This is a genomic window from Thermosynechococcus sp. JY1331, from assembly GCF_031583475.1.
Taxonomy (GTDB): domain Bacteria; phylum Cyanobacteriota; class Cyanobacteriia; order Thermosynechococcales; family Thermosynechococcaceae; genus Thermosynechococcus.
On sequence record NZ_CP134180.1, the window covers coordinates 1379354 to 1605039 of the forward strand.

A 225686-nucleotide genomic window follows, 5' to 3' on the forward strand; every position below is an offset into this window, starting at 1 on the left:
GGATAAAGCCACGCAGCCCTTCAATGCGCACAAGGGCACCCCCACGGTTGGTGGCAAAGACCTGAGAACGAACGGTGGCATCTTCCGCTTGCAGTTGGCGAACGCGCTCCCAAGCCCGCATGTACTCAATACGACGAATCGAGAGGGTAAGCTGCCCTTCCTCATTTTCATCCGCCAAGATAAAGAACTCACGGGTTTCGTTCGGTTGCAGGACTTCTTCCGGACTGTCAATCCGGTTGATAGACATTTCTTGGATAGGGATGTAGGCAGCGGTTTTCGCACCGATGTCAATCAGGGCACCCTTCGGTTCGATGCTAAAGACGGTGCCAGCAACAATGTCGCCGGGGTTGAAGTGGTAATCGTACCGGTCCAGTAAGGCTGCAAAATCAGCATGCGTAAAGCCCACGTCTAACGTTTTTTCCTGATTGACCATGCGAGTGTTTTCCTAGCTCCTTTAACGAAAATGGGGGTGTATAGTGAGTTATCAAGCGGGCAGAAGTGGGTGCCATACGCAATCATACCAGCGATCGCTCGAACACTTTCTGACTGGATCTACAATGTTAGCCTAGAGTTTGCCCGTTGGCTAGCGGCATCGCTAAAATTTTGGTCATTGATGAAGATAAGTGTTAATTTTTGTGTACTACTGAGGAGTGGGCATGGCGCGACTAAACCGCCGACAGGTCAAGCAATTTTGGCAAGAGTTCCGCGAATTTGCCCTAAAGGGAAATGTCATTGATCTAGCGATCGCTGTCGTGGTGGGGGGTGCCTTTGGCCGCATTGTTACTTCCGTTGTTGAAGACCTCATCATGCCCTTGGTCAATCCTCTGATTCCCGGCGGCGACTGGCGCGAACTGACCGTCGGCTCAGGCATGCGAATTGGCAAATTTTTGGGCAGTTTACTCGACTTTGGGGTGATTGCCCTCAGCCTATTTATTCTCCTGAAACTCATTTTGCCCTTGCTGCCCAAGAAACCGCCTGCCCCCGAACAACGGGAGTGCCCCTACTGCTTGGAGTCCGTGCCCCTCAAGGCAAGTCGCTGCCGTGCCTGTACCTCTGAACTCCCCCCCCTGTAGGAGTCTTCAGCAATGCGATCGTGGCAACGCTGGATCTCTGGGCTGTTGGTGGGGCTATGGCTGGCCATCCTCACCAGTTGTGGAACAACGCCGCCTAGCCAAGGCACCCAGATTGAATTCTGGACCATGCAACTGCAACCGAAATTTACTGACTACTTCCATCGCCTGATTGCGGAATTTGAAGCCCAACATCCCGATGTCCATGTGCGCTGGGTGGATATTCCTTGGACGGCAATGCAGACCAAAATTCTCATGGCAGTATTAGCGGGCACTGCTCCCGATGTGGTGAACCTGAACCCCGACTTTGCGGCGTTGTTGGCAGGACGCAATGCGTGGCTCAATCTCAATGACTATGTGCCGCCAGCCGTGCGCGAGCGTTATTTACCGAATATCTGGCAGGCAACGACGTTAGAGGGCAAGAGTTTTGCCGTGCCTTGGTACCTCACCTCGCGGGTAACGATTTATAACAAGGCGATTCTTGCCGCTGCTGGGGTCGATCGCCCCCCGCAAACCTTTGCTGAACTTGCCAGTGTTGCTAAAGTCGTGAAGGAGAAAACGGGCAAATACGCCTTCTTTATCACGATGGTGCCCGAGGACTCTGCCGAACTGATGCAGGCCATGGTACAGATGGGGGTGAAGCTTGTCGATGATCAAGGCCGTGCTGCCTTTAATTCCGCAGTGGGCAAAGCCGTTTTCCAGTATTGGCTGGATCTCTATCGTCAGGGACTCTTGCCGCCACAGGTGCTGACTGAAGGCCACCGCCAAGGTATTGAACTCTATCAAGCGGGACAAACGGCGCTAGTGATGACCAGTCCGGAATTTTTGAACGCGATCGCCACCAATGCCCCCACTATTGCAGCCGTTTCAGCCCCTGCCCCCCAGTTGACCGGAGACACTGGCAAGAAAAATGTTGCTGTGATGAATTTACTGGTGCCCCGCCAGAGTCGCCATCCTGACCTAGCCGTAGAATTTGCCCTCTTTGTCACCAACAATGAAAACCAGCTCGCCTTTGCCAAGGAAGCGAATGTTCTGCCTTCTACACAAGCAGCCTTAGCGGATTCCTACTTCCGTACCATTGGTGAAAATGCCACCCCTGTGGACATTGCCCGATCCGTCAGCGCTGCTCAAATGAGCCAAGCAGAGGTTCTCATTCCCCCCCTGCGGGATATTAAGGAGCTACAACGACTCCTCTACGAAAACTTGCAAGCTGTCCTCCTCGGACAAAAGACAATTGATCAGGCTCTCAAGGACGCCGAGACCGCATGGAATAGCCGCCTAGGATGACCTTTGCGAGTGGGTGTGAAATTTCATCAGCCTTCCGGGCTTTTAACATTGACTTAAGCTATCGAAGCGAATATTGGCTTGAGCCATGCGTTTGAGGGCTTCACCTAGGCGATCGCGATCGGCAATGAGGCTAATGCGCACGTATCCTTCACCCCCTTCGCCAAAAGCATTGCCGGGGGTCACAACAACGCCTGTCTCCTGAAGCAGTTTGAGGGCAAAATCTGTCGAACTCATGCCCACGGGTACGGGCACCCACAGGTACATCGTTGCTTGGGTTGGGGTGAGTTGCCAGCCCAGTTCATTCAAGCCTTGAATCAGAAAATCCCGCCGTTGGCGATAGCGATCGCACACAGAGGCAATGTAGCTATCGGGCAGGCTCAAGGCCACCTCTGCCGCTTTTTGTAAGACGGAAAAAACCCCATAATCTAAGTTCGTTTTCAGCGTACGCAAGCCCTGAATAATGTGGCGGTTGCCCACCACAAACCCCACCCGCCAACCGGCCATATTGTAGGTTTTTGAGAGGGTATGGAACTCAACGCCGATTTCCTTGGCACCGGGAATTTCCAGTAAGCTGGTGGGTTGATAGCCATCAAAGGCCAGTTCAGCGTAGCAAAGGTCATGCACTAGAAGGATTTGATATTCGCGGGCAAAGGCAACGATTTCTTCAAAGAAAGAGCGGGGGGCGATCGCCGCCGTAGGGTTGCTGGGATAGTTGAAGTACAAAACCTTGGCTTGGCGGGCAATGTCACTGGGAATCTCACTGAGATCAATGAGCCAGCCCTTTTCCCGTTTGAGAATGAGGGGATAGATGTTGGCACCGGCGATCGCAGGTCCACGAAAATGGGCAGGATAGGCCGGGCTAGGTACAAGAACCACATCCCCCGGATTGACATAGGCAAGGGCAAGGTGCGTCAGTCCCTCTTTTGATCCCAACAGGGGGAGGGCTTCCCCATCAGGATCAAGGGAGACATTGTAGCGGCGCTGATACCAACGGGTAATGGCTTGACGGAAAACCGCTGTGCCTTCAAAGGGGGGATAACCGTGGTAGCTGGGTTCCTCAAAGGCGGCGATCGCTGCTTCAATCACCGGACGCGGGGCGGAGCCATCGGGATTGCCCATCCCCAAGTCAATTAAGTCCAGTCCCTGCTGGCGGGCTTTCAGCTTCAGTTCATCGAGACGCGCAAAGACGTAGGGCGGCAATGCCCCCAAGCGATCGGCCGGCTGAATCCACTCTAACCCCATCTAACGGGCACTCCCATCCAAGACTGTGGCACTGTAGCCGACCACGGTGGACACCATTGCTTCTAGCAGCAAATCAGGTGTCACCGCAAAAGGCAAATAGTGAATATCGGAGTGGGGAGCGCAGGCAACGGTTGCAGCGTGCTGGAGTTGCGCCAAGCTGGCCTCTTGGAAACCCAAATCCTCTAAACTCAGGGGCAAACCCACCTGCTCATAGAACTGGCACAGCTGATGGCGAGCGCTAGCAGCTAGTTGACTGCCTTGAACTAGCTCTTCCAAGCGTAGTTGCACCAGAATACCGTAGGCCACTTTTTCTCCATGGAGGGTGCCCCTACTTTGGGGCAGTTGGGTCAGACCGTTGTGCACCGCATGGGCTGCCACCGTGCGGCATTGGGCACCCCCCAAGCCCCCAATCATCCCTGCCATGAGGACACTGGCATCGACGACATTTTCCCAAGCGGTACTGCCCACATTGGCCAGGGCCTCAGCGGATTGCTGCAAGAGAATATCGCGCAATACTCGGGCTTGCTGTACCGCCGCCACAATCAGCGTTTCTTGGCGGTGGCCACTACTCACCGAGGCCTCATACCACTTGGCAAGGGCATCGCCAATGCCGGCAAGCAGGGTTCGCTTCGGCGCCGTTTGAATCAGGGCATAGTCCAAGAACAGCAGATCCGGGCAACGGTGGAGTGCCACATCATAGGCAAAGGCACCGGCCTCTGTATAGATATTGGAGAGGGCTGTCCAAGCGGCACAGGTGGCTGCCGAGGTGGGAATGGTCACCACGGGTAAGTGGAGCTGATGCCCCAACAGTTTAGCCGTATCTAGGGCTTTGCCACCGCCAATGCCAATGATGAGATCGCTGCCTTGCGCCTCTTGGCGGAGCTGGGCAAGGGTGGATTCACTGCACTCACCATGGAATGTCCCTACGCTGAAGGTGAGATCATGGGAGCGGGCGATCGCCTGCCACTCCTGCTCAAGCTGCTGATACCGCTGCGGTGAAACCACTAAAAGGGGATGATGCCCCCATTGAGCAATGGCTTCCCCCGCTTGGGAGAGAATTGACCAACCGCGATAGACGTGGGTAGGTGCAATACAAAGGGGTGAAAACGAAGCAGCAGTCACAGGCCGTATCAATTAAGGACTATTTAGAGCATCTGCGGCAAAAATAGAGTCGTTTTCGCTCTAGCCGTAGAGATCTATCTTAGCTGCTCTTCTTCTGACTTTCCGTTTGCACGTACAAAATAATCAAGAACACTGTTGGCACCAAGACAAACATGGCTGTTGCCACCAAGCCAAAAGGATTCACTTCCATGGTATGTACCCCACAACGCTGGCTTTTATTTTATCAATGCTGTGTCCCCCTTGGGGCGATCGCCCTTGGCCAAGGTCAGCCTCAGGGATTGGGCAATTTTTTGGGCGGTGATGGGAGCTAGCAGGATACCATTGCGGTAGTGGCCAGTGGCCAGCCAAGTGTGGTCGTCTATTTTTTCGATGATGGGTGCCGGGCGATCGCTGGGGCGGGGTCGCAGTCCCTGCCACTGTTGGGTCACAGGAGCCGTTTTCAGAACTGGCCAAAGTTCGATCGCCCGTCCATGCAGTTGATCAAGGGTTTGCGGATTCGCGGTGAGGGTGTTGAACTCCACGGTGGCGCCCACCCACACCCGCCCCCAAGGCAAGGGGACAAAATGAATGCCTTCAGCCGTCATCACTGGTGTATTTCCATCAATATGACAGGCAAACTCTAGGGCTTGTCCCAAAACCGGTTCCACAGTGACAGAGCGATCGAGGGCTTGCGTAAGGGGCGTTGTCCCTAGACCTGCCGCTAAGATCAGGTATTCGGTCTCGATGGCTGCTTGATTGAGCTGTAAAATCCATCCCCCTTGGGGCGATCGCTGGAGCTGCCGGACAGGGCTTTGATACAAGAACTTGACGCCCCGTTGATGAGCCGCTTGGCGCAGGGCTTGAGTCAAGGGTTTAGGGGTGACTTGGCGATCGCCCGTTGCCCAAAGTGCACCGTGAATGTGGTGGATATCCACAAGGGGACATTGATCTTGGACTTCTTTTGGCGAGAGCCACTGCACGCCTTGGGGAGCCTGTTCCTGCAACCATGCTTGGGTGGCGATCGCCTCGTCCTTAGTGGTACAGATTTCGATAATGCCTCGGCGCTGGTAGGGAATCTGAACCCCCGTTTCTGCCGCCAACTCCGGAATGAGGGTTTCATAACGTGCCAAACTGGCCTGCCGTAGTTGAAAGTTGCGTCCACGTCGCCGCCGACTGAGGTGGACAATGAGAACACCAAGAGCCGCACCGGTCGCTTGCCAATCTTCCTCCCGTTGTGCTTCAAGGACAAGAATCGGCGTTTCCGCTGGATCAAGCACACGACTCAGTTCGTAGGCGATCGCCGAGCCAACCACCCCGGCGCCCACAATGGTCACTGTTGCATTTGCTGGCAGCACCGTCACAGTGTGGCAACTGTATTAACTAATTCCCAATTTTCATTTTCGGCAATGGCGCGACTCACACGGTCAAACCATTCAAAGCAGTGATTATTTTTCTTGAGGGTCAGTTCCTTATTCTTGAGCACCAGATCAAACTTGGTGACATCCTTTTGGGGCGTGGTTTTATCAATCAGGACTTCAACCGTAACCAGTTGGGACATTGAAATGGCATTGAGCGCGCTCTCCCGTGCCACGACGTAATCATCCCCCACATGGGTTACCGTCAAATCGCAGGCTTCTAGGGTTTGCACCAGCTCTTCCTTTAGCCGTGCCCGAGGGAGTGCAATAGTAACAACACGAGCATATCGAGCCATAACCGCCAAGTGGTAAACTAATAATTCGCGAACAATGGTTCTAGTGTAATCACGGAACAGACGGGGCGCTGTCACTGCTGGTGTTCCTAGGAAATCACAGGGAATTGAGCATTACCCCCATTGTAAGGTGACCTGCATTGTATGGCAGGATGCCGCGATTATATCAAACCTTTCTTCAAAATCGCTGAATTCATGCATCCCTACACTGGTTTGTTTATTGTCCTAGAGGGGGGAGAGGGTGCCGGTAAAACCACCCAAATGGGGGCGATCGCCACATGGCTAGAGGACAGTGGCTGGCTGGCAAAATTACGATCCGCTGACATTGATCCGCCCCTGCTGCTGACCCGTGAACCGGGGGGAACGCCCCTTGGCCAAGGCCTGCGGCAACTGCTGCTCCATAGTGATTTAGAGATTGATCCCATGGCAGAACTCCTTCTCTATGCCGCCGATCGCGCCCAGCACGTGGCGACGAGTATCCGCCCCCAACTGCAACGGGGGGGCATTGTCCTGTGCGATCGCTACACGGCTTCCACCATTGCCTACCAAGGCTATGGGCGGGGACTGGACTTGAGCCTCATCGAGCACATCAACCAGATTGCCACCGCTGGACTGATGCCGGATTTAGTTCTCTGGCTGGATCTGCCGGTTCAGGTTGGCCTTGCCCGCACCCAACGGCGGGGCATAGCGGATCGCCTAGAGCAGCATGCGGTGGCCTTTCATGAGCGAGTTCGTCAAGGATTTATGGCCTTGGCTGAGGCAGGGGGCGATCGCTGGCAGCGAATTGCGGCGGATCAACCCACTGATCAGGTGAGTGAAGCTATTCAAGATTGTCTAGCGGCTCATCTGCACCGCTGGTTTGAGACCTTGAGCCAGCGCCGTACTGGGGGCGATCGCGAATTGGAATAGCTCTCGTCCTTCCTGAAAAATTTGCTCAATGGGCAGCATCTGGCCACGGGTGGTCATAAAGCGGTGATCAGGTGTCGCACAAATCGTTGAGCCATCCTCAAGTTCATACTCATACACGGGACGGAAGCCCTGAAAGTGCCATTGGGCAATGGGCTGGGTATAAAGATGCCCTTGGGAATCAAGGCTGTACACCTGACAGGCCAACTGTTCCTGCACCAAGCGGCGAATCGGGACAGCCCCATATTCCACCGTCATCACCGCCGTCTCACCACTCAAACAGTATTCAGCAAAATCCAGCATCTGCTTAAAGAGTTCCTGAGCCACCGCACTGGGCACCCCATTTTTCGCCGCTCCCTCAATGAAGAGGGCTTCATGTTTTTCCATTTCCTCTTTTTTCTTTTTGCCCATCGCGCGGCGCAGCAAATCCGCTTGACCAAGGGAATAGCCCGCCAAGTCCTGCGCCATCCGCATGATCTGCTCCTGATAACAGAGAACGCCGTAGGTTTCCTGCAAAATGGGTTTCAAAAGCTCATGTTGATATTGAATGGGTTCCCGACCATGCTTGCGGTTAATGAATTTGGGAATCAGGCCTGCATCCAACGGCCCCGGTCGATAGAGCGCCAGCACCGAGGAAATGTCTTCCAGATTTGAGGGCTTGAGATCTCGGACAATTTGGCGCATCCCCGAAGATTCTAGTTGGAAGATGCCCTCCAGTTTACCTTCCGCCAGAATTTGGTACGTCTTGGCATCATCTAGGGGCAATGCATCCAAATCAAGGGTTTGACCGTGGTTTTTCTGGATCAGCTCCCGCGTCTTTTGGATCATTGTCAGGTTCTTGAGACCCAAAAAGTCCATCTTCAAAAGGCCAAGGGATTCCAGATCCTCCATGAAATACTGGGTAATCACCGCCCCATCGTTATTGCGTTGCAGCGGCACCAGTTGATCCAAGGGTTCTGAGGCAATGACAACGCCGGCTGCATGGACGCCATAGGTTTTGTTGGTGCCCTCAATGCGCATCGCCATATCAATCCAGCGGCGCACCAGCGGATCACTGTCGTACTTTTCCTTGAATTCTGGCGAGGGGGTGTCATCGGAGATCATCACCGCCAATTTAACCGGTTTGCCCCGCACCACCGGAATCAGCTTTGCCATTTGATCCGCTTGGCTATAGGGAATATCCAGCACCCGTGCCACATCCTTGAGCACCGCCTTTGAGGTCATGCGGTTGAAGGTGATGATCTGGGCGACGCGATCGCTGCCGTATTTTTCGGTGACGTACTGGATCACCTCCTCGCGGCGGTCAATGCAGAAGTCCGTATCAATATCGGGCATGGACTTGCGCTCAGGGTTCAAAAACCGCTCAAAGAGCAAGCCGTGGTGTACGGGATCAATGTTGGTAATGCGCAGGGCATAGGCCACAAGGGAACCCGCCGCCGATCCCCGCCCTGGCCCGACGGGAATATTGTGGTCGCGGGCATATTTGATGTAGTCCCAAACCACGAGGAAATAGTTCGAGAACCCCATCTGCTGGAGCATTTTGAGTTCGTATTCCAGTCGCTGCCGGTAGGTGGGATCCAACTGTTGGCGATCGCTGAGGTGAAATCGCTCCAACAGTCCTTGCCACGCCACTTGCTCTAGGTAGGTATCGGCTGTATGGCCAGCAGGCACTGGAAACTCTGGACTTTGGGGTTCACGAAAGATGTCATAGGGTTCAATCTTTTCGGCCACTTCAAGGGTATTCGCCAAAGCCTCTTCAATGACCTCAGCGGGCAAGTGATCCCGAAACAGCCGAGCCATTTCAGCAGCGGATTTCAGGTACTCCGTGCCGCTATAGCGCATCCGCTTGTCATCGGTGAGCAGCTTGTTGGTCTGGATACAAAGCAGGGCGTCGTGGGCTTCAACGTCATTGCAGGAGATAAAGTGGGAGTCATTGGTGGCAATAATTTTGATCCCCAACTCGCGGCCAATGCGCACCAGTTCAACGTTGACTACCCGATCCTCTTGACTGCCGTGGTCTTGGATCTCAAGGTAAAAATCCTCACCAAAGGTCTCTTGATACCAGGCAGCAACACGGCGTGCTAAATCCGGCTTGCCCTGCAAAATGGCTTGGGGAATCTCACCACCGAGGCAAGCACTGGTGACAATGAGTCCGTCGCGGTATTGCGCCAACAGTTCTTTATTGATGCAGGGGCGAGCAAAAATTCCCTTGCCTTGGAAGCCCTGGAGGTGGGAGATGGTGGTGAGTTTGCAGAGGTTGTGGTAGCCCTGTTTATTTTTGGCCAGCACCACTTGGTGAAAGCGGGGTTTGCGCTCCTGTTTGGTGATGTCGCCATTGATGACGTACATCTCATTGCCAATGATTGGCTTCAGGGGTTTGCCGCGACACAACTTTAACAGTTCAACGGCGCCATACATCACCCCGTGATCCGTGAGGGCGATCGCGGGCATCCCCAATTCCATTGCCCGTGCCACTAGGTCGGGAAGCTGGCTAGCTCCATCGAGGAGACTGTAATCACTGTGAATATGCAGACCGACGAAGGACATGGGCAACGGCTATCAACCTAGGAGAAACGCAGGGGACTAGGACAACTCAGGCAAGCTATTGAGATAGGCCTTGAAGTCCGCTTCAGCATCACGGAAGCCCTCTTGAGCCACGGTGACACTATTGAGATCCGCCCCCTGATCAATTTTCAGGAAGTCATCCGTCAGGGCACGGGTCAAAGCTGTGGGGGTGGGTTGATCCTTTGCCAAGAGATTGCGGTTGAGGGCACGCATATCCATCAGCATTTCACCGAGAGGGCCACGCATAATGTTGCGGGCTTCCTGCCAATCCCCTTTGGCCACACTGACCTCTAGGTCGGCAAAGCGTTCAGCATTTTTCTCAATGTCACTCAGGTAGTCTTGAATGCGAGTAATTTGCAACTCACTATAGGTGGGCGGAGGGGTGGTCGTGGCACTGGGACCGCCACAGCCGACTAAAATAATGGCAACAACGCTTAATAGGATTGAAATTAGGGATTTTCGATTTAGGCGCAGCATAGAACCTCAGCAGTCAATGGTGTCGTAAAAAACACGGTTCTATTCTGCCATGATCCCGTGGCGATCGCCGCCAGCACCCCCTTGGGGCAGATCGGAAGAGCCATCACTGACACTCAGAGGGCACCCCCACACCACTGTCGCCTGATCGTAGATCACCATCCCCGGATTGGCGCCCTTCGGTTTTTGCACATACTTGCGGCAAGTATAGACCACGGGTACTTGGGCACTGGCACGGGCTTGACTATGGTAGGCCGCCAAATTCGCCACGTATTGAATATCTTTCTCACTGGGCACCTCCCCCGCTTCGAGGCGGAGAATTACATGGCTACCGGGAATCTCTTGGGTGTGAAACCACCAATCGTAGGGACTGGCAACGCGAAAGGTGAGATCGTCATTCTGACGGTTGTTGCGCCCCACGAGAACCGTGAAGCCACTTGGTGTCGTATAGCGTAGGTAGGGACTGGGCGTGGTAGGGGGACGATAGTAATCGGGCGCCGTCAGGTATCCCTGTTGAATTAATTCAGCGCGAATCTCCTCAAGGACATCTAAGGATGTGGCCGTAGTGAGGGTGGCCGCCACCTGATCGAGATAGGCGAGTTCCTCTTCAGCAGCGGTGAGGAGCGGCGTAATGTGCTGCTGGGCACGTTTGAGTTTCTGCTGTTGTTTGTACAGCTCCTGCGCCGTTTGGATGGCGCTCTTCTCTGGCGAGAGGGGAATGGCAAGGGGTTCTTGGGTGGCAAAGTCCGTCACGATCAGTTTCGTCATCCCCGGTTGCCACAGGTGGGCATGGGCCATCAGTAGGTCGGCCAAATACCGCTGGCGATCGCCCCCAGCCGCCGCCGCTAAGCGTTCCCGAAAGCCCTCAATTTTGGCGATCAGTTTTTGCCGCTGTGCCTGTAGGCTCTGGTGCAACTGTTGACGGAGTTGCTGCGTTTGCTGTTGCCGCAGTTGGTCTTGGTAGTAGGTGGCAAGCAGCTCATGGATAGTGGCCGTTGGCTGGCTCTGAGTCCCAAGGGGGGGAATGACGCGATAGCCCGTTGATGTCAATTGGGGGACAAAATGCCCGCTCTCTAAACACGCCAGCCAGTGCTGCCAATGGTCAAATAGCCGTCGCCATTCTTCAGCGGTGAGCTCTGTGGTGTGACTTTCTAGGGACAATGCGGCATCCGCCAGTAGTTGCTGTACGAAGGCTGGACTCAGTCCCCGATAGGCCTTCAGAAGTTGCTGCCGCAGCAGTCCGGGAATCACGCTTACCTGTTGTTGCCACTGCTCAAAGGGAATCTCGCAACTGGGCAACGCGGCCGTTAGGGGGGGTGGGGGCACATAGGGTTGACCGGTCAGAATTGGGCGCAAGCGGGACTGTTGGGCATTGACTTGGTGGGCAGCAGTAACAATTTCCCCGGCAGCGTTAACCAGAATCACGTTGCTGTACTTGCCCATGATCTCGGCATAGAGACGCCACTGCGTTGCTGCCTGCGGACGAGGGGCAAATTCCAAGACCAAGACGCGCTCCCAAGGGTTGACTAACCCCACCCGCACAAGGGCAAGGCGATTGAGTTGGGCATGGAGTTGCTGACTAAAGGTAAAGGTGTCGGGTTGGCGGGGGGGCGGTGGTTCAAAGGCAATGCGTGCCGCTTGGGGATGCCAACTGAGGGTTAGCCAATCCTGTTTTTTCAGCGTGCGCAGCGCCAAGGCAATCGTGTGGCGATCGCGCTGGTAAACCGTTTCGAGCCGTGCCGGTAGCCAATGTTGGAGATCGGCACAAACAGCACGCAGGGTGGTCAAATCAACGGGTTGCACCGTCCAAACTCCGCAGAATTTTTTGAGGGAATCGGCCTCAAGCTATACTAGTGTAGCCATTCTCTGGCCTTTTGCCACCGCGTGTTTGCTATGGCACTTTCCCGTCAATATCCACCCCCCTTACCACTGGCTCAGCCTTGGCGACGGGCGATCGCCACCAGCATTGACTTTATCCTCATCTGGTTGACGAGTGTTGTCGGTATCACGCCGGGAGCCGCCATTCAGTGGGGGCAACTGTTTGTTTTTGCCATCGTTTGGTGGTTGCTGCGGGTGGCGATGGTTAACCGCAATAAGGGTCAAAGCCCCGGCCATTGGCTGATGAATGTGCGCCTGTTGGATCAGCGGCAGCGGACACCGGATCTCCTTTCCCTCAGCAAGCGAGAACTGGTGATTGGTGTCGGGGCGCTGTTGACATTGGCAGGCTTGGAGTCCTATGGCCCGAGTATGGCGCTGATTATTTTGGCACTGCCCTTGGCCGTTGACTGTAGCTTGGCGTGGATTGATGAAGAGCACCGCACGCTCCACGATCGCCTTGGCGGCACAAAGGTATATCGCTGTCGGCGGGGCTTTGCCCTTGATCGCAAGCTCATTGAATTGGTGAGCAAAATCCGCAAAGATCTGCCATAATTAGAGATCGGCTCACTGGATAGATAGGCAAGACCATGGCTAAAGCAAAAGGCGCCAGAATCATTATCACCCTAGAGTGCACAGAGTGTCGCACTAATCCGGCCAAGCGATCGCCTGGCGTATCTCGCTACACCACCACCAAAAATCGTCGCACCACCACAGGGCGGTTAGAACTGAAGAAATTTTGCCCCCACTGCAACAAGCACACCATTCACAAAGAAATCAAGTAATTAGAGGACAGCTATGGCATTTTATCGGCGACGCATTTCTCCCATTCCCCCTGGACAGCCCATTGATTACAAGGATGTTGATTTACTACGGCGCTTTATTACTGAACGGGGGAAAATCTTGCCGCGGCGGGTGACCGGTCTCACGGCCAAGCAACAGCGACAACTGGCAGTGGCGATTAAGCGGGCACGGATCATGGCACTCTTGCCGTTCTTGAATCTCGAAGGCTAAAAACTCGCGATCGCTAATTGGTTTTTGCGAAGGGGGAGGTTTAGACTTGCCCCTTTATTTTTGCTTGCTCTCCCTGCCTAAGTGTGCAAATATGAGAATGGTTATCATTCATCTATTTCTCTATGGCTATCCAAGCTCACCTTAAACGCTGGGGGCTGCTGGTAACTCTGGGGGTATTTTTGGGCAGTTGTGCCCCCCAAGCCCAGTCGCCACAGGAGCAAGAGACCTCACAGGCAGAAGCCCAATTCACCATTGTGACGACTTTCTTACCCATCACTGCCTTTACAAAAGCGGTCGCAGGCGATCGCGCCACTGTTGAGCAACTCTTGCCGGCCAATATTGACCCCCATGACTTTCAAGCGCGGCCTGAGGATGTGCGGCTGCTGGCCACAGCAAGGGTTTTGGTCAAAAATGGCCTTGAGATGGAAACCTTTTTAGACAAACTGATTGAAAATGCCGCCAATCCCAATCTCAAGATCATTGATACCAGCGCGGGGGTGGCCACCCTTGCCAGCGAAAAGGATGATCACGATCACCACCACGACCACGTTCATGATGACCACGGTCACAGCCACGGTGAATTCAATCCCCACATTTGGCTAGATCCCCAGCGCGCCATGCAGCAGGTGAAAAACATTCGCGATGGTCTGATTGCTGTGGATCCCGAAGGGGCTGCCATCTACAAGCAAAATAGTGCCGCCTTTATTCAGGAGTTAGACGCCCTAGATGCCCTCGCCCGGGAAAAACTTACTCCCTTTGCGGGCAAAACATTTGTGGTTTATCACGATGTCGCACCCTACTTTGCCGAGAGTTATAACCTGAAAGCAATCTATCTCGTGGGCATTCCGTCGGTTAACCCCTCACCTGCGGATGTGCAGCGGGTGATGCAGGCGGTGCAACAAAGTGACCTGAAAACCCTCCTGACGGAACCGGGGCAAGAACAGGTCTTTGAAAGTTTAGCGCAGGATTTGGGCGTAAAAGTGAGTGTGTTTGATCCCCTAGAGCGTGCTCCCACTGCCGCTGATCTCACGCCGACCTACTTCCTGCAAAGAATGGAGCAAAACATTCGCAATCTGGCTGAGGCTTTTGGGGCGCAACAGCAAGTCTATCGTCGTCCCGATGCGATCGCGGTGGTAGGGACATGGTGGATGCAGGTGAATAGACCGTTAGGGGCAGCACTGTGAACGAATACCTGCTAGAGGTGGAAAACCTCTCGGTGCGGCGGGGCGATCGCTGGGTGGTGGAACATGTCTCCTTTACCCTCGCCGCCGATACGAATATGGCCATTATTGGTCCCAATGGGGCGGGCAAAAGTAGCCTGATTCAAGCCATTTTGGGCATTATTCCCTACCAGCAGGGACGGGTGACCCTCTTGGGCTATGGTATGGGTTATCGCCGCACGCTCCCCTATGTCCGCCAACAGGTAGCCTACTTGCCGCAAAATTTTCAGTGCGATCCACGCATTCCGATCACCGTGGCTGAATTTGTGGGCTTGGGCTGGGGGCAACCCACATGGCAGTGGCCTTGGCAGCACCGACAGCAGCGCGATCGCGCCATTTGGGAGAGTCTGCAACGCCTACATTTAGAACACCTTGCCCGCCAACCCATGAGTTCTCTCTCTGGAGGCGAAACAAAACGCGCCCTCTTGGCCTATTGCTTAGTACAACCCCGTCGTCTCCTGATTTTGGATGAAGCTCCCGCTGGCTTAGATCTCCGAGGTGAGCAACAATTTTATGACCTACTGGAGACCCTCAAGGTGAGTGAGGGCTGGGCGATTTTACAAATTTCCCATCACTTGGAGCGGGTAAGGGCAACCTGTGATCAGGTGCTGTATCTCGATCGCTCTGTCCAAGGACTGGGAACCCCCGAACGGGTGCTGCAACAGTTTGCTGCTTAAACGGGGGATTCTCTCCTAGCAAAGAAATCCAGCAGAATGCGCTGGTGGATGGCGCCTAAGGGGCGATCTTCGCCGAGGGTTTGGGCATAGTGAACCCCAGCCACCACCGAATCGTAGGGTACCAAGTCCATGCCCTGTCCTTCGTTGAGTACCAAGTTTTCGAGTGCACACGTCAAAGGGCCTGTGAAAATATAGCGATGTACTTGGGGATCGCCGTACTCTCCAAAAAAGGTGAGGTGAGGTGGGCAGTAGCCAATCTCCTCATAGACTTCCCGCTGGACGCCCGCGAGCGGTGCTTCTTCGGGTTCAAGATGACCGCCAAAAAGTCCCCAGTGGCCGGCATACAAGATATGGGGATAATCATCTCGCAGTTGCATAAGAACGCGATCGCCTTGGTAAAGAACCGCAAGGGCAACGGGAACAATCGTGGTTGCTGGCATTGTCTTGCAAGATATGTCGTTAGGGCTACTCTACCCTAGAAACGTAAAGCCAATCCTAAAGTAGATTAAAGCTAAAATGAAGAGTATAGTAGCAAGAACAAATCCACAACCGCTAAAACGTTGAGCAAAGGGTAGCCAGAGGTAAACGTCGCGCTTTGGAGGGCTATCCCCAACGGGCAGCTGTTAAGTCCCCTCTTTCATAAGATGGTTTCGATAACAAATTTGAGCTTCCCTTATTTTTCTATCAAATTTTACAAATGGCTGCAGGAATTTAACAACGTTGGTACGGCCTTGCCCTTTCTTAAGATTGTCTTAATATTTCCCTAGCAGCTGTGCTATAACTTTGTTCATTGCTTGGAGTGCATCGTCCTATGTTTTACCGTTTAGCCGAACAACACCGCCAGTTTATTCGCGATTTAGTGCTGAACCTGCAAGCTCTGGCAATTGCCCTAGAAAACCGAGGCTACATGGCCTCCTGCTACACCTGTGGCGGTGAACTCAACAGTGCCTCCTTCATGGTCAGCTTGGCCGACAACCACCTGATTCGCTTTTTGGTCTCTGACTATGGGATCACTTGGACTGAAATGCGCGATGACCGCGAACTCATGAAACTCGAAGGGGCAGAGGCGATCAATCAACTGCAAGAACTGGCCAATCTCCTCAAGGAAGTCCGTATCCCCACTGCGGTTTAATCCTGTCGGGGCTATCCCTCGATCTTTTGTCGGTGCTAGCTTAAAAGTAGCTGGACTTTCCTTCTACTTTGATCCCCACCCTCAATGACTGAAGCGTCCCTTAGTTGGCAACACCAGTACCTCAGCGTTAACCAAGTACGCCTGCACTATGTCACCCAAGGCAGCGGTGATCTTGTGATTCTGTTGCATGGCTTTCCAGAGTTTTGGTACTCTTGGCGATTTCAAATTCCCGTACTGGCTCGTCATTTCAAGGTTGTAGTGCCAGATCTACGGGGCTACAATGACTCCGAGAAGCCTGCCCACGGCTATGATCTCGATACCCTCAGCCAAGATGTCACGGCGCTGATCCAAGAACTGGGCTATGAACGCGCCCACATTGTCGGCCATGATTGCGGTGGCCTGATTGCTTGGCACGTGGCGGCACGTTTTCCGCAGAGGGTGCAGCATTTAGCCGTCTTGAATACCCCCCACCCCTACCGTGTGGGACTGGAACTCTGGCAACAGGTAGAGCATTTTTGGCGCAACTGGCCACTGTTGGCTTGCCACATCCCCGGCTTGGCGGAATACTGGCTAGGGCATAATCTGCGGAGTTTTTTGCAGGATCTCTTTCAACGCTACTCCATCCGCAAGGCTGCCTTCTCGGCAGAAACCGTGCAACTCTATCAAGCGGCTCTCGAAAAAGCGGGGGCGATCGCTGCGGTGCTCAAAAGTTATCGCCATCTTTTTTCACCCCAACAGTGGTGGCACCTACTGCAACAGCACACGGAAGCCATTACCAGCCCCACCCTGATTCTCTGGGGCGCCGATGATCCCCTCGCCCAACCCAGCCTTGCCAACGGTATCGAAGCGTGGATCCATGCACCGTGGCGGCTGAAATATCTGCCCGACTGTGGCCATTGGGCACAACAGGAAGTGCCGGGGCTAGTCAATCGTGAACTGCTTGCCTTTTTGCGTGCCTAAAAAAATCCCCCCACCATTCGGCAGAGGGAAAGGCATGGATTGAGCCAACTAACTCGCTTAGGCCAGCCACTCCAGCACTGCTTCTTCCTTGGGATTGGTGCGACGTTCGGGGGTTTCGCGGGTGAACTTCATGTGAATGGCGCGGTTTTGTTCCCCATCTGCCGCCACTGCCAAGATCGGGAAGTCAATGAGGCCATCTTGGAAGGACATTTGGAAGCGGAATGTACCATCGGGATTGAGTTTGATCGGGCGCCCACCAATGGTGACGGTGGCATCTGGCTCCGTAGCCCCATAGACAATGAGTTCAGCATCCGCCACCAACCAGAATTTGCGGGGACGAATGGGAGCCGCCGAAGCTGAGAAGCCAACGCCCGACATCGTCAGACCCGACACCGTCGGCACAGCCCATAGGCCAACCCCAGAGGGGAAGACGTAGGAACTGATGGCCATTTCGGGCAACTGGGAGATGGAGCCGGGGACTTGGTGCATGGAACCAAAGAGAGAACCTGCCACCCGCTGCGCTTCGGCTCCTTCGGCCATGGCAAAGATGCCTTCGTAAATGGGATGGGGTTCGGCAGTGCCCGCCAAGGGTGCCCCCAGATCAAAGAGGGTTTTGCCCCGCAGATCCATATCCCAATCCACCGTAATGAATTGATCCCAGACCCAATCTGAGGGGTAGGTGGGGGGAATATGCACAGGGGCAGAACGGGCTAGAACCAACCAGCGGCCATCGGCACAGCGGTAACCAATTTCCACCACATAGTCGCGATCGCTCACGGGGATGGGCAGATACCACTCCCGCGCCAACTCATCGCAGGGGTACTCCTGAACACTGTGGGGAATTTGGCTATCGAGGTTGATATTCGTGGCATCGTAGAGCCGGAGAGCCAGTTGCTGACCCCCTTGCCGCCGCAATTCTTCGCGGTGCTCGTTGGGCACATCCCAATAGGCGTAGGCCCACTGCGGATCCCGGGGCATGAGGACAATGCGGCTTTCACCATAGCCCCCTGGCAGATCCCCAAGGCCTTCATCTACAGAGGCCAAGAGAACATCCTCTTGAGCAGGACCGAGGTCAAATTTTGCTGCTTCCACTTTTTCTTGCGACTCCAGACTAGAGGGGACAGGTTGGACAGAAATGGTAGTGGTGGATCCGTTGGCTTGCGCCTGCTTTTCACGGATGGCAGCGAGGAGTTGATCTTTGCGCATACGGCTATAGCGGGACACTTGCAGTTCACTGGCAATGCGCCGCAACTGCCGCAAGGTCATTTCTTCTAAAGGGGGGCGATCTTTCGGCATGGGTGCCTCCTTATCGTGGGTTGATAGACAGAGCTATCCTTTGCCCTTGATCTTTGGCAAAAAAGTCTTGGAGCGTCAAGGGAATTCGGGCACACTTCTAGGAATTTATACGCAGTTTATTCTTTTGCAGGGATCAAATGTCAGGATTTCATAACATTTATTCTGCACGGGGATCAAGATAGCGGTTTGCTATTCCTGTTCAGCGTCAAGCCATCCTCTGCGAGAGGGAAGGGAGTATAGTGAGAAATGTATCCCTGCAAATGCCGTGGGGACTTGCAAGGAAATTCCTGAATGTTACTGATGCCACCACAACCACTATGACGATCGCCCCGAGCCGCTCCCTCGCTGACCTTTGCCGTGCTGACTTTCCGATTTTGGCGCGACAGGTGCACGATCGCCCCCTGATTTACTTTGATAATGCGGCCACCTCCCAAAAGCCCTTAGCGGTTCTCAATACCCTTGAGGACTACTATCGTCGCTACAACTCCAACGTCCATCGGGGCGTACATACCCTGAGTGCTGAGGCGACCAAGGCCTACGAAGGGGCACGGGAAAAAGTGGCGCGTTTTGTTAATGCCCCCCATGCCGAGGAGATTATCTATACCCGCAATGCCAGTGAGGCGATTAACCTCGTGGCCTATAGCTGGGGCATGAATACGCTGCAGGCAGGGGATGAAATAATCCTGACGGTGATGGAGCACCACAGTAATTTGATTCCGTGGCAGTTTGTGGCGCAGAAAACCGGTGCTCGCCTCAAGTTTGTGCAACTCACTCCAGAGCAAACGTTTGATCTTGACCACTACGCAAGTCTTTTGAGCGATCGCACGCGATTGGTGGCCGTTGCCCATGTATCCAACACGCTGGGTTGCCTGAACCCGATTCCCGAGATTGTGCGTCTTGCCCATGCCAAGGAGGCGCGGGTACTGGTGGATGCCTGCCAAAGTGTGCCTCACCTCCCCATTGATGTGCAGCAGTTGGGCTGCGATTGGCTGGTGGCCTCCGGTCATAAAATGTGTGCACCCACGGGCATTGGTTTCCTCTGGGGACGCGCGGAACTCCTGCGGCAAATGCCCCCCTTCTTGGGCGGTGGCGAAATGATTGCCGATGTCTTTCTCGACCATGCCACCTATGCCGATATTCCCCATAAGTTTGAGGCGGGAACGCCAGCGATTGCGGAGGCGATCGCCCTTGGGGCAGCGGTGGATTATCTGAGCCAGTGGGGGATGGAGCGCATTCATGCCTACGAACAGGAACTGACGGCTTATCTCTTTGAACGTCTCCAAGAACTGGCCGATGTGACGATCTATGGCCCGAAGTCCGGCGATCGCGCTGCCTTGGCCAGCTTTACCGTTGGTGAGGTGCATCCCCACGATCTCTCGACCATCCTTGATCAGTCGGGGATTGCCATCCGCGCAGGACACCACTGCACACAGCCTTTGCACCGCCATTTAGGGGTTCAGTCCACGGCACGGGCCAGCCTCTATTTCTACAACACCCGCGCTGAAATTGATCAGTTTATTGCTGCCCTTGGGGAAGCCATTGCCTTCTTTAGGGATGTCTTTGCCTAGAGCTTGAGACTCAACAGTTCACTCGCTTCAGCCTGAAAACCGGCACTAGCAAGGGCATGGCGGGCGCGATCGGCATCCTCAACGCGAAACTGTGGTCCTAGGCGTACGTACTGGGCATGGTAGCCATCGGTCACTTTGACCACTACCGGCACCTTGGGCATGTCGCCCACCTGTTGTTTGAGCACTTCCGAGAGGCGACTTTGGGCTTGAATGTCCCCCGCTTGCTCAACAGGCAAATCCACAAGCACCAGCTTCACCGCTTCAAGGGGTTCGGCATCTTCAATCAGGAGTTGGGGGCGATCGTCGCGCATCTCTAGGGTGCCCCACAGTAGTAGCCGATGATCAAGCTGTAACTGCCCATGAATGCGCTCGTAGGCTTTGGGAAAGACGACAGCTTCCGCTTGACCCGTGAGGTCTTCCAACTGCACAATGGCCATCCGCTCGCCGCGCTTGGTGGTAATGGGCTTGAGTCCTGTCAGCAGGGCAATCACACTCACTATCCCTTGACCTGTGTACTGCTCGAGATCCGCCAAGCTAATAGGGGCAATCATGGCCGCTGGCCGATGAATATCCTTGAGGGGATGGTTCGACACATAAAATCCCAGTAGGTCTTTTTCTTGGCGGAGCTTTTCGGCATCCGGTAGGTCGTCCACTGGGGGCGCACTGGGGGCTGGGTCATAGCTACCGCCGGATTCATTGCTGGAGCCACCCGCCAACATATCAAAGAGGTTGACTTGCCCCACCGCCCGATCCTTGGCGCGCCCCTGGGCCCACTCCAGCACGAGGGGGAGATCCTGCATCAGTTGGTTGCGGTTGCGCTGCGGATGCAGACTATCCATGGCACCACAGGCAATCAGGGATTCAAGGGCACGACGGTTGAGAATGCGACTATCGCCCCCCGCACGCGGAACCCGTTCGCAAAAATCCGCCAAACTTTGAAAGGCACCCCCCTCTGCCCGTGCCTGCAAAATGGCCTCAATCACTCCCTGACCAACATTGCGTACGGCCGACAGACCAAAAAGAATTTTGTCCCCCACGGGCGTAAAGTCAATATCCGAGCGATTCACATCGGGGGGAAGAACCTCAATCCCCATGCTGAGGCAGGTGGCAATATAGCGCTGTACCTTGTCTTGGTCGCCACTATTCGCCGTGAGCAAGGCGGCCATGTACTCGACGGGAAAGTTGGCCTTGAGAAAGGCGGTTTGATAGGTCACATAGCCGTAGGCCGTGGAGTGGGACTTGTTAAAGCAATTGGCGGCGATCGCTCCATTGGCCAAGAGAAAATTGTGATCCCCAGCTAAACCAATGTCATAGACCGCTTGCCAACCCACTAGCCGCCGGCGAACAATCTTCACGCTTCACCTTTCCAAACGCTGCGCTCTCTATTCTAATCGCCGCACTGTCTCGCGAGCGGGAATCCGCAGATCCCGCAGGGGCATGGCGCTTAAACACTGGTAGTGAGCTGTGAACCAATCAGGCGTTTGCACACCAATACTGGCTAGAGCCGCCACGGTTGGAAAAGGCCACAGTCGCTCAAAGATCACTTCCCCCTGCCAGCCAAATTGCAGAAAATAGCAGCCCACCGGTGCCTGTAAGTGATCCAAGAGTCGCCGTCCGAGGGCATAGAGGGTTTGTCGCTGGCGATCGCTGGCATGGATAGGTAACTGCCATGTCCCTTCAAGGCAGCCAATGATTTCGCCAAAGAGCGTCCCCTTTGCCGTTTGCGCTAGTGGCAACTGATAGAGACCCCCTGTGCTGGTTCGTATCCCCCACTGGGTAACCAAGGCACGCAACGCTTGACACTGCTGCCAAAGCTCGGATGATGCCCAATGGGTGAGGCTATAGTCTAGCACCTGCGGTTGGGGAGCGATCGCGATCGGGGCATCGAGAGGACAGATGGCAATCTCGGCACTGTCTTGGCACTGTTGCAGCAGGGGTACCACTTGGGTCGCGACTTGATCCGCAGACAGTTCGGCTTCCCTTGGCTGTGCCGCACACCAAATCCGTATTTTCAATCCTCTAATCCTCCTGCTGCGAGGGCAGCTAACCAGCGATCCATGAGCATGGCGTGCTGTGCTAACCGCGAGAAAATTGCATCTGCCAAGGTCTCATTGTAGGTGTGGACGGTTAAGTTGCGATCATCCACCATTTTTAGCGCTAAACGGCCTTCCTCTGGAGTAAGTAGGCCAACAGCCAAGCAAGCACGGATCACGCCCTTCGGTGAGGCGATGTCTAATCCTTCGCGTTCCCGTAGATATAGTTGTGCTGCTTTCCAGACGGCTTCTAGGGTGTATTCAAATCGCTGAATTGCAGCATCCCGAATAATCGTATCTGTGCGCTTACCCAAGGGCAATTCTTGCAAAGCAGCTAGCGCTCTTTGGGCAACCACTAATCGTTCCCTGAGCCGATCCACTCAATTCCCTCTGCAATCACTCGCGATCGAAAGTCGGCGGACACTTCTGATAAATCCACGACATCGACTGGATAGATCAAATTGGACATCTCTAGGCGCTCCCGCAACTCACTCAACAGCCCCACGGGCAGTGGTGCAAGGGGCAAAATCCCGACATCTAAGTCAGAGCTTTGGCGGAGAGCACCACGGGCAGCCGAGCCGAATAGATAGACCTTGACGGGAAACCCTGTAAAAAAGTCTTCTAGTATTTTTTTGAGTTCCCGCAGATCTTCGTTGGCAGCGGTCACGCTTTGATTCCTGTCCACCTAGGTATTAAAGCTGGGAATCAAGCCAACGCGCGCAGGTTGCAATGAGGGGAATCCCTGCTGTTGTTGCTGGCGGGCTTGAGCGGCCAAGAGGGTTTGCAGATTCCGCAGTTCGGCACGCAGTTGCGCGTTTTCTTTTTCGAGGCTTTCAATTTTGAGTTTCACTTGACTCAGCCGCTCACTAAATTTTTGCCGATAGACTTCGGGCATTTCTTGGATGACGCGCTCTAGCATCTCATTGCGATCGCTCAATTCAATGACTTGAGCTTTCAATTCATTCATTTCCGCTTCACGACTTTGGCTCTGCTGCTGGTAGGCAAGGATCTGTTCTTGATAGGCAGCAATTTGTGCTTCCACCTGTTGCACTTGGGCTTGCAGCAACTTCAGGGCTGCGGCATTGGCTGCCTCGGTCTTGCGGGCTTGGTAAAAGCGCACAAATAACTCAGGATGCTGCACCATGAGTTGATAGAGTTCCTCTGAGAGTTGCTGCACGAGTTGATCCCGTATCAGCAGTTCATCGGCTAAGTTGAGGGAAGTATCGTTCACGGCGGCTGCTCTCCAAGGGATTGTGCTGTGGCAAATTTTACGCTGGTTCTGATCCGCTCATGCAAGATTTGGAATTTTCCACCTACCATCAACCGGTACTGGCAAGCGCAGTTCTGGAGGCATTGCAACCCAAGGCCGGGGGACTCTATTTGGATGCAACGGTGGGAGGTGGCGGCCACACGGCACTGCTATTGCGGAGTGAACCTACCTGTCGGGTGCTGGCGATCGATCAAGACCCGATGGCTCTAGCGGCGGCTCAGGAATTCCTCGCCCCCTTTGGCGATCGCGTCCAGTTTTGGCACGGCAACTTTGCTGATCTGCCTGTGGCTGAGCCGATGTTTGATGGCATTCTCGCAGATTTAGGCGTGAGTTCCGCCCAGTTGGATCGTCCAGAGCGGGGCTTTAGTTTTCGCTTTGATGCCCCCCTCGATATGCGCATGAATCCCGCTAACCCTTTGACAGCGGCAACGGTGATTAATCACTACAGCGAGCGAGAACTGGCGGATATTTTCTACGAATATGGCGAAGAACGCTTTGCCCGCCGCATTGCTCGCCACATTGTTGCCCGTCGTCCCCTTGCCACTACCCAAGAACTGGCGCAGTTGGTTGCCCACTGCCTCAAAGCTTCTCCGCGGCAACGCATTCATCCAGCCACACGGGTTTTTCAGGCCTTGCGGATCTATGTGAACCAAGAGCTAGCGGTGCTCGACCAATTTTTGGCGCGATCGCCCCACTGGTTAAAGGCCGCAGGGCGCATTGCCGTCATTAGCTTCCATAGCTTGGAAGATCGGCGGGTGAAGCAGGCGTGGCGTGGCAATCCCCTCTTGGCAGTTGTGACTCGTAAACCGATTGTGGCCGATGCAGCGGAAGTTGCTCTCAACCCGCGATCGCGATCGGCAAAGCTACGAATTGCAGCGCGTACTTTTGCATGAATTGCCCGAATGATGGTTTATTTATGGGTATCTTTACAGTGCGTCATAATCTTTTAGGGTAATAAATTCTGAGGAGTGCTGGAGTCTATGGTTGCTGCCCCTAAATTCAAATCCCGATTTATTCCCCAATCGTCGCCAACACTGACGGAAATTCGGCCCCTCCCCAAGCCGCAAATGCCCCTGTGGCAAAAAACTTTGCTGGGGATTCAATGGGTTTCTGGGGTGGCAGCCACCGGTGCCCTCGTGGCTGTACTGCCTCTCTATGGTTGGTCAGCCCTCTCTGAGCAGCAGTGGAGTCAAGCCTATGACCGCTTAGAAACCCTCAAACGGCAGGAGCGGGAGCTATTGGTGAGCAATGAAACCCTCCGCTATCGGGTGACACAGCAAGTCCAGCGCGCGCCCCAAGGTCTCGTGCCCCAAACGCCGCAACACGTTCTTTTTGTGCCCAATGAGGGCAAGATTGCTGCCAAAACTCATTTTGAACGCCCCCCCGTGACACCACCGCCGCAGCGCACTGTCAATTACTGATCGCTATCCATGACAACGGCCCGCCCCCAAAACCAATCCCTGCCACCCTTGCGAGTTGGCTTGATCTTTGGCTTTTTGCTGATGGTGATGGGGGGTGTGATTGCTCGCTTGGTTTATTTGCAAGTGGTTCAGGGGGAAACCTTAGCGGCACGGGCACAGCAACAACAACGGCGCTATACTCCGCCAACCTTGGCACGCTACCCAATTACCGATCGCCGAGAGACGGTTGTTGCCCTCGATCGGCCTGTGTTTACCCTCTTTGCCCATCCAATCCAGTTCAAAGTGGAGCGGCGGGCGATCGCCCGCGATCTGGCTCCTTTACTCAAGCAATCTCCAGAGCAACTGTTGGCCAAATTCAGCACCTACCCAACGGGGGTACCCATTGCCTACGACATTGATGAGGAAACTGCTGCTAAAATTCGCGCTTTGAACTACGATGGGCTAGAACTCAACCAAGCGTGGCAGCGCATTTATCCGCAGCAGGAACTCATGGCGGGCGTTGTCGGCTATGTGGATCGTGACCACCAAGGTCAAGCGGGGATTGAGTTTAGCCAAAACCAGTTTTTACTGGTTCCCCATAACCGCCAGCTCCTGTCAACCAATGCTTTGGGTCAATGGTTACCTGCCCTTGCCCCTGCGGATCCGCGGGCTTTGAGTCAGGGATACCACGTGCGCCTGACGATTGATAGTCGTCTGCAACAAACAGCACGGCAAGCCCTGCAACAGCAGTTACGCAAATTCAACGCTAAGCGGGGCACAGTCATTGTCCTAGAAGTGAAAACTGGTGCACTGCGGGCACTGGTCTCAGAGCCTTCCTACGATCCCAATCATTACTACCGTGCTGATCCGGCGCTGTTTCGCAACTGGGCGGTATCGGATCTCTATGAGCCGGGATCAACCTTCAAGCCGATCAACACCGCGATCGCCCTTGAACTCAATGCCATTACTCCCGATACGGTGCTGCCCGATGAGGGGCGGATTACGGTGGGGGGCTGGCCAATTCAAAACAGTGATTTTAGCCAACGCGGCGGCCGCGGTGCCCTCAATATTGCCCAAATTCTCGCCTACTCCAGCAATGTGGCCATGGTGCACATGATGAACCGCATTCCCGCCCGCCACTACTATCGCTATCTGCATCGCTTGGGGCTGACCGAGAAGGTGGGCAGTGATCTCCCCTTTGAAACCGCCGCCCAGTTAAAGCCCCCGGAGCAATTTATTAACTACCCCATTGAACCGGCAACAACGGCCTTTGGCCAAGGCTTTTCCCTGACGCCGCTGCATTTGGCTCAACTATTGGGGGCGATCGCCAACGGGGGAGAGATGGTCACTCCCCATGTCATTGATGGCCTCTACGATGAAAATGGCCAACTGCAAAAACGCCTTGAGCAACGCCCCCCTCGACGGGTCTTCTCGCAGCGCACCAGTCAAGCAGTGGTCAGAATGCTGGGAGAAGTGGTGCGCTTCGGTACAGGGAAACCCGCCCATATTCTCGGCTACCGCTTGGGGGGTAAAACCGGCACAGCACAAAAAGCAATTGGCGGTACCTACAGCAATCTGCGCATCACGAGCTTTGCGGCTATTTTTCCCCTTGATCAGCCGCAGTATGTGATTTTGGCGGTAGTGGATGAACCCAAGGGGGATGATGCCTACGGTTCAACGGTGGCGATTCCGATTGTGCGAGCGGTAACGGAGTCCCTGATTACGATTGAGGGCATTCCCCCCTCACATCCAGAGGAATTGCGCCGCCCCGCTACGCCAGCTTCAGTGTCACAATAGGGGAGAACAGCGCAAAAGGACGGTATGATTCAACGGTTTTTTGCCACAGCGTTGGCGATTCTTGTGGTGCTGCTGGGAGGGTGTTCGGCCACCAGTGGGCTACAGGCCTATGTGGATAGCTACGATGGCTATGAGTTTCTCTACCCCCGCGGTTGGGTACAAGTACAGGTGGATGACCCCGTGGATGTGGTCTTTCACGACATTATCGAGACGACAGAAAACGTCAGTGTGGTTGTGAATACGGTTTCCAGCACAAAGTCTCTTGAGGAATTGGGATCCCCTGAGGAGGTGGGCGATCGCCTGCTGCGAAATATCATTGCCCCAACTGAAAGCGGGCGCAGTTCTGCCTTGATCTCCGCGACCTCCCAAAAGGCAGATGACAAAACTTATTACATTCTGGAGTATGCCGTCACTCTGACGGGGGATAGGGACAATGCTCAGCAGCGACACAATTTATCGAGTATTGCTGTGAGCCGAGGCAAGGTCTATACTCTGAGTGTCTCAGCTCCAGAGGAGCGATGGCCAAAGGTAGAAGACCAATTTAAGGCCATCGTGTCCTCGTTTACCGTATATTAAAAGAAAGAACTGGGGAGTTAGCTCAGTTGGTAGAGCGTCGCGATCGCACCGCGAAGGTCAGGGATTCGAGTTCCCTACTCTCCATATTTTTGCCCCCTTTTCAATCCTCGATCGCCCCGAAGGACGATCGCGACTCCGATAGACACCCCTTGCTACCACAGTAGTTTCATGAAATTTGAAATTTCTACACCGCTTGGATTTACGGTTAAAACCTCTGAGGAGTATTGGCAACGGCTGCTCATCAAGCCCTGATATTGAGGAGTTAGAAGATTGTGTGCGGTTGGCTCTTTCTACACCAGATGAGGTTCGTCGCAGTAGCCGAGATTCAGGAGTATTATTGTTTTATCGGGTACAGCGAGAAAAACGTTGGGTTGTTGCAGTGGCACGACGCTTAAATGGAGATAGTTTTTTAATCACTGCTTATCAAACTGACGCCATTAAAGAAGGGGAGACAGTGTGGCTCAAATAAGAGTATTTTATGAGCCAGAAACAGAGCTGTTAAGTGTATTCTGGCAAGTTCCACGAAGAAACCAAGTTGCGACAGAACTTGGAGATGGGGTGATTTTGTTCAAGGATGGGGTGACTGGGGAGCCAATTGGTTTAGAAATCCTGTCATATCGTCCCGGAGACGATCGCTTTGATGCTGTCAGTGTCGTTTCAATCCTCGATCGCCCCGAAGGACGATCGCAATCTTCTAGATCAATTTTATAGCTATTCTAATAAAGAATGAGACATTATCCAGCACAATACTTGCGAATCACCTCATCAATCGAACTGTTTGACCCTGCATACATCCGCGCTCGTTTCAGCGCACTAAAGTCGTGCTCAATCACATTCAAATCAGGAGAGTATTTCGGTAAAAATAACACCTCGTGACCCGCCGCTTTCACCACTGCCTGAATCGCCCCTTTCGGATGAATCGGTGCATTATCCATCATCAACAACGAACGTTTCTCTAACGCGGGCAAACAGTACTGACTCAGCCAACTCACAAACCCTAACGTATCCCAATATCCTGAAAACCAGAAGTGTTGAAAGATAGTTTAAGAGGCTAGGAAAAAGGGAAGAAATGTTCAAAACAAGAAAAGAATAAGTTACGGCATTTTTGCAACTCTTGTCAAGTCCATTCTCAATCGGCTCAGCCCTTGTGACTACCTCGTCCTCAACTCTCAATTGTTCTTCAAAATCTGGTTGATCGACATTGTTTTTGATTTTCCCTTATTCATCAAATCCCCTGCCAAAGGCGGGTTCGCAAGGTGCCCTGCAATTGCTCATGGGCTTGCTGCAATAGGCGAGGAATCTCCAAGCCACTGGGACAGCGGGGCAAACAATCGCCACATTCAGTACAGCGGTTGGCGGGTTGACCGGGAAACCAATGCCCGGCACGACCAAACATCCCATAGCGATACTTGCCAAATTCTGTCATGTCGTAGGCCACAGCCAAGTTACGCAGCCGCAATACTTCGGGAATATGAATCTCCTCAGGGCAGGGCAAACAGGCATAACATTGTTGACACAAATCGGTGCCCAAGGTTTCCTGCATCACTGCTTGCAGGCGATCGCCCACTGCTTGCTCTTCAGCGCTCAGGGGCTCTACCTGATCAGCCACCGCCAAGGGAAAGGCCAACTCGGCAACGGTGGCTGGTCCAATACTCAAGGTGGTGATGGCAGGCTGGCTCAGCAACCAGCGATAGCTCCAATGCAGAGGGTGAAAGGGCGCACAGAGGTCTTGGAGCCGTTGGGAAGGCCGGTAGAGTTGTCCCCCTTTATCGGCTGGCGAGATGATAAAAATCCCCATATCCTGCGCAGCGGCAGCAGCGATCGCTGGGGCATTGCGTTGCTGAAAGTAGGTGTAATGGAGATTCACGAAGTCAAATTGGTTGCTAGCGATCGCCCGCAAAATCACAGACAACGATCCATGAGTGGAAAAGCCTAAAGCACCAATTACCCCCTTTGCTTGCAACTGCCGCAGCATTGCCATCCCCCCAGTGCTCAGCCATGCGAGATGCTCAGGGGTGTTGAGGCCATGGAGGGCGACACCATCTAACCGTGAGACTTGAAGACGCTCAAGGGATTGAGCAATTTGCCGCTGGACGTGATCCGCATCCCCTTGGGGCAAGAGTTTAGTGGTGATAAAAACGGGGGGCTGACCCAGTGCCTTGAGGGCACGACCAATATAGGCTTCACTGGCACCGTAGGCGGCGGCGGTTTCAATGTGGTTCATGCCGTGGGCGATCGCCCCCTCAATGACCGCCTGCATCACCTCTGGACTGCCCAAGGCACGCATCGTTCCAAGGGAAAAAACCGAGAGGTTCAGCCCCGTGCGACCAAAGCGGCGGTAGCGCATTCTAGCCTGCGGAGGAATCCTCTTCCATTCCCCGGCCCTGCTGAATAAAATCTTCAGGGCGAATCGAATCTAAAAAGCGGCGAAAGGCTTGGCGTTCTTCCTCGTCAGCATCGCGATCAACGGGAATCGAGGCATCGGCAACAACCGCTTCCATCACCCAAATCGGGCAATCACAGCGCAGGGCAAGGGCAATGGCATCGCTGGGACGAGCATCAATCTCTTTACGAGTTTCTCCTTGGCGCAGGGTGAGCACTGCGTAGTAGGTGTTGTCTTCCAAGGAATGGATCACCACCCGTTCTAGGGTCATATTCCATTCGTTGAGAATGTTGACCATCAGATCATGGGTCATCGGTCGCGGTGCTCGTTGATTTTCCAAGGCCATTAAAATTGCCCGCGCCTCATTATCACCAATCCAGATGGGCAGTGCTCGCCGTCCAGCACCGTCTTTGAGTAAGACAATTGGCGTGCGACGGTTAGTGGCATCGAGGGCAATCCCAGCAACGGTCATTTCAATCATGGCCACCTCAGCGAGGGCAATGGCGGTGCATTCCCTTCTATTATTAACATACAGTCCTTCCCACCAAGATGGCACACCCCTACCACTGTAAGACTCCCTATGGGAGAAGTAACGGAGGGGCGACGCGCAGGCATTCCTTGGGACTCCATGCTTTAGAAAAAGACTGGCGAACGACGGAATCATGGGCAGTGGCAACTAGACACTTTTTTGACGCTCGCTTCTCGGTACACTAAAGTTATTATTTTTGGTATTTAGGCGGCTATGATTGCTTCCCCGATCCCGATCTGCATTACGTTGGGTACGCGCCCGGAGGCAATCAAATTGGCATCGGTCATTCAAGCCTTCCAGCGATCGCCCCTGTTTGAACCCTACGTTGTCCTCACGGGACAGCACCGCGAAATGGTGGATCAAGTGATGGCACTGTTTGACCTGCGGGCAGATCGGGACTTGGCCATTATGCAGCCAAAGCAAACCCTCACCGAAATCACCTGTCGTGCTCTCCAAGGCTTGGAGCAACTCTATCAAGAACTCCTGCCCCGTCTTGTTTTGGTTCAGGGGGATACAACAACCGCCTTTGCCGCTACCCTTGCCGCCTTTTATCAGCAGATTCCTGTCGGCCATGTGGAAGCGGGCTTGCGCACCGACGATCTCTACAACCCCTATCCAGAAGAAGCCAACCGCCGCCTTATTTCCCAATTAGCGCAGTTGCATTTTGCCCCTACGGAACAAGCCGTCAAGAATCTTCAGGCGGCCGGGGTCACGGGTAGTATTCACTTGACGGGCAATACCGTGATTGATGCCCTGCTGCAAGTGGCCGATCGCCAGCCAGTGTGCCATGTCCCCGGCCTTGACTGGCAACAGTATCGCGTGATCCTCGCCACCGTTCACCGACGGGAAAACTGGGGTGCCCCCCTAGAAGACATTGCCAATGGTTTCCTGAAAATCTTAAACACGATTCCCGATACCGCTTTGCTCTTGCCCCTGCACCGCAATCCCACTGTGCGTGAACCCCTCAAAGCCTATTTGGGGCATCATCCCCGCGTTTTTCTGACGGAGCCACTGGACTATCTTGCTCTTGTGGCAGCGATTAAGGGAGCAACGCTCCTGCTGACGGATTCCGGTGGTCTCCAAGAGGAAGCCCCTAGCCTTGGTAAACCGGTACTGGTGTTACGGGAAACCACTGAGCGGCCGGAAGCGGTCACCGCTGGCACTGCTAAACTGGTGGGCACGTTTGCGGATACGATTGCCGCGGCAGCCATTGAACTGCTCACGGATCCAGTGGCCTACAACCGCATGGCGACGGCGATTAATCCCTTTGGCGATGGTCATGCGAGCGATCGCATCCTTGAGATTGTGACCCAGTTTTTTGCCCAGCAGACACAGTAAGGAGCCACGGCCATCTGAGGATAGCAATGACAATGTTCTGGGCAGGAATTTTGGTCACCAGTTGGCTGGGCTTGGTGCTGTTAACCGCAGAACTGATTCACGCTTGGCTTCCCAATGCCAAGGAATGGTCACGGAAAGTGGTTCACATTGGTGCCGGTCAAGTGATTCTCATTGCCTATGCCTTGGGGGTACCCACGAGTTGGGGAATTGTGGCCGCAGCGATCGCTGGCGTCGTCACACTGCTTTCTTACCGCATACCGATTTTTCCCAGTATTAGTGGCGTGGGGCGCCAAAGCTGGGGCACCTTTTTTTATGCGGTGAGTATTGGCACATTAATGGCGCTCTTTTGGAACACGCTGCCGGAACTGGCGGTTCTGGGAATTTTAGTGATGGCTTGGGGAGATGGCTTGGCTGCCCTTGTGGGGATTAACTGGGGACGCCATCCCCTGCCGCGAACCAGTAAAAGCTGGGAAGGAACCCTGACCATGTTCTGTGTGAGTACCGTGGTGGCGGCTCTATCCCTCACCCCCATTGCGACCTTAGAGTTGCTCTGGATTGCCCCCTTAGTAGGTCTGGGTGCGACCCTTTTGGAACTGATTGCTTGGCGAGGGGTTGATAATCTCACAGTTCCGATCGGTAGCGCTTTGCTTGCCTATGGGTTACTCAATTTGAGTTGATGTTAGGCAGGGTCTTCTCAATAAACTGGCGGGCGATCGCGATCGCGTCTCCATTAATTTCATGGGCCATGGGTAGGGCATGAAACGCTCCCTTCACGCCTGCCGCTTGCAGGGCTTGCCAACTGGCTTGGGCACTGGCAAAGGGCACGACAGGATCGGCTGTGCCATGGATCATCAGCACGGGCGGTGAGGTAGAGCTTACCCCTGGCGGGCGCACCAAATAGCCACTAAAGACCAACAACCCTGCCAAGGGCAACGTTAACCCCACAGCCAATGTCAGTGCTCCCCCTTGGGAAAACCCCCCTAACATTGTGCGGCTCAGATCAATGGGCAAGCTGGCAATCCACTGCCGCAGTGCCGCTTCACTGGTGGCTAGATCCATTGCCCGCTCATCGAGCAGTAATGAGCCACCGAGGGCATCGTGCTGATTCAGGTCGTACCACATCCGCCCTTGGGGGACGTAAGGATGGGGAAAGGGGGCTTCCGCTGCATAGGTTTGGGCTTGGGGAGCCAGCAACGATCCAAGGGAAATCAGATCTGCGGCATTGGCACCCCAGCCGTGGAGCAATAGAAGGCTGTGATCTGCCGCGATCGGCGGATCGGGAAAGGTGAGAAATTGGAGGGTTGTCATGCTAGACGGGGTTGAGTTCCTTGGCCGGCGCCACACTAGGATAGGTGAGGCTCGATTCAATCATTTCCCGACCCTCGGTGGACACATAGTCAAAGAAGGCCTGAGCCACAACCGACAGTTGTTTGCCCGCAGGATAGACCAAATGCCAGTGCCGCTGAATCGGGAAATGTTCGACATCGAGAATCGTCAACTGGCTGGACTCGCGATCAAGGGCTAAGCAGTGGTGAGACAGGACAGAAATCCCTAGGCCGCCAGCGATCGCCTGCTTAATGGACTCGTTACTTCCCAGCTCAAGGCGGATATTGATCGGCACACCGTGCTCTGCAAAGAGCTTCTCCACCGCTTGGCGGGTGCCCGATCCCTGCTCCCGCATAATAAAGGGTTCTCCCGCCAGTTCTTGGATCGGGATTTTACTGCGACCACTGAGGCGATGGTGACTGGGGGCAACCACCACTAAGGGATTATCCAAAAAGCGGTGGCACTCCACATCCAGATTCTCCGGTGGGCAACTGGGAATGTAGAGATCGTCCATATTGCCTCGAATGCGCTCTACCACCTGTTCATGGTTGGTGACCGTCAGGGCAACATCAATCCCCGGATAGCGCTGGCAAAATGGCCCCAGCAGCCGCGGAATCACATATTTGGCCGTGGTAATGACACACAGCCGCAAGTGTCCCTGCTTGAGACCCTTGAGATTGGCAACGGCCATTTCAAAGCGCTCAAGGCGCTCAAAGATGTCTTGGCAGGTGGCCAGCAGTTCCTTGCCGGCTTCTGTCAGATAGAGCCGCTTGCCCACTTGCTCAAAGAGGGGCATACCAACGGCACGGGTCAACTGCTTCATTTGAATCGAAACGGTGGGCTGCGTCAGAAAGAGTTCCTCGGCAGCGCGGGTAAAACTTCCGTGGCGAGCAGTGACCTCAAAAACCTTAAGCTGATGTAGGGTTGCTTGTTTCAAACCCATTCTCCTTTCGTCAGCGATAGAGCTACATAGATGAAATTCTATCAAATTTCACGCCACGATAACGAAATGTGAGGAATCTCAAGGCAAGAATGATGATCAAAGGGCACTTAAATCAGGTAATGAGCGATCGCCTGCGGGGGGGAAAAGACCTCTGGAACGAATGGCGGCGAGCTTATCCTCAGCTTACTGTAGATTTGAGGGAAATGAATCTTACGGGCATGGATCTGCGGGGCTATGACCTGCGGGGCTGCAATCTCAGCCGTGCCTGTCTGCGAGAGGTGAACCTTGCCCACGGGGATTTGCGCTTTGCTAACCTCTATGAGGCGGATCTGACAGCGGCGAACCTCGATGATGCCGATTGCCGAGGGGCGTTGTTCTTAAAAGTGGTGGGCGATCGCGCCACTGCCCAGCGGGCAAATTTTCAACTGGCCAACTTGCAGTACGCTCGGTTGACCTATGCCGATTTCTCTTGGGTCACTCTTGAACAGGCGGATTGTCGCCACAGCAATTGGTGTCAAGCAGATCTCAGCCATGCCCGTGCTGCTTCTAGTGATTTTTCCTTTGCGCTGCTGATGGCAGCCAGTCTCAATGAAGCTACGCTGCGGTTTGCTCATTTGGTACAGGCGTCCTTGGAGGGGGTTCAAGCCTATCGCTGTAACTTCTATGCGGCCAATTTAGCCTATGCAGGACTGACGCGCGGCTATTTTTCCCATGCCCTTTTTGTGCGTGCTAACCTCAGTCATGCCATCTGTCGCTGGGCCAATTTTCGCCATGCCAATCTCCAGCAAAGCCAGTGCGAGCAAACGGATTTTCACTACAGCCTGTATGTTCGCTAGTAGTTCATCTTAAGCTTCTGACTGGAGCAGCGCCACGGCATAGGCGGCAATGCCCTCTTCACGCCCCACTGGCCCCAGTTTTTCATTGGTGGTGGCTTTGATACTAATCTGGTCGCGATCAATCCCTAGGGTGGTTGCAAGGCGATCGCGCATCTGGTCGAGGTAGGGTTTCAGCTTCGGACGCTCTGCCACCACTACGGCATCAATGTTGCCCACTTGCCAACCCCGTTCTGCAATCAGTGCCGCTACTTTCGCCAGCAAGACTTGGCTATCTGCCCCTGCCCACTGCGGATCACTGGGGGGAAAGTAATGGCCAATATCGCCAAGGCTGAGGGCCCCCAAAAGGGCGTCCATAATTGCGTGGGTGAGGACATCGGCATCACTGTGTCCCAAGAGTCCCAAGGTGTGTTCTAGTTTGATACCGCCTAAAATCAGAGGCCGCTCGGGCACCAATTGATGGATGTCGTAGCCATTACCAATGCGAATTTTCATACTTGCTGCACAGGACAACGAAAGGGCGATCGCCAACGCCACCGCCCTCTATTGTTGCAGAGTCTTCTATCTTGGCCAACCTAGATATTCACTTCACTCAGTTGCCGACACATGTAGTCAAAGGGTTGTTCGACAATACTCGTGTCCTCGATGCCCGCCGCTGCCACGCGATCGCGCACAATCTCCTTCATGATTTGAATGCCGCGCACCGTTGGTCCAATGGGTACCCCTAGGGAGTTGTAGGTTTCCCGCAGACCTTCTAGCACTCGCTCATTGAGGACATCCACATCCCCGGCCACAATGGCGTAGGTGGCATAGCGCAGGTAGTAGTCCATATCCCGCAGGCAGGTGGCATAGCGGCGTGTGGTGTAGGCATTGCCGCCGGGTTGAATCAGTTCCGGCTGCTCTGTGAAGAGGGCAGAACCCGCTTCCTTCACAATGGCTGCGGCATCGCCATTGATCACTGCTGCCGCTTTAACCCGTACCGCACCGGAATTAAAGTAGGAGCGCAAACTGTCAACAGCATCGCGATCGAGGTAGCGACCGGTGGAGTCATAGTTTTTAATCAGTGTGGTGACGGCATCACGCATAGGTTTTTCTTACTCCTAGAACTGGTAAAACTAGCGTCAACCCGAACGCCAGCCGAAATTGCGCGGATCTAAAATCGTACTTAGCTTATCACGGTAGGGTTTCTCCCCCTTCGCTCCCGTTTACGGACTGTTGCGAACTATTACAAAAGTTCATAATTCTAGGGGTGCCCCACGAGGCGATCGCGCAAACGCTTAATTTGATCGCGGTAGCGGGCAGCCTCCTCAAAGGCCAATTCTTGGGCAGCCGCCTTCATTTTCGCCTCAAGGTCTTGGATCAGTTGGGGGATGTCCTCTAGGCTCAGTTCCTGTAAGGTTTGGCAAGATAAGACAGGCATCGACTCGGCACTGAGGCGGCGAGACACCTCCAAAAAGGCCAAGATGGCATTGCTGGTTTTCTTGACAATGGGCTGGGGAGTAATGCCGTGGGCTTGGTTGTAGGCCAGTTGAATGGTGCGGCGGCGCTCCGTTTCTTGGATGGCTTTTTGCATACTGTCGGTGAGGGTGTCGGCATAGAGAATCGCCTGTCCACGGACGTGCCGGGCAGCACGGCCAATGGTTTGAATCAGCGATCGCTCCGCCCGCAGGAAGCCCTCTTTATCTGCATCAAGGATGGCCACCAAGGACACTTCAGGTAAATCCAGTCCCTCCCGCAACAGGTTGACACCAATCAACACATCAAAGTCCCCTTGGCGCAGGGCTTCAAGAATTTCAATGCGCTCAATAGCATTGATTTCTGAGTGCAGATAGCGCACTCGTACCCCCCGTTCTTGGAAGTATTCCGTGAGATCCTCGGCCATGCGTTTCGTGAGAGTGGTCACCAGTACCCGCTCCTGGCGATCGCACCGCAGGCGAATCTCCCCATAGAGATCATCCACCTGTCCTTGGGTGGGACGGACAAAAATTTCCGGATCCACGACCCCCGTCGGCCGAATAATTTGCTCGACAACTTGCCCTTCAGACACCGCCAATTCCCAATCGCCGGGGGTTGCCGAGACAAAAATACATTGCTTCACCTTTTGCCAAAATTCCTCCGCCTTGAGGGGGCGATTATCCGCCGCACTGGGCAGCCGAAAGCCGTGATCAATCAGCACTTTTTTCCGCGCTTGGTCGCCATTAAACATCCCGCGAATTTGCGGCACTGTTACATGGGACTCATCCACCACCAACAGCCAGTCGTCAGGAAAATAATCAATCAAACACTCCGGCGGTTCCCCCGCTGCCCGGCCGGCGAGATGGCGTGAGTAGTTTTCCACACCGTTGCAATAGCCCACCTGTCGCAGCATTTCCAAGTCATAGCGGGTACGTTGACTCAGGCGCTGTGCTTCAAGGAGTTTATTTTGGGCTTCCAAGTAAGCCACTTGGGCTTGCAGTTCCGCTTCAATGGCAGCACAAGCCGCTTCCAGGCGTTCGGCAGGGGTGACAAAATGCTTCGCGGGATAGATATTCAGGCGTTCGACACTCTGCAGTGTTTCCCCCGTCAGTGGATCGACATAGCGAATCGCTTCAATGTCATCCCCAAAAAACTCAACCCGAATGATGCGATCCTCATAGGCTGGGCCGATTTCTAAAACATCTCCCTTGACACGGAAGCGCCCCCGCCCCAGTTCCACATCGTTGCGCGTGTATTGAATGGTGGCCAGTTGCCGCAGCAGTTGTCGCAGATCCGTTTCACTGCCCACCTCCAAGGAAATCGCCGCTTTGAGGTACTCTGCTGGAATACCCAAGCCGTAGATGCAGCTAATGGAGGCAACGACAATTACATCCCGCCGTTCAAAGAGGGAGCGGGTGGCCGAGTGTCGCAACATATCAATTTCTTCATTGATAGAGGCACTTTTTTCGATGTAGGTATCGGTAACGGGAATGTAGGCCTCAGGCTGATAGTAGTCGTAGTAGGAGATAAAGTACTCGACGGCATTTTCTGGAAAGAATGAGCGCAGTTCATTGCACAGTTGCGCCGCAAGGGTTTTGTTGTGGGCCAGCACAAGGGTCGGGCGGCCAAGGGCCTCGATCACGCGGGCGATCGTGTGGGTTTTGCCGGTGCCCGTTGCCCCCAGCAATGTTTGGAAGCGATATCCCGCCTGTACCCCTGCAACCAGTTTTTGAATGGCTTGGGGTTGATCTCCCGTCGGTTCAAAGGGAGCGTGAATACGAAAGGGAGTGCTGGTCATTGCCCAATTTCTAACGAATTCTTACCTAGCTTTTAGGGTAGTCGAGCAACGGAGGAGCGAGCCACCCAAAATCTTGTTCAGAAGGATTGAAGGCGCTTGAAACGGTCAAAACCACGTCCTCGCCTATTTGAGAAAGCAGCCCTAAGATTTGGTATTCTAAATAACAGTTTCTCGTGTATTGTAACAGTTAATTGCGCCAAATCTAAAGAATTGGTAAAAGCTTTCGCTCCCCCAAAATATCGGCAGTATCGTAGGGAAGCAAGATACCTCCTAACTGCGTCTTTGGCCCTACCCGCTTGGCGTAGGGTCTCTTTTTGCGGGAATTTCGCTAAAATCTGTGAATTCCCTACCGTGACGGCTATGGCTGGTGAAGTCGTTGAAATTCTCAGTGCCGATGATCTACGGCGCACTGTCACGCGCTTAGCCTCCCAAGTGGTGGAGAAGGCTCGCGATGCCCTCGACAAATTAGTGTTGTTGGGGATTCATACCCGTGGGGTTCCCCTTGCCAAGCTGTTGGGGCAACAAGTTGAACAACTGGAAGGAGTGAACCTCCCCATTGGTGAGTTGGATATTACGTTTTATCGCGATGACTTGGATCGCATTGGTCCACGCACACCGCGTCAGACCCTGATTCCCGTGGATCTCTCTGGGCGGATTGTGGTCTTGGTGGATGATGTGATTTTTAGTGGCCGCACGATTCGCTCTGCCCTCAATGCCGTCCATGATTACGGTCGCCCCAGTGCCATTTGGTTATTGGTACTCATCGATCGCGGGCACCGCGAATTGCCGATTCACCCCGACTTTACGGGTAAAGTACTGCCCACGGCTCGCGATGAAGTGGTCAAGGTACTCTTGCAGGGGATTGATCAGCGGGATGGGGTAGAGCTATGGAAACCCTCTTAATCTTGGGAAAACTCAATGCCATTCATCTCAAAAAAAGAAGCCTTCTTTCAAATGAAAGATACATGGCTATTCAATGCCAATAGCCTTGATGCTGATTTATTTACTGAGCCTTTTATTGACCTGATTGTGACTTCCCCGCCCTACAATGTGGGTCTTGAATATCGCTCAGTCAAAGATGATGTCCCCTACAGCGATTATCTAGAATTTAGTCGCGCTTGGCTGTCCAACTGTTTTCACTGGACAAAAACGGGCGGGCGGTTTTGCCTTAACATTCCCCTCGATAAAAACAAAGGGGGACAGCGCAGTGTTGGCGCGGATTTGACGGTTTTGGCTCAAGAGGTTGGCTGGAAATATCAGTCCACCATTGTCTGGAATGAGGGTAATATTTCGCGGCGGACGGCTTGGGGATCGTGGATGTCGCCCTCAGCACCCTATGTGATTGCGCCTGTGGAGTTAATTGTGGTGTTGTACAAAGAGGAGTGGCGGCGCAAGTCCGATGAAAAGGCCGATATTACTCGGGAAGAATTTATGGAATGGACAAACGGGCTATGGACATTCAGCGGCGAAAGCAAAAAAAAGATTGGTCACCCTGCACCGTTTCCAAGGGAACTGCCGAGACGATGTATCAAGCTCTTTAGTTTTCCGGGCGATATCGTCTTCGATCCCTTTTGTGGCAGCGGCACAACACTGGTGGAAGCTTTTGCCAACAAACGAAAAGGCGTCGGCGTTGAAATTGATCCTCGATATGCAGAACTGGCAAAGGAGAGACTCCTGAATGAGATTACACTTTTTGATGTGATCAATTTATAGGACTTTTCGAGCTTGACGGGTTCTATTAGCCAAGCTTCTAGGTCAGTCGTGCCACTACATCTATCGCTAGCTAAAGCGAGGTACCCGTTTTTCTAAACTATCGGGGACATCAACGGAGAGGGGGGGATTCGAACCCCCGTTAGGTGTTACCCTAAACTTGATTTCGAGTCAAGCGCATTCAACCACTCTGCCACCTCTCCAAGGATCTCCAATCATAGCAAAGGTGAATGCCAAAGGCACACTTCGCGATTGACTCCGTCACGCTCCCCCTCAAGGCAATTCTGGCGGCAAACCCCTTTACGATAAAAGTATTCAGTTAACTTAAAACAACGACGGCATGGATATTAAACAGGGTTTTGTCGGCACCGTCGGGCAGACGCCGCTGATTCGCCTCAACTACTTTAGTGACCTCACAGGCTGTGAAATTCTCGGTAAGGCAGAGTTCCTCAACCCCGGTGGCTCTGTTAAGGATCGGGCTGCCCTCTACATTATTGAAGATGCTGAAAAAAAGGGCCTTCTCAAACCCGGTGGTACGGTGGTCGAAGGCACAGCAGGCAATACGGGCATTGGCCTAGCCCACATTTGTAATGCCAAAGGCTACAAGTGCCTGATTGTGATTCCCAATACCCAATCTCAAGAAAAAATTGATCTGTTGCGTACCCTAGGTGCCGAGGTGCGCCCCGTTCCCGCTGTGCCCTACAAAGATCCCAATAACTATGTGAAGCTCTCTGGCCGGATTGCTGCTGAGATGGAGAATGCCATCTGGGCAAACCAGTTCGATAACTTGGCCAATCGCCAAGCCCACTACGAAACCACTGGCCCTGAAATTTGGCAGCAGACCGATGGCCGCATTGATGCGTGGGTAGCAGCTACTGGCACGGGAGGCACCTATGCGGGGGTGGCGATGTACCTCAAGGAAAAAAATCCCGCGATTCGCACTGTGATTGCCGATCCCATGGGCAGTGCCATCTATAGCTATGCGAAAACGGGCACCCTCAGTAGCAGTGGCAGTTCCATTACCGAAGGCATTGGCAATAGCCGCATTACCGCCAACTTAGCAGGCGCTCCCATTGATGATGCGATTCAAATTGAGGATCAAGAGTGCCTTGAGATCATTTATCAACTGCTGCACTACGATGGCCTCTTTATGGGTGGCTCCGTCGGGATTAATGTGGGGGCAGCGGTACGCCTCGCCAAGGAACTCGGACCCGGTCACACAATTGTTACTGTGTTGTGCGATGGGGGTTCCCGCTATCAATCGCGGCTCTTTAATCCAGAGTGGCTGGCCAGTAAAGGGCTACGGGTGCCAGAGATTAAAAAACGTTAAGCCTTGGGAACAATGTCTGAAATAGAGGGGTCAGAAGGGGGCAAGTAGCCGCTAGGCGTGGGTGTGGACTTTACGCGAAATATTAGCCGTGAAAAAACAACGTTGGTTTCTCCTCTTTGCCAGCTTGGTCTGTGGGGTGGCGATCGCTCTCCATCCTGTGGCTGCACAGGCTCAAAATCTCTGGCAGCGGTTACTGTTGCAGGGGATTCAGGTCATCCAACTATCGAATATCTCGCCCCGCCAAGAGGTGGCCTTGGGGCAACAGCTCCATGAGCAGATGCTGCGGCAAGGGATGCGCCTTGTTCGCAATCCCGCTGCGCAAAACTATGTGCATAGCATTGGTGACCGCTTGGTTAATGTCGGCGAACGTCGAGGTGTGCCCTACCAGTTTCACATCATCCAAGACCGCCAAGTGAATGCCTATGCTACAATGGGGGGCTTTGTCTATGTCACTACAGGGCTAATGCTGCGGGCGGAAAACGAGGCGGAACTAGCCAGCGTCATTGCCCACGAAATTGGCCACATTGATCAGCGCCATGTGATTCGTCAACTGCAACAAATGGCGATCGCCCAAGGCTTAATGACGGCTGCGGGCTTGGATCGCGATCGCGGGCTACAAATGGCCATGGAACTTGCCTTTCGACGTCCTCGCAGTCGTGAGCAGGAACTAGAGGCCGATCGCTATGGGTTGGGGCTATTGGCTCGCAGCAACTATGATCCACGGGCGATGGTGACATTTCTGCAGAAATTGCAACGGGAGGGAGGAGCACCGCCAACGATTTTGAGTACCCACCCTGCGCCGCGCGATCGTCAGTTGCTTGCTGAAAACTTAATTCGCTCTGGTTTGAGCAATGACTGTGTGGTTGCCCCCCAACCCCTGTGTGGCACCGATCCGGTGGCCTATCAACAACAACTGCGCTCCTTCTAATCTCACCTAACTAGCCAACAGATTGCGCCAGCGAGCATAGCGCCCCAAGGCCGTCAGCGGAAAGTGCTGCTGGTAGTAGTGGTACTTCAGGTAAAAGTGGCAGGGAAAGCCCGTACCAGTGAAGTAATCCTCGTGCCATGTGCCATCGGCGCGCTGGGTCTGCAGCAGGTAGGCAATCCCCTTTTCAATAGCTTTTGTGGCGTAGTCTCCTGTGGCATCGCCAGCGGCCAAAAGGCCAATAATGGCCCAAGCAGTTTGGGAAGCAGTGCTATCGCCTTTGCCCTTGAGGGAAGGGTCGTTGTAGCTCCAGCAGGTTTCACCCCAACCACCATCGGCATTTTGACACTGCACCAACCACTCAGCGGCACGGCGAATGCGCCAGCGATCGTAGCGAGGAGCAACAAGGGAGAGGGCTGCCAACACCCCACTCGTGCCATAGAGGTAGTTCACCCCCCAGCGGCCAAACCAACAGCCTGCCGGTTCCTGCTCATGGCGCAAGTAAGCAAGGGCGCGATCGAGGGCACCACTGTCAAAGGCCAACTGACACCGCCCCACCATCTCCAGCACCCGTGCCGTGACATCAGCAGTATTCGGGTCAATCATTGCCTTGAGATCGCCGTAGGGAATGGCATTGAGCCAATCTTGGTCATTGTCCACATCAAAGGCTGCCCAGCCCCCCGGCCGACACTGCATTGAGGCAATCCAAGCGACTGCCCGCTCAATGGCTCGCCGTTTGAGGTTTTCATCAGGCAAGGTCACAGCATGAAGCGCCATCACCACCACCGCTGTATCATCCACATCGGGGTAGAAGCGATTCTCAAATTCAAAGGCCCATCCCCCCGGCTGACCTTTTTTGTTTTTTACGTGCCAGTCCCCATAGTCAAGGATTTGCTTGGACAGCAACCATTCGCCAGCTTTGACCAGGGCGGGATGATCGGGGGCGACGCCTGAATCCACCATGGCGCGCATGACCAAGGCAGTATCCCAAACTGGGGAGACACAGGGCTGGACGCGATACTCGGTGTCGGTTTCAATCGCAAAGCGATCCACTGCTGCCATCCCCCGCTGCACCATGGGGTCATCCACAGCATAGTCAAGGGCACGCAATGCCAATAGGGAGTTGAGCATCGCCGGAATAATGCCGCCCCAGTCGCCACTAGCTTCTTGACGCTCGAGCACCCATTCTTCGGCGGCCTTTAGCCCCTGTTCTCTGAGGGGATTAATGTTCAGGGTTTCAAAGAGCTTGAAAACGTGATCGAGACCAATAAAGACATCACTCCAGTCGCCTTGGCGGGGCAGTTCCCAGATCACATTTGCCCGCCCTTCGGCATAGAGTTCATCGAGGGTAATGGGCGGATCCATGGCATAAACGGGCTTGCGATCCATGACAATCAACAGCGGCACGGTGCTGCTGCGTGCCCAACTAGACATCTCATAAATAGTGAAGGGGCTACCCTCCGGCAGGAGCATGATCCAAGGGGGGAGGGAGGGAATCCCACGCCAGTCGTAGCAGCCAATGAGGGCAAGGTGCAGTTTGGTAAAGATGCGAGTTTTGCTAATGCCACCGCGAGCAAGGATAAATTGCCGTGCCTTCACCAAGGCAGGATCATCGGCGGCCACGCCCAACAGTCGCAGTCCCATGTAAGCCTCAACACTGGTGCTGAGATCGCCGCCATCGCCATAAAATAGCTCCCAACCGCCGTGATCCCGCTGATGGTTGCGCAAATACTGTTCCGCTTTGGCCAAGGGTAGCCGCTGTTCGGTGCCCCAGATTTTGTGGAGCAGGATCACCTCTGCGGTCATGGTCACATTGGACTCTAATTCTGCCCACCAGTAGCCCTCAGCATATTGCTGTGAAAAGAGAAAGTCTTGGCTGGCGCGAATCGCCTGTTGGAGTTGCTTTGGGTCAATGGCAGCGGCAATTTGAGTTTGCATGATTCCTCGGCTGTTAGACTCTTGGTTAGTTTAGCGGGGGCGATCGCTCCCTCGCAAGCGGCACAGACTTGGGTTAGGATCAAGGCTATGTCTCTCCGTCAACACCAGCATCCCCTAATTCAGCGGCTCGCCGATCGCATTGAGCAGATTTGGCAAAGCACTTTGCCCTTAGCCCCCTATACCCTGCCTGAGGATCTCGGTTATGTCGAGGGCAAACTGGAAGGGGAGCGGCTAACGATTGAGAACCACTGCTACCAAGCGCCGCCCTTTCGCAAACTTCACCTTGAACTGGCACGGGTGGGGGAGAGTCTGGATATTTTACACTGTGTCATGTTTCCAGAGCCGCGCTACGATCTGCCAATGTTTGGCTGTGACCTCGTGGGTGGCCGAGGGCAAATTAGTGCCGCAATTGTGGATCTCTCGCCGGTGACGGGTGAGTTGCCCGCTGCCTATACATCGGCCTTAAATGCTTTGCCAAAACTCACCTTTAGTCAACCCCGTGAGTTGCCCCCTTGGGGACATATCTTCTCGTCCTTTTGCATTTTTATTCGGCCACAGGGAGACACTGAGGAACAGCAATTTCTCGATCGCATTGGTGAGTACCTCACGCTCCACTGTCAACTTAGCCAGCAAGCTGTGCCCACGGATCACCCGGAAGCGGTTATGGCCGGGCAACGGCAGTACTGCCATCAGCAACAGCAGAACGATAAAACCCGCCGGGTTCTGGAAAAAGCCTTTGGTGCTGCTTGGGCAGAACGCTACATGACCACCGTTCTCTTTGACTTGCCCCCTGCTGCCTAGAACCCCTTAAGGACTCTCTCCCCGATGAACCGCATCAGCCAGTGGATCGGTCAGATTCAGATTAAAGGAATAAGGAAACATTGGAATGTTGAGTCGTCAATTAGGGATCAATACCTTAGAAAACCATCGAGAATCCCTTAAAAAATTTGCAGTAAAGACCCTGCAGCTGTTTGGTTCAGTGGTACGGGAGGAAGCTCACGCTGAAAGTGATGTTGATTTGTTAGTAGAGTTTGAAAGGCCTGTTGGATTATTTACCTTCATTGAGCTAAAAGAATATTTGGAGGAAATCTTAAGCTGTTCTGTTGATTTGGGCACACCCCAATCTTTACGTTCAACGCTTAGGGAGGAGGTATTAAAGGAGGCGATTCGTGCCTTCTAGGGAGCTACGAGAACGCCATAGTTTAGCTGTCATTGGATCTGACAATGTGGCGCTGGCAAACCACTGACCTCGGGCGCTTTCTTACCTGCGATCTTTTGCAGGGGTTTCAGCATGGCTTCTTTACTCGCGATTGGCAAGGACAAGACCTCAGCACCCTCACCGCAGCCCTAGGCACGACAGCAACACCGCTACGGACACAACAGGTGCATGGCGATCGCGTGGCTTTGGCAGCAGAAGTTTTAGCCCGTGATGAACGATTGGCAGCGGATGCCCTTGTGGCCACAGGGTCTGATCAAGCCCTCTGGGTGTGTAGTGCCGATTGTGTGCCGCTACTCATTGCCGATGTGGGCAGTGGACGGGTTGCGGCGATTCATGCGGGGTGGCGGGGGACAGCGATCCAAATCTCTAGGGCCACGCTCCAGCAGATGCAAGCATTCGGCAGTGATCTTGCCAATTTACGGATTGCCATGGGGCCTGCGATTCGCGGTGAGGTCTATCAAGTGGGGCTGAATGTGACCCGTGCCTTGGCGCAGACCATTCTTGAGGGGGTGACGGAAACCACTGACCGCGATGATCTTTACCAGCGTCTCGCTGCCTTAGACCCAGAGATGATCTTTCTTGATCCAGACCCTGAGCGACTTCGGGTGGATGTGGCACGGGTGAATCGCTTGCAATTGCTGCAATTGGGGCTAAGGGACGAGCAAATTGCCCTGTCTCCCCACTGTACGTTTCGCGATGCTGAATGCTTTTTCTCCTATCGCCGTGAACACCTCAAGCAGGTGCAGTGGTCGGGAATTATTAGTCGATTAGTATGATTGGCGTTGCCACGGGAGAATCCATTGCCCGCGCTTGGGGCGATCGCCACTGCCAGCACCCCGACTTTCCTGCCCTAGTCTGTGTTCTTGGCTTTACGGAAACGGCATTGATTCCCGGAATCTCGGCGGCGGGTCAAACCCCCAGCGATCGCCGAACCACAGCCCTAGCGGATGGCGAGTTCCTGCTGCGAGGCATTCAACCCTACTACCGCTATCCGCTGCCACCCCTGACGGCGGGTGCGTCCCCTGCTCTAATTAGTCGTGCCCTCATTGAGGCTTTGGCGTTGCCCCTCTACGTCTTTGATGCGGGTTTACCTTTGCCGCGTCTGCCCGAGATGATTGACTTGGGGGGCGCACCGGCGCGCTGCCTAACCACGGCTGAAGCGATGACAGCCCAAACCGTAGCGCAGCTCTGGGAACAGGGATGGTCTTGGGGAGCCAAGCTCAGCAGCCAATATCCGTGGCTGATCATTGCTGAATGTGTCGTGGGCGGCACAACCACTGCCCTTGCCCTCTGTGAAAGTTTGGGCATCCCCGCTCGCGATTGTGTAGGCAGTAGTCATCGCCAGAGTAACCATGCCCAAAAGTGGTCACTCGTGCAACAGGGGCTTGCCCATCTCCCTGCTAATGCGGATCCTTTCACTTGTGTAGCAGCGATTGGCGATCCAATGCAGGTGGTGGTGGCGGCTATGGCCCTGCGGGCAAGTCAAACCTGTGGTGTGTTGCTGGCGGGGGGGTCACAAATGATGGCGGTCTATGCCTTTGCGCGAGCGATCGCCCAGTGGCGTCAGCTTCCTTGGTGTCCTGAACAAATCGTGGTGGGCACAACCCGCTGGCTGATTGAAGATCAAACGGCTCAGATTCACCGCTTGGCAGAGCGTGTTCAGTGTCCACTCATTTACACGCAACTTGATTTCAGCGCATCCCGTCATCCTGCCCTGCGTGCCTATGAACAGGGGTTTGTCAAGGAAGGGGTTGGTGCGGGGGGGTGTGCCATTGCTGCCCATCTGCTGGCGGGCTGGAGCAATTCAGACATGGTGCATATTATTGACAGGTTGGGCGATCGCTGGTCTAAAGGGATGTGATCGCGACTTTCATTGGGGAAAAGGGGGAGGTTACTGGGGATTCAGCCACTCGATACTGCCCGGAAGCTCTCTTAGAATATCGGTTTCGACTAAGATGAGGCGATCGCTCCGCCCTGAGCGACGGTACACAGGATATTTGCCTTGATGTTTTTTTAGAGCCTCTGTAGGTTGGGTCACTTGAACGGCGAGATCGACATTCTTTTGCACAAACGCTATCAGTGCTGTGCGCTGCACCAAAATAAATGAGTTCAACGTTTGAAAGGCAATATAGTCTGAGTGACCGCCAAACAACCAGCCTTGATCACGTACCCCCTGCAATTCTATCCAAGTGTATTGATCTTGGGGCTGCGGGTCTTGGCGTTGAATTTTCTTGACTGCCTTGATGTCCACTTTCAGGGACTCATGCCCCTTAATCAACAAACAATCCCAGTGCTCATGAATATCAGCAGCTTCGCTCGCGTGGTGAACTTGGAATCCCTGCTTGCGGGCAAGGTCTAAGAAGGCGTCCTCTGCTTTGAGACCACGTTTGAGATTTTCGCCCTGACCGTCATACTGGTTGGGTTTCATAACTCACTTTCGGCTCCCTCATCTCCTCTCAGCGGTTCACTCATCGCCAACTGACAGGCCGCAAGACTGGCACTGCTGTACATCTGCTCTAGGGTGGCCATTAACTGCGCCACTTCACTAGGAACCTCATGGGGAAAGGGGGGTAACACTGAAAGCACCGCATGGGGTTGACCACTGGGGACAAGCACCACTAACTCTGGGGGTAGGGGCTGGCGATATTGGCAAAAGGGAGCATCGGTTTTCGGTGGCTCATAGAGGGGTGGGGGGGTGGGCACCATAGAGGGGGTAGTCGCCGTTGCCCGATAGTGGCGCAGGCGTTGGAGAATCTCCTCTTTGGTTTTGCCCCGCAACTGAAAGAGTAAAAAGGGGTCTTCGTTGAAGTATTGCCCCAGCAAGTAATAAACCGCGCCAATATGTTTGCAGGGATTGACGGGGTCAGGGCAATTGCAGCGGCTATGGATGTCGAACTTAGTAAAGGGAAATAAACTCAGTCCAGCTTGGGTAAAGACTTCTTCAATACTGGGGGGCAGTTCTCCCGCTAGGAGCTTCGCGGCATAGAAGGCTTTTTGTGCCATGCCGTCAATGGCATATTGCCACTGCTCTTCACTAAAGGCATCCAAATGCAGTTTGACGTGATAGGGTTCGGGAGCCGTGCCTTGAACTTGGGCATGGACTTGGTTGCCCTTGAATTCCAAGGTGAGCACCCGTCCTTCACGGACATAATTGCGTGCCCGCTCTAGGCGTCGGCGCCAGCCAAAGGACTCTAGCACACCAATCCAGCGTTCACTCCACCAATGTTGACGCCCTTGAGCACTGTCGCGATCGCCCGCTGCTACCTCAACGACGGGTTCAGGGGCTACCGTTGTCGCTGTAACATCAAGGGTGGTGGGAGATGACTGCTGCTTTTGCTTTTGTTTCAGACTGGCCGCTTTGCGGGTAATTTTGAGAATCTGGGGCTGTTTCATGGGGCATATCCCACGGCTATTCTTTCTATCATAGGCGGCTGGCCTAGAGGATGAGGTCAATTTCCCAGGCCGTAATATCCCACGTTTGCAAAATATACTTGCCCTGATGCTGCCGAACCAGCCAAAGGTGGCGATCGCCCGTAAAGCCGAGGCCACAAATCTCCTGCTCACTTTCAGCCGTGCCGACAATTTCGCCGCTGTGGGTCACTATGTTCAAACGATGGCGACCCGCCACCACATAGCCCCAGGGCGTAGCACAGAGAAATTGGGGACGAAACCGCAGCCCCAAGCGTTGAATCCGCCAAGGCCGCAAATGGAGGAGCATCAATAGAGGTTGCTGCGGATGATCTTCAAACGCTGCTAGTTGCCACGGCTGGTGATGGGCCGGGGTAAACAATGTCAGGTGGGCAGGCAGTTGGGTGTATAGCCGCCAGTGTCCGCGGCGGTCAAACAGTTGAAAATGGGTGGTGGCATGCTCCGTCTCGGAATGTTGGGAACGACTGATGACCAAGCCATAACGACGATTGAGGAGGAGTGTATCCACAAAAGCTCGTCCCTGCCATCCACAGCGGAGAGTGCGCTGTCCTTGACCATTGAGCAGTTGGACATGAAGTGTTAATTCTCCTGCATCATCAATCTGCGTTTCTGCACACCAATAACCAGTGGCGTCAATGGCTAATCGGTTCAGAGTGGAGCGAAGATGACACTCTAGGGGAATGAGCCCGTCATGGAGGCAGAAAAGCTGCGGTGGCTGCCCTTGGATGCACAGCCAAGCCCTCAATTCACCGCCATAGAGTTGAATCGGCAACGGTGGCAGCGGCCATTGGCCAATCACTTCAGGGTGAGATTCCTTGGCTTGCCAGGCCCACAGGCGATCGCCCACCACCCCATAGAACCTTGTGGCCGTACTAGCAACCTGTTGGGGCGGTATCGCTAAAGAATAGCCTTGGGGTTCCCCCAGCCAAACTGCCGCCGGTGACCTAGAGAACAACAACAGCTGCTCATGACGCTCTGCCTCGATCACCTCTAGGGCTAATTGCACCGCCATCGTCATTTCCGCTGCACTTTTATAGCGGCGCTGCGGTAATTTATCCAACGCTTTAGTAATAATGCTCCGCACCAGAAAGGGCAAGCCTTCAGGAAGGGTATAGGGACGGCTAAGGTGGGCAGTCATGAGTTCAGCAGGTGTGCCGTGGAAGGGGCGATCGCCAACGATCATCTCGTACATGAGAATCCCCACTGCATAGAGATCCGAAGCGGGCATCGTCTGACCATAGAAACGCTCCGGCGCCATATAGGCAGGAGATCCCGTTTGACCGCTGCCCTTGACATCCTCAATGAGGCGTGCGACACCAAAATCGGACACCTTTGCCTGCCAGCCCGTAGCAGTCACCTCCAGCAGGATATTTTCCGGTTTGAGATCGCAGTGGAGAATGCCGCGATGATGGGCGTAGGTCAAAGCTGCCAGCACATCCAGCGTAAGGCGCAAAGCGGTGGTCAGGGGTAAGGCCTGTTCTTGCTCTAGGAGCGATCGCAAGGTCCCCCCGGCACAATAATCCATTACCAAACTGCGGCTTACTTGGGAGCTATGGTGCACGCGAATATAGTCAATCGCCTGACAACCCACCACATGGGGATGCTGAAGCGTCAGGAGAAAATTCAACTCCCGCAAAAAGCCACGGGTCAGCAATTGCCGCTCGCTGAGCACCTTAATTGCCACCAGTTCACCCGACTCGCGATTGACCGCCAGATAAACTTGTCCGTACTGGCCTTGACCGGCTAGATCCACCAGCCGGTAACGGGAGGTTTGGGCAGCACGAGCCGTGGCCAACAAGGAGCCTCAACCATCAACGAAAAACATTTCTCAGAATGATTCGCAATTTTGCCCCTGTCAATGCAGGGTCAGCAGCAAAATGAATTGTCCCCTAGGAGAAGAGGATTTCTAAGGGTACCTCTTTATTGTCCTGTTCAATACTCCCCACTTCATGGATACGCTTGGCCAGATCCCGTGCCCGCTGATAACTGCTAATGTCCCCTTGTTCAAAGAAGAGCTTCGCCGCTGTGCGCAAATCCTCTACTGCTCCCTTGCGATCGCCCAAAGTTGAGCGCGCTACACCGCGATTGTGATAGGCCTTGGCATAGCTATCGTTAATTCGAATCGCTTCTGTGTAATCGAGAATTGCTGCTTCGGCATCCCCTAGACGCTGATGGGTCAGACCGCGATTGTAGTAGGCCTTGGCATGGCTGGGATCCACTTGGATCACTTGGGTATTTTTCTCGATTTCCCGCAAGCAATCCAGCACTTCCTCAATTTGTTTTTGCTCGGTGTCAAGAATGCGGGTGTAGTCGTGGAGATCCCGTGCCCCTTGGTTGAGTTGCATGACCTGTTTCTGCACATCCTCAAGGCGATCGCATACCTGACTCAGGGCAAGGGTGAGACCGCCGACCTCTGACTGCTGCTGCCCTTGGGACGCCACCAATTCAGCAATTTTGGCCTCCTGTTGCTGCACAAAGGCTTGGAACTGGGCATCCAATTTTTTACGGCTCACTAAGTTTAAGCCCACCGCCAATGAGAGGGGCAAAGGAGCGATCGCTGTCAAAATGGCCTGTTGGGTCGCAGCCGCCGCCACCGACAACACAACCGTTAGCCCTGTTGCGCCCCATTCTAGGGGTGCTAGCCCCCTGCCCGATGGCGTGTCATGGGAATTCAAACTACGGTCTTCCATAAATGGTGCCTCCCTGAGGATGAAAATGAAGTGGTTGGTTAGGCATCCGACGTATTGGCGAGATATTGCCCCACCTGCACTTGGGTATCTTTCAGCTGGGTAATCATCGTGCGGGTAATGAGCTTGCCCGCTTCCACCAAGACGCGGCCATCGAGGGGGTGCAAAATATCCTGCTCAGCCCGCCGCCCAATCAAAGACTCAATATCTTCAACCGCGCTGACATACATCCCTGAGGGTAGCTCCACCACTACCCCCGGCCCCAGTACCCGTGCCTGACAGGCCAAGCGAGAGGTGGCATTTGCCGTTGTAATCACTTCAAGGGTGCGTTGCTCGCGCTTACTGATCGGGGAGAGGCTCTCCATCCCCTCTTTGATATAGACATGGCAGGTGGCACACATCCCGCGCCCGCCACACTCCTTGAGCACATGGAGTTCAGAGTCCAATAGAGCAGACAGCAAATTGTCATTGGTATTAATCGTGGTTTCCCGCGAGATGGGTTCAAGTTTGACAACTTTGGCCACTGCTCTTTTCTCCTTTTAATGACGCATCGAGAGTTACTTTAGGATCATACTCAAGCGGCTTGAGTGCGACATAGCCGCTCCATAATCGTGTCATGATCCTGTCCCTCTTGCAGCCAAGCCTTAGCCGGTTCGACCCGCTCCCGCAAGCCCAAGACAAAGAGGTTATTGGTTGCCCCTAGGGTTTCACAGGCAGTTTGCACACAGTGGAGATCGCGACCGGTCAATTGGCTAAAGAAGGACTCTAAAATCCCCGCCTCGGCAGCGCATTGGGGCTGACCCGTATTTTTGGGAGCCGCCGCCGCAAAGGGGGAGTCCCACGTTTTCACCACCAAAAAGCCCTGCTGGTAGAAGCTCACATCGAGATCAATCGTGCCCCAACCGTGGGTCTTCCAGCATTCCTTGAGACACTGGAGAAACTCCACCATTTCCATTTCCGCAAGGGGACGGCGATAGTACTCGCTGACCTCCTCGACAAAGCGGCGGTAAAAGTTCTTGCCCCACCAGCGACCACAGTTAAAAAGCACAACCCCATAGGCCTGCCCCACTTCTTGATCGAGACCGGCATAGATGGATTGGAGCAAAATATCGGGTAGGGCAATCAGACGGGCACCTTTGCGGTTTTCAATCAGACCTGTTTCAAAATCCCCCTGTACATAAGCATCGGCAGCGTAGTAATTGCCGAGGATGATGGGGTCTTTGACCAAATCAGCAACGGAGATCATAGGGCATCCTCATTCGTAGGCATAACAAGCACTTTCAGCAGACTTCCAACCCTAACCTAGGCGTGGACAGAGACCACCGCTGGCAGACCCACAAGGGTCGCTTGGGCGTGATCCAACAGCGGCAAAATCAAGTCCTGCTCAGCCTCGGTGAGCATTTCCTTGAGGCGGGCACTGAGAAGCTCGTGGCAACTGCTCCATAGGGTTTGGGTTTGGTGGGCGTTGACCACTTTCGTGAGCCACTCGAGGAGCCGATGCTGCAAAAACTCGGGGTTATTCAGGAGCATGGCCATGGCGGCATAGCGCAGTAGGGCGATCGCCTGACGCAACACTTGCTCAAGGGTTTGGGGATTTTCGGTGGGGTATTTCTTTTGCAGAGTGTCGGCCACAGGCTGGAAGATTTCAATTTCATGATCCCGCAGAAATTCATAGGTACTCAACCGCTGTTGCAGAGACTCGATGTGGTGGCGGAAGACTTTGATGTCCACATTGCTGAGGTAGTTTTCTTCGGCTTTGTAGTAGAGATTCATTAACTCCGTGTGCATAGGGATCTCCTAAAACAGGTTTGATAAGTCTGAGAGGGTGACTTCGGGTTCCATGGGGGCAGGGGGCGGGGGTTCCACTTTCCTCACTTGGGCAATCACGGGTTGGCCTGCCCAAGGAATACTGGCACAGAAGTCTTTGACCGACAGGCGCCAGAGGCACAGACTTGGCTCGAGGGAGATGGCTTGATCCGGACGGCCTTCCCAGTTGAGTTGGCGGAAGAAGGTTTCTACCGACCATGCAGCCCAAGGGAGGGTAGGGGCAGCAACGGGGGGAGCCGCCATTTCCTCCTCTAGGGGGGGTGAGATCGCAGGCAAGATGACCTCAATCCCTTCCCAGTTCATGTGACCAAAGAAGTCCTTGACGCGGTAGCTGGGCCATTCTGTGGGACTCGTGGGAGCGATCGCCCCTTTGACCTCAAGCCCCAGCCAATTGACCCGCTGCCAAAATTCTCCTACTTTCAGGGATTGCCAGTTGAGAACCAAGGTTTCTGCGACCGGCTGCTGGTGCACCAAGCCCAGCCAGTTCAGTTCCTCAAAGAATTCAGCAACGGCTTGCTGTTGCCAATTACCGTTTCGGTTTTTCATAGACCAGTTCTCCACTGCGGAGCCGTTTTTCAATATCTTTGGCGGAGGCTCCTTCGTTTTGCCAGAAGGCAGCGGCATCAATGCGATCCTGCTTGCCGAGCAGGAACTTGCAGTAGGTTTCTCCCATAGCGTAGCACTGGATTTCAATACAACTGAGTTCTTTTTGAATCAGGCCGCTAAAGAAACCGGCAAAGAGGCCTGCGTAGAGATGGCACACGGGTCGGCCAACGTCCCCCAAGGTACGCGCCACAACCGAATCAAAGATGTTGATAAACATGAAGCCGTGTTTTTGCTCGCTGAGATCCACTTCCCAGTTGCCCCAGCCTTGGGTTGTGCAGGGCCACCACCAAGCTTCGAGGACATAGGGGAGCCGCATTTGCTTGATCCCCTGCTCATAGCCATATTCCGTGGGAAACCACTCTTGGAAGAAGCGGGCATCGCGGCGTCCCCATTCTTCACCAATTTTGTACATGACGACGCTGGAGGCAGGACCAACTTCCTCTTCAAGGCCTTCAATGAGGCCAATGACGAAATCTTCGGTGACGAGGAGGTTGCGGGCATTGTTCCAATCGGTGTAGGTACCGCGATCGCTATCGAATTCAAAGAAGTCCCAAAAGGCATAGTGATGGTGGCGTTTCGGGTATTTTTTGCGCAGGAGATGGTTAACACCATAGCGATCGCCAGCGGCGGCTTGGGGTCGGGAACTGGTCATGGTCATAGGGCGACTCCATCAAATAGCGTCAAGAATATCGACAAAGACAATTGGAAACTCAAGTCAAAAAAGCATAGAAGCCATCATTCAGCAAAAAACAATTCGATGAGAAACACATCATGGTTCAACACAAAGCAAAGAATTCCACCCTCCCCTGCCTCAGCATTGCTGCTGCTTAAATCATGACCGATCTATCTTTTCGGGGGCAGGTGTTCTTAATTGAATTTAGTAATCCTGTTACCACCCTTAATGTTTAATCTAGGGGGTTCATTTTGATGCTTTCCTCCGTAGGAATACGGATTTAGAGGAGTTGAATGTGCCTTAAAATGTGAAATCTTATGAAGACAGAGATGCAGGCACTGACATTTCAACAAAAAATTTATTGGTTAGTGAAGCAAATCCCCGTAGGACGTGTGGCCACCTATGGCCAAATTGCCGCCCTGTGTGGTTGGCCGCGTCATGCACGCTATGTGGGCTATGCCCTTTATCAAGTGGCACCGAATTCTGACATTCCATGGCATCGGGTGGTTAATGCCCAAGGCAAAATCTCCTACGCGCCCCAACGCCAAGGGACGGATGAGTTACAGCGCTGGCGCCTAGAGGCAGAGGGGATTATTTTTGAGGCGGGCGATCGCATTAACTTGAGGCGCTACCAGTGGCAACCGTCGGTTATAGTTGATGAGCTGTTGATCGCCACAGAAACCTCAGCGGTAGGGTAAGTCTGCTCGCAGTTTCGCTCACTATAAACCCGGTATCATAGTCCTTAGTGCCGCTGCACCTGTGAGTTTGCTATGACGGTTGCCTATTTTGACTGCCCTGCTGGGGTGGCAGGGGATATGTGTCTGGGTGCCCTCCTTGATCTGGGGGTTCCCCTCGACTACCTCCAAAGCGAATTGGCAAAGCTCGGGATTGCCGATGAGTTTGAGTTGACCACAGAAACGGTGCAGCGCAAGGGACAGCGGGGATTAAAAGCACAGGTGCATCGGCGCGATCGCCACTCCCATCACCATCGCCATTGGCCAGACATTGCAGAGCAAATCCGTGCCGCCCACCTCAGCGATCGCGCCCGTGACTGGAGCCTCAAGGTTTTTGAAGCCTTGGCCATTGCTGAGGGCGCCGTGCATGGCATTGAGCCACAAAAAGTACATTTCCATGAAGTGGGAGCAGTAGATGCCCTCGTGGATATTGTTGGCACCTGCTTGGGGTTGGATTACCTCGATGTTAGTCACATTTACTGCTCGGCGCTACCCACTGGGGGCGGAACGGTCAAAGCGGCCCATGGTCAACTACCAGTCCCTGTTCCTGCGGTCTTACAACTGTGCCAAACCTACCAAGTGCCCCTCTATAGCAACGGCATTGCAAAAGAACTGGTCACGCCTACGGGAGCTGCCTTGGTTTGTGCCCTGAGTGAGGGCTTTGGGGCACCGCCAGCGATGACATTGAAACGGGTGGGCTTAGGCGCTGGGAGTCAAGAGTTGCCCCTACCGAATCTCTTGCGTCTCTGGTTGGGAACCCTGTCGAACTCAGCAGAAACAACTACGGCAAAAACCATTGTCGAACTGCAAACCCAACTGGATGACATGACACCCCAAGCCCTCAGCTATACTCTTGAACAACTTTATGCTGCTGGTGCGATTGAGGTCTTTTACCAACCCATTACGATGAAAAAGTCACGCTTGGGGGTGTTGCTCACGGTGTTGTGTCCCCCCAGTGCAGAGGCCGCCTGTGTCCAGACCCTCTTTCGCGAAACAACGACGCTGGGGCTGCGGCGGCAGGTACAGGAGCGCTATATCCTTGAACGCCAAATCAAAACCATCACAACATCATTTGGTGAAGTACGGGTGAAAGTAGCCGAACACCAAGGACAGCGGCTCAATGTCCAGCCCGAATACGAAGACTGTGCCGCCCTTGCCCGTCAGCATCAGCAACCTTGGCAGGCCATCTATCAAGAGGCCTTGGCTGTGGCGCTGCCACTGTGGCCCCTAGGCTAGCTTGGGTTTAATAAAGACAATGGCCTGTTTCCAAATAATGGTGGGTTGATCATAGTGATCGACAACGCAGAGGCAATTCATATCCTGCCAGCGCACCTTACCAACCACGAGATCACTGGTGCTGAGCTTGACTTCAACCTCGGTGCTATCTTTAATGAAGGTCTGCAACTGGCGAATGCTGGGCAGTGCCGTATTGAATTCGTCGGTCATTGGTTTCCCCTCTCGTACCTTTTTAATTCTATGAGCGTATCTTTTCAGAAGTATCAAGGGTTAGGAAACGACTTCCTCCTCATTGACAACCGCCATCAGGAAGAGCTGCTCTTAACCCCAGAACAAGCGCAACACTGGTGCGATCGCCACTTTGGCGTGGGCGCCGATGGCGTCATTTTTTTGCTGACAGGCACGGGGGATACCGACTACCGCATGCGGATGTACAATGCCGATGGCTCAGTGGCCGAAATGTGCGGTAATGGCATTCGCTGTTTGGCCAAGTTTATTTTTGCCCTTGAGGGTCGCTCCGCCGGCGAAATCGTGCGCTACCGCATTGACACCCTTGCTGGTCTCATTGTGCCAGAGGTACAAGCGGATGGTCAGGTAACGGTGGATATGGGCAAACCCCAACTCTTGGCGCAGCAGATTCCCACCACCTTGGCAGCCGCAGATCAAAAGGTGATTGATGTGCCCCTAATGGTGGGCGATCGCCCGTGGTTGGTGACGTGTGTGAGTATGGGAAATCCCCACTGTGTCACGTTTGTCGAGGATGTTGCTGCGGTTGATCTGGCAACCCTTGGCCCACAGTTTGAACATCACCCCGTTTTTCCCCAGCGTACCAATACTGAGTTTGTCCAAGTCCTAGGGAGCGATCGCCTGCGGATGCGCGTCTGGGAACGGGGAGCGGGCATGACCCTTGCCTGTGGAACGGGAGCCTGTGCCACTCTCGTCGCTGCCGTCTTGACCCATCGCCTGAGTCCTGTGGGCGATCAAGCCCAAGCCACGGTTGAACTGCCGGGGGGAGATCTCCATATTCGCTGGGATTTGCCTAGCCAACATTTGTATATGACCGGGCCTGCCCTCGCAGTCTTTAGCGGTACCTTGCCTTAGGTGAGTTATGACCCGTCGGCGACAACTGTGGTATTACCCTCTTTTTCAGATTCCCCTCATTCTTTTCATAGGCTGTGTCCTGCTGGCGCTGCTCTTCTCACTGTTGAATTGGGGACGCCCTAGTGTCGCCGTTGTCCTCTCCCTTGATCTCAGCGGCAGTACGTTTGGCAATAATCCGTTGCAATTTAATCAACCCCAAACTGTAATGGCGCAGCAGGTGCTCGCTGCCAAGCTCTACTTGCAACGCAACCAACGGGAACTCACCAACCCCAACGAAGTCATGATCCACGGCTTTGGCCGCAATGTGGTGTTCCTGACGCCGCGGTTTGAGACCAATAGTGATCTGCTCCTCACCCAATTGGATCAAGCCCTCAATCGCAGTGACTTGCTTGCCCAAGTGGATCCCAGTGCCACCAATCTTTCGGGGGCGATCGCCATGGCCACCCAACAACTGCAACAGATCTCGAATCGCTGCCGACAACTGCTCCTCATTACCGATGGGGAAGCCCCAGTAGATGCAGGCGTGGTGGCCAATGCCCGCCAACAACGAGTCAAAATCAACGCCATTGTTGTCGGTGATCATGCTCCGCAACTGGCCGCCGCTACCCAAGTCACAGGTGGGCAATACCGCTCTGCCCCCGTCGCCATTCTCGAAGAACTGGTGGGTCAAACCTTTTTTGAGGGCTTCAATAGCAACGCCCGCTGGCCAATCTTTTGGGGCGGAATGGCCGTCATTTGTTTTATGTGGCTCTTGGTCTTGCCCTTGGATCGCTGGGTGTTGCAGGGATGGTTGCATCTGCCGATGAATCTGGCGGGTCAAATTGCCTTGCTCAATGCCTTTTTCTGGACGGTGGCAATTCCCCTTATTCTCTGGCGATTTCCGGGCTGGCCCTTTGTACAGACCTGTTGAGGAGCAAGGATGAAGCGTCGCTGGTGGTTCTTGGTGTGCATGGTTGCCCTAGGATTGATGCTGGGCGGTACCCAAGGGAATTGGGAGTCCTTGGCAGGCACCGCAAACCTGACGCGCCAGAATATCCAACTGCCAGCAGCAGTGCATTATCCGTTGCCCCCCTCCCTAGCTGAGATTCCTAGGAAAGGTGAGGACTATTTTGATGAAGTCCAAGCGGTGGAAGTGGGCTATCTACTGTGGACAGAGTTCCCGGTCACCGTTGCCATTGAACCGCCGCCGTGGGATCCGAACCATGTGTGGCAAGCAGCGGCAGAACAGGCCGTAAAGGAGTGGTCCGCCTATTTGCCCCTAAAAATTGTGGATGCCAGCCTAGCGGCGAATATTCGCTTGCTCTCGCAGCGACCCACGGATCAAAATAACCGCCGCGCCCGCTTTGCTGAAACCAGCTACGAACTCTTTGTGGATAGCCAAGGGGTGCTGCGTCATCGCTGCCGTGTCGTGGTGCGTCCGACTCAAGCTGCCAAGTTTGTCCTTGCAGCGCTGCGCCACGAACTGGGTCATGCCCTCGGCATTTGGGGACATAGCCCCCTACCCACTGATGCCCTCTATTTTGCCCAAGTGGCGGATCCGCCCCCCATTTCACAGCGGGATGTGAATACCCTGCGGCGGGTCTATGAGCAGCCGACACGGTTGGGACAGCAGCTAGCGGAGTTGACCCCCCATGGATGACTTGATCCTTTGGGGCATCCTATCGACGCTGACGGCGCTGGGGCTATGGCTAGAGCAGCGTTTTCCCTGGGCAGCACGCTTGGGGTCTGCGCTGATTGTTTTGATTCTGGCTGCCATTTGTGCAAATTTGGGTCTTATTCCCCAACAATCGCCGGTCTATGACACGATCTACGGCACCATCACCTCGTTGGCGATCGTCTGGCTACTACTGCTGGTGAATTTACAGGATGTGCGGCGCTTGGGGCGATCGGCGCTGTTGGCCTTTGGCCTTGCCAGTTGTGGAACCTTGGTGGGCGCTCTCCTTGCAGGTGTGCTGTTCCATCGTTGGTTTTTGGGGGATACCCGCCGCTTGGCGGGCAGTTTGGCGGCTAGTTATATTGGCGGCAGCATTAACTTTGTGGGGGTTGGGCGTGCCCTCAACCTTTCGGATTTGCTCTTTAGTGCGGCCACGACGGCGGATAACCTGCTCACGGCAGTTTGGCTGGCGATAACCCTTACTCTACCCTCGCTATTAGCCCGTTTTTATCCTCCACGGGATGCAGAGGCAACTGTTAGAGTGATGCCGCTACCGACGACCTCAGCGATCGCTCCTGTGGATTTGGCCATTCTCCTCAGCTTGGCCATAGCTATCTTGGTCTTGTCAACGGCGCTGCATCAGTTTTGGCCGCTAATTCCCACTGTTGTCTGGCTCACCACCCTCAGCTTGGCGCTGGCGCAATTCAAATGGATGCGCTACCTGCGGGGCACGGGCGCTTTGGGAATGTTTGGCCTGAATCTTTTTTTTACGGTGATTGGTGCCGGTACCCATGTGCCCTCGCTCATTCCAGTGGGACTGGAAATGATTCTCTTTACCACCATGATTGTGTTTACCCACGGTCTTGTCACCTTCGGCCTTGGGGCACTCCTGAAGTTGGATGTGGAACTGCTTGCCCTTGCCTCCCAGGCAACTGTTGGCGGACCAACCACAGCCGTTGCCCAAGCCACGGGTCGGCATCAACCCCAGTTAATGGGGGTCGGGATTACCTTGGGACTGCTTGGCTATGCGATCGCCAGCTATTTGGGACTGGCGCTTGCCCAAGTTCTTGGCTGGATGGGTTTAGGGTAAACTAACCAGAACAAATAAACTCAATTCCAAGCGGGTCAAAAGGGCTTGCAGTTGTTGCCGTGCCACCCTTGGTTCAATGGGTTCTAGGGTGAGGGGGTCGAGGGGAGCCAAGCGTTGATAGCGATCGCACAGCTCTGGAAAGGGAAGGGGCTGATCAAACAAGGGCAGCAGTGTTGCCAATCCCAGCGGATCCACATAGACCGACGTGGGACTAGAAAAGGACATAAATGTGCCCAAGTCTACAATCATGCGGTCATTGAGATACCCTAGCCATTTTTCCTTGATTGCCTCAGTGCGCAGTTGCGGATGCAGATAAATCGTACTTTGATCCCACTGCTCCTCAGACCATTCCCCTAAGTCGGGTACCGCGGCACGGGGTTGCGGAGTACACCAAAAATCCAAGAGGCGATGCACGGGATGCAAAAGTTCATACATCTCCAATTGCACTGCCTGGGGCACATCGGGCAAGCTCAGCGCTAAAAAGGTGGGCAGGTTCTCTGGGTCTTTGAAGAGATCCACCAGATTCCAGTGGCGCCAGTTAACCATGGAAATGAATTCCAGACCCGCTGCTTCTAGGTATTGAAAGAGTTGGGGAATCGTGCTGCCCTTATCGCCCACCAGTAAATGATTCGCCAAGAGGGTCTCATTACTCTCCTCCTTCTCATAGTGCGGGTTCCAAGCGCGAACCTTCAGATCGACACCATCCTTGAGTTCTTTCATGATCTCGCGGACAATGTCCATTTCCATTTCTTCGGGATTGTCGTCCATCAAGCCCATCAGCTTAAAGAGGTTTTGGGCACGAAAGTAGGGGAAGCGTTGCAGCGCACTGTGGAGATTGGCGCGCAAGATACCATCGGGCTTAAGGACACTTTTGAGGGCATTGAGGCCTGCGACAGGATCGGGCAGCAGATACAATACCTCATCGCAATTGATGTAGTCAAACTGCTCGCCCCAACTGGGTAAATCCAAAATCGAACGCGCCTCAAAGTAAACGTTGTCAAAGTGATGGAACTTGAGTCGCTCTGCCGCTAACTTCACAGACTCAGGGGACAGGTCAATACCGACAATTTCCGCGCCGGGGTTGGCGATCGCCAGCACTAAGGACTTATAGCCAGTGCCACACCCGGCATCGAGAATCCGCTTGCCCTTGGTCTCTGGCACCCGATGATCCCGCACATAAAAGGCGGTCACCAAATCGTGGACAAAGAGAACATTCGGCTCATCCTTGGGAGTTTTGTCAATGGCAACACGGGGATAGGGGCCATAGTCAAACTGGCGGCGAATTTTCTCTAGATCATCCGTAGCAGCCATCTATTTCTCCCAAGTGGTTCGTTTCTCTGTCAAATTAATCCTACAGAATGACGGCGCTGGAGATAATTGCGCAGAAAGTTTTAACGCCCTCTGGGGAATTGACGATCGCTCGGTAGGGGTAGCAGGAGACCGGCCATAAACCGCAGCACCAGACGTTTGAAGGGGGCAACAGTTCGCAACAGCCACAAGCCCCAGCGGCGCACCCCCACCAAAGGCCACCACGCATTGGAAAAAAGCCGATTGAGTAGGTCGGTAAATCCAAGGGTTAGGGCATTTTGCCACCAGCGTTGACGGTGAAATTGGATCAAGGACGGGCGATCGCCCAGTCTCTCACAAGGTGTAGCAAGAATTTGTTGCGCCAGTGCCCACACATCCCGCAGGCCTAAATTTAGCCCTTGCCCTCCCACCGGATGACAGCGATGGGCGGCATCGCCAATAACCACAAAGCGATCGGCCACATAGGAACTGACCTGCATCAGTTGGGTGGGGAAAATAAAGCGATCGCTCACCCCCGTAATCTGCGCCATCTGCGGGTCAAGATAGGGCTGAAGTTTCGCTAGAAAGGCGCGATCGTCGAGGGCAGCAACGGCTTGTGCCTCTGGGTGGGGCAGTGTCCAAACCACTCGATAGCGATTCCCCGCTAGGGGGAGCACCCCCATGGGGCCTGTTGGCCAAAAGCGTTCATAGGCGATCACGGGTTGGGGATGGGCAACCTCGAGGGTAGCAACCACACAGGACTGACCATATTGCCATCCCTTGGGTTCAATGCCCATCTGCTGCCGCAGGGGAGACTTGCCACCATCTGCTGCCACCACTAAACGCGCTGCCAAGTGAGCCACCTTGGGTGCGGCCGGGTCACCAGAAATGAGCGTCAACTGAGCGCGATCGCCCTTCACTTCATTGGCCACCACCCGCCACGGACAATAGAACGTCACATTACCAACAGACTGTAGAACACTCTGAAGGGTCTCGGCGATCGCGGCGTGCTCAGCCACATAACCAATGGCTTCTGTGCCCAAATCGGCGGGGGAAAAGCGAACGGTCAAGGGGCAATGGCCATCGGAGAGTTGCACCACCTCAAAGGGCTGCACATGGGGCATCAGCTGATCCCACACCCCTATCCCCTCAAAGAAGTAGCGGGACACTTGGTGCAGAGCATAGGCTTGGCCTTTGGTGTTTTCCCGCGCGTAGGGTGTTGCTTCGATGAGGGCGATCGCTAGGCCACTATGGCGTAGGGCGCAGGCCAAACTCAGACCCACAATCCCCGCACCGACAATCGCCACATCCACGGCGGGCAATTCTTGGCCAGAAGCGACCAGCGATTGTTCTGCGGGGGCAAAAGCCGATGTCATCACCATTTTGATTCGGGCACAAAAAACACTTGCTCCCTCATTCTAAGGAATTTAAAAGATTGCAGAAAAGGGATGGTAATGGCAGACTAAAGGCAGAGCAATGAGTGTATGAGTTTCCCTATGACCCCAGAGGCTGAGATTCCGCGCTTGCTTGATCTGATGCCGGCGTCGGCACGGATGCGCTGTAAGTTGGTTTCTCGACCACAACAAAGCAAAGTGTTGCGCTATCAGCCCGCTCTTCCTTGGGGCGATCGCCCGATTGAAATTAACTTTCGCCTGTGGCAGCATCTCGATACCCCAGAGCGCGATCTTTTATTGCTGCGGGCAGTGGCGTGGTTTAACACCACGGGTTTGATCAAACTTGACCTCTACCAAGGACTCACGGTGGCAGGCTTGCTGGGTACAGTCTTACAAGTTGTCCAAGCAGATCCTGTCGGCATTTTGGTAGCCGGGGGGCTAACCACCTTTGCTGGCCTTCAAGTGTGGCAAAATACGCGGGGCATTCCCGTGGAAGTAGCGGCCGATCGCCAAGCCCTGCAATTGGCTCAACGGCGCGGCTACAGTGAACAAGAGGCTGCCAAGGCTCTCCTTGCAGGGATTTCTCAGGTGGCAGAGTTAGAGCGGCGTCCTGTCCTCACGGTCACAGAACTCATTCGCTGCCAAAACCTGCGCCAGTTGGCGGGTGAATCTGAGATCAAAGTTCCTGTTTAGGGGGCTTGCAGACTTTGCCAGTACAAAAAGCCGGCCTGTGCCACCCCAATCAAAAAGCCAAGAATGCCCCCCAAGCGGACAATGGCTTGCAACTCACTGCGAACAATGCCCTGAATGGCTAGTTCCAGATTTTCTGGCGAGGTGGCCTTGACCCGCTCCACAATCACCCGATCCAAATCCAAAATCGGAATCGCCCGCTCAATAATCAGTTCCATATCCCGTTCCAGATAGCGATCGAGCACTAGAGCCAATTCATCGCTGACCACTTCCAGCGAGGCACCCAGACTGGCTGAATCCCGCAGTCGCCGCAAAATACTCAGGGAAATCGTTTCCCACTCCACCGTTTGACTGAGCGTTTCAACGACACTAAAGCCCTGCTCCTGGATATAGCTGCGCACTGTCTGCCGAAACAGTTGCCGTAGCTCCCGCACCGTACCGAGGGGCAAACTTTGTAGGGTGATATTTTGCAGCGCTTCCACCAAGCGTTGCCGCAGTGCCAATGCCGTGATTAATTCTCCAAGGCGGCGGTTACAAGCTTCGCGTTCATTGAGACAATACTCCCGCAGGCGAATTAACGTATTGCGCACCCCCACCAGATTAGCCACCACCCAGTAGGTGCCACTGGTGTTTTGCCGTAGTTCTTGATCGAGGACATTAATCGTGCGATCGGTGAGAAAGTCAATAATCGCCAGTCGCAGGCGATCGGGGGGCAACATGACCGACAGCAGCCAATCTGCCAGTTTTTCCGCCTGCTCATCACTCAGTTGCAGCTCCACTAATACCTGATCAAAGAGTTGATTCAGTTGTGGTTCCAGAAAATCTTCCCGCCGCGACCACACTTTAATCAAACGGGGTAGGGCACTGCCAAAAAAATCCCGTAGAATATTGGCCAAAACTTGAGCCGATCGCTGTTCACTTTGAGCCTGAATTTGGCTCAGACTTGTCTGGAGGAGCCAATGGATGACCGCCTTCACTCGTTCCACTTGCAACAGACGCCGCGCTAAGTTTTGCAGCTCCTCTGGCGTCAGGAGAGAACCCAGAATGGCATCAGCAATGCGACGAGCCAGCCGCTCCTGATTGCGGGGAATCAGACCGGGGGTAAAGGGGAGTGGCTTGCCGCCGACATAAATAGGCTTGTAGGGGCGAAAGAGCATGGTAATGGCTAAATCATTCGTAAAGTAGCCGATGACGCCCCCCGCCAACGGTGGTACGAGCAATGTCCAATAGCTGATATTGGCCAATCCTGATTGATTCCTCAAATACCTTTCTTTTGAAGAATTTTACAGGCGGCGAATGGCGTCAATGAGAACTTCTGGCGGCTGAACTCCTTCCCAGCGCTGAACCTCACGGCCTCGGTGGAAAAGAATCAAGGTTGGCAGGGCTTGAACGTGGTATTGACTTGACAGTTGGGGATAGCGCTCGGAGTCAATTTTGACGACCTCAACAGCCGATTTCAAAACTTGCTTGACCTGCTCTAAAATGGGTGCCATCATGCGGCAAGGACCACACCAGTCGGCATAAAAGTCAACCAAGAGGGGTTTGTCTGTGGTGGCTAGGAGATCGCTGAAGCTACTAAATTGACGTGTTGTCGCCATAGCAAATTCCGATCAGGACTCTAGTTCTCATCATAGACACGGCAGAAGAGAATCGGGGCGAGCAAGTCTGAATGCCCGTGACAAAGGGAGTATTGTTGAGGTTGGGCACTTTTTGTGATTGCTGCTGAATGCTGGTTACTGCCTCTACCTATCGTCCGAGTTGCTGGCTCCTGTTTCGCCGTGTGAGCCAAATTGTGGGGGTGTTGGGGCGCTTTGGGAGTCAACTGCTGTGGGATTATGCTTGGCGGCGGCGGAGCGATCGCGCCCAATCTCAACGTGCGCGTTGGCTCGTACAGCAATTATTGGTCTTGGGGCCGACCTTTATTAAAATTGGTCAGTTTCTCTCCACTCGTTTTGATCTTTTGCCCTCGGCATACATTGAAGCGCTAAGAAAGCTACAGGACCAGGTGCCTGCCTTTGACTCGCGACAGGCGATCGCCCTGATTGAGCAGCACTTGGGGCAACCCCTTGCCGATCTCTACGCCACCTTTGATCCCAAACCCCTTGCAGCCGCCAGTCTTGGTCAAGTCCATCGCGCCACACTCCACAGTGGTGAACAGGTTGTTGTCAAGGTACAACGCCCCCATCTAGAGGCGAAATTGTATCTGGACTATCTGGCCATTGGTGAACTCATTCGCTGGGGCGATCGCTGGCTGCCCTTTCTCCGTCCCTATGCCCTCCACGAGATCTATGAGGAGTTTTTTAGTATTCTGCTGCGGGAAATTGATTACGTTCAAGAGGGGCAAAATGCCGATCGCTTTCGGGCCAACTTTGCCCAAGACCCCCATATTCGCGTCCCCAAGGTCTATTGGACGCATACTTGCCGCTATGTCCTGACGATGGAGTATCTCCCCGGCATTCGCATTGACAATCGCGCCGCCATCGAAGCCTTTGGCTTGAATCCCCAGATGATTAACCAGCGGGGAATTTGTTGCTATCTCAAGCAATTATTGATTGATGGCTTTTTCCATGCCGATCCGCATCCGGGGAACTTGGCCGTGACCAAGGAAGGCGATCTGATCTTCTATGACTACGGCATGATGACAGAAGTGCCAGCCCTGAATCAGCAGCAGATGGTACAAACATTTTTTGCGGTGCTGCAAAAGGATAGCGATCGCGTGATTGCTGCCTTGATTGAACTGGGGCTATTGATGCCTGTTACCGATAGAGTCCCCCTACAACGGATTATGCAATTGATTTTAGATCGATTTACCGAACGGCCTGTGGATTTAACCGCCTTTCGGGAGTTGCAACAGGATGTGTATGCCCTTTTTGAGCAGCAACCCTTTCGCCTACCCGCAAAGATGACCTATATTCTCAAGTCCCTCACAACCCTCGATGGGATTGCCCGCAGTTTAGACCCTGAGTACAACCTGAGTGCGGCGGCCCAACCCTTTGTCAAGGAATTCATGCGTCACTCGCGGGGGGGCTGGCGAGAACTGATTCACCAAACCCAAACCCTAATCAACCAGCGATTACAGCAGCCCAGTCGGGTTGAAGTGCGGCTGCAACAGTTAGAGGATCGCTTGGCTTGTGGCGAACTGCAACTGTCGGTGCGCAATCCCACCATGGAGCGGCAACTGCGGCGCATTGAGAGTTTGTTAATTTGTTTAGTCTATTTGGGATTGGCTGGTTTTACCCTTTTGGCGGGGGCGATGTTGTGGTCAGCCAAAGCTTTGGGGGGGGCGATCGCTCTTTTTACAGTAGCAGCACTAGCGGGTTTGGCACTCCTGCGTAGTTGGCTGCGCTTTCTTTGGTTATGCCGCTGGCAATAGGCGCTTAGGAGGATTCCCTGAGGGCGCGGCGAAAGCCCAAGGCAATCAGGATATTGGCCAAGGTTAGAAAAAATTCTGCCCCCCCGTGCAACCCATCCACATTGGCCAAGGTTGTGTCATAGACCTGCTGGGCATAGAGTCCCGCTGGAATGGTGACAGCAACAAACACCAGTGTCCCATAGAAGCCAATGAGGGCTAAACGGGGGGTGTTGGGGTTGCGGGTCATGAAGTACAAGAACCCCAAATAGGGAAACAGCGAGAGGGCAAAAAAGGCATTCGTCAGCATTAGCGGCGTGCCAGCTTCTTGCTCATTTTGCGCAGTCGGATGGATTGGGGCGTTACCTCCACCAGTTCATCGGGGCCAATGTACTCCAGTGCCCGCTCTAGGCTCATTTCCACAGGTGCTTGCAGTTGCACTAGTTCATCCCCCGTTGAGGAGCGGAAGTTGGTGAGTTGTTTGGCTTTGCAGACGTTGATTTCGAGGTCTTGGGGACGGTTATGCTCACCGACAATCATACCCTTATAGACTTTGGTGCCGGGGGTAATGAAAAAGACACCACGATCTTCGGCGTTTTTCAGGGCATAGAAGGTGGCCGTGCCCTCCTCAAAGGCAATTAAGACGCCATTGCGACGGGTGCTGATCTCGCCTGCCAAGGGACGATAGTCCAAAAAGCTGTGGTTCATAATCCCTTCGCCGCGCGTTAGGCGCATAAATTCGCCCCGGAAACCAATGAGACCCCGCGCCGGAATCACAAACTCCAGTTGCGTCCGACCATTGCCCCCCACCTGCATATCCTGCATTTCACCGCGTCGCTGGCCGAGGCGCTCAATACAGCCGCCAACGGCTTCATCGGGAACGTCGAGCACTAAGCATTCGTAGGGTTCGCAGGGCTGACCATTGACTTCACGATAGATCACCTGTGGCTGGGACACTTGGAATTCATAGCCTTCGCGGCGCATCGTTTCAATGAGAATGCCAAGGTGCAATTCACCCCGACCAGAAACGGCAAAGCGATCGGGGGAGTCGGTTTCTTCGACCCGCAGTGCCACGTTGGTTTCCAGTTCCCGAAACAGGCGATCGCGCAATTGCCGCGAGGTCACAAAGGTTCCCTCCTGACCGGCAAAGGGGGAGTCATTGACCGCAAAGGTCATTTGCAGGGTCGGTTCATCCACTTTGATCAGGGGTAGGGCTTGGGGGTTGTTGGGGTCGGTGATGGTTTCGCCAATGTTGGCATCACTAAAGCCCGCGATCGCCACAATATTGCCGGCACTGGCCATGTCCAATTCAATCCGCTTCAGTCCCTCAAAGCCCAAGAGTTTGGTCATCTTTGCCTTGACAATTTGGCCGTTATCCTTGACCAAGGCCGCCTGCTGTCCCACCTGCACGGTGCCGTTGTGAATTTTGCCAATGACAATTCGCCCTAGGTACTCCGAGTAATCCAAGGTGGTCACCTGCAGTTGCAGCGGCGCATCGGGATTGCCCACGGGCGGTGGAATATGGCGGACAATGGCCTCAAAGAGGGGCTGCATATCCTTGCCCTCTTCGTCTAGATCTGTTTTTGCGTAGCCCGCCAAGCCCGAAGCAAAAAGATAGGGAAACTCGCACTGATCATCATCCGCCCCCAGCTCAATAAATAAGTCCAACACCTTATCAATGGCTTTGTAGGGTTCTGCCTGCGGCCGGTCAATTTTATTCACAACCACAATGGGGCGCAGACCTTTTTCCAGGGCTTTTTTCAGGACAAAGCGGGTTTGGGGCATTGGCCCTTCGTTGGCATCGACAATCAGCAGACAACCCTCCACCATGCCAAGGACGCGCTCCACTTCACCGCCAAAATCGGCGTGGCCGGGGGTATCCACAATGTTAATCGTCAAGTCTTTGTAGCGAACCGCTGTATTCTTGGCCAGAATCGTAATGCCACGCTCGCGCTCCAGATCATTGGAGTCCATGACGCACTCAGGAATGTCTTCTCCTTCACGAAAGGTACCCGACTGACGCAGTAGGGCATCCACCAGAGTGGTTTTGCCGTGGTCAACGTGGGCGATAATGGCAACATTACGAATCGGCAGACTCATAGCGACTTCCTGCGGGTTTTGTAATAGAGCGTTGAGGAGCGTAAGAAACCTTTACAATCCTAGCGTAGTTTGGTAAAGGAACTGAGCCATAGGTAGTGAGGTGTTTCCTCATCACTAATTTTGTTGGGGGGTGCCCTCGATGACCGATCGCCTGAGTTGGCTGCAAACCCATACTCCTCTTAGATCGCTTTCTTTGGCAGCATTAGAGGCGATCGCTGCCGCCCTGCGCACAGAATCCATTGCGGCCAATCGTCGCATTGTCCTTGAAGACACACCCGTTACTCATCTGATGATCCTGCGATCAGGAGAGCTGGAAGCCTACCACACCACCCGCGATCGCCCCGCCACTATAACGACCCTGCCACCGGGAACGGTTTTGCACTGGCCAGAACTGGTACTGGAGCAACGGGCACCGCAAACAGTGATTACCCTCACGGACTGTGAATTGTGGACATTGCCCCGCGAGGTGTTTGCCACATTGGCTGATCAATTTCCCGAACTCCGCCAACAGGTGTCGCAGCAGTTGCAAAGTACCCTCAGTGATCTTGCCCACGAGCAGGAGCGGCAGGCAGTCTTGCGCCCCTATCTTGTACCGCGCGTAAAACAGGGAATTGTGGGGAGTAGTCGCTATGCCGTGCGCTTACGCCAAGGGATTAAAGAGGCCGCGAGGGATCGCCAGCCGGTATTGATTTTTGGTGAACCGGGTCTGGAAAAGGACAATATTGCTGCGCTAATCCATTATGGCTCGCGCGATCGCCGTCAACCCCTGATTCGTTTTAACTGTGGTACCCTATCCGCCAATGGGGCAGAACTCTTTGGCAAAGCCAAGAAACCGGGTCTGCTTGACTGGGTCGCAGAGGGCACCCTGATCCTCAACAATGTCCATGAATGGCCTGTCCACCTCTATCCGCAACTGCGCCGCCTTGTGGCCGAACAGACCTATGAACCCGTCGCCGACCCCCCCGTACCCTCCCGCCGCTTTCCGGGGCGATTGATCTTGATTGCCGAAAAGAAAGGCTGCGGTTACCAAAATCTGGTGCACCACCAAATTAAAGTACCCCCACTGCGGGTGACAAAAGCAGATATTGAAGCCTTGGTGAATTACTATATTGCCCTCTACTGCCGGCAACGGGGCATTCCTAAGCCTCAGATTACCCCCGAAGCCCTACGCCGGCTGCAAAGTTATGATTTTCCCGGCAATTTGCGGGAGTTGGCGAGTCTGGTGGAGCGTGCCCTTGTGCAAGCAGACGGGGCGGAGTTACTCACTGAAGAAGTCTTTTGGCCGGAGCGATCGCGCCAACGGCGATTTCGTTGGAACCTACTTAATGCCTATCCCCAATTGCGTGCTTTTCTACGCAGTCTGTGGTGGCCCGATCGCCTCAACTATGGCCTGACCCTTTGGCTTTTTCCGCTGATTGTCGCCATTGGCCTCTGGGGACCCCAAGATCGCCCAGACAACTTTACCCTGAACCTCTTCTGGGCGTGGTGGTGGCCGGTCTCATTGCTGATCTTTCCCTTCTTGGGGCGCATTTGGTGTGCGGTCTGCCCCTTTATGATCTACGGCGAAGTCCTGCAAAGGCTATCCCTCAAGATTTGGCCGCGCAAGCTGCGCCCTTGGCCGCGTCAACTGGCGGAACGCTGGGGGGGCTGGGTGCTCTTTGGTCTCTTTGCCGTGATTCTCCTGTGGGAAGAATTGTGGGATTTACCCAATACGGCCTATCTCTCCAGTTGGCTACTGATCTTGATTACAGCGGGAGCCGTGATTTTTTCTCAGCTCTATGAACGTCGCTTTTGGTGTCGCTATCTCTGCCCCATTGGTGGCATGAATGGCCTCTTTGGCAAACTCTCCATTCTTGAATTGCGGGCACAGCAGGGGGTGTGCGCTGCCAGTTGCCAGACCTACCAATGCTACAAAGGGGGGCCCGCCCTTGGGGAAGGTCAAGAAACGGGGGGCTGTCCCGTCTATTCCCATCCGGCTCAACTAACGGATAACCGCAATTGCGTTTTGTGTATGACCTGTCTCAAGGCTTGCCCGCATCGCTCGGTGGAAGTGAATCTGCGTCCGCCGGCTATTGATCTCTGGACTAGTCATGAAGCCACGGCGGCTGAAGTTTGCCTGCTGTTTTTGCTCTTGGGGGCGGTGGTATTGCACCGTTTACCGCTGCTTCTGGCATGGCTGGGACTTGCAGAGGCCAATTTGGGCCTGCAGGCGATGATTGCGGTGGTGGCGCTAGCTCTGCCGGGACTCTTGGCATGGGGTTGGCATCAGATACACCGACAAGGCTCGGTTCCCTTTGTGCGCTTGGCCTACGGGTATCTGCCTTTGGTGCTGGGTGCCAATTTGGCCTATTATTTGCCCCTTGGTCTAGGGGAGGCGGGTCAGTTGTTGCCCGTAACCTTTGCAACCTTTGGCCTCGATGGCACGAGTTTGCCCAGTTGGCAAGCCCATCCAGCAGTGATCGGGTTCCTGCAAACGACCACACTTGTCGTCAGTACCCTTGCCAGTTTGCTCCTCAGTCAAAAGATTGCGCGATCGCCCCTACGACAGATGTGGCACCCTTGGCTAGGCATTCTCGCTCTCGCTTGGGGAATTGCCTATTTACTTTGATGGGCTGGGCTGGATTCGCAAAACTTCATCAAAGGCGTGGCGTGTCAAAGAACAGCAGCTTAGTGATTAAGCCAGCAGCCAGCACTAGCAGCGTCACCAAGAATCCCCACAAACGAGCATCGGTTCCATCCTGCCGTTTGACAATTTGCTGCAATGTGGTCTCTACTGTGTCAATGCGCTGCCCCAATTGTGTCTCTACGGCACTAATACGCTGCGACAATTGCGCCTCAACGGCATTGATGCGCTGTTCCAGCTTGGCCTCAACGGCATTGATACGCTGCTCTAGCTTGGCCTCAACGGCATTGATACGCTGCTCCAGTTTGGCCTCAACAGCATTGATACGCTGCTCTAGCTTCGCCTCGACGGCATCAATTTTGTCCTCAAGTCGTTGGAATCTCTCGCCACTGGTGGCAATGTGAATATCTAGCTTTTTCTCTATAGCCTGAAGACTGGCCTGCATCCCTTGGATGGCATCCAATACTTGACTCAATTCCGATCGCGTTACAGGTTCACTCATGCTTTTTTATCTCTATGGGCCGGGCTGGATTCGAACCAGCGTAGGCGTAGCCAACGGATTTACAGTCCGCCCCCATTAACCACTCGGGCACCGACCCTTTCATCGCGATTTTTTAATATACCACATCAGGGGGGAGACTTGAGCTTCCCGTTTTGAGAAAACAATTCCCTACTCGTCGAGGGTGTAGCTTTGCAGGTTTTCTAGGGGTTGTACTTTGAGGAGACGTTCGGCGCGGCGAATCTCGCTGTCGCTACCTTGAATTAGGATCAGGTATTTGCCCCGCTGCAATCGCTTTTCAAAGGGGATGCCCGACTTACCCGTAATCACCACTTGCAGACCACCACCTACAGTGAGACTACCGAGAGCGCCAGCGATCGCCCCAAAGATGCCCCCCAAAAGACTATTGTTGAGGCGATCCAGCATCGGCAGAATGTCAATTTGAGTCGCTTGGTTAAAGGTAAAACCGGCAAAGAAGCCAAAGGGAACAAGCCAGATCAACATCCGTTGCATTTGCTGGCGTGCCACTTGAAAGGGATCGGTGAGTCCCAACTCTGACCACTGTTTGTAGCCTCGACCCAAAAGGGCGACCTTTGCCATGGGGAAGCCGTCCTTTTCCAGCTGGGTATAAACGGCCTCGGCTTGGAGGCGATCGCCCAATGTCGCTACCAAGTAATTTTTCATAGCGATAGGATGAAGAAAATCTCTTGCTTGCAAAGCTATGCTGCCCCTATTGTCCCACTTTCGCCGCACCTTTGCTGATCTGGGCCTGATTGTCGTAGCCAGTGCCATCGCCAGCACGGTGGTGATTGGGATTCGCGAAATGGGTTGGCTCCAACCACTGGAATTGGGTGCCTACGATCGCCTGATGCAATTGCGCCCTATGCCCGGCCCCGATCCGCGACTATTGGTGGTGGCAGTCACCGAAGCCGATATTCAACGTTACCGCTCCCTATCGCTGCCGGATCAGATCTATGCCCAAGCTCTAAAACAACTCCTCAAACATCAGCCCCGTGCCATTGGTCTTGATATTTACCGCGATTTTGCTGTACCGCCGGGACATGAGGAATTAAACCGCCTTTGGTTAAGTTCCGATCGCCTCTTTGCGGTCACGAAACTAGGGGATGCCACTCACCCGACCATTCGTCCGCCGGCTGCCCTCAGTGCCGATCAGGTGGGATTTAACGATGTCACGGTTGATGCCGGTGGCATTGTCCGTCGCAGTTTACTCTTTTTGCCGGACGATCAGGGGAATACGCTGTACTCCTTCTCATTACGGTTAGCGCTGCGGTATCTGGCGGATGAGGGGATTGAGCCTCGCAGCAGTAATGCGGATGCCAATGTGATGCAGTTGGGGCAAAGTATTTTCACGCCCCTGCAACCCAATGATGGTGGCTATGTGGGTGCCGATACAGCGGGCTATCAAATTATGCTCAACTATCGCGGTGATCAGCGGGCAGTAACCTGGGTACCTTTGGAGGATGTGCTCAATGGGCGGGTTGCTCCTGCATTGATTCGCGATCGCGTGGTTCTCATTGGCAACATTGCCGAAAGTGGCAAAGACTTTTTCTATACCCCCTTTAGTTCCGGCCTGCGGGACAATCAGCGCATGGCAGGGGTGTTTATCCACGCCCAAATGGTGGGGCAATTCATTGATGCGGGTTTGGGCGATCGCGCGGTTATATGGTTTTGGCCCAACAGTGTGGAGAACGTTTGGATTGTTCTTTGGGCATTGATTGGTGCCATCCTTGCTTGGCGCGTGCGGCATCCCTTGGCTCTAGCAACGGCAGTGGGCACGGCTCTCCTCATCCTACTGCTGGCCTGTTATGGGTTGTTTTTGAAACTGGGCTGGGTGCCCCTTGTACCGCCAGCATTGACCCTCCTCCTTGGCAGTGGCGGAGTCGTCACCTACACTGCACAACAAGCCCAACAGCAACGGCAAATGGTGATGCGCCTCCTTGGCCAAAATATCTCGCCGGAAATTGCCGCTGCCATGTGGGAACGGCGGGATGAACTCCTCAAGGATGGTAAGTTGCCCGGCCAACGCCTGATTGCCACACTGCTTTTTACTGACTTGAAGGGGTTTAGCACCATTTCTGAAGGTATGGAACCGGAGGAACTCTTTAACTGGCTCAATGCCTATCTAGAAAAAGTGGCGGATGTGGTCCAAAGCTACCACGGCGTGATTAATAAGTTCACCGGTGACGGCATTATGGCCGTGTTTGGCGTGCCCATTAAACGAACCAGCCGCGAAGGAATTGCCATTGATGCCCGCAATGCCGTGGATTGTGCCTTGGCCTTGGGACAACTGCTAGAGGAACTGAATCGTGAATGGGCGGCTCAAGGGCTACCGCAGGTGATGATGCGGGCGGGGATCTACACAGGTCCGATTGTGGTCGGCAGTCTCGGTAGTAAAAATCGCCTCGAGTACGGTGTGATTGGCGACAGTGTGAATACCGCCTCGCGCCTTGAGAGTGTGGACAAGCACCGCCAGCCTAGCCCCTGTCGGATTTTAGTGGCACAGGAAACGCTGGAGTATCTCGGCGATCGCTACGAGGTCGAGGCATGGGGACCGTTGGAACTCAAGGGCAAAGAGCGCAAAATTCAGGTCTTTCGCATTCTCGGCGTCCGCGAAGGGCTGGCGATCGCCCCCAATCAGCCCACCGCCATTGAAGTGGAGATCTAACGTCCGGGAATCAGGGAACTGCTGAGCCGTTGGATGGCACGGCCAGCAATATCGCGATAGCGCAACTCACCACAGAGGACTTGACCGAGCCGCTGGGTAGCGGAGGGGCGTTTCATGGCAAGGTGGTAGCCGACCTTCGGCATGCGATGGAAGAGTGCTGCGAGGCGTTGCGCCCACACTAAATCCGCTCCCCATTCCTCCTGCAATCTTTTGCTGTAGGTGGCCAAGGCATCCACTTCGCCAGCAAGAGCTGCGTCAATGGCTTCAGCAGCCCGCATGCCACTGTAGAGAGCAGGACGAACTCCCTCAGCCGAAAAGGGATCTACCAGACCAGCGGCTTCACCCGCAAGGAGGGCATGGTGGGTATGGAGTGGTTGCTGACCCTCCCATACCCGCAGGGGATGGTATTGAATGGCAGCGTCGGCCAACTGCAGCCCATGGGCAGCGCAATACTGTTGCAAAATCGGTTCCCAATTGGGGCGATCGCTGCCCCGCACAACGGCAACCCCAACGGTTCGCTGGTTCCCCTTCGGAAAACTCCAGAGGTAACCATTTTTCACGAGGCCAAATTCAAAATGCGCCGCGCGATCCCCCCCTAGATTGGGGATGGTCATCACCGCCGCCGTGCGCACCACTTTGGGCTTAAACCCCAGCCACTGAGCCACTTGACTATTGGCACCATCGGCAGCAATGAGATACCGCCCACCATAGGTCGTGGTTGCCGTGTGGATCTGCCAGCGATCTGCTTGGAACGTAATCCCAGTAACCTCGGTCTGATCTGTAACAACCGCACCCCTTTGTTGTGCCTGCTGCAACAGGTACTGATCAAACACCGTGCGATCAACAATCCAGATGGGTTCGGGAATGCTTAACTCGGCTTCAATGGCATCACTGAGCTGCCAACTGTAGCGCACAGTGCGGGTGGTATCGGCAATGGCGGGCTGAAAATCAAAATCAAACCACTGGGCAATGGCGGGTGAAACCCCTCCAGTGCAGGGCTTTGAGCGGGGCAAGGCCAATTTTTCTAGAACTAAAACCTGACGTCCGCGGCAAGCGAGATGATAGGCGGCTGACCCGCCAGCAGCACCCCCACCCACCACAATACAGTCGTAGATTGCCTGCATACGGTTACTCACGGGAGGCAAAAGCGCCCCCACGATAGCGGTTTCCTCAGGGGATAGCAACCCCCAATTCTAGCGATCGCCAGTGTGTTCCAGCTGCCGCGATGGGCAAGGAACCGTGCCGTAGCTACAGAAGACACAACAGTCCCCCGCCTTGGGTTTGAGGTGGGCATGACATTGGGGACACTCCCAGAACACGACACAGGCATCGCTGGGCATCCATTCCGCTTGCTCCGTGTGACAATGGGGACAGACCAAGGTGCTGGAAAACACAACTGACGGTTGACTCATCTTCCTCAGCAGAGACTCAAAGGGTAATGACTTGATCGAGTCCGCTGTCTGCAAGGCTAGCATAAAACTGCGGAAAGCAGCCACATACTACCCCTTCAACCATCCCCTTGGCTTTGACAGAACCGGTGCCACATTCGTCAAATGTTCCTTCAGCCAAACCACGGCGCACCGCACACTGATCACAGGCCATGAGTAAAATCCCCTGTTCCTTGGCAATGCGGGCTAAGCGCTCACCAACGGGATCCCCTAAACGCAAACAAAAGAGGTTATCATCAAAAAACATCATACCCACCACTTCAGCGCCATGATCGCCCCGCTCCAGCTGCGGTAAAACCATCGTTGCCAGCTTAAAGGTGCTGGCCATGTCAGTGGCAAAAATATAGGCAACTTTCATAGAACCATTCCTTTTGATTCAGCAAAAGCACATTAACTTTGGGCTTGGGAGCGCCGCCGCCGACAGCGCTCAGAACAGTACCTCACCTCCTCCCAGCAATTCGCCCATTTTTTGCGCCATTGGAAGGGTCGGCCACAGACCAGACAAATTTTGCTGGGAAGGTTTTCTTTGCGCCGTTGCTTGGCCATGATTGGGGGTTATGCGTCAGTGACACAGGCGGCCAACTGGGTCAGCAGGGTTGGACGATCCAAATTTTGGCCAATGAGAACCAGTTGATTTTTGCGATCGCCTTTCCATTCCTCATCATCGAGGCTAAAGCGCTTACCACTGAGGTGAAAGACGTGGCGGCGGGGACTTTCCTTAAACCAAAGGATGCCCTTGGCACGAAAGACGGATTCCGGTAGCTGGTGATCCAGAAAATACTGGAATTTGCGCAGTTCAAAGGGGCGATCGCTCTGGAAGGAAACGGAGGTAAAGCCATCCTCTTCAAGGTGGTTGGAGGTCTGATGGGGGTGAGGATGATCATGATCGCAATGGTCATCACACTCATGATGATGGTGGTGACCGTGGTCGTGATGGTGGTGCTCATGGTCGTGTTCTGAATGCTGGGGCGCTGCCTCAGGCTGGAAGTAGCGATCGCTCTCAAACAGCCCCACACTCAAAATCAAGGGCAGGGGCACTTGCGCCTTCACCGTACGAATGATCCGCGCTCCCTCCCGCATTTCGTGAATTCGCCGTTCTAACTCCTGCAAGCGTTCCTCAGTCACCAGATCTGCTTTGTTGAGGAGAATAATGTCACCGTAGGCAATTTGGCTTTGGGCAGCGCTGCTATTGAAAAGATCAAGACTAAAGTTCTCCGCATCCACCACCGTAATAATTGAATCCAAACGGGTGAGATCCCGCAGCTCAGTTCCCAAAAAGGTCAGAGCCACCGGCAGTGGATCCGCCAAGCCCGTTGTTTCCACGACTAAATAGTCCACCTTGTCAGGACGTTCGAGAACCCGATAAACTGCATTCACCAAGTCATTGTTAATCGTGCAGCAGATACAGCCATTGGTGAGCTCCACCATGCCCTCATCCTTGGTCACCAATAGCTCATTATCAATACCAATTTCCCCAAATTCATTGACAAGGACGGCGGTCTTCAGTCCCTGTTGATTGGTCAGAATATGATTGAGGAGTGTGGTTTTACCACTACCGAGAAACCCTGTAATGATAGTTACCGGTAGGCCGTGCTTCATTGCCTCCATTTTGGCAGTTGTAGGCAGGGAAGAAGTCGTCATAGGCAGGATGTTAAGAGCGAGAATTATTCTCAAATTATAGCCGCTGCACCTCGCTCAAGGGGTGAGCGATCGCTGTAGGCTAGAAACAAGACCCGATTGCCACCAACAGCCGTTACCGTGGGTGGGACAATGTCTAAAACGCTCCTGCATGTCTCGCCATGTCAAGCAAAATAGGGTAACCTGTTGAGGCCTAACGATTAAGTTGAATATGTCGAACCAGCCGTTGCAACGCCGCACTAAAATTGTCGCCACCATTGGTCCAGCGGTTAGCCATCCCGATAAACTGCGCGCCATTATCCAAGCGGGAGCGACTACCCTGCGCCTGAATTTTTCCCATGGTACCCACGACGATCACCAGCGCAGCATTCGCCTGATTCGCCAAATTTCCTATGAGTTGGGGCAACCCGTGGGCATTTTGCAGGACTTGCAAGGCCCCAAAATTCGCCTCGGGCGGTTTGAACAGGGCGCCATTTCCCTCAAACGGGGCGATCGCTTTACCCTCACCAGTCGCTCCGTCATGGGCAACCAGCACATTAGCTCGATTACCTATCCTCCCTTGGCTCAGGAGGTTCCCGCCGGCGCCACGATTTTGCTGGATGATGGCCGCGTGGAAATGGTCGTTGAAGAAGTGGATAAGGAGGCGGGTGAACTCCACTGCCGAGTGGTTGTTGGCGGCACGCTCTCGAATGCCAAGGGCGTGAACTTTCCAGGGGTTTACCTCTCCATTAAGGCTCTGACAGAGAAAGATCGTGAAGATCTGATGTTTGGCCTCAATCAAGGGGTAGATTGGGTGGCCCTCAGCTTTGTTCGCAATCCCCAAGATGTACTGGAGATCAAAGAACTGATTGCCAACGCTGGGAAGCAGGTGCCGGTGATTGCCAAAATCGAAAAGCACGAGGCGATCGAGCAAATGGATGCCATCCTCTCCCTCTGCGATGGTGTCATGGTGGCACGGGGAGATTTGGGGGTGGAACTGCCCGCCGAAGAGGTGCCGATTCTGCAAAAACGGCTGATTGCTGCCGCCAACCGCTTGGGCATTCCCGTGATTACGGCCACACAAATGCTGGACAGCATGGTGAAAAGCCCCCGCCCTACCCGTGCCGAGATTTCCGATGTTGCCAATGCTATTCTCGATGGCACCGATGCCGTGATGCTCTCCAATGAAACGGCCATGGGGGAATACCCCGTCGAGGCAGTGAAGATGATGGCCACGATTGCCGCCCGCATCGACAACCAACCCCAACTGCGGCAACCGCCCGTGGCTGAGTCCATAGCGGTGCGTTCCATTCCCAATGCCATTAGTCAAGCGGTGGGACAGGTGGCAGCACAGCTTCATGCCAAGGCCATCATTACCCAAACCAAGAGCGGCGCTACAGCCCGCAATGTCTCCAAGTTTCGTCCCCAAATTCCGATTTTGGCGGCAACGCCCCATATCGAGGTGGCACGGCGCTTGCAGTTAGTCTGGGGGGTAGAACCACTGCTGACTCTGGATCATCCCTCGATGCGGCAGTCGTTTCAGGCAGCCATTAATGCGGCACAGGAGCGGGGCTTTCTTGAGGAGGGGGATCTGGTGGTGATGACCGCTGGCACGCTGCAAGGGGTCTCTGGCTCCACGGATATGATCAAGGTGGAACTCGTCACCTCGGTGATGGGACGCGGCTGTGGCATTGGTCATGGGTCGGTGAGTGGTCCGGCGCGGGTGGTGCACGAAGGAATGCCAGTTCGCACGTTTAATAGTGGCGAAATTTTGGTGGCCGAGCGCACCAGTGCTGAATTGGTGGAAGCCATTCGCAAAGCGGCAGGCATTATTACCGAAGAGGATAGCCTGACGAGCCACGCGGCGGTCTTGGGGTTGCGCTTGGGCATTCCAGTGATTGTCGGGGTCAAAAATGCCACCCGCCTGATCCGCGAGGGCACGATTCTCACTATGGATGTGGAACGGGGCTTGGTCTATTCCGGTGCGCGCAATGGCGTCGAGCGATCGCCCGAGTAGGAGTGGAACAGGCAATGATTTTTTTTCAGGCCAACACCTATCTCACGGATTTGGTGACGCGGACGCTCCAAGCGACATGGCAACACTTTCCTTGGCTGGGACAAGAGGACATTGCCCTGACCTTATTGGTGTATCCACCCCCCATTCCCGTGAATACGGGCGGAGCGCTGACCGCAGCAGAATTTTGGCGGTATTCGATTCCCGGCGCCCATTATCGCGGCGATGTACCGATGTACCCGGCCAGTGTGGTGAAGTTGTTTTATCTGGTGGCCTGTCATGAGTGGCTCCACAGCGGTATGCTTCAGCCGGATGCGGAATTAGCACGCGCCCTGCGGGATATGATTGTGGACTCCAGCAATGATGCCACGAGCCTCGTGGTGGATATGCTCACGGGGACGACCAGTGGCCCGGTGCTGCCACCGGAACCTTTTCGCACATGGCAATACCAGCGCAATATCGTCAATCGCTATTTTCAATCCTTAGGGTGGCCAGAGCTAACTAATATCAACGTGAATCAAAAAACGTGGTGTGATGGCCCCTATGGACGAGAGCAGGAATTTGTCGGGCGCGATCGCCAGAATGCTAATCGTCTGACCACTGATGCCACGGCCAAGTTAATCCACAGTATTGTGGGCGGTGTTGCCGTGTCTGCTAGCGCCAGTCAAGCGATGATGGAACTGATGGAGCGTTCCCTCGATCCAGAGCTTTTGGCCGAGGATCCAGAAAACCAAGTACAGGGCTTTTTGGGGGAAGGGCTACCTCCGGGGGCAAAGTTGTGGTCAAAGGCGGGACTCACCAGTTGGGTGCGCCACGATGCGGCCTATATTGAACTCCCCAATCATTGCCCCTATACCTTGGTGGTCTTTATTGAGAATCGCACCGCCAGTATGAATACAGAGGTTTTGCCCTTTATTTCCCGTCAAATTGCCAGTGGTATTCCGACCCTAGAGGGCACCGGAGTACTGTAGGCCACTGACAACCCCGGCCGCCAAAAGGTGACCAAAGCTGGTGGTAGCCAGCAATTCGGGCAGACCAAAGCCTTCAAAGAGGGCGGGCAAGGAAACGGGTAAACCGGGGCCTTTTCCCCGTGATTGAATGGCATAGCGGCCAATGGCGATCGCAAACAGGTTGCAGAGGATCACCACCAAACCCACAGACGGCGTCCAAGTGGTATCGGGGAGCGTGGCTAACACCATGGTTCCTCCTAAATGGGTACAATTGCCCATGAATTATACGGAACGGCCTGATCGCCCACCGCTAGTTCTTTACAAAATGGTGCATCTCGTTACAAATGCTTAACTCAACTGTCCCTGTCAAAATTGCTGTCAAAATTTGTGGCTTGACTCTACCCGAACAGGCGATCGCGATCGCCCAAATGGGCGTCAGTGCTTTGGGGTTTATTACCGTGCCCCATTCCCCCCGCTATGTCCCGGCAGCAACCATTGCCGAGATCTGTCGCCAGTTGCCGCCCTCAGTACTGACTGTTGCCGTGGTTGCCAATCTCGATTTAGCAGCATTAGCCCATTTAGTCACAACCACAGGGGTACAGGCACTGCAGCTTCATGGCAGCGAATCGCCCGAGTTTTGCCAACAGGTACGCCATGCCTTCCCTAATATTGTGTTGATCAAAGCCCTGCGGGTGCGATCGGCAGCCAGCCTCGCCGAGATTCCCGCCTACGCCCCGATTGTGGATCGCATTCTCCTAGACGCCTATCACCCGCAGCAGTTGGGGGGCACGGGGCAGCCCTTTGACTGGACATTGCTGAAAGACTTAGCCATTCCTTGCCCTTGGTGGCTGGCGGGGGGCATCACGCCGGAAAATTGCCGTCAAGCGATCGCCCAAACCCAACCCCAAGGGATTGACCTAGCCAGTGGTGTGGAAAGCCAACCGGGGATCAAGGATTTAGGGCGCGTAGCAGCATTGCTGAGCAACCTAGGGATAAATGCAAATCATTCCCTGCACCCTGAGGGCACCCGTTTCTAGCCGCAACTCTTGGATGGCCACCCCCTCACCCAAATCAATGGCCACCGTGGGATGAGGGTCACCTTCCCCTTGCCAATGCACCTTTTCTAAGCAGAGGGTTCGCTCATCCTGCAAGCGCACCTGGGTCATCAAATGCCAATCCGCCTGCTCCCCTTGGGCATTCACCATCGAGAACACCAGTTTGAGGCACCCAGCACCCAATTCTGCCTGCGTATGCCGCAATTGCCACTCTTGCAGATTGACCCCTGCTTTGCCCAAGCCGCGCTGATCGAGCAATTTCAGCAGTTCCCGTAGGCCGGATTGCAGGAGCGGCGCCCCCCAAGAGGCGTCGAGATCGGCTTGGCTGAGAATTAGTTCCCCGCGCACCAGCACTGGTGCCAAGAGTTTTAGGGGTTTGCCTCGCAACACTTGCCCTAGATTAATCTGAATCTGTTCCGCTTGGACGGCTGCTTGGCGCAATTGAATACCGCGATAACTGGCGCTAGCTGCGGCAACGCGCACGTGGGGTAAGTATCCCCGCAAAATCTGGCGATCGCCCCCTTGAATTTCAATTTCCAAGCCTGTTGCCTGCTCCAACTGTGCAGATAACCACCAGTGCAACGCCGGTTGCAAGACCCGGGGAATTAGTCCGCGTTCAGAAGCGGCACCAAACGCCTCAGCCATTTCTGGCGACGTTAACGACATACGTACTCCTCACACACTTTTTGGGTGATACCTAGGCCAGCCTATGGGGCTAGTTCGCTGATTTTAACGAAACTGGACGTAGGTTTGGTCTGGCCAGAGGCAACTTTCCTAATTTGCTAGAACTGGGGTAGTGGAAATGCGATGAGAGGCTGCTCAGCCATGCTGACGATCGGCCTACAACCGGTGCTGGAACTAACCGATGAGCAGTTTGCCGCAATTTGCCGCTAAAACCCTGATCTGCGGCTGGAGCGATCGCCCCGTGGAGAACTAATCATTATGCCCCCCACAGGTGGAGAAACTGGCAGGCGTCATCTTCAAATAGCTGTTCAACTGTACCTCTGGAATCAGCATGCCTTTGACTCCTCGACGGGATTTAAGCTGCCCAATGGCGCCATTCGCAGTTCCAATGTTGCTTGGATTCCAAGCGATCGCTGGCACGCCTTGACCCCCGAACAACGGCAAGGATTTATACCGCTTTGTCCCGATTTTGTAATTGAGCTGCGCGCTGCCAGTGATGATCTGCGGCCACTCGAAGCCAAAATGCGCGAATATCTGGACAATGGTCTGCACCTGGGCTGGCTGATTGACCCGCAAAATCAACGGGTAGAAATCTACCGTTCTCAAATGCCCCCTGAAGTCGCGATCGCCCCTCGGCACCTCTTTGGGGAAGACCTGCTCCCCGGATTCGTGCTGGATTTAACGGAGATTCTTCCCTAGGAAGAGAGGGCAACCAATAGTTGGGGATCAACCTTGAGGCGGATAGCTAAGGTTTGTAGGTGCCGCCGATCGCCCTCGCTGAGGTGCGTGCCCTTCTGCCGCAGTTCACCCATCAGGGTATAAAGCTGTTCCTGTGCCCGATCCAGATTCAGGTTCAAACCTAAGGCATCGCCAATGGTGATCAAGTCCTGCAGCAGGGGACTCAACTGGCTAAGGGTGTCACTGTCGAGGTGGTGGGCAAGATAACGCAATCCAGTGCTAATTTGCTGCTCAAGGAGTCGCTGTTGCTCTTGAAGGCTAAGGTGACAACCCAACAACCGTGCTTCACGGGCGATCGCCATCAATTCTGCCAAATGGTTTTGCAGATCCGCCAAGGGCAAATCACTGAGATCGCTCAGGTCTTGCTCTAAACTCCGCAAATGGCTAATGGCACGATGGGTCAACGCCACCGCTGCCGCGACTTGCAATTCTTGGGGCACACTCAGGCCATCCCGCTGAAACCCCATCAGGATGCCGTAGTTATCGCGATAAACTTGGGTATAAAGCTGATCCAAGCGCGTAAGGGTTTCCCGCGCCAGCACCCCCATGAGACGGTGTCGTTCCTCAGCAAAGAGATCATCCAAGCTGTAGGCTGCCCCCCCAAAGCGTTCCGTAATTGCCATCACCACCCGTGCTGCACTCCCCTGTTGGAAGGCTTGCAGGAGATGGGTCTTGATCTGGCTATATTCCCGCCGCCCTTGGAAGGGTTGAATCGCACAGTGGAAATCCCAGCCCCCCAAGTGCAAGACAGCAAAGATCAGCAGTTGGGACTCGGTTGTCATCGTCGAGGTGAGTTGAATCTGGCCGATCGCCAAGGTCAGGCTGCCCATGCGTTGGAGATGATAATCCCCCTGCTCAATCTCATAGCAGTACAGTTGATGTTGGCGGGGGTAGCTATTAAAGAGGGAACTCATGGCATAGTGGGCGGCCACCTGCTGCAAGCTAATTTGAGCCGTTTTCACCAACTGGTGATAGACCGTTGCCCCATCGCCAAACTGCGGCACATTACTGGGGGCAGCGGCCAGACGCTCAATAAACTCGGGTTCCAACTGCACCCCTGCCACATCTGCCGCGAGTTCGATCGCCCGTGCCGCATAGCGGAGGATTTGCACCCCCTCAGGCCGCGAGAGTTCATCAAAAAACCAGCCACAACTGGTAAACATGAGCAGGGCATGGTGCTGCATCTCCAGCAAGCGCAGGGCATCAATTTGCTCGCTTTGACTCAGGGGGCGGCGTTGGTGTTGTGCCAAAAAACGATGCAGAGTCTCCGGCGAGCGATCGCCAATCACCTCAATATAGGCATCGCGGGCTGCCCAAACATCCTGAAATAGCTCACTGCCTAGGGTTTCATAAATTTCAATTAGCTCATCCCGCAACCAGTTCAGTGCCTCCCGCAAGGGGCGTCGCCACCGTTGATGCCACTCACCGCCCCCACCGCAACCACAATTGTCCTGCCAGCGATCCACACCATGGGCACAGCTCCACGCGGTGACGGGTTTGAGTTCCACCTCCCATGTGGGCGGGAACAGGCTGAGGTAGTAGGCAAAGTTAGTGATCTGCCAGCCCCGCTGTGGAAATTCCACTTTAAAGGCATAGGCGAGGGCTTTTTCACCGCCATACTTGTGATGGCCAAAGGTTTCCCCATCAGTGGCAACGGCAATGATTTGACTGGGGCGATGATCACCGCGCACGGCCTGTCCCAACCGTCCCGCTAGAAATTGCGAGCTAGTGAGCAGATCGCTAAAGCCCATGTCCCGCGAAATGGGGCCGTCGTAGAAGAAGATATCCAAATAATCCCGCTGGCGATCGCCCCCCGGCAAATAGCAGCGATAGGGACGGGTCGGATCAATTTGGCTGCCACTGACTTCAATCCACTCGCTTTCACCGTCGGCAAGAATGGGACGACAGCGTTGGGCTTGGGAAGGCGCCAAAATCGTAAAGCGAATCCCCTCCTCAATCAGGGCGGCTACGGTTTCATAGTCAATGGCCGTTTCTGCCAGCCACATCCCCTCCGGTTCGCGGCCAAACCGCCGCCGAAAGTCCGCCTTGCCCCAACGAATTTGCGTGAGTTTATCGCGATAGTTGGCCAAGGGCAAAATCATGTGGTTATAGACTTGGGCGATCGCGTTGCCGTGGCCATTGAAGCGCTGACAACTGTGGCGATCAGCCTCAATAATGCGCTGATAGACCTCAAGATCGTAGCGTTCGAGCCAACTAAAGAGCGTCGGGCCGATATTAAAGCTGAGGTATTCAAAGTTATTGACAATACCAATGACCTCACCGCGATCGTTGAGAATCCGCGCAAAGGCATTGGGGCGATAGCACTCGTAGTAAATACGCTCATTCCAATCGTGGAACGGCTGGGCACTGGGTTGGTGTTCAATGGCATTGAGGTAGGGATTTTCGCGGGGGGGCTGATAGAAATGGCCATGGATGGTTACGTACACCCCAAGGGCTTGCAGTTGATCAGCAGCAGGGGAAAACACGGTCGGCGTTACATCTGTTGGATTCAGCATGCAGATCAACCACAAGACAACACATTCACTTTCCTTGATCATCGGCGATCGCCCCAAGGGCTAGGCCGCCTGTGACGAAACTTTAAGCTCCGCAAGATTCAGTTACGCTAGGGTACCACCAAGACCGGACAGGGCGCCAAATTAATCACGCGGTTGCTGACACTTTCTTGAAACCCCTCTGGGGTCAGACCCGTTCCCCGGCAACCCATAATAATCAAACTGGCATTGATCTCATCGGCCACATCACAGATCACAAAGGCAGGTTTGCCGCGCCGCAGCAGTGTTTCCGCCACAATCGCGTGTTGGGCAAAGGCTTCCTTCACTCGATTCAAAAATTCCGCGATCGCCGCCTCTAGCTCCGCATCGGGTTCTGGGGTTTCCTCCACCGAGAGCAGAAACAACTGACTCTGAAACAGTTTCACCATCTCAACCACAGTGGGCATGGCTTCTTGGGTATCACGGCTACGGTCAATGGGAAAAAGAATGGTTTTGAACATAGAGTTCACCTCATTGGAGTCAAGTGGAAGGGCACGCCCTTGGGTAGAATGAGGGTCAGGTGAGGGTTCTGTAACGGGTCACTCCATCGCTGGCTGGGATTGTTATGCCCCTAGTACCATCATCCATGTTTTAACGCATTTAGGAGGCTCTAGCGTGTCTAAAAAATCCGTGGCACAGTTATCGGCTGCCGACTTAGAAGGAAAGCGTGTCCTCGTGCGGGTGGATTTTAACGTTCCTGTCGATGAGAATGGTGTCATCACCGATGATACCCGCATCCGCGCCGCACTGCCGACGATTCAAGACCTGATCAGCAAAGGTGCCAAGGTGATTCTTGTCAGCCACTTTGGCCGTCCCAAGGGTGTGGATGATAAACTGCGCCTCACTCCTGTGGCTCAGCGGCTCTCGGAACTGCTCCACAAACCCGTGGCCAAGCTCGATGACTGCATTGGTGATGCCGTGGTGGCCCATACCCAAGCAATGGCCAATGGGGATGTCTGTCTCCTCGAGAATGTGCGCTTCCATCCGGGGGAAGAAAAAAATGATCCTGAATTTGCCAAGCAACTGGCGGCCTGTGCAGAAGTCTATGTCAATGATGCCTTTGGCACTGCGCACCGCGCCCATGCCTCAACCGCGGGGGTGACGCAATACCTCAGTCCCTGTGTGGCGGGCTTTTTGATTGAGAAAGAACTGGAATATCTCCAAAACGCCATTGAGCATCCCCGCCGTCCCTTGGCTGCGATTGTGGGGGGATCGAAAGTCTCTTCTAAGATTGGTGTGATTGAAGCCCTTTTAGAAAAAGTGGATAAATTGCTGATCGGCGGCGGCATGATCTTCACCTTCTACAAAGCGCGGGGGCTGAATGTGGGCAAATCCTTGGTGGAAGAAGACAAGTTGGAGCTAGCCAAACACCTCGCAGCCAAAGCCCAAGAAAAAGGGGTGGAGTTGCTCTTGCCCACAGATGTGGTGGTGGCGGATAACTTTGCCGCCGATGCCAATAGTCAAGTGGTCAGTATCGAAGCGATTCCCGATGGCTGGATGGGTCTGGATATTGGGCCTGCTTCGGTCAAACGCTTCCAAGAGGCGCTCAAGGATTGCAAAACAGTGATCTGGAATGGCCCAATGGGGGTGTTTGAGTTTGATCAATTTGCCAAGGGCACAGAGGCGATCGCCCGCTGTTTGGCTGACCTCACCAGTGAGGGCGTCTCGACGATTATTGGCGGTGGCGATTCTGTGGCGGCGGTTGAAAAAGTGGGCGTTGCCGATCGCATGAGTCATATCTCCACGGGCGGGGGGGCGAGCCTTGAACTCCTCGAAGGCAAAGAACTTCCTGGTATTGCCGCCTTGGATGATGCCTAGGGGATAGATCATCGCCAATACGCTGTGATCAAATCCTCCGAATCCAAGCATTAAATTCATGAAATTTGTGAATGCCCCATCGTCTCAGCCATGGGGCTTTTTTGTTCGCTGGGGCGATATTCAGACCTTGGGACACCGTGATTTGTTAATTTTTCTAACAACTGTCACTGCCCCAAACTATCCCTGCAAAGAGGATGGAATAGACTAAAAGACTGATGAATCAAGGGTTTGAGAAATTTCTAATGGATAAAAGTGGCTGAAAACCACATATCTTAAAGGTTTCAGGGTTCCAGTTGGGGTCTGGCTATTCTAGAATGAGGCTTGAAAGCAAGCAGAGGCAAGGGTTTCGTGCCTTTCACCCATTTGTTCCTCAATTAACAACCTTTAATGTTTCTGTGGAGTTATCCCCATGAATAAAGCTGAACTCGTGGATGCTGTGTTTAGTCGTGCCCATAGCACCAACAACATCACCAAAAAGCAAGTTGAGGCGATTATCTCAGCCACCGTCGAGGAAATCATGGAGGCCGTGGCCAAGGGCGAAAAAGTGACACTCGTTGGCTTTGGAGCCTTTGAACCGCGGAAGCGCAAGGCCCGTGAGGGACGCAACCCGAAAACGAAAGAAAAAATGCAAATCCCGGCAACTACCGTTCCCGCCTTTTCAGCAGGGAAACTCTTCAAAGAAAAAGTTGCACCGCCTGCAGCTCCCGAACCGGCGGCCAAGGGCAAGAAAAAATAGTCTGAATGCCCCCCCGCCACGGTGGCAATTTAGCTTGGGCGGCAGCGATCGCTGGCTGTGCTCCCGATGAGATTTTGGATTTTTCGGCCAGTCTCAACCCTTGGGGGCCCCCTGATTCAGTGATTGCCGCCCTACAGACTGCTTTGCCCACGATTCGCAACTATCCCGATCCCGATTGCCGTCCCTTAGGGGATGCTATTGCCACCCTGCATCAACTACCGAGGGATTATTTTTTGGTGGGCAACGGCGCGGCTGAGTTATTGACTTGGGTAGGTCGCGAGTGTAGCGATCGCCGGCAGATTTATCTCGTTACTCCTGCCTTTGCCGACTACCGGCGGGCACTGGCGTCTTTTGCTTGCCCGATTGTGCCCATTCCCCTAGCCCAAGTGCAAAGCGACTTTGGGGCGATCGCGCCCTCCCTAACCCCTGAAGATGCCATCCTCATTAACAATCCCCATAACCCCAGTGGACAGCTCTGGTCGCGGAATCAGCTCCAGCCGTTGCTAGAGACGGGTGCCTTGGTGATCGTGGATGAGGCCTTTATGGACTTTTTGCCGCCGGCGGCTAGTGAATCCCTAGTGGGGGTTGTGCCTCAGTACTCGAACTTGATTGTTCTGCGATCGCTAACGAAGTTCTATAGTCTGGCGGGTCTGCGTTTAGGGTATGGTGTGTCCTCTCCAGAACGTTGGCAACGCTGGCGATCGTGGCGCGATCCTTGGAGTGTGAATAGTCTAGCAATCATTGCCGGTGTCACAGCTTTGGGCGATCGCCCCTTTCAGGAAAACACATGGCAGTGGCTACCTCCAGCGCGTCATGCCTTTGCGGCGGCCTTAAATACTATGCCTGAACTGAAGGTGGTGACCGAGAGCAAGGCAAACTTTCTACTCATCAAAGCAACGGACGCCATTTTGCCCCTGCAAACGTACCTCCTCCAGCAGCATCGCATTTTGATTCGTGATTGTTGCAGCTTTCCCGAATTGGGCGCTTCTTACTTCCGAGTGGCGGTGCGCCGTGACAGCGAAAATCAGCGGCTCCTCGAGGGTTTGCGGGCTTATTACCAACGCCGGTAGGAATTGCATCCCCCAAAGCCAAGGTGGTATAGTAGCGGTACTTAAGGGGGCGTGGCGGAATGGTAGACGCTGCGGACTTAAGAAATTGAGCCTTAGTAGAGAAATCTATTAAGTGAATGCTCTCAAATTCAGGGAAACCTACGTTTGTCCATAGGGCAAATAGGGCAATCCTGAGCCAAGCCGTTTCTCAAACCCAGACTGGAAACGGAAGGTGCAGAGACTCGACGGGAGCTACCCTACCGTAGATCCTCTACGCGGGTAAAGGGAGAGTCCAATCCTCAACACCCAAGGGGTGGTCGCGAAAGCGGCAGGAGGATGAAAATCCGTTGACCTTAAACAAGTCGTGAGGGTTCAAGTCCCTCCGCCCCCACCAAACCACTTCAGGGTCATCATTCCCAAGGGTTGACCCACTTTTTAAGGCGCGATGAAAACAGAGTACCAGCAACGACAGCAGCAGTTTTTAGAGAAATTGGGCACGGGTGTCGCTGTTTTCTGTAGTGCCCCGCGCGCCATCATGCACAATGATGTGGACTACAACTTTCGCCAAGAAAGTAACTTTTATTACCTCACGGGCTTTAATGAGCCAGAGGCCGTTGCTGTTTTTGCGCCAAACCACAGTGAGCATCGCTATGTTCTCTTTGTGCAGCCCAAGGATCTCAGCCAAGAGATCTGGACAGGGGCACGCCTTGGGGTAGAAGCAGCCAAGGAGCAATTAGGTGCCGATGCCGTATATCCCATTAGTGAGCTAGAGCAACACCTCCCTCGCTATTTGGAGACGGGGGATCCGCTGTATTACCACTTTGGTCACAATGAGCGCTTTAATCAAGTGATTCTCAAGCACTATCAGCGCCTCTTGGCGACACTACCAAAACGGGGCACAGGCCCACGGGCGATCGCCGATCCCAGTATTCTCTTGGCACCGATGCGGCAAATTAAATCAGCAGCAGAATTGGCCTTGATGCGCCAAGCGATCGCCATCACTGTCGAAGCCCATCAGCGTGCCCGCGAAGTGGCTGCCCCCGGACGCTGGGAATACGAAATTCAAGCGGAGATAGAGCATGTGTTTCGCCGACGGGGAGCCGATGGTCCGGCCTACCCTTCCATTGTGGCTTCAGGGCCCAATAGCTGTGTGCTCCACTACACTGAGAACCAACGGCAAATGGCAGCAGGAGACTTACTTTTAATTGATGCTGGCTGTGCCTATCGCTACTACAACGCTGATATTACCCGCACCTTTCCTGTGAGTGGCCAGTTCAGCGGCGAGCAACAGGCGATCTATGATATTGTCCTCGCTGCCCAAAAAGCCGCCATTGAGCAGGTGCAACCGGGGAATACCTACAACCAAATCCACGATGCGGCGGTCCGGGTGATTGTTGAGGGTCTAGTGGAGCTTGGCCTGCTGCGGGGAGCGATTGACGATCTGATCAACGAAGGCAAAGAGAACAATACCCAGAAATATCGCACCTTCTTTATGCATGGCACCGGTCACTGGCTGGGTCTCGATGTCCATGATGTCGGTCTCTACAAGCACAACACGGAAACATGGGTCACGCTACAACCGGGTCAAGTGCTGACAGTGGAGCCGGGAATCTATATTCACCCCGAAGCAACTCCTGCCGAGGGTCAACCTGAGATTGGCGATCGCTGGCGCGGCATTGGTGTGCGCATCGAAGACGATGTCTTGGTCACCACCGAGGGGCACGAAGTCCTGACAGCAGCTGTGCCCAAATAATAGAAAGCAGGAAGTCCTCCTCATTGAGTCCTTTACAGCAAGTCCCCGTGGAAAAAACTGTCAAATCCAAACGCCGCGTTCCTGACCATGGTGAAGTCTCACCCCCCAGCACATCGTGCAGGCCATGCTAGATTTAGTCCAGCCAGAAACCGAACGCATTAACTCGCGTTTCTTGGAACCCACCTGCGGTACTGGCAACTTCTTGGTAGAAATCCTCGCGCGGAAGCCCGTTATGCCAAGGTTCAACTTGAATATGAGCGCTACACGGTGCTGGCAGTGGCATCAATTTATGGTATCGACATCGTAGAGGACAATACCGAGAAGTATCGCAAAAGGCACTCATCGTGTAATGAAGAGAAACGGCACACCTTCCCCAGTCGTCAAGCGAAGCAGAAAAAGGATAATAGCATTTGGTTGGTATGGTGGAAAATATTCACACCTTGATTGGCTTTTGCCTCTATTACCCTCTTGCCACCATTACTGTGAGCCATTTGGGGGCTCGGCTGCTGTTTTATTGAACCGAGAACCTTCAGCTGCAGAAGTGTTGAATCCTGCAACAAAACTTAACATTTTAAGTGACCAGTAGCTCTGGCTGCCAATCAAAGCTCCAATGCACTATCGAGCAGCGACGACTGAGTTCCAGTTGCAAATATCGCAATTTGTCTAATAGCTTCTTCCCAAAGTATTCAGGTATCTCCACCAGCTCTAAAATTAAATAGGCAATTAAAACCATATAAATCTGATTTATCACCCCGTTCAAACTCTTCGTAATCAACTTGTCTAATGATAAATGCATCTTCAGAAATTTCCATAGGTTCTCAATCGCCCACCGATGCCGATATAACTCACTCACTTCCTCATCACTCAGCTCCTTTAGATTTGTCGCTATACGAAACTCCGTTTGATTCTCGTCAAAAAATTGAACCACGCGATATCTCTCATGATTGAGCTTCATTCTCATGTTATTCTTGATACGTACAACAAATGAGCACTTCCTCTCACTCAGTCGCTCTAAAAATTGCCAGCTCGCAAACCCTCTATCCATGATTACAACAGCATTCTCAGGGATCATTTCTAGAATCTCCTCTTGAAAGCTCAAGTCATGTCTCTCCCCAAAAGAAATCACCGCTTTACCTATGATGTTCTCTGTTAAATCAAATCCCGTAAGTAACTTCACTTGATGATATTTATAGAACCAAAAGAGTTTACTGGTCAGGGTAATGATGGTTGAATCGATAGGAAACAGCGTCATGCTTGAAGTACGATGTCTCTTTTGGGCTTGAGACATCAGTTGAGTGTAAATCCCCTCAAATAAGCTGGTTGTCCGAGTTTTGTTGGCTTTGGAAAAAGTGGACATATCCACTGTAATCCCTGCATGATTCAAGCGATAAAATAAGGCTCTCATACTGGTTAACCCTTGGTCGAGAACGTAGGTCAACCAGATTTTGAAGAACAATTGAGAGTTCAGCACGGGGTAGTCACAGGGGCTGAGCCGGTTGAGAATGGACTTGACAAGAGTTGCAAAAGATGCCATAGTAAGTTGATTGTTTTTTTCTTCTTTTAAGGGAAGAATATGACATTTCTTCCCTTTTTTCTAGCCTCTCAAACTATCTTTCAACACTTCTGGGTATTAACCAAAATCCTTGATCCATGGTGCCAGAATCAGCACTCCTAGGTCAGCTAAAGGCGAGTAACAGATTATGAATTAGCCGCTGCTGTAGCCCAACCTAGGCCGCCAGCTACTAGAGTAGTAGTGAACTGATTCGGGAACGGAAACTATGGGTGAACTCTTTGGCCTGCTGTTTCTACTGGGGTTTGGGGGCTGGGGTATCGCTAACTCTGTGCGCATTGTCAATCAGGGCAATATGGCCTTGGTGGAGCGGTTAGGCAGCTATAGCCGTCGCTTGGAACCGGGGCTAAATTTTACAGTGCCGCTCCTTGATCGCGTGGTCTTTGAGCAAACGATTCGGGAAAAGGTCTTAGATATTCCGCCGCAGCAGTGTATCACCCGTGACAATGTGACGATTACGGTGGATGCCGTTGTCTATTGGCGGATTATTGATATGGAGCGCGCCTACTACAAGGTGGAAAACCTGACGATGGCAATGGTGAATCTGGTGCAAACGCAGATTCGAGCAGAAATGGGGAAGCTAGAGCTGGATGAAACCTTTACCGCCCGCACTCAGGTGAACGAGAATCTCCTGCGGGATCTGGATATTGCCACCGATCCTTGGGGGGTGAAGGTGACCCGTGTGGAACTGCGGGATATTGCCCCCTCGAAGGCGGTTCAAGACTCGATGGAACTGCAAATGTCCGCTGAGCGCAAAAAACGGGCTGCGATTCTCACCTCTGAAGGGGAACGGGAAGCAGCGATCAACTCGGCTCGAGGTAAAGCGGAAGCTCAAGTGTTAGCCGCTGAGGCAGAACAAAAAGCCGCTATTCTGGCAGCGGAAGCAGAACAAAAAGTGGTGGTGTTGCGTGCCCAAGCGGAGCGCCAAGATCAGATCTTGCGTGCCCAAGGAACTGCAGAAGCAATGAAGATTATTGCCGCAGCACTGCGTGAAGATCCGAAGGCGAAGGAAGCGCTCCAGTTTCTCCTTGCTCAGGGCTATTTAGATATGGGACGCACCATTGGCCATAGTAATAGCAGTAAAGTACTATTTATGGATCCCAGCAGTATCCCGGCAACGATTGAGGGTGTGAAGTCCCTGATCGAGCAGTCCTCCCGCGAGGTATAGTCCATGGCACAATTTCAGGCACAGGTTTTTGTTACGCTGCGACCATCGGTGTTAGATCCCGCAGGCGTCGCGGTACAGGCGGGGATTCATCATCTCGGCTATACGAATGTACAATCGGTGCGCATTGGCAAACTGGTGGAACTCACCCTAGAGGCCAGCGATCGCGCCACTGCTGAGGCACAACTCACCCACATTGCCGATCAACTGTTGGCCAACCCCGTGATTGAAACCTTTCGCATTGAATTGCAGGAGCTGGCAACTGCCGCAGGATAGGCACGATGTTCAACTGGTGGGATGATCTATTAGCCAGTATCGAGGCGGGCATCAAGGCCGGGATTGAATCGGGATTACAGTCCTTGGCGGAGACCCTTGCTCCCTTGCTTCAGGTACCGGAACCTGCAGCCCCGTTCCAACGCATTGCCCTTTTTCGGGCGGGTGTCGATCAACCCATTGCTGGCTCTGGTCTCAGGGTTGAAGGCGCCGCTTGGTATCTGGAGTCCCACTGGCCGCAAACAATCCCCCTCTTTGAACTGCCGGAAGCCCACCTGTGGTTGGAAGTGCCTTCTGCCCAAGGGGGAGATCAGTTACTCCTGTGTCGCGCCCTAGTGAAAACCGGGATGCTGCCTGAGGGAGGGCAACTGGTTCTCAGCCGCAGTCAACCCTTTGGTTGGACATTTTCGCGCACGGTTTCCCTCGTGGGCGATCGCGATTGGCATCTGTGTGAAGTGCCTTTTCACCTCAAACCAGAACCCCAGACCCCTGGCTTGATTAAAATTGGGGTGGAATTCATGGGACGCGGTGTGGTCTGGCTACGGGATATTGAGCTACTCCATGCCCCTGCCAAGTTAAAGCCGATTACTGACGTGATGGATGGATTGCTGTGAGTCATGCCCTAAACGTGGGGATTGTGGTTTTTCCCGGATCCAATTGCGATCGCGATGTGGCCTACGTCACGAGTGAGATTCTCGGCTGGCCCACTCAACTGCTGTGGCACGAAGAAACCCATCTGAGTGACTATGATTTGATTGTGCTACCGGGGGGCTTCAGTTTTGGTGATTATTTGCGCTGTGGGGCGATCGCCCACTTCTCACCAATTATGTCCGCCATCAAAGACCATGCCGCCGCTGGCAAATGGGTGCTGGGCATTTGTAATGGGTTTCAAATCCTGACTGAGGCCAAACTGCTCCCCGGTGCTCTAGTGCGCAATCGGGACTTGCATTTTATTTGCGATCGCGTGTATTTGCGCTTAGAAGCCAAGGAACGCCCGTGGCTACAGGCCTATGGCGATAAAACGGTGATTCGCTTGCCCATTGCCCACGGTGAGGGCTGCTACTACGCCGATGCCGCCACCCTCGCTGAACTGGAAGCCAACCGCCAAGTCCTCTTTCGCTATGCCGATGCCCAAGGGAATGTCACCCCTGAGAGTAATCCCAATGGTTCGCTCAACAATATCGCGGGTATTTGCAATGCTGCTGGCAATGTGTTAGGAATGATGCCCCACCCTGAGCGCGCCGCTGACCCTGCCTTGAGCCACTCCCCCAGTGATCACACGTTGGATGGCCTGCAATTGTTCAAATCGCTTTTGATGGCTGCGGCTGAGGTTTAGAGGTGTTTTCGTCTTTGGAGGCGATGCAACTTCATCAACTGACGGCAACCGTCAACCTCTACGACGCCCCCACGGGCGATCGCTTGGCGACCCAAGGGGCAGCAGGACGCTTGCTCTGGGCACCTGCTTTGGGGGCTGAACGTACCTACGTGCAACTTGCTGAGGATGAATACTGGGGCTGGCTGGATCCACAGGATTACCGCCATCTCACACCCGCCACTCAGTCCTATCAACCCATTGCCCGCGATCGCGCCTACATCGAGGCTGTCCTTGAAGAGGTGATTGCCTTTTGCTGCGCGGCACAGCAGGTTCCCCATGAATATCTCTGGGGCGGAACCGTTGCTCCCAACTACGACTGTTCTGGCTTGATGCAGGCCAGTTTTGCCAGTCAAGGCATTTGGCTGCCCCGTGATGCTTATCAGCAGGAGGCCTTTGCCACGCCCCTAGGGAGCAACTCCATTGAGGAAACCTTACCCCAGCTTCAGCGGGGTGATCTGGTGTTTTTCGGTACGCGTGAAAAGGCGACCCATGTGGGTCTCTATCTGGGGCAGGGACAGTATATCCATAGCTCTGGCAAAGAATATGGCCGCAATGGCATTGGCATTGATACCCTCTACCCCAGTGAAGATCCCGTCAGCATCGCCTATCAGCAGCAGTTTCGCGGCGGTGGCCGCATTGACTATAGCTATCTGCCCCTAGGCTAGCGCCCCATCCCCAGTTTTTGCGCTTTTTGATAGACCTTGCCTTCCGTGAGCAGGGAAGGAGCAATGACAATCTCCACCTGCTGCATTTCCCGCAGATCCTTGGCGCCAAGGGTGCCCATGCTGGTTTGCAATGCCCCAAGAAAGTTGTGGGTACCATCATCCAACTGAGCCGGTCCCCGCAGAATCTGCTCAAGGGTGCCAGTGGTGCCGACATGAATGCGCGTCCCCCGAGGCAGCACCGGACTAGGCGTGGCCATCCCCCAGTGATAACCGCGACCGGGGGCTTCTTTGGCACGGGCAAAGGGGGATCCCATCATCACCGCATCTGCGCCGCAGGCAATACACTTGCAGACATCGCCACCCGTGACAAGGCCCCCATCGGCAATCACAGGCACATAGCGTTGCGTCTCTTCAAAATAGGCATCCCGTGCCGCTGCACAGTCAGCGATCGCCGTGACCTGAGGCACCCCCACCCCAAGCACGCCCCGGGAAGTACAGGCTGCCCCCGGCCCAATCCCCACCAGAATCGCTGCTGCACCACAGTGCATGAGACTGAGGGCCACCTCATAGGTGACGCAATTCCCCAAAATGACGGGCATTGGCATCCGTTCACAAAAAGCAGCAAGATCGAGTGGTTCTGTCCCCTCAGGGGCAAGGTGAGCCGGTGAGACGACCGTGGCTTGGACAAAGAGCAAATCGGCCCCCGCCGCTGCCACAACATCGCCAAAACGACTAGCCCCCGCTGGGGTTAAACTGACGGCAGCAATCCCCCCTTGGGATTTGATTTCTTGAATGCGTTTTTCAATGAGGTGGGGCTGAATCGGCTGGGCATACAACTGCTGCATCAGGGGCACAAATTCATCAACACTGACGCTGGCAATGCGCTCAAGAATCGGTGCTGGATCTTCGTAGCGGGTTTGAATCCCCTCAAGGTTGAGGACGCCCAGTGCCCCCATTTGGCTGAGTTTGACGGCCATCGTAACATCCACGACCCCATCCATGGCACTGGCAATAATCGGAATTTCCCGTTCAATGGAACCAAGGCGCCAGCGGGTATCGGCCAGTTGGGGATCAAGAGTGCGGTTGCCGGGGACAAGGGCAATTTCATCAATACCGTAGGCGCGACGGGCGGTGCGATGTCCCCCTAGTTGAATCGTCATGGTGTTCCTCGCAGTAGGTGGGCTAAAGGATCAAGTACGGTGTCTAAGTTGTTGTTGACAGTGCAACAAATTTACAAAAATTTACAACACTTCGACAAGCCATGCCTTGGCGCTAGTTCAATGGGGGATTGGGCGATCGCCGAACCGGGCGAAAGGAGGTCGGACGCGGCGATGTGGGCGATGAACCGGGACGCTGAGGGCGCTGGGGACGGGCTGGCCGTGCCTTGGCTTTCTTGGGCTTCTTGATTTTGCGGGGGGGCAAAATACCCACCGTGGCTGCCTCCTGAACCACTAGACTTGTGCCCTGTCGCTGTACCTGAAAGTCCCAAAAGTATCCGGGTGACTTCATAGGCACGGTTCCTGTTAGTTTCAGTTTGAAAGCTTTGGGTTTCTCGCCCCGCCGACGCGGCAACTGTTGAATTTTAACGACGACAAAGTTCTTTTCTTGGGAGTTGAAGATCACTTCTCCGCGTACAGAAAAGTAGCCGTCATTGACGCCGGGATCCGCTGCTGCGGCATTGGCCTGTTGCAGGCGTTCCGGTTCCCATACACCCACAATTTGCAGGTGCAGTTTCACCGCTTCTTTGTCAACGTCGCGGGTGCGGGGATAGACCACCCAGAGGTGGGGTTCATTCAGGTCGAGATATTTTTTAATCAGGTTCATCACCTGCCCCAAGAGGACGGTTTCAATTTCCACGCCATCCTCGGTCATCATCACCCCGCGGTTGAACTCCTCCTCCGAAGCGGGTACATAGCGACCGCGCACAACCCCGATCGCCCGATATTGCATCCGTTCACTGGGGGGTGGGATCGGCTGAGGACGGGAAGGGAGATCTTCTTGCTCAGAAATCGCTTCTTCAGGAGCAGTATTGACCTTGGGCGGTGAGCTACCCGCTACCGCAACACCGAGAATTTCTGGGCGAGATTTGGTTTCTAACTCAGGGGAAGGCGTTGGCGGAGTCGCTGGGGTCTTCTTGGCGCGGGGGCGCTTGGCCGGGGGTTCAGCAGTCATGGCAATTCTCGCAAACAGTCTAAACACCAACTGAGCACCTGTTCAGATGAACAGGCCACGGCAATTCTCAATTGGGGTACTCTCAATTATGCGTTGCCGCTGTGAGCTAAGCAACACTTTTGTTCCTGCCAAAAGTTGTGAGAACTATGAGCTGGATGCAACGCTCTCGATTTGGACGATCGCCCCAAAATCGCCAATAATTGCCGCACAATTGCGCAATAGACCAAGGAGCGCTAAGCGATTGGCACGTACCGTTGCATCCTCGGCCATCACCAGTACACTTTCCTCGCCATCGAAGAAGCGACTGACAATCGGGGCAAGGGAGACTAAAGCAGCCACAATTTCCCCATAGGCACGCTGCCCCTGCGCCTGTTGCACCCTTGGCAAGAGGTCTTTGAGGGCGGCATAGAATTCCTTTTCAATGGGGGCTGCGAGGTGCTTGGCCTTGACGGCGCGGATATTCAGGCAGTCTGTCCCTAGGGTACCTTGGCGTGCCAAACGCGCGGCACGATTGACGGTGGGGTAAATGGCCATGAGTTCACCGGATTGGCGCAGTTTTTGCAGAAATTGGGCGCGATCGCGGGCATCCACCACATCCCTGAGGGCACGCGTCTGCAACTCCGCCTGATCCTCTGGAATGACGGCATTCACCAAGTCATACTCAATGCCGAGTTCTTCTTGCAGTAGGGTTCGCAGCCGTTGGCTAAAAAACTGCCGCAGTTGCTGCTCTAAGTCAGCGGCACTGAGCTTGGCGGCAAATTGGCGACAAAAGGCTTGGGCAGACTCCTGTAGCAGAGCGAGGAAATCCAAGTGATGTTCCCCCTGCCAGAGAATGGTGATCACGGCATTGGCAGCCCGCCGTAGGGCAAAGGGATCTGATGACCCCGTGGGACACAGGCCGATACCAAAAAGGCAGACAAGAGTATCCAAGCGATCGGCGAGTCCCACCACCTGACCCGTGAGACTTTGGGGCGGGCGATCGCCAGCAAAACGCGGCAGATAATGCTCAAAAATCCCCGTCGCCACCGCTGGCGCTTCCCCGGAGACCGTGGCATACACTTGCCCCATGTAGCCCTGCAGTTCCGGAAATTCCCCTACCATCTGCGTCACTAGATCCGCTTTGCACAGGCAGGCCGTGCGTTCAATGGCAGCAACGTCCGCAGCCGCACAATTTAAGGCGGTGGCAATTTGGCGAGCCAGCACAGTTAGCCGCTCCACTTTGTCGGCCATGGATCCCAATTCATCTTGGAAGGTAACCGTGGCTAGTTTGTCGCGGTAGTGCTCTAGGGGCTGTGCCGTATCCGCCTTGTAGAAGAACTCGGCATCCGCTAGGCGAGCACGAATCACCCGCTCATTCCCAGCACGAATCAAGGGGGTGGCCGCCGGGTCGCCATTGCTAATCGTGATGAATACAGGGAGCAGCGCTTGGCGAGTGGCATCGGTGTACACGGGAAAATACCGCTGATGGGACACCAATACGGTGGTAATCACCTCAAGGGGCAGGGCAAGAAACCGCGCTTCAAAACTTCCCAAAACCGCCGTTGGCCATTCCACGAGGTGGGTGACTTCCTCCAAAAGGGGCACCTCTAAATCCACCCATCCCCCCGCTTCCGCAGCAAGGGCAGCAATTTGCTCGCGAATCCGTTGCTGGCGAACCTCTGGATCCACCAAGACTCCCGCCGTTTCAAGGGCAGCTTCATAGTCTTGGGCATGCTTGAGGACAATAGCCCCTTGAGAAAGGACGCGATGGCCATAGGTGGTGCGATCGCTGGCAATGCGCACGGAATGGCTCTCCAAGACCAAGGGCAGCACCTGATCCTCCCACAGCAGCACTAGCCACCGAATGGGACGCGAAAACCGCAAATCCCCATCCCCCCAGCGCATGAAGCGGGCACCCTCAAGGGCGGCAATCCACTGTGGTGCCAACTCGGTCAATCGTTGGGGCGTCGGTTGGCCGGGGCGAACTTGCTTGAGATAGACCACCTCCCCTTTTTCCGTGGGACGGATTTCAATTTCCTCAAGACGACCTTGGCGCGATCGCAAGAACCCCAATAGGGCAGGGGTAGGTTCCCCCTCGCGAAAGGCCACGCTGGCCGCTGGCCCTTTGATTTCAATTGCTTGATCGGGTTGCTGGGGCGGTAACCCCTCAATCAGTACCGCTAAGCGGCGCGGGGTTGCCCAGACTTTGACTTCCCCCTCCAGTCCCTGTTCCTTGAGGGTTTGGGGAATCAGGGTATGCCACTGGCGCAGGGCACTACTGACAAAGCGGGCGGGGAGATCCTCGGTTCCCACCTCTAGGAGGAACGTATGCGGTGATGACTTGGGCATGGTGACCATGGGCTAGATAACGGAGCTACTGCGGGCGGCTTCGGCCTCGTCGGGATGAATACCAAGGCGGGTCAAGTTAATGCGACCTTTGCTGTCCACCTCACGGATTTTGACGACAATTTCATCGCCAATTTTCACTTCGTCCTCGACTTTGCCAACGCGATATTCCGCCAACTGGGAAATGTGGATCATCCCCTCCTTGCCGGGGAGAAACTCGACAAAAGCGCCAATGGGAATAATCCGCGTCACCTTGCCCAGATAGACATCACCGGCGTTGAGCTTTCGCGTCAGACCCTCAATGGCCGCCCGTGCTTGCTTGGCGTTGGTTTCATTGGGGGCAGTAATGGTGACCAGCCCTTCTTCACTAATATCCACCTTGACGTTGTATTGCTCGGAGATACCGCGCACGGTTTTACCACCGGGACCAATGACAAGGCCAATCATATCGGGGGGAATTTGCAACGTCAGCAGTCGTGGCGCACTGGGGGGCAGTTGTGGACGGGGTTTGTCCAGCACCGCCAGCATTTTCTCAAGGATATGGAGCCGTGCCGGACGTGCCTGTTCGATCGCCTGCTTGATCACGGCAACGGGCAAGCCAGTAATTTTCATATCCATTTGCAGGGCGGTAATACCGCTATCGGTGCCGGCTACCTTGAAGTCCATGTCGCCAAGGAAGTCTTCAATCCCCTGAATGTCGGTGAGGATGCGCACCTCATTGCCCTCCTTGATCAGCCCCATGGCCGCCCCACTGACGGGTTTACGGATCGGTACCCCGGCATCCATCAAGGAGAGGGTGGAACCACAAACGGATCCCATGGAGGTAGAACCATCGGAAGAGAGCACCTCCGACACGACGCGAATCACATAGGGAAACTCCTCTTTGGGAGGAATGACCGGTTCGAGGGCACGCTCGGCGAGGGCACCATGGCCAATTTCCCGCCGCCCAGGCGATCGCAGGGGTTTGACTTCACCCACAGAGTAGGGGGGAAAGTTGTAGTGGTGCAGATAACGTTTGCTGTCCTCCGGATGCAGATCATCGAGGGCTTGGGCATCGGCAGGAGAACCGAGGGTGGTCACAGACATCACCTGCGTCAAGCCGCGATTAAAGAGGGCACTACCATGAACCCGCTCTGGCAGAACCCCCACCTCACACCAAATGGGACGCACTTCATCGAGACGGCGGCCATCCACTCGCACCCCTTTTTCAATAATTTGCTGCCGCATGAGTTTCTTCGTCACGGCCTTAAAGAGATTGGGCAGGGCTTTCGGGTTTTCCGCTGCCGCCACTGCGACCGGGTGATCCGCTGGCAGGGCAGCAATTTCTTGGGCGATCGCCCCTTGCACCTCATCGAGGGCAGCATCGCGAACATTTTTGTCCTTTTCAAAGCGTTTGAGAATGGCTTTGACCGGTTCAACAGCGCGATCGTAGATGAAGTTTTCCAAGGTGGGGTCGATCGCCGGCGGTTCCGCGTGGACAATGTCAATGCCCAATTCCTTGAGGAGATCCCGCTGCGCTTGAATCAGGTCTTGGATCACCTCATAGCCAAAGTCAATGGCTTCAATCATGTCGGCTTCGGGCAGCTCATTGGCACCGGCCTCCACCATCACCACGCCATCGGGAGAGCCGGCCACGACCAGATCTAAGCCACCGCGCTCAATTTCTTTGTAGGTGGGGTTGATAATAAACTCATCCCCCACAAGGCCCACCCGCACTGCTGCCATTGGACCATTAAAGGGAATTTGCGCCAAAAGAACAGCGATCGAGGCTCCCGTTACCGCCAATACATCGGGGGGAACATTTTCATCCAAGGAAACCGTCGTGGCTACTACTTGCAGATCATCGCGCAACCATTGGGGAAAGAGGGGGCGCAGCGGCCGGTCAATCAGGCGACCAATGAGAATCGCTTTTTCGGGGGGGCGACCCTCACGCCGTAAAAAACCGCCGGGAATCCGCCCAGCGGCATAGAGGCGCTCTTCGTAATCCACCACAAGGGGTAAAAAATCAATGCCTTCGCGAGCGGCGGCACGATTCGCCGTCACGAGTACAGCCGTTTCTCCCGAACTAATGAGAATGGAACCGGCAGCTTGGGGGGCAAATTTTTGCAATACTACCTTAATATCCCGCCCATCTAGGGGGATAATCTTTTCTAGACCCTTCATTGGCGTTCTATTTTTTCCTTCTTCCTATTTCTTTCTCTCTACTAGGATAGCCGCTTCTGCCACTCATCCGCTAAAGTTCAAGGATCAGCCGTGTGCCCCCAAGGACGGCAAGACTGGGGGTGGCTGTCCAGCTTTGGGTTAATAAAATTTGTATCAGTTCTGCCGATCGCCGGCTGCTGGGGCTGTCCTGTAACCCCAAATAGAAACTGGCAGAGTGGTGGCTATCTTGACCGAGCACTTTCAACAGATCATCAGCGTAGTGAATGGCTTTTTCCATCTGGGTTTGCAAGTTAGTCCACAGATCGACATTGCGAAGATTGCTCAGGGTTTCGGCCACCACATCTTGACGGTGTTGAATTAGGATGGTTCGCGGCTGTAGCTCTGGCGGTAAATCCGCAAAGAAAATGGCCGGGCCATAGCCAATGAGATGAACCATCTCCATCCATTTCGTTTGTGGCAGCAGCAATTGGCGGACAATGTGGCAGGCAAGGGCAGTAATAATTAACCCTTGACTATGGGCGACAAGGTACAATTCGGCTCCCGCTTGTAACCCCTTGACGATTTCATAGGCCAACCGCAGGGTGGGACGCGGCGCGCCGGCTGGAAAGGCACCGTAGAGATACTGGACAAAATCCCCCCAGCCTAATTTTTGTAGGAACGAGAGGTCAAGGAGTTTCGTTAAGTCAGCGGTGCTATTGATATCGAGGGGGCGCTGTTGCAGTTGGCTCGGTTGGGCGATCGCTAGAATATCGGCATCATCGGCAAGGTCTTTGCTCACCAGTTGGCTAAGGAGTTTGGCATACTCATAGCGGCGATCTTTGCTGGGGTCTGGGGCTGGGGTCTGGAGCCAAAAACGGTAGAGTTCTGCCTTACCGAGGAAACTTTCCAAGAGATCCGCTTGGAAGCCATGGGTCTGATTGTGAATGCCCCGAATTTCTAAAGGATAAGTCGCTGTGAGTTCGGCAAGGCGGTTCAAATCCCGCCGTTGCTTGGCAGCATCGCTCCCTATCCCATTCACATGGAGTAAACGCCGCCGTAGGGGGACGCTCAGGGGGTTGCCGGGCAAAATAATCGTACCGTCTAGGGGAGAGGTCATAGGGAATTTGGAAAGTCTAATGAGAGAATTTGGTGAAACGCAATAAAAGGCGGCTAAATTGTGATCATCGTCACAGTCATTCTATCGGGGGATGGGTCATACTAAATAGTGACTCAGTACTATCCGAGTCATCAACAGGGAACACACAACGAGCCGACAGACTGTAGGTAAGTTTGTCGGTTTTTTTTAGAATTTCAGGCATGCCCCACAAAAAGATCACGGTTCGTTTAGATGCTGAACTCTATGGCCAACTCCAACGCTGGCAAGTCCAGCAGGGATGCGGTTCCCTTAGTAAGGCAATTCGTAAAATTTTGCAACAATCTCTTCAGCCGACGGAGATGGCCTGTCCCACAGTTTTGCAGCGACTGAGTGCCCTAGAACAGCAAGTGGCCGCCCTTGAACGCCGACTGTGTCCGCCTCAACCCACTATCGAAACGCTGACGATCGCGGAGCTAGAGCGGCTGACTCGCCCACAACTGGTGGCCTTAGCGCGGGACTTGGGCATCTATAGCTATAAGCTGAATAATCCAGCGTTGCGGCAGGCCATTTGGGCAGCGAAACAAGCGATCTATGGACAGGAGCGGCAATGATATGCTGACGAAGGTGACTCAAGTATGGGTGAGATGGCTAGTCCGTCAGAATCGATAGATCGCTCCCGTTTGTGGTGGGCGGCGATTAAACTGCCCATGTACAGTGTGGCAGTGATGCCCATTTGGTTGGGCACGGCGGTGGCGATCGCCGAAACGGGAAGGGTGCACTGGTGGCCTTTTGGGTTGTTTCTGACAGCGGCAGTGCTGATTTTGGTTTGGCTGAATCTCAGTAATGATGTGTTTGATGCCGAAACGGGGATCGATCGCCACAAGTACCATTCGGTCGTCAATCTCACGGGCAAAAAGCAACTCATCTTCTGGCTGAGCAACCTCTGCTTACTCTTGGGGCTACTGGGGATTGCGGCCATTAGTTGGTTGCAACAGGATGCAACGGTTTTAGGGTTGGTATTGCTCTGCTGTGCCCTAGGCTATAGCTACCAAGGCCCGCCCTTTCGTTTGGGCTATTTGGGCTTGGGGGAGCCGATTTGTTTTATCTGCTTTGGACCTTTGGCGATCGCTGCTGCCTACTATAGCCAAGTGCAAACCTTTAGCCCTAGTATTTGGCCAGTGGCTATCCTCAATGGTCTAACGACAACACTGATTCTTTTTTGCTCCCACTTTCACCAAGTGGCCGATGATCTAGCCGCTGGCAAACGTTCGCCGGTCGTGCGCTTAGGGACGGCTCGCAGTGCTCAACTGGTCTATGGTGCCTGTGGTCTTTTTTATGGGGTGTTGCTGGCCAGTGTCGCATGGGGAATCCTGCCATGGCTAACACTGCTGGCTTTGAGTTCACTGCCTTGGGCGATTTATTTGTGCCAGCGGATGGCGCAATTTCACAGTGTCCCTGAGCAGATCAAGAACTCGAAATTTATTGCGGTGCAACTGCATTTTTGGAGTAGCTTGCTCTTGGGATTGGGTTACTTGCTCTGAGCTGGGGGGCGATCGCGATTCAGCGACCATTGGTACTCCACACTGCCACCTCTCAATTGCCATTCCTCCTCAAACTGCTTTTGCAGCCGCAGGGCTTTGCGCAGATGAATGACCGCACTATGGAGTTGCTGGTAACCACTGGAGTGGGGAGGGAGGGCGGGCAACGAGACCTGTTCCAAAATTTGCAGCGCTAACTCGTAATGGATGTGGGCAGGAACAGGAATCTCATCTGAGGGGGCAGAAGAAAGAGTCACCAGGGCAGACACCTCCAAGGAACGACTATCTAGATTTCCGCTTTCTAGCGGCGGCGGGGACGGCGATAGGTCAACCGCTCGGAGCGATCGCGCTCGTAGGCAATCAGCCGGCCATAGATTTCGTGCTTGGTTAAGTTTAACGAAAAAAAGACATGCCGCCGCGGATTGCCAAAGCCCTTACGGGTAAAAAACTTCACTGCGGGCGTGTTGGCCGGATCGGTATCCACCAGCATAAATCGCGCCCCCTCCTCAATCATGCGTTCAATGAGCTTATCTACGAGCTTGTCGGCAATCCCCCGCCGTTGATACTGCGGATGTACCCCCAGCCAGTTAATGTAGCCATAGACCCAAGGGGCTTTGCTAATAATTGTGCCTAAGATAAACCCTGCCACTTGCGAGTCGGCTTCGGCCACCAGACAGTATTCGGGATCGGTGTTGTAGAAACCAATAACCTCCCACTCATCCCAGATGCGATACAGCGAGGGATACAGATCACTGGTGAAGAGTTCCTCACCAAGGTGAAATACAGGGGCAATGTCGTCAATGCCCATCTCGCGAATAATAATGTTGGTGGGTTCAGAGCGCTCTTCTTCTTTGGCGGGAACGATTTCTAAATCAACTAAATTGTGGTCAATGGGATCATCGGTGTGCAAAGACATACAAACGTTTGTACCGAGCTATTTCTAGCTTAGCCTATGTCCAGCGGGGTCAATTCGTGAACCTTAGCGCACTTCCACAACTGCCTCTAGGGGATAGCGTACCTTGGGCAAAGTCGCATAGTTGTCATCGGCCGCTCGATAGCCCGCTGCACATAGAACGACGGCATGATAATCTTGGGCAGGTAGACCGAGAAGGCGATCATATTCTTGGGGCAAGAAACCCTCCATCGGGCAGGTGTCAATGCCCAGCAGCGCCGCCGTCACCATAAACTGACCCAAAGCAATATAGACTTGGCGGGTTGACCATTCATCAACATTGAGGGGGTAGGGGGGTGACTGCAAAAAGCCCTTGACCAAGTCCCCATACTTTTGCAGATTTTCCACTGCGGTTTGGTGGACTTCCGCTTGCCGTGCAAGGTAGCGATCGACGTCCGTAGCATTGAGATTGGTTTTAATGGCAAATACCACTAAGTGGGAGGCATCCACCACCTGCCGTTGATTCCAAGTGTGGGGGAGCAGGGCTTGGCGTAGCGCAGGCGTCTCAATGACGTAAAACTTCCACGGTTGCAGGCCAAAGGAAGAAGGAGCCAGTACCAGACTTTGTAGAAGTGTTTGCCACAGATCCGCAGGAATTTTGCGATTGGGGTCAAATTTCTTCGTGGCGTAGCGCCATTGCAGTTGTTGCAAAACCGTTGTTGGTGAAATCGGTGTTTCAGTCATTCTGTTCCCTAGAGAATTGATTAGAGCGATTACCCAAAGGGTACGCTACGCGATCGCGAGAACCACTCGCCGCTCATTTTGACAAACTATTAAAGGTGAGGTCAACTGCCCTGTAGATCAATTGCCCACTATTGCCACTGAATATCAGCATCAATCGCAGTCATGGCAGAGGTGAGTTTTTCAACCAGTTCCTTAACAGGGAAAGCGCCGACATCTCCCGCTGCACGGGTGCGGATACTCACGGTCTCGCTTTCGACTTCCTTGGCACCCACAATGCCCATCACAGGAATTTTCTAGGTTTCAGCATTGCGGATTTGTTGACCTAGCGATCGCCCGTACGATCCACACTCATGCGGATGTCCCATCAGCCGAGGTCAGGTGCCCCTACCAATCATGGAGCAGGTCTTTAGGCATGGGGCAGCCTGCTTACAAGCATTGCCCCGCCAATCGCAGGAATGGAAACGCAGTTTTGAGTGGTGGAAAACTCCTGCGATTTTAAGGGGGCAACGGTGCGCTGGCAGCAACAACCGATCCTCAGTTGGTAAGACGAGCCCCTCGCAATTGCTGGGCGGCGGCCACCATGTTTTTCAGTGAGGGAATCACTTCCTCCCAGCGACGGGTTTTCAGACCGCAGTCTGGGTTAACCCAAATCTGGTCACTGGGTAGATGGGCGATCGCAGTCTCCAGCTGCTGCACCATCTGCTCAACAGTGGGAACTGCCGGACTATGAACATCATAAACACCATTGCCCACCTGCTGTTGATAGCCGGCATCAGTAATTTCAAACAGCGTTTCATTGTTACTGCGGCTATTTTCAATGGACAACACATCTGCATCTAGGCGCTCGATATGTTGAATAATGTCGCCAAACTCCGAATAGCACATGTGGGTATGAATTTGGGTTTCTGGCTTAGCCACACCAGCCGCCAACCGAAACGCATCGACGGCCCAAGCCAAGTACTCCTGCCAACGTTCCGGCTTGAGGGGTAATCCTTCCCGTAAAGCGGGTTCATCAATCTGGATAATCTTTGCCCCAGCAGCTTCTAAATCGGCCACTTCATCCCGTAGAGCCAAGGCAATCTGCATCGCCTGTTCGCTACGCGGAATATCGGTGCGGGTAAAAGACCAGTTAATCATTGTTACCGGCCCCGTCAGCATACCCTTGACGATTTTTTGTGTCAACGATTGCGCCACCTTAAACTCTCGCACCGTCATTGGCTCGGTTCGCGCTACATCCCCATAAATAATGGGTGGACGCACACAGCGACTGCCATAGCTTTGCACCCAGCCGTGTTCAGTAAAGGCAAAACCAGTGAGCTTCTGGCCAAAGAATTCCACCATGTCGGTGCGTTCAAACTCGCCATGCACCAATACATCTAGGCCAATTTCTTCCTGCAATCGAATGCATTTGGCAATTTCAGCATCAATTGCTGCTTGGTACTCAGCAAGGGTGATTTCTCCGCGCTTGAGCTTCACCCGCAATTGCCGCACTTCTGGGGTTTGCGGAAAAGAACCAATGGTAGTTGTCGGAAAGAGCGGTAAGGTGGGCTGCAGTTGGCGGCGTTGTTCATAGGGCATAGCCCGTTCCAGATCGTTGACGGTTAAATTGCGCAACCGCTGTTGTACCACTGGATTCACAGGCCTAAATTCCTTAAAGGCCTGCCACTGGGCTTCAATCTCTGCCAATTGGGGGTGCTGGGCAAGGGCTTTGGGACTCTCCTGCAGCGTCTGTGCCAATAGCACCACCTCATCCAACTTTTGTTCGGCAAAACTCAACACCCGCCGCAATGGCTCTGGTAACTTCACTTCTCGTGCTGCATCGTAGGGGACGAATTGTAAAGAGGCTGAGGGGTGCAACCGGATATTAGTTGTGATACCCTGAATCGCTGCTAAGGTTGACACGACAGGTTCTGGGCAAATTTTCCAAATGTTTCGGGCATCCACAATACCCACTCCCAGCTGTTTATCCCTTGGGAAACCATACTGCTGCAATAATGCCAAGTTCTGCCCACGGGTAAAATCTAGACTAATGCCGGCTACGGGCAACGTCACCACCCAAGGATAGGCAGCGCCGAGATCATCAAAGTAGGTCACTAGGTAAATCGGCAAGCCAACTTGACAGAGCGCATCAAATGTTGATTCATACAATTCCCTGAAGTTGTTGGTGTCCCCAAAAACCAAGGCAGGTTCGTGGATTTGTACCTCAACCACCCCTCGGTTCTTCAATTCAGCCAACAGGATAAGATAGCGCTCCACTAGGCAAGACAACGCTTCCTCTAGATTCATCTGCAGCCGACTCAGCCGTAGCAGGGTTAAAGGCCCTAGCACTATGGGAACGGCGCGATCGCCCAAGACCCTTTGGGCACGATCGATGATCCCCAGAAAATCACTAAAGTCCGCTGCCTGAAGAGGCTGACTCATTTCGGGGACCAAGTAGTGATAGTTGGTGTCAAACCATTTGGTCATCTCAAGAGCTGGAATCCCCTCTTTGCCACGAGCCATTGCAAAGTATTGCTCCAGCCCTGTCAAGGCTTGATACCGCTGTGGGATGAGACCGAGGCGGACACTCCAGTCAAGGACGGGATCGTAAAGACTGGTATCGCCAACGCCAATACGATCAATGCCAGCCTGCAGTTGCGTTTGCCAATTTGCCAATTCAATCTCTTGAACTGTTTGTGTTAAATTTTCTTGATTGTATTTGCCATTCCAAAAGGCTTCCAATGCCTTTTTCAGCTCACGATTTTTACCAATACGGGGGTAGCCCAGCGTTGCAGTCTGAATGATCATTGTTGTAGTACCCTGAGTTTTGACAGTTCTCTCAATAGACAAAGCAAGATGGCTGTTTTCAGCCCAACAGGCAGTGCACTTCCAGCATCATCAGCAGAACCTAACGTGGGTCACTGCAAGAGCAACCCCTTGTCTAAGTGCTTGTAGGTGCTTGAAAATCTCCAAAATCACTTGTGCTACAGCAACGGCAGCAACGTTGCCAGAAAAGGGCGGTAGGGGGGTTCTTTACCTAGGCAAATTAATGAAAATTGAAGCATGAAGAACATCATCTGTACCTCGCAGATGTTGGCATAACGACATTCACAACTCGGCGGGCATTCTGACTGAGAGAGTAGTGCCTCTCATCACAGCTGCGGGACAGCGGCAGATTTGCACTGCACTTTCCCCCTTGCGTCTGATGGCTGATCCCCACCAGAACCGAGTGAGTACATTCAAGGCTAACACAAGTTATGAGTTAAGGGTAAGAGCACGGCGGTCTATTGGTATGAAAAGCTGCCCCTAGGTTGACTGCTGCCGTTATTGTGCAACTGCTGAGGCTAAAATGAGAAATAGTTATCATTTTTCTCAGCAGCGTTCTTCTAGGTAAATATGCCCTCCGCCTGCCAGCCTTTACCGGCTTCCCTCGATCGCATTGTTCAGCGGTTCCAACAGATCTCAGATCCAAAGCGGCGCTATGAATACTTGCTGAGCTTTGCAAAGCGCCTGCCGCCATTTCCTGAGGAGCAGAAGGTTGCCGCCAACCGCGTACCCGGCTGTGTCTCCCAAGTGTACGTGATGGCCTCTTTAGAGCAGGGCAAGGTGATTTTTCAGGGGGATTCTGACGCTCAAGTGACGAAGGGATTAGTGGGGCTATTGGTTGAAGGGTTGAGTGGGTTGACACCTGCAGAAATCCTCCAGTTAAAACCTGACTTTATTCAGCAAACCGGACTGAATGTCAGCTTAACCCCCTCGCGAGCCAATGGCTTTTACAACATTTTTCGAACGATGCAACAGCAAGCCCTAGCCTATCACTTGGCTGAGACTTCGTGTCACACTTAAAAATCTCAGCTGATGGGACTACAGCAGCAAAAGCTGGGCTGGGTGCTAGAGAACACCCTTACGAAGGAGGATAATCCTTTAGTTGTAGGATGACGCAACAATTCCCGCAACGGGGACATTAAGCTTCGTTTGCGGATTTAACACTTCTGCTTATACTCCCTATTCGCCAGAAGGCTCGGCCTACTGCCACTGAATCTCGGCATCCATTGCATTCACTGCCGATGTCAGTTTCTCGATGAGTTGTTCAACAGACAAGGCGCCGACATCGCCTGCAGCACGGGTGCGGATACTCACGGTCTCGCTTTCGACTTCCTTGGCACCCACAATGCCCATCACGGGAATTTTCTGAGTTTCGGCGTTGCGAATCTGTTTGCCGAGGCGATCGCCCGTGCGATCCACACTCACGCGGATGCCCTGCTCTCGCAGTTGAGCGGCCACACGTTCGGCATAGGGGCGTTGCTCATCTCCCACGGGCAACAGGCGCACTTGCTCGGGTGCCAGCCAAAAGGGGAAATCCCCCGCATACTCCTCAATGAGGATACCAATGAGCCGCTCCAGCGAGCCAAAGGGGGCACGGTGAATCATCACCGGTCGGCGGCGGGTATTGTCCTCAGCGACGTATTCCAAATCAAAGCGCTCAGGCAAATTGTAGTCCACCTGAACCGTTCCCAACTGCCACTCGCGACCGAGAGCATCCTCAAAGATAAAGTCTAGTTTCGGCCCATAGAAGGCAGCCTCCCCAATCCCCAAGAAATGCTCCATGCCCAACTGTTCTACCGCTCGCTGAATTGCTGACTCCGCCTTTGACCAAGCCTCATCGGAGCCAATGTACTTGTCGGATTTGGGATCGCGGAAGCTCAGCCGTGCCTTGAATTTATTTAAACGCAGACAGCGAAAGACCGAGAGAATGAGATCAACCACATTCAAAAACTCGGCATCCAACTGCTCTGGCGTGACAAAAAGGTGGGAGTCATCAACGGTAAAACCTCGCACCCGTGTCAAGCCCCCCAATTCCCCGGACTGCTCATAGCGATAAACCGTACCAAACTCCGCCAACCGTAGGGGCAAGTCACGGTAGGAGCGCAGCTCACTTTTATAGATTTGAATATGGAAGGGGCAGTTCATTGGCTTGAGGACAAAGCCCTGCTCGTTGGCTGCCGCCTCAGCATCTTCGGCCATCAGGGGAAACATATCCTCTTTGTACTTTTGCCAGTGGCCAGAGGTCTTAAATAGATCCACACGGGCAATGTGCGGACTCACCACCGGTAGATATCCCCGCTTCATTTGCTCTTTTTTGAGAAACTCCTCGAGGGTTGAGCGCAGAATCGTTCCCTTAGGAGTCCACAGGGGTAGCCCTGGTCCTACAGGATCAGCGAAAATAAAGAGACCCAGCTCTTTGCCCAGTTTGCGGTGGTCACGGCGCAGGGCTTCTTCTTTGCGGCGTTTATATTCCGCCAGTTGTTCTGGGGTTTCCCAAGCAGTACCGTAGATGCGCTGCAGTTGGGCTTTGGTTTCATCGCCGCGCCAGTAGGCACCGGCAACACTTTCAAGGGCGATCGCCTTGGGGTTAATCTCGCCCGTATTTTCAACGTGGGGTCCCGCACAGAGATCCCACCACTCATCCCCCAAGTGGTAAATCGTAATTGGCTCCTCGAGGTCTTGGAGAATTTCCAGCTTGTAGGGTTCCCCTAGCTCCCGGATGCGGCGCTCGGCCTCCTCACGGGTCACTTCCTCGCAGATCACCGGCAACTTGCGCTTAATGATCTTGACCATCTCCTTTTCAATGAGCTTCAAGTCTTTTTCGCTGAAGGGTTCGGGGTGGTCAAAATCGTAATAAAATCCACTCTCAGTCCAAGGACCAATTGTGACCTGCGCCTTGGGAAACAGCTTCTGGACTGCCATTGCCAAAATATGGGACGTGGTGTGGCGAATACGCTTGATCCGCTCCGATTCACTGGTTTTGGGAAGGTGGATAGGGGCAGCAGCAAACTCTGGCATAGCGTGTGACGTATCGAACAAATCTTTAGTAGGGGTGAGACTTCTATTGTGACATTCTGCTGCCCTCAAGGGTGGGTCTTTGACCCCAAATTTTTGGGTTCAGGGACACTTTGCCGCAGTGTAAGGTGAGTGGCCAACTCCAAAAGACAGGGCTATGCTAAGGTTGAAATCACGTAGTGGTCATGCCACTGCCGCCCTCTATTCACAATCTCTATAGGAATCTTGTATAGAATGGAGTGTTTCCGTGACTAGCCGCAAAGTCATTGTCATTGATGACAGTAAAGTAATCCGGATGCGCGTCCGCGAGATGTTGCCAGAGGGCGACTACGAAATCCTTGAGGCCAAGGATGGCCGTGAGGGGCTGCAACTCATTGAGCAGTCTGAGCCGACGTTGATCATGCTGGATTTTCTGCTGCCGAGGGTGAGTGGCTGGGAAGTTTATCAAGAATTGGAGAAAAATGATCTCCTTGGCGCTATCCCCCTCGTAATTATGTCAGGGCGCAAGGAAGAGGTCACCGAAAAGCTCCAAGAACCCTTTGAGTGGTTTGAGTTCATTGAGAAGCCCTTTGAAAAAGAACAACTCGAAGCAGCAATTCAAGAGGCCTTTCGCAAAGCCCGTAAGCCCAGACCCGTCAAAGCAGCAGCTCCTGCGGAAGTAGCGGCTCCCGTCGCTGTGGATCTCACCCCCGTCTATGCCAAACTGGCCGCCCTTGAAGGTGCCATTCAAGCTTTGCAGGCGCAATCTGTCAAGGCAAATGACTTTGCCCAACTCCAAGCAACGGTTGCGCAACTGCAACAGCAACCAGCGGCAACAGGTAGTGGTGGGGATGAGAATCGCCTCGCCGCTTTGGAAGCGGAAAACCAGCGGTTACACCAAGAAGTCGAGCAACTGAAGCGAGCCATTCACCAAATTGTGACGGCATTGCGGCGATTGCAGGGGGGGCACTAAGCTACTGCCACTCAATTTCCCGGCGACCGGCAAGGGCACGGGCAAGGGTCATTTCATCGGCATAGTCGAGATCACCGCCCACCGGTAGGCCAAAGGCAATGCGAGTGACCTTCACAAAAGGCCGCAGCAGCTGCCCCACATAGAGAGTGGTCGTTTCCCCTTCAATACTGGGGTTGATGGCCAAGATCACCTCTTGCACCTGCGGTTGGCTGGCGCGCTGAATCAGAGGTTGAATGTGCAGGTGTTCGGGGGTGATGCCCTCTAGGGGCGAAATGAGTCCGCCCAAGACATGGTACTTGCCGTGGTACTCGCGGGTTTTTTCAATGGCAATGACATCGCGGGAATCAGCCACCACACAAAGGAGATGATTGTCTCGCTGGGGGGAGGCACAGATGTCACACACGGGTTCGGCAGAGAGGTGAAAGCACACGGAACAAAGCCCCACCTGCTGTTTCGCTTCAAGGAGAGCTTGCGCCAAGGCTTGAATATCAGCCTCGGGACGTTTGATCAGGTGAAGGGCAAGACGTTGGGCGGTTTTGGGGCCAATGCCCGGCAGGCGTTGCAACTGCTCAATGAGACGAGCAAGGGGACGGGTATAGACACTACTCATGGGGCAGCTAGGCAGACACAACAGCGGCAAGGGGGGCGATCGCGCTCAGGCGCAGTTTGGGATGATCTGCCATTGTCTGTTGCAGATTCCACTCATTCTTAAAGAGCAGCACCGGCCGTCCCCAACTGTCTTTGACGGTGACAGCATTAAAGATGCGGCCAATGGCTGCGAGGGCTTCCCAACCATCCAGTACCCAGCGCGCAACGGTATAGGGGAGAGGGTCAAGACGAGTTTCCACACCGTATTCGTTTAATAGGCGAAACTGCACCACTTCAAATTGCAATTGGCCAACTGCCGCCAGAATCGGTTCTCGTTTCGATTCATCGGTAGAGTACATGATTTGCACGGCACCCTCTTCCCGTAGCTCATTCACCCCTTTTTGGAAGGATTTGAACTTGGAGGGGTTGGGGTTGCGCAGATAGGCAAAGAGTTCTGGGGAAAAACAGGGAATGCCTTCATATTCCAATTTGGGGCCGACATAGAGGGTGTCGCCAATGGCAAACATGCCTGGATTATTCAGGCCAATCACATCGCCCGCATAGGCCGTTTCAAGGGATTCGCGACCTTGGGCAAAGAGTTTTTGGGGACGAGAAAGGCGGATGGTTTTGCCGGTGCGAGCATGGTTGACGGTCATGTCCTTTTCAAATTTGCCGCTACAGACCCGCACAAAGGCGACGCGATCGCGATGTTTCGGATCCATATTGGCCTGCAGCTTAAAGACAAAGCCAGTGAAATGCTCCTGCGTCGGATCAATCGCCCCGCGATCGCTCTTGTAGGCCATGGGTGGCAACGCATAGGTCAAAAAGTGCTCCAGAAACAGGCGCACGCCAAAGTTGGTCATGGCACTGCCAAAGAAGACTGGAGTCATTTTTCCCTGATGCACCAAATTGAGGTCAAGTTCAGCACCAACCCCATCTAGCAGTTCCAGTTCGTCCTTGAGTTGGTGATATTCCAAGCGATAGGGCTCAATGTAGGCGTCAATGGCCGGATCGCCAAGGGCAAGGATGGTTTCCGCCGCAGCACGGCTACCGTGGGTCGTGCGCTCAAAAAAGTGAAAGTTGCGGCGCACGCGATCATAGACGCCGCGAAAGCGATCGCCCATCCCCAGCGGCCAGTTCACAGGATAGGGAATCAGCCCCAGCTCCTGTTCAATTTCATCAATCAGTTCAAGGGGTTCCCGCCCCGGCCGATCCAGCTTGTTGATGAATGTAAAAATCGGCAGACCCCGCAGTTGGCACACCTCAAAGAGCTTACGGGTTTGGGGTTCTAAACCCTTGGCCGCATCCACCAGCATCACGGCATTATCAGCCGCCGCAAGGGTGCGATAGGTATCTTCACTAAAGTCTTGGTGGCCGGGGGTATCCAAGAGGTTAATCTGATAGCCTTGGTACTCAAACTGCAAGACCGTCGAGGTAATCGAAATCCCCCGTTGTTGCTCCATTTCCATCCAGTCAGAGGTGGCTTGCCGCTGTGCCCGTCGTGCTTTGACGGCTCCCGCCTCGTGAATAGCCCCACCGTAGAGCAGTAACTTTTCCGTCAGCGTCGTTTTCCCGGCATCCGGGTGAGAGATAATGGCGAAATTACGACGTCGTTTCACCTCTTGGGTGATTTCATGGTGTAAGTCACTGGTCATGGCAGAATTTGTAGCAGCTTTCCTAGTGTAACAGATGGACTTTAATGACAATTAATAATGGTAATAATTCGCCGCTGATTCTGGTCACCGGGGGCGCGGGCTATATTGGCAGCCATACCGTTTTGGCACTACAGCAAGCCGGCTTTCAGGTTCTGATTTTAGATAGCCTTGAGCGAGGGCACCGCGATTTGGTCGAGTCTGTTCTTAAAACAGAACTCATTGTGGGTCATATTGGCGATCGCTCCCTCTTAGATTGGATTTTTCAAACCTATCCCGTGACGGCAGTAATGCACTTTGCTGCCTATATTGAAGTGGGCGAGTCTGTCCGCTCCCCCGATCGCTTTTATCAAAATAATGTTTATGGTGCCCTGACCCTCTTACAGGCGATGGTGGCCGCCGCGATTCCCTATTTTGTCTTTTCCTCCACAGCCGCCGTCTATGGCTTGCCCTCAGAGGTGCCGATTCGCGAAACCTGTCCCTGTGCTCCCATTAACCCCTACGGGCGCTCCAAGTGGATGGTGGAGCAAATTGCTGCCGATATGGGCAGGGCCTACGGCCTCAAGTCGGTAATTTTCCGCTATTTCAATGCCGCAGGCGCCGATCCCGACTCCCGCTTAGGGGAAGATCACCATCCAGAAACCCACTTGATTCCCCTAGTGTTGCAGGCGGCGATGGGACGACGCCCCCACATCTGCATTTATGGCACAGATTACCCTACTCCCGATGGCACCTGCATTCGCGACTACATCCACGTGGTGGACCTAGCCCAAGCCCATGTGCTGGGATTAAAGTACCTCCTGAGTGGCGGCGACTCACAAATTTTTAACTTGGGGAATGGCCAAGGCTTTTCGGTGCGGCAAATTATTGAAGCCGCTCAGAGGGTCACAGGTTGTTCGATTCCAGTCGTTGAGGGCGATCGCCGAGCAGGAGACGCTGCAATCCTCGTTGCCAATAGCGATCGCGCCCGTCAGATTTTAGGTTGGCAGCCGCAGTACCCTGACATCGAGCAAATCATTGATCACGCTTGGCGATGGCACCAATACCGCCACAGCTAAGCCTGCGCTGTACATTTTGTCTGCAATAAGGAATTAGGCATCTCTCTTTTGGAAATTCCTGGGAAGCTGTGAATGCACTCTACTGTAGAAATTGCGACATAAATCAAGAATTTGCTCTAGGGATTCCTGCTGGGAGTGATCTAAACTGACCTCTGTTTCATCTAAAGACTAAAAGCAAAAAGCCCACCCCAAGAGGCAGGCTGACCCATTCCATGAGTTGTTTGTTCTTTCTAACGGCGCAAGGGCTGCTGAAGAACGGATATGCCTAAGAGCGCAGCGACGACCTAGAGGCTATTCAAAAAGCCAATCAGACCGTGACCCGTAATCACTTCCAAGGCCAGCAGGGAGATAAAGCCAATCATGGCCAAGCGACCATTGAAGAGTTCTGCATAGGGAGTAAACCCAGCCTGCGGCTCACTCATCACGTACATTTTGGGTTCAATGGCAAAGTTGTTCATTTTGCCTTGTTCATCAATAATGCTGCCGCTTCTCATTTTTGTCCTCCGTTTGTTACAAAGTGTTTCATGTTCTTAATATAACTTAACACTTCTTGCGGGGAATGGCAAGGGGTAACGGATTTTCTTAAGATTTGCAGTCTCTTCGGTTGTTCTTTGCGGTAAAAACACGGTTTCAGCACGCCAGTGTGCTAAAGATTGGGGTGGGAATCGCCCACTGGTATTCATGAGCCGCTTCTCTTTCCTCGGTTTTCACCCCTTCAGACGCCAATTACCCCGAGATCGGTCGGGCGTGGCGAAGTTTTTGTTGCAACCGCCGCAATGGTTACGTCTGGCGCTGCGTTTGCGTGGCTCGGTCATTCCGGCCATTCTTTCGGAAGTGCTCTTTTGCGGTGGCTTTGGCGTCTTGGTGACGGTGATCGACCTTTATGTGATCAATGTCCACTGGCCAGTGCTAGGCAGTCTCATTCCCTCGATTGTGCTGGGGTTGCTCCTCGTCTTTCGCACCAACACTGCCTATGAGCGCTTTTGGGAAGGTCGCCGCCAGTGGGGCAACATTGTGAATAATTCCCGCAGCCTAACCCGCTTGATGTGGACTGCCATTGACGAAAATAGTCCGGAGGATCACCAAGCCAAAATTGATGCCGTTCATTTAGTGGGGGTGTTTGCGATCGCCACCAAGCAACACCTGCGAGGAGAATCCTTTGCCGAATTAGAACCCCTGCTCAAGCCCCATCAATACAAAGAGCTACAAACGGTGCAAAATGTCCCCTTGCGCATTGCCCTGTGGATTGAGGACTATCTGCACCACCAACACCGCTGTGGCTCCCTGTCCCTGTACCAACTCACTTACATGGATGAACTGCTGGTGCAATTGGTGGATGCCATGGGTGCCTGTGAGCGAATTTTGAAAACACCAATGCCCCTTGCCTATGCCATTCATCTCAAGCAGCTATTATTTCTCTATTGCTTGCTGCTACCCTTTCAACTGGTGGATAACCTCGTGTGGTGGACAGGCCTAATGGTGGGACTCATTGCCTTTACCCTCTTTGGCGTTGAAGAAATTGGCATCGAAATCGAAAATCCCTTTGGCCGTGACCTCAATGATCTGCCCTTGGATGCAATTTGCCTAACCATGCAGCAGAATATCAATGACCTCATTAGTGCGCCGACCCATGGCCATCGCTCCGCCCAGCCCTTTTCTTAACCGATCCTTAGGGGTAATTGATCATGACTGCAACTGTGCTTTCCCCGCCGCCAGCAAGGGTTCATTACGAAGTGGTGCATCACTTACCGGGGCGAGTGCGGTTGCGGATTCCCCGCCTGCAATATGACGATCGCTATGGGCGGCAACTGCAAGCTCTCTTTGTTCAAGAAGACAGTGTGCAACAAATTCGCCTTAACTTGCCCGCCGCTAGCCTGATTGTTCAATACAGTCCCGAAGTTGACAATCCCCTTCACCGCTTTGGCCAATTGATTCAGGCCGCAGCAGATGAGCGTTTACCCTTACCGGGGATGCTGCCCATTGATAAGTTGGTGTACTCCCCTTGGAACACCGCTTACTTTATCGAGAAAATGGCGCTACCCACCTTGGCGCTGGCGATCGTGGCGCTACTACCCGTACAAACCCCCTTCTACCCTGCCATTGTCGCCACTGTGATTGTGATTGTGGCACTGCCCACCTTCCAAGAAGCCCTAGAGAGCCTCGAACACCGCCATCTCAACGTCACCCAACTGGAATCCCTCTGGACGATTCTGCATACGCTGCAAGGGGAATACATGGCGCCGGTGTTAGCTGCCTTTATGGGTCAAGTGGGGGGGTCACTGCGGGATATGACCGCTCAAGTGGGGGAAAACCAAGTCTTTGACCCCCTCGATCAACAGCGCACCTATTGGGTAGAGCGGGGCGGCACTCGCCAAAATGTCTCTGTGCGCGAGCTACAGGTGGGCGATCGCGTGATTGTGGCCGCCGGATCCGCGGTGCCCGTGGATGGTACCGTGCTCTGGGGATCCGCCGTGATTCAGCGGCAGTTTCTCACGGGAGAGTCGGATCTATTGCCCTGTGAACCTGAAGAAACGGTGCTGGCCTCTTCCCTTGTGGTGCGGGGACAAATTTGCGTTGTTGCTGAAGCCGTTGGTGAAGAGACGCAGGTGGGCAAAGCGCTGCAACTGGCTCGCCAAGCGCCGCAACTGGATACTCGCATTGAAAACTACGCTGAGGAAATCTCGAACCAAGCCATTTTGCCCGCAATGGGCGTGGCTGCCATTGTTTATGGGGTCACCTTGGATGCCCATCGGGCGATCGCCCCTCTGCAATTGGACTTTGGCTCAGGGATTGGCATTACCATTCCCACTGCGATTTTGGCAGCCCTCACCCATGCGCCCCATGTCGGGGTGTATTTTCGCAATGGCCGCGCCCTTGAACTCCTCTCACGAGTCAATGTCATTGTTTTTGACAAAACCGGCACACTGACGGAAGTGAAGGGAACCATTGTGGGGGTCAATCTCCTCAAGCCCGGCCTGAGTGAACAAACGCTGCTCTATTGGCTGGCAACTGTGGAACAGTCAATCAATCACCCCTTTGCCCTTGCCATCCTTGAGTATGCGGCTGAACGCGGGATTGAGGGGGGAACCTATAGCAACTGGGTCTATGAACCGGGTAAGGGAGTTGCGGCAACTGTCGAGGGGCAAGAGATTTTGGTGGGCACACCCCAATGGATGGGCGATCGCCAAGTGCCCATTGATCTTGATGAACTGCGCACCCATGAAGGCGTGCTTTGGAACCGCTCCCTTGTCTGTGTTGCCTGTAATGGTGAACTGGTGGCACTGGTGTTCTATAGCAACCCCGTGCGTTCTGAAGCCGCTAGTGTGATTGCCGCTCTGCAACAGCGGGGTATTGAGTGCTATATGGTGACGGGAGATCACCACGAAGTCGCCAATGCGGTGGGCTATGCCACTGGCTTTCGTCTTGGTCAAATCTATACCAATAAAATGCCAGAGGACAAAGTTGAACTTCTAGAGAAGTTTAAAAATGGTGGCGAAAAAGTCGTGGCCTATGTGGGCGAAGGCTTCAATGATACAGCAGCAATGGCCTACGCTGATATTTCCATTACCCTTTCTGAAGGCAGTGATGCGGCGCGGCAAACCGCAGATCTTCTCTTGATGAATAATCGCCTTGAGGGACTAGTGCAGGCGATCGCCCTCAGCCAAGAAGTGATGAACATTATCAATCAAAATATCGCCCTTGTGGTCATTCCCAATGTCAGTGTGGTTTTAGCGGGGGTCTTTTTGAGCTTGCACCCCGTGATTGCCGTCTTGATTAGCAATGGCGCCACCCTCTTGGCCGAACTGAATAGCCTGCGCATCCTCACGGACTATCGCCCCGTCAAAGTTGAGCACAAGTCCAGTCGTAGCCGCTCCCAAGCGGGGGTTCTCGATATTCCTTGGAAAAAACGTCCTCGCCGCAGTTTTGGTCATTTCGGCAGCGAGTTGAGTTCTGAGTCCCTCAGCAATGGCCACGTCCCCTCAGAAACTTGACCAACAACTTCAGCAGGTCAATCAACGCCTCAAACTAGCGCAGTTGGGTCTGCAAATTGAACAACGCGGCCAACGTCTCAGCCTGAGGGGTACCCTGCCGCCACGACCGGGCAGCCATCGGCTCCGCCCCCACCAACAGCGTTTAAGTCTAGGGTTACCCGCCACCCCCAGCGGTCTTAAGGCAGCGGAAAAGGAAGCCAAAATCATTGCCGCCAAATTACTGGAAAACACCTTTCGCTGGCAGGACTATGAACGGGTCAAGGGCTTAGGGCGCCTTGGGGAGTTATCCCTAGGAGAGCAAATTGCCGCCTTTGAAACGGCCTTCCTGGCTCAAGATCGCAGCTGCACTACGTGGGAGATGGCCTATGGGCCCTATCTGCGTCAGTTGCTCAAAGCCGCCGCTGCCCATCCCGACCATTCATTACCAGAACTGATCTATGGCTTGTTGCAGCAAATCCCCGCTGATAAGCGACAACGGCAGGTGGCCTGTACCGCCTTTCAAGGGTTTTGTCGGTTCCTAGGGGTGGAGTTACCGATTCCCCTAGCTCAGTTTTGGGGCACCTATTCCCGGCGATCGCTCCAACCACGGGAGTTACCCAGTGATGAGGAGATTCTAGCCGCCTACCAGCAAATTCCCAATCCCCAGTGGCGCTATGTCTATGGCTTGATGGCGGCCTATGGCCTGCGCAATCATGAAGTGTTCTTCTGCGATTTAAGTGGGCTCGTCACAGGTGACCCGGCAGGGATGATCGAGGTGCAGGAAACCACCAAAACAGGTTGCCATCAGGTGTGGCCCTTTCCTCCCCAGTGGGTTGAGGTGTTTGGCTTGCGATCGCCCCAGTTGCCGAGGATCAATACGGATTTGACCCAAACAACCCTCCAACGCATTGGCCAGCGGGTAAATCAACAGTTCCGTCGCTACGGCTTGCCCTTTCGTCCCTATGACTTGCGCCATGCGTGGGCGGTGCGCACAATTCACTATGGCTTACCCGATACCGTTGCCGCACGGATGATGGGACACAGTGTGGCGATTCATACCCAAACCTACCACCGCTGGCTGACCCTACGGGATCAACGGCAGGCAGTGGCTCGTGTCCTTACTCAATTCGAATGCTCTTGAAGTCACTGGGGGGGGGTGGCGGCGGGCTGGGGGGCTGATAGTCGCCGTACTGCTTGAGCCAATCGCTGACTGGCTTTTGATCAAGGCTCAACCCCAACAATCCAGAGACAAAGCCGCCCATAAAGGCAACGGGTTTTTGGCTCAACTCTTTGACAAGGGGCGCTAATTCGCTCAAGAACATAGGCTATCTGGCAATATCAGCACAGGTTTCCTCACTGATTGTAGCTTAGGCACAGCGGAACGCACCTAAAACTTGGCACGGACAACAAATTCATAATCGCCCCCCGGCTCTAATTGGTAGTCTTGGGCTTCGAGAAACCGCCCCAAGGGTTCTTTGATCAGAGCACGCCCAAAGGCTGGGGAGATTTGCAGCTTTTTCGCCCTGAATTGCCAGCAAAATTCCCACTGGTACTCGCTGGCGCAGACGTGGCCACGAATGTGACCCTCTTGCCAACTTTGGGCAATGATGCGGACATAGGCAGTAGTTTGGGGTAGGGAATGGGGAGCCACAATGCAATTCGGTCAACGCAATTGGGTGACGATTTGATTATTGATGAGACGCTCTTGGGTGAGCAAGTCATCAACGGTAACCCGCAGTTGGCGATCGCCATCCACTTGAAAGAGGACCCGAATGCGATCGCTCCCCGGATAGCCAGGGGGATCCAGCTTGGCGAGGGTTTTGCCTTGGGGGGTGTCATTGAGGGGCTGCACCGTGCGTTCACCGGCACTACGGGTAATCAGGCGATCGCCATCAAAAAAGATCTCCACACCCCCTTGCTCGTCCCCCAATTCACCAATCACCAGTTCAATACTGGGCTGTCCCTCCGTCGAGGCCCCTAAAATCAATTCCACGGGTTCGCCCATGGGGTAGGGTTGTCCCCGCTGGATAATGGGGTGCCAGCCATGACGGTTGAGCTTAGCATCCCAGAAGCGAATGCCGTAGCTGTGGTAGAGAAAATCCTTGACATCCAGCCCTTGGGTCACTGCTAGAGCACCCATGGCCACCGCTGTAAAAGGCTGTTGGGCGTTGATCTTTGTGGCCTCAAAATACTCAGCAACCCATTTTTGCACTGCGGGAATTTGCGTTGTCCCCCCCACTAGGAGCACCGCATCAATCGTGTCGGGGGTGATGCCTTGGCGGCGTGCCTGTTGGAGCACTTGGGTGAGAGCATCATCCAGACGTTGGAAAAATTGCTGCTGATGGAGTAGCTCCTCCAGTTCCGAGCGTTCGAGGCGGATCTCTAGGGTGTTAAATGTTTCGCTGTCAAAGTACACCTCTTGGGCATAGGGCTGCTGCGAGAGTTGAATTTTTAAGCGCTCGGCAAGGCGCAGCAGCAGGCTATTGGCGGTCATGCCGCGTTTTACCCACTCATCGACAATCCAGTGGTCAATATCCGTGCCCCCTAAATTCAAGCCTGCTTTGGCAATCACCCGCGCTGTGCGAGGCCGTTGGTTGTCGCTTGAGGCCCACTGGCGATCGCCCCACTTGAGAATAAATCCCAAGGGACGGCTTTGGCGTTGATCGCTCTTGAGTTCGACAAGGGAGAGATCGAGGGTGCCCCCGCCAAAATCAATCACCAAGATCAGCGGGCGATCGGCCACGCCATAACCTAAGGCCGCAGCCGTGGGTTCATCCAAGAGGCGAATTTGCTCAATGGCAAACCCCTCACACACCTGCAACAGCCAACTGCGATAGGTTTCAAAGCTATCCACCGGCACGGTGAAGATCAACCCCTGTTCGACATCGCCGCCGCTAGTGTGTTTCAGTTCCTTCAACAGGGCTTGCAAAAACCACGTGCCAATGGTTTCAAAGCTCAAAGAACAGCCATCCAGCTCGGGTAAATAGCCCTGTACGGTGGCGCCAATCCCCCGCTTAAACCGCGAGAAAAAGCGACGATCGCCCACCCCATCCAAGCCGCGATCGCGCACCTGCTGCCCTACCACGACCAGAGGAACACTGGCATCCTCCACATAGGCCAAGCTAGGAATGAGCGCCGGTACCTCACCAAACCCCACCGAGAGTCCAGAGAGCGTTACCGCTTCGGCTGCTTGGGTGGCATAATTCCACCGCGCCACCAACGTATTACTGGTTCCAAAATCAATTGCGTAGGTCACCGTTTGCACACATCAACCGCATTCTCTCATCCCTACCTTAGCGAGATTTTCTCCCCCTGAGATCCTGAGAGTATGTCACAATAAGAAAGCGATCGCGAAAAGATTTAGGTGATTTTGGGCATGGCGAGCCAAACAGGTGTACTACTTCTCAATTTAGGGGGGCCCGATCGCCCCGAGGATGTGCGCCCCTTTTTGTACAACCTGTTCTCTGATCCCGAAATCATTCGCCTGCCCTTCCGTTGGCTACAAAAGCCCCTTGCTTGGTTTATCTCCACCAGTCGTGCCCGGCGTTCTCAGGCCAACTATGCCCAAATTGGTGGCGGCTCCCCCCTACGGCGCATGACTGAACAGCAAGCCCGTGCCCTGAAAGACGCCCTAGAACGCATTGGCATTGAGGCCAATTTGTACATTGGTATGCGCTACTGGCACCCCTTTACCGAGGAGGCGATCGCCCAAATCAAAGCGGATCAAATTCGCGATCTAGTGATTTTACCCCTTTACCCACAGTTTTCCATTAGCACCAGTGGCTCTAGTTTTCGCCTCCTAGAGAGCTTGTGGAACCAAGACCCTGAATTGCAAAAGATTCGCTATACGCTGATCCCCTCTTGGTACAACCACCCCGGCTATGTGGCGGCTATGGCGGACTTGATTCGCCAAGAACTCGACCAATGCCCCAACCCTGACGAAGCCGTGATTTTCTTTAGTGCCCACGGCGTTCCCAAAAGCTATGTCACCGAAGCAGGGGATCCCTACCAAGAGGAAATCGAAGCCTGCGTGAAGCTCATCATGGCTGCCCTGAATCGCCCCAATACCCATGTGTTGGCCTACCAAAGTCGGGTGGGGCCTGTGGAATGGCTGCAACCCTACACCGAAGATGTGATTCCTGAGTTGGCCGCTCAAGGGGTGAAAACCCTTGTTGTTGTTCCGATTAGCTTTATTTCAGAGCACATTGAAACCCTTCAGGAAATTGACATCGAGTACCGCGAGATTGCCGAAGAGGCTGGCATTGAAGTCTTTCGGCGCGTGCCTGCTCTTAATGATCACAGTGGCTTTATTGGTGCCCTTGCCCAACTGGTGAAGGATGCTCTTGCAGCACCACCGCGTACCTTTGCTGAGGTGAATAAGTCCCGCAAGCGGGTGAAGCTCTACCCTCAAGAGCGCTGGGAATGGGGGATGACCTCCGCCGCCGAACGTTGGAATGGACGCTTGGCAATGTTGGGATTTTTAGCCCTGATCATTGAGTTAATCAGTGGTCAAGGGCCATTGCACATGCTTGGACTGCTTTGAGACTTTGCTCAACTCCTGCCATAGAACCCTAGAAATTGTCGCTAGAATAAGGATAACCTTATTGGCAAAGGGCTACCCCTGTGTCTGAATCGCCCACACCGAAATTTGACAAAGAAAAATTCCTCTTCCCCACCAGCCGCTACCATGGTGCATTTACGCCGCAAAACTTGGCCTTTAATGCCAATTTGCAGGAATTTGCTCAACGGGTGAGCTATATTTGTGGTCTGGAAACGGGCGGTAAGATCAGCTCTGAGGAGGCCTACAATCAAATTAAGGTGCTTTGGAAGCAACTGAAGAAATCCCGAGACTTGCTCTTTGCCAATATTCCTCCTGATGAGGATGCGGATGGTTCAGATAGTGATGAGTCCTAAATCCTGATGGCTGGCTTGACACCGACAACGTTACTCTTAAGCTTGAGTACCGCTCCCTTTCTGGCGGCTTTGTGCCTAGGGCAGGGATTATGGCAGATGGGATTGTCTTTGAGTGCAAGCAGCACTGAGCTATTACGGGGCGATCGCCTGCCCTTGGTCGAACAAGATGAAACTTGAGTCCTAGGGATAAAAGGCAACCTGCGGTAAGCCCAGCGTTTCTGGCCAGCCCATCATTAGATTCAAGCATTGCACCGCTTGGGAAGCCTGTCCCTTCATTAGGTTATCAATGGCGGAAATGACAATCACCCGGCCGGTGCGCTCATCCACCTCAATGCCAATAAAACAGGCATTGGTGCCCCATGCCCATTTCGTCTGGGGATAGAGGCCGGGGGGCAGGATATTCACCCAAGGGGAATGGCGATAAAAAGCTTGGTAGATGGTGATTAAATCTTCACGCACTAGACCCGGATCCCGCAGTGTGGCATAGACAGTGGCCAAAATCCCCCGCGGCATGGGGACAAGGTGCGGCGTGAACTGCACAAGGACGCTTTGGCCGGCCAATTCGCTACAAATGGCTTCAATTTCTGGCGTGTGGCGATGTCGAGCAACACTGTAGGGAGCAAGGGAGTTGTCAGCTTCCGCAAGCAGGAGATTGATTTTGCCCTGACGACCGCCGCCGGAGGTACCGGACTTGGCATCAATAATTGCCGTATTCGGTTCAATCAGACCCTGCTTTATCAGGGGTGCTAGAGCCAGCAAGCTAGCGGTGGGATAACACCCCGGACAACCAATGAGGGCACTTTGGCGAATGCGATCGCGATAGAGTTCTGGCAACCCATAGACCGCCTGTCGGGTCGTAGCCTCATCTTCCCTTGGTTCACCGTACCACTGGGTGTAGGTTTTCAAATCCTGAAAGCGATAGTCTGCCGACAAATCCAGCACTTTGCAGCCCTGCTCAAGGAGTTGCGGGGCAAGCTTACAGGCAATGCCATTGGGCAGCGAGAGAAACACCACTTGGGCGCGATCGCGAATCACCTCCACGGATACGGGTTCCACCGTGAGATTCACCCGACCCTGCAAATGGGGATATAGCTCCGTGTAGGGGCGACCCGCACTCCCCTCACCGCCAAGGTATGCAATCTCCACTTGGGGATGGTCAAGGAGTAAACGCACCAGTTGGACGCCCCCATAGCCAGAGGCCCCCACAATCCCCACCGTCACGCGATCGCCCATCGTTCCTCAATCCTGCCGCTGTTGTTGGCCTCACCACTGCGATAGTGCCATCGAATCCCCTGTTTCGCCAAGGGGGCAGACCACGGTGATAAAGTTAAGAATTATTACAAATCTCCCCTTGCGTTTCCTCACCTAACCCTTGAACCGCCTTGGCTGGTACAGGCTAAAATAACGACGAGTAACCTGTGGGGAATTGTGAATCGATGACATCGCCAATTGATTGGGACTACTTGGCTGCCCTTTCGGGGGGCGATCGCGAGTTTGAGTTGGAACTGTTGCAAACCTTTGTTGAGGATGCCCAGCAGCGTCTCCAAGCATTGGCGGAAGCGGTCAATCAGGGAAACGTTGATCAAATCAAGCGGGATGCCCATCATCTCAAGGGCGCCAGTGGCAATGTCGGCATTACTGCCATGCAAACCATCGCTGCCCAACTGGAACAATCCACGACCCCGCAAACGCTCGCCCAAGCGAAAACCCTAGTGGAGGAGCTACAACGCCTGTTTGCCACCGTTGCCAGTGAGGTCTCCGCTTAAGACCCATGTCGATCCTGCCCCCCGATAGTCTGGAGACTGCCCTCAGCCAAGCTCAACAGGCCACCCAAGCGGCGCTTCAAGAGGGTAAAAATCGCCTGCAAATCGAGATCCTGTTGCCCGATCTCAATGCGATGGCCTTTGCCGCTGGCTACCTCCCTTTGTTTGAGGAACTAGGTCGTGATCTCAAGGTCTTTTTTGCCGATGCTGGATCTGCCGCCCTTGCCCGTCGCGAATGGGGTGAAACTGCCTATGGTGTGCGGGGCGTGAATGAACTACTGACACCCATTACAGCGAGCGATCGCGCCATTGTCATCGTTGCCCCAACCCCTGTAGAAGCCAATGCCATTGAGCAGATGTGTGAAACGGCGGGCGATCGCCCCTTTATCCTTTTGAACCCAAGGCTTCAGGATGTGGCCGTCGTTGGTATTGGCTACGCCGGTCGGCGGCTGCGGGAGCGATTTCTCAACACCCTTGAACCCTGCTACTACCTTCGTCCCCTCGCAGAAACCATCATTCTCTGGCGCTGCTATCCGCAACCGTGGCAAATTTGGCAATACGGTGAAACCGCCCCCACCTGCCTAGCAGAATTTGAGCAACGCCCCAGTAGTGAAGACATTGAGCGTGCCCTGACGCCCCAAGGCAAACCCCGTGGTCAGGGAGTCTTTAGTCGCTTGGGTGCCTTTTTGCGAGCACTCCAGAACTAACCAATCTCTAAGGGGTGGCCGGTTCAGTGTTACTGGTTGGGGGGGGTGACACCTCGGGCATTGCCTCTGTCGGTGGCGGTGAGGGCGTAGGTGTTGGTGGAGATGGTTCAACGGCGGTGGGAGGGGCGACGGGAGGCTCTGCGTTCTTTGGGGGCTTTGGGGAATTTGGGGGTTTTGGAGAGAGGGATGGCGGAGGAGTCGGCGTTGGCTCTGGGGATGTTTCCTCAGGACTCGGGCTAGGGGTAGGCGTTTCCGTTGGCTCTGGGGTGGGCGTCGGTTCCGTAGGGGTGGGTTCCGGCTCTGGCGTCGGTGTCGGGGTGGGGGTGGGCGTCACCTCTACAGGTGGCACAATGGTCGGCAGGGTGGGTGGAAATTCCTGTTCCTGAGGACGTGGGGGGCGAGGGGTGACTGTGTCCACGGGTTGGTTGCGCAAAAATAGCCCTAGGCCAATGCCTGCTAAGCTGCCAAAGATTGCCGTTCCCAACAGCCATAGCCACGGCGAAAAATTGCGTTGTTTGGGGGGAGCAACGACGGCTGTCCCCTCCGGTTGAGTATTTGCCAAGATAGTGGATCGGTACTGCGGCATCACAGCTACCGTTGCTGTGGTTTGACGCGCCACGGGCTGTCCCATGAGCAGTTGCAGCCACGCCTGCACCGTTTGGGGACGTTCGCGGACATCCAAAGCCATTCCTGCTTCAATGGCATCAATGGTGCGCTGACTAAGATTGGGCTGAAACTGGCGTAAATCCTCGAGAGGCACGCGATCGCGCAAGACCGAGGCCACAGGAGGGCGTCCTGCCAAAAGGGCATAGAGCGTTGCTGCTAGGGCATAGACATCCGTTGCCGGCGTCCATTGGTGGCGGGGTAAATACTGCTCCACCGGCGCATAACCTGCTGAGAGCAATCCCGTATTTGTTTCCGTCACCCCAGCAGTGTATTCACGGGCAATGCCAAAGTCAATCAGCACCACTTGATCTGTGCCGTCCCGCAGCATGATGTTATCGGGCTTGACATCGCGGTGCAGCAGCCCATGCTCATGCACTAATTCAAGAGCGCTAGCCACTTGGCGAATATAGTGGAGAGCCGTTTTTTCCGGTAGCGGCCCTTCTTCTTGGATCACTTGGGCAAGGGTGCGTCCGGGGATATAGTCCATGACAATGAAGGGACGCCCCCCCTCAATAAAGCAATCACTGACGCGCACAATGTGGGGATGATTAAACTGGGCAAGGCGCTGCGCTTCTTGGATAAACCGCTCCCCCAGATCATGAATCCGCTTCGGGGGTTCCTGCTGCAAGTTCAATGTTTTGAGCACCACTGGCTGATGGAGCAGGGTGTGGGTGGCGCGATAGGTGACACCAAAGCCCCCCTGACTCAAAAGGGCATCGAGGCGATATTTTCCCCCTTGGAGGGTTGTGCCCACACTCAGCAAACTCAGGGAGGACATAGGCACCTTAGGGACGCAATGGAGCAGATGGAGGAGTGGTTGGCAGTGGGGCTAAGCGTTGACTGAGAATAACCAAGCGATAGCCCAAATATGCAGGTAAGGTTGCCATCATCATCAAGAGTATCACGGACAACAAAGATTCCCATTCAAACCGAGACCCATAGTAGCTGCGGTAGGGATCGTAGTTGGCACTGGGCTTGATTTTTTCCCGCAGGGCCATGGGCCGCTTAAAGCGCAATCGGCGATCGTCGAGCTTCTCAAATAAAATCCAACCCCCTTGGGCTTCCTCTTGGCAGACTTTGCGCAGGACATCGGGATCATGAAATTGGTTGCGGCGCGATCGCAGGATTTTGAATTCCCAACCTCCCAGCTTGGGGGATACTTGACGCTGTTCTTCTTTGGAGGGGTAGGTGGTCAACTGTTCCTCTTCTTCATCGCGTTGTTGGCTGAGTTGCTCCTGCCAGCCCCACCACTGATAGTAAAGCAGTGCTGAGACACCGAGGCTACCGCTCATCAGGGATAATAACAGCACTTCAGCCATGGGGAATAGGAGCAAGCGTCTGTTGGGCGATCGTACTCGAAAAGTTGACCCTCCTCAGGACAGATCACCCCCTTCTCCTCGGCGGACAAAGTGGCAAATCCCTCGTTCTGAGGCACTAATAAAATCGCAAAACTCTTGAATGAGGGGATGGATAAACTGTTCCCGCAGGTGTTGAACGGCTTGGGAGGTGGTCAATTGGGAGCGGTAGACAATATCCAAGGCCTTTTTGAGGAGCTGTCGGTCTTGAGCCGAAAAGCCCGCTCGCCGCAAACCCACCACATTCAAGCCCATGATCGTATTGGTACTCAGGCTGCGGGTCATACAAAAGGGGGGCACATCTTTTTGAATGGCAGTGCCGCCGGAGAGCATGGCCAAGCGCCCAATGCGCGTAAATTGATGCACGAGGCAGTTACCGCTGATAAAGGCGCGATCGCCCACATGGGCATACCCGGCAATCAAAGTATTATTGGCGATCGTCACATGGTTTCCCACATAAACATTGTGACCCAAATGACTGTGGGCCATCAGCAGACAATCATGCCCGACATGGGTGACGGTTTCTGGTTGGGTTCCCCGATGAATGGTTACCCCCTCGCGCAACGTACAGCGATCGCCAATGTGGACATAGCTAATTCCCCCTTGATAGGCCACATCTTGGGGGAGATCGCCAATGACTGCCCCACTGTGAACCCTACAGTTCTCGCCAAGACGGGTATATCCCAACAGAGTGACATGGGGAGCCAACTGCGTACCGCGTCCAATCTCCACCGTGGCCGCCACATAGCAAAAAGGACCAATTTCTACCTCTTCCCCAATGTGAGCACCCGCCTCAATCACCGCCGTGGGATGAACCGCCATGACCTTCCTGCACGATTGGCTAAAGATTCTTAACATAAAAGAGATTAAGCGATTTTGATCCCCGATGACGAACGACCTGCGGCAATATCTCCAGCTTTTAGAACAGCGGCAACAACTGCGACGCATCACCGTACCCGTTGATCCCGATCTGGAGATGGCGGAAATCTGTAACCGCCTGTTGGCTGCCGGCGGGCCAGCGTTACTGTTTGAAAACGTCATTGGTTCCCCCTATCCCGTCGCCATTAATCTCTTGGGAACCCTACAGCGGGTGTGCTGGGCCATGAAAATGGAACACCCCCTAGACCTGGAAACCCTAGGGGAAAAGTTGGCTAAGCTACAACAGCCGAAGCCGCCCAAAACCCTGAGTCAAGCCCTTGATTTCGGCAAAATTCTCTTTGATGTTGTCCGTGCCAAGCCGAGTCGCGATTTGTTACCCCCGTGTCAGCAGGTGGTGATCAAAGCCCCCGATTTGGATCTACGGCAACTGCCCCTGATTCGCCCCTACCCCAAGGATGCAGGCAAAATTATTACCCTTGGTCTCGTCATTACCAAAGACTGTGAGACGGGCATTCCCAATGTCGGGGTTTACCGCTTGCAACTGCAATCCCCAACCACCATGACCGTGCATTGGCTTTCAGTGCGGGGAGGGGCACGCCATCTCCGCAAAGCTGCCGCCCGTGGCAAGAAGCTAGAAGTGGCTGTGGCCTTGGGGGTGCATCCTCTAATCATCATGGCGGCGGCAACGCCAATTCCCGTGGATTTGTCGGAGTGGCTCTTTGCCGGGCTTTATGGCGGTGGGGGCATTCATTTGGCCAAGTGCAAAACCGTTGATTTGGAGGTGCCTGCCCACGCGGAATTTGTCCTTGAGGGCACCATTACCCCCGGTGAAGTTTTGCCCGATGGCCCCTGTGGCGATCACATGGGCTACTACGGTGGTGTAGAAGATTCGCCCGTCATTCATTTCCACTGCCTGACCCATCGCCGCAATCCCATCTATCTCACCACCTTTAGTGGCCGCCCGCCCAAGGAGGAGGCGATGATTGCCCTTGCCCTCAACCGCATTTACACACCCATTCTGCGGCAGCAGGTACCGGAGATTGTGGACTTCTTTTTGCCCATGGAAGCCCTCAGTTATAAGGCGGCGATTATTTCCATTGACAAAGCCTATCCTGGCCAAGCACGCCGCGCTGCCCTCGCCTTTTGGAGTGCCCTACCCCAATTTACCTACACCAAGTTTGTGATTGTTGTGGACAAAGAGATCAATATTCGTGATCCGCGTCAGGTGGTGTGGGCGATCAGCTCCAAGGTGGATCCCAGCCGCGATGTCTTTATTTTGGGAGATACCCCCTTTGACTCCCTTGACTTTGCCAGCGAAAAAATCGGCCTTGGGGGACGCATGGGCATTGATGCCACCACGAAAATTCCTCCAGAAACAGACCATCCTTGGGGCGATCCCCTCACATCGGATCCTGAGGTGGCACGGCGAGTCACAGAACGCTGGCAGGAATATGGCCTTGGGGATATTGACCTAACAGCCGTAGATGCGACGCGGTTCGGCTATGAGCTAGACCCCGCCTTTCGTTGGCGATAATCGAAGAAACAACGGTTCATAAAACATGACGAATAGAGATGCGATGCGTTGGCAACAGCGGTTGCAGAACTTTGGTCGTGTCCTAATCCGCCTAGAAACCGCCTGTGCTCAGGAGGAGTATTCGGAACTAGAGCGAGCCGGTCTGGTACAAATGTTTGAGTTCACCCTTGAGCTAGCGTGGAAAACATTGAAAGACCTTCTTTTTTATGAGGGGCTGGATGTGAAAACTCCCAGAGAAGCTATTCGCAAGGCCTTTGAGACAGGCTATCTCACCGAGGAAGACACGGAGATACTGCTAGATGCCTTGGCAAAGCGAAATCTCTTGAGCCATACCTACGAAGAGCAAACGACAAAAGAGGCGGAACGACTGATCAAACACAGGTTGACTCCTGTTTTTCGGAAACTGTACAACTACTTACAGGAAAAATATCAACAATGACGGACGGACTCACCCCAGAAAAACGCAAAGCCATCATTGACACTCTAACGGCCAATCCCAAGGTAGAACGAATCGTCCTCTTTGGCTCACGGGCGATCGGTACCTTCAGAACAACTTCGGATATTGATATTGCCCTCTTTGGCGAGAACCTCACCCTTAGTGATCAAGCTGCCCTTGCCGAGGCGATCGCTGAACTGCCCATTGCCCAACGGGTGGATCTCCTCATCTATCACAGTATTGAGAATGCAACCCTGCGGGAAGAGATTAACCAGCATGGGGTGAAATGGTTTGCCCGCAACAAGTTGATCACTGTTTAGGGGACGGGCCGCGATAGGCTAAAAGATAGGCGAACAATCTGCCGCTATTGTCTGGATACTTGGGATGGGTCGCACCTACCGCACAATTGGCATTAACCTCAAGGCCATGCCCCTGGGGGAAAGCGATCGCCTGCTCAGTGTCTTTAGTCGCGATCGCGGGCTGTTGAAGTTAGTCGCCCCCCATAGCCGTGGCTGCCGCTCGAAACTGGGCGGACGGGTGGATTTGTTTGTCGTCAATGACCTCTTTATTAGTCCTGGCCGCAATTTAGATCGCATTCTGCAAGCAGAAACAGTCGCCACCTACCAAGGCCTCAACAGCCACTTGACCACTCTGACCGCTGCCCAATATCTCGGTGAGGTGGTGCTCTACCAAGTCCATCCGCAGCAGCCTCAACCGGATCTCTTTGATTGGCTCTGTACCACCTTAGACCAGCTTCAGGGGGTTTCGAGTCGCGCTTCCCTAGCGCTATTGGTGCGCGGCCTGTGGGGCATCTTGCGATTGGGGGGCATTGCCCCAGAATGGTACCAGTGCCATGAAAGTGGCTGCGAAATTGCTGTGCCTGCAGCGGATACCGACTGGCGGGTGGGCTTTAGTTTTGCTAGGGGAGGCGTTTTTACCCTTACTGAGGCGCGTCCCGACAACTCTCTTGCGGAGGTGTCTTCAGAGGGCGATCGCCAACTGACAGCGACTGAAGTGCGCCTCGGCCAATGGCTAGCACTGCCCACCACCCCATCCTTGGCACGGGATGAATTCCTTGCCCAAGCCGAGACCTATCCCCTCAGTGTTTGGCTGTCCCTTGAACGCATATTGCGCCAGTACCTGCAATTTCACCTTGAGCAAACGCTGCAGGTGCCTCCCCTCCTTGATCATTGTTTTTCACCTGTTGCGGTGTCCCAGCCATGACCATTGAGCAGCAAGACATTCGCATAGATCTCCCCCTACCACCGGTGCCTCCCCTCTGGCAAAACCGCAATTTTATTGCTCTTTGGTTGGCGCAGGTCTGCTCACAGTTGGCTGACAAAATTTACCTTGTATTTGTAATTGCCCTCACTACAGAGTTTTTCCAAGCGGCAGACCAGAGTATTAGTGGCTGGGTGTCAGCAATTATGGTGGCCTTTACGATTCCGGCCATTCTCCTCGGATCGGTGGCGGGGGTGCTGGTGGATCGCTGGTCGAAAAAACAGGTACTTATCGTGACCAATCTCTACCGTGCCCTCCTTGTCTTAGGGATTCCGATCACGATTCTCCTTGGCGCCGGGCAATGGTTTGGGTTTATGGCGCTGTTGCTGATCACGTTTACGATTTCCTGTTTAACCCAATTTTTTGCCCCCGCAGAACAGGCGGCCATTCCGCTGCTGGTGGATAAGTCCCATCTGCTGTCGGCCAACTCCCTCTATACCCTGACGATGATGGCTGCTCTCGTGGTGGGGTTCGCTGCGGGTGAGCCGCTTTTGAATCTTGCGAGCCACTGGCACTCCCAGTGGGGTGGGGCTGTCTTTGTCAGTGCCTGCTATGGCGGGGCAGCACTCCTACTCATGCTGCTGCGGCCACCGGATCAGTGTCATCTGCCACCAAGCCGCTATCGTCAAGTGTGGCAAGAACTCCGCCAAGGCCTTCAGCTTTTGCAGGAATATACAGCCCTGCGTTTTGCCCTGCTGCAACTCATCCTGCTGTTTGCCATTGTCGCGGCGATGTCGGTTTTGGTGGTGCGCCTTGCGGAGGTCTTACCCAGCCTCGATACGGATCAATTTGGGTTTCTTTTGGCGGCTGCGGCCGGCGGACTCGGGCTAGGGGCACTGCTTTTGAATACAGTGGGCAAGCACTTTGCCTACGGCTGGTCGAGTTTATTGGGCTGTTGGGGCATGGGGGGCATGTTTCTTGGTCTGTCCTTGAGTCTAGATTCTTTGGCTTGGAGCATGGGCTACATCATTGGTTTGGGCTTCTTTGCGGCCTTGGTCGCGATTCCAATGCAAACCTTAATTCAACTGATGACCCCAGCCGAACAGCGAGGGGCGATTTTTGGCCTGCAAAATAACCTCGTGAATATTGCCCTCAGTGTGCCCTTGGCGGTGGTTGGTTTAGCGGAGACGTGGTGGGGGCTGCAACCTGTACTCATCGGCTTGGGAGGGGCGATCGCCCTTGGTGGGACGCTGATGACCCTCAACCATCGCAACGGCATGGTGACTGGCGGCCTGCTCTAAAAGTTCCATAAAAAATCTTAAATCCTTTCATCTTGACGTTTTTTGCGCTACGCTGTAGAGTCAATTGACGCTTTTGCTGGCGTAACTTACCATGTCACCTGCCTTCCCCTCATCCTCTACGACCTCCTCTAGCCCTGTGATCGCCCTCAAGGAAATGGTGTCGCGGTTACAGCGGGAAAATAGTAAAATTCAGGAGCTATTGGCCTCCCTGAGCTTTGCGCTGCGGAGTTTCAACAACCTGAATCAATTTTTTGAACTGATCCCGCTGATTACCTGCCGCGTGACGGAGGCGGAGGCCGCGGCCCTGGTTTTATTTCGCGCCGATGGTCAGGCTCGTCTTGAACAACTCCATTGTCACGCCAGCGATCAGTGTCCCAATATTCGCGCCGCCCTAGAAACGGCCACCCGCACCCTTGCCAATAGCGTTGGTATGGCTGCAATTGATGCGGGGAGCGATCGCGAGATCAGCCGTCCTCGGCTTGAGCAACTTTTGGATCAGCAACTGCGAGAACGTCTCCCCCAAGGCATTCAGTTCTACGGCACGGCGATTCTCGTCAAGGATTCGGGACTCACGGAGCGGGGGCGGCTCTACGTTTTTAGTCAGCAACCCGAATACGAGTGGAATGAAACACGGCAGCAACTGTTGCAGGTGATCGCGGATCAAACAGCCGTGGCCATTGCCAATGATGAACTGGCCTTAAAGTTGCGCGATCGCCAGCGGTTGGATCGGGAACTGGAAATTGGGGCAGAAATTCAACGGCGACTCTTGCCCCACCGCTGCCCCAAAATCCACGGCCTCGAGCTAGCCGCCGAGTGTCGCACCGCCAGTTGGGTGGGGGGGGACTACTATGACTTTATTCCCATTACCTATGGCCTCGGCGATCAACAAGACATTGAACAGGGTCGTTGGGGCATTGCCATTGGCGATGTCATGGGTAAAGGGGTTCCCGCAGGACTGATCATGACCATGACCCGCGGCATGCTGCGGGCAGAAGCGCTCAATGGTCACCGTCCTAGCCGCATTTTGCAGCATCTCAACCGAGCGATGCAACCAGATTTAGAAAGCTCCCATCGCTTTGTGACCCTCTTTTACTCGGAGTACAATCCCCAGACGCGACTCCTCGCTTACAGTAATGCGGCTCACCTTCCCCCCCTGCTGTGGCGGGCGGAAACGGGGATTATCCATCGGCTAGACACCTACGGCATGCTCATTGGTCTGGATACCCGCAGCCAATATCAAGAGGCAGAAGTACGCCTGCAACCTAGCGACACCGTGGTTTACTACACGGATGGCATCACAGAAGCCGATAATCCGAAAGGTAAACGCTTTGAGGAAGAGCGTCTAGCGGCGGTTGTCAAAGAGGGCTGTGCCAAAGGTTTAGGCGCTCAGGCCTTATTGGATTACATCTTCGATGCCGTTGATGCCTTTACCAATGCCAGTGGCCGGCGCAGCGATGATATGACGTTGGTGATTCTGCGAGTCATTGACCAATAGGGGATAGAGCCGCCGCTTGTCCAGCAGTCACCCCAAGCATCTTGACAATAAGATCAATACAAACGGTTAAGATAGCCACAGAGGCGTGTGAGGTGGGGATGCGCTACTTTGTCGAGGTCAGCTTCCGCTGCGATGATGAGGCCATTTGGGATACCCTCACCCGTTATTTGGGTCTTGTCGAAGCGAAAATGCTGAATCAAGCAATGACGCTCCACCATTTTTTTGAAATCCATCCCCTTGTTACTGGTGTGGAAACCTTTGTCCAATCCAGCGAAAGCCAACCCTATCTCTTGATGACTACGTATCCGGAACGCATCAGCAAGGCCAATGTGCAACGTAGCCGCTTTCAAGAGGCAATGTCCATCCTTGGGGAACATAGTCCCGGACTGGCAGAGTGGCTCTTCATGGAGACTACGGGAGATGAGTATTAGGTGCTCTACGCCACGATAGGGAAAACTATAATATAAAGTCCCCTTGGAGCACACCACAGGAAGTTGTGACGTTGCTATGTCCGACGATCGCCCGCGGCCCCATTCTGAGACTGAGTCCCCTGCCCTGCGCTTAGGACGCAACCCTGGTCTACAGGTGCGCCACGATGAGGTGGAGCGATCGCTGTTGACGCCGATGCTGCAGCACTATGCTGAACTCAAAGATGCCTATCCCCAAGCGCTGCTGCTCTACCGCGTAGGCGATTTCTACGAAACCTTTTTTCAAGACGCCTGCACCGTTGCCCGCGAGCTGGAACTGGTGCTCACCGGTAAAGAGGGGGGCAAAGAAGTTGGCCGAGTGGCCATGGCTGGCATTCCCCACCATGCCCTTGAACGCTATTGCCGCACCCTTATTGAAAAGGGCTACGCCATTGCCATCTGCGATCAAGTGGAAGACCCCGCCCAAGCTCAAGGACTGGTGAAGCGGGAAGTAACCCGAGTGTTTACGCCAGGAACGGTGTTGGACACAGAACTGCTCCAACCGCGCCGCAATAATTTTTTAGCTGCTGTTCTGCTTTCTGGGAGCCATTGGGGATTGGCCTATGCCGATGTTTCGACGGGGGAGTTTTGTACCACCCAAAGCAGCGATCGCGCCGAGTTAATTGCTGAACTCAACCGCTTACAACCCGCAGAGATTCTCCTGCCTAGTCAGGCTCCGGACATTAATCGCGTTTTGCGCCCGGGTGAAGCTCAGGATCAATTGCCCCCTGAATTGCCGCCCCAGTGGTGCTACACCCTGCGATCGCCCCAAGATTTTCAGGCAGCGGAAGCACGCCAACGCCTGTGTCAACGTTTTCAGGTCAAATCCCTTGAAGGCTTTGGCTGTGAGCATCTGCCCCTTGCCATGCGGGCGGCCGGTGGCCTCTTGGCCTACTTGGATGAAACCCATCGCCAACAACCAGTGCCCCTGCAAAACCTCAGCACCTACTCCCTCGCCCAGTATCTCTTTCTCGACCCGCAAACCCGCCGCAATCTAGAACTGACGCAAACCGTCCGCGATGGCAGCTTCCAAGGCTCACTTCTGTGGGCGATCGATCGCACCACAACCGCCATGGGGGGGCGTCTATTACGCCGCTGGCTCCTGCAACCCCTCCTTGATATTGAGCACATCACGGCGCGCCAAGAGGCTATTGCTGAATTAATGGCCAATAGTAGCCTGCGCCAGAGCTTGCATCGCCATCTTCAGGAAATCTATGACCTTGAACGCTTAGCCGGTCGCGCCGGCTCAGGGACAGCCAATGCACGAGATCTAGCAGCTCTACGGGACTCCTTCCGCACGTTGGTGTCCTTAGCAGCGGTGGTCGCCGACACTGAATCTCCCTATCTCCAAGCCCTAGCTCAACTTCCCCCCGTGATTGAGCAATTGGCAGAGACCCTCAGCGCAGCCCTTGTGGATCAGCCCCCCATTAGTCTCACCGAAGGGGGTCTCCTGCGATCGGGTGCCTACCCCGAACTAGATCAGCAACGCCAGCAAATTGAGCAAGATCAGCAGTGGATTCTTAATTTAGAAGCCCAAGAACGGGAGCGCACGGGCATTACCACGCTCAAAGTGGGCTATACAAAAGTCTTTGGCTACTATCTGAGTGTCTCCCGCGCCAAGCTGAACCAAGTCCCCGATGACTATATCCGCAAACAAACCCTAACAAATGAGGAACGCTTTATCACGGCGGAACTCAAGGAGCGGGAAGCACGGCTATTGGCGGCTCAAAGCCATCTGTTTGAACTGGAGTACCAGTATTTTGTGCAGTTGCGAGAGCAGGTGGCCGCTCAGGCCTCAACGATTCGTGAGATTGCGGCAGCGGTGGCAGCGGTAGATGTGCTTTTGGGGTTAGCAGAGGTGGCGCTGTATCAGGGCTATTGCCGACCGCACATGACCCGCGATCGCCAGCTTCAAATTCGCGGCGGGCGCCATCCGGTCGTGGAGCAGATGCTACCAGCGGGGTTTTTTGTTCCCAATGATACGGAACTCGGTACTGGTGCTGATCTGATGGTGCTGACAGGCCCCAATGCCAGTGGCAAAAGTTGTTATCTACGGCAGGTGGGTTTGATTCAACTGCTGGCGCAGATGGGCAGTTATGTGCCCGCCACCAGTGCTACTTTGGGAGTGTGCGATCGCATTTTTACGCGGGTGGGTGCCGTTGACGATCTGGCAACAGGTCAATCCACCTTTATGGTGGAGATGAATGAAACTGCCAATATCCTCAACCATGCGGGCGATCGCTCCCTGGTTCTCCTTGATGAAATTGGGCGCGGCACGGCCACCTTTGATGGGCTGGCGATCGCTTGGTCAGTGGCAGAATACCTAGCCACCACCCTCAAATCCCGCACCATTTTTGCCACCCATTACCACGAACTGAATCAACTGGCAACGCTACTGCCCAATGTGGCCAACTACCAAGTGGTGGTCAAAGAACTCCCCGACGAGATTATTTTTCTCCACCAAGTCAAGCCCGGCGGTGCCGATCGCTCCTACGGCATTGAAGCGGGACGCCTTGCCGGATTGCCCCCTATCGTGATTCAACGTGCCCGTGAAGTGATGCGCCAAATTGAGAAGCACAGCAAAATTGCCGTGGGACTACGCAAAAGCCAAATGAATGGCACACCAACTACCCCCGAAATTGATCAGGGCGAGCTACCCTTTTAATTCCTTGGCTAGAATAGAAAATGTAACGTTTTGTTAACAAGGGGGATCCGTGGTTCTCCTGTTGAAGCTACCCCCATCCGTGCGCCAAACGCTACTCAGGCTCGTACTGGCTGGTCTGTTGTTTTGGTCCAGCATTGCGGCAATGTTGCCCACGTTACCCCTCTACATTGCTGAGAAGGGGGGCACGCCCCATCAGGTGGGGTTTGTCATGGGTGCCTTTGCTGTGGGGCTGATTGCTTCCCGTTCGTGGTTAGGGCCTCTGGCCGATCGCCGGGGACGCAAAATTACACTGCTGATTGGCCTCGCGGTGGCCGCGATCGCTCCCCTGTTTTATATCGTCAGCCACAACCTACCCCTCCTTGTTGCGGTGCGCCTTCTCCATGGCGTGAGCATCGCTGGCTTTACCACCGGCTACATGGCACTGGTGACGGATATTGCCCCACCCCAACATCGCGGTGAAATCATTGGCTACACCAGCCTTGTCCATCCCATTGGGGTTGCCCTCGGACCGAGTCTCGGCAGTTGGCTGCAAATGAACTACAGTCATAGCTCGGTCTTCATGGTTGCCAGTAGCTTAGCTGCCCTTGGGTTCATGGCTGCCGCAGGCGTGCGGGCGGTGAATATCCCACAGGACTCTGGAGGGTCTCGCCCAGAGAAAGCCCTCTTTTGGCGGCTCTTGCTTTCAGAACGGCTGCGGATTCCCAGCTTGGTGATGCTGAGTGTAGGGCTGACCTTTGGCACGATCGCCACCTTTATTCCCCTGTTTATTGCGGCTGAGCGGCTCGACATTTCCGCAGGGCTGTTTTACTCCGTGGCGGCGATCGCCAGCTTTATCGGTCGTGTGGCCACGGGTTCTGCCTCCGATCGCTGGGGAAGGGGCATTTTTATCTCCGCCAGCCTTGCCTGCTATGGGGTCTCAATGGTGCTCCTCGCTCAAGCCCAAACCCCCTTGGATATCCTCTGGGCGGCGATTCTTGAAGGTCTTGCCGGCGGTGTCCTGATTCCCATGGTCGCTGCCCTGATGGCCGATCGCTCCACCACCGATGAGCGGGGACGGGTTCTCAGCCTCAGTTTAGGGGGCTTTGATCTGGGGATGGCCTTGGCAGGGCCAGTGCTGGGGGGGCTGATTGATCCTTTGGGTTATCGCCTCATCTTTCGCATGGCGGCGGTCTTTAGCCTCTTGGGGCTAACCTTCTTTTTAACCGCTAGTAGCAAAAGCCTGCCCGATTCCCTGCGTTTTGCCCTCGGCATGGGGCGCGATCGCTATGCCCTGTAGCCTATTATTCTTTGGTATCGTTAGGGATTCGTTACAATTTGTTGAGATCACCCACTAGGGAAAAGCGTGTGTCCACACCAGTTTCGGCCAGTTTGACGCCCACCGGCAAATCCTACCGTTGGAATCGCGAGCGTTACTCAAAAACGCGGCGCTTCTTTGATATTTGGTTTTTTGTCTGGCGATTTCTCTTTGGCCGTTGGCTCCTCACCAAATCTTGGAGCTACTGGGGCGGTATGACCGATGCTAAGCGTGCGGCGCGACGCCGTGCCCAAGCGATTTGGATTCGCGAAACCTTCCTTGACCTTGGCCCCACCTTCATTAAACTGGGGCAACTCTTTTCCACCCGTGCCGATCTCTTCCCCAGCGAATACGTCGAAGAACTGAGCAAGCTCCAAGATCGCGTCCCCGCCTTTAGTTACGAGCTAGTCGAAAAAATCATCTACGAAGACTTTGGCCGCCATATCCCTGAACTGTTTCGCAGTTTTGATCCCATCCCCATGGCTGCCGCCAGTCTGGGTCAAGTCCACAAAGCGCAACTGCTCTCAGGCGAAGAAGTGGTGGTCAAAGTCCAACGCCCCGGCCTGCGGCAGTTGTTTGACATTGATCTAGCGATTCTCAAAGGCATTGCCCAATACTTTCAAAACCACCCCAAATGGGGGCAAGGGCGCGACTGGATGGGCATCTACGATGAGTGTTGTCGCATTCTCTACGAAGAAATTGACTACCTCAATGAGGGACGCAATGCCGACACCTTCCGCCGCAACTTTCGCGATCGCGACTGGGCCTGTGTTCCTCGCGTCTATTGGCGCTACACCTCACGGCGTGTGCTCACCCTTGAGTACCTACCGGGGATTAAAATTAGCCACTACGAAGCCCTTGAAGCCGCGGGTCTAGACCGCAAACGCCTTGCTGAACTCGGTGCCAAGGCCTACCTCTATCAAGTTCTTAATGACGGCTTTTTCCACGCTGACCCCCATCCAGGCAACATTGCCGTCAGCCCCAACGGCCAACTGATTTTCTACGACTTTGGCATGATGGGGCGCATTCAACCTGTGACTCGCGATAAATTGCTGAAAACATTTTTAAGCATTGCCCAACGGGATGCCGAACAGGTGGTACAGTGCCTTGTAGAGCTAGGAGCGTTGGTTCCCACAGGCGATCTAGGGCCGGTACGTCGCTCGATTCAGTATCTCCTCGACAATTTTATGAACCAGTCCTTTGAAGCCCAATCGGTGGCTCAAATTAGCGATGACCTCTACGAAATTGCCTATGACCAACCCTTCCGGTTTCCCGCCACCTTTACCTTTGTGATGCGGGCGTTTTCCACCCTAGAGGGGGTAGGCAAAGGACTCGACAAAGACTTTAACTTCATGCAAGTTGCCCAACCATTTGCGACCGAACTTATGACCAACGGAAACTTCCCCGATCCCAGTAATGGCAGTCTTTTCTCTGAACTGAGTCGTCAAGCGGCTCAAGTGGGCAGCAGTGCCATTGGCTTGCCCCGTCGCCTTGAAGAGGTGCTCGATAAACTGGAAAATGGTGATTTGCGCTTGCGCGTCCGTTCCAGTGAGAGCGATCGCATTCTGCGGCGCCTGAGTAACATTAACTTAGGGCTAAATTATGTCGTCCTTATTGGCAGTTTTTCCTTAGTGGCGACAATTTTACTCGTGAACCAGTATCTCCTCTTGGCGGGTGTGGCAGCCGCATTAGCGGTATGGTTTGGTATCCTCTATTGGCGACTAATGCTTAAACTCGATAAGTATGAAAAAATGTTTTAACAAGCAGCCCAACATAGGGGGGTCATGGACGTTGCCGGCTTAACTGATTGTGGTCTGATTCGCAAAAGCAATCAGGATGCTTTTTATGTTGACGAAAAGCATCAGCGTTTTTTTATTGTGGCCGATGGCATGGGTGGGCACGCTGGGGGCGAGGAAGCCAGTCGTTTAGCTGTCGAACATATTCAGGCATTCTTGGAAACCCACCTTGAAGACCTGCAGCATGACCCTGTGACCCTACTCCGCCAAGCCTTTCTCGCTGCCAATCAGGCCATTGTTGAGCAGCAACGCCAAAATACTGCCCGTGCTGATATGGGGACAACGGCTGTGGTGGTTCTCGTTGACGAAAAGGGCGATCGCGCTTGGTGCGCCCATGTGGGCGACTCCCGCATCTACCGCTGGCGCAAAGACCAACTCCAGCAAATTACCAGCGATCACACTTGGATTGCCCAAGCCGTACAACTGGGTAGCTTGACCATTGAGCAGGCGCGGCAGCATCCGTGGCGCCATGTCCTCTCCCAGTGCCTAGGCCGCGAAGACCTCACCCAAATTGATATTCAACCCATTGATCTAGAGCCGGGCGATCGCCTACTGCTGTGCAGTGACGGCTTAACTGAAGAACTCACCGACGAGGTGATCAGTATCTACCTCAGTGAACCCAATGTCGAAAAAGCAGCAACCGCCCTTGTCAATGCAGCTAAAACCCACGGTGGCCGTGACAATGTCACCGTCGTTGTCATTGGTGTTTAACCCATCAAGCAAAACCTATGCAAACGGAATTTATCCGTCTGACCCTACCCCGACATACCCTCTCCCCGCCTTTCCATGAGGCCATCGAACAGACCCTGCAAGCCCATGGTCAGCCCCTGCGTTGGGCGATTACCGCCACCACTACCACAGATCTAACGGTTGAAGCGGTTGTTCTCAAAACCCCACCCCGCCCTTGATACAATCCCTCTAGGTTCTTTGATTCACACCCCTATGACCCGTGCAGGTATTGGCATTCAAACCGCTCAGATTCGCCCCGGACGGGTGAGCGGTCAACTCCACGTCTATGACGGTGCCGGTAAGGGCAAATCCCAAGCTGCCCTCGGGGTTGTTCTGCGCTCCATTGGTCTGGGTATTGCCTCTGCCTGGCCCACTCGGGTACTCTTGTTGCGCTTTCTCAAAGGACCCGGCCGTGCCTATGCCGAAGATGCCGCCATTGAAGCGCTGCAGCGCGGGTTTCCCCATTTAATCGATCAAGTGCGGACGGGGCGCGCAGAATACTTTACCGCCGAAGAAATTACCAAATTTGATCGCCAAGAAGCCCAGCGGGGTTGGGATATTGCCAAGGGAGCGATCGCCTCTGGTCTCTATTCCGTCATTGTTTTAGATGAACTCAACCCCGTCCTAGATTTAGGCCTTTTGCCCGTTGATGAAGTTGTCAACACCCTCCGCCACAAGCCCGAACACCTAGAAATTATTGCCACTGGCCGGGGGGCTCCTGCCCAACTCCTGCAAATTGCTGACCTCCACTCCGAGATGCGTCCCCTTGTGCATCCTACGGCTCAAGAACAGGGCATTGAAGGCATTGAAATCTATACGGGTGACGGCAAAGGCAAGTCCACCAGTGCCCTCGGTAAAGCCCTTCAGGCGATCGGCAAAGGAATTAGCCGCGATCAATCCCACCGTGTGCTCATTCTCCAGTGGCTCAAGGGGGGGCAAGGCTACACCGAAGATGCCGCGATCGCTGCCCTCAAAGAGAGCTATCCCCATTTAGTGGATCATCACCGCTGTGGTCGGGATGCCATTGTCTGGCGCGGTCAGCAGCAGGAAATTGACTACATCGAAGCCGAACGCGGCTGGGAAATTGCTCGAGCCGCCATTGCCTCTGGCCTTTACAAGACCATTATTCTCGATGAACTCAACCCCACCGTTGACCTCGAGCTTCTCCCCGTCGAACCGATTGTGCAAACGCTCCTGCGCAAGCCGCGCACCACGGAAATCATTATTACCGGTCGCTGCAAATATCCCCCCGCCTACTTTGAACTCGCCAGCGTCCACTCGGAGATGATCTGCCACAAGCACTATGCTGAGAAAGGCGTTGATCTCAAGCGCGGCATTGATTTTTAAGAACAGATGCGAGCCAGCACCGTTTCCCCCACCGTAAACTGCTGCAAATAGGCCATTAGGACTTCAAATTGGGGACGATTGAGGCGGTAATAGACCCACCGCCCTTCTTGACGCGACAGCACGAGATTGGCTTGCCGCAGTGCCCGCAGATGAAACGAGAGTTTTGAGGGGGTCAGGTGCAGGCGATCGCACAGATCACAGACACACAGCTCCTCCCGATGCAGAATCTCAATCACCTTCAACCGCAACGGCTCCCCAAGGGCATGAAAGGCCAATTGAATCTCAGCGGGGTATTCCTGATCAATCTCTGAAGCAACCATCACTGCACCGGACAAGGGACACCAAGGGGTTGGCGAAACTGCTCCTGCTCCCCTGTTTGCGCCGTATTCACGGGCTTAGGCGCTTGACTGCGATAAATGACTTGGCGCAATTGAGCCACCCCTGCTTGGTACAAGCGATCGGCTGCTGTCGTCCACAAACGGGGATTGGTACTCACCTCTTGCGGCAGCGTCACCATTACATTCGGCGTAATCCCTGTGCGGTTAATATCTGTGCCATTGGGCGTGTAGTAATGGGCAACCGTCACCGACAATCCTGAACCATCACTCAATTGATGAATGGATTGTACCAAGGCCTTACCGTAGGTTGGCGTGCCCACCACAATCGCACGACCGTTATCCTGCAATGCCCCTGTGAGAATTTCACTACTGCTAGCAGAGCGGTGATCCACCAAAACCACGAGGGGCAAATTCGTCAATGCCGATTGGTTCGCTCGTGCCTGTTCAGTGTGGCCACTGCGATCGACCGTACGCACAATCAAACCTTGATTCAACCACATGCGGGCAATATCAATGCCTGCCTGCAATAGTCCTCCTGGATTCCCCCGCAAATCCAAAACAAACCCCTCCACCTTCTCCGCTTCTAGCTTGCGAATCGCCGCGCGCAACTGATCCGCTGCATGGGCAGTAAATTCACTCAGATAGATATAGCCAATGCGGGCACCACCTTCCTCTTTCACCAGCGATCGCACCGCAGGGAGTTCAATCAATGCCCGTGTCAGCGTCAGGCGAAAGGTACCGCGATTAGGGCGAAACAACTGAAGTTCAATGGGAGTCCCCACTCGCCCCCGAATCCGCCGCGATGCCTCCTCAATCGACATCCGCCGAGTAGAGTGACCATCAATGGCCAGCAGGCGATCGCCCGCCCGAATTCCCGCCTTAGTTGCAGGTGAATTTTCCAGTGGCTCCAAGATCGTCAACTGTTGTGTCTTTTCATCCACCGTCAAGCGAATACCAATCCCTGAAACTTCCCCCGACGTTTGCGTGCGCAAGGCTGCAAACTCCTCTGGAGTCATGAAGCGCGTATAGGGGTCATTCAACTGCTGCAACATTCCCCGAATAGCTGCATAGGCCTGCTCCCGCGACGTATAGCGCTGTGCCAAAAGTTGCCGCCGTACCGCCAGCCAATCCACCTGATTAAACGACTCATCCACATATTCCTGCTGCACAATTTGCCATACCTCATCCACCAACGCTTTAGGGCTATCCTGCATTCGCCCATCACTAGGTAACGCCGCCGCCAGCACCGCTGCCACCACCGAGGAACCCACCAGCACCCAGTGCTGAAGACCCATCAAACGCATGAATTGAGGCATGACCCTAAAAACCTTTTGAGGAGAGCGATATTTGATGCAATATAGACCGAACTACCCATCGATGTCACTCCTCTATCCAAAACCGATCATCCCTTAAACATTTCTTAAAAATCAAGACCCCACCTAGACAACCTAGATGGGGTGGTTTGAATATTTTGCCTAGCACCGAGCTATTTTTGCAGGAGGCGACCCTCCAACTATCTTCACCGCTGCGGCGTTTCACCTCTGAGTTCGGGATGGATCAGCGTGGTTCCACCGCGCCATAGGCACTAGGCGAAACATGAATTTTTCTTGAATTGAGAACCTAGACTAGAGAACTGCTAGATAAGTTCAGCGTAAATACCCTTTCAACTAAATAGCGATTGTCAGTATAGTTAATCGAATCAGACACCTGTTGATTGATGAGGTCAAGCCCTCGGTCTATTAGTACTCCTAGACTTCATCCATTACTGGACTTCCATCGAGAGCCTATTAACGGGTGTTCTACCCGTGACCTTACTGGCTTACGCCATGGGAGCACTCATCTTGAGGTGGGCTTCCCACTTAGATGCTTTCAGCGGTTATCCACTCCGCACATGGCTACCCTGCGTTTACCGTTGGCACGATAACAGGTACACCAGAGGTGCGTTCCTCCCGGTCCTCTCGTACTAAGGAGGACTCCTCTCAATGCTCCTACGCCTGCACCGGATATGGACCGAACTGTCTCACGCATGTTGTTCTCGTATCACTACGAGCATGGACTATATCTTCATCCTGACTCTCGCCATTAACGAATCAGGAGCCGACATTTGATGTCTCTGACAACCTCAGAGCATCTCAGCTTACGCTTGATGGCTAACTCAAGCCTAGGCTTCAGTCTCTACGGGATCAAGAGTTGTCGTGATCTCAAGAACTGTTCTACTTGATCAGAGCGAATCGAACGCTTTTTGGAAGCATTCAGCTCACCAAATTGATCCACCTGCTGAGCAAGTTTTAGGAATTGTTCTGGCGTTAATCGCCTTGATTGAACAACTTCCTGTAGAACAGTAATTGCTAAATCACATTGTGGCTTCTTGAGTTTAAGGTAGCTGCGAAGAGTTAGCAGCACTTCTAAGACAGATGGCGCATCAACAATTGCATACTCGCTTAAGCCATCCTTTCGGTCTCTCACAAACCCTGCTTGGAAAATAGACTTTAACCACTCCAAGAAGGAACGATGCGAAGAAGACTGAAAGAAGGTGATGCTAGCACGAATTTGATAACCAAGGATGTAATCCTTACGTCGTACTAGTTGAAGATTGATGCAACCATCACCATCCAAAAAACCAGCAATGTAACTCAGCGTTAAATCGTCTGTCACGAGACTCTTGCTTACCCTCGGTATTGTCTTAATCAGCCGTTCGTCACTGATCAAGATTCTACCGATTTTAGTCGGTTTGCTGCTCCACATTACTGTGAAGTGACGCAATGATTTACGTTCTGAACCCAGCTCACGTACCGCTTTAATGGGCGAACAGCCCAACCCTTGGGACGTACTACCGCCCCAGGTTGCGATGAGCCGACATCGAGGTGCCAAACCTCCCCGTCGATGTGAACTCTTGGGGGAGATCAGCCTGTTATCCCTAGAGTAACTTTTATCCGTTGAGCGACGGCCCTTCCACGCGGAACCGTCGGATCACTAAGGCCGACTTTCGTCTCTGCTCGACTTGTAGGTCTTGCAGTCAAGCTCCCTTATGCCTTTGCACTCTACGGCTGATTTCCGACCAGCCTGAGGGAACCTTTGCGCGCCTCCGTTACCATTTAGGAGGCGACCGCCCCAGTCAAACTGCCCACCTGAAACTGTTCCTTCGCTGGCTAACAGCAGAAGGTTAGAATTCTAGCCTTGCCAGAGTGGTATCTCACTGGCGACTCCATATCCCCCGCAAGGGATACTTCAACGTCTCCCACCTATCCTGCGCAAGCAAAGCCCGAACCCAATTCCAGGCTACAGTAAAGCTTCATAGGGTCTTTCTGTCCGGGTGCAGGTAGTCCGCATCTTCACAGACACTTCTATTTCGCCGAGCCTCTCTCCGAGACAGCGCCCAGATCGTTACGCCTTTCGTGCGGGTCGGAACTTACCCGACAAGGAATTTCGCTCAGTTGTTCTCTACCGTTTCCGATAAAGCTGGACTTTACCTTGTGCAACTACGATTCACTTGAGACGCCAGTTTTTGGATTTTTTCTAGACCGTCATTTGTCAAATGGACACCTGCTTGACACAGGAGAACTGCATCTCTGAACTTCAAGAAGTCAATGTTCTTACTTGTTTTCAGAGGATGCTTAAGAAAAAAGGGACAAATACGGTCAGCTAGATGCTCTATGCTTCGGACTCGATAGGCCATGCGATCGCCATGATTCACACGAACCATGCCACAATCGAAATAAGCCTTGAGCGCATAGAGAATTTTTACGTCTCGTCGATGTTGAACAACAGTAAACTCAGGAAGCACCTGAAAACCTGTTGCCATATCGGAGTGAGGATTGATCCTCACATGAAAGCATCCCTCGCCATCAACGAAACCAACAATCCACTGGGCATCTAAATTCATGTGTCGCACCTGAACATCAAGTCTCTGAGGATTCCTAGAAACTTCTAGGTCTTTCCTGCGGATTATCCCCATGTCTTTCACGTTTTGACTGAACAGCACCGCAGCACCTTAGTTTTCAAACTCTTTCGAGTTAAGTGCCTCGCTGAACGAGTAGTGAAAAGCTGTCAGAGGATTTTCCCGCATATGGTTCAGTTTTACTAAGGCTAGCGTTCGTTAACCTTAGGACCGTTCATTTATGTTTCACTCAACTCTCAAGCATGTTGTACATAATTGTTGAGTGCGACCAGAGCATCACTTAAATTTACTCTGATCCTTCATGTCGCCATGAAGATCGGACTATATCATCACCTGTAATTTACGGTGTCTGGCATATAGTCTCTGAGGATTTACCAATGGTTGCCAAGATTTGATCATCTGTGTATCGCCGTTTCCCACCGTCATTCATCGATTGACGAATTTTGAGAATTTTTTTGATACCGTCTTCCGTTAGATGAGCACCTTGCAGCATCAGAGCTACAATTTGCTTAAATTTGGAAAAATCCCGCTTTTTCTTAGCTGAAAGAAAGCCAAACCGATTAAAAAAAGGTATGACGTTTTCAGCTATAGCACTTAGATTGGTAACTTCGTAGTACCATACCCCATCAGGACGCTCACGAAGTGTTCCACAACCCAAATGCTTTTTGTACAAAGCAAGGATGACACGGTCTTTTTGGGAAACATTGAAGCTAGCAGTAACCTTCCAAGGTACAAAATAGTCAGGACGCGGGCGAAAAGAAACGTTGAAGCTTCCTTCGCCATCAGCAAAACCTGCTAGGTAGTAACCTATCTGTGGAGGCACTTGCTTGATATTGGCAGTCATTGGCACCTTTCCTGCTGATTGTCCGCACTGCATGCATTGTCACTGCTCTTTTATCTTAGGAGCGAGTAGCAGCAGATACACCGGATGTTCCAGCATATAGCCAGATTTATTTACGTAACTACAACTAGGTCATAGTTACGGCCGCCGTTCACCGGGGCTTCGGTCGCCAGCTTCGCTTGCGCTGACCAGCTTCCTTAACCTTCCGGCACTGGGCAGGCGTCAGCCCCCATACATCGTCTTACGACTTAGCGGAGACCTGTGTTTTTGGTAAACAGTCGCCTGGGCCTCTTCACTGCGACCACCTCTCGGTGGCACCCCTTCTCCCGAAGTTACGGGGCCATTTTGCCGAGTTCCTTAGAGAGAGTTATCTCGCGCCCCTTGGTATACTCTACCCCCCCACCTGTGTCGGTTTCGGGTACGGGTATCTTGGCTTAACGTGCTTAGAGCTTTTCTTGGAAGCATGACATCAATCACTTCCCCACCGTAGTGGGTCGTACTCCTGCCTCAGCTCAGAGCGTTTTCGCCGCTCCTCAACACCTCGGACAGTTGAACCGGTAACCAACATCCGGCTGATCTAGCCTTCTCCGTCCCTCTGCACAAACCAAGATGAGTACTGGAATATTGACCAGTTGTCCATCGACTACGCCTTTCGGCCTCGCCTTAGGTCCCGACTAACCCTTCGCGGACGAGCCTTCCGAAGGAACCCTTGGGGTTTCGGGGCATTGGATTCTCACCAATGTTTTCGCTACTCAAGCCGACATTCTCACTTCTGCCTCGTCCACACCTGCTTACGCTAGTGCTTCAAACTAATGCAGAACGCTCCCCTACCACTTACGTAGTAAGTCCACAGCTTCGGTACATCACTTAGTCCCGTTCATTTTCGGCGCAGGAACGCTTGACCAGTGAGCTATTACGCACTCTTTTAAGGATGGCTGCTTCTAGGCAAACCTCCTGGTTGTCTGAGCATCCCCACCTCCTTTGCCACTTAGTGATGATTTAGGGACCTTAGCTGGTGGTCTGGGCTGTTTCCCTCTCGACGATGAAGCTTATCCCCCACCGTCTGACTGGCTGTGTGTACACAGGGTATTCAGAGTTTGACTCGATTTGGTACCGCTCTCGCAGCCCGCACCGAATCAGTGCTTTACCCCCCTGCTATAATCACAACCGCTATGCCTCAACATATTTCGGGGAGAACCAGCTAGCTCCGGGTTCGATTGGCATTTCACCCCTAACCACAGCTCATCCGCCGATTTTTCAACATCGGTCGGTGCGAACCTTCACTTGGTGTTACCCAAGCTTCATTCTGGCCATGGTTAGATCACCCGGGTTCGGGTCTATAAATACTGACAAACGCCCTATTCAGACTCGCTTTCGCTATGGCTTCGGCATTCTTGCCTTAACCTGCCAGTACCTATAAGTCGCCGGCTCATTCTTCAACAGGCACGCCGTCACTCGTTAAATCGAGCTTCGACTGCTTGTAAGCCTACGGTTTCATGTTCTATTTCACTCCCCTTCCGGGGTTCTTTTCACCTTTCCCTCGCGGTACTATACGCTATCGGTCACACAGGAGTATTTAGCCTTACGAGGTGGTCCTCGCAGATTCATCCGGAATTCCACGTGCTCCGGACTACTCGGGATACAGCTAGGATTGTTAAGCTTTTGACTACAGGACTTTCACCTTCTCTGGTGTAGCATTCCACTACTTCGTCTAGCCGCTCAATTCCACGTTGCTGTCCCACGACCCCAACAGGCAAGCCCGTTGGTTTAGGCTGTTCCCCTTTCGCTCGCCGCTACTAAGGGAATCGAGTTTTCTTTCTTTTCCTCTGGCTACTAAGATGTTTCAGTTCGCCAGGTTCGCCCTCTAACGTTATGGATTGGCGTTAGAGTCACTGGGTTACCCCATTCGGAAATCTCCGGATCAAAGCTTGTTTCCAGCTCCCCGAAGCGTATCGTCGGTATCCACGTCCTTCATCGCCTCTGTGTGCCTAGGTATCCACCGTAGGCTCTTTGTAGCTTGACCACAGTCAACATTGGTGTCTGTGTTTCTAGATAGAACAAGTGGTTGTCCTATCCAAGATAACTACCTGACTAATCGCTATTCAGTTTTCAAGGTTCTGTCGCTGAAGTTTGATGTGCAGACACGTCAACCTTTGATGGAATGACGTGGAGGTAAGCGGACTCGAACCGCTGACCCCCTGCGTGCAAAGCAGGTGCTCTACCAACTGAGCTATACCCCCAGGCATGTGATATGGGCCATCCTGGACTCGAACCAGGGACCTCACCCTTATCAGGGGTGCGCTCTAACCACCTGAGCTAATAGCCCATGCCTGTCTGCTTAACCTAGCAGGGTTTGAAAGCCAAGGTCAACCTCGTGCTTAGACCGCATTGAATCTGTTCTAAGAAGGTGACGTTGCGACCTGAACAGATTGGGTCTCCTTAAAAGGAGGTGATCCAGCCACACCTTCCGGTACGGCTACCTTGTTACGACTTCACCCCAGTCATCAGCCCTGCCTTAGGCGTCCCCCTCCCTTGCGGGTTAGAGTAACGACTTCGGGCGTGGCCAACTCCCATGGTGTGACGGGCGGTGTGTACAAGGCCCGGGAACGTATTCACCGCAGTATGCTGACCTGCGATTACTAGCGATTCCGCCTTCATGCAGGCGAGTTGCAGCCTGCAATCTGAACTGAGCCGTGGTTTAAGAGATTAGCTCGCCCTCGCGGGTTGGCAACTCTCTGTCCACAGCATTGTAGTACGTGTGTAGCCCAGGACGTAAGGGGCATGATGACTTGACGTCATCCCCACCTTCCTCCGGTTTGTCACCGGCGGTCTCCCTAGAGTGCCCAACTGAATGCTGGCAACTAAGGACGAGGGTTGCGCTCGTTGCGGGACTTAACCCAACATCTCACGACACGAGCTGACGACAGCCATGCACCACCTGTGTTCGCGTTCCCGAAGGCACTCCCACGTTTCCGCAGGATTCGCGACATGTCAAGCCCTGGTAAGGTTCTTCGCGTTGCATCGAATTAAACCACATACTCCACCGCTTGTGCGGGCCCCCGTCAATTCCTTTGAGTTTCACACTTGCGTGCGTACTCCCCAGGCGGGACACTTAACGCGTTGGCTACGGCACTGCTGGAGTGGATACCAGCAACACCTAGTGTCCATCGTTTACGGCTAGGACTACAGGGGTATCTAATCCCTTTCGCTCCCCTAGCTTTCGTCCATGAGTGTCAGTAACGTCCCAGTAGGGCACTTTCGTCACTGGTGTTCTTCCCGATATCTACGCATTTCACCGCTACACCGGGAATTCCCCCTACCCCTGACGCACTCTAGCGATCCAGTTTCCACCGCCGATCCGAGGTTAAGCCTCGGGCTTTGACGGCAGACTTGGAAAGCCACCTGCGGACGCTTTACGCCCAATAATTCCGGATAACGCTTGCCTCCTCCGTCTTACCGCGGCTGCTGGCACGGAGTTAGCCGAGGCTTATTCCTCAGGTACCGTCATTGTGTTCTTCCCTGAGAAAAGAGGTTTACAACCCAAAGGCCTTCATCCCTCACGCGGTCTTGCTCCGTCAGGCTTTCGCCCATTGCGGAAAATTCCCCACTGCTGCCTCCCGTAGGAGTCTGGGCCGTGTCTCAGTCCCAGTGTGGCTGATCATCCTCTCAGACCAGCTATGGATCGTCGCCTTGGTAGGCCATTACCCCACCAACTAGCTAATCCACCGCGAGCTCATCCTCAGGCCAAAAAAGATTTCACCTTGCGGCATATGGGGTATTAGCGGCCGTTTCCAGCCGTTATCCCCCTCCTGAGGGTAGATTCTCACGTGTTACTCACCCGTCCGCCACTAGCACCGAAGTGCTCGTTCGACTTGCATGTGTTAAGCAGACCGCCAGCGTTCATCCTGAGCCAGGATCAAACTCTCCATTTTGAAGAAAGAGAATTTGACTTTTTACTCTAGTAGGTGTAACCTACATCGAAAATGTACTTACTTGAGTACCTTGACGAGGGTTAACGCTTTGGCTTTCAAACGTTGATTTGTCTAGGTTCAGGACTCGTTTCGGCTGCGCGCCTCATCGAGTGCTTTATCAATCTAACAAGCCTACATAGGCGTGTCAACCCCTTTTTCGAGATTTTTTTCGGATTTTTTTCTGGATTTGGCTGAAACGCTCTCTATAAGCGGCTTTTGGGGCTAAAAAATTTTTCAGATTTTCGTTTCAGGAGGGTGAGCATGTCAGCGTTGGCGCTGCTGGAGGCCTATAGTCGTGCCCATCCGCAGGAGGTGTTGCTGGTGGAGGCACAGGTGGGGGAGCAAGAGGAGGTGGTGCTGATCTTTAAGGGGGTGTCGTCGTCGTTGACGGGAGCAACGGTGGTGGATGCAGATGTTCCCCTTTTGCCGCAGGAGGCGGTGATTGTGGCGGTGGATCGGCTGCGTAGTCCCTACACGCCTAGTGCGCCGGTGTATTTGGAGCGCGGAATTCCTTGGGAGGATTTTCAGCGACGGTGCTTGGGCGTAAGCTGATCGACGATACCTGTGCTTAAGGGATAGTGCTATGGATGTGCTGCTGCGGCGGTTGGATGTGGAGGGGTGGCGAAGCCACAGTGGGGTGGGGCGGCTTTTGGGTTTGCTCCAAGGATGGCAGGAGAAGAGTTGGCTGGGGCGATGGCTGCCACATTGTGCGGCGCTGCTGGTGGGCTTGGTGCTGGTACTGGCGCCGTTGATGCCGTCGGGAATGATTGGCATGCTGCTGGCAGCAGGGGGTGGGTTTTGGCTGCTGTGGACGCTGGCGGGGGAGCGGGAAGGCCGCTGGTCGGGGGTACATTTGCTGGTGCTGCTGTATTGGGGGATTGCGCTGTTGGCAACGGTGTTGTCGCCGGTTCCTCGGGCGGCGATGGTGGGGTTGTCGAAGCTGACGTTGTACTTGCTGTTTTTTGCGCTGGCGGAGCGGGTGATGCGCAATGAGCGGTGGCGATCGCGCTTGCTGACGGTCTATCTGCTGACGGCGTTGCTGGTGAGTGTGGAGGGGATACGGCAGTGGATTTTTGGGGCGGAGCCGTTGGCGACGTGGACAGATCCAGAGTCGGCCTTGGCAAATGTGACACGGGTGTATAGCTTTTTGGGAAATCCCAATCTGTTGGCGGGTTATTTGTTGCCTAGTGTGCCGTTGAGTGCGGCGGCGATCGCGGTGTGGCGAGGCTGGCTGCCAAAGCTGTTGGCGGTGGTGATGCTGGGGATGAATACAGCAAGCCTGATATTGACGTTTAGCCGTGGTGGTTGGTTGGGGTTGGTTGCGGCGACGATCGCTGGGGTGGGGTTGCTGGGGATTTGGTTTTGGCCAAGGTTACCGCTGCAATGGCGGCGTTGGGGGGTGCCAACTGTGGGGGGGCTGGCGATCGCCCTCTGTATTGGTGCGATTGTGAGTGTGGCGCCGCTGCGGGAGCGAGCAGCGAGTATTTTTGTTGCCCGAGGGGACAGTAGCAATAATTTCCGCATTAATGTTTGGACGGCAGTGCAACAGATGATTTGGGCACGGCCTTGGCTCGGCATTGGACCGGGGAATGTGGCCTTTAACCAGATTTATCCACTCTATCAGGTGAATGTGCGCTTCACAGCATTGAGTGCCTATTCCATCTTTCTGGAAATCCTTGTGGAAGTAGGGGTGATGGGCTTTAGTGTCTTTCTCTGGTTGTTGGCGGTGCTCGCCGATCGCGCGTGGCGTTGTTTGCAGGCGTTACGGACAAGAGCAAACCCTCAAGGGTTCTGGTTGATGGGAGCTGTGGCAACCATGGTGGGAATGCTCACCCATGGGTTGGTAGATACGATTTGGTTTCGCCCGGAGGTGGCTACCCTTTGGTGGCTGATGGTGGCGATCGTTGCCAGCTTTGCGCCGTTGGCAGACCGAACAGAGAATACAGCCGCTAACGGTCTGGATGCTGAGCCGTCAACCTAGGCATAAGCTCGGGATCGCCCGCTTGATCTTGCCAGCCACAGTGGGAGCAATGGCACTGACCTATCTTGAGTTGGGAGTGATGGATGGGTTGCCGACACGCAGGGCAGCGACCGGTGAAGTAAGGGTGGTACATCAGCATCCGAATCTGCTCAACAGGAGGAAGATGACCAATCACTTGCTCAAGACTGGCTGTGGGGGATTCTAGGGAAAACATCAGGGAGTCCACAGGAACGTTCGTATCGGTTGGCACAATCTCTTTTTTTCAGTGTGCGAGCGATCGCCGGCAAGGGGAATCGTAGAAATACGGAAATCTTCCCCCTCTAGCCTGTGGAAAACTCCAAAAAGCCTGTGGAAAATTCTGGGGAAAACCTGTGGAAAACCCCGGAAAAACTCTGAAAAACTGTGGAAAACTTTTTATTCTTTTTCCACTAAGATAATGGCTTGTGGAAAAACCCCCCACTTTTTCCACAAGTTTTCCACAGGGGGGAAGTGGCTCAAAGTCGCTCTGCAAGCGGGTTTCCGAAAATTTTTCCACATTTCCACAGCCCCTACTACTACTATAAATATTATTTAAATAATTTAGTAGCAGTAGTAGATCTCTAGATCTAAGGGGAATAAGATTCTAACAGAGAAAAATAAAAGATGTGATTTGGGGAACGTGGGGTTAGTTTGAAGCTGGCTTAGAGCTTGAGGAAATCTTGGTTGAGAGGGTTGTGATACTGGGAAACATTAGGAAGACAAGAACAAAACGAAAGGTTGAGATGGCTAGAGGATCAGAACTTCCAAGTGCTTGGGGAAAACTTTGGGGAATTTGGGGAAAACTGTGAAAAAGGATTTGAATTTAGGTTCAGGATGCTCTAATAAGGATCTGTTTGCGCCGCGAAAAATTTTTTTGGCCTGAGAAGGGTCTAGAAGCTCCTAGAAGGAGGGCGATCGCCCTAGTGAGTAGGTTTTATCGTTGAGGGGATTTTGCTGCCCATAGAGGCGATTTTATGAGGGGTTGTCTAGACAACCTTGGGATAACCGTTTGTCGATAGGATAGTCCAAGCAACTACCGTCCTCAAACTTGCCATGACACGCATTGTTACTCTCCTAGGAGCAACCCCAGAACAACAAACGGCACTGGGTCTGGCCATTGCCCAGTGGTTTGCCGGGCGACAGCAGCGAACCTTGTTAGCGGTGCCGAGTCCAGCCACTTCCCTGCAATTTCTCATTGGCAGTCCAGATCGGGCGATTGGTTGGCAACCCAAGTTGCTGTCGGAGGGATTAGCGATCGCCGAGCTGATGGCCACTGAAAGTCTCAACGCGGCATGGCAAGAACTTAGCCGTTTAGTGGAACCCTATTTGCCCCAAGAATTGGTGGGTAAGGTTTATGCGGGCGAATTGGTGATCTTGCCGGGGATGGATACTTTGCTGACCCTAAATGCGCTGCGCGTGCACTACAGCAGCGGTGAGTACGATGTGATTGTCTATGTGGGGGGGAATAGTCAAGATACACTGCGGCTGATTGGGTTGCCCCAAGGGTTGGCATGGTACTATCGCCGCTTTCAACGTTTGCTGGATCAACTGGATCTCAACGCGATCGCCAATGCGATTGGGGGGCCGATCGCCAGCGCAATTATGGCGGCCAATATTGACACCCAAAAAGTGCGTGAGCGTTTCGGTGAGGCGAAGGAGTGGATCGATCGCGGTGTGCAGATTGCCGCGGACTCGCAACGGTTATCGGTGTTTCTGCTAACGGATGGCACAGTGATCTCAACCGCTCAAACCGAATGGTTATGGGGCAGTGCTCAACAGGTGAATGTCCCTATTTCTGAGGTCTTTTGTATGGGGGAACCCACGCCAGAGGTCAGCCGCACGTTTGCACCGCTACGCATTTCCGCTCTTCCTAAAGACTGGAACAACTGGCAAAGTCTTGTTTCCTATCTTCCAGACTTGAACCAGCTAGGAGCGGCACCGGCTCCCTATGAGTTTGATGAGACGCAACAACAGGTGCGCATTTTCCTACCGGGATTTTGCAAAGATCAGGTGAAACTCAGCGAGTTTAGTGGGGAACTGACGGTGGAAGCTGGCGATCAGCGGCGCCACATTGAGCTACCCCCTAGCCTCAAAGGCAAACCCGTTCGCGGGGGTAAATTTGAAGCTCCCTACTTGATCGTCAGTTTCTAAGACTTTCTAAGGTTCAAGGCGCAGACGCACAGAGTCGCGGTGGGAAATCAGGCCTTCTGTTTCAGCGAGGGTCATGACCGCTCCCCCCTGTTTGCGCAAGGCAGCAGGGGTGTATTGAATAATGCTGGAGTGTTTGAGGAACGTTTCTACGCCCAAGGCAGAAGCATAACGGGCGGCACCAGAGGTGGGCAGGGTGTGATTGGGACCCGCGAGATAGTCGCCAACCGCTTCAGGGGTGGAATAGCCGAGGAAAATCGCACCGGCATGGCGCACCTGCTCGACAAGGCTCCAAGGGTCTTCGACTTCCAATTCCAGATGTTCAGGGGCAAAGTGATTGGAGAGTTCTACCGCTTGTTCTAGGCTCTCGACAATGCCAATCAGGCCATAGTGGGCGATCGCCTTCTCGGTGAGAACCCGGCGCGGATGGTCAGCCAATTGTTCGTTCACCGCTGTAACCACCGCCTTTGCAAGGGGCAAACTCGGAGTCAGTAAAATGGCCGCTGCCAAGGGGTCGTGTTCTGCTTGAGCTAGCAAATCAGCGGCAATGTGAACAGGATTGGCCGCCTCATCGGCAATGATTAAGACCTCTGAAGGCCCTGCTAGGGAGTCAATACCAACCCGCCCATAGACTTGCTTTTTGGCAAGCATGACATAGAGGTTTCCCGGCCCTGTAATCACATCCACGCGCGGAATCGTTTCTGTGCCATAGGCAAGGGCAGCAATGGCTTGGGCGCCACCAACGCGATAAATCTCTTGAATTCCCGCTTCTTGGGCGGCAACGAGAACCGCAGGATTAATACCTTTGCCCTGACCGGGAGGGGTGACCATGACAATCCGCTGCACACCGGCCACCTGAGCGGGAATTGCATTCATTAACACCGTACTCGGATAGGCAGCCCGTCCCCCCGGCACATACAGTCCGGCAGCATCAACAGCAGTGTAGCGTTTGCCGAGGACAATGCCATCTTCACCAAATTGCACCCAACTTTTGGGCACGCGCTGGCGGTGGAAGGCTTCAATTTGCTGCTTGGCGAGGCGAATGGCATCGAGGAGTTCTTTGGACACCTGTTGGTAAGCAGCATCCAGTTCATCTCCTTTCACTCGTAAGGTTTCGGGGGTGAGGTCAATGTGATCAAACTGGGCAGTGTACTCAATCAGGGCGCGATCGCCTTCCTTGGCCACACGGCGCAAAATTGCCTCAACAGTAGCCTCTTGGTCGCTCATCTCCCCGCTATCGGTGCGATCGCAAATGCGGCGTAGTTCAGCGCGTAGGTCGGTTAACTGGGTGATGATCCGCAACATGGTCGTTCACGTAGGCGAGGCAGAGAGTCGGGGAAAGGTTAAAAAACCTTAATCAACCCTATCAATAGCTTACAGCGATTTTCCAATTACAGGGGCGGGCTAAGGCTGGCCAACAACGAGTGCTTAGGGCAAGATCGCGATTCACGAGACTGAGCCTTCGGAGTTCGCATCAGATTGCCAAGGCAGCCAGTTCTGATCGAGAGCTTGTTCAAGGCTAAATTCGGGGGCTTCAGGAATCAAATGAGGATTCACCCCACTAGCGCTGAGAAAGAGTTTTCTCCCATTGCGATATTGTTTGATGAAAATCTCCTGTACAAAGGATGTCAAGCTAGGGCTGGCTTCGAGTATTTCCTGAATGTGCAATCTAAAATTCATCACTTCTCGTTGCCAACCCCGCAGGCAGTATTCCCGTTCCGTGTCCCAGTATTTAATTTTGAGGAGGTGCTCACAGAGTCGCATTAAATAGCTCGCGATCGCCTGTTTTTCGCTTCGACCCAAGCTCTCAATCTCCTCAATTAAATTTTCCACATCTAAGTGGTCAAAGTTCTCTGCCTTGAGGTGGGCAACGGTCTCCTTAAGCCAAAGGTAATAGTCTGCGGTGTAGAGGGATGCAGGCTTAGTTTTAATGGGAGGGGTCATACCAGAACACTTCTCGCAGGCCAGTGGATTCTATGAATTGAGGTCAGATTGCCAAGGCAGCCACTCCTCATCTAGAGCTTCCTCCATTGTGAAGTTGGGGACTTCCGGAATCACGTCAGGGGATAACCCAATCGCTTTCAACATATTTTTCCTTGCCTTTTGATAGGAGTCTAGGAAAGCTGCCTTTGCAAATGGCTGAAGACTGGGGCTATCCTGCAAAATTAGCGCAATTTCTAAACGGAAATGACTAATCTCCAACAGCCAACCCCTATAGCAGTATTGTCGCTCAGTTTCCCAGTATTTGAGCTTGAGAAGATGCTCACAAAGACGCAGTAGATAGCTGAATAGGGCGCGTTTTTCGCTTCGACCCAAGCTCTCAATCTCCTCAATTAAATTTTCCACATCTAAGTGGTCAAAGTTCCCTGCCTTGAGGTGGGCAACGGTCTCCTTAAGCCAAAGGTAATAGTCGGTCTCATAGAGGAGTTGGGTCTTAAGACAAGGGGTCATGGGGACTAGATAACAACGGCAACTGGTTTTCTGGTGGAGTATAGCCTAGGTGTTGCCAAGCGCGGGGAGTGGCAACGCGGCCTCGGGGGGTTCGTTGCAGATAGCCCATCTGGAGCAGGTAGGGTTCATAGACCTCTTCAATGGTTTGCACATCCTCACCAGTGGCTGCAGCAAGGGTTTCAATGCCCACAGGCCCGCCTTGATAGGACTCAATTATCAGACTGAGGAGCCGGCGATCGCTCCAATCCAAGCCTGCTGGATCCACATTGAACAGTTCAAGGGCAGCGGTAGCCACCTCTAGGCTAATCGTGCCATCGTGCTTCACATCGGCATAGTCCCGTACCCGCTTCAGGAGCCGCAGGGCAATGCGGGGTGTACCCCGACTGCGGCGGCCAATTTCTAGAGCGGCTTCAGGAGTAATGGGAGTTTGTAAGAGGGCTGCCCCCCGCTGAACGATCTGCTGGAGTTCTTCGGGATGATAAAAGCGCAAGCGCTCCACTAAACCAAAGCGATCGCGCAAGGGCGAGGTCAAGGCGCCGGCACGGGTGGTTGCTCCCACAAGGGTAAAGCGATTGAGTTTCAGTCGTCGCGTGCGTGCCGTTTGCTGTTTGCCCACGGTGAGATCAAGGTAAAAATCCTCCATGGCGGGATAGAGGAGTTCCTCGGTCATGCGGGAGAGGCGGTGAATCTCATCAATAAAGAGAATATCCCCCGCTTGCAGGTTCACCAAGAGACCCACAATGTCGCGGGGGCGTTCCAAAGCTGGGGCACTGGTCACTTTGCAGTTGACCCCCATTTCTGCCGCTAAGATTAAGGCAATGGTGGTTTTCCCTAAGCCCGGCGGGCCATAGAGCAGCAGGTGATCAAGGGGTTCTTGGCGTGCCTTGGCTGCCTCGATCGCAATGTGCAGCACATCCTTGAGTTCCTGCTGGCCAATGTAGTCCTGCAAAAAGCGGGGACGTAGGGACTCTTCAGCCGGCGAGTGCTGTTCCTCTGGGGTGGGTTGATTGGAAAGCAGTAAAGGGGGGCGCGATCGCTCCGGCGGTGAATTTTGCGACGAAATAATCGCCATTGGTGCCCCCTAGGGCAAAGCTTAAGCCCGTTTTAACCAACTAAACATGGAACGCAGTTCTTGACCCACCTGTTCAATGGGGTGTTCTGCCTCCCGTCGCCGCATGGCTGTAAAGCCCGGTTTACCCGCCATATTTTCCAGCACAAACTCACGGGCAAATTGACCCGTTTGAATTTCGTGGAGAATTTTGCGCATTTCCGCGCGGGTCTCCTCGGTAATAATCCGTGGACCACGGGTGAGGTCGCCATATTCTGCGGTGTTGGAGATGCTATCCCGCATTTTGGCAAGCCCCCCTTCCACAATCAAATCCACAATCAGCTTCACTTCATGGAGACACTCAAAGTAGGCCAGCTCTGGCTGATAACCGGCCTGCACCAACGTTTCAAAGCCAGCCTTAATCAGGGCGCTGAGGCCACCACAGAGCACCACTTGCTCACCAAACAGATCGGTTTCTGTTTCTTCGCGGAAGGTGGTTTCCAGAATGCCGGCACGGGTGCCTCCAATTCCTTTGGCATAGGCCATGGCGAGATCACGGGCTTGACCACTGGCATTTTGATAGACCGCAAACAGGCAGGGTACCCCTTCCCCTTGGGCATAGGTGCGGCGCACGAGGTGACCGGGGCCTTTGGGCGCCACCATCACCACATCCACATTGTCGGGGGGCACAATCTGGCCAAAGTGAATGTTAAAGCCGTGGGCAAAGGAAAGGACATTCCCCGCTTGCAGGTGGGGGGCAATCTCCTGCTCATAAACAACCCGCTGAACTTCATCGGGCAGAAGAATCATAATCCAGTCGGCCAGTTTCGCAGCTTCCGCCACGGAGTGCACCGCTAGACCATCGGCACGGGCGCGCTCTGCAGAACGACTGCCGGCATAAAGACCCACCACAACATTGAGACCGCTATCCCGCAGGTTGAGGGCATGGGCGTGGCCTTGGGAGCCATAGCCAATGATGGCGATCGTTTTGTCCTTGAGGAGTTCTAATTGGGCATCTGCGTCGTAATACATGCGCGCCATAGTGATGATGTTCCTTTCCAATTGCATTCAGCAGGTCGTTATTATTTCTCTACCACATTGGCAGAGCCGATATAGCACCTCCTAGAGGGCTAGTTGCGGGAGTTAGCGATTACGGGAATAACGATTGTTCCCACCGCCCATGGCTTCACGGGGGCGTGCCTTGTTGACCTTGAGTTGCCGTCCCATCCACTCGGCACCGTCGAGATCAGCGATCGCCGCATCTTCTTCAGCATCCGTGGACATTTCCACAAAACCAAAGCCCCGCTTACGGCCTGTTTCCCGATCCACCGGTAAATAGACTTGTTTGACGGAACCGTACTCGGCAAAAACGGCCTCTAGGTCTTCTTGGGTGGCCGTGTAGGAAAGGTTGCCGACATAAATAGACATAATCTGATCTGCTCCAAAGCAAAAATTGAACCCTGTGTTGACGCTGACTTCGGAGAGACGACTGTCACGTAACCAACCTTCCCTAAAACCGAACTCAAGAATCGCTCTACTTAAAAAACTCAAGCGGCGATTACTCGCCAACCTTGTCTCCCGATTATAGCCGATTGCGATCGCCTGCGCTGCGAAAGTAGGGATGCTACCCTAAAAGAGGTAGATTTTTTGTGAATCTTAACAATGTCCGATTTACCGGCGGTTGTTGTGGGCCTTTCCGGCGGTGTTGATAGTTCCGTGGCCATTGCTAGCCTCAAAGCTCAAGGGTACCCCGTTGTTGGTCTGACGCTGTGGCTGATGAAGGGTAAGGGCCAGTGCTGCTCTGAGGGGCTAGTGGATGCGGCGCGTCTTTGTGAGGAGCTGGGAGTCCCTCACCATATTGTGGATAGCCGCGAAATTTTCGAGAAATATATTGTGAACTATCTGGTCAGTGGCTACGCCAGTGGGGTGACACCGCTGCCCTGTTCCCAATGCAACCGTTTGGTGAAGTTTGGGCCGATGCTCGCCTATAGCCGTGAGCAACTGGGGATTGACTACATTGCTACCGGGCATTATGCCCAAGTGAAATACAATCCCACCAGCGATCGCTATGAACTGTGGCGGGCGGTGGATCGTCATAAGGATCAAAGCTACTTTCTCTATGACTTGCCCCAAGAGATTCTGGCTCATGTGCTGTTTCCTCTTGGTCAGCAAACCAAGGCGCAGACCCGTGCCCTCGCGGCGCAGTATGGCCTGCATACCGCCAGTAAACCGGAAAGCCAAGATCTCTGCCTGATTGAAGCCCATGGCTCCATGCGCCAATTCTTGGATCAGTATCTGCCCAGTCAGCAAGGGGAAATTGTCGATGTCCATGGCCGGGTGCTGGGGTACCATCAGGGGATTCACCACTATACGATTGGCCAGCGCAAAGGCTTGGGAATTGCGGCACCTGAACCGCTTTATGTGGTGGCCTTGGATCGGGAACACAATCGCGTCATTGTCGGCGATCGCGCCACCGCCGGCCGTCGTGAGTGTACAGTGGCCCGGGTGAACTGGGTCTCGATTCCCCCCCCCACAGAACCGATCACAGCCACGGTACAAATTCGCTATCGTACTCCTCCAGTGCCGGTGACTATCATTCCCGCTGCCAACGCTGAGCAGGTACAATTGGAGTTTACTGAACCGCAATTTGGGGTAACGCCGGGGCAAGCGGCGGTTTGGTATGCGGGCGATCGCCTGCTGGGGGGCGGCATTATCCAGCCCTTTGTGACACCGACACCACAACCCCTACAAGCAATGGCCACCCACGTTTAAGGAAAAGACTGACCATGCAAAAGCGCCTTCATTACTCATCCTTGGAAATTAACCGCCGAGCAGAAGAATTAATCAAGCACTCCGCCAATCGCTATCGGATTACGGTGCAAATTGCCAACCGGGCGAAACAGCGGCGGGGGCTAGAGGCCAGTGAAGATCTCGATGATCTGCCCCTGAAGCCGGTGACCCGTGCCATTATCGAAATGTCCGATGAAATTGCTCAACCGGAGTTACTGGCAGATTAGGCGCCATGGGAAGACGACGGGGCTGGACGTTTTTGGGCTGGGTGACGTGGGGGTGCTTGCTGGCACTTCTGTGGCTGCCCCTGAGCAGTACTTGGAGTGTGGGGCGATCGCAACCTGACCCCAACCTACCCGATGCCCCTGCCCAAATTCTCATTAACCCGCGGCTGGTGGCAGAAACCCTCTATCCGAAGTTGCCCGGTTTGCCGAAGGAAAACCACTATATCCGTCAAGACAACCGTCAGCCGGCACCAGAAAGTACCCTCCTTGAGCGATTCATTGTCTATCACACCACTGTCAAAGGGCGATCGCCCCTCTACCGTTTTGACTGGAAAATTTCCCTTGCTGACTATTTGGGGCTGAATGACTTCCTGCGCAGAGAAACCTATCCGGGACGTTCTTACCTGACAGTCAACCCCATGGAAGGGGATATGGCTGCCATTCGCCAACTCAATCGCCAACAACGGGATGCCTTGGTGAGCACACTGGCCACCTTCTACGCCCAGCAAGCGGGGTTACCCACGACTACACCCCAGCGTCCCCAACCCCAAACAACACTGCCAGAACCGACATGGAGACCCCCCACCGTTCTGCCCCCCGTTCCCCAACCCGGCAGTGCTGGACTTTTGGCGCCCCCCGAACCCCCCCGCCCGCTGCCCACTGGGGAATCCCGTTTTTTACTGCCCTAGATGTTTGCAATTGGGTTCATGAGTCATGGCTGTTCCGATTACTGAGTTGCTCACCCCAGAGATTCTCAAACCTGCTCGCTATTTGGGCAATGAGCGAGGGGCAGTTCATAAGCCGTGGCAGGCCGCAACGGTGCGCTGGGTGCTCAGCTATCCGGAAATCTATGAGGTGGGTGCCTCGAACTTAGGACACATTATTCTCTACAACATTCTCAATGCCGTCCCCGATCAACTGTGCGATCGCGCCTACTTACCCGCAGCGGACTTAGCCGCCAAATTGCGAGTGACCCAAACTCCCCTTTTTGCTGTGGAATCGCGCCGCGCCCTGCGGGAGTTTGACCTCATTGGCTTTAGCCTGAGTTATGAGTTGGGTGCCACGAACATTCTGGAAATGCTCGACTTGGCCGGCCTACCCCTGACTTGGCGAGAACGCCAACAGGCACCCCTAGAAGAGATTCCCCTTATCTTTGCCGGTGGACAGACAGCGACATCAAACCCTGAACCCTACGCTGACTTCTTTGACTTTTTTGCCCTTGGGGATGGCGAAGAACTCTTGCCCGAAATTGGCCTCGTGGTGGCAGAAGGCAAACGAGCCGGCTTGAGTCGGCAGGACTTGCTATTGGATTTGGCACAGGTGCCGGGGGTCTATGTGCCGCAATTTTACGATCGCCAAGGGGATGGCGCCGTCAAACCCAATCGTCCCGATGTGCCCGAGCGCATTTTGCGGCGAGTAGCTACCCCGATGCCCCACTATGCCATTGGCTTGGTGCCCTATGTAGAAACCGTTCACGATCGCCTGACAGTGGAAATTCGCCGGGGCTGTACGCGCGGCTGTCGCTTTTGCCAACCGGGGATGCTCACCCGCCCTGCCCGCGATGTTGCCCCCGATGAGGTGATTGCCGCCATTGAAACGGGGATGCGCGCCACGGGCTACAACGAGTTTTCGCTACTGTCGTTGAGTTGCTCCGACTATCTAGCTCTGCCCGCTGTGGGTGTGGAAATTAAAAATCGCCTGCAAAACGAGAACATCTCCCTCTCACTCCCCAGCCAGCGGGTGGATCGCTTTGATGAAAACATTGCCCACATTGTCGGTGGCACGCGCCAAGGGGGACTGACCTTTGCCCCGGAAGCGGGAACGCAGCGGCTACGGGACATTATCAACAAGGGGCTGACCAATGCGGAATTGCTGCGGGGGGTCAAAACTGCCTACGAACAGGGCTGGGATAAGGTCAAGCTCTACTTTATGATTGGCCTGCCGGGGGAAACCGATGCTGATGTGTTGGGCATTGCTGAAACGATCCGCTGGCTGAAGCGAGAATGCTGGATCAAAGGACGCAAGCCCCTGAGCTTTAACCTGACCATCTCTAACTTTACCCCCAAGCCCCATACGCCCTTTCAGTGGCACGCCGTCTCCACCAGTGAGTTTCTGCGCAAACAGGAGCTACTGAAGGCGGAATTCCGCACGATCAAGGGGCTAAAGGCCAACTTTACCGATGTGCGCATCTCAGCAATGGAAGACTTTGTCGGTCGGGGCGATCGCCAACTGGGGCCAGTGATCCGCCGCGCGTGGGAATTGGGGGCACGGGAAGATTCTTGGTGGGAAAGCCTTGATCGCGCCTATGCCGCTTGGACGCAAGCCATTCAAGAAGCGGGTCTGGACTGGAAATACCGTCAACTGGAAGCGGGTGAGTGGAATGTCTTTAGTGGTGGCAGCCATAACCTCGATGCGCCCCTGCCTTGGGATCACATTGATACGGGCATTAGTAAAACATGGCTGAAGGAAGACTTGCACCGTGCCCTAGAAGCGGTTGTCGTTCCCGATTGTTCCTTTGAGGGCTGCTCCCATTGTGGTGTCTGTGGCATTGACTTTGGCCATAACGTGGTCGTGCCGCCCCCCCCGATTCCGCCTATTCAAGGTCAGCCCCAAGCCCCCCAAGAGCGGGTGCAACGTCTGCGCCTCACCTTTGGGAAAACTGGGGAAATGACGCTTCTCAGCCATTTAGATCTACTGCGCCTCTTTGAGCGAGCAGTACGCCGTGCCCATCTACCCATTGCCTTTACGGGGGGATTTCATCCTTCACCCCGCATCTCCACCGCCAGCGCCTTGCCCCTTGGGGTGACCAGTTATGGCGAAATTGTTGATCTGGAATTTTATCGCGAGGTGGAGCCGTCAACGGTGCTGGAGCAATTGCGGCAACAACTGCCGGCGGAGGTGCCCCTTTACACCTGTGAAGTGGTGCCCTTAAGTGAACCGGCAGCAAGTCAAGCCCTGCGGGCAGCTACTTATGAACTGCTCATCCGTACCCCTGAACCTGTGGAGCGGGACACTTGGCAACAGTGGTTAGAGGATTTGCGAGCCACCCCTGAAATTCTCTATGAGCTAACCACCAAGTCAGGGAAAACCCAAGTGGTGAATTTGCGCGATCGCCTGCTGCAGATCCGCCTCAAGGAGCACCAAGACCACTGGCCTGCCGTCAGCCTCATCTACACGGGAGTCTGTCGCAATGATGGCACGTTCCTGCGGCCAGAGCATTGTCTGTACCTCCTAGAAAAAGTGAGTGGTCTGTCCTTGGAACTGGGGGCGATCGCCCGTCAGAAATTACACCTCGAAACGCCATGAACCTAGCAACGCAAATTCGCGGCGGTCTGATTGTCTCCTGTCAAGCCCCGGCAGATTCCCCTTTGGCGGCGCCAGAAATCATTGCCGCTATGGCAGGGGCAGCGGTTTTGCGGGGGGCAGTGGCCGTGCGCATCAATACCCCGGCCCATATTCAGGCAGTGCGCCAAGCGGTAAAGGTGCCCATTATTGGTCTCTGGAAGCAAGTTTTGCCCGAGTACCCTGTGTATATTACGCCTCGCTTTGCCGATGCGGTGGCCGTTGCGACAGCAGGTGCTGATGTGATTGCCCTCGATGCCACAGCGCGATCGCGCCCTGAACCCCTACAGGACTTGATTCAGCGAATTCACGATGAACTGGGCAAGCCCGTCATGGCCGACATTGACTCCCTTGCAAGTGCTGAAGCGGCGGTTGCTGCGGGTGCCGATTGGGTGGGCACAACCCTCTTTGGCTATACTGAAACCACGGCGCATACCCCACCCCCCAGTTGGGCGCTCCTGAGTCAGCTGGTTGAGCATCTCAACGTGCCTATTCTCTGTGAAGGGGGGATTGCCAGTCCCACAATGGCTGTAAAAGCTTTGACTTTGGGGGCTTGGGCAGTGGTCGTGGGCACCGATATTACAGGCATTGACCTCAAGGTGCAGCAGTATGTCCAGACCCTAAAGGCAACGACGATTGAAAATTCTCAACCCTAAATCCTATCCAATTCTATCGGTTTGTATATTTTCCTCTATATTCCGACCGATAAACGAGAGTTTGTGGCAAGATAGAATCCGTAGCTAAAGATACATCGTTAGCCTAGGAGCCACCATCTATGAGCCTAAAACTTGGGGATGTCGTACCCAACTTTACCCAAGCCTCTTCTATGGGGGAAATCAACTTCTATGAGTGGGCAGGAGATAGCTGGGTTGTATTGTTTTCCCACCCAGCGGATTACACCCCCGTTTGTACGACAGAACTGGGCGAAGTGGCGCGGTTACGCTCAGAATTTGAGAAGCGCAATGTCAAAACCTTGGCCTTGAGTGTGGATAGTGTGGAGTCCCACCTCGGCTGGATCAAAGACATTGAAGAAGTCAACAACGTCAAGGTGGATTACCCGATTTTGGCAGACGAAGATAAAAAAGTCTCCAACCTCTACGACATGATCCACCCCAACTCCCTAAATAACCTGACGGTGCGCACGGTTTTTATCATTGACCCCCAAAAACGCCTGCGCTTGACCTTGACCTATCCTGCGAGCACGGGGCGTAACTTTGCTGAGATTCTGCGGGTAATTGATTCCCTGCAACTGACGGACAACTACAGCGTGGCGACTCCCGTCAACTGGCAAGAGGGGCAAGACTGTGTGATTGTGCCTTCCCTCAGCGATGAAGAGGCCAAGGAGAAGTTTCCCAAGGGCTTTAATGCCGTTAAGCCCTATCTGCGGTTGACACCTCAACCCAACAAATAGCCTAGATTAGCCTAGACAAGTCATGGCGACACCCTGAGCTGTTCGGGGTGTTTTTTTGTGCCTTGGCAGCATCCCAAGATAGGATAATCTTGCACAGCAAAACCAAGGAAAGGAATAGAGGCGGAATGCAGCGCTGGATACTTTGGCTCTTGATACCCCTTGTGGTCTGTTTGAGTGGATGCGTCCAAGCAGATATGGTCATCCAGCATCAGGGACAAACTGGGGGGAACCTCACCTACACGCTGACGCTGCCCCAACCCGATCTCCCTTTTACCGAACAGGTGATTCAGCAGGCGCGCCGCTTGGGGGGAACGATCAAGGAACGGGATAAAACGCATCTTCAGGTGACGATTCCCTTTGACACCAGCCAGCAATTGGCCACTGTCCTCAACCGCATTGGTGGTGTGCCCTATCTTCCCCAAGTCACTGCTGAGGCGGATATTTTTGACCAGAACTGGTTGCTCTTTGTGCGGGAGCGCTTTCGCTATGACATTGATCTGCGCCCCTTGGGTATTGAGTCCCGTGATCAAGCTGTTCTTGTGGCACCGCAGTCGCTCCTGAAGTTTCAACTTGCCCTAGAAACCCCTTGGGGGGCGCGCCCGATTGAGCGTCCAGCCACTACTGCTGATACCGTGGTCAATCCTCATGTTCAGCGGGGGGGCGATCGCCTGACTTGGACATTGATGCCCGGTTATCTGAATCACCTAGAGGCAGCCTATTGGTATCCAAGTCCCTTGGGTTGGGGCACACTGGCGATCGTGGGCTTGCTGGTGCTGGGCAATTGGTTACGCACTCGCCTGCCTAGGAGTCATTCAACCTAGAGTCCCATGAGATGGTCTGGCCCGCCGCAGAGTTGGCAACGGTATCTTGCCTATTTAATAGCGGGACCTCTGATTGTCCTCAATCTCTGGGTGGCGGAGCAAGTTTACCTCTATTTTGAATATCCGATTAATCTCCTTGTCATTGCCGCCATTTTGGCTTTTTTGCTCAATCAAGTGGTGATTCGCCTCTGTGCTCGTGGTTTGCGGCGGCGGAATGCGATCGCCTTGGTGTTACTGATTACCCTTTTGGTGGTCAGTGTCTTGATGCTGTTGCTGCTCCCCCTTGCTATTCAACAGGCGGAAGAACTCCTAAATCAACTGCCAGAGTTGGCGGATACGGGCAATCAAAATTTGCGCCATCTAGATCAAGTGCTGCGCCGCTACCAGTTCCCTGTGGGGGTGAATGACTTGATGGAAGAGCTGACGATCCAGCTCAAAGGGATTGCCGCCATGTTACCGGGTGTGGCGATTACAACCCTAACTAAATTTGTTGATGTGCTCCTCGTGCTGATCCTAACGGTGTATATGCTCTTTTATGGCAGTGAGATTTGGCGCGGACTCATGAAACTGGTACCCAAGCCTTGGCGGCAGATGGTGGATTACTCGCTGCGGCTGAATATTCGCAGTTTTTTCTCGGCACAGCTTTTTTTGGGGCTGTTTATGTTTCTTGCCCTGATTCCCTTTATGATCGCCTTCAAGGTCAATTTTGGCTTTCTCTTTGCCCTGATCATTGGTATTGCCCAGCTCATCCCTGTGGTGGGGGCGACCTTGGGCATTGGTTTAGTAACACTGCTCATCCTTTTTCAGGATGCGTGGCTGGCTTTGAATATTTTCGTGATTGCTGTGGTCTTGCAACAAATTAAGGATAACGTGCTTACCCCGAAGTTACTGGGGGACTTGATGGGTCTGAATCCCCTCTGGCAGTTTATTGCGCTACTCATTGGCGGACGGGTGGCGGGTTTCTTGGGAATTTTGCTGGCCATTCCCCTAGCCGCAACACTGAAAACCGTCCTCGAGTCTGAGCCTGTCGAAGACACCTAACTAGGCGATCGAATAACTAGGCGATCGAAACGTTTTGATCACCGTACACACCCCATGACCGCAAATGTTCATCATGACGGCATTTGTAGCCCCGCCAATCACGCCACTCACAAGGGGAACGGCTCGCGCAGGTAGGGTGAGACTTTTACTCGAGACCTTGCTAAAAATCTGCTGCAAAAGGGGACGCGGAAGCTGCCTGAAGACCGCCATCAGCACTTGGGATAAATTTTTTTGCGCCGCCCGCCGGCCAAAGGTCTTGAAGATTTGCCGACAAAATTGGGTACCGAAGTGGTTTGCAAGTTCAGCGGCAGTAACCCCCAAGGCAGTGGGAATCAGCATCATCAGCACATTTTCGTTTTCAGGATCTAGGCCATAGATGGTGAACAGCGCCGCTGCCAGCTTGATTTGGGTATAGTAAAAGTAGGCAATATCGAGGGGCATGCCAGCCAAGCCCATGACGCCAGTGGCGACTCCAGAACCCACTGACCAGAGGGTGGCTTCATAAATTGCGTGGTTGGCCATGCGATCGCGATCGCCCCCCCAGCGAGGATCACGAAGAAACTCGTATCCCCATTCTCGACCATCCTGAATAGCAGGAAGCATGAGGTTGAGCAGCCAATCGGGTGTAGACGCTGACGCTGTGGCCATAGGCTTAAAAAATAATTGTCAACTTAAGGGATGGCATTGGCATAAATCTACCACAGTCAAAATTGAGCAACAATCTAAAAATGTAAAATTTTAATAAATAAAGTTTTAATAAAAATTATTGGCTAAAGTGTTGGACTGCATGGATGAATGTGAAACTTCAGGGGAGCGATCGCCCCTTGGCAATTTCTCACCGCTACCCGTTTTTTATAGACGGTATCATTCATCGAGGCACTATTGAACACGCCCAGATTGACCAATAATTCAAAATCTTTTTTCTTTTTCAACCCGATATTAAGGTGTTATTCTCTATCTGCTTCTGCAGCTTGCCTTAATGCTAAGAAAGCTTCTTTGAGAGGCTGACTCACTGCACTATCGGGTTCATTCAATACTAGCTTTTGATACGCGTCCAAAAACTTGGCTCGTGACCTGTGGAAAAAATGCAAAAATTGGTGCAAAAAACCTAGTATGGCAGAAGTGTTGAAAGATAGTTTGAGAGGCTAGAAAAAAGGGAAGAAATGTCATATTCTTCCCTTAAAAGAAGAAAAAAACAATCAACTTACTATGGCATCTTTTGCAACTCTTGTCAAGTCCATTCTCAACCGGCTCAGCCCCTGTGACTACCCCGTGCTGAACTCTCAATTGTTCTTCAAAATCTGGTTGACCTATGTTCTCGACCAAGGGTTAACCAGTATGAGAGCCTTATTTTATCGCTTGAATCATGCAGGGATTACAGTGGATATGTCCACTTTTTCCAAAGCCAACAAAACTCGGACAACCCGCTTATTGGAGGGGATTTACACTCAACTGATGTCTCAAGCTCAAAAGAGACATCGTACTTCAAGCATGACGCTGTTTCCTATCGATTCAACCATCATTACCCTGACCAGTAAACTCTTTTGGTTCTATACAGAAGTGTTGAATCCTGCAACAAAACTTAACATTTTAAGTGACCAGTAGCTCTGGCTGCCAATCAAAGCTCCAATGCACTATCGAGCAGCGACGACTGAGTTCCAGTTGCAAATATCGCAATTTGTCTAATAGCTTCTTCCCAAAGTATTCAGGTATCTCCACCAGCTCTAAAATTAAATAGGCAATTAAAACCATATAAATCTGATTTATCACCCCGTTCAAACTCTTCGTAATCAACTTGTCTAATGATAAATGCATCTTCAGAAATTTCCATAGGTTCTCAATCGCCCACCGATGCCGATATAACTCACTCACTTCCTCATCACTCAGCTCCTTTAGATTTGTCGCTATACGAAACTCCGTTTGATTCTCGTCAAAAAATTGAACCACGCGATATCTCTCATGATTGAGCTTCATTCTCATGTTATTCTTGATACGTACAACAAATGAGCACTTCCTCTCACTCAGTCGCTCTAAAAATTGCCAGCTCGCAAACCCTCTATCCATGATTACAACAGCATTCTCAGGGATCATTTCTAGAATCTCCTCTTGAAAGCTCAAGTCATGTCTCTCCCCAAAAGAAATCACCGCTTTACCTATGATGTTCTCTGTTAAATCAAATCCCGTAAGTAACTTCACTTGATGATATTTATAGAACCAAAAGAGTTTACTGGTCAGGGTAATGATGGTTGAATCGATAGGAAACAGCGTCATGCTTGAAGTACGATGTCTCTTTTGAGCTTGAGACATCAGTTGAGTGTAAATCCCCTCCAATAAGCGGGTTGTCCGAGTTTTGTTGGCTTTGGAAAAAGTGGACATATCCACTGTAATCCCTGCATGATTCAAGCGATAAAATAAGGCTCTCATACTGGTTAACCCTTGGTCGAGAACATAGGTCAACCAGATTTTGAAGAACAATTGAGAGTTCAGCACGGGGTAGTCACAGGGGCTGAGCCGGTTGAGAATGGACTTGACAAGAGTTGCAAAAGATGCCATAGTAAGTTGATTGTTTTCTTCTTCTTTTAAGGGAAGAATATGACATTTCTTCCCTTTTTTCTAGCCTCTCAAACTATCTTTCAACACTTCTGGGATTTTGGTTAATACCCTCATGCAGTTCATGGAAAAGAATGGGTTAAGCGGTAGCTTACTTTAAGCTGACCAAGAACATAGCGCAAGTCTTAAACTGTAAAAGATGGTTTATCTTCTTATCGATCTAGACAGTACACTGCTGAAAACGGATATTTTGCTGGAATTAATCCGTTCTTCTTTGGCTCAGGCTCTAGTTATATTCTTTCAAACAAGAAGCTTTCATCGCGCCCAGATTAAAAGAAAATTAGCTTCTCTCTCTAAAATAGAGGTTACATCACTACCCTATAATTCAGAAGTTATTCAGTATATTCAAGCTTGGAAAGCAAAGGGGGGTAAGGTTGCTCTCGTCACTGCCACTGATCAACTCATTGCTGATAAGATTGCTGCCCATTTAGGGCTTTTTGATGAGGTTTATGGGTCTGATGACCAGCTTAATTTGAAGGGAGAGCATAAAGCAAGGTTTATCGTAGAGCGTTTTGGTGAGAAAAATTTTATCTATATGGGGGATTCTGAGGCTGATTTGCCCGTTTGGGCAGTTGCGGCCAAAGCAATTACGGTCAATGCCTCACCTCGGCTGTGCAAAAAAGTTGAGCAAATCAACCCCAATGTAGAACATCTAGGTACCGCAAAACGAAGCATTCAACCCTACCTGAAAGAAATCCGCCCCCATCAATGGGTGAAAAATAGTTTGGTCTTTGTGCCAATGCTGGCGGCACATCAATTTGACTTACCAACCTTTTGGATTTCGCTGGTGGCAGCGGCTACTTTTAGTCTGACGGCGTCCAGTGTCTATGTCTTAAATGATCTTTTGGATTTGCAGGCCGATCGCGCCCATCCCCGCAAGCGTCATCGTCCCTTTGCTGCTGGAGATCTTCCCCTCTGTCATGGCATCTGGATGATTTTAGTGCTTTTAGGACTGGGAATGGCGATCGCCACCACCATTAGTTGGCCATTTCTGGGCATTCTGCTGGCCTATTATGGTCTCACAACTGCCTACTCCTTTTACCTAAAGCGACGGATTATTATTGACATTTGCACGCTGGCTGGTCTTTACACCATTCGCATCTTTGCGGGTGCGGTTGCCACAGGAATTTCCCTCAGTGTCTGGCTTTTGGCCTTCTCCATCTTTTTCTTCTTTTGCCTAGCAACAGTCAAGCGGCAAGCAGAACTGGTGGATCATCGTCACCGTAAACAACTCAAGGCTAGTGGTCGGGGCTATCATATTGACGATTTGCCGATTATTAGCATGATGGCCATTGGGGCGGGTTATGTCTCAATTTTGGTGCTGGCGCTCTATATCAACTCTCCCCAAGTGCAGCTTCTTTACACAAGACCACAGGTGCTCTGGGGCATTTGCTGTGTGCTTCTATACTGGATTACAAGAACCATTATGATTACCCATCGGGGTTTGATGCACGATGATCCAATTGTTTATGCAATTAAAGATCGCCAAAGTCAACTCTGCTTCTTGATCTGCCTATTTCTCTTTATAATTGGTGGGATTCTATGAGTTTGCAAACTCTGATTATTCGCTATACAGTTTTTGCGGTTATTGCCACCTTTATGAATTTATTTTTTCAAAGAGTGATATTACTCATTGATAATAGTTTCCCTTATTTTATAACCGCAGTGGCAGTGGGTACCCTCGTGGGTTTGGTAGTGAAATACTATCTGGATAAGCGCTGGATTTTTTTTGATCATAAAAAGGGTGTGCATCACTATAGCCGTCAATTTAGTCTGTATGCTTCGATGGGGATTTTCACAACGGCCATTTTTTGGGGATTTGAAACTGTCTTTTGGTTGATTTGGCAAAGCCATTTCATGCGCGAAATTGGCGCCATTATTGGTCTAGCCATTGGCTACGTGGTCAAGTATCACTTGGATAAGCGATATGTCTTCTCCCATGACGCCTAAGGGTTCTCTTAAAACGCTCTGCGGCTGGGGGCGGTATCCTGTGCAGACCTGTCATGTTTATTGCCCGCGCTCAGAATCTGAGATGATCCAGCTTCTCAAGAGGGGTTTGCCGCTCATTGCCCGAGGAAATGGCCGTGCCTACGGAGATAGCGCCCTCAATAGCGAAGCAACGCTGCAAATGCGCCACTTCAATCGCCTATTGGGGTTTAATCCGCACACGGGTCAATTGATTGCTGAGGCAGGGGTGCTGCTGGCGGAGATTCTCGAGATTTTTGTGCCTCGCGGTTGGTTTCCCTTGATTACCCCCGGTACAAAGTTCGTGACTGTGGGGGGCATGATTGCGGCTGATGTTCATGGCAAGAATCACCACAAAGAGGGCAGTTTTGTTCACAGTTTGGACTGGCTGGATCTCCTCACCAGCGAGGGGCAAATTTATCGCTGCTCCCCTTCCGAAAATCAGGATTTGTTTTACTGGACGGTGGGGGGAATGGGCTTGACGGGGGTGATCCTCAGGGCAGCCTTTCGCTTGCGCCCCATTGAAACTGCGTGGATTCGCCAAACCACCCGCATCGCCAAGCATTTAGACGAGGTCATTAATCTCTTTGAGGCGGCTCAGGACGTGACCTACTCCGTGGCTTGGATTGATTGTCTGGCGACTGGTTCGCAGTTAGGACGGTCTGTGCTCATGCTGGGCGAACACGCCACACGGGAGGAGTTGCCAGCCAAATATCGCCAAAGGCCACTGCGGACTCCGCAACGACGCAAACTCTCGATTCCCGTGGATTTTCCCAATGGTGCCTTGAATTCATTGACCGTGCGTGCCTTTAATCAACTGTATTTCCTCAACAGTCAACGCAAAGCGGGTCAGTCCTTTGTGGATTGGGATACTTTCTTCTATCCCCTTGATAGCTTATTGGGATGGAATCGCATCTATGGGCGGCGCGGTTTTGTCCAGTTCCAATGTGTCTTGCCCCTGAGCACTGCCCGTGAAGGTTTATCGGCCTTACTGCATTGCACGTCAGCCGCGGGAGCGGGATCCTTTCTGGCGGTCTTGAAGAAGTTGGGGGATCAACAGGGTTATTTTTCATTTCCCATGGCGGGTTATACCTTGGCCTTGGACTTTCCGATGTCGCAACGCACCCTCAAGGTTTTGGATCAACTGGAGGAGATCACCCTACACTATGGGGGTCGCTTTTACCTTGCCAAGGATAGCCATTTAACGCCGATGCGCCTGCGCCAGTCCGATGCTCGGGTAGAGAGGTTTGTTCAAGTTAGGAATGCCCATCAGTGGACGGTGAACTTTGCGTCGGAACAGTCGAAGAGGTTACATCTATGAGGGCGCCTGTGCTGATTTTGGGGGCAACTTCCGATATGGGGCGGGCGATCGCCCACCGCTTTGCGGCTAAAGGCTATCCGATTCAATTGGCGGCACGGCAGGTGAGTCGCCTAGAGCCAGATAAAGCAGATCTGGAAATACGCTACGGCGTGCCCGTCAGTGTCCATGAATTTGATGTTTTAGCGGTGGAGACCCATGCAAGTTTTATCCAGCAACTCCCGGAGCAACCAGCGATCGTGATCTGCGTTGTTGGCTTTATGCCAGACCAAAAGGCATGTGAGCAAGATTTATCCCTTACCCTTGAAGTGATGCGCACCAATTATGAGGGGCCAGCCGTTATTTTGAGTCTCTTTGCTAATGTGTTTGAGCAGCGGGGGTTTGGGACGTTAGTGGGGATTTCCTCTGTGGCGGGGGAACGGGGGCGGGCAAAGAATTACTGCTATGGCTCTGCCAAGGCGGGGTTTACAGCCTTTTTGTCGGGGTTGCGGCATCGCCTTGCCAAATCGGGAGTTCGAGTCTTAACGGTTTTGCCGGGCTATGTGAGGACACGGATGACCGAGGGCACAAAACTGCCCCCCTTGCTGACGGCGGAGCCTGAGGAAGTGGCCACTGCTATCTACACAGGGATAGAAAAAAAGAAAGATGTGATCTATGTGCGGCCCATTTGGCACTGGGTCATGGTGATGATTCGTTGGATCCCTGAACCTGTGTTTAAGCGCCTTTCCTTTTAAGGGGATTGCCCATGGCTTGCTGCATTACCCTGCTGACGGACTTTGGCCATCAGGATGTTTATGTCGGTGTGATGAAGGGGGTGATTTTAAGTCTTTATCCCCAAGCCCAAGTGATTGACCTGTGCCATGAAATTCCGCCGCAGGATTGTCGCACGGCCAGTTTTCAACTGCTGCAAGCGGTACCCTATTTTCCCCCGCAAACGGTGCATGTCGTGGTGGTGGATCCGGGGGTGGGAACCCGTCGGCGGGCGATCGCCCTTGATCTGGGGATCGGGTATTGTGTGGGGCCCGATAATGGTGTCTTTAGTCAAGTGTGCGATCGCTATCCTCCTCAGCGAGTGGTTGAACTCACCCAGCCGCAGTTTTGGCGCACCCCCAACCCCAGTGCTACCTTCCATGGGCGGGATATTTTTGCCCCCGTGGCCGCCCATTTAGCTGCAGGAACAGATTTGGCGCGCCTTGGCTCTGCCATTGAGCCAGACAGTTTGGTGCGCTTGCCCCATCTCACCTATGAGATTACCCCCCAAGGCATCCAAGGTTGGATTCAAGCGATTGATCACTTTGGGAATGTGATCACCACACTCCCTGCGGCGCTTTTAGCCAAGGACTACCACCACATTCAGATTCAGGGGCAGCAGATTCCCCTCGTTCACACCTATGGTGATGTTCCACCTCAACATCTGATGGCATTAGTAGGCAGTCATGGGTTTATTGAGCTAGCCGTTAATGGTGGCAATGCCCAGTCGCTCTTAGGCTGCCAGAATGGCGATGCTGTGTGGCTAGTTTGAGGGGGGATTGCTCAGGACTGTTTTTGAGGCAATGCGGGTGCGCTTGAGGGCGGCTTCACTGAGGGTAGATTGTTGCTGTAGCTCTTGAGCCGAGGCTTCAAGGACTTTTGCTGCTTCCGTATCTCCCATTTGCAGAGCCGTTTTGGCAGCACTTTGCAAAAAGGTGGCAGCGCCCGCGGTATCTCCCGCTTGCAGCTTTGTTTCTGCCAACTGGGTTTTGCGGTATTTTTCGAGGGTGAGTATACTCTGCTGTACTTCTGGATCCACTTGGGCGATGTGATCGGGTTCTGCCGTGAGCGTCAGGGGAATCCTCTCGGAGAAAAGGCCAGTGGCTTGCTGCACGGGGTCATCGTAGCGGACTTGGACAAAACCAATCAGGTGAGAGCCTGGGGGCAAGGGTTGGGTACTCAGGGTGATCAGGAGTGTGCGTTTGACGGTAGCGGAAACATCGCCAACCCGAATCACATACTCGTGGGGGGTGGGGCTGTCGTAGGTGAGTTCAATCGTATCGGGAGCCACTTGGTTGACTGGTTTGAAGCTCCCTAGTTGTGCCGCCTCGCTCAGGGTCAATAGGACATGGGCATTGGTGTAGTCCACGCTGCTAATGTGGCTAAAGAGCGCTTGAAAACAGGCGATCGCCTGCTCCGCATATTCAATAAAGACTAAACGCCCTGCTGCCGCATCAGCAATCTGCTCAAGGACATCCTGATTCCAGTGAACGCCGAACCCCAAGGTATTAAACGTAATGTTGTACTCTGCTGCCAGCTTGGCCAGTTCAAGGCAGCGTTGGTTATCGCCGTGTTCATTCTCCCCATCGGTGAGCAAAAAGGCTTGGGAGATGGTTCCCTGTTTGCCTTTGGCCAACTCTGTCAGAGCCAGTTTCATCCCCAGATCAATGGCAGTGCCACCACTTGGCTCAAGGGTTGCAATTTGCTCCTTGATTGCGGTTTTATCCTGCACAAATTGATTGGGCACTAACACCTGAGCTTTGTGATCAAAGGCCACGATACTCAGGCGATCCGTCGGCAGTAACCGATCCACCAAGGACTGCGCGGCTCGCTTGACCATTGCCAAAGGTTGCCATGCCATTGAGCCACTGTGATCCAAAATCAGGCAGAGATTGAGAGGAGCGCGCTGCTGTTGTTGTCGCTGTGCCGCTAACGTTAGTTCCAGTTGGCGCTGTGCCCCCTGTCCGGCACTGACAATGGGATCGCTGAGTTTGGCAATAAGTTCAACCGTCATTGGCAAAGTGTGCTGTTGCTGACCCTACTCTACCATTTTGCCGATATTGTGCCGCAAGCTGCTACCCCTGTCCTAGGTAATGATGCTGAGTTGGGAGGCTCCCCCTATTTTGGTGACTTCGATGCGGGTTTGAAAAGCTTCTTTGAGGGCAGGCACATGAGTAATGGCGAGGATGCAGTGAAATTCAGGGGCGATCGCGTTCAGGGCGGCAATCAGCCGTTCACAGCCCTGGGCATCTTGAGTACCAAACCCCTCATCAATAATGAGAAACTGGACATCACTGCCGGAGCGCTGCGCCAACAGTCGCGCCAAGGCTAAACGCAACGCAAAATTGATGCGAAAGGCTTCACCCCCCGAATAACTTTCGTAAGGTCGAGTCCCTTGGCAATCGGCAATGAGAATATCGAGGGTCTCAATGGGCTTAGTATCAGCGCCACTGCGCCGCCGACTGCGTTGGGTAATGAATTGGACATGGAGTTGATGGTTACTCAGGCGGCCTAGGATATGGTTGGTTTCTGCCTCTAGATGGGGCAAGACGGTTTCAATGAGCATGGCAGGAATGCCATTTTTGCCTAGGGCTTGGGCTAGCTCACAGTAGAGGCGGTATTGATGGCGGAGGTGGGCAAGGGTTTGCTGTCCCTGTTCGTATTCCTGGGCTAGGCGATGGAGTTGCTCTAATTCAGCGCTGAGTTTGCCCTGCTGGGCAAGGTTAGCTTCGAGGGTCTGCTGCTGCTTCAGGAGTTCCTGTTGACATTGGTTCAGCTCGGCGGCAAGGCGGGCAGCGGCGCGTGCAGTGTCCTCAAGGGTCGCGAGTTTGTCAGTAATGCGTTGCAGTTGTTCCCGTTGTTGGTGCAGCGTTTCCTCTAGGTGCTGGAGGTCTTGGCGGAGTTGGGGTTGGCGCGATCGCCCCCGTTGCAGGGTCTGATAGGCCTCATAGTCCGGTTCTAATGCCGCCAGTTGTGCCTGAATTTGGGCATGCTGCTCAGGATCGTAGGCTAAGGCCGCCAACTGCTGATCAATGGTGGCCAAGGTTTGTGCCAAGGGGGAGAGGGTTTCAAGGGCATTGAGTTGGCGTTGCAGTTCTTCCTGTTGTACCACTAGGGTCGGCAGTTGTTGCTGAATTTGGCGGTATTGCCGCTGCGCTTGGCGGAGTTCCTGTTCCTTGGCTTCGGCCCAACGCCATTTTTCCACTTGCCCGCGGGCGATCGCCAAATTTTTCTCGTCATAGTTCAGGCGTTTCAGTTCCGCCTCAATGGCTTGCAGTTCCCCAAGGGTTTCCTGATGGCCGTTCCTCAGCTGCCGCTCAATCTCTTGGATTTCTCCGGCGAGGCGATCCAATTGCGGTTCTAAATCTTGGGTGCTCTGGAGTTGCTGCTGAAGTTGCCCCCGCTGCTCAAACAGTTGCGTCAGTTGTGAGATCTCATAGCCCACTGTTAGATATTCCCGCCGCAGGACTTGAATTTCCCGCTCGGTGACTGCCAATTGCTCGCGAATCACCCACACCTGATTCAGGAGTTCTTCCTTTTCGGCGGCATTGCGGCGCAGGACAGCCTCGTGGTGCTCGGCATCGAGGGGACGTTGACACAGGGGGCAAATCGCTCCCGGCTGATTCAGCAGTTCTAAGCGCTGCTCCAGTTGATTAATTTGCCGCTCATATTCCCGCTGGCGGGCTTGCAGTTGCTCTAGGAAGCGGCGGCGCTCTAGTCCCTTTTCCCGCACATGGTCTTGATAGATGCGCTGTTTTTCAAGGGTTTCAATCTGGGCAGTAATCAATGTCACTGCCTCTTGGAGAGCGGGTTGTCGTTCCACCTGTTGATGGAGATGCCGCCACAACTGTTGCAATTCATCGCGCCGGCTGCGGAGGCGTTGTTCCTGCTGTTGCCGTTCCAGTTCAAGGCGCTGTTTGACTTGCAGAAGGGGAAAGACTTTTTGTTGAAGCTCTTCCTGGGCTTGGAGCTGAGCGCGCGATCGCTGTAACTGTTCAAAGGCAGCGACAATCTGATTTTCTTGCTTGAGGAGCTTTTCCAACTGCTGGCATTGTTCCAGAAGAAATTGCTGCTGGCTCTCCAATCCATGCAGGGTGCGTAGAAGGTCTTGGCGCTGCTGGTCGAGGTTCTGCTGCTGGCGATCGCGCTGTTGGCGCAGCCGTTGATAGTCAGCAAAACACTGCTGCAATTGCGCTTCAGCGGTTTTCAGGCGCTGCCATTGGCTAACGGCGGCTTCCAAGAGGGGGGCACGGGCTTCTAGATCCGCAATCGCGGCCTGTTCTTGGCGGAGCGTCTGGCACTGCTGCTCGAGATGGGCGATTGTTGTCCCGAGGGTGTCTCGCTGCTGTTGCAGGTGATCGTAGTCCCGCTGTTGCAGCTGATAGACGTGGTAGGCGGCCTGTTGCTCTTGGAGCCGTTGTTGACACTGCTCGACTTGCTGCCGTTGCTGTTGAATCTGCTGGCTCACCGCTGCCTGTTGGGCGCGTAACTGCGGTTCTTGGGCGAGTTGCTCCCCTAGGCTCTGGAGGCGTTGTTCCAGAACGCTGATTTGGGCTTTGTAGTCACGGGCGCGATCGCGAGCCGCTTCCGCAAGGGTCTCGTATTGATCCAAGCCTAAAAGGGTGGCCAAGAGTTGCTTGCGCTCACTGGGGCGTTTGGCCATAAATTCATCGGCACGGCCTTGGCGCAGATAGGCACTGTTGACGAACGTGGCGTAGTCAAGGCGCAGAATTTGAATGATTTTTTCCTGTGTTGCTCGTAGCGATCGCCCCGTTAGCGAGGTATAGCCCGCTACTGTTTGAATCTGCAACTCTAAAACCGTATGTTGCTCGCGGCGCCGCAACCGTACCACCCGATAGGTCTGCCCCTGAACGCTAAACTCAAACGTCACTTGGGCTTCCATTTCGCCGTAGTAGATCACATCATCCTCACGGCTAGCGCGGCTTTGCCCCCACAGTGCCCAGGCGATCGCCTCAAGAAGCGAGGACTTGCCCGCCCCATTGGCACCACAAATACAGGCCAGATGTAACCCCGCAAAGGGAAGAGTGGCTTGGCGATAGCTGAGGAAATTGCGCAATACCAGTTGACGTGGAATCATAGGGCACCACACCCTTGATGTTTCCACAGTTTAGGGCATTCTCTAGCGAGGAATGCGTCACTTCTGAGACTCTGCCTAAAATTAAGATCATGATCACTACTACTTGCCAACCCACTCCAACCCCCCAACCAGTGCGATTTACGGTGCAGGACTACCACCGTTTACTGGAACTTGGGTTTCTGAGGGAAGATGACCACATTGAGCTAATTCGGGGGGAACTGGTGCGCATGGCGGCAAAGGGAACAGCGCACGAAAGCTGTCTGCGGCGATTATTGCGAATTTTACCGAAGATTGTGGGCGATCGCGCCACGCTTCAGTGCCAGTCGCCGATTACGATTGCCTTTGATGGTGAGCCAGAACCCGATGTGGCGATCGTTAAAAACCAAGAAGATGACTATGCCTCAGCCCATCCCACACCTGCGGACACGCTCCTTGTGATAGAAGTGGCGGATTCATCCCTAGAGTACGATCGCACAGTGAAACTATCGCTTTATGCTGAAGCCAAGATTCCCTATTATTGGCTGTTCAATGTTAGCGATCGCACACTGGAAGTCTATAGCGAACCTGCTGAAATTACACCGCGGCAGTTTGGCTACCTCAGCAAGAGAATTATTCCGACCAGTGGCGTTGTGCAATTGCCGCAGTTCCCCGAACAAGTGCTTGAGCTTGCTTCTATTTTCCCAAATAGTTCACAATGATCAGCAGGCCAACTCGGGTTGGACACTCTTGGGCTTTTCCACCTCACACTGAAGCGACTGTTGTGAGCGTATTCAATTCTTGCAAAAAGTGCCGTAAGTTTGATTAGCGTCATTGTTTTGAAGGATAGAGCATCTACCGCCCTTATCTTAAATAGGGGACACATAAACGCTGATAGAAATCTCTTCCGTCGTGACTTTTGTAGTGTTGAGTCTGTGGACACCTGTGAAAAGGGCTGTAAAAGAGGTGGCGTACTTTCTACACTAGCCCTCACCTTTTTTGAGCCTCTTGCGTCCCTGTGAAAAGAGTGTCAATGTAACTCGTCTAAAGGAAATGTAAAACCCTGACTCAAGGGCGATCGCAACTTGAATTCTGAAAAAAATTATGGTTTGCTAAAGATAGACACTCATTCATTACGAGTCCGCTGTCAGACTTTGGCACTCTTTGATTGAATCGCCAATGAATAGACAGTATTGGATCATTGAAAAGGTAGGTTAAAATGGGACGCAAACAAGTAGAACCCTTGACAGGTGCTGCTTTATTAGAGAAGTACAAACAATTGGAACATCTCAGCCACGAGGAAAAAGCAAAGGCCTGTGGCTACTATACGATCACCCAAAGTGGTAAGGAGCGCATCAGCAAAATGAAGTTTAATAAGGCGCTTCTTGAAGCCTTGGGGATGAATCTTGATACGAAGTCAGGACGTGGTGGCAGCCGAGGCGGTCGCAGTGCTAGTTATCGAATCACGGTACAAGCCAATGGTAATTTGCTCATTGGTTCAGCTTATACCAAGCAAATGAATCTCAAGCCGGGGGATGAATTTGAAATTACCCTTGGCCGTAAGCACATTCACCTTAGACAAGTGAGTAGCAACGGTCAACCCACCGACGATGAAGATTAATTTGATATATCTAATCTGAGAGTTGAGGTATCCCAAAGCCACCACCACCTGGGGTACAAATGCGCAGGCGATCGCCCGCTTGGACATTGATTGTGGCGGTTCCTGGTAAAAGATGGGGAGTCTGTCCGAGTTTCAGCCATTGATTTTCACCTACCGCACCGCATTCACCTCCAAAAAGCCCGAAGGGGGGAATTTTGCGCGACTGGCTGAGGAGGCTGACGGTCATGGGTTCACGAAACTCAAGGACACGAATTGCCCCATCTCCTCCCGGTTGCTGCCCTTTGCCCCCACTGCCCCGGCGACGGCAAAACTCCCAAACAATCACGGGGTAGCGGTTTTCTAACACTTCGACATCGGTGAGTCGAGAGTTGGTCATGTGGGTTTGCACGGTACTGGCTCCGGCAAAGGTGGCTCCTGCCCCAGCGCCGCCACAGAGGGTTTCGTAGTATTGATAGCGATCGCTGCCAAAGCTGAGGTTGTTCATCGTTCCCTGAGCCGCTGCCATAATGCCGAGGGCACCGTAGAGGGCATTGGTAAGGGTTTGCGAGGTTTCGACATTGCCAGCAACCACCGCCGCCGGAAACTGGGGGTTCAATAGTGAGCCTTGCGGCACCCGCAGTTCAATGGGACGCAAACAGCCCGCATTCAGGGGAATGTCCTCTTGTACGAGGGTTCGGAAGACATACAGCACAGCTGCCTTGGTAATGGCAAGGGGAGCATTGAAATTGTCATTGGTTTGCGGGGAGGTGCCCTCAAAGTCGAGGCAAGCGGTGCCTTCGGTGCTATCAATGGTAATTTGCACCTGAATTTGGCTGCCGTTGTCCATCGCCACGCAAAAGCGACCCCCTTGGAGCGATCGCAGGCATTGGCGCACACACTCAGCGGCATTGGCTTGGCTAAATTCCATGTAGGCAGCCACAACCTCGCGACTATAGCGATCGCACAGGGTAATCAGTTCTTGTACCCCCCGCTGATTGGCGGCTATTTGGGCTTGCAGATCCGCCAGATTCTGCTCAGGATAGCGAGCCGGCCAAGGGGCTTGGCTCAACAGTTGATTAATGGCCGCCTCTTGAAACTCCCCGCCCTCCACCAGCAGCACATTATCAAAGAGAATTCCCTCTTGACGGACATCGGTACTATTGGCCGGCATGGATCCGGGGCTGATCCCCCCAATGTCAGCATGGTGCCCCCGCGAAGCGACAAAGAAGGCGGGTTGCGCTTCCCCCTTGAGAAATACGGGGGTAATTACGGTAATATCCGGCAGATGGGTGCCACCGCGATAGGGATTATTTGTGGCAAACACTTGACCCGCCCGGAGGGTGTTGCCTTTCTCAGCCAGCAGTGCCTTAACACTTTCGCTCATTGACCCCAAATGGACGGGGATATGAGGGGCATTGGCCACAAGGTTGCCGGCAGCATCAAACAGAGCACAGGAAAAATCCAACCGTTCTTTAATATTGACCGAGGCACTGGTTTGCTGGAGTGTTACCCCCATCTGCTCAGCAATGGCGCGAAATAACTGTTGAAAAATTGCAAGCTGCACTGGATCCGCAACGGTGGCGGCAATCTGCTTTGACGGTGCGGGGGATTCTTGCAGGGGACGTAGCCACAGCCCCCCTTGATCATCCACTTCGGCCTGCCAGCCTGCCTCAACCACATTGGTTCCTGTGGCATCTAAGATCAAGGCCACCCCTGCAATGATCTGATGGGCAGGGAGGCGATCGCGCTCATAGACGGGTGCTTTGTGCCATTGGCCTTTGCTGTAAACCGACACATGGGCAAGGGGCGTGAGTTCTGTGGCGGCATGGGGCATCGTGACCGCTGGAACTGCTTGAACAGCAACGGCTTCAACTGCGACTTGACCGATGCGGAGCGATCGCCCCCGTATAGTAAACCCATAGCGATCGCGATGGGCTTGGGCAAATGCGGCTGCCATCCTTTCCAAATCTGCCCAGGGCACCCAGAGGATCGTATCTGTCCCCACATAACCTAAGCCGATGCGCACTTGACTTTGAATCTGCGGGCGATCGACCCCTTGGGCAACAAGTTCATCTATTGCTTGCCCTTTTAGCTGCTCAATTTGGCCTTGCAGCTCTGCTAGGACAGCGGCGGTGAGGGGTTGTTCAATCGTTTGCTCCTTGAGTACCCGCAGCTCCGCCTGACCAATGCCGTAGGCCGAGAGCACCCCCGCATAGGGATGGAGATACACCTGCGGCATTCCCAACACCTCGGCAATCAAACAGGCGTGTTGGCCGCCGGCACCGCCGAAACAGCAGAGGGTATAGTCGCGCACATCGTGCCCCTGCTCTAGGGAAATTTTCTTAATTGCCTGTGCCATGGTATTCACGGCCACTTCAATAAAACCAGCCGCCACATCGGCAACACTGCGGGCATCTCCGGTGCTCTCGTAGATCTCTTGGCGCAGTTGAGCAAATTGCTGTTCCACCGTCTCGCGATCCAAGGGCTGTTGACCATCGGCGCCAAAGACAGCGGGGAAATAGGCGGGCTGAATTTTCCCCAAGAGGAGATTGGCATCGGTCACCGTGAGAGGTCCGCCGCGACGATAGGCAGCAGGTCCGGGATTGGCACCGGCAGAGTCTGGCCCCACTTGGTAGCACCCCTTATCAAATCGCAAAATCGAGCCACCGCCGGCAGCGACGGTATGCACGGCTAGGAGGGGCGATCGCAGCCGCACACCCGCAATGGTCGTTTCCTGCCACCGCTCATACTCTGGCCAAGGGGCATCCGGATTGTGACGATAGTGGCAGACATCTGTCGAGGTGCCCCCCATATCTAAACCAATCAGCCGCTCAATCCCTACGGCTAAAGCGGTGCGCACCACCCCCACCATCCCCCCAGCAGGGCCTGAAAGCAGACTATCCTTGCCGCGCAAGCAGGCGGCCGCCACCACACCGCCATTGGACTGCATACAGTAGAGGGGAATCTCCCCCAGCTCCCCCTGCACCCCCTGCAGATAGCGATGCAGCACCGGCGACAAATAAGCATCCACAACAGTCGTATCGCCCCGGCTGACCAGCTTGATCAGGCCACTTACCTCGTGGGACACCGACACTTGGCTAAACCCCATCTTCCTTGCCAAGGCTGCCACCTGTTGTTCATGGTCAGGGTAGCGGTAGCCATGCACGAGCACAATGGCGCAACTGCGGATGCCTTGGTCATAGACCGCTGCCAATTGGGGCTTCAGGGCTTCTAAGTCAAGGGGGACGAGAATTTCCCCTTGGGCACTCACCCGTTCTTTGACTTCAATGACATGGCTGTAGAGGGGCGGCGGTTGCTGAATCGCTAAGCCAAACAGATCCGGGCGGTTTTGGTAGCCAATGGCTAGAGCATCCCCAAAGCCTTGGGTAATCAGGAGCACCGTTGGCTCGCCTTTGCGTTCTAAAAGGGCATTGGTGGCTACCGTTGTCCCCAGTTTCACAATTTCAATGGCTTCACTGGGAATGGGGGCATCCGGCGCCAACCCCATGAGAGTACGAATTCCCGCTACTGCTGCATCGCGATACTGCTCTGGATTCTCTGAGAGCAGCTTGTGCACCACCATTTGACCATCGGGACGGCGGGCGACAATATCCGTAAACGTGCCCCCGCGATCGATCCAAAATTGCCATTTGGCTTTCATTGCAACCGCATTGTTCATGATCACTCTATATCAGGAATGACAACGTGAACCATACCACTTTCATCAATTTTTTGCATCGCCCAAAGTTAGATGACAAGCTGGGTGTGTCTTATTGATAGCCGCTTGCTGATCAAAGTCAAACCGCAAAGGAAAAGCAATAGTACGTCTATTAATAATCTCAAGGAAGTGCGTGTCTTCAAAATAAGATGCTGGATCTTCTTGAAATGGCAGTAATTGAGAAGATAGATAATAAGCAAGGCGATGCTGAATGAGAGTATTTCTTTGGAACCGATAAATAAGTTGAAGCAATCCACCATCAATCATTTTTACACTATAGTATCTATTATTTGTAAGTATTTGGTGAATTACTGAATAATCCGTTTCACTTATTACTAATCCAATGTTTTCACAGTGATCAAATTTGACATCCCATATGGATTTGGGGTGCCTAACTATCTTAGGAAAGTTTTGATCATTAATTATACCAGTACCAAACAGCATCATAAATTTCTGGCACTTTTGTGACTGTATCAAGTGCTAGCTGGCAAGCACTGTCAAAAGCTTTTTCACTACTATCAAAACGACTCCTAGCTGTTGAAAAATCAAGAAACTCACTACCCGTAACTCTACAAAATTCATAATAAAGTCCATCCCGTTCTTCATCCCCCTTAGCTCCCCATGCGTTAACTATCCGCACTTTTGTCCAGTCTGGTTCCTCATTGGTTTGCGATATACAGAACTGATTAATTAGGCGCTTGAATTGTCCTTTTAAGGCTCTCGTCTGGAAGGTTACTACAATGTACCAATCAGGGTGTTGACTATGTAAATAAGCAGCCTTTAGAGCAAGGATAATAGTTTTACCAGAGCCTGCTAAGCCACGAATCTGTTGGACGCCATCAATGGTTTCAATCACCGCCCGATGTTGCTGATGATCAAGGGTAGCAATTGAATCTTCCAGTTGCTTAAGCTTTGCTCCACGAGAATTCGGTCTATTAATTTGGCGTTGCTGAGACTTTTTCCGTAAAGAGGAGAGATTCTCAATGGCTGAAAGTCCTTCTGGTGTCGGTAGAAGATATCCCAGAAAACACTCTCTGTGGATGTTTGAGATTGCTTGAAGTGCATGTTCAAGTGCTTCAGAAGCAACTGGCTTATTGTTAATGCCGTGGATGCAATGAATCTCGTTCATAATTGATTATTTATGAATTCAAAGCAAAAAGGGTTGTAATAAAAAGACAACATCCTCGGCACTGAGAGAACTTCACTCGGGTAATACAGCATTCTTTTTCTAATATAAAGGGAGTATGTAAAAGCGGTGAGATCCTCCAACCTTTTTGAAAAGGCCTATACTGTGCTTCTCGCTGTTGATCAGAGTGACTTGATCAGATCAGCGTTGCCAGCGGTCGAGAAACTGCCTAATGGGAGATGGAGGGATTGAGATCACCACTGGTGGAAATTCCCTCACTGTGAAAGCCATTGGTCGTTTTCCCTTGGAGCCGTTGATGATGCTGGTGAATCAGTTGAATGGTGCGGCTGACTTCCGCTGGAAAGATCACCACTAGGGAGCCTTGGGGGGCGCGATCGAGGGCAAATTGAATCGCTGCTACCTCGTCATGGATGATGTCGTATTTGCGTTGGACACTGTGGTGATGTACTCCCCGTTCAATCCAATAGGCAGCATCGCCACGCGGTCGGCCACGGGTATCGTCATCTTCTTTAATGATGATCCAATCAAAGATTTTCGCTGAAAGTTCACCCAGTTGTTCTAAGTCTTGATCACGGCGATCGCCCGGTCCGCCAACGACACCAATGCGCTGCCCTGGCCATTTTTGGACAAATTCACCAATGGCCTCATACCCTGCTGGATTGTGGGCATAGTCCACCAAGACACTAAATTGCCCCAAATCAAAGAGGTTCATCCGCCCGGGGGTTTGCTCCACTGAAGTTCGGAAGGTGGTCAAGGCAGCGCGAATATGCTCAATACTGATGCCTTGGGCAAAGGCGGCTAGACTGGCAGCGAGGGCATTGGCAATCATAAAACCGGCTCGACCGCCAAGGGTAATGGGCACATTTTCTGCCTGCTCAATCCGTAGCGTCCAGTCCCCTTTCAAAATTGAGAGGTAGCCATTTTCATAAACAGCGGCGAGGCCCCCCTGCTGAATGTGCTGCCGAATAATCGGATTGTGGGGATTCATCGAGAAATAGGCCACTTGGGCTTTGACTTGGCGTGCCATTCCCGCCACGAGGGGATCATCGGCGTTCAAGACAGCATAGCCATTCGGCCAAGCGGATTCCACCACCACGGCCTTTAAGTCCGCCAACTGTTCAACGGTGTCAATATCACCAAGGCCAAGATGGTCAGCCTGCACATTCAGCACCACCCCGACATCACAGTGGTCAAAGCCCAAGCCGGAGCGGAGAATACCACCGCGCGCTGTTTCTAGGACAGCAATCTCAACCGTGGGGTCTTGCAGGATCAGTTGGGCACTTTGAGGCCCCGTGGTGTCCCCTTTTTCCACCAGATAATCGCCAATATAGATGCCGTCTGTGGTGGTGTAGCCAACGGTTTGCCCCGTTTGTTTGCAGATATGGGCAATGAGACGGGTGGTGGTGGTTTTACCGTTGGTGCCCGTAATCGCAAAGATCGGGATGCGGCAGGGCGTTCCCGGTGGAAAGAGCATATTCAACACCGGTTCGGCGACATTGCGGGCAATCCCTTGGCTGGGGTTCGTGTGCATGCGAAAGCCGGGAGCAGCATTGACCTCGACAATCACACCGCCAACTTTAGGCAGGGGCTGACTAATATCGGGGCTGACAACATCAATCCCCGCAATATCGAGGCCAATGATCCGAGCCGCCCGCTGGCAAATCCAAACATTTTCCGGGTGAATTTCATCGGTGCGATCGACGGCAATGCCACCGGTACTCAGGTTCGCCGTGGCGCGTAGATAACAAATTTCCCCCGGTTGCAAGACTGTATTTAGGGTATAGCCCTGCTTTTCCAAGAGTGTCCATGTGTCGTGATTCACCTCAATGCGAGTGAGGATATTATCGTGACCATCTCCCCGCTGCGGGTCTTGGTTGGTTTTCTCAATGAGTTCTTCGATAGTGGAGCGGCCATCGCCAATAACATGGGCTGGCACCCGTTCAGCAACGGCGACTACTTTGCCATTGACCACTAGAACCCGAAAGTCGCGACCCGCATGATAGCGTTCCACAATCACTGATTTGGAGACACTGCTGGCAATTTCAAAGGCTTCTTCGGCCTCTTCTAGGCTGTTGATGTCAATCGTAATCCCCCGACCGTGGTTGCCGTTGAGGGGCTTAATGACAATCGGGTAGCCGCCGATGTCCTCAATGGCTTCAGGGAGGTCTTCAATATAGCGGACGACGGTTCCCTTGGGCACAGGAATTCCGGCATCCTGAAGCAGTCGCTTTGCCCCTTCTTTGTCCCCTGCGAGTTCCACGGCCAAGATGCCACTGCGATCGCTCAAGGTGGCCTGCATGCGATGACTGCGGGCACCATAACCCAATTGAATAATCGAGCGACTGCTCAACTCAAACCAAGGAATATTACGGGCTTCCGCCTCGCGGACAATCGCTTCCGTACTTGGGCCTAGGGAGGCTTTGGCTTTTAACTCGCGGAGATCGGCGAGATCCTGATCCAGTTCGCGCTGGGGATAGGTGCCCGTATCAATAATGCTTTGACAGAGTCGTACTGCTGCGCGGCCGGCATAGCGACCCACTTCTTCCACTTGGTATTCATAGACGACTTGATATACCCCCAGCGTTGAGGTCTCCCGCGTGCGGCCAAAACCAACGGGCATCCCTGCTAGTTCTTGGAGTTCGAGGGCGACATGCTCAACCACATGACCGAGGTAGGTGCCTTCCCTTAGGCGGGTGAGAAAGCCCCCCTCATGGCCGAGGGAACAAAAATGATTGTAGAGACTGGGTAAAACCCGCACCAACCCATCCACAAAGCCGGGAATCTGATTGGAGGGGGTGTTGGCCACCTCTTCTAGATCTAAACGCATGACAATCAGCTTATGACGCCGAATGCTCCAATAATTAGGACCCCGCAGCGTTTGTAATTTGAGAATCTTCATAGAAGAGTGGCTTTTTTAAGGACAACTTACCATTTTTAGTTTTGAGGCGAGTGACGCAATAAACTGTATCTTAAGCAACACTTTCCTGAAAACTTAATTTAGGGGAGGCAAAATACATTTGTGCTGCACTTGATGGGTGCGGAGATTGTAGCAGTCACCATCACTGAGGATGTGCAGGCGCAAGTTGTAGATACTCAAGGGTTCGTTAACATCCACATGGGCATAGTTCGTGTAGCTGACATCCCGAGGATCAACAATGGTGACAGAGCCACGACCAAGAACCCGCAGCATACCATCAGCTTCAAACATGGCACAGGTATCTTCATCAATGCCGACTCCCAGCTTGTCGGGGTGAGCAGAAATGGCGCTGATCAGGCGCGCGAGGCGATTGCGATTGTGGAAATGCTGATCCACTAAAACATGGGGAAGAATACCCAAGCCTGTGGCCAAATCGACTAAGGAGCGGTTTGGAGCTTCATTGCTGCCCCCACTAGCAATCATGCACTCACCCATGACAGCGGCACCGGCACTCGTGCCCCCAAGAATTGATTTGCCTTCCCAGACTTGATGACGCAATTGGTAGAGGAGGGGGGTTTCATCCAGCAGCGCCGACAAACGCAGTTGATCGCCCCCGGACATAAAAATGCCAGTACAGCGACTCAAGCGAGCTAGCATTTCTTCCTGTTCGGCATCAGCGCGATCGCCCACCAATAGAACGTCCACTTCGCGCACACCAATTTCGCGGAAAATATCGTGGTAGAGCCGCCCCATGGCATCGGGTTCACGGGAAGCAGAGGGAATGACGCCAATGATGGCATCTAGGCCGCCAGCGCGTTGGCAGAAAGTGGTGAGAATTTGTCGCCCACGTACTTTGTCTTCCGCTCCCCCGATCGCCATCACTAAGCCTTTGTGACCAGAATGTTGATTGGTCGTTTTGGAAATGGGGTCTAATTGCAACATAGGGCTACGGTGAATGAAACGGTCAATCGGCAGACAGAATCGATGCATTTGGCAAGGGCGATGCCAATACCCCCCTATTGACACGGGGATTCTATACAGCATAATGCCAGATTAGGGAAATTTTTTAAGTTTCGGTCAAGATTTGCACAAACGCTTGATGTTCGGGGGTGGCAATTCCCTGTTGGAGTACCTGCAAAACCGTACCCAGATCATGGGTCAGTAATGCCTCAGGGGCAAGCCAGAGTCCGGGAAATTGACGACTGCGAATCATCCCCTCAGTATCGGCAACAAGTGGTTGGTATTCCCCCGCTTCAAGGGAGAACCAGTGGATCTGGCGATCGTAGGTACACCAGACAAGATATTCCTGAACGCCATTGCGGCGGTACACCCTGAGCTTATCGTGCAGGTCGTAGGCGGCACTGCTGGCGGCAATTTCAACCACGAGTTCCGGTGCCCCCTCGATATAACCATCCTCACTAATGCGGGAGTTGCCCCCGCTTTCAAGGCGGAGCACAGCATCGGGCTGCGGTTCATTATCGCCATCCAAGCGAACCGTCGGATTGTCATAGACAAGAACGCCCGGCGTAACTGCTTTGTAAAAACCGAGCCAAGCCATGATCTCGGCATGGGGCTGACTGTGACTGACACGAACGGGTGAAGCCACGTAAACAATTCCCTCAATCAGTTCTGCTTTTTTCAGCTGAGGCATGGCCGCGTAGCGCCGCTCAAATTCGTCCCGCGTCAGGCGATCGCCATTTTCAAGGGGCGGCAGTTGCACTGGGTGTTCAATTGTCATGGCAGGCTGTTGGGGATTCGCGTGCTGCCTTTATTGTAGTTGGTGCATTCTGCGGCTATATTGTCGTTGCTTGATGCGGGCAAGGGGGGCAACAAAGGCCGTGTTGGGAATGGTGTCTAGGGTGGCGATCGCCCGCTGCCACAAGATTTTGGCCACTGATGATTGTTGTGCCTTAGCGGCAAGCGTCGCCTGCTCCGCCAGTTTGAGAGCTGCTTGATATTGACCTGCAGCAGCTTGTTCAAAGACCAGCCGTTGTTGCACCCAAGACAGGGCTGCCTGTTGCTCCCGTAGGGTGGCTGCTAGGTATTCCCGTTCGGCGATCGCCCATGGGGGTGTGGTCCTTAAATCTTTTTCTAAAGCTTGAATGCGGGTCTCCAGTTGCAGAACCAACTGCTGAAGCTGCGCCGTTTCTTGAATCGTTAGCCAAGAAGGGGGTTCTGGTAGACTTGTTGGCTCTTGAGCCGCAATCAACTCAGGGACAGTGACAAATTGATAGCCTTTAGCCCGCAGTTCGGCAATGATGCTGGGCAAGGCTGCAACCGTGGCTCGCCGCGAGCCACCCCCATCATGAAGCAGAACAATGGCACCGGCATGCGCCTGCTGAACAACTGTGTTGACAATGCGATCGCTCGTTTGGCGAGGTAACCAATCCTGTGGATCCACTGACCACATCACCACACCGTAACCCTGTTGGCTGGCGCGACTCACCAGACCATTATGGAGATTTCCCCCCGGTGGTCGAAAGAGCTTGATATTTGCCCCGCTGATGTCTTCAATCAATTGTTGACTTTGATCCACCTCGTGCTGGGCAGCGGCAGGATTAAAGTAATGGTAGCCGTGGCTCCAAGAGTGGTTGGCCAAGACATGACCTTCCCTAACAATGCGCTGCGCTAATTTTGGGCGCGCTGCAACGGCTCTGGCAATAGCAAAAAATGTCCCTTTGACCTTTTCTTGGGCAAGAATGTCGAGAACTTGGGGCGTGTAGGTCGGATCAGGGCCATCATCAAAGGTCAGTGCCACCAACTTTTGCTCAGGGGGTAAGGTAACCTGATTAAACACACGGCCACGGAAGGCCTCAGGGGGTGAGTAGTGGTACCACAGGGGTGGGTGGGCGGGAGCCAGAGTGGGCGCAGCATTGAGAATGACCGATCGCACTTGTTCAACGCTGGGTTCGGGTGCTGCTGCCAACCAAACACTGGGAGACTGCCATTGGCCGACGGCTCCTAAACCAAAAATCCCTAAGACACTGGCCGCTAAAGCTAAGGGTTCAAGCTGGCGATCGCGAACTGTTGTGGGTGTGGGGGTTGCAACCGGCCGAGGCCGCAGACGTACTCCCCATGCAGGGCGCTGCCCCCCCAACTGTCGCCCATAGACATCAATGGATTGGGGGAGGACAGGACTTAAAAAAGCAACCAAGACATCAAGGCAGGTGCGTTGATTGGGAATTTGCTCTGCCTCTAGGAGAATTTTCCAGCCTTCGGCGGAGTGAGCGACACGCACATAGGTGGCCTGCGGCGCAAGGCGGAGCGCTAATTCACGGGCGATCGCCTGAGGTGAAATCTCCCTGACCGTTGACTCCAGCGATGCCACCATAACTGCGCTCCTAGAGCGAGAACAAATAACTACTAGCCCTAGGGTAGCGATCGATTCACAACCACACCTTACCTCTTAGACCACATTCTCAAGCGGACTTGACGCAGCGATCAACCAAAGCGACCACTCACGTAATCGGCGGTCTTCTGTTCCACTGGCTTCGTAAAGATGGACATGGTTTCGTTGTACTCAACGATTTCGCCCAAATACATAAAGGCGGTGAACTGGGAAATACGAATCGCCTGCTGCATGTTATGGGTCACAATCAGAATCGTCACTTGCTCCTTGAGTTCGCTAATCAGGTTCTCAATACTGACCGTGGCAATCGGATCCAATGCCGATGTTGGCTCGTCAAAGAGAATAATCTCTGGATCAGTGGCTAGGGCACGGGCAATACAGAGCCGCTGCTGCTGACCGCCCGACAGAGACGTGCCCGGTTCCTTCTGACGATCTTTGACTTCATCCCACAGGGCAGCACGACGGAGCGATCGCTCCACCACCTCATCGAGGATCGCACGGTTATTGATGCCGCGCACCCGCAATCCATAGGCAACGTTTTCGTAAATCGACTTGGGGAAAGGATTGGGCTTTTGGAAGACCATGCCAATCTGCATCCGCACTTCGATTGGATCCATTTGCAGGAGGTTACGCGGTTGCTCATCCCCCAACCAAATTTCCCCCTCGTAGCGATTGCCGGGATACAGATCATGCATGCGGTTAAAGCAACGCAGCAACGTGGTCTTGCCACAACCTGAAGGCCCAATCAGTGCCGTAACTTTCTTTTCATAGACCGGCAAGTTGATGTTTTTCAGAGCCTGCTTGCCACCGTAGTAAAAGTTCAAGTCCCGAACTTCTGCCAGCTTTTTCAGTGGCTCGTTCTCGGTCGTCACGACCCGATCTGTAGGTTTTACCATTTGATACTCTTCCTAAAACGATAGCGTAGATAAATAGCTGTTGCATTCACCGCCAGCGTCAACACCAGCAGGACAATCCCAGCCGCTGCAGCATTCACTTGAAAGGCCTCTTGCGGACGGGAAACCCAGTTAAACATTTGAATCGGCAGCACCGTAAATGGAGACCAAATCCACTTAAACGAAATGTAGGGAAACTCGCTTTGAATCGGTGGATCTGGCAAGAACGTGATAAACGTCAAAGCACCAATGGTGATCAGGGGCGCCGTCTCGCCAATCGCGCGGGAGATACCCACAATAATCCCCGTGAGAATCCCCCCCATCGAGTAGGGCAGCACATGATCAGCAATCACCTGCCAGCGACTCGAACCAACCGCATAGGCGGCTTCCCGAATCCCCTGGGGAATGGCGCGCAAGGATTCACGGGTGGTCACAATCACCACGGGTAAAATCAACAATGCCAGTGTAAACCCGGCAGTCAGAATGCTTTCGCCCCAGTTGAGGATATAGACAAAGAAACCGAGAGCCAGTAGGCCATAAATAATTGAGGGCACACCCGCCAGATTGGTAATGTTCACCTCAATGAAATCCAACAGCCAGTTTTTGGGAGCATATTCTTCGAGGTAAATGCCCGCCGCAATGCCCAAAGGAATAGCCACAAACGCCGTTACAAGAATGACCAATAAACTACCCACCCATGCCGTGAGGATACCTGCCTCTTCGGGGTCACTACTCGGCGGTGAAGTAAAAAACTTCCAGTTCAGCATAGGTAAGCCGCGCAGGAAGAGGTCACCCACAAGAAAAACAAGGGTGAGTAAGGCGACTAGCAGGGAGAACCAACCTAAAACGATAAAAAACTGTTCCCAGCGCTTGCGCTCCCGAATCGAGGCCGCGATCGCGATCGAATTGCGGAGGTTATTGAGAATCGTTCGTTGGCTACGCATGGCTAGTACACCTCACGATAACGGCGACTCAAGAAGTAGCCCAGCACGTTTAAGATCAAGGTTGCAAAAAACAGCATGATCCCTGCGGCAAAAATCGACTGATACTCTAGTGATCCGTGGGGCAAGTCCCCCAAACTCACTGACACAATGAAAGCAGTTGTGGTTGAAGCCCCCTCTAGAGGATTAAACGTAAACTTCGGCTGTAACCCCGCGGCCACGGCCACAATCATTGTTTCGCCAATTGCCCGTGCCAGCCCCAAAATATAGGCGGCCATAATGCCAGAGATAGCAGCCGGCATGAGAACCTTGATTGCTGTTTGCAAACGCGTTGCCCCCATTGCATAGGATCCCTCCCGCAGTTGCAAAGGAACAGCTTGGAGGGCATCTTCTGTCAAGCTGGCAATATAGGGCAGCACCATTAGCCCCACCACAATACCTGCCCCCAACATATTAAAACCAGGCAGCTCAAAGTATTCCCAAGGTTCTTTACCAGGATTAAAGAATTGCTGAACGCCAAGAATGATTTTCTGGAGAAAGGGAGTGACCACCAAAAGGGCAAAGTAGCCGTAAACCACAGTGGGAATACCCGCCAAGATTTCAAGGATAGGCTTGAGGATCTCCCGCGTTTTGGCGGGTGCAAACTCACTCAGATAGATGGCCGCAATCGTGCCAAGGGGAATAGCCACACAACTGGCCACAAAGCAGGTCGTGAAGGTTCCGGAGAGCAAGGGTAAGATACCAATTCCCACCGGCTCAATTAGAGGTGACCAGTCCGTGCTCGTAAAGAACTCCAGCAGAGCCTCAAAGAGAGATTCTTGGTGCACTTCCATCACCTTTTCAAAAAAGATGACTGTCTCGGCAAAAAGGATATAGATGATGACCAGTGTTGTTACGACCGATGAGATCGCTGCCAAAAAAAGAATGCTAGCAATGATCCGTTCGCGCCAAATCCTCACAGTACGGGATGGCAAGGCGACGGGGAGCTTCGTTGAGTAGGGTAGGGGCTGTTCTACCATGGGTATTATTCCAGCAAGCAAAAATCTTTTAGTTGGAATTTATCTTTTCAGAGAATCAACGACTGAGGTTGACAAAATGGGAAAAAAGGGTGGAGGGCTGATACCTCACACCCTTCATTAAATCAAAATATTAATCTATTGGGGTTGCATCCTCAGCAGTTGGTTGATTGTCAAGCCAATAGCCTCTTTGCCCCCAAAGATCGTACCCACACGGTTGCGGTTGAAGTTAGCCAGAATCGTGCGGTAGGCACTAGCCGGCAGAGGCACATACTTCACCTTTTTCACCATGGCCGGGGCATTATTTAGGTAGTAGGTGACAAACTGCCGTACTTCAGGCCGCTGCGCTGACTTAGCGTTGACGTAGATAAAGATGGGACGGGAGAGGGGCTGGTATGTCCCATTCAGCACGTTTTGCTCGGAAGGTGGAACAGGGCCTTTGCCGCTGTCAATGGCAACCGCTTTGAGCCGATTGCGGTTTTCCGCATAGTAGGCAAAACCAAAGTATCCAAGCGCACCGCGATCGCGAGCGATACCTTGAACTAGCACATTATCATCCTCGCTGGCGGTGAAATCCTTGCGACTGACTTTTGATTTACCATTGATGGCCTCTGTGAAATAGTCAAAGGTTCCAGAGTCGGCACCTGGCCCAAAGAGTTTCAAAGGAATATTGGGGAAGCCTTGGCGCACTTGGCTCCAGTTATTGATTTTAGAATCGGGTTCCCACATCCGCTTCAATTCAGCAACCGTTAAGCTTGTTGCCCAAGTATTTTGAGGATGAACCACCACGGTGATGGCATCGTAGGCGATTGGCAGTTCAATAAAGTTGATACCAGCAGCGCGACAGTCAGCAATTTCCTTGGCCAAAATGGGGCGTGAGGCGTTGGAAATATCCGTTTCACCGCGGCAGAACTTCTTGAAGCCACCGCCTGAACCGGACACACCTACCGTAACGCGGACTTTGCCCCCTTGGGCTTTTTGGAAGGCTTCAGCAACAGCTTCGGTAATGGGGAAAACAGTGCTGGAGCCATCAATGCGAATCGTAGGTGTCCCTTGGGAAAAAGCAGCAGGAATCAGGCTACCCGACAGAGCCGCGATGGCTGCAACTACCCCTAGGCGGGCATAGCTTTTTGCAGATGTAAACATGGTGATGTTTCCTAGCGGAGTAAACAACGTTTTGCAAGTAAAGTACCTTCGGGGTGACGGTTGCCCACACATTTCAAAAAGGCGAACCGATCAAACTACCCTTTCGTCAGAATAAGCAACAGATTCAAGGGATTAGGTTAAGGCAAGGGAAAAATTTGGTTAAAATTTCTACTGAATGTTAGGGTTCAGTCATATTGTTGAGAGGAGTAACAACTTTACCGTTGATCGCGTTACATAGAGTTTTTTCAGGCAATTTGCAGGAGCGTTAGGAATGCCGTCATTGGCCTCTAGAACTTATCAGTGGCAGGGTCTTTCCTGCGCCTATCGCTTGAGTTCGGAAGAAGGGCAAACACCGATTCTTTTTATCCATCCAGTGGGGGTTGGCCTCTCTGGGCGGTTCTGGGATCGCTGTGTGGATCATTGGCAGTCCCAAGGGGAAGGTTACTCATTTTATATCCCTGACTTGCTCGGCTGTGGCCAGAGCGCCCTACCCCACATTGCCTATTACCCCGAAGATTGGGCGGCTCAGTTACAGGTCTTTATCGCCTCTGAGATTCGCCAAGCGGTGATTCTTGTTGTCCAAGGGGCATTGTTTCCCGTAGCGATGGAGCTAGTGCACCTTGATCCCCAAGTAGTCAGGGCAATGATCCTCAGTGGCCCTCCAGCGGCTTCTCTCGTTTCTGAAAACACTGATCCTAGGTGGCAAAAGGTGCGCTGGAATCTCTTTGACTCCCCCTTGGGTTGGGGCTTTTATCTCTATGCCCGCCAAGAACATTTCCTGCGGCAGTTTTCAATCAAGCAGCTTTTTGCCAAGCCTGAGGATGTGGATGATGAGTGGCTAAAGATGCTGGCCGCTGGTTGTGCTGACCTTGAGAGTCGCCATGCGGTGTATTCATTCCTGTCGGGTTTTTGGCGCCGAGACTATCGTGAGAAAATGCAGCAGACTCAGCAGCCAGTGCTTGTGGTGATGGGAGACCAAGCCTCGAGTATCAGTCGGGAGGGTGGGGCTGAATTGCCTGAAGAACGGTTGCAGTTTTATACCAAGACATTTCCCAATGCTGAGGGAGTGGTGATTGCGGGGCGCAATGTCTTGCCCTATGAGTCAGCCCCTGCTTTTGTGGAGGCGTGTCAAGGGTTTCTGCGTGCTCAGGGTCTCTAAAGCCAACCTCTGAGTTTGTAAACGAGCAGACCTTGGTATTCCCGTAGGGCGATCGTGGTGATGTCCACGTTGTAGGGATTGGGGATCAGGCTGAGCAGTAGGTTTTGCCAAGTGGGCGATCGCGCGATCGACAGGTACCGATAGTCCGTGGGTGCCGGGATCACCTTCATTCCCAAACGGCGAAAAATGGCCACGGAGCGGGGCATGTGGTAAGCAGAGGTCACCAGCAGCAGATCCCCCTGAATTTGATGCTGCTCCAGAAGCGCTTTGACATTCACGGCATTTTCATAGGTGTTCAGTGAGGTGGTGTCTAGCAGCATCTTGTCTGTCGGCACACCGCAGGTGGCAGCAATTTCCGCCATGTCTGCTGCTTCGCCCCGCTGAAAGGTTTCGCCCAGCCAGTCAATACGCCCTCCACTGAGGATGAGATAGGGGGCATAGCCTTGGCGAAAAAGATGGGCACCGTAGAGGATGCGATCGCCCCCTTCCGTGACTTCTACCCAAGGCCTCGGCGCCGTTTGCGGGACAACCGCCCCACCGAGAACAACGATCGCGGCAGCTTTGGGCATGGGATCAGGGGGTAAATACTGCCGCTCTAGGGAAGCAATAAGCGCTGTTGCCACATAGTCATTGCCGCTCAGGAGTAAAATGCTCAGGGCAATCACAAGGGCGATCGCTGCCTGTTGGGGGGCACGCCAAAAGCGAACAATGGCAAAAACCAATGCCCAACAGGCCAAGGACAATGGATACAGCAGTGGCGGCAGTAATTTCGACAGCAGCAGAGCCATAGTGTTAGCGAATGCGCTCCATCTGGATGCGGTAGCGTTCTTTCTTTGTCACTTGAATCTCTTGAATCCGCAATCGCCCTTTGCCGCGAATGGCAATGAGGTCATTCACCTTAAGGAGATGCCGCGGTTGCTGCACAATGTGCCAATTCACCCGCACTAGCCCTTGGCTAATCCACTCGCTCATTTTACTGCGGGAAACACCAAATCCGGCTGAGGCCACAGCATCCAAGCGCAATGATGCTTCGACGGTACTGAGGGATTTCCGTTGGGGGGGCGCTACGGCCAGTTCTGACCAGTCACAGAGATCGACGGTCACCGCTACAGTCCGCACTTGTTTTAAGTGTTCTTGTAAAGTAGGGACTTTTTCAGGGATGAGAATGACCTGTGCCCCCCGTTCCCCAAGGAGAATCACATCCCCATAATCGCCGTCATCAAGACCGGCATTGGCGATCGCTCGCTCAAAATCACTGTAGGTGGCGGGATCAAAGAGAAAGTTGCCTGTGATTCGCACCAAAGCAAGGGGCGGCTGTTGCTCCTCAAGACTGAGTTCAGTGGGGGCGATCGCCAGCCGACAGCGTTCCGCTTGCGGGTACCCCCCCCAGGCGAGACCATGAACATCGGCTCGTTGCTCAATGGTGCGGAGTGCCTGCACTACCTGATCTGGCGGCAAAAAGAGGGTATGCACCACCGACCAAGTTTTAATGGCTCTCTCAAGGGCGGTCCCTAGGTCAAACATTTAGGCCTCAAGAAATTCGGGTAATTCCAGCCACTGGGCTAAGTGGGCTTTCACCTGTTGGCAAAATTGGGAGCGATCGCCAAATTTCTCGGTGCGGATGGTTTTGCGCTGCGCATCCAATGTCCAGCCATAGTCACTGCTGAGGCGGATTTTTCCCTGCCAGTCAGCGATCGAAAGCATTAACTGCGGGGCGGGGCTATTGTCCACCCCCTTGACGCGAAAGACATAGTTAAAGGTGTTTTGCTTGCCGGCAGCAACCGTTGAGGCTTGACCAAACCGCTCCTGCAAGCGCGATCGCACCCGCTCCACAAATGCCGCATCGCCTAAATCTTCTAGGGTGCGCATGGCCAAGGTAAGGGCAAAATAAAACTCTTCGACAGGAATGAACTCCAGTTCCATGCAGCTTGCCAAGACTCTCTTCAAAATAGTACACTAGTAAGCTGTGTCTAAAATAGGGCAAGGCTATGCCAAAGCTAAAAACACGTCGTGCTGCTGCCAAACGATTTCGGACGACGGGCAGTGGTAAGTTTGTCCGCCGTAAGGCCAACAAAAATCACTTACTCGAACATAAGGGGAGCGATCGCAAGAATCGTCTTTCCCACAAAGCCCTCGTCGATCCACGGGATGTTGAGCGAGTATCGCTGATGCTGCCCTACGCTTAATTGATAAATTTTCAGTTTTTGATCAAGGGTGAAATTGAACTATGGCAAGGGTCAAACGGGGTAACGTTGCCCGCAAACGGCGTAAAAAAATTCTCAAGCTCGCCAAGGGCTATCGTGCGGGGCACTCCAAGCTCTTCCGCACCGCCAATCAGGTGGTCATGAAGGCACTGTGCAATGCCTATCGCGATCGCCGGCGGCGCAAACGGGACTTTCGGCGGCTCTGGATTGCGCGGATTAACGCTGCTGCGCGTCAACATGGCATGAGCTACAGTCAACTCATGGGTGCCCTCAAAAAAGCCGATATTCAACTCAATCGCAAGATGCTGGCTCAATTGGCCGTGTTGGATACCGACGCCTTTGCCACTGTCATTCAGACTGCTCGCGCTGTTTAGAACCTATTCTAGGCATGATCGCCACTTTCCAATCCCCCGGTGCCACCCTTGAGCTAGGGTTCATCACCCTACGGTGGTACGGTCTACTCATTGCTGCCGCCGTCTTTATTGGCATTTGGCTGAGTCAACGCTTGGCACGCCAGCGGCAGATTGATCCTGATCTGATTGCGGATCTGTCGATTTGGCTTGTGGTTGCCGCTATTCCCGCTGCACGGCTCTATTACGTCGCCTTTAACTGGGGCTTTTACCAAAAGCACTTAGATCAAGTGGTGCAAATTTGGAAAGGCGGCATTGCCATTCACGGTGCCATCCTCGGTGGTATGCTAGCGATGGCGATCTTTACCTATGTGCAGCGGCTTTCCTTTTGGCAAGTGGCGGATGTCATTGCCCCTTCACTAATTTTGGGACAGGCCATTGGGCGCTGGGGCAATTTCTTTAACTCTGAGGCCTTTGGTGCCCCTACGGATTTGCCGTGGAAACTCTATATCCCTGCGCCGCAGCGTCCCCCGGCGCTAATCAACGAAGCCTATTACCACCCCACGTTTCTCTATGAGTCCCTTTGGAACCTAGGAGTCTTTGTTCTCCTGCTGTGGCTCTTTCGTCAACCTCGCTATCAAAAACCGGGAACGCTCCTGATGGTTTATGCCATTGCCTACAGCTTGGGTCGCTTCTGGATTGAAGGACTGCGCATGGACAGCCTGATGTTGGGCCCGCTGCGAATTGCCCAAGTGGTTAGCTTGGTGGCGATCGCCCTAGGAGCTTGGGGACTCTTTCGCCTCTATTACCAAGGCAAACCGTTACCCGATTGGCAAACCGCCTAGGCAATAATTTCATCAGCAAAGCTCTGCCAGCGCACAAAGTGAAAGGGACCTGCCACGGAGCCCCAAACGTGCTCATCGGTTTCGGGATCCCGTCCGCGATCGTGGCTAATGAAGCGATCGCCATCAATTTCAAACGTGCTATCAAGATAGGTTTCCCGTCCTTTACGCACGACTTTACAGGCTTTGCCCGGCTCCACTTCACCGCGAAAGCTGTGCCCTGTCCAGTAGGTGAGCATATTGCAGCCACAGAGGAGTTCCAAATCATCGGCTGTCATCGCCTGAAGCCGCTGGCGATCGCGAGCTGCTCCAAAAAAGCGTTTTTCATCCTTGAGTACGTAATTTTTAATCACAATGTGATCATTGGCGGGCACCAGTTCTAAAACCCGTGTGCGGTAGGGGACACCTAGGAGATAGTCATAGGCCTGTTCCACATAAAGGGCAATGCCCTCCAAAAGACCACTGGGCAGGGGGCGCATACACACCCGAATATGGGCATAGAAGGGGGGATTCTCAAAGGCTTGGGCTTGGTTACTAAAATCCGCCGCCATCCAACGGCCAAGGGTCAGCACATCGGTTGCGTGTGTCATGCTCCACAATTGCCTTACAACAGTCCTTTTTTCACACTAGCGGATTGGTGTACCCAAAGCACTAAGTGATCCGTAATAACGCCTGAAGGAGTCCCTCAAGGGTATGCTCTGTGGCTTCAGTATCCACCCGTCCCAAGAGTTCGCGACAAGTTTGCGAGGTTTGCGGGCCAATACTGGCAATCTGCACAGTCTGAAGTAACTCTGCCGCCTGCGCACCCACCAATTGGCAAAAATGTTTCACTGTTTTAGAACTGGTAAATGTCACTATATCCACTTCACCCGCTGCAAGTGCTGCTAGGACGCGGTCATCCGCCGCTTGGGGACAGCGGGAATCGTAGGCGGGCACCTCAACAACCTCAGCCCCGGCCGCTGTAAAGGTCTCTACTAGCACGGGTCGCCCACCCTTTTCAACCCGTGGGAAGAGAAAACGCAACCCCGCTACAGGTTCTGGGAATTCTGCCACTAGGGCATCGGCGACAAATTCACTGGGGGTGAAGTCAGCCACTAAGCCGTAACTGCTGAGGGTTTGGGCGGTTTTTTCGCCAACAACAGCAATCTTGAGACCCGCGAGGGTACGACTATCCTTGCCATGATGCTGCAACCGTTCCATAAAAAAGCTAACGGCATTGTGGGACGTGAGAATGAGCCAGTCAAAGGTATTGAGTTGCGCCAAAGCCTGATCGAGGGGCTGCCAAGAACTGGGGGGAACAATTTCCAGTGTCGGCATTTCTAAAACGGTGGCACCGGCGGCTGTCAGTTGCTGCGTAAAGTCACTCGCTTGCGCTGCTGCCCGGGTGACGAGAATGGTTTTGCCGTGGAGCGAAGACATGGCTGATGGGGAAATCTTCAAAAATTCAGGGAAGACCAGATCTAGACTAGCCAAAGGGTAGCGTTTTTGGGCGATCGCGCCAATGACAACGACCGCAGGAGCCATGTCTGGAAAGTCAGGCGTCTTCAGGTAACTCTCTAGGGTGCCAAACCAGAATTGTTGCTGGGGTTGCCCTGCCCAGTGCAGAATGGCCAATCCCTCAGCGGGCGATCGCCCCTGCCTCAACAATTGCTCGGCAATATATCGCAGGGAACGGGTGGCCATCAAAAAAATCAGCGTCTCCATTTGGGCGATCGCTGCCCAAGGAAGGGTTTCTGGCGCATGTCCCGACAGAATCGCTACGGACTGGCTCACATCCTTTGCCGTCAGACACAATCCCGCCAGCAGTGGTGCCGCCAGCGCTGACGATAGACCCGGAATCACCACCGCCTCTAGACCTGCCCCTAGGACAGCATCCAGTTCCTGATGCAAACGGCCAAACAGCCCCGGATCGCCACTTTTGAGGCGGACAACCCGCTGGTACTGCTGGCCGTAGTCCACTAAAAGGCGGTTGATTTCCGCTTGGGGAACTGCCTCAGCCCCTGCCCGTTTGCCCACCGCCACCCGCAAGCAATCAGAGGGTGTGAGTTCGAGGAGGCGAGGGGAGAGCAGGGCATCGTAAAGTACCACCTGCGCCTGCTGCAGGCAAATCCATGCTTCGAGCGTGAGAGAGCGAGGGGTACCTAACCCCGCACCCACAAAATAAACCGCCAATGACTAGCCTTGGGTACGTTGCAGGAAGATCATTGGGTTGACCGCACCCCGCCCTGGGGGATGTATCTCAAAGTGAACGTGGGGCCCTGTGCTGCGACCGGTGCTGCCCATTTCGGCTATCTGCTGACCCTGCTCAACGTATTGGCCGACGCGCACCAAGTTGCGATGGTTATGGGCATAGAGCGTCAGGGTGCCATCGGCGTGGCGAATTTCCACCAGGTTGCCGAAACCGCCAGAATTCCATTGGGAGTAGGTAACGACACCGGCGGCAGCAGCATAGATGGGCGTGCCAATGGGAGCAGCAATATCAATCCCGCGGTGCATCCGTCCCCAGCGCGGTCCAAAGCCAGAGGTCAACACACCACGCGCCGGCCAGATAAAGTTGGTGGTTAGGCTAGGTAGAAAGCGATCGGAGTTGGGCAGAGGGGGTAGGTCGAGATTACTGGGTAAAGGGGGAGCCACAATTGAGCGTGCCACCTTGACGGGCACAGGGGGGGCAATGGGCTGTACAGCGGCAGGTGTCGGTGCTGCTACTGTTGTTGTTTGCGGGCGATTTGCAATGGTGGGTTGAGGTAGAGCTGGGCGAGCAGGCGGTTGTTGGACTGAAACTAGGGCAGGGGTGGTACGCCGCCGCCGCTCAGCAGCCCGCCCAAAGGGAACAGGCTCTAGGGTTGCAGTTGAGGTCGATGCGGCTGGAGAGTGCACAACTGCCACCCGCTGCGAGAGTTGAGTCGTTTCCCCCGCGGCGGACGGTGGTTCAACTGCTGTCGTGGTCTGCTCCAAAGAGCCACCCATCGCAAAGGGGGTATCAATGGCCAAGGAAGCAACAACAGAGGTGGTGGCCTGCGTCACCAGATCCGCCAAGCTATCGGTGCGAACCCGCCGATCCACCACTTTGAAGGTCGGCTCAGAAGAACGGCTGAGACGGTCAAAGGAAGCAAAGGCAGAGAGGGTCAGCGCCGGTCTTCTGAGGGTGAGGGGGGCAAAACTGACTTGGGGCTGGATGGTGCGTTGCCATGCCGTTTGGGTGACGCCCAAGAGTAGGTCGGTTTTGTCGGCGGATAAAAGATTTTCAAATTCAGCAAGCGGGTCTTGGGTTTCAGTGCTGAAGAGGGAGGGGAGGTTGAGAGATTCGGGGCGAATGTCCTTTGAACCCAGATCGCGATCGCCCGCAAGAGTGGTCAAATCAAGGGCTTGCGTAGGCTGAATCAGAACAAAGGTACCCAGCAGGGGCAGACAGGAACAAAGGGAGCGCAGCGAACGACCAAGCATAGCAGCAGGCGCAAGAGGTGCATCCTGAGAGGCGGTAGGGGTACGACTATCGTTGCTCAAGGTAATCCTCCTCGCACACAAAATTGACAGTGATTCGACAAAGCAGTGAACTGAGAACCCACATCATGGGTAATCGCCTAGCTAGGAGCCACTCGCCGCATCTATGCCTAAAACTGTCCCAATCTGTTGTTTATGCAAAGGGTGTTTTGGCACCACGACGAAACTTCTAGGTGACTTTACCCAATCCACAACCAAATGACAAGCCTCCCCCCTGCCCTCTGTGGGGGCTGAATTATTTGCCACAAGATAAAAATAAGAATTTTCTACCTACTGTTTGATAATCAAAAAACCTGAATTCATCACGACTTGAGCTTAATTACTAGCCATGAAAGAAAAATCATGATTGCCAATAAATAAATAAGTAGAGTAAAGCGAGCTAGTCAGTAGGTATAGTTTTTTTTAATAATATAAGTCAGTTGACATCCTTCTCAGCGTTGGTCGTTCAATCAAAATTGTCCTATAACACTTGTGCCAAATTGCGCTAAAAGTGGCACATATTCATCTTCGCTCTTAGGAACAATTAGAGCAAGCTTGCTTGGTAAAATAAACCAGTTTGTAACGATTTTTGGCGATCGCCTTTTTGATGGAGCGTTGTCCCCATGACTTACCACAAGCTGTGGTTTCAACAAACAGCAAGCCGCCTCAAAGTCTTGCGTCCTTTTCCTCCCTTTAGTGTTGTCCAAAACTTTATTCGCGAATATCTTCCCAACCTCATTGACTATATGGATGGCCAAGGATTGGATCTGCGGGATCCACAGCACTGGTGGGAGAGTATCCACATTGACGGCATTTTGGAATTAGAAAATAGCGAGGGGGAAACCCTGCGGGTGGCGGCTGGGATTATTGAGCAGTGGCGCAATGCCAACGCTGCTCTGCGCCTGATTACAACCCCGGCAATGGCCAAGCTGCGGCGCGAGTCCCTCAATGTCAGCCAGCATTGGCTTTTTTATGTCTCTAGTCGCAAGCCCTACCCGGAGTCACTGTGGATTGATTTGCTCTATGAGCAGGCGGATACGCCCCCCACAGAAACGGGCTGTACCATTATTGAATTGACGGAACCCGAGGCCTAGGCGGTAGGTAGCCCACCACGAGAATGTCCTCGCCCACGGTTTGCCAAGTCACGTCCTCGAGGCACAAGGCCTCATTCATCTTGGTTAAGCCGAGATCGGCCACTGGGGCGGGGGCATCGGAGCCACCAATAATTTTTGGCGCAATAAATGCCCACACTTTCTGTACCATGCCTTCGGCGATCGCTGCCGCTGCAAGGGAACCGCCGCACTCCCAAAGCACCGTCATAATGCCCCGTTGATGCAACTCTGCCATAACGGTGGTCGGTGTTAGCGGCTCTCGGTGCACCACCTCAACGCCCCGTGCCTGCAATTGGGGAATCAGGGGATGTTGGGGGGAAGCAGCGGTAACCACCAATGTTGGAGCCGTGGTCGTTTCCCACAAAGAGGCATTCGGCGGTAAATCAAGGGTACGACTCATCACCACCCGTAGGGGATTGCGCTCATGGCGCGAGGTCAAAAGGGGATTATCCAGACGCACGGTATTGCCCCCCACAATCACGGCATCGCATTCAGAGCGCAGTTGATGCACCATGGCGCGTGCGGCTTCACCACTCACCCAGAGACTGTGGCCGGCACTGGAGGCAATTTTGCCATCGAGGGTCATGGCGTATTTGAAAATGCCAAAGGGACGCTGATAGCGCACCCGATGCACAAACGCTTCGTTCAGGCGTTGACACTCTGCTTCCCGCACGCCGACGGTGACTTCTATGCCTGCTGAGCGCAGCCGTTCTACCCCCGCCCCCGCTACTTGGGGATTCGGATCAATCATGCCCACCACCACCCTGGGAATACCCGCCGCTATAATCGCCTCGGTACAGGGGGGCGTGCGGCCATAGTGGTTGCAGGGTTCAAGATTGACGTAGAGGGTGGCCTTGCTGAGGAGGGGGCGATCGCTCTCGCTGACGCTGCGCAGGGCAAACACCTCGGCATGGGGTTCCCCTGCCTTGGGATGAAACCCCTCCCCAATCACCCGTCCCTCCGCCACAATCACACAGCCCACGAGGGGATTCGGAGCCGTACAGCCTTTGGCACGAGCGGCTAACTCAAGGCAGCGCCCCATGTACTGGGCATCAATCGTGGCTATCTCCTCCACAACGGGGGCTGAGCGCATGGGTAAGAATCAACGCTCGTGTTCGGTTTCCGAGGAATGCTTCGGCAGTTGCTCCGCCTCTGGACACTCATCCGCAATGGGTAACTCCGCATAACCCCGCGGAACTGCTGCGAGCCGCCGTGAAATCGAGCCAATGCTTTCGATATTGACGATCTCTTCCCAAGCACACACTTCGTCGTCTTCCTCCGTTTCGTAGCGGATGGTAACAACATTCCCTTCGATGTCTACAATGCGTGCCCGGTCAATCAGGCGTTGTTGATCCCGCAAGTAAATCCAGACTTCTTGGCCGTCGGTATAGAGTTGATAAAGCTTGCGGTGTAGCATAGAACGGTCTCCTTCTCGGAATTGGGCGTAGCAACAGTTGATAAGCTGTGCTGCAACCTCTTGCCTGTCATCTTACCGCTAGACTTCAAAAGATGAGCAGCGGTGAATGGGAGGTGTGGGGACTGAGGTTGTTCATATCGTTGTAGCGATCGCGCAGCACAGGGGAAAGAGTGATTCTCTGACGGTCTGGGGCAGATCTCGTACAATCGAATAAGCGTAACAAAGGGTAAATAATCCGTTACTATAACGCTATTCATTTATTCTAACCAGTGCGGAGTCGTTCAAACGGCATGGGCAAAATTGTTGGCATTGATTTGGGGACAACCAATTCCGTCATTGCTGTGTTGGAAGGGGGAAAACCCGTTGTGATTGCCAATGCAGAAGGCTCCCGCACCACCCCCTCTGTGGTGGCCTTTGGCAAAGATGGCGAGCGCCTTGTGGGTCAGTTGGCGCGGCGACAGGCGGTGCTCAATCCCCAAAACACCTTCTATGCCGTGAAGCGGTTTATTGGCCGCGAATACAGTGAACTGACGGCTGAATCCAAGCGGGTACCCTATACCATTCGCCGCGATGAATCGGGTAAAGTGCGCATCAAGTGCCCACGCTTGCAACGGGAATTTGCCCCCGAAGAAATTTCAGCCATGGTCTTGCGCAAGCTGGTGGAGGATGCCAGCCGCTATCTAGGGGAACCCGTCACCGATGCGGTGATCACTGTCCCCGCCTACTTTAATGATTCACAGCGGCAAGCCACCCGTGATGCTGGGCGGATTGCGGGTCTGAATGTGCGGCGGATTATTAATGAACCGACGGCAGCAGCCCTTGCCTATGGCCTCGATCGCCAGAAGGAGCAGACGATTCTCGTTTTTGACCTTGGCGGTGGCACCTTTGATGTCTCCATTCTCGATGTTGGCGATGGCGTGTTTGAGGTGAAGGCCACCAGCGGCGATACCCAACTGGGGGGCAATGACTTTGATAAGTTGATTGTGGACTGGCTAGCCGAAGACTTCCTCGCCAAAGAGGGCATTGATTTACGGCGCGATCGCCAGTCGCTACAACGGCTCACCGATGCTGCCGAAAAAGCCAAAATTGAACTTTCAGGCTTACTGGAAACCAATATCGATCTGCCCTTTGTCACCGCCACAGCGGATGGGCCAAAACACATTGAAACCACCCTCAGTCGTCGCCAATTTGAAGACCTGAGCCAAGACCTGCTGCAACGGCTGCGCTATCCGGTCGAACAGGCACTGATGGATGCCCATTTAACCCCCGCTCAAATTGATGCCGTGGTGCTAGTGGGTGGTGCGACGCGGATGCCCATGGTGCAGGATCTGGTGCGGCAGATGATTGGCCGTGAACCCAACCAAAATGTCAACCCCGATGAGGTGGTGGCTGTTGGTGCCGCCATTCAAGCAGGCATTCTCGCCGGGGATATGAAGGATATCCTGCTGCTGGATGTAACCCCCCTTTCCTTAGGGGTGGAAACCATTGGCGGCGTCACGAAGGTGCTGATTCCCCGCAATACAACGATTCCGGTGCGCCGCTCCGATATTTTCTCAACCTCAGAAAATAACCAAAGCCAAGTGGAAATCCACGTCGTTCAAGGGGAGCGGGAACTAGCAGAACACAATAAGTCCTTGGGACGCTTTAAGTTAACGGGAATTCCGCCAGCGCCTCGGGGGGTGCCCCAAATTCAAGTATCCTTTGACTTGGATGCCAATGGCCTGCTCCAAGTGGTGGCCTTGGATCGCTTTAGCGGTCGTGAGCAAAGTGTGGTGATTCAGGGGGCATCAACCCTCAGTGAAGAGGAAATTCAGCAGATGCTCTTGGATGCCGAGACCAACGCTGCCAGCGATCGCCAGCGGCGGGCACGCATTGAGAAGCGCAACCGTGCCCAAGATTTGATTCACCGCGCTGAACGTCAATTGCGGGAAGCGGCTCAGGAATTTGGCTATCAATTTGCCGCTGATCAGCGCCGGAGTATTGAGGCCTTGGTGCGGCAATTGCAGGAGGCCATTCGCAATGAGGACGATCGCCAGATTGACCTCACCTATGCGGCTCTTGAAGAGCGGCTCTACGACTTTGTCCGCCAACTGCGCCTCAGCGAAGAAGCATTGGAAGACGATGAGGATGTCTTTAAGCTGCCCAACCTCAAGGAAGCAGTCAATAAAGGCCTTGATGCGGTGCGGGGTCGAGAGCGGCGGCGTGACGATTATGAGGATGAGTGGGATGAGCCACCCCGGACGCGGCGTTCTCGGGGGTATTCCCAGCGCAGTGATTCAGCCGCATGGGAGGATTGGGATGACGACGACTGGTAGAACTTGTTTGCATTGTTTGCCGCAACTGTGAGTGTAGATAGGACTGTCGATGCGTAATTTTCGAGATTACTACCAGCTTTTGGGCGTGGATCGAGGTGCGAGCACTGAGGAAATTAAACGTGCCTATCGGCGGCTGGCGCGGCGGTATCATCCCGATATGAATCCGGGCGATCGCGCTGCTGAAGAGAAGTTCAAAGACATTAGTGAAGCCTACCAAGTCCTAAGTGATCCGGCTCGCCGTGAGCAATACGATCGCTACGGTGAATATTGGTCACAGCCCGGCTTTCGCACTCGCCCTTCCCAACGTACCACTATGGCTCGGCGCAATGGCACCAGTGTCAGGGAAGAACCCGACCTCAGTGAAGATAATTTTCAAGAGTTTTTGGATCAACTGTTGGGTCGGCGATCGCCCCGCACCTCTACGGTTGCTGCGGATCCCCCCCGTCGCTCGCCTACGATAGACACAGACTACTTTCGCCCCGGCACCGTCAAAACCGCCTATACCGCTGTGAGTCGTCGCGACGCTGAAGCCACCCTAGAAATCCCCCTCGAGAAGGCCTACGAAGGGGGACGGGAGCGGATTCGCCTTGGGGATGGGCGCTCCTTAGAAGTGACGCTGCCAGCGGGGATGGTTACGGGTCAGCGGATTCGGCTGCGGGGTCAAGGTACAGGTGGAGGTGATCTCTATCTGAAAATTCAAGTGACGCCCCATCCCCTCTTTCGCCTTGAGGACTACGACATTGTCTGTGAACTCCCCGTGACCCCCAGTGAGGCTGCCCTCGGCGGCCAAATTGAAGCCCCGACCCTCGATGGTTGGGTGAAAATGATGGTGCCAGCAGGGGTACGCACAGGCCAACGTTTGCGACTGGCGGGTAAGGGCTATCCTCGCCCCGATGGCGATCGCGGTGACCAACTGGTGGAAATTGTCATTACACTGCCGCCCCAACTGAGTGATGCTGAACGCGATCTCTACCGGCAACTTCAGGCCATTGAGTCCTACAACCCCCGTGCCCATCTGGCGTACTCCTAAACTATGGATGCCTTGGTCTTTGCTGACCCCGCAGCGCAGCCTCTCCTAGAGGACATTCAGACCTACCTCAGTACCGTTGTTGCGCCAATTGCCAACCGCATTGATCAGCAAAAGTCCCTTTTATCGGAAAGTCTGCAAGCCCTAGGGAATTTGGGCATTTTTCGTTTGGCGGTACCCAAGGCAAGGGGGGGATTGGGGTGCGATCGCCGCACGCTGTGGCATTTGAGCTTACAACTAGCGCAAACCTCCGGTGCCCTTGCCTTTTTGGTGGCACAACATCAATCCGCCTTGGGGATGATTCTTGAACATCCTGAAGGGAACGTTGCCCAAACCTACTTGGCGGACTTAATGAAGGGGCAGATGTTGATTGGTGTCAGCTTTTCCCACTTACGCCACAACCCAGTGGATCTACAAGCTCAACCCACCAGCGAGGGCTACCTCTTGCGGGGCACGCTGCCTTGGCTCAGTGGCTTTCAGCACATGACGATGTTTGTCGCCGCAGCGCCCCTACCGGATCAGCGTATTCTCTTTGCCCTCATGCCCTTTATCAATGCCCAACAGGCTGGCGGTGGCATTTTGCACCTCTCATTGCCCTTGCCTCTAGCGGCTGTGCCCTCAACGCAAACGGTGCAAGCAGAAGTGGTGGATTGGTTAGTCCCGCCGGAAGATGTAGTGGGTATCAGTGAGGTGGATTGGCTGGCCGTCCGCGATCGCCAGCAATTGCTGCGGGGCAGTGCCGCCCCCATGGGCTGTGCCCGTGCCAGTTTGCAGATTCTCGCTGAGAGTGCCGACGCCAAAGACCTCTATCACCACTTTCGCGATCGCTGGCACCGCCTTTACGACCAAATTCAAGAAGAGCTAGAGAACCTGAATCCCCCCCACCATGCAAAACTGCGCGCCGCAGCCATTCACCTTGCCGTCCAAGCGGCTCAGGCTGCCCTGATGACGACGGGTGGCAGTGCCTTGATGCTCAGTCACACGGTGCAGCGTCTCTATCGCGAAGCCATGCTCTATACCGTTTCGGGGTTGAATGCTCCCCTACGCCATGCTTTGATGGAGGGGTTGCGTTTTGGACAGGATCTGTACTGAGCTACCCCCTGAGTGGTTTGGCCGCCCTGCCCCAGTGGTTGCCCAAGAATTACTGGGGTGTCTTCTCGTGCGACAGCAGGCCAATGGTCAACTCTACCGCGGCCGTATTGTTGAAACTGAAGCCTATATGGCCGGCGACCCCGCGTGTCATGGCTACCGTCGCCAAACGGCTCGCAACGCCCCGATGTTTGCGGCACCGGGGACAATCTATGTCTATCAAATCTATGGCATTCACCACTGCCTGAATATCGCCAGCGATCGCCCCAATTTTGCCAGTGCTGTTCTCATTCGTGCCCTTGAGATGCTTAGTCCACCCTTGCCCCCCCGCAGTGCTGCTGGTCCGGGGAAACTGTGCCAAGTCTTGGGGATCGATCGCCAGCTTTCGGGCTTGATGCTAGGGAAAGAGAGCGGCCTCTGGTTAGAAAAGCCACCCCAACCCCTAACAGCCCCTGTGGTACAAACCACTCGCATTGGTATTTCCCAAGGTCAGGAGATTCCGTGGCGGTGGTATGTGCAGGGCAACCCGGCGGTCTCGCGTTATTCGTAGCTGCCCGTTGTCACCTCCAGCAATTCCTCCGGTTGGTGGAGAAACTGAATGGCCTTTTCGAGGGCTTGTCGGCGATTGCTCACCACATGGTCTGCCGGCAACCGATCCAAAATACGGAAGCGCTGCAGCCGCTGTTGCACCTTATCCGCCGAACCATTCACGAGAAAAATTGCTAAACGATGCTTTTGTGCCTCTTGGATGAGTGACTCAATGGCCAACGTTGCCGTTACCCCCAACAGGGGCACACTGCTGACATCCAGAATCAGCACCTTATAGTCTGACATGATCGCCTGCCGCTGGGAAATTGCCCAAGCGGAGCCAAAACTCATTGGACCCCCAAGGTGCAGGAGTAGTAGTTGACCCTTGGCTTCGCGGAAGAGTTCTTTTTCCTCGGAGGTGAGGGGCGTTTGATCATCGGCGTGGGTAATCGCCTTCACATCCTCCGATTGCAGATCCGCCAAGCGCTTGATCGTCAGCATATTGGCAATAAAGACACCCACACCCACCGCCACAATCAAATCCACAAAGACCGTCAGCAGCATCACACCATACATAATGAAGGCCGCCCGCAGGGACAAGAGGTGGGCACGTTTGAGAAAATTCCAGTCAATGATGTCAATCCCCACCTTGATCAGAATCCCCGCCAACACGGCATTGGGAATCGGTTCCGTCAAAGGCGCCGCCCACAGCACCACCATCAGTAGAATGACAGCGTGGATCATGCCCGATAAGCAGGTGCGTCCCCCCGCTTGAATATTCACCACTGTGCCCATCGTGGCACCGGCACCGGGCAGACCACCAAATAAGCCGGACAGTAGGTTACCAATACCTTGGCCAATCAGTTCCTTATCGGAATCGTGCTGGGTGCGGGTAATGCTATCGGCAATCACCGAGGTCAGGAGCGAATCAATACAGCCGAGCATCCCCAGCATTGCCCCGTCCACAATCATCGTTTTCAGCGCAGGCAGTGTAAACGTCGGCGGCACAAACGCTGGCAGCCCCGTGGGAATCGTGCCAATGCGGGTCAAACCGGCATCCGCAAAAAACACCATTGACAAAATCGTGCCTAAAACCAAGGCGAGAAGCTGTGGCGGCACAATTCGCCGAATTTTCTGGGGCGTGAAATAAATGAGTCCGAGGGTGAACAAGCCCAAGGTAAGGGCAGCCGAGTTCAGGGTTTGAATCCACTCTGGCAAGTTTTGCACTGCCCCCAAGACCCCCCCTTTACTGCTGTGCCCCAACAGTGGACCAATTTGCAGCAGGATCATGATCAGGCCAATTCCCGACATAAAGCCAGAAATCACGGTGTAGGGCATGAGGGTGATGTATTTACCCAACCGCAACAGACCAAAGAGGATTTGAAAACCGCCCGCCAGCATTACCACCGTAAAAGCCATGTATAACCCCTGTTCGGGATATTCACTGGTCAGGCGGGTGATCACTGCCGTCATCACGACGGTCATCGGCCCTGTCGGATTGGAAATGAGTGTTGGCGTGCCCCCAAAGAGAGCCGCAAAAAAGCCAAGAAAGACGACGCAGTACAGTCCCGCCGTTGCACCAGCCCCAGAGGTGACCCCAAAGGCCAAGGCCATCGGCAAGGCGACAATGGCGGCAGTCAGCCCACCAAAGAGATCGCCGCGCCAATAGCGAAAGTGAACTCGATTAACTAAATTTGTTAGCATTTCTGCCCCTTTTGGCGAATCTAGAGAGGGTGTCATAGCGAAATCGCTGTTAAGAGCACTCCCTATGGGAGTATCCTCATAACTTGTAGCTATGGTAAGAAAATATTTAATTGATATAATTCTATGCTTTAGGGGAGACAATCGGTCTAGGGAAAACATCAAAGAATTTCTTATCTGTCCTATAGGCAAAAAGGGGAGAATCGGCAGAGAGCGAGGCTTGCTCACTGTAAAACTTTGTTACACTCAGGGATTGAGAGCAGCAACTTACGAGGTCATGACACTCCTATGAGTCAATCGCCGCTGGATGCCTTTTTCCTTGGTCGAGCAACCGCAACGCTCCTGCGTGATCAGGCGCAGCATCTATTTGTGGAATTCCTAAGTCAACTGGGGCGATTTGATGCCGAGCAGCAGCAGCGGCTCCATCAATTCATGGAAGAGGTGCAAGCTCGTGCCCGTCAAGAAGCAGAAATGGTGGTGCCTCGGCGTAGCCAACAAGTGGATTGGCAAGCTTTGATTGATGATTTGCGGGCGGAAATTGCTGCTCTACGCACGGAACTGCAACGCTACCGCAATCGCGAAAGCTAGGCACGCGGAACAACAATATAGCCAGTTTTTAAGTAGGCATCGGTTGATGCTGGCTTTGGGGAAAAAGACTCACCACCCAAAACCCAGTGGCGATCGCGCCCCCAATACCACCAATAGGCTGCCGTGTAGGCACAGAGAACGGCATCGAGTTGATCTTCAAGAGCCTTGAGGTCTCGCCCGTTGCTGGGGATTTCGATAGTGAGTTCTAGTGCTAAGGGTGGCTCACAGTGGGGAAGCTGGGTGGCCATTAAATCCCTAAGCTTGGCTAACCCTTTGGCTCGTTCTGCAAGGCGGCCTTTTTTGTATTTAATGATTTGGTCAAGCTGAAAGAGGGCGATCGCCGTGGCATGGGGGAAGACTTCAATTTGAAATCGCCCGCGTTCTTGGGGCGTGAGGATGGGCGCATGGCGAAACCCTCGTTGGCTAAGGGCTTGACTAAAACCCGTGGTGTGCTGCGCAAAGGGGGATTGCTGATTGGCCGGATAGCAGCCGGCGTGATAGCGCCCAAGCAGTTGGTGAGCTTGGCGATCGCAGGTACGCATTCCCCGCGAATTGGGAATAATGAGGGGGGCATCCACCGCCACCATGGCTGCTTGCGCAGAGGGTGCATCGCGATCAATCCATGCCAAAAGTTCATCCGTATCACGGGAGCGATCGCAAGCGACCACCGCCAAATCTTGTCCCTGCCACTGCAAACAGCAGTACCCTGATGCCCCTCCTTTCCAAGCCAGATCAACGCCGAGAAACCGCATTCACTGCCATCAACTGTTGTTGCGGTGGATGATCTTGAATCAGCAAAGCAGCAGCCACAACTCCCACTGGCGGTACCAGCACTAACCCCACGAAGGGAATGAAGAGTGCCAAAAACTGCGCTAGACCAAGGCCATAGATTTGTGGCGTATAGGCACGGGTCAAGAGCTTGCGCTCTCTCAAAGAGGTGCTGTGTTTTTCAAGGAGGTAATCAAAGCTGCTTCGCCCTAGAAAGAAACTGTTAACGATCGCCATCACGATAGGTTGCAGCGGCCCCGTTAGAAATGAAAGCAGCAGGAAGATCACCTGCAACACTGCATCCCGCAGCGCAAACCAACCACCGATAATAGCGTTCAATAGATCGCGCCGCCACCCCACTTCAATCGTTTGTCCCGTGGTAATTTTTTCAACACGGTTGAGCAGCGGACCAAGGAAAGGAATCACCACAAGGGGAATCAGCGTTTGATAGCCAATTAGAGCCAAAAAGACAGCAATGAGGGTTGCCAAAATATCAATGAACCCTTGGTAGAGCCACTGCCATTCCCCACCCACAAACCAATAATCACCAATGACTTGAACAGCCCAGAAAGCAGCAATGATAAGCGTTACCCCCAGAACGAGGCTCAAGCAGGCAGGTAACAGTAGATAGCCCCAAAGACGATAACGGGCGATAAAAAAAAGACCACGACCCAAGGCAAAGAAACCCGCCTGAAACCGCTGTCCTGCTGCCCAAAGCTGCTTGATCACTCAATCATTCTTCTAGAAGCCCCTAGGAAAATCCTAGCCTATCCACGGCGGGGCGGTGTTCCTTCATCATCCGGCGGCGGCGCATCGGCAACAAAATCAGGGGTATTGACCTGTTCAGCACGGGAAACTGGCGTTGCTGTCGGTCGCCATAGCCAACTGGTCAACAGTCCAAGGGTGAGAAGTCCCACCAGGAGGGGAATGAATAGATCCGTCATCGTTGTTCGCCTCATTGAAGTCATTATTGTACAGAATCGAATGAATCTCTCTTGAGTGCTGGCTCTCTTGACGCAGTGGGACTCTTGTAAGTTCCAGTACAACTCTTTCGCAAGAATTGAACACACTCAAAACGGTTAAACCTGCTCGCTGTAGCCGCAGAGTTTGAGCTATCGTTGAAGTGGCTGCCTTGGGTGATAAGAGCAATGCCCCTGTCTCCCTTTTGGATTTGGTTAATTGTTGCCATCATTCTTTTTGTGATGGAGCTTGTTTTGCCGACGGCTTTTATGGAAGCCACTCTCGGCCTCAGCGCCCTGATTGTTGCCTTTCTCTCGTTTCTGATTCCCAGCTTTTCAATACAGATTCTCCTCTGGATGCTGCTCTCTGTTGTGGTGGCCTTTCTCCTGCGGCGGTATCAACCAAAGCGAGTTCCCCCCGTCCTCAAGGAAGCCGCCGAGGCGGAAACACTTACGAAAATCCCCGCTGGCGAGACGGGGCGAGTGCTGTACGAAGGGATTTCTTGGCAAGCTCGCTGTGGTGATCCCCGCTTGGCCATTCCCGAACATCAGCGGGTGATTATCATTGGCCGTCAGGGAACGACGCTGATTGTGATGCCCGAGGATGCTATTCAGTCCTAGGGGGCGATCGCCGTTTCTTGCGGTGCGTGGTGGCTGGATCAATGGGAAAACCGGCAAGGGGAACCACCTGCTCAAGGCGTTCTTTCTCAAGCCGTTTTAATTCCGTGTAATCTACCCAGTGGATACAGTCAACGGGACAGGTATCAATGGCTTCTTGAATCAGTTCAAGGGGGTCACCATCTTGGCGTACCACCCGCGATCGCCCGTAGTTCGGCTCGATGTAAAACGTATTTCGCGCCACATGGGCACAGTGTTTGCAGCCAATACAGGTAATTTCATCGACATAGACACCGCGCTGACGGTGAGTGCCCCCGAGTTCAGGTTCGTAGCCGCTGCGAGGTTCACTTTGGCGAAGTTGGCCGCCAAGTTCTGGCTCTAAACCAAGGGGTTGCCCCTCTGCCCCGTGCCTCTCCATTGTTTTGAATGATCTTCAACGGCTAGGAACGCCAGCGTTGCAATACGAGCTTGACACTCCCATCGGCCTGCTGTTCTGTGGCCTGCACTTGGAAGCCCTGCTCAGTAGCGGATTGCAACACCGCATGGTAGGCATAGCGCTGAGTGACTTTATTCAAGAAGCGATCCACTGACCATGCCTGCTGCCAAAACTCCAAATCCGCCACTAGCTCATACTCGGTGCCATTCCAGCGAAAGCCAATGTCATAGCCGTTGTCTTGGGGAACAACGACTTGAGCCGTTTGGGTTTGACCGCGAAAGCCGCGCACTTCTTGGCAGCCAGATTGCCACGGTAAGCCCAAGTCCGTTAGGGCAGCCTGGAGGGCGGGTAAACTGCGAATTTGGGTTTTGATTTGGCTGAAGTGCGACATGGATCACCAATCCTCAACGATTACCACTGGGAGGGGACAGATTGAACAGCTAACTGATTTTCTTCCTCTTGGGGAGCGTAGTACTCTGCGGTGGGCTGTTGGCTAATGACACACCCCAGTTGCGCTTCGATGGCAGCAGTCACCTCAGCACAGGATGCCCCAGAAATTCCCGTCACCGTTTCAACGACACGGCCATCGGGATAAATCACAAATTCAAGGGTTTCTAGCATTGGCACAACCTACTCCCTCGCAGTTATGACAAACCGCTCACGAGGATAAAATTCAAGTCCTAACCTATGGAACTCATTGTGACGAAGGCTAACCAAAGGCGTCAAGGGCTTTAATAAACTTTACACTCCGCAGCAGTTTCCCCCGGATGCCTGAAGAACTGAAGAATCAGTCATCTATAGAGCCAAGTCTGCGCCGAGAATTGATAAGAGATATGTACATTGCTTTTCTTGGACGGGACGGCGGCCTCAGGGCGATCGCGACCTCACTCAATCCCTCTGGAAAAGGCGGTATGATATTCAGAAATTCGTTTCGCCTTAAACTCTCAGAAAACCATAAAAAACTTAAAAAAAATATGGGGCAGTCTTTTTCACCATTAACAGTTTTGGCCTTGGCATTCCTACGGGGGGTATCTTCCTCTCTGTGGCCAGCGATCGCCCGCGGCGAGTCCCAAGAATCCATCAATGTCAATCCCCAAGACCAAGTACACAGTGCTGAACAATTTGTCGATGCCCTCTTTGGCCATCACTTTGATTTAGCGTGGAGCTATTTACAGCCGCAACTACAACAGGAGTTTTCACCGAAAAAATTGAAGCAACGCCAAGCCAATTTTCTGAGGCGGGTAGGCGTGTACAAAGAGCGTCTTGGGAGTCAGATCAACGACAATATTGTCAGTATCAAGGTAGCCTTTTCTAACGTTACAGATACATTGATTGTGATGATGGATAGCAATGGTAAGATCACAGGTATTGATTTCCCTGCAGCGCCTGATGACCTGTCTGCTCAGCCTCTGCTTTCGCCCTCTCGGCCTTGACCTTTATGCAAGAACGGCGTAGTTCTCCTGCACCTGAATTATCTTTACAAAATACGCCCTTTTTTCGCGACTTACCCCAGGCAGTGGTGGAGAAAGCCCTAGCCCATGTAGTGACACGTCAGCATCCCGCCAACCGAGTCATCTTGCTGGAGAATGATTGGGGCACATCGGTTTACTTTATCCTCAGTGGCTGGGTCAAAATTCGCACCTACAACATTGATGGCAAAGAAGTCACCCTGAATATCCTCGGTCCCGGCGAACTCTTTGGCGAAATGGCCCCCCTAGAGGAAGTGCCCCGCTCAACGGATGTGATTACCCTAACACCGACAGTTGTGGCCAATATGCCCGCGACGGATTTTGTCAATCTTGTCAATACGGAACCTCAAGCGGGCATACGCCTCGCCAAGTTGATGGCACGACGGCTCCGGCAACTGAATCGGCGGCTGCGGCTGCGGGAATCGGATAGTATGTCACGGGTGGCGGATATTTTGCTGTTTTTGGCGGATGGTCAAGGGCGACAGGGAGCGGATGGCCTAGAAATTCCGAATCTGCCCCACCGCGAACTGAGTAGCTTAAGTGGCATGGCACGGGAGACGGTAACACGGGTGCTTGGGAAGCTGGAGCGCAGGGGGATTATTCGCCGCAACCCAGATAGCCTGTGCATTACGAATCTACGTGCCCTAGAAAGTTTACTCCTTTAGGACTAAGAACAATAATGATTGCCCTGAAGACGATGGCAGCAAGTAATGCCCAATGCTCCAGCCAATGAACACCCCTAAAATGGCCATTTGAATCAGCACTAGCATAATTTGCCAGTTGTGGTAGCCGGCGGCTTTCATTTCAATGCGCACGAGAATTTCGGTGCCAATGAGAATGGCGATCACACTAAAGACGTGAAAGGCAATAATGGCAAGGGTGACAGCGGTACTCAGCACCAGTACGGTCAAGAGACTGGGGGTGCCCACGCGCATAATTAAGCTACTAAAGATATTTCTAGGGTTGCTCTGGCGCGATCGCAACAGGCTAGAGGTGCCCCCTACGACAAACACTGTCAGAATTGCTGCCAAAAAAGAGGCATAGGCTGACCACATCCAAGGATAGGCAGACAAATACCAGCCCACAAGGACGTAGCCCAGAACCACCAGCAACAGTAGAGCAAGGGGAAACTTGGTATAGTCTGGCGATGCGCTCATCGCTAACGGGGTGGAAGGTGCGTACAAATCCACTCTACGGCAGCGGCTAAATCTGCTGCAATGTAATCGGGTCGACTGGCGTGCTGGTAACTCCCCTCAAGAACGCGATCGCCAAAGCCGGTTTGTACTAAAATCCCATAGCAGCCGGCATTCCGCGCCAGATCAATATCGGTCGCTTTGTCCCCCACCATGACACTGCGGCTGAGATCTAAATCATGATCCCAAGCGGCCGCTACGAGCATTCCTGTATTGGGTTTGCGCCATGTTGTCCAGCCCGCATAGTCGGCAACCACTCCCCCTTCAGGACGGCTGAGATCAGGACAGAAATAAACCGCATCCAACACCGCACCGGCACTGGCGGCTAGCAACTCCTGAAGTCTGTGGTGTAGGGCATAGACATGCTCAATGCTGTAATAATCCCGCGCAGGACCTGATTGATTGGAGGCTAAGCAGCAAAACCACCCCGCATCATTGAGCCGTCGCACTGCCTGAGCCACACCGGGGATGAGCTGTAAGTCCTCAAGGCGGTGAATATAGCCCACCTCTTGGTTCAGCACGCCATCGCGATCGAGAAAGACAGCCGGTCTAGCCATGGCGAGCCGCCTCAATCACGGCTGACACGGGAATATCGGCCATGTTGCCAGTAGGGGATTTGACGGCTCGAAAGCGCGGATCGGCGGGCAGGAGTTTGGCAGGATCCGTAGGGCCAAAAAGCGCCACAAGGGGAGTCCCCACCGCCACGCCAATGTGCATCGGGCCACTGTCGGTACAGAGAATCTGTTGTGCCTGTTGCATTAAAGCTGCCAGTTTGCGCAAGTCTGGAGGACGGCTAATCTTAATTTCCGGTAGCGCCTGCGTTAGCGCACTCACCCATGCGTGATCTTCAGGCCCACAGACCACGATAAAGGGCAGGTGCGGCTCCTGCTGTTGCAGCGTCTGGATGATCTCAACCCAAGCAGCGGGGGGGTAAATTTTGTTAATTCCCTTGGTAAGTGCCATCTGACTAGAGCCGCCGTGCAAAAGGCGATAAGCACCAGAAATGCCTAAGCGTTGCCGCTCTGCAGTTGCCCATTGCCTATCTTCTTCGGCAATCACTGCCTTGGGTAGGGGGCAAGGGGTGGTAATGCCAAAAGCCTTGAGTAAGTCGTGGTAGGTGGCGGCGCTGTATTGATCAAGGTTGACAGGTACCGCATCGGTGAGAAACCCCAAGGGATTGAGCTTCGCAAAGCCCACGCGCTTGGGAATCCCCGTCAGCCACAGCAAAAAGCGCACCGCCTTACTGCGCCCCAAGGAGAGAATGGCGTCGTACTCCCCATCCCGCAACATACCAATCAGGTTTACCCAGTCAGCCAAGGCATTGCGGTCTTTGAAGTCAAAGGGAATCACTTGGTGGACTGTAGAACTCAGTTGGTAGGCAGCAACCGCACGGGGTTCAACAACGACATCAATTTGACTATTCGGAAAGTGGGTTTTGAGGTCGTCGAGGGTAGGAAAAAACAAAATTTGATCTCCAATACCCCCTGGCACCAGCGCCACAATATTTTTCATCAGCGACCTCCAACAGCAAAAAGCCTTGAATCCAAAGCCCCACAAAAGCCACTGCGTTTCCAGAAGAAGACCACTTTGCAGGGCTTGATCCAAGACTGAGCCATTGCTGGCTGATTCAGCATAAATGGTGGATTCTGGTTGACCACAGACACATCCATAGGGCTAGGTTTCCTTGGGCAGTATTGAGGAGGCTTAGCTGCAATTTTAAAGGCTAGCGTCTTTTCCCAAATGTGGACATCAAAGCCCCCCTAGTTCCCTGTTGTTCTAAAAACGGGCGCCGATGCCAATGCGTGCTAAGGGATAGCCTGCACTAGAAAAACTTGCCCCTGCATCAATAATCACCGGTCCGATTTGGTGGGCTATGGCCATCCCGGCTGCACTGTATCCACCGTAGGTTGCAAATCCCACATTAAATGTGGTTTGACCAGAACGTGCCGGCACAATCGGCATGAGTGCTGCTGCCGAGGCAATGCCCGCAAAAGCCTCTCCCCGTAACTGATTGATTTGAGCATCGGTGTAGGCATTCGCTGCGCCCAAGGCCACTGCTCCCATGCCGTCAACATAAGCTTTATTGACAGCATCCGTTGGATTGATGGGGGTGGCCACAT

Annotated in this window: 222 protein-coding genes, 5 tRNA genes, 3 rRNA genes, 7 pseudogenes and 1 riboswitch (2 of these 238 running past the window's edge); of the genes and pseudogenes, 112 read left to right on the forward strand and 125 right to left on the reverse strand. The window is 53.6% G+C overall.

All coding sequences use genetic code 11. The features are described 5' to 3' along the window. Positions 1-433 carry the 5' portion of a 30S ribosomal protein S1 gene (locus RHJ31_RS06580; RefSeq protein WP_149818829.1) on the reverse strand. Its footprint begins 560 nt before the window's first position, so only the first 433 of its 993 coding nucleotides appear in the window; its start codon is at positions 431-433; its stop codon lies off the left edge, out of view. A gap of 223 nt (positions 434-656) precedes the next feature. Here RHJ31_RS06580 and mscL point away from each other — a divergent pair, with 223 nt between their 5' ends. Next, the gene (mscL, locus tag RHJ31_RS06585; protein ID WP_302676038.1) at positions 657-1073 is read left to right on the forward strand and encodes a large conductance mechanosensitive channel protein MscL; all 417 of its coding nucleotides are present in this window, start codon (positions 657-659) and stop codon (positions 1071-1073) included. Between the two features lie 12 nt (positions 1074-1085). Continuing rightward, positions 1086-2357, forward strand: coding sequence for an ABC transporter substrate-binding protein (locus RHJ31_RS06590; protein WP_302676039.1), 1272 nt, complete (start codon positions 1086-1088; stop codon positions 2355-2357). 42 nt (positions 2358-2399) lie between these two features. Here the strand turns inward: RHJ31_RS06590 and RHJ31_RS06595 are convergent, their stop codons facing one another. The 5 genes from RHJ31_RS06595 to RHJ31_RS06615 form a co-directional block, all read right to left on the reverse strand. Beyond that, the gene (locus RHJ31_RS06595; protein ID WP_302676040.1) at positions 2400-3599 is read right to left on the reverse strand and encodes an aspartate aminotransferase; all 1200 of its coding nucleotides are present in this window, start codon (positions 3597-3599) and stop codon (positions 2400-2402) included. Further along, positions 3600-4730 carry an iron-containing alcohol dehydrogenase family protein gene (locus RHJ31_RS06600; protein WP_315862982.1) on the reverse strand — a complete coding sequence of 377 codons (1131 nt, stop codon included), beginning with the start codon at positions 4728-4730 and terminating at the stop codon, positions 3600-3602. A gap of 70 nt (positions 4731-4800) precedes the next feature. Further along, positions 4801-4911, reverse strand: a complete 111-nt coding sequence (gene psbM, locus RHJ31_RS06605) for a photosystem II reaction center protein PsbM (protein ID WP_149818817.1) — start codon at positions 4909-4911, stop codon at positions 4801-4803. A gap of 25 nt (positions 4912-4936) precedes the next feature. After that, the gene (locus tag RHJ31_RS06610; RefSeq protein WP_310445856.1) at positions 4937-6061 is read right to left on the reverse strand and encodes an FAD-dependent oxidoreductase; all 1125 of its coding nucleotides are present in this window, start codon (positions 6059-6061) and stop codon (positions 4937-4939) included. Beyond that, positions 6058-6411, reverse strand: coding sequence for a hypothetical protein (locus RHJ31_RS06615; protein ID WP_302676043.1), 354 nt, complete (start codon positions 6409-6411; stop codon positions 6058-6060). Before RHJ31_RS06615 ends, RHJ31_RS06610 begins: the two co-directional genes overlap by 4 nt. Positions 6412-6603: 192 nt before the next feature. Between RHJ31_RS06615 and tmk the strand changes: the two genes are divergently transcribed. Continuing rightward, positions 6604-7317: a dTMP kinase gene (gene tmk / locus RHJ31_RS06620; RefSeq protein ID WP_310445760.1), complete on the forward strand. Its 714-nt coding sequence runs from the start codon at positions 6604-6606 to the stop codon at positions 7315-7317. On the opposite strand, the gene RHJ31_RS06625 is transcribed toward tmk, so the two are convergent. Genes RHJ31_RS06625 through RHJ31_RS06635 form a run of 3 tightly spaced genes read right to left on the reverse strand, consistent with a single transcriptional unit; the run spans position 7243 to position 12156 of the window. Continuing rightward, positions 7243-9861: a DNA polymerase III subunit alpha gene (locus RHJ31_RS06625; RefSeq protein ID WP_302676045.1), complete on the reverse strand. Its 2619-nt coding sequence runs from the start codon at positions 9859-9861 to the stop codon at positions 7243-7245. The genes tmk and RHJ31_RS06625 overlap by 75 nt on opposite strands. A 36-nt stretch (positions 9862-9897) precedes the next feature. After that, entirely contained in the window at positions 9898-10356 is a 459-nt protein-coding gene (gene psbQ, locus RHJ31_RS06630; protein ID WP_149818809.1) for a photosystem II protein PsbQ, read from the reverse strand. 39 nt (positions 10357-10395) lie between these two features. Continuing rightward, positions 10396-12156, reverse strand: a complete 1761-nt coding sequence (locus RHJ31_RS06635; RefSeq protein WP_302676046.1) for an NFACT family protein — start codon at positions 12154-12156, stop codon at positions 10396-10398. Positions 12157-12246: 90 nt separating this feature from the next. Between RHJ31_RS06635 and RHJ31_RS06640 the strand changes: the two genes are divergently transcribed. The 5 genes from RHJ31_RS06640 to RHJ31_RS06660 all read left to right on the forward strand — a co-directional run bounded on the left by RHJ31_RS06640 (position 12247) and on the right by RHJ31_RS06660 (position 15139). After that, positions 12247-12783: an RDD family protein gene (locus RHJ31_RS06640; RefSeq protein ID WP_302676047.1), complete on the forward strand. Its 537-nt coding sequence runs from the start codon at positions 12247-12249 to the stop codon at positions 12781-12783. A gap of 35 nt (positions 12784-12818) precedes the next feature. Beyond that, a complete protein-coding gene (gene rpmG, locus RHJ31_RS06645) occupies positions 12819-13013 on the forward strand; it encodes a 50S ribosomal protein L33 (RefSeq protein ID WP_149818803.1) in 195 nt (64 codons plus the stop codon). 13 nt (positions 13014-13026) lie between these two features. Continuing rightward, the gene (rpsR, locus tag RHJ31_RS06650) at positions 13027-13242 is read left to right on the forward strand and encodes a 30S ribosomal protein S18 (RefSeq protein WP_011057896.1); all 216 of its coding nucleotides are present in this window, start codon (positions 13027-13029) and stop codon (positions 13240-13242) included. Positions 13243-13364: 122 nt separating this feature from the next. Further along, positions 13365-14426 carry a metal ABC transporter substrate-binding protein gene (locus RHJ31_RS06655; RefSeq protein WP_302676048.1) on the forward strand — a complete coding sequence of 354 codons (1062 nt, stop codon included), beginning with the start codon at positions 13365-13367 and terminating at the stop codon, positions 14424-14426. Beyond that, positions 14423-15139, forward strand: a complete 717-nt coding sequence (locus RHJ31_RS06660) for a metal ABC transporter ATP-binding protein (RefSeq protein ID WP_302676049.1) — start codon at positions 14423-14425, stop codon at positions 15137-15139. The genes RHJ31_RS06655 and RHJ31_RS06660 overlap by 4 nt, the downstream gene beginning before the upstream one ends. Here the strand turns inward: RHJ31_RS06660 and RHJ31_RS06665 are convergent. Then, positions 15136-15579 (reverse strand): NUDIX hydrolase, encoded by a 444-nt coding sequence (locus tag RHJ31_RS06665; RefSeq protein ID WP_302676050.1) that lies wholly within the window; start codon positions 15577-15579, stop codon positions 15136-15138. The two genes, RHJ31_RS06660 and RHJ31_RS06665, sit on opposite strands and share 4 nt — an antisense overlap. Positions 15580-15950: 371 nt before the next feature. On the opposite strand from RHJ31_RS06665, the gene RHJ31_RS06670 reads away from it, so the two are divergent. Then, the gene (locus RHJ31_RS06670; RefSeq protein ID WP_149818796.1) at positions 15951-16271 is read left to right on the forward strand and encodes a DUF1815 family protein; all 321 of its coding nucleotides are present in this window, start codon (positions 15951-15953) and stop codon (positions 16269-16271) included. A gap of 84 nt (positions 16272-16355) precedes the next feature. Beyond that, a complete protein-coding gene (locus RHJ31_RS06675; protein ID WP_206199911.1) occupies positions 16356-17231 on the forward strand; it encodes an alpha/beta fold hydrolase in 876 nt (291 codons plus the stop codon). Between the two features lie 57 nt (positions 17232-17288). On the opposite strand, the gene RHJ31_RS06680 is transcribed toward RHJ31_RS06675, so the two are convergent. Next, the gene (locus RHJ31_RS06680) at positions 17289-18527 is read right to left on the reverse strand and encodes a DUF4912 domain-containing protein (protein WP_302676051.1); all 1239 of its coding nucleotides are present in this window, start codon (positions 18525-18527) and stop codon (positions 17289-17291) included. Between the two features lie 317 nt (positions 18528-18844). Here RHJ31_RS06680 and RHJ31_RS06685 point away from each other — a divergent pair, with 317 nt between their 5' ends. Further along, the gene (locus RHJ31_RS06685; RefSeq protein WP_302676052.1) at positions 18845-20095 is read left to right on the forward strand and encodes a SufS family cysteine desulfurase; all 1251 of its coding nucleotides are present in this window, start codon (positions 18845-18847) and stop codon (positions 20093-20095) included. On the opposite strand, the gene RHJ31_RS06690 is transcribed toward RHJ31_RS06685, so the two are convergent. The 5 genes from RHJ31_RS06690 to RHJ31_RS06710 are packed head-to-tail and all read right to left on the reverse strand — an operon-like array spanning position 20092 to position 23359. Further along, the gene (locus RHJ31_RS06690) at positions 20092-21450 is read right to left on the reverse strand and encodes an OB-fold nucleic acid binding domain-containing protein (protein ID WP_302676053.1); all 1359 of its coding nucleotides are present in this window, start codon (positions 21448-21450) and stop codon (positions 20092-20094) included. The two genes, RHJ31_RS06685 and RHJ31_RS06690, sit on opposite strands and share 4 nt — an antisense overlap. Positions 21451-21477: 27 nt before the next feature. Continuing rightward, complete coding sequence (locus RHJ31_RS06695; RefSeq protein WP_206199907.1) at positions 21478-22110, reverse strand: hypothetical protein; 633 nt, start codon at positions 22108-22110, stop codon at positions 21478-21480. Next, positions 22107-22508 carry an HI0074 family nucleotidyltransferase substrate-binding subunit gene (locus RHJ31_RS06700; RefSeq protein ID WP_315862888.1) on the reverse strand — a complete coding sequence of 134 codons (402 nt, stop codon included), beginning with the start codon at positions 22506-22508 and terminating at the stop codon, positions 22107-22109. The genes RHJ31_RS06695 and RHJ31_RS06700 overlap by 4 nt, the downstream gene beginning before the upstream one ends. Next, positions 22484-22795, reverse strand: a complete 312-nt coding sequence (locus tag RHJ31_RS06705) for a nucleotidyltransferase family protein (RefSeq protein WP_302676055.1) — start codon at positions 22793-22795, stop codon at positions 22484-22486. The genes RHJ31_RS06700 and RHJ31_RS06705 overlap by 25 nt, the downstream gene beginning before the upstream one ends. A gap of 18 nt (positions 22796-22813) precedes the next feature. Continuing rightward, positions 22814-23359, reverse strand: a complete 546-nt coding sequence (locus tag RHJ31_RS06710) for an Npun_F5560 family protein (protein WP_149818787.1) — start codon at positions 23357-23359, stop codon at positions 22814-22816. Positions 23360-23418: 59 nt separating this feature from the next. Between RHJ31_RS06710 and rsmH the strand changes: the two genes are divergently transcribed. The 7 genes and pseudogenes from rsmH to RHJ31_RS13160 all read left to right on the forward strand — a co-directional run bounded on the left by rsmH (position 23419) and on the right by RHJ31_RS13160 (position 27882). Then, the gene (gene rsmH, locus RHJ31_RS06715) at positions 23419-24291 is read left to right on the forward strand and encodes a 16S rRNA (cytosine(1402)-N(4))-methyltransferase RsmH (RefSeq protein ID WP_302676056.1); all 873 of its coding nucleotides are present in this window, start codon (positions 23419-23421) and stop codon (positions 24289-24291) included. Positions 24292-24378: 87 nt separating this feature from the next. Next, on the forward strand, positions 24379-24819 hold the full coding sequence (locus RHJ31_RS06720; protein WP_206199903.1) for a hypothetical protein: 441 nt from the start codon (positions 24379-24381) through the stop codon (positions 24817-24819). Between the two features lie 9 nt (positions 24820-24828). Next, the gene (locus tag RHJ31_RS06725; protein WP_302676057.1) at positions 24829-26595 is read left to right on the forward strand and encodes a penicillin-binding protein 2; all 1767 of its coding nucleotides are present in this window, start codon (positions 24829-24831) and stop codon (positions 26593-26595) included. Between the two features lie 24 nt (positions 26596-26619). Then, positions 26620-27171: a photosystem II reaction center PsbP gene (gene psbP / locus RHJ31_RS06730; RefSeq protein ID WP_302676058.1), complete on the forward strand. Its 552-nt coding sequence runs from the start codon at positions 26620-26622 to the stop codon at positions 27169-27171. An 11-nt stretch (positions 27172-27182) separates the two neighbouring features. Next, positions 27183-27255: transfer RNA gene (locus RHJ31_RS06735), tRNA-Ala, on the forward strand. A gap of 84 nt (positions 27256-27339) precedes the next feature. Continuing rightward, positions 27340-27640 (forward strand): annotated as a pseudogene (locus tag RHJ31_RS06740) (hypothetical protein). After that, positions 27628-27882 (forward strand): hypothetical protein, encoded by a 255-nt coding sequence (locus tag RHJ31_RS13160; RefSeq protein ID WP_149818778.1) that lies wholly within the window; start codon positions 27628-27630, stop codon positions 27880-27882. The pseudogene RHJ31_RS06740 and the gene RHJ31_RS13160 overlap by 13 nt, the downstream one beginning before the upstream one ends. A 23-nt stretch (positions 27883-27905) precedes the next feature. Here the strand turns inward: RHJ31_RS13160 and RHJ31_RS06745 are convergent. From RHJ31_RS06745 to RHJ31_RS06755, 3 genes and pseudogenes are all read right to left on the reverse strand, one after another. Further along, a pseudogene (locus tag RHJ31_RS06745) lies at positions 27906-28193 on the reverse strand (transposase); the annotation flags it as partial. A gap of 203 nt (positions 28194-28396) precedes the next feature. After that, positions 28397-29518 (reverse strand): aldo/keto reductase, encoded by a 1122-nt coding sequence (locus RHJ31_RS06750; RefSeq protein ID WP_302676059.1) that lies wholly within the window; start codon positions 29516-29518, stop codon positions 28397-28399. 1 nt (position 29519) lies between these two features. After that, positions 29520-30035, reverse strand: coding sequence for a bifunctional nuclease family protein (locus RHJ31_RS06755; RefSeq protein WP_206201676.1), 516 nt, complete (start codon positions 30033-30035; stop codon positions 29520-29522). A gap of 261 nt (positions 30036-30296) precedes the next feature. On the opposite strand from RHJ31_RS06755, the gene wecB reads away from it, so the two are divergent. Both wecB and RHJ31_RS06765 read left to right on the forward strand, forming a co-directional pair. Further along, positions 30297-31421 (forward strand): non-hydrolyzing UDP-N-acetylglucosamine 2-epimerase, encoded by a 1125-nt coding sequence (gene wecB, locus RHJ31_RS06760; protein ID WP_302676060.1) that lies wholly within the window; start codon positions 30297-30299, stop codon positions 31419-31421. Between the two features lie 26 nt (positions 31422-31447). Continuing rightward, complete coding sequence (locus tag RHJ31_RS06765; RefSeq protein WP_302676061.1) at positions 31448-32098, forward strand: diacylglycerol/polyprenol kinase family protein; 651 nt, start codon at positions 31448-31450, stop codon at positions 32096-32098. Here RHJ31_RS06765 and RHJ31_RS06770 read toward each other — a convergent pair. Both RHJ31_RS06770 and RHJ31_RS06775 read right to left on the reverse strand, forming a co-directional pair. Further along, a complete protein-coding gene (locus tag RHJ31_RS06770) occupies positions 32085-32729 on the reverse strand; it encodes an alpha/beta hydrolase (protein ID WP_302676062.1) in 645 nt (214 codons plus the stop codon). The two genes, RHJ31_RS06765 and RHJ31_RS06770, sit on opposite strands and share 14 nt — an antisense overlap. 1 nt (position 32730) lies before the next feature. After that, complete coding sequence (locus RHJ31_RS06775; RefSeq protein ID WP_315862887.1) at positions 32731-33684, reverse strand: LysR substrate-binding domain-containing protein; 954 nt, start codon at positions 33682-33684, stop codon at positions 32731-32733. A gap of 95 nt (positions 33685-33779) precedes the next feature. Between RHJ31_RS06775 and RHJ31_RS06780 the strand changes: the two genes are divergently transcribed. Continuing rightward, positions 33780-34526, forward strand: a complete 747-nt coding sequence (locus RHJ31_RS06780; RefSeq protein WP_302676064.1) for a pentapeptide repeat-containing protein — start codon at positions 33780-33782, stop codon at positions 34524-34526. A 9-nt stretch (positions 34527-34535) separates the two neighbouring features. On the opposite strand, the gene ispF is transcribed toward RHJ31_RS06780, so the two are convergent. The 3 genes from ispF to uvrB form a co-directional block, all read right to left on the reverse strand. Further along, complete coding sequence (gene ispF, locus RHJ31_RS06785) at positions 34536-35018, reverse strand: 2-C-methyl-D-erythritol 2,4-cyclodiphosphate synthase (protein WP_149818762.1); 483 nt, start codon at positions 35016-35018, stop codon at positions 34536-34538. 80 nt (positions 35019-35098) lie between these two features. Beyond that, the gene (gene apcB, locus RHJ31_RS06790; RefSeq protein WP_149818761.1) at positions 35099-35608 is read right to left on the reverse strand and encodes an allophycocyanin subunit beta; all 510 of its coding nucleotides are present in this window, start codon (positions 35606-35608) and stop codon (positions 35099-35101) included. A gap of 158 nt (positions 35609-35766) precedes the next feature. Further along, positions 35767-37776: an excinuclease ABC subunit UvrB gene (gene uvrB / locus RHJ31_RS06795; RefSeq protein WP_302676065.1), complete on the reverse strand. Its 2010-nt coding sequence runs from the start codon at positions 37774-37776 to the stop codon at positions 35767-35769. Positions 37777-38136: 360 nt separating this feature from the next. On the opposite strand from uvrB, the gene pyrR reads away from it, so the two are divergent. Together pyrR and RHJ31_RS06805 are read left to right on the forward strand one after the other, a co-directional pair. Continuing rightward, complete coding sequence (gene pyrR / locus RHJ31_RS06800) at positions 38137-38679, forward strand: bifunctional pyr operon transcriptional regulator/uracil phosphoribosyltransferase PyrR (RefSeq protein ID WP_302676066.1); 543 nt, start codon at positions 38137-38139, stop codon at positions 38677-38679. A 15-nt stretch (positions 38680-38694) separates the two neighbouring features. After that, entirely contained in the window at positions 38695-39489 is a 795-nt protein-coding gene (locus tag RHJ31_RS06805; RefSeq protein ID WP_206199892.1) for a site-specific DNA-methyltransferase, read from the forward strand. Between the two features lie 113 nt (positions 39490-39602). On the opposite strand, the gene RHJ31_RS06810 is transcribed toward RHJ31_RS06805, so the two are convergent. Next, positions 39603-39689, reverse strand: a tRNA-Ser gene (locus RHJ31_RS06810). Between the two features lie 137 nt (positions 39690-39826). Between RHJ31_RS06810 and RHJ31_RS06815 the strand changes: the two genes are divergently transcribed. Next, positions 39827-40816 (forward strand): cysteine synthase A, encoded by a 990-nt coding sequence (locus RHJ31_RS06815; RefSeq protein WP_206199891.1) that lies wholly within the window; start codon positions 39827-39829, stop codon positions 40814-40816. Between the two features lie 88 nt (positions 40817-40904). Beyond that, a complete protein-coding gene (locus RHJ31_RS06820) occupies positions 40905-41744 on the forward strand; it encodes a M48 family metallopeptidase (RefSeq protein ID WP_302676067.1) in 840 nt (279 codons plus the stop codon). A 6-nt stretch (positions 41745-41750) separates the two neighbouring features. Here RHJ31_RS06820 and shc read toward each other — a convergent pair whose 3' ends face one another. Beyond that, positions 41751-43679, reverse strand: a complete 1929-nt coding sequence (gene shc, locus RHJ31_RS06825) for a squalene--hopene cyclase (RefSeq protein ID WP_302676068.1) — start codon at positions 43677-43679, stop codon at positions 41751-41753. Positions 43680-43766: 87 nt separating this feature from the next. Between shc and RHJ31_RS06830 the strand changes: the two genes are divergently transcribed. The 4 genes from RHJ31_RS06830 to cobT all read left to right on the forward strand — a co-directional run bounded on the left by RHJ31_RS06830 (position 43767) and on the right by cobT (position 46759). Next, a complete protein-coding gene (locus tag RHJ31_RS06830) occupies positions 43767-44480 on the forward strand; it encodes a phycocyanobilin:ferredoxin oxidoreductase (RefSeq protein ID WP_302676069.1) in 714 nt (237 codons plus the stop codon). 85 nt (positions 44481-44565) lie between these two features. Continuing rightward, positions 44566-44859 carry a nucleotidyltransferase family protein gene (locus tag RHJ31_RS06835; RefSeq protein WP_302676070.1) on the forward strand — a complete coding sequence of 98 codons (294 nt, stop codon included), beginning with the start codon at positions 44566-44568 and terminating at the stop codon, positions 44857-44859. Positions 44860-44903: 44 nt separating this feature from the next. After that, a complete protein-coding gene (gene pgeF / locus RHJ31_RS06840) occupies positions 44904-45674 on the forward strand; it encodes a peptidoglycan editing factor PgeF (RefSeq protein ID WP_302676071.1) in 771 nt (256 codons plus the stop codon). After that, positions 45671-46759 (forward strand): nicotinate mononucleotide-dependent phosphoribosyltransferase CobT, encoded by a 1089-nt coding sequence (gene cobT / locus RHJ31_RS06845; RefSeq protein WP_302676072.1) that lies wholly within the window; start codon positions 45671-45673, stop codon positions 46757-46759. Before pgeF ends, cobT begins: the two co-directional genes overlap by 4 nt. Before the next feature lie 30 nt (positions 46760-46789). Here cobT and RHJ31_RS06850 read toward each other — a convergent pair whose 3' ends face one another. From RHJ31_RS06850 to RHJ31_RS06890, 9 genes are all read right to left on the reverse strand, one after another. Next, complete coding sequence (locus tag RHJ31_RS06850) at positions 46790-47326, reverse strand: hypothetical protein (RefSeq protein WP_302676073.1); 537 nt, start codon at positions 47324-47326, stop codon at positions 46790-46792. Then, on the reverse strand, positions 47323-48291 hold the full coding sequence (locus tag RHJ31_RS06855) for a metal-binding protein (RefSeq protein ID WP_302676074.1): 969 nt from the start codon (positions 48289-48291) through the stop codon (positions 47323-47325). The genes RHJ31_RS06850 and RHJ31_RS06855 overlap by 4 nt, the downstream gene beginning before the upstream one ends. A gap of 43 nt (positions 48292-48334) precedes the next feature. Then, the gene (locus RHJ31_RS06860) at positions 48335-50122 is read right to left on the reverse strand and encodes a serine/threonine-protein kinase (RefSeq protein ID WP_302676075.1); all 1788 of its coding nucleotides are present in this window, start codon (positions 50120-50122) and stop codon (positions 48335-48337) included. A gap of 94 nt (positions 50123-50216) precedes the next feature. Further along, positions 50217-51017: a tetratricopeptide repeat protein gene (locus RHJ31_RS06865; protein WP_206199882.1), complete on the reverse strand. Its 801-nt coding sequence runs from the start codon at positions 51015-51017 to the stop codon at positions 50217-50219. Between the two features lie 38 nt (positions 51018-51055). Further along, positions 51056-51538, reverse strand: a complete 483-nt coding sequence (locus RHJ31_RS06870; protein WP_206199881.1) for a 2Fe-2S iron-sulfur cluster-binding protein — start codon at positions 51536-51538, stop codon at positions 51056-51058. Between the two features lie 50 nt (positions 51539-51588). Further along, a complete protein-coding gene (locus RHJ31_RS06875) occupies positions 51589-52260 on the reverse strand; it encodes a V4R domain-containing protein (RefSeq protein WP_302676076.1) in 672 nt (223 codons plus the stop codon). Positions 52261-52316: 56 nt separating this feature from the next. Then, on the reverse strand, positions 52317-52802 hold the full coding sequence (locus RHJ31_RS06880) for a phycobilisome protein (protein ID WP_206199879.1): 486 nt from the start codon (positions 52800-52802) through the stop codon (positions 52317-52319). A gap of 9 nt (positions 52803-52811) precedes the next feature. Beyond that, positions 52812-53387, reverse strand: a complete 576-nt coding sequence (locus RHJ31_RS06885; protein WP_302676077.1) for a hypothetical protein — start codon at positions 53385-53387, stop codon at positions 52812-52814. After that, positions 53368-54105, reverse strand: a complete 738-nt coding sequence (locus tag RHJ31_RS06890) for a V4R domain-containing protein (protein WP_302676078.1) — start codon at positions 54103-54105, stop codon at positions 53368-53370. Before RHJ31_RS06890 ends, RHJ31_RS06885 begins: the two co-directional genes overlap by 20 nt. Positions 54106-54437: 332 nt before the next feature. On the opposite strand from RHJ31_RS06890, the gene RHJ31_RS06895 reads away from it, so the two are divergent. Both RHJ31_RS06895 and larC read left to right on the forward strand, forming a co-directional pair. Further along, the gene (locus RHJ31_RS06895) at positions 54438-54818 is read left to right on the forward strand and encodes a methylated-DNA--[protein]-cysteine S-methyltransferase (protein WP_310445762.1); all 381 of its coding nucleotides are present in this window, start codon (positions 54438-54440) and stop codon (positions 54816-54818) included. Positions 54819-54890: 72 nt separating this feature from the next. After that, positions 54891-56090, forward strand: a complete 1200-nt coding sequence (gene larC / locus RHJ31_RS06900) for a nickel pincer cofactor biosynthesis protein LarC (RefSeq protein ID WP_302676080.1) — start codon at positions 54891-54893, stop codon at positions 56088-56090. On the opposite strand, the gene RHJ31_RS06905 is transcribed toward larC, so the two are convergent. After that, positions 56082-56300, reverse strand: coding sequence for an Hfq-related RNA-binding protein (locus tag RHJ31_RS06905; protein WP_149818719.1), 219 nt, complete (start codon positions 56298-56300; stop codon positions 56082-56084). The genes larC and RHJ31_RS06905 overlap by 9 nt on opposite strands. 30 nt (positions 56301-56330) lie before the next feature. Between RHJ31_RS06905 and dapF the strand changes: the two genes are divergently transcribed. The 4 genes from dapF to RHJ31_RS06925 are packed head-to-tail and all read left to right on the forward strand — an operon-like array spanning position 56331 to position 59935. Beyond that, positions 56331-57191 (forward strand): diaminopimelate epimerase, encoded by an 861-nt coding sequence (gene dapF / locus RHJ31_RS06910; RefSeq protein ID WP_302676081.1) that lies wholly within the window; start codon positions 56331-56333, stop codon positions 57189-57191. A gap of 7 nt (positions 57192-57198) precedes the next feature. Beyond that, positions 57199-58101 (forward strand): VWA domain-containing protein, encoded by a 903-nt coding sequence (locus RHJ31_RS06915; protein WP_206199873.1) that lies wholly within the window; start codon positions 57199-57201, stop codon positions 58099-58101. Positions 58102-58110: 9 nt separating this feature from the next. Next, the gene (locus tag RHJ31_RS06920; RefSeq protein ID WP_302676082.1) at positions 58111-58830 is read left to right on the forward strand and encodes a peptidase; all 720 of its coding nucleotides are present in this window, start codon (positions 58111-58113) and stop codon (positions 58828-58830) included. After that, positions 58823-59935 (forward strand): DUF819 domain-containing protein, encoded by a 1113-nt coding sequence (locus tag RHJ31_RS06925; protein WP_302676083.1) that lies wholly within the window; start codon positions 58823-58825, stop codon positions 59933-59935. Before RHJ31_RS06920 ends, RHJ31_RS06925 begins: the two co-directional genes overlap by 8 nt. On the opposite strand, the gene RHJ31_RS06930 is transcribed toward RHJ31_RS06925, so the two are convergent. Then, complete coding sequence (locus RHJ31_RS06930) at positions 59927-61246, reverse strand: class I SAM-dependent methyltransferase (protein WP_302676084.1); 1320 nt, start codon at positions 61244-61246, stop codon at positions 59927-59929. The two genes, RHJ31_RS06925 and RHJ31_RS06930, sit on opposite strands and share 9 nt — an antisense overlap. Positions 61247-61326: 80 nt before the next feature. Beyond that, entirely contained in the window at positions 61327-62604 is a 1278-nt protein-coding gene (locus RHJ31_RS06935) for an FAD-dependent hydroxylase (protein WP_310445858.1), read from the reverse strand. A 114-nt stretch (positions 62605-62718) separates the two neighbouring features. On the opposite strand from RHJ31_RS06935, the gene RHJ31_RS06940 reads away from it, so the two are divergent. Continuing rightward, on the forward strand, positions 62719-63309 hold the full coding sequence (locus tag RHJ31_RS06940) for a DUF3318 domain-containing protein (RefSeq protein ID WP_302676086.1): 591 nt from the start codon (positions 62719-62721) through the stop codon (positions 63307-63309). Here RHJ31_RS06940 and RHJ31_RS06945 read toward each other — a convergent pair. Together RHJ31_RS06945 and trxA are read right to left on the reverse strand one after the other, a co-directional pair. Continuing rightward, positions 63306-64463: a DUF445 domain-containing protein gene (locus RHJ31_RS06945; RefSeq protein ID WP_302677799.1), complete on the reverse strand. Its 1158-nt coding sequence runs from the start codon at positions 64461-64463 to the stop codon at positions 63306-63308. The genes RHJ31_RS06940 and RHJ31_RS06945 overlap by 4 nt on opposite strands. Positions 64464-64589: 126 nt before the next feature. Next, a complete protein-coding gene (trxA, locus tag RHJ31_RS06950) occupies positions 64590-64904 on the reverse strand; it encodes a thioredoxin (protein ID WP_302676087.1) in 315 nt (104 codons plus the stop codon). A 128-nt stretch (positions 64905-65032) separates the two neighbouring features. Here trxA and RHJ31_RS06955 point away from each other — a divergent pair, with 128 nt between their 5' ends. Continuing rightward, the gene (locus RHJ31_RS06955; RefSeq protein ID WP_302676088.1) at positions 65033-66679 is read left to right on the forward strand and encodes an AarF/ABC1/UbiB kinase family protein; all 1647 of its coding nucleotides are present in this window, start codon (positions 65033-65035) and stop codon (positions 66677-66679) included. Positions 66680-66683: 4 nt separating this feature from the next. Here the strand turns inward: RHJ31_RS06955 and RHJ31_RS06960 are convergent, their stop codons facing one another. Together RHJ31_RS06960 and typA are read right to left on the reverse strand one after the other, a co-directional pair. After that, on the reverse strand, positions 66684-66965 hold the full coding sequence (locus tag RHJ31_RS06960) for a DUF3593 domain-containing protein (RefSeq protein ID WP_302676089.1): 282 nt from the start codon (positions 66963-66965) through the stop codon (positions 66684-66686). After that, complete coding sequence (gene typA, locus RHJ31_RS06965) at positions 66965-68755, reverse strand: translational GTPase TypA (protein ID WP_302676090.1); 1791 nt, start codon at positions 68753-68755, stop codon at positions 66965-66967. The genes RHJ31_RS06960 and typA overlap by 1 nt, the downstream gene beginning before the upstream one ends. 139 nt (positions 68756-68894) lie before the next feature. On the opposite strand from typA, the gene RHJ31_RS06970 reads away from it, so the two are divergent. Further along, positions 68895-71363 (forward strand): cyclic nucleotide-binding domain-containing protein, encoded by a 2469-nt coding sequence (locus tag RHJ31_RS06970; protein WP_302676091.1) that lies wholly within the window; start codon positions 68895-68897, stop codon positions 71361-71363. Between the two features lie 28 nt (positions 71364-71391). On the opposite strand, the gene RHJ31_RS06975 is transcribed toward RHJ31_RS06970, so the two are convergent. From RHJ31_RS06975 to RHJ31_RS06985, 3 genes are all read right to left on the reverse strand, one after another. Beyond that, positions 71392-71880 (reverse strand): hypothetical protein, encoded by a 489-nt coding sequence (locus tag RHJ31_RS06975; RefSeq protein ID WP_302676092.1) that lies wholly within the window; start codon positions 71878-71880, stop codon positions 71392-71394. Between the two features lie 15 nt (positions 71881-71895). Then, positions 71896-71977 (reverse strand) — tRNA-Tyr (locus RHJ31_RS06980). Positions 71978-72048: 71 nt separating this feature from the next. Further along, positions 72049-72561 carry a hypothetical protein gene (locus RHJ31_RS06985; RefSeq protein ID WP_206199863.1) on the reverse strand — a complete coding sequence of 171 codons (513 nt, stop codon included), beginning with the start codon at positions 72559-72561 and terminating at the stop codon, positions 72049-72051. 37 nt (positions 72562-72598) lie between these two features. Between RHJ31_RS06985 and RHJ31_RS06990 the strand changes: the two genes are divergently transcribed. Then, positions 72599-74563: an adenylate/guanylate cyclase domain-containing protein gene (locus tag RHJ31_RS06990; RefSeq protein ID WP_302676093.1), complete on the forward strand. Its 1965-nt coding sequence runs from the start codon at positions 72599-72601 to the stop codon at positions 74561-74563. On the opposite strand, the gene RHJ31_RS06995 is transcribed toward RHJ31_RS06990, so the two are convergent. Genes RHJ31_RS06995 through RHJ31_RS07015 form a run of 5 tightly spaced genes read right to left on the reverse strand, consistent with a single transcriptional unit; the run spans position 74560 to position 77652 of the window. Beyond that, positions 74560-75720, reverse strand: a complete 1161-nt coding sequence (locus RHJ31_RS06995) for a geranylgeranyl reductase family protein (protein ID WP_310445763.1) — start codon at positions 75718-75720, stop codon at positions 74560-74562. The two genes, RHJ31_RS06990 and RHJ31_RS06995, sit on opposite strands and share 4 nt — an antisense overlap. A 36-nt stretch (positions 75721-75756) precedes the next feature. Continuing rightward, a complete protein-coding gene (locus RHJ31_RS07000; protein WP_206199861.1) occupies positions 75757-75975 on the reverse strand; it encodes a GDCCVxC domain-containing (seleno)protein in 219 nt (72 codons plus the stop codon). Between the two features lie 16 nt (positions 75976-75991). Beyond that, a complete protein-coding gene (locus RHJ31_RS07005; protein ID WP_302676094.1) occupies positions 75992-76369 on the reverse strand; it encodes a SaoD/DsrE family protein in 378 nt (125 codons plus the stop codon). A gap of 32 nt (positions 76370-76401) precedes the next feature. Then, positions 76402-76557, reverse strand: coding sequence for a DUF2256 domain-containing protein (locus RHJ31_RS07010; RefSeq protein ID WP_302676095.1), 156 nt, complete (start codon positions 76555-76557; stop codon positions 76402-76404). Between the two features lie 9 nt (positions 76558-76566). Then, positions 76567-77652: a GTP-binding protein gene (locus tag RHJ31_RS07015; protein WP_302676096.1), complete on the reverse strand. Its 1086-nt coding sequence runs from the start codon at positions 77650-77652 to the stop codon at positions 76567-76569. 208 nt (positions 77653-77860) lie between these two features. Here RHJ31_RS07015 and pyk point away from each other — a divergent pair, with 208 nt between their 5' ends. Beyond that, complete coding sequence (gene pyk, locus RHJ31_RS07020; RefSeq protein ID WP_302676097.1) at positions 77861-79645, forward strand: pyruvate kinase; 1785 nt, start codon at positions 77861-77863, stop codon at positions 79643-79645. A 14-nt stretch (positions 79646-79659) separates the two neighbouring features. Further along, the gene (locus RHJ31_RS07025; RefSeq protein ID WP_206199857.1) at positions 79660-80613 is read left to right on the forward strand and encodes a serine hydrolase; all 954 of its coding nucleotides are present in this window, start codon (positions 79660-79662) and stop codon (positions 80611-80613) included. Here the strand turns inward: RHJ31_RS07025 and psaK are convergent. Next, positions 80590-80841 (reverse strand): photosystem I reaction center subunit PsaK, encoded by a 252-nt coding sequence (psaK, locus tag RHJ31_RS07030; RefSeq protein ID WP_225901542.1) that lies wholly within the window; start codon positions 80839-80841, stop codon positions 80590-80592. The two genes, RHJ31_RS07025 and psaK, sit on opposite strands and share 24 nt — an antisense overlap. 95 nt (positions 80842-80936) lie before the next feature. Between psaK and RHJ31_RS07035 the strand changes: the two genes are divergently transcribed. Beyond that, positions 80937-81629, forward strand: coding sequence for a phosphoribosylanthranilate isomerase (locus RHJ31_RS07035; RefSeq protein WP_206199855.1), 693 nt, complete (start codon positions 80937-80939; stop codon positions 81627-81629). Here the strand turns inward: RHJ31_RS07035 and RHJ31_RS07040 are convergent. After that, positions 81579-82313, reverse strand: a complete 735-nt coding sequence (locus RHJ31_RS07040) for a DUF2993 domain-containing protein (RefSeq protein WP_206199854.1) — start codon at positions 82311-82313, stop codon at positions 81579-81581. The two genes, RHJ31_RS07035 and RHJ31_RS07040, sit on opposite strands and share 51 nt — an antisense overlap. A gap of 276 nt (positions 82314-82589) precedes the next feature. Here RHJ31_RS07040 and RHJ31_RS07045 point away from each other — a divergent pair, with 276 nt between their 5' ends. After that, a complete protein-coding gene (locus RHJ31_RS07045; RefSeq protein ID WP_310828353.1) occupies positions 82590-83030 on the forward strand; it encodes a Uma2 family endonuclease in 441 nt (146 codons plus the stop codon). Here RHJ31_RS07045 and RHJ31_RS07050 read toward each other — a convergent pair. Then, complete coding sequence (locus RHJ31_RS07050) at positions 83027-85585, reverse strand: DUF3536 domain-containing protein (protein WP_302676098.1); 2559 nt, start codon at positions 85583-85585, stop codon at positions 83027-83029. The two genes, RHJ31_RS07045 and RHJ31_RS07050, sit on opposite strands and share 4 nt — an antisense overlap. A 107-nt stretch (positions 85586-85692) precedes the next feature. Continuing rightward, a complete protein-coding gene (locus RHJ31_RS07055) occupies positions 85693-86082 on the reverse strand; it encodes a universal stress protein (RefSeq protein ID WP_206199852.1) in 390 nt (129 codons plus the stop codon). A 154-nt stretch (positions 86083-86236) separates the two neighbouring features. Here RHJ31_RS07055 and RHJ31_RS07060 point away from each other — a divergent pair, with 154 nt between their 5' ends. The 6 genes and pseudogenes from RHJ31_RS07060 to RHJ31_RS07080 all read left to right on the forward strand — a co-directional run. Then, entirely contained in the window at positions 86237-87439 is a 1203-nt protein-coding gene (locus tag RHJ31_RS07060) for a phosphoglycerate kinase (protein WP_206199851.1), read from the forward strand. 409 nt (positions 87440-87848) lie between these two features. Beyond that, complete coding sequence (locus tag RHJ31_RS07065; RefSeq protein ID WP_302676099.1) at positions 87849-88175, forward strand: HU family DNA-binding protein; 327 nt, start codon at positions 87849-87851, stop codon at positions 88173-88175. 5 nt (positions 88176-88180) lie between these two features. Further along, positions 88181-89245 (forward strand): threonine-phosphate decarboxylase CobD, encoded by a 1065-nt coding sequence (gene cobD / locus RHJ31_RS07070; RefSeq protein WP_302676100.1) that lies wholly within the window; start codon positions 88181-88183, stop codon positions 89243-89245. A gap of 424 nt (positions 89246-89669) precedes the next feature. Then, complete coding sequence (locus RHJ31_RS07075; protein ID WP_206199848.1) at positions 89670-90977, forward strand: aminopeptidase P N-terminal domain-containing protein; 1308 nt, start codon at positions 89670-89672, stop codon at positions 90975-90977. A gap of 47 nt (positions 90978-91024) precedes the next feature. Then, a pseudogene (locus RHJ31_RS13165) lies at positions 91025-91313 on the forward strand (N-6 DNA methylase); the annotation flags it as partial. 13 nt (positions 91314-91326) lie between these two features. Next, positions 91327-91527 (forward strand): annotated as a pseudogene (locus tag RHJ31_RS07080) (DNA adenine methylase); the annotation flags it as partial. 21 nt (positions 91528-91548) lie between these two features. On the opposite strand, the gene RHJ31_RS07085 reads toward RHJ31_RS07080, so the two are convergent. After that, entirely contained in the window at positions 91549-92511 is a 963-nt protein-coding gene (locus RHJ31_RS07085; RefSeq protein ID WP_302676102.1) for an IS4 family transposase, read from the reverse strand. A 244-nt stretch (positions 92512-92755) separates the two neighbouring features. Here RHJ31_RS07085 and RHJ31_RS07090 point away from each other — a divergent pair, with 244 nt between their 5' ends. Genes RHJ31_RS07090 through RHJ31_RS07110 form a run of 5 tightly spaced genes read left to right on the forward strand, consistent with a single transcriptional unit; the run spans position 92756 to position 96025 of the window. Further along, complete coding sequence (locus tag RHJ31_RS07090; protein WP_302676103.1) at positions 92756-93715, forward strand: SPFH domain-containing protein; 960 nt, start codon at positions 92756-92758, stop codon at positions 93713-93715. A gap of 3 nt (positions 93716-93718) precedes the next feature. After that, entirely contained in the window at positions 93719-93988 is a 270-nt protein-coding gene (gene purS / locus RHJ31_RS07095) for a phosphoribosylformylglycinamidine synthase subunit PurS (RefSeq protein WP_206199780.1), read from the forward strand. Positions 93989-93993: 5 nt separating this feature from the next. Further along, on the forward strand, positions 93994-94599 hold the full coding sequence (locus RHJ31_RS07100) for a hypothetical protein (protein WP_302676104.1): 606 nt from the start codon (positions 93994-93996) through the stop codon (positions 94597-94599). Beyond that, positions 94596-95321, forward strand: coding sequence for a phosphoribosylformylglycinamidine synthase subunit PurQ (gene purQ, locus RHJ31_RS07105; protein ID WP_302676105.1), 726 nt, complete (start codon positions 94596-94598; stop codon positions 95319-95321). Before RHJ31_RS07100 ends, purQ begins: the two co-directional genes overlap by 4 nt. A 23-nt stretch (positions 95322-95344) precedes the next feature. Then, positions 95345-96025 (forward strand): C40 family peptidase, encoded by a 681-nt coding sequence (locus tag RHJ31_RS07110; protein ID WP_206201670.1) that lies wholly within the window; start codon positions 95345-95347, stop codon positions 96023-96025. Here the strand turns inward: RHJ31_RS07110 and RHJ31_RS07115 are convergent. The 5 genes from RHJ31_RS07115 to RHJ31_RS07135 form a co-directional block, all read right to left on the reverse strand. Beyond that, positions 96022-97185 carry a GuaB3 family IMP dehydrogenase-related protein gene (locus RHJ31_RS07115; protein ID WP_206199783.1) on the reverse strand — a complete coding sequence of 388 codons (1164 nt, stop codon included), beginning with the start codon at positions 97183-97185 and terminating at the stop codon, positions 96022-96024. The two genes, RHJ31_RS07110 and RHJ31_RS07115, sit on opposite strands and share 4 nt — an antisense overlap. A gap of 112 nt (positions 97186-97297) precedes the next feature. Continuing rightward, positions 97298-98197, reverse strand: coding sequence for a hypothetical protein (locus RHJ31_RS07120; protein ID WP_302676106.1), 900 nt, complete (start codon positions 98195-98197; stop codon positions 97298-97300). A 144-nt stretch (positions 98198-98341) separates the two neighbouring features. After that, positions 98342-100525 carry a glycine--tRNA ligase subunit beta gene (glyS, locus tag RHJ31_RS07125; RefSeq protein WP_302676107.1) on the reverse strand — a complete coding sequence of 728 codons (2184 nt, stop codon included), beginning with the start codon at positions 100523-100525 and terminating at the stop codon, positions 98342-98344. Between the two features lie 12 nt (positions 100526-100537). Further along, positions 100538-102685 carry a polyribonucleotide nucleotidyltransferase gene (locus tag RHJ31_RS07130; RefSeq protein ID WP_302676108.1) on the reverse strand — a complete coding sequence of 716 codons (2148 nt, stop codon included), beginning with the start codon at positions 102683-102685 and terminating at the stop codon, positions 100538-100540. A gap of 70 nt (positions 102686-102755) precedes the next feature. Then, positions 102756-103781: a hypothetical protein gene (locus tag RHJ31_RS07135; RefSeq protein ID WP_302676110.1), complete on the reverse strand. Its 1026-nt coding sequence runs from the start codon at positions 103779-103781 to the stop codon at positions 102756-102758. Between the two features lie 200 nt (positions 103782-103981). Between RHJ31_RS07135 and RHJ31_RS07140 the strand changes: the two genes are divergently transcribed. Next, complete coding sequence (locus RHJ31_RS07140; protein WP_302676111.1) at positions 103982-104371, forward strand: hypothetical protein; 390 nt, start codon at positions 103982-103984, stop codon at positions 104369-104371. A gap of 33 nt (positions 104372-104404) precedes the next feature. Beyond that, positions 104405-105301, forward strand: a complete 897-nt coding sequence (gene menA, locus RHJ31_RS07145) for a 2-carboxy-1,4-naphthoquinone phytyltransferase (RefSeq protein ID WP_302677801.1) — start codon at positions 104405-104407, stop codon at positions 105299-105301. Here the strand turns inward: menA and RHJ31_RS07150 are convergent. The 5 genes from RHJ31_RS07150 to metE all read right to left on the reverse strand — a co-directional run bounded on the left by RHJ31_RS07150 (position 105289) and on the right by metE (position 109721). Continuing rightward, positions 105289-105555 (reverse strand): DUF5340 domain-containing protein, encoded by a 267-nt coding sequence (locus tag RHJ31_RS07150; protein WP_206199789.1) that lies wholly within the window; start codon positions 105553-105555, stop codon positions 105289-105291. The two genes, menA and RHJ31_RS07150, sit on opposite strands and share 13 nt — an antisense overlap. Positions 105556-105599: 44 nt before the next feature. After that, positions 105600-106106, reverse strand: coding sequence for a GNAT family N-acetyltransferase (locus RHJ31_RS07155; protein ID WP_225901709.1), 507 nt, complete (start codon positions 106104-106106; stop codon positions 105600-105602). A 171-nt stretch (positions 106107-106277) separates the two neighbouring features. Further along, entirely contained in the window at positions 106278-106934 is a 657-nt protein-coding gene (locus RHJ31_RS07160) for an NAD(P)H-dependent oxidoreductase (RefSeq protein ID WP_302676112.1), read from the reverse strand. 128 nt (positions 106935-107062) lie between these two features. After that, complete coding sequence (locus RHJ31_RS07165) at positions 107063-107215, reverse strand: His/Gly/Thr/Pro-type tRNA ligase C-terminal domain-containing protein (RefSeq protein ID WP_255521535.1); 153 nt, start codon at positions 107213-107215, stop codon at positions 107063-107065. A 253-nt stretch (positions 107216-107468) separates the two neighbouring features. Then, entirely contained in the window at positions 107469-109721 is a 2253-nt protein-coding gene (gene metE, locus RHJ31_RS07170) for a 5-methyltetrahydropteroyltriglutamate--homocysteine S-methyltransferase (protein ID WP_302676114.1), read from the reverse strand. Positions 109722-110012: 291 nt separating this feature from the next. Continuing rightward, positions 110013-110158, reverse strand: a riboswitch (cobalamin riboswitch). Positions 110159-110309: 151 nt separating this feature from the next. Here metE and RHJ31_RS07175 point away from each other — a divergent pair. Continuing rightward, the gene (locus RHJ31_RS07175) at positions 110310-110759 is read left to right on the forward strand and encodes a SufE family protein (RefSeq protein ID WP_302676115.1); all 450 of its coding nucleotides are present in this window, start codon (positions 110310-110312) and stop codon (positions 110757-110759) included. Between the two features lie 180 nt (positions 110760-110939). On the opposite strand, the gene thrS is transcribed toward RHJ31_RS07175, so the two are convergent. Beyond that, positions 110940-112757 (reverse strand): threonine--tRNA ligase, encoded by a 1818-nt coding sequence (gene thrS / locus RHJ31_RS07180; protein ID WP_302676116.1) that lies wholly within the window; start codon positions 112755-112757, stop codon positions 110940-110942. 244 nt (positions 112758-113001) lie between these two features. Here thrS and RHJ31_RS07185 point away from each other — a divergent pair. After that, a pseudogene (locus RHJ31_RS07185) lies at positions 113002-113541 on the forward strand (response regulator); the annotation flags it as partial. Positions 113542-113707: 166 nt separating this feature from the next. On the opposite strand, the gene recR reads toward RHJ31_RS07185, so the two are convergent. Both recR and RHJ31_RS07195 read right to left on the reverse strand, forming a co-directional pair. Beyond that, positions 113708-114316 carry a recombination mediator RecR gene (gene recR / locus RHJ31_RS07190; protein ID WP_206199797.1) on the reverse strand — a complete coding sequence of 203 codons (609 nt, stop codon included), beginning with the start codon at positions 114314-114316 and terminating at the stop codon, positions 113708-113710. Between the two features lie 7 nt (positions 114317-114323). Further along, positions 114324-115949: a peptide chain release factor 3 gene (locus tag RHJ31_RS07195; protein ID WP_206199798.1), complete on the reverse strand. Its 1626-nt coding sequence runs from the start codon at positions 115947-115949 to the stop codon at positions 114324-114326. A gap of 44 nt (positions 115950-115993) precedes the next feature. On the opposite strand from RHJ31_RS07195, the gene galE reads away from it, so the two are divergent. Then, positions 115994-117004: a UDP-glucose 4-epimerase GalE gene (gene galE, locus RHJ31_RS07200; RefSeq protein ID WP_302676118.1), complete on the forward strand. Its 1011-nt coding sequence runs from the start codon at positions 115994-115996 to the stop codon at positions 117002-117004. A 284-nt stretch (positions 117005-117288) separates the two neighbouring features. Here the strand turns inward: galE and RHJ31_RS07205 are convergent, their stop codons facing one another. Further along, complete coding sequence (locus RHJ31_RS07205) at positions 117289-117498, reverse strand: chlorophyll a/b-binding protein (protein WP_302676119.1); 210 nt, start codon at positions 117496-117498, stop codon at positions 117289-117291. A gap of 187 nt (positions 117499-117685) precedes the next feature. Here RHJ31_RS07205 and RHJ31_RS07210 point away from each other — a divergent pair, with 187 nt between their 5' ends. The 3 genes from RHJ31_RS07210 to RHJ31_RS07220 are packed head-to-tail and all read left to right on the forward strand — an operon-like array spanning position 117686 to position 122116. Further along, complete coding sequence (locus RHJ31_RS07210; protein WP_302676120.1) at positions 117686-118666, forward strand: bestrophin family protein; 981 nt, start codon at positions 117686-117688, stop codon at positions 118664-118666. Positions 118667-118689: 23 nt separating this feature from the next. Then, on the forward strand, positions 118690-120996 hold the full coding sequence (locus RHJ31_RS07215) for a heavy metal translocating P-type ATPase (protein ID WP_302676121.1): 2307 nt from the start codon (positions 118690-118692) through the stop codon (positions 120994-120996). Next, a complete protein-coding gene (locus tag RHJ31_RS07220) occupies positions 120971-122116 on the forward strand; it encodes a tyrosine-type recombinase/integrase (RefSeq protein ID WP_302676122.1) in 1146 nt (381 codons plus the stop codon). Before RHJ31_RS07215 ends, RHJ31_RS07220 begins: the two co-directional genes overlap by 26 nt. Here the strand turns inward: RHJ31_RS07220 and RHJ31_RS07225 are convergent. The 3 genes from RHJ31_RS07225 to RHJ31_RS07235 all read right to left on the reverse strand — a co-directional run bounded on the left by RHJ31_RS07225 (position 122094) and on the right by RHJ31_RS07235 (position 124231). After that, a complete protein-coding gene (locus tag RHJ31_RS07225) occupies positions 122094-122297 on the reverse strand; it encodes a hypothetical protein (protein WP_011058047.1) in 204 nt (67 codons plus the stop codon). The two genes, RHJ31_RS07220 and RHJ31_RS07225, sit on opposite strands and share 23 nt — an antisense overlap. Positions 122298-122362: 65 nt before the next feature. Continuing rightward, on the reverse strand, positions 122363-122626 hold the full coding sequence (locus RHJ31_RS07230; RefSeq protein ID WP_302676123.1) for a DUF3146 family protein: 264 nt from the start codon (positions 122624-122626) through the stop codon (positions 122363-122365). Between the two features lie 12 nt (positions 122627-122638). Further along, positions 122639-124231: an Hsp70 family protein gene (locus RHJ31_RS07235; RefSeq protein WP_302676124.1), complete on the reverse strand. Its 1593-nt coding sequence runs from the start codon at positions 124229-124231 to the stop codon at positions 122639-122641. Positions 124232-124351: 120 nt separating this feature from the next. Between RHJ31_RS07235 and hemH the strand changes: the two genes are divergently transcribed. From hemH to RHJ31_RS07250, 3 genes are all read left to right on the forward strand, one after another. Further along, positions 124352-125518, forward strand: a complete 1167-nt coding sequence (gene hemH / locus RHJ31_RS07240) for a ferrochelatase (RefSeq protein ID WP_302676125.1) — start codon at positions 124352-124354, stop codon at positions 125516-125518. A gap of 80 nt (positions 125519-125598) precedes the next feature. Then, positions 125599-125889: a hypothetical protein gene (locus RHJ31_RS07245; RefSeq protein WP_302676126.1), complete on the forward strand. Its 291-nt coding sequence runs from the start codon at positions 125599-125601 to the stop codon at positions 125887-125889. Between the two features lie 6 nt (positions 125890-125895). Continuing rightward, positions 125896-126066, forward strand: coding sequence for a hypothetical protein (locus RHJ31_RS07250; protein WP_206199811.1), 171 nt, complete (start codon positions 125896-125898; stop codon positions 126064-126066). 3 nt (positions 126067-126069) lie between these two features. On the opposite strand, the gene argC is transcribed toward RHJ31_RS07250, so the two are convergent. Further along, complete coding sequence (argC, locus tag RHJ31_RS07255) at positions 126070-127122, reverse strand: N-acetyl-gamma-glutamyl-phosphate reductase (RefSeq protein ID WP_302676127.1); 1053 nt, start codon at positions 127120-127122, stop codon at positions 126070-126072. A gap of 203 nt (positions 127123-127325) precedes the next feature. Between argC and RHJ31_RS07260 the strand changes: the two genes are divergently transcribed. Beyond that, entirely contained in the window at positions 127326-127655 is a 330-nt protein-coding gene (locus RHJ31_RS07260) for an Hpt domain-containing protein (RefSeq protein ID WP_302676128.1), read from the forward strand. Between the two features lie 5 nt (positions 127656-127660). Further along, positions 127661-128359 (forward strand): DUF1995 family protein, encoded by a 699-nt coding sequence (locus RHJ31_RS07265; protein WP_302676129.1) that lies wholly within the window; start codon positions 127661-127663, stop codon positions 128357-128359. A 7-nt stretch (positions 128360-128366) separates the two neighbouring features. Here RHJ31_RS07265 and RHJ31_RS07270 read toward each other — a convergent pair whose 3' ends face one another. Genes RHJ31_RS07270 through lpxA form a run of 3 tightly spaced genes read right to left on the reverse strand, consistent with a single transcriptional unit; the run spans position 128367 to position 131202 of the window. Next, positions 128367-129803, reverse strand: coding sequence for a serine/threonine-protein kinase (locus RHJ31_RS07270; RefSeq protein WP_302676130.1), 1437 nt, complete (start codon positions 129801-129803; stop codon positions 128367-128369). A 7-nt stretch (positions 129804-129810) separates the two neighbouring features. Then, entirely contained in the window at positions 129811-130344 is a 534-nt protein-coding gene (locus RHJ31_RS07275; protein WP_206199816.1) for a hypothetical protein, read from the reverse strand. Between the two features lie 54 nt (positions 130345-130398). After that, complete coding sequence (gene lpxA, locus RHJ31_RS07280; RefSeq protein ID WP_302676131.1) at positions 130399-131202, reverse strand: acyl-ACP--UDP-N-acetylglucosamine O-acyltransferase; 804 nt, start codon at positions 131200-131202, stop codon at positions 130399-130401. Between the two features lie 64 nt (positions 131203-131266). On the opposite strand from lpxA, the gene RHJ31_RS07285 reads away from it, so the two are divergent. The 13 genes from RHJ31_RS07285 to RHJ31_RS07345 all read left to right on the forward strand — a co-directional run bounded on the left by RHJ31_RS07285 (position 131267) and on the right by RHJ31_RS07345 (position 145544). Further along, on the forward strand, positions 131267-132793 hold the full coding sequence (locus RHJ31_RS07285) for a UbiD family decarboxylase (protein WP_302676132.1): 1527 nt from the start codon (positions 131267-131269) through the stop codon (positions 132791-132793). A gap of 25 nt (positions 132794-132818) precedes the next feature. Beyond that, on the forward strand, positions 132819-133232 hold the full coding sequence (locus tag RHJ31_RS07290) for an HI0074 family nucleotidyltransferase substrate-binding subunit (protein ID WP_302676133.1): 414 nt from the start codon (positions 132819-132821) through the stop codon (positions 133230-133232). Then, positions 133229-133549: a nucleotidyltransferase family protein gene (locus RHJ31_RS07295; RefSeq protein WP_302676134.1), complete on the forward strand. Its 321-nt coding sequence runs from the start codon at positions 133229-133231 to the stop codon at positions 133547-133549. Before RHJ31_RS07290 ends, RHJ31_RS07295 begins: the two co-directional genes overlap by 4 nt. Positions 133550-133613: 64 nt before the next feature. Then, complete coding sequence (recO, locus tag RHJ31_RS07300; RefSeq protein ID WP_302676135.1) at positions 133614-134453, forward strand: DNA repair protein RecO; 840 nt, start codon at positions 133614-133616, stop codon at positions 134451-134453. Next, positions 134450-135751, forward strand: coding sequence for an MFS transporter (locus tag RHJ31_RS07305; protein ID WP_302676136.1), 1302 nt, complete (start codon positions 134450-134452; stop codon positions 135749-135751). Before recO ends, RHJ31_RS07305 begins: the two co-directional genes overlap by 4 nt. A gap of 91 nt (positions 135752-135842) precedes the next feature. Then, entirely contained in the window at positions 135843-137246 is a 1404-nt protein-coding gene (locus RHJ31_RS07310; protein WP_302676137.1) for a PP2C family protein-serine/threonine phosphatase, read from the forward strand. Between the two features lie 98 nt (positions 137247-137344). Further along, positions 137345-137677, forward strand: a complete 333-nt coding sequence (locus tag RHJ31_RS07315) for a hypothetical protein (RefSeq protein ID WP_206199824.1) — start codon at positions 137345-137347, stop codon at positions 137675-137677. 76 nt (positions 137678-137753) lie between these two features. Beyond that, a complete protein-coding gene (gene mutS / locus RHJ31_RS07320) occupies positions 137754-140378 on the forward strand; it encodes a DNA mismatch repair protein MutS (RefSeq protein ID WP_302676138.1) in 2625 nt (874 codons plus the stop codon). 49 nt (positions 140379-140427) lie between these two features. Beyond that, a complete protein-coding gene (locus RHJ31_RS07325) occupies positions 140428-141654 on the forward strand; it encodes an MFS transporter (protein ID WP_310445859.1) in 1227 nt (408 codons plus the stop codon). A 68-nt stretch (positions 141655-141722) separates the two neighbouring features. Then, on the forward strand, positions 141723-143432 hold the full coding sequence (locus tag RHJ31_RS07330) for an AarF/ABC1/UbiB kinase family protein (protein ID WP_302676140.1): 1710 nt from the start codon (positions 141723-141725) through the stop codon (positions 143430-143432). Positions 143433-143456: 24 nt separating this feature from the next. Further along, positions 143457-144179, forward strand: a complete 723-nt coding sequence (locus tag RHJ31_RS07335) for a Stp1/IreP family PP2C-type Ser/Thr phosphatase (protein ID WP_302676141.1) — start codon at positions 143457-143459, stop codon at positions 144177-144179. 17 nt (positions 144180-144196) lie between these two features. Continuing rightward, complete coding sequence (locus tag RHJ31_RS07340) at positions 144197-144376, forward strand: hypothetical protein (RefSeq protein ID WP_206199829.1); 180 nt, start codon at positions 144197-144199, stop codon at positions 144374-144376. Positions 144377-144410: 34 nt separating this feature from the next. Next, complete coding sequence (locus RHJ31_RS07345) at positions 144411-145544, forward strand: cob(I)yrinic acid a,c-diamide adenosyltransferase (protein ID WP_302676142.1); 1134 nt, start codon at positions 144411-144413, stop codon at positions 145542-145544. Here RHJ31_RS07345 and RHJ31_RS07350 read toward each other — a convergent pair. From RHJ31_RS07350 to RHJ31_RS07380, 7 genes are all read right to left on the reverse strand, one after another. After that, positions 145541-145864: a helix-turn-helix transcriptional regulator gene (locus tag RHJ31_RS07350; RefSeq protein WP_206199831.1), complete on the reverse strand. Its 324-nt coding sequence runs from the start codon at positions 145862-145864 to the stop codon at positions 145541-145543. The genes RHJ31_RS07345 and RHJ31_RS07350 overlap by 4 nt on opposite strands. Continuing rightward, a complete protein-coding gene (locus tag RHJ31_RS07355) occupies positions 145864-147198 on the reverse strand; it encodes a S41 family peptidase (protein ID WP_302676143.1) in 1335 nt (444 codons plus the stop codon). Before RHJ31_RS07355 ends, RHJ31_RS07350 begins: the two co-directional genes overlap by 1 nt. 157 nt (positions 147199-147355) lie before the next feature. Next, positions 147356-147472: ribosomal RNA gene (gene rrf / locus RHJ31_RS07360) — 5S ribosomal RNA — on the reverse strand. Between the two features lie 129 nt (positions 147473-147601). Then, positions 147602-152644, reverse strand: a 23S ribosomal RNA gene (locus tag RHJ31_RS07365). A 144-nt stretch (positions 152645-152788) separates the two neighbouring features. Next, a tRNA-Ala gene (locus tag RHJ31_RS07370) sits at positions 152789-152861 on the reverse strand. A 12-nt stretch (positions 152862-152873) separates the two neighbouring features. Beyond that, positions 152874-152947 (reverse strand) — tRNA-Ile (locus RHJ31_RS07375). Positions 152948-153063: 116 nt separating this feature from the next. Beyond that, a 16S ribosomal RNA gene (locus tag RHJ31_RS07380) occupies positions 153064-154553 on the reverse strand. The 16S, 23S and 5S rRNA genes sit together here with 2 tRNA genes alongside, the layout of an rRNA operon. Positions 154554-154853: 300 nt before the next feature. On the opposite strand from RHJ31_RS07380, the gene RHJ31_RS07385 reads away from it, so the two are divergent. Further along, the gene (locus RHJ31_RS07385) at positions 154854-155144 is read left to right on the forward strand and encodes a hypothetical protein (protein WP_302676144.1); all 291 of its coding nucleotides are present in this window, start codon (positions 154854-154856) and stop codon (positions 155142-155144) included. Positions 155145-155175: 31 nt separating this feature from the next. After that, a complete protein-coding gene (locus tag RHJ31_RS07390) occupies positions 155176-156573 on the forward strand; it encodes an IctB family putative bicarbonate transporter (RefSeq protein ID WP_302676145.1) in 1398 nt (465 codons plus the stop codon). Here RHJ31_RS07390 and RHJ31_RS07395 read toward each other — a convergent pair. Beyond that, entirely contained in the window at positions 156542-156823 is a 282-nt protein-coding gene (locus RHJ31_RS07395; RefSeq protein WP_302678079.1) for a hypothetical protein, read from the reverse strand. The genes RHJ31_RS07390 and RHJ31_RS07395 overlap by 32 nt on opposite strands. A gap of 821 nt (positions 156824-157644) precedes the next feature. On the opposite strand from RHJ31_RS07395, the gene RHJ31_RS07400 reads away from it, so the two are divergent. Further along, positions 157645-158742 (forward strand): ArsA-related P-loop ATPase, encoded by a 1098-nt coding sequence (locus RHJ31_RS07400; protein ID WP_302676146.1) that lies wholly within the window; start codon positions 157645-157647, stop codon positions 158740-158742. Positions 158743-158748: 6 nt separating this feature from the next. Here RHJ31_RS07400 and hisD read toward each other — a convergent pair whose 3' ends face one another. From hisD to RHJ31_RS07430, 6 genes are all read right to left on the reverse strand, one after another. Continuing rightward, positions 158749-160044 (reverse strand): histidinol dehydrogenase, encoded by a 1296-nt coding sequence (gene hisD, locus RHJ31_RS07405; protein WP_206199836.1) that lies wholly within the window; start codon positions 160042-160044, stop codon positions 158749-158751. Between the two features lie 141 nt (positions 160045-160185). Continuing rightward, positions 160186-160683: a DUF29 domain-containing protein gene (locus RHJ31_RS07410; RefSeq protein ID WP_302676147.1), complete on the reverse strand. Its 498-nt coding sequence runs from the start codon at positions 160681-160683 to the stop codon at positions 160186-160188. 30 nt (positions 160684-160713) lie between these two features. After that, entirely contained in the window at positions 160714-161190 is a 477-nt protein-coding gene (locus RHJ31_RS07415; protein WP_302676148.1) for a DUF29 domain-containing protein, read from the reverse strand. Further along, positions 161174-162262: a Holliday junction branch migration DNA helicase RuvB gene (gene ruvB, locus RHJ31_RS07420; RefSeq protein WP_206199838.1), complete on the reverse strand. Its 1089-nt coding sequence runs from the start codon at positions 162260-162262 to the stop codon at positions 161174-161176. The genes RHJ31_RS07415 and ruvB overlap by 17 nt, the downstream gene beginning before the upstream one ends. Before the next feature lie 21 nt (positions 162263-162283). Next, the gene (ilvC, locus tag RHJ31_RS07425; RefSeq protein ID WP_149818542.1) at positions 162284-163279 is read right to left on the reverse strand and encodes a ketol-acid reductoisomerase; all 996 of its coding nucleotides are present in this window, start codon (positions 163277-163279) and stop codon (positions 162284-162286) included. 102 nt (positions 163280-163381) lie between these two features. Then, positions 163382-163666: an RNA-binding protein gene (locus RHJ31_RS07430; protein ID WP_181494467.1), complete on the reverse strand. Its 285-nt coding sequence runs from the start codon at positions 163664-163666 to the stop codon at positions 163382-163384. 234 nt (positions 163667-163900) lie between these two features. Here RHJ31_RS07430 and mnmA point away from each other — a divergent pair, with 234 nt between their 5' ends. The 8 genes from mnmA (at position 163901) to RHJ31_RS07470 (ending at position 171867) form a co-directional block, all read left to right on the forward strand. Beyond that, positions 163901-165010 carry a tRNA 2-thiouridine(34) synthase MnmA gene (mnmA, locus tag RHJ31_RS07435; protein WP_302676149.1) on the forward strand — a complete coding sequence of 370 codons (1110 nt, stop codon included), beginning with the start codon at positions 163901-163903 and terminating at the stop codon, positions 165008-165010. Between the two features lie 14 nt (positions 165011-165024). Next, the gene (locus RHJ31_RS07440; protein ID WP_206199840.1) at positions 165025-165255 is read left to right on the forward strand and encodes a DNA-directed RNA polymerase subunit omega; all 231 of its coding nucleotides are present in this window, start codon (positions 165025-165027) and stop codon (positions 165253-165255) included. Between the two features lie 5 nt (positions 165256-165260). Then, positions 165261-165941, forward strand: coding sequence for a hypothetical protein (locus RHJ31_RS07445; protein ID WP_302676150.1), 681 nt, complete (start codon positions 165261-165263; stop codon positions 165939-165941). Between the two features lie 25 nt (positions 165942-165966). Next, on the forward strand, positions 165967-168558 hold the full coding sequence (locus RHJ31_RS07450; RefSeq protein ID WP_302676151.1) for a TIGR03960 family B12-binding radical SAM protein: 2592 nt from the start codon (positions 165967-165969) through the stop codon (positions 168556-168558). Next, complete coding sequence (locus RHJ31_RS07455; protein WP_302676152.1) at positions 168555-169250, forward strand: N-acetylmannosamine-6-phosphate 2-epimerase; 696 nt, start codon at positions 168555-168557, stop codon at positions 169248-169250. The genes RHJ31_RS07450 and RHJ31_RS07455 overlap by 4 nt, the downstream gene beginning before the upstream one ends. A 119-nt stretch (positions 169251-169369) precedes the next feature. Continuing rightward, positions 169370-170005 carry a peroxiredoxin gene (locus RHJ31_RS07460; protein ID WP_302676153.1) on the forward strand — a complete coding sequence of 212 codons (636 nt, stop codon included), beginning with the start codon at positions 169370-169372 and terminating at the stop codon, positions 170003-170005. A 194-nt stretch (positions 170006-170199) separates the two neighbouring features. After that, complete coding sequence (locus RHJ31_RS07465; protein WP_302676154.1) at positions 170200-170826, forward strand: DUF3153 domain-containing protein; 627 nt, start codon at positions 170200-170202, stop codon at positions 170824-170826. A 6-nt stretch (positions 170827-170832) separates the two neighbouring features. After that, complete coding sequence (locus tag RHJ31_RS07470; protein WP_206199845.1) at positions 170833-171867, forward strand: AI-2E family transporter; 1035 nt, start codon at positions 170833-170835, stop codon at positions 171865-171867. Here RHJ31_RS07470 and RHJ31_RS07475 read toward each other — a convergent pair whose 3' ends face one another. After that, positions 171868-172515: an EcsC family protein gene (locus RHJ31_RS07475; protein ID WP_302676155.1), complete on the reverse strand. Its 648-nt coding sequence runs from the start codon at positions 172513-172515 to the stop codon at positions 171868-171870. It lies immediately after the preceding gene. 299 nt (positions 172516-172814) lie between these two features. Then, positions 172815-172967, reverse strand: a pseudogene (locus RHJ31_RS13170) (DNA methyltransferase); the annotation flags it as partial. Between the two features lie 109 nt (positions 172968-173076). Here RHJ31_RS13170 and RHJ31_RS13245 point away from each other — a divergent pair. Further along, positions 173077-173287 (forward strand): annotated as a pseudogene (locus RHJ31_RS13245) (IS4 family transposase); the annotation flags it as partial. Between the two features lie 170 nt (positions 173288-173457). On the opposite strand, the gene RHJ31_RS07485 reads toward RHJ31_RS13245, so the two are convergent. Further along, positions 173458-174420: an IS4 family transposase gene (locus RHJ31_RS07485; protein WP_310828359.1), complete on the reverse strand. Its 963-nt coding sequence runs from the start codon at positions 174418-174420 to the stop codon at positions 173458-173460. Positions 174421-174616: 196 nt separating this feature from the next. Here RHJ31_RS07485 and RHJ31_RS07490 point away from each other — a divergent pair, with 196 nt between their 5' ends. The 5 genes from RHJ31_RS07490 to RHJ31_RS07510 all read left to right on the forward strand — a co-directional run bounded on the left by RHJ31_RS07490 (position 174617) and on the right by RHJ31_RS07510 (position 179282). Beyond that, positions 174617-176023: a UbiA family prenyltransferase gene (locus RHJ31_RS07490; RefSeq protein ID WP_302676158.1), complete on the forward strand. Its 1407-nt coding sequence runs from the start codon at positions 174617-174619 to the stop codon at positions 176021-176023. Next, positions 176020-176427 (forward strand): GtrA family protein, encoded by a 408-nt coding sequence (locus RHJ31_RS07495; RefSeq protein WP_302676159.1) that lies wholly within the window; start codon positions 176020-176022, stop codon positions 176425-176427. Before RHJ31_RS07490 ends, RHJ31_RS07495 begins: the two co-directional genes overlap by 4 nt. Before the next feature lie 106 nt (positions 176428-176533). After that, the gene (locus RHJ31_RS07500) at positions 176534-177763 is read left to right on the forward strand and encodes an FAD-binding oxidoreductase (protein ID WP_310828360.1); all 1230 of its coding nucleotides are present in this window, start codon (positions 176534-176536) and stop codon (positions 177761-177763) included. After that, positions 177760-178494, forward strand: coding sequence for an SDR family oxidoreductase (locus RHJ31_RS07505; protein ID WP_302676161.1), 735 nt, complete (start codon positions 177760-177762; stop codon positions 178492-178494). The genes RHJ31_RS07500 and RHJ31_RS07505 overlap by 4 nt, the downstream gene beginning before the upstream one ends. An 11-nt stretch (positions 178495-178505) precedes the next feature. Further along, on the forward strand, positions 178506-179282 hold the full coding sequence (locus tag RHJ31_RS07510) for an S-adenosyl-l-methionine hydroxide adenosyltransferase family protein (RefSeq protein WP_302676162.1): 777 nt from the start codon (positions 178506-178508) through the stop codon (positions 179280-179282). Here RHJ31_RS07510 and RHJ31_RS07515 read toward each other — a convergent pair. Next, positions 179274-180524, reverse strand: coding sequence for a VWA domain-containing protein (locus tag RHJ31_RS07515; RefSeq protein WP_302676163.1), 1251 nt, complete (start codon positions 180522-180524; stop codon positions 179274-179276). The two genes, RHJ31_RS07510 and RHJ31_RS07515, sit on opposite strands and share 9 nt — an antisense overlap. A gap of 72 nt (positions 180525-180596) precedes the next feature. Further along, positions 180597-183608, reverse strand: a complete 3012-nt coding sequence (locus tag RHJ31_RS07520) for an SMC family ATPase (protein ID WP_302676164.1) — start codon at positions 183606-183608, stop codon at positions 180597-180599. Positions 183609-183697: 89 nt separating this feature from the next. On the opposite strand from RHJ31_RS07520, the gene RHJ31_RS07525 reads away from it, so the two are divergent. Continuing rightward, positions 183698-184306, forward strand: a complete 609-nt coding sequence (locus RHJ31_RS07525) for a Uma2 family endonuclease (RefSeq protein WP_302676165.1) — start codon at positions 183698-183700, stop codon at positions 184304-184306. 497 nt (positions 184307-184803) lie between these two features. Then, positions 184804-185205, forward strand: coding sequence for an AbrB family transcriptional regulator (locus RHJ31_RS07530; RefSeq protein ID WP_206199770.1), 402 nt, complete (start codon positions 184804-184806; stop codon positions 185203-185205). 10 nt (positions 185206-185215) lie between these two features. Here the strand turns inward: RHJ31_RS07530 and RHJ31_RS07535 are convergent, their stop codons facing one another. From RHJ31_RS07535 to RHJ31_RS07585, 11 genes are all read right to left on the reverse strand, one after another. Continuing rightward, a complete protein-coding gene (locus tag RHJ31_RS07535; protein ID WP_302676166.1) occupies positions 185216-188845 on the reverse strand; it encodes a hydantoinase B/oxoprolinase family protein in 3630 nt (1209 codons plus the stop codon). A 63-nt stretch (positions 188846-188908) separates the two neighbouring features. Beyond that, entirely contained in the window at positions 188909-189349 is a 441-nt protein-coding gene (locus tag RHJ31_RS07540) for a DUF2290 domain-containing protein (RefSeq protein WP_302676167.1), read from the reverse strand. Then, a complete protein-coding gene (locus RHJ31_RS07545) occupies positions 189321-190031 on the reverse strand; it encodes a hypothetical protein (RefSeq protein WP_302676168.1) in 711 nt (236 codons plus the stop codon). The genes RHJ31_RS07540 and RHJ31_RS07545 overlap by 29 nt, the downstream gene beginning before the upstream one ends. A 226-nt stretch (positions 190032-190257) precedes the next feature. Beyond that, positions 190258-192948, reverse strand: a complete 2691-nt coding sequence (gene cphA, locus RHJ31_RS07550; protein WP_302676169.1) for a cyanophycin synthetase — start codon at positions 192946-192948, stop codon at positions 190258-190260. Positions 192949-193041: 93 nt separating this feature from the next. Then, a complete protein-coding gene (locus tag RHJ31_RS07555; protein ID WP_302676170.1) occupies positions 193042-194010 on the reverse strand; it encodes a cyanophycinase in 969 nt (322 codons plus the stop codon). Positions 194011-194032: 22 nt separating this feature from the next. After that, the gene (locus RHJ31_RS07560; protein WP_302676171.1) at positions 194033-194704 is read right to left on the reverse strand and encodes a Uma2 family endonuclease; all 672 of its coding nucleotides are present in this window, start codon (positions 194702-194704) and stop codon (positions 194033-194035) included. A 30-nt stretch (positions 194705-194734) separates the two neighbouring features. Beyond that, positions 194735-196297, reverse strand: coding sequence for a polysaccharide deacetylase family protein (locus RHJ31_RS07565; RefSeq protein WP_302676172.1), 1563 nt, complete (start codon positions 196295-196297; stop codon positions 194735-194737). 110 nt (positions 196298-196407) lie between these two features. Next, a complete protein-coding gene (pstB, locus tag RHJ31_RS07570; protein WP_225901538.1) occupies positions 196408-197211 on the reverse strand; it encodes a phosphate ABC transporter ATP-binding protein PstB in 804 nt (267 codons plus the stop codon). Then, complete coding sequence (gene pstA, locus RHJ31_RS07575) at positions 197205-198152, reverse strand: phosphate ABC transporter permease PstA (protein WP_206199761.1); 948 nt, start codon at positions 198150-198152, stop codon at positions 197205-197207. The genes pstB and pstA overlap by 7 nt, the downstream gene beginning before the upstream one ends. 2 nt (positions 198153-198154) lie before the next feature. Further along, positions 198155-199168, reverse strand: a complete 1014-nt coding sequence (gene pstC, locus RHJ31_RS07580; RefSeq protein WP_206199760.1) for a phosphate ABC transporter permease subunit PstC — start codon at positions 199166-199168, stop codon at positions 198155-198157. A 135-nt stretch (positions 199169-199303) separates the two neighbouring features. After that, entirely contained in the window at positions 199304-200311 is a 1008-nt protein-coding gene (locus tag RHJ31_RS07585) for a PstS family phosphate ABC transporter substrate-binding protein (RefSeq protein ID WP_206199759.1), read from the reverse strand. Between the two features lie 271 nt (positions 200312-200582). Here RHJ31_RS07585 and RHJ31_RS07590 point away from each other — a divergent pair, with 271 nt between their 5' ends. Continuing rightward, on the forward strand, positions 200583-201470 hold the full coding sequence (locus tag RHJ31_RS07590; protein WP_206199758.1) for an alpha/beta fold hydrolase: 888 nt from the start codon (positions 200583-200585) through the stop codon (positions 201468-201470). Here RHJ31_RS07590 and RHJ31_RS07595 read toward each other — a convergent pair. Genes RHJ31_RS07595 through RHJ31_RS07605 form a run of 3 tightly spaced genes read right to left on the reverse strand, consistent with a single transcriptional unit; the run spans position 201467 to position 203393 of the window. After that, the gene (locus RHJ31_RS07595; protein WP_302676173.1) at positions 201467-202258 is read right to left on the reverse strand and encodes a YdcF family protein; all 792 of its coding nucleotides are present in this window, start codon (positions 202256-202258) and stop codon (positions 201467-201469) included. The genes RHJ31_RS07590 and RHJ31_RS07595 overlap by 4 nt on opposite strands. Before the next feature lie 4 nt (positions 202259-202262). After that, positions 202263-202994, reverse strand: coding sequence for a photosystem II S4 domain protein (locus tag RHJ31_RS07600; RefSeq protein ID WP_302676174.1), 732 nt, complete (start codon positions 202992-202994; stop codon positions 202263-202265). After that, positions 202995-203393, reverse strand: coding sequence for a hypothetical protein (locus RHJ31_RS07605; protein ID WP_206201667.1), 399 nt, complete (start codon positions 203391-203393; stop codon positions 202995-202997). 65 nt (positions 203394-203458) lie between these two features. On the opposite strand from RHJ31_RS07605, the gene rpmI reads away from it, so the two are divergent. From rpmI to lgt, 3 genes are read left to right on the forward strand one after another with little or no spacing between them, the layout of a single operon-like run. Continuing rightward, positions 203459-203656 carry a 50S ribosomal protein L35 gene (gene rpmI, locus RHJ31_RS07610; protein WP_011057993.1) on the forward strand — a complete coding sequence of 66 codons (198 nt, stop codon included), beginning with the start codon at positions 203459-203461 and terminating at the stop codon, positions 203654-203656. A 41-nt stretch (positions 203657-203697) separates the two neighbouring features. Beyond that, positions 203698-204048 carry a 50S ribosomal protein L20 gene (gene rplT, locus RHJ31_RS07615; RefSeq protein ID WP_149818464.1) on the forward strand — a complete coding sequence of 117 codons (351 nt, stop codon included), beginning with the start codon at positions 203698-203700 and terminating at the stop codon, positions 204046-204048. Positions 204049-204062: 14 nt separating this feature from the next. Then, positions 204063-204869 carry a prolipoprotein diacylglyceryl transferase gene (lgt, locus tag RHJ31_RS07620; protein WP_302676175.1) on the forward strand — a complete coding sequence of 269 codons (807 nt, stop codon included), beginning with the start codon at positions 204063-204065 and terminating at the stop codon, positions 204867-204869. Here the strand turns inward: lgt and RHJ31_RS07625 are convergent. The 3 genes from RHJ31_RS07625 to RHJ31_RS13250 all read right to left on the reverse strand — a co-directional run bounded on the left by RHJ31_RS07625 (position 204866) and on the right by RHJ31_RS13250 (position 208370). Then, entirely contained in the window at positions 204866-205456 is a 591-nt protein-coding gene (locus RHJ31_RS07625; RefSeq protein WP_206199753.1) for a chromophore lyase CpcT/CpeT, read from the reverse strand. The genes lgt and RHJ31_RS07625 overlap by 4 nt on opposite strands. A gap of 61 nt (positions 205457-205517) precedes the next feature. After that, a complete protein-coding gene (cobA, locus tag RHJ31_RS07630) occupies positions 205518-207038 on the reverse strand; it encodes a uroporphyrinogen-III C-methyltransferase (protein ID WP_302676176.1) in 1521 nt (506 codons plus the stop codon). Between the two features lie 3 nt (positions 207039-207041). Beyond that, positions 207042-208370, reverse strand: coding sequence for a peptidoglycan DD-metalloendopeptidase family protein (locus RHJ31_RS13250; RefSeq protein WP_310445771.1), 1329 nt, complete (start codon positions 208368-208370; stop codon positions 207042-207044). 599 nt (positions 208371-208969) lie between these two features. Between RHJ31_RS13250 and RHJ31_RS07640 the strand changes: the two genes are divergently transcribed. Beyond that, entirely contained in the window at positions 208970-209440 is a 471-nt protein-coding gene (locus tag RHJ31_RS07640; protein WP_206199751.1) for a hypothetical protein, read from the forward strand. Here RHJ31_RS07640 and ribD read toward each other — a convergent pair. Both ribD and RHJ31_RS07650 read right to left on the reverse strand, forming a co-directional pair. Next, the gene (gene ribD / locus RHJ31_RS07645; protein WP_206199750.1) at positions 209412-210551 is read right to left on the reverse strand and encodes a bifunctional diaminohydroxyphosphoribosylaminopyrimidine deaminase/5-amino-6-(5-phosphoribosylamino)uracil reductase RibD; all 1140 of its coding nucleotides are present in this window, start codon (positions 210549-210551) and stop codon (positions 209412-209414) included. The genes RHJ31_RS07640 and ribD overlap by 29 nt on opposite strands. Before the next feature lie 9 nt (positions 210552-210560). Next, positions 210561-210875 carry a DUF6679 family protein gene (locus tag RHJ31_RS07650; RefSeq protein WP_024125163.1) on the reverse strand — a complete coding sequence of 105 codons (315 nt, stop codon included), beginning with the start codon at positions 210873-210875 and terminating at the stop codon, positions 210561-210563. Positions 210876-211165: 290 nt separating this feature from the next. Between RHJ31_RS07650 and dnaK the strand changes: the two genes are divergently transcribed. The 4 genes from dnaK to RHJ31_RS07670 are packed head-to-tail and all read left to right on the forward strand — an operon-like array spanning position 211166 to position 215856. Beyond that, a complete protein-coding gene (gene dnaK, locus RHJ31_RS07655) occupies positions 211166-213190 on the forward strand; it encodes a molecular chaperone DnaK (RefSeq protein WP_206199749.1) in 2025 nt (674 codons plus the stop codon). A 49-nt stretch (positions 213191-213239) separates the two neighbouring features. After that, positions 213240-214220, forward strand: a complete 981-nt coding sequence (locus RHJ31_RS07660; protein WP_302676178.1) for a J domain-containing protein — start codon at positions 213240-213242, stop codon at positions 214218-214220. Between the two features lie 3 nt (positions 214221-214223). Then, the gene (locus RHJ31_RS07665; RefSeq protein ID WP_302676179.1) at positions 214224-215309 is read left to right on the forward strand and encodes an acyl-CoA dehydrogenase family protein; all 1086 of its coding nucleotides are present in this window, start codon (positions 214224-214226) and stop codon (positions 215307-215309) included. Further along, on the forward strand, positions 215290-215856 hold the full coding sequence (locus RHJ31_RS07670) for a DNA-3-methyladenine glycosylase (RefSeq protein ID WP_302676180.1): 567 nt from the start codon (positions 215290-215292) through the stop codon (positions 215854-215856). The genes RHJ31_RS07665 and RHJ31_RS07670 overlap by 20 nt, the downstream gene beginning before the upstream one ends. Here the strand turns inward: RHJ31_RS07670 and RHJ31_RS07675 are convergent. Further along, positions 215847-217538, reverse strand: a complete 1692-nt coding sequence (locus tag RHJ31_RS07675) for a SulP family inorganic anion transporter (RefSeq protein ID WP_302676181.1) — start codon at positions 217536-217538, stop codon at positions 215847-215849. The genes RHJ31_RS07670 and RHJ31_RS07675 overlap by 10 nt on opposite strands. 285 nt (positions 217539-217823) lie before the next feature. Here RHJ31_RS07675 and RHJ31_RS07680 point away from each other — a divergent pair, with 285 nt between their 5' ends. Continuing rightward, positions 217824-218123, forward strand: coding sequence for a DUF6825 family protein (locus RHJ31_RS07680; protein ID WP_206199745.1), 300 nt, complete (start codon positions 217824-217826; stop codon positions 218121-218123). On the opposite strand, the gene RHJ31_RS07685 is transcribed toward RHJ31_RS07680, so the two are convergent. Genes RHJ31_RS07685 through RHJ31_RS07695 form a run of 3 tightly spaced genes read right to left on the reverse strand, consistent with a single transcriptional unit; the run spans position 218120 to position 219835 of the window. Next, entirely contained in the window at positions 218120-218875 is a 756-nt protein-coding gene (locus tag RHJ31_RS07685) for a DUF429 domain-containing protein (RefSeq protein WP_302676182.1), read from the reverse strand. The genes RHJ31_RS07680 and RHJ31_RS07685 overlap by 4 nt on opposite strands. Next, the gene (locus tag RHJ31_RS07690) at positions 218856-219620 is read right to left on the reverse strand and encodes an EI24 domain-containing protein (RefSeq protein ID WP_302676183.1); all 765 of its coding nucleotides are present in this window, start codon (positions 219618-219620) and stop codon (positions 218856-218858) included. The genes RHJ31_RS07685 and RHJ31_RS07690 overlap by 20 nt, the downstream gene beginning before the upstream one ends. A gap of 38 nt (positions 219621-219658) precedes the next feature. After that, entirely contained in the window at positions 219659-219835 is a 177-nt protein-coding gene (locus RHJ31_RS07695; protein ID WP_190278217.1) for a hypothetical protein, read from the reverse strand. Between the two features lie 204 nt (positions 219836-220039). Here RHJ31_RS07695 and RHJ31_RS07700 point away from each other — a divergent pair, with 204 nt between their 5' ends. Next, the gene (locus RHJ31_RS07700) at positions 220040-220471 is read left to right on the forward strand and encodes an NfeD family protein (RefSeq protein WP_206199742.1); all 432 of its coding nucleotides are present in this window, start codon (positions 220040-220042) and stop codon (positions 220469-220471) included. Here the strand turns inward: RHJ31_RS07700 and RHJ31_RS07705 are convergent. From RHJ31_RS07705 to RHJ31_RS07715, 3 genes are read right to left on the reverse strand one after another with little or no spacing between them, the layout of a single operon-like run. Continuing rightward, positions 220458-220886, reverse strand: a complete 429-nt coding sequence (locus tag RHJ31_RS07705; protein WP_206199741.1) for a ferredoxin — start codon at positions 220884-220886, stop codon at positions 220458-220460. The two genes, RHJ31_RS07700 and RHJ31_RS07705, sit on opposite strands and share 14 nt — an antisense overlap. A gap of 22 nt (positions 220887-220908) precedes the next feature. Beyond that, on the reverse strand, positions 220909-221295 hold the full coding sequence (locus RHJ31_RS07710; RefSeq protein ID WP_149818434.1) for a DUF1257 domain-containing protein: 387 nt from the start codon (positions 221293-221295) through the stop codon (positions 220909-220911). Between the two features lie 20 nt (positions 221296-221315). Next, positions 221316-221525: a DUF2997 domain-containing protein gene (locus RHJ31_RS07715; protein ID WP_302677802.1), complete on the reverse strand. Its 210-nt coding sequence runs from the start codon at positions 221523-221525 to the stop codon at positions 221316-221318. A gap of 146 nt (positions 221526-221671) precedes the next feature. Between RHJ31_RS07715 and RHJ31_RS07720 the strand changes: the two genes are divergently transcribed. Next, positions 221672-222337 carry a hypothetical protein gene (locus tag RHJ31_RS07720; RefSeq protein WP_302676185.1) on the forward strand — a complete coding sequence of 222 codons (666 nt, stop codon included), beginning with the start codon at positions 221672-221674 and terminating at the stop codon, positions 222335-222337. A gap of 5 nt (positions 222338-222342) precedes the next feature. Next, positions 222343-223038, forward strand: coding sequence for a Crp/Fnr family transcriptional regulator (locus RHJ31_RS07725; RefSeq protein WP_302677803.1), 696 nt, complete (start codon positions 222343-222345; stop codon positions 223036-223038). Here RHJ31_RS07725 and RHJ31_RS07730 read toward each other — a convergent pair. The 4 genes from RHJ31_RS07730 to RHJ31_RS07745 form a co-directional block, all read right to left on the reverse strand. Next, a complete protein-coding gene (locus tag RHJ31_RS07730) occupies positions 223027-223530 on the reverse strand; it encodes a hypothetical protein (RefSeq protein ID WP_302676186.1) in 504 nt (167 codons plus the stop codon). The genes RHJ31_RS07725 and RHJ31_RS07730 overlap by 12 nt on opposite strands. 2 nt (positions 223531-223532) lie before the next feature. After that, entirely contained in the window at positions 223533-224123 is a 591-nt protein-coding gene (locus tag RHJ31_RS07735; protein ID WP_302676187.1) for an HAD family hydrolase, read from the reverse strand. After that, entirely contained in the window at positions 224116-225078 is a 963-nt protein-coding gene (locus RHJ31_RS07740) for a glycosyltransferase family 9 protein (protein WP_302676188.1), read from the reverse strand. The genes RHJ31_RS07735 and RHJ31_RS07740 overlap by 8 nt, the downstream gene beginning before the upstream one ends. Before the next feature lie 264 nt (positions 225079-225342). Continuing rightward, positions 225343-225686, reverse strand: partial view of a YadA-like family protein gene (locus RHJ31_RS07745; protein WP_310445772.1) — the end only. It continues 1981 nt past the right edge of the window; the window shows 344 of its 2325 coding nt (coding positions 1982-2325); its start codon lies beyond the right edge, outside the window; it ends in the stop codon at positions 225343-225345.

Excerpts from the sequence above, each read along its gene's own strand:
- mscL (WP_302676038.1), top strand. The coding sequence starts at position 657 with ATGGCGCGACTAAACCGCCGACAGGTCAAGCAATTTTGGCAAGAGTTC.
- RHJ31_RS06590 (WP_302676039.1), top strand. The coding sequence starts at position 1,086 with ATGCGATCGTGGCAACGCTGGATCTCTGGGCTGTTGGTGGGGCTATGG.
- RHJ31_RS06595 (WP_302676040.1), bottom strand. The coding sequence starts at position 3,599 with ATGGGGTTAGAGTGGATTCAGCCGGCCGATCGCTTGGGGGCATTGCCG.
- psbM (WP_149818817.1), bottom strand. The coding sequence starts at position 4,911 with ATGGAAGTGAATCCTTTTGGCTTGGTGGCAACAGCCATGTTTGTCTTG.
- RHJ31_RS06615 (WP_302676043.1), bottom strand. The coding sequence starts at position 6,411 with ATGGCTCGATATGCTCGTGTTGTTACTATTGCACTCCCTCGGGCACGG.
- tmk (WP_310445760.1), top strand. The coding sequence starts at position 6,604 with ATGCATCCCTACACTGGTTTGTTTATTGTCCTAGAGGGGGGAGAGGGT.
- RHJ31_RS06625 (WP_302676045.1), bottom strand. The coding sequence starts at position 9,861 with ATGTCCTTCGTCGGTCTGCATATTCACAGTGATTACAGTCTCCTCGAT.
- psbQ (WP_149818809.1), bottom strand. The coding sequence starts at position 10,356 with ATGCTGCGCCTAAATCGAAAATCCCTAATTTCAATCCTATTAAGCGTT.
- RHJ31_RS06640 (WP_302676047.1), top strand. The coding sequence starts at position 12,247 with ATGGCACTTTCCCGTCAATATCCACCCCCCTTACCACTGGCTCAGCCT.
- rpmG (WP_149818803.1), top strand. The coding sequence starts at position 12,819 with ATGGCTAAAGCAAAAGGCGCCAGAATCATTATCACCCTAGAGTGCACA.
- rpsR (WP_011057896.1), top strand. The coding sequence starts at position 13,027 with ATGGCATTTTATCGGCGACGCATTTCTCCCATTCCCCCTGGACAGCCC.
- RHJ31_RS06655 (WP_302676048.1), top strand. The coding sequence starts at position 13,365 with ATGGCTATCCAAGCTCACCTTAAACGCTGGGGGCTGCTGGTAACTCTG.
- RHJ31_RS06665 (WP_302676050.1), bottom strand. The coding sequence starts at position 15,579 with ATGCCAGCAACCACGATTGTTCCCGTTGCCCTTGCGGTTCTTTACCAA.
- RHJ31_RS06670 (WP_149818796.1), top strand. The coding sequence starts at position 15,951 with ATGTTTTACCGTTTAGCCGAACAACACCGCCAGTTTATTCGCGATTTA.
- RHJ31_RS06675 (WP_206199911.1), top strand. The coding sequence starts at position 16,356 with ATGACTGAAGCGTCCCTTAGTTGGCAACACCAGTACCTCAGCGTTAAC.
- RHJ31_RS06680 (WP_302676051.1), bottom strand. The coding sequence starts at position 18,527 with ATGCCGAAAGATCGCCCCCCTTTAGAAGAAATGACCTTGCGGCAGTTG.
- RHJ31_RS06685 (WP_302676052.1), top strand. The coding sequence starts at position 18,845 with ATGACGATCGCCCCGAGCCGCTCCCTCGCTGACCTTTGCCGTGCTGAC.
- rsmH (WP_302676056.1), top strand. The coding sequence starts at position 23,419 with ATGCAAGATTTGGAATTTTCCACCTACCATCAACCGGTACTGGCAAGC.
- RHJ31_RS06720 (WP_206199903.1), top strand. The coding sequence starts at position 24,379 with ATGGTTGCTGCCCCTAAATTCAAATCCCGATTTATTCCCCAATCGTCG.
- RHJ31_RS06725 (WP_302676057.1), top strand. The coding sequence starts at position 24,829 with ATGACAACGGCCCGCCCCCAAAACCAATCCCTGCCACCCTTGCGAGTT.
- psbP (WP_302676058.1), top strand. The coding sequence starts at position 26,620 with ATGATTCAACGGTTTTTTGCCACAGCGTTGGCGATTCTTGTGGTGCTG.
- RHJ31_RS06750 (WP_302676059.1), bottom strand. The coding sequence starts at position 29,518 with ATGCGCTACCGCCGCTTTGGTCGCACGGGGCTGAACCTCTCGGTTTTT.
- RHJ31_RS06755 (WP_206201676.1), bottom strand. The coding sequence starts at position 30,035 with ATGATTGAAATGACCGTTGCTGGGATTGCCCTCGATGCCACTAACCGT.
- wecB (WP_302676060.1), top strand. The coding sequence starts at position 30,297 with ATGATTGCTTCCCCGATCCCGATCTGCATTACGTTGGGTACGCGCCCG.
- RHJ31_RS06765 (WP_302676061.1), top strand. The coding sequence starts at position 31,448 with ATGACAATGTTCTGGGCAGGAATTTTGGTCACCAGTTGGCTGGGCTTG.
- RHJ31_RS06770 (WP_302676062.1), bottom strand. The coding sequence starts at position 32,729 with ATGACAACCCTCCAATTTCTCACCTTTCCCGATCCGCCGATCGCGGCA.
- RHJ31_RS06780 (WP_302676064.1), top strand. The coding sequence starts at position 33,780 with ATGATGATCAAAGGGCACTTAAATCAGGTAATGAGCGATCGCCTGCGG.
- ispF (WP_149818762.1), bottom strand. The coding sequence starts at position 35,018 with ATGAAAATTCGCATTGGTAATGGCTACGACATCCATCAATTGGTGCCC.
- apcB (WP_149818761.1), bottom strand. The coding sequence starts at position 35,608 with ATGCGTGATGCCGTCACCACACTGATTAAAAACTATGACTCCACCGGT.
- uvrB (WP_302676065.1), bottom strand. The coding sequence starts at position 37,776 with ATGACCAGCACTCCCTTTCGTATTCACGCTCCCTTTGAACCGACGGGA.
- pyrR (WP_302676066.1), top strand. The coding sequence starts at position 38,137 with ATGGCTGGTGAAGTCGTTGAAATTCTCAGTGCCGATGATCTACGGCGC.
- RHJ31_RS06805 (WP_206199892.1), top strand. The coding sequence starts at position 38,695 with ATGCCATTCATCTCAAAAAAAGAAGCCTTCTTTCAAATGAAAGATACA.
- RHJ31_RS06815 (WP_206199891.1), top strand. The coding sequence starts at position 39,827 with ATGGATATTAAACAGGGTTTTGTCGGCACCGTCGGGCAGACGCCGCTG.
- shc (WP_302676068.1), bottom strand. The coding sequence starts at position 43,679 with ATGCAAACTCAAATTGCCGCTGCCATTGACCCAAAGCAACTCCAACAG.
- RHJ31_RS06830 (WP_302676069.1), top strand. The coding sequence starts at position 43,767 with ATGTCTCTCCGTCAACACCAGCATCCCCTAATTCAGCGGCTCGCCGAT.
- RHJ31_RS06835 (WP_302676070.1), top strand. The coding sequence starts at position 44,566 with ATGTTGAGTCGTCAATTAGGGATCAATACCTTAGAAAACCATCGAGAA.
- pgeF (WP_302676071.1), top strand. The coding sequence starts at position 44,904 with ATGTGGCGCTGGCAAACCACTGACCTCGGGCGCTTTCTTACCTGCGAT.
- cobT (WP_302676072.1), top strand. The coding sequence starts at position 45,671 with ATGATTGGCGTTGCCACGGGAGAATCCATTGCCCGCGCTTGGGGCGAT.
- RHJ31_RS06850 (WP_302676073.1), bottom strand. The coding sequence starts at position 47,326 with ATGAAACCCAACCAGTATGACGGTCAGGGCGAAAATCTCAAACGTGGT.
- RHJ31_RS06855 (WP_302676074.1), bottom strand. The coding sequence starts at position 48,291 with ATGAAACAGCCCCAGATTCTCAAAATTACCCGCAAAGCGGCCAGTCTG.
- RHJ31_RS06865 (WP_206199882.1), bottom strand. The coding sequence starts at position 51,017 with ATGGAAGACCGTAGTTTGAATTCCCATGACACGCCATCGGGCAGGGGG.
- RHJ31_RS06875 (WP_302676076.1), bottom strand. The coding sequence starts at position 52,260 with ATGATCTCCGTTGCTGATTTGGTCAAAGACCCCATCATCCTCGGCAAT.
- RHJ31_RS06880 (WP_206199879.1), bottom strand. The coding sequence starts at position 52,802 with ATGCACACGGAGTTAATGAATCTCTACTACAAAGCCGAAGAAAACTAC.
- RHJ31_RS06885 (WP_302676077.1), bottom strand. The coding sequence starts at position 53,387 with ATGAAAAACCGAAACGGTAATTGGCAACAGCAAGCCGTTGCTGAATTC.
- RHJ31_RS06890 (WP_302676078.1), bottom strand. The coding sequence starts at position 54,105 with ATGACCATGACCAGTTCCCGACCCCAAGCCGCCGCTGGCGATCGCTAT.
- RHJ31_RS06895 (WP_310445762.1), top strand. The coding sequence starts at position 54,438 with ATGAAGACAGAGATGCAGGCACTGACATTTCAACAAAAAATTTATTGG.
- larC (WP_302676080.1), top strand. The coding sequence starts at position 54,891 with ATGACGGTTGCCTATTTTGACTGCCCTGCTGGGGTGGCAGGGGATATG.
- RHJ31_RS06905 (WP_149818719.1), bottom strand. The coding sequence starts at position 56,300 with ATGACCGACGAATTCAATACGGCACTGCCCAGCATTCGCCAGTTGCAG.
- dapF (WP_302676081.1), top strand. The coding sequence starts at position 56,331 with ATGAGCGTATCTTTTCAGAAGTATCAAGGGTTAGGAAACGACTTCCTC.
- RHJ31_RS06915 (WP_206199873.1), top strand. The coding sequence starts at position 57,199 with ATGACCCGTCGGCGACAACTGTGGTATTACCCTCTTTTTCAGATTCCC.
- RHJ31_RS06920 (WP_302676082.1), top strand. The coding sequence starts at position 58,111 with ATGAAGCGTCGCTGGTGGTTCTTGGTGTGCATGGTTGCCCTAGGATTG.
- RHJ31_RS06925 (WP_302676083.1), top strand. The coding sequence starts at position 58,823 with ATGGATGACTTGATCCTTTGGGGCATCCTATCGACGCTGACGGCGCTG.
- RHJ31_RS06930 (WP_302676084.1), bottom strand. The coding sequence starts at position 61,246 with ATGGCTGCTACGGATGATCTAGAGAAAATTCGCCGCCAGTTTGACTAT.
- RHJ31_RS06935 (WP_310445858.1), bottom strand. The coding sequence starts at position 62,604 with ATGGTGATGACATCGGCTTTTGCCCCCGCAGAACAATCGCTGGTCGCT.
- RHJ31_RS06940 (WP_302676086.1), top strand. The coding sequence starts at position 62,719 with ATGACCCCAGAGGCTGAGATTCCGCGCTTGCTTGATCTGATGCCGGCG.
- RHJ31_RS06945 (WP_302677799.1), bottom strand. The coding sequence starts at position 64,463 with ATGCTCTTTCGCCCCTACAAGCCTATTTATGTCGGCGGCAAGCCACTC.
- trxA (WP_302676087.1), bottom strand. The coding sequence starts at position 64,904 with ATGGCGACAACACGTCAATTTAGTAGCTTCAGCGATCTCCTAGCCACC.
- RHJ31_RS06955 (WP_302676088.1), top strand. The coding sequence starts at position 65,033 with ATGCTGGTTACTGCCTCTACCTATCGTCCGAGTTGCTGGCTCCTGTTT.
- RHJ31_RS06960 (WP_302676089.1), bottom strand. The coding sequence starts at position 66,965 with ATGCTGACGAATGCCTTTTTTGCCCTCTCGCTGTTTCCCTATTTGGGG.
- typA (WP_302676090.1), bottom strand. The coding sequence starts at position 68,755 with ATGAGTCTGCCGATTCGTAATGTTGCCATTATCGCCCACGTTGACCAC.
- RHJ31_RS06970 (WP_302676091.1), top strand. The coding sequence starts at position 68,895 with ATGACCGATCGCCTGAGTTGGCTGCAAACCCATACTCCTCTTAGATCG.
- RHJ31_RS06975 (WP_302676092.1), bottom strand. The coding sequence starts at position 71,880 with ATGAGTGAACCTGTAACGCGATCGGAATTGAGTCAAGTATTGGATGCC.
- RHJ31_RS06985 (WP_206199863.1), bottom strand. The coding sequence starts at position 72,561 with ATGAAAAATTACTTGGTAGCGACATTGGGCGATCGCCTCCAAGCCGAG.
- RHJ31_RS06990 (WP_302676093.1), top strand. The coding sequence starts at position 72,599 with ATGCTGCCCCTATTGTCCCACTTTCGCCGCACCTTTGCTGATCTGGGC.
- RHJ31_RS07000 (WP_206199861.1), bottom strand. The coding sequence starts at position 75,975 with ATGAGTCAACCGTCAGTTGTGTTTTCCAGCACCTTGGTCTGTCCCCAT.
- RHJ31_RS07005 (WP_302676094.1), bottom strand. The coding sequence starts at position 76,369 with ATGAAAGTTGCCTATATTTTTGCCACTGACATGGCCAGCACCTTTAAG.
- RHJ31_RS07010 (WP_302676095.1), bottom strand. The coding sequence starts at position 76,557 with ATGGCCAAGCAACGGCGCAAAGAAAACCTTCCCAGCAAAATTTGTCTG.
- RHJ31_RS07015 (WP_302676096.1), bottom strand. The coding sequence starts at position 77,652 with ATGACGACTTCTTCCCTGCCTACAACTGCCAAAATGGAGGCAATGAAG.
- pyk (WP_302676097.1), top strand. The coding sequence starts at position 77,861 with ATGTCGAACCAGCCGTTGCAACGCCGCACTAAAATTGTCGCCACCATT.
- RHJ31_RS07025 (WP_206199857.1), top strand. The coding sequence starts at position 79,660 with ATGATTTTTTTTCAGGCCAACACCTATCTCACGGATTTGGTGACGCGG.
- psaK (WP_225901542.1), bottom strand. The coding sequence starts at position 80,841 with ATGGTGTTAGCCACGCTCCCCGATACCACTTGGACGCCGTCTGTGGGT.
- RHJ31_RS07035 (WP_206199855.1), top strand. The coding sequence starts at position 80,937 with ATGCTTAACTCAACTGTCCCTGTCAAAATTGCTGTCAAAATTTGTGGC.
- RHJ31_RS07040 (WP_206199854.1), bottom strand. The coding sequence starts at position 82,313 with ATGTCGTTAACGTCGCCAGAAATGGCTGAGGCGTTTGGTGCCGCTTCT.
- RHJ31_RS07045 (WP_310828353.1), top strand. The coding sequence starts at position 82,590 with ATGCCCCCCACAGGTGGAGAAACTGGCAGGCGTCATCTTCAAATAGCT.
- RHJ31_RS07050 (WP_302676098.1), bottom strand. The coding sequence starts at position 85,585 with ATGCTGAATCCAACAGATGTAACGCCGACCGTGTTTTCCCCTGCTGCT.
- RHJ31_RS07055 (WP_206199852.1), bottom strand. The coding sequence starts at position 86,082 with ATGTTCAAAACCATTCTTTTTCCCATTGACCGTAGCCGTGATACCCAA.
- RHJ31_RS07065 (WP_302676099.1), top strand. The coding sequence starts at position 87,849 with ATGAATAAAGCTGAACTCGTGGATGCTGTGTTTAGTCGTGCCCATAGC.
- cobD (WP_302676100.1), top strand. The coding sequence starts at position 88,181 with ATGCCCCCCCGCCACGGTGGCAATTTAGCTTGGGCGGCAGCGATCGCT.
- RHJ31_RS07075 (WP_206199848.1), top strand. The coding sequence starts at position 89,670 with ATGAAAACAGAGTACCAGCAACGACAGCAGCAGTTTTTAGAGAAATTG.
- RHJ31_RS07085 (WP_302676102.1), bottom strand. The coding sequence starts at position 92,511 with ATGGCATCTTTTGCAACTCTTGTCAAGTCCATTCTCAACCGGCTCAGC.
- RHJ31_RS07090 (WP_302676103.1), top strand. The coding sequence starts at position 92,756 with ATGGGTGAACTCTTTGGCCTGCTGTTTCTACTGGGGTTTGGGGGCTGG.
- purS (WP_206199780.1), top strand. The coding sequence starts at position 93,719 with ATGGCACAATTTCAGGCACAGGTTTTTGTTACGCTGCGACCATCGGTG.
- RHJ31_RS07100 (WP_302676104.1), top strand. The coding sequence starts at position 93,994 with ATGTTCAACTGGTGGGATGATCTATTAGCCAGTATCGAGGCGGGCATC.
- RHJ31_RS07110 (WP_206201670.1), top strand. The coding sequence starts at position 95,345 with ATGCAACTTCATCAACTGACGGCAACCGTCAACCTCTACGACGCCCCC.
- RHJ31_RS07115 (WP_206199783.1), bottom strand. The coding sequence starts at position 97,185 with ATGACGATTCAACTAGGGGGACATCGCACCGCCCGTCGCGCCTACGGT.
- RHJ31_RS07120 (WP_302676106.1), bottom strand. The coding sequence starts at position 98,197 with ATGACTGCTGAACCCCCGGCCAAGCGCCCCCGCGCCAAGAAGACCCCA.
- glyS (WP_302676107.1), bottom strand. The coding sequence starts at position 100,525 with ATGCCCAAGTCATCACCGCATACGTTCCTCCTAGAGGTGGGAACCGAG.
- RHJ31_RS07130 (WP_302676108.1), bottom strand. The coding sequence starts at position 102,685 with ATGAAGGGTCTAGAAAAGATTATCCCCCTAGATGGGCGGGATATTAAG.
- RHJ31_RS07135 (WP_302676110.1), bottom strand. The coding sequence starts at position 103,781 with ATGACCTCTCCCCTAGACGGTACGATTATTTTGCCCGGCAACCCCCTG.
- RHJ31_RS07140 (WP_302676111.1), top strand. The coding sequence starts at position 103,982 with ATGCCCCACAAAAAGATCACGGTTCGTTTAGATGCTGAACTCTATGGC.
- menA (WP_302677801.1), top strand. The coding sequence starts at position 104,405 with ATGGCTAGTCCGTCAGAATCGATAGATCGCTCCCGTTTGTGGTGGGCG.
- RHJ31_RS07155 (WP_225901709.1), bottom strand. The coding sequence starts at position 106,106 with ATGGGCATTGACGACATTGCCCCTGTATTTCACCTTGGTGAGGAACTC.
- RHJ31_RS07160 (WP_302676112.1), bottom strand. The coding sequence starts at position 106,934 with ATGACTGAAACACCGATTTCACCAACAACGGTTTTGCAACAACTGCAA.
- RHJ31_RS07165 (WP_255521535.1), bottom strand. The coding sequence starts at position 107,215 with ATGGGCATTGTGGGTGCCAAGGAAGTCGAAAGCGAGACCGTGAGTATC.
- metE (WP_302676114.1), bottom strand. The coding sequence starts at position 109,721 with ATGATCATTCAGACTGCAACGCTGGGCTACCCCCGTATTGGTAAAAAT.
- RHJ31_RS07175 (WP_302676115.1), top strand. The coding sequence starts at position 110,310 with ATGCCCTCCGCCTGCCAGCCTTTACCGGCTTCCCTCGATCGCATTGTT.
- thrS (WP_302676116.1), bottom strand. The coding sequence starts at position 112,757 with ATGCCAGAGTTTGCTGCTGCCCCTATCCACCTTCCCAAAACCAGTGAA.
- recR (WP_206199797.1), bottom strand. The coding sequence starts at position 114,316 with ATGAGTAGTGTCTATACCCGTCCCCTTGCTCGTCTCATTGAGCAGTTG.
- RHJ31_RS07195 (WP_206199798.1), bottom strand. The coding sequence starts at position 115,949 with ATGACCAGTGACTTACACCATGAAATCACCCAAGAGGTGAAACGACGT.
- galE (WP_302676118.1), top strand. The coding sequence starts at position 115,994 with ATGACAATTAATAATGGTAATAATTCGCCGCTGATTCTGGTCACCGGG.
- RHJ31_RS07205 (WP_302676119.1), bottom strand. The coding sequence starts at position 117,498 with ATGAGAAGCGGCAGCATTATTGATGAACAAGGCAAAATGAACAACTTT.
- RHJ31_RS07210 (WP_302676120.1), top strand. The coding sequence starts at position 117,686 with ATGAGCCGCTTCTCTTTCCTCGGTTTTCACCCCTTCAGACGCCAATTA.
- RHJ31_RS07215 (WP_302676121.1), top strand. The coding sequence starts at position 118,690 with ATGACTGCAACTGTGCTTTCCCCGCCGCCAGCAAGGGTTCATTACGAA.
- RHJ31_RS07220 (WP_302676122.1), top strand. The coding sequence starts at position 120,971 with ATGGCCACGTCCCCTCAGAAACTTGACCAACAACTTCAGCAGGTCAAT.
- RHJ31_RS07225 (WP_011058047.1), bottom strand. The coding sequence starts at position 122,297 with ATGTTCTTGAGCGAATTAGCGCCCCTTGTCAAAGAGTTGAGCCAAAAA.
- hemH (WP_302676125.1), top strand. The coding sequence starts at position 124,352 with ATGGCGAGCCAAACAGGTGTACTACTTCTCAATTTAGGGGGGCCCGAT.
- RHJ31_RS07250 (WP_206199811.1), top strand. The coding sequence starts at position 125,896 with ATGGCTGGCTTGACACCGACAACGTTACTCTTAAGCTTGAGTACCGCT.
- argC (WP_302676127.1), bottom strand. The coding sequence starts at position 127,122 with ATGGGCGATCGCGTGACGGTGGGGATTGTGGGGGCCTCTGGCTATGGG.
- RHJ31_RS07260 (WP_302676128.1), top strand. The coding sequence starts at position 127,326 with ATGACATCGCCAATTGATTGGGACTACTTGGCTGCCCTTTCGGGGGGC.
- RHJ31_RS07265 (WP_302676129.1), top strand. The coding sequence starts at position 127,661 with ATGTCGATCCTGCCCCCCGATAGTCTGGAGACTGCCCTCAGCCAAGCT.
- RHJ31_RS07270 (WP_302676130.1), bottom strand. The coding sequence starts at position 129,803 with ATGTCCTCCCTGAGTTTGCTGAGTGTGGGCACAACCCTCCAAGGGGGA.
- RHJ31_RS07275 (WP_206199816.1), bottom strand. The coding sequence starts at position 130,344 with ATGGCTGAAGTGCTGTTATTATCCCTGATGAGCGGTAGCCTCGGTGTC.
- lpxA (WP_302676131.1), bottom strand. The coding sequence starts at position 131,202 with ATGGCGGTTCATCCCACGGCGGTGATTGAGGCGGGTGCTCACATTGGG.
- RHJ31_RS07285 (WP_302676132.1), top strand. The coding sequence starts at position 131,267 with ATGACGAACGACCTGCGGCAATATCTCCAGCTTTTAGAACAGCGGCAA.
- RHJ31_RS07290 (WP_302676133.1), top strand. The coding sequence starts at position 132,819 with ATGACGAATAGAGATGCGATGCGTTGGCAACAGCGGTTGCAGAACTTT.
- RHJ31_RS07295 (WP_302676134.1), top strand. The coding sequence starts at position 133,229 with ATGACGGACGGACTCACCCCAGAAAAACGCAAAGCCATCATTGACACT.
- recO (WP_302676135.1), top strand. The coding sequence starts at position 133,614 with ATGGGTCGCACCTACCGCACAATTGGCATTAACCTCAAGGCCATGCCC.
- RHJ31_RS07305 (WP_302676136.1), top strand. The coding sequence starts at position 134,450 with ATGACCATTGAGCAGCAAGACATTCGCATAGATCTCCCCCTACCACCG.
- RHJ31_RS07310 (WP_302676137.1), top strand. The coding sequence starts at position 135,843 with ATGTCACCTGCCTTCCCCTCATCCTCTACGACCTCCTCTAGCCCTGTG.
- RHJ31_RS07315 (WP_206199824.1), top strand. The coding sequence starts at position 137,345 with ATGCGCTACTTTGTCGAGGTCAGCTTCCGCTGCGATGATGAGGCCATT.
- mutS (WP_302676138.1), top strand. The coding sequence starts at position 137,754 with ATGTCCGACGATCGCCCGCGGCCCCATTCTGAGACTGAGTCCCCTGCC.
- RHJ31_RS07335 (WP_302676141.1), top strand. The coding sequence starts at position 143,457 with ATGGACGTTGCCGGCTTAACTGATTGTGGTCTGATTCGCAAAAGCAAT.
- RHJ31_RS07340 (WP_206199829.1), top strand. The coding sequence starts at position 144,197 with ATGCAAACGGAATTTATCCGTCTGACCCTACCCCGACATACCCTCTCC.
- RHJ31_RS07345 (WP_302676142.1), top strand. The coding sequence starts at position 144,411 with ATGACCCGTGCAGGTATTGGCATTCAAACCGCTCAGATTCGCCCCGGA.
- RHJ31_RS07350 (WP_206199831.1), bottom strand. The coding sequence starts at position 145,864 with ATGGTTGCTTCAGAGATTGATCAGGAATACCCCGCTGAGATTCAATTG.
- RHJ31_RS07355 (WP_302676143.1), bottom strand. The coding sequence starts at position 147,198 with ATGCCTCAATTCATGCGTTTGATGGGTCTTCAGCACTGGGTGCTGGTG.
- RHJ31_RS07385 (WP_302676144.1), top strand. The coding sequence starts at position 154,854 with ATGTCAGCGTTGGCGCTGCTGGAGGCCTATAGTCGTGCCCATCCGCAG.
- RHJ31_RS07390 (WP_302676145.1), top strand. The coding sequence starts at position 155,176 with ATGGATGTGCTGCTGCGGCGGTTGGATGTGGAGGGGTGGCGAAGCCAC.
- RHJ31_RS07400 (WP_302676146.1), top strand. The coding sequence starts at position 157,645 with ATGACACGCATTGTTACTCTCCTAGGAGCAACCCCAGAACAACAAACG.
- hisD (WP_206199836.1), bottom strand. The coding sequence starts at position 160,044 with ATGTTGCGGATCATCACCCAGTTAACCGACCTACGCGCTGAACTACGC.
- RHJ31_RS07410 (WP_302676147.1), bottom strand. The coding sequence starts at position 160,683 with ATGACCCCTCCCATTAAAACTAAGCCTGCATCCCTCTACACCGCAGAC.
- RHJ31_RS07415 (WP_302676148.1), bottom strand. The coding sequence starts at position 161,190 with ATGACCCCTTGTCTTAAGACCCAACTCCTCTATGAGACCGACTATTAC.
- ruvB (WP_206199838.1), bottom strand. The coding sequence starts at position 162,262 with ATGGCGATTATTTCGTCGCAAAATTCACCGCCGGAGCGATCGCGCCCC.
- ilvC (WP_149818542.1), bottom strand. The coding sequence starts at position 163,279 with ATGGCGCGCATGTATTACGACGCAGATGCCCAATTAGAACTCCTCAAG.
- RHJ31_RS07430 (WP_181494467.1), bottom strand. The coding sequence starts at position 163,666 with ATGTCTATTTATGTCGGCAACCTTTCCTACACGGCCACCCAAGAAGAC.
- mnmA (WP_302676149.1), top strand. The coding sequence starts at position 163,901 with ATGTCCGATTTACCGGCGGTTGTTGTGGGCCTTTCCGGCGGTGTTGAT.
- RHJ31_RS07440 (WP_206199840.1), top strand. The coding sequence starts at position 165,025 with ATGCAAAAGCGCCTTCATTACTCATCCTTGGAAATTAACCGCCGAGCA.
- RHJ31_RS07445 (WP_302676150.1), top strand. The coding sequence starts at position 165,261 with ATGGGAAGACGACGGGGCTGGACGTTTTTGGGCTGGGTGACGTGGGGG.
- RHJ31_RS07450 (WP_302676151.1), top strand. The coding sequence starts at position 165,967 with ATGGCTGTTCCGATTACTGAGTTGCTCACCCCAGAGATTCTCAAACCT.
- RHJ31_RS07455 (WP_302676152.1), top strand. The coding sequence starts at position 168,555 with ATGAACCTAGCAACGCAAATTCGCGGCGGTCTGATTGTCTCCTGTCAA.
- RHJ31_RS07460 (WP_302676153.1), top strand. The coding sequence starts at position 169,370 with ATGAGCCTAAAACTTGGGGATGTCGTACCCAACTTTACCCAAGCCTCT.
- RHJ31_RS07465 (WP_302676154.1), top strand. The coding sequence starts at position 170,200 with ATGGTCATCCAGCATCAGGGACAAACTGGGGGGAACCTCACCTACACG.
- RHJ31_RS07470 (WP_206199845.1), top strand. The coding sequence starts at position 170,833 with ATGAGATGGTCTGGCCCGCCGCAGAGTTGGCAACGGTATCTTGCCTAT.
- RHJ31_RS07475 (WP_302676155.1), bottom strand. The coding sequence starts at position 172,515 with ATGGCCACAGCGTCAGCGTCTACACCCGATTGGCTGCTCAACCTCATG.
- RHJ31_RS07485 (WP_310828359.1), bottom strand. The coding sequence starts at position 174,420 with ATGGCATCTTTTGCAACTCTTGTCAAGTCCATTCTCAACCGGCTCAGC.
- RHJ31_RS07490 (WP_302676158.1), top strand. The coding sequence starts at position 174,617 with ATGGTTTATCTTCTTATCGATCTAGACAGTACACTGCTGAAAACGGAT.
- RHJ31_RS07495 (WP_302676159.1), top strand. The coding sequence starts at position 176,020 with ATGAGTTTGCAAACTCTGATTATTCGCTATACAGTTTTTGCGGTTATT.
- RHJ31_RS07505 (WP_302676161.1), top strand. The coding sequence starts at position 177,760 with ATGAGGGCGCCTGTGCTGATTTTGGGGGCAACTTCCGATATGGGGCGG.
- RHJ31_RS07510 (WP_302676162.1), top strand. The coding sequence starts at position 178,506 with ATGGCTTGCTGCATTACCCTGCTGACGGACTTTGGCCATCAGGATGTT.
- RHJ31_RS07515 (WP_302676163.1), bottom strand. The coding sequence starts at position 180,524 with ATGACGGTTGAACTTATTGCCAAACTCAGCGATCCCATTGTCAGTGCC.
- RHJ31_RS07520 (WP_302676164.1), bottom strand. The coding sequence starts at position 183,608 with ATGATTCCACGTCAACTGGTATTGCGCAATTTCCTCAGCTATCGCCAA.
- RHJ31_RS07525 (WP_302676165.1), top strand. The coding sequence starts at position 183,698 with ATGATCACTACTACTTGCCAACCCACTCCAACCCCCCAACCAGTGCGA.
- RHJ31_RS07530 (WP_206199770.1), top strand. The coding sequence starts at position 184,804 with ATGGGACGCAAACAAGTAGAACCCTTGACAGGTGCTGCTTTATTAGAG.
- RHJ31_RS07535 (WP_302676166.1), bottom strand. The coding sequence starts at position 188,845 with ATGAAAGCCAAATGGCAATTTTGGATCGATCGCGGGGGCACGTTTACG.
- RHJ31_RS07540 (WP_302676167.1), bottom strand. The coding sequence starts at position 189,349 with ATGATGCTGTTTGGTACTGGTATAATTAATGATCAAAACTTTCCTAAG.
- RHJ31_RS07545 (WP_302676168.1), bottom strand. The coding sequence starts at position 190,031 with ATGAACGAGATTCATTGCATCCACGGCATTAACAATAAGCCAGTTGCT.
- cphA (WP_302676169.1), bottom strand. The coding sequence starts at position 192,948 with ATGAAGATTCTCAAATTACAAACGCTGCGGGGTCCTAATTATTGGAGC.
- RHJ31_RS07555 (WP_302676170.1), bottom strand. The coding sequence starts at position 194,010 with ATGCTGTATAGAATCCCCGTGTCAATAGGGGGGTATTGGCATCGCCCT.
- RHJ31_RS07560 (WP_302676171.1), bottom strand. The coding sequence starts at position 194,704 with ATGACAATTGAACACCCAGTGCAACTGCCGCCCCTTGAAAATGGCGAT.
- RHJ31_RS07565 (WP_302676172.1), bottom strand. The coding sequence starts at position 196,297 with ATGGTGGCATCGCTGGAGTCAACGGTCAGGGAGATTTCACCTCAGGCG.
- pstB (WP_225901538.1), bottom strand. The coding sequence starts at position 197,211 with ATGGTAAAACCTACAGATCGGGTCGTGACGACCGAGAACGAGCCACTG.
- pstA (WP_206199761.1), bottom strand. The coding sequence starts at position 198,152 with ATGCGTAGCCAACGAACGATTCTCAATAACCTCCGCAATTCGATCGCG.
- pstC (WP_206199760.1), bottom strand. The coding sequence starts at position 199,168 with ATGGTAGAACAGCCCCTACCCTACTCAACGAAGCTCCCCGTCGCCTTG.
- RHJ31_RS07585 (WP_206199759.1), bottom strand. The coding sequence starts at position 200,311 with ATGTTTACATCTGCAAAAAGCTATGCCCGCCTAGGGGTAGTTGCAGCC.
- RHJ31_RS07590 (WP_206199758.1), top strand. The coding sequence starts at position 200,583 with ATGCCGTCATTGGCCTCTAGAACTTATCAGTGGCAGGGTCTTTCCTGC.
- RHJ31_RS07595 (WP_302676173.1), bottom strand. The coding sequence starts at position 202,258 with ATGGCTCTGCTGCTGTCGAAATTACTGCCGCCACTGCTGTATCCATTG.
- RHJ31_RS07600 (WP_302676174.1), bottom strand. The coding sequence starts at position 202,994 with ATGTTTGACCTAGGGACCGCCCTTGAGAGAGCCATTAAAACTTGGTCG.
- RHJ31_RS07605 (WP_206201667.1), bottom strand. The coding sequence starts at position 203,393 with ATGGAACTGGAGTTCATTCCTGTCGAAGAGTTTTATTTTGCCCTTACC.
- rpmI (WP_011057993.1), top strand. The coding sequence starts at position 203,459 with ATGCCAAAGCTAAAAACACGTCGTGCTGCTGCCAAACGATTTCGGACG.
- rplT (WP_149818464.1), top strand. The coding sequence starts at position 203,698 with ATGGCAAGGGTCAAACGGGGTAACGTTGCCCGCAAACGGCGTAAAAAA.
- lgt (WP_302676175.1), top strand. The coding sequence starts at position 204,063 with ATGATCGCCACTTTCCAATCCCCCGGTGCCACCCTTGAGCTAGGGTTC.
- RHJ31_RS07625 (WP_206199753.1), bottom strand. The coding sequence starts at position 205,456 with ATGACACACGCAACCGATGTGCTGACCCTTGGCCGTTGGATGGCGGCG.
- RHJ31_RS07640 (WP_206199751.1), top strand. The coding sequence starts at position 208,970 with ATGACTTACCACAAGCTGTGGTTTCAACAAACAGCAAGCCGCCTCAAA.
- ribD (WP_206199750.1), bottom strand. The coding sequence starts at position 210,551 with ATGCGCTCAGCCCCCGTTGTGGAGGAGATAGCCACGATTGATGCCCAG.
- RHJ31_RS07650 (WP_024125163.1), bottom strand. The coding sequence starts at position 210,875 with ATGCTACACCGCAAGCTTTATCAACTCTATACCGACGGCCAAGAAGTC.
- dnaK (WP_206199749.1), top strand. The coding sequence starts at position 211,166 with ATGGGCAAAATTGTTGGCATTGATTTGGGGACAACCAATTCCGTCATT.
- RHJ31_RS07660 (WP_302676178.1), top strand. The coding sequence starts at position 213,240 with ATGCGTAATTTTCGAGATTACTACCAGCTTTTGGGCGTGGATCGAGGT.
- RHJ31_RS07665 (WP_302676179.1), top strand. The coding sequence starts at position 214,224 with ATGGATGCCTTGGTCTTTGCTGACCCCGCAGCGCAGCCTCTCCTAGAG.
- RHJ31_RS07675 (WP_302676181.1), bottom strand. The coding sequence starts at position 217,538 with ATGCTAACAAATTTAGTTAATCGAGTTCACTTTCGCTATTGGCGCGGC.
- RHJ31_RS07680 (WP_206199745.1), top strand. The coding sequence starts at position 217,824 with ATGAGTCAATCGCCGCTGGATGCCTTTTTCCTTGGTCGAGCAACCGCA.
- RHJ31_RS07685 (WP_302676182.1), bottom strand. The coding sequence starts at position 218,875 with ATGCGGTTTCTCGGCGTTGATCTGGCTTGGAAAGGAGGGGCATCAGGG.
- RHJ31_RS07695 (WP_190278217.1), bottom strand. The coding sequence starts at position 219,835 with ATGACGGATCTATTCATTCCCCTCCTGGTGGGACTTCTCACCCTTGGA.
- RHJ31_RS07700 (WP_206199742.1), top strand. The coding sequence starts at position 220,040 with ATGCCCCTGTCTCCCTTTTGGATTTGGTTAATTGTTGCCATCATTCTT.
- RHJ31_RS07705 (WP_206199741.1), bottom strand. The coding sequence starts at position 220,886 with ATGGAGAGGCACGGGGCAGAGGGGCAACCCCTTGGTTTAGAGCCAGAA.
- RHJ31_RS07710 (WP_149818434.1), bottom strand. The coding sequence starts at position 221,295 with ATGTCGCACTTCAGCCAAATCAAAACCCAAATTCGCAGTTTACCCGCC.
- RHJ31_RS07715 (WP_302677802.1), bottom strand. The coding sequence starts at position 221,525 with ATGCTAGAAACCCTTGAATTTGTGATTTATCCCGATGGCCGTGTCGTT.
- RHJ31_RS07720 (WP_302676185.1), top strand. The coding sequence starts at position 221,672 with ATGCCTGAAGAACTGAAGAATCAGTCATCTATAGAGCCAAGTCTGCGC.
- RHJ31_RS07725 (WP_302677803.1), top strand. The coding sequence starts at position 222,343 with ATGCAAGAACGGCGTAGTTCTCCTGCACCTGAATTATCTTTACAAAAT.
- RHJ31_RS07730 (WP_302676186.1), bottom strand. The coding sequence starts at position 223,530 with ATGAGCGCATCGCCAGACTATACCAAGTTTCCCCTTGCTCTACTGTTG.
- RHJ31_RS07735 (WP_302676187.1), bottom strand. The coding sequence starts at position 224,123 with ATGGCTAGACCGGCTGTCTTTCTCGATCGCGATGGCGTGCTGAACCAA.
- RHJ31_RS07740 (WP_302676188.1), bottom strand. The coding sequence starts at position 225,078 with ATGAAAAATATTGTGGCGCTGGTGCCAGGGGGTATTGGAGATCAAATT.